At 68.3% G+C, this 212,591-nt stretch carries 195 protein-coding genes, 3 tRNA genes and 2 pseudogenes; 127 read left to right on the forward strand and 73 right to left on the reverse strand.

Annotation, left to right across the window (positions count from 1 at the left end):
* Positions 1–29: 29 nt before the first annotated feature.
* From hrpB to WDU99_RS07085, 4 genes are all read right to left on the reverse strand, one after another.
* On the reverse strand, positions 30–2,579 hold the full coding sequence (gene hrpB, locus WDU99_RS07070; protein ID WP_337331743.1) for an ATP-dependent helicase HrpB: 2,550 nt from the start codon (positions 2,577–2,579) through the stop codon (positions 30–32).
* A gap of 131 nt (positions 2,580–2,710) precedes the next feature.
* Positions 2,711–4,288, reverse strand: coding sequence for an SPFH domain-containing protein (locus WDU99_RS07075; RefSeq protein WP_337331744.1), 1,578 nt, complete (start codon positions 4,286–4,288; stop codon positions 2,711–2,713).
* A gap of 84 nt (positions 4,289–4,372) precedes the next feature.
* The gene (locus WDU99_RS07080) at positions 4,373–5,719 is read right to left on the reverse strand and encodes an HNH endonuclease (protein ID WP_337331745.1); all 1,347 of its coding nucleotides are present in this window, start codon (positions 5,717–5,719) and stop codon (positions 4,373–4,375) included.
* 113 nt (positions 5,720–5,832) lie between these two features.
* Entirely contained in the window at positions 5,833–6,270 is a 438-nt protein-coding gene (locus tag WDU99_RS07085; protein WP_337331746.1) for a MarR family winged helix-turn-helix transcriptional regulator, read from the reverse strand.
* 431 nt (positions 6,271–6,701) lie between these two features.
* Here WDU99_RS07085 and WDU99_RS07090 point away from each other — a divergent pair, with 431 nt between their 5' ends.
* The 3 genes and pseudogenes from WDU99_RS07090 to WDU99_RS07100 form a co-directional block, all read left to right on the forward strand.
* Complete coding sequence (locus tag WDU99_RS07090) at positions 6,702–7,073, forward strand: ArsR/SmtB family transcription factor (RefSeq protein ID WP_337331747.1); 372 nt, start codon at positions 6,702–6,704, stop codon at positions 7,071–7,073.
* Positions 7,073–8,323: an MFS transporter gene (locus WDU99_RS07095; RefSeq protein ID WP_337331748.1), complete on the forward strand. Its 1,251-nt coding sequence runs from the start codon at positions 7,073–7,075 to the stop codon at positions 8,321–8,323. The genes WDU99_RS07090 and WDU99_RS07095 overlap by 1 nt, the downstream gene beginning before the upstream one ends.
* 197 nt (positions 8,324–8,520) lie before the next feature.
* Positions 8,521–8,994, forward strand: a pseudogene (locus WDU99_RS07100) (copper resistance CopC family protein); the annotation flags it as partial.
* Positions 8,995–9,276: 282 nt separating this feature from the next.
* On the opposite strand, the gene WDU99_RS07105 reads toward WDU99_RS07100, so the two are convergent.
* Genes WDU99_RS07105 through WDU99_RS07120 form a run of 4 tightly spaced genes read right to left on the reverse strand, consistent with a single transcriptional unit; the run spans position 9,277 to position 13,336 of the window.
* Complete coding sequence (locus WDU99_RS07105) at positions 9,277–9,897, reverse strand: TetR/AcrR family transcriptional regulator (protein ID WP_337331749.1); 621 nt, start codon at positions 9,895–9,897, stop codon at positions 9,277–9,279.
* A gap of 4 nt (positions 9,898–9,901) precedes the next feature.
* Positions 9,902–10,975 carry an alpha/beta fold hydrolase gene (locus WDU99_RS07110; RefSeq protein ID WP_337331750.1) on the reverse strand — a complete coding sequence of 358 codons (1,074 nt, stop codon included), beginning with the start codon at positions 10,973–10,975 and terminating at the stop codon, positions 9,902–9,904.
* A 58-nt stretch (positions 10,976–11,033) separates the two neighbouring features.
* A complete protein-coding gene (locus WDU99_RS07115; protein ID WP_337331751.1) occupies positions 11,034–12,245 on the reverse strand; it encodes an MFS transporter in 1,212 nt (403 codons plus the stop codon).
* The gene (locus WDU99_RS07120) at positions 12,242–13,336 is read right to left on the reverse strand and encodes a MerR family transcriptional regulator (protein WP_337331752.1); all 1,095 of its coding nucleotides are present in this window, start codon (positions 13,334–13,336) and stop codon (positions 12,242–12,244) included. Before WDU99_RS07120 ends, WDU99_RS07115 begins: the two co-directional genes overlap by 4 nt.
* Before the next feature lie 118 nt (positions 13,337–13,454).
* Here WDU99_RS07120 and nhaA point away from each other — a divergent pair, with 118 nt between their 5' ends.
* The 3 genes from nhaA to WDU99_RS07135 all read left to right on the forward strand — a co-directional run bounded on the left by nhaA (position 13,455) and on the right by WDU99_RS07135 (position 16,400).
* The gene (gene nhaA / locus WDU99_RS07125; protein WP_337331753.1) at positions 13,455–14,756 is read left to right on the forward strand and encodes a Na+/H+ antiporter NhaA; all 1,302 of its coding nucleotides are present in this window, start codon (positions 13,455–13,457) and stop codon (positions 14,754–14,756) included.
* Between the two features lie 92 nt (positions 14,757–14,848).
* Positions 14,849–15,514, forward strand: a complete 666-nt coding sequence (locus WDU99_RS07130) for a carboxymuconolactone decarboxylase family protein (RefSeq protein WP_337331754.1) — start codon at positions 14,849–14,851, stop codon at positions 15,512–15,514.
* Between the two features lie 10 nt (positions 15,515–15,524).
* Positions 15,525–16,400, forward strand: a complete 876-nt coding sequence (locus WDU99_RS07135; RefSeq protein WP_337331755.1) for an RNA polymerase sigma-70 factor — start codon at positions 15,525–15,527, stop codon at positions 16,398–16,400.
* A 29-nt stretch (positions 16,401–16,429) separates the two neighbouring features.
* Here the strand turns inward: WDU99_RS07135 and WDU99_RS07140 are convergent, their stop codons facing one another.
* Complete coding sequence (locus tag WDU99_RS07140) at positions 16,430–16,906, reverse strand: GNAT family N-acetyltransferase (protein WP_337331756.1); 477 nt, start codon at positions 16,904–16,906, stop codon at positions 16,430–16,432.
* 191 nt (positions 16,907–17,097) lie between these two features.
* Here WDU99_RS07140 and WDU99_RS07145 point away from each other — a divergent pair, with 191 nt between their 5' ends.
* The gene (locus WDU99_RS07145) at positions 17,098–18,597 is read left to right on the forward strand and encodes an arylsulfatase (protein ID WP_337331757.1); all 1,500 of its coding nucleotides are present in this window, start codon (positions 17,098–17,100) and stop codon (positions 18,595–18,597) included.
* Between the two features lie 32 nt (positions 18,598–18,629).
* On the opposite strand, the gene WDU99_RS07150 is transcribed toward WDU99_RS07145, so the two are convergent.
* Both WDU99_RS07150 and WDU99_RS07155 read right to left on the reverse strand, forming a co-directional pair.
* Positions 18,630–19,400 carry a head GIN domain-containing protein gene (locus WDU99_RS07150; RefSeq protein WP_337331758.1) on the reverse strand — a complete coding sequence of 257 codons (771 nt, stop codon included), beginning with the start codon at positions 19,398–19,400 and terminating at the stop codon, positions 18,630–18,632.
* Between the two features lie 94 nt (positions 19,401–19,494).
* Positions 19,495–20,442 carry a LysR family transcriptional regulator gene (locus WDU99_RS07155; RefSeq protein ID WP_337331759.1) on the reverse strand — a complete coding sequence of 316 codons (948 nt, stop codon included), beginning with the start codon at positions 20,440–20,442 and terminating at the stop codon, positions 19,495–19,497.
* A gap of 71 nt (positions 20,443–20,513) precedes the next feature.
* Here WDU99_RS07155 and WDU99_RS07160 point away from each other — a divergent pair, with 71 nt between their 5' ends.
* The gene (locus WDU99_RS07160) at positions 20,514–22,262 is read left to right on the forward strand and encodes an FAD-binding protein (protein ID WP_337331760.1); all 1,749 of its coding nucleotides are present in this window, start codon (positions 20,514–20,516) and stop codon (positions 22,260–22,262) included.
* 16 nt (positions 22,263–22,278) lie between these two features.
* Here the strand turns inward: WDU99_RS07160 and WDU99_RS07165 are convergent, their stop codons facing one another.
* Complete coding sequence (locus WDU99_RS07165) at positions 22,279–22,827, reverse strand: P-loop nucleotide/nucleoside kinase family protein (protein ID WP_337331761.1); 549 nt, start codon at positions 22,825–22,827, stop codon at positions 22,279–22,281.
* Positions 22,828–23,082: 255 nt separating this feature from the next.
* Between WDU99_RS07165 and erm the strand changes: the two genes are divergently transcribed.
* Positions 23,083–23,841 (forward strand): 23S ribosomal RNA methyltransferase Erm, encoded by a 759-nt coding sequence (gene erm, locus WDU99_RS07170; RefSeq protein ID WP_337331762.1) that lies wholly within the window; start codon positions 23,083–23,085, stop codon positions 23,839–23,841.
* A gap of 71 nt (positions 23,842–23,912) precedes the next feature.
* On the opposite strand, the gene WDU99_RS07175 is transcribed toward erm, so the two are convergent.
* The gene (locus tag WDU99_RS07175) at positions 23,913–24,701 is read right to left on the reverse strand and encodes an SDR family NAD(P)-dependent oxidoreductase (protein ID WP_337331763.1); all 789 of its coding nucleotides are present in this window, start codon (positions 24,699–24,701) and stop codon (positions 23,913–23,915) included.
* A gap of 104 nt (positions 24,702–24,805) precedes the next feature.
* On the opposite strand from WDU99_RS07175, the gene WDU99_RS07180 reads away from it, so the two are divergent.
* Entirely contained in the window at positions 24,806–25,315 is a 510-nt protein-coding gene (locus WDU99_RS07180; protein ID WP_337331764.1) for a MarR family winged helix-turn-helix transcriptional regulator, read from the forward strand.
* 18 nt (positions 25,316–25,333) lie between these two features.
* On the opposite strand, the gene WDU99_RS07185 is transcribed toward WDU99_RS07180, so the two are convergent.
* Complete coding sequence (locus WDU99_RS07185) at positions 25,334–26,080, reverse strand: formylglycine-generating enzyme family protein (protein WP_337331765.1); 747 nt, start codon at positions 26,078–26,080, stop codon at positions 25,334–25,336.
* 85 nt (positions 26,081–26,165) lie between these two features.
* Between WDU99_RS07185 and WDU99_RS07190 the strand changes: the two genes are divergently transcribed.
* A complete protein-coding gene (locus WDU99_RS07190) occupies positions 26,166–27,257 on the forward strand; it encodes an AI-2E family transporter (protein ID WP_337331766.1) in 1,092 nt (363 codons plus the stop codon).
* A gap of 76 nt (positions 27,258–27,333) precedes the next feature.
* Here the strand turns inward: WDU99_RS07190 and WDU99_RS07195 are convergent, their stop codons facing one another.
* Complete coding sequence (locus WDU99_RS07195) at positions 27,334–27,738, reverse strand: DUF7144 family membrane protein (RefSeq protein WP_337331767.1); 405 nt, start codon at positions 27,736–27,738, stop codon at positions 27,334–27,336.
* Between the two features lie 151 nt (positions 27,739–27,889).
* Between WDU99_RS07195 and WDU99_RS07200 the strand changes: the two genes are divergently transcribed.
* Positions 27,890–30,124 (forward strand): winged helix-turn-helix domain-containing protein, encoded by a 2,235-nt coding sequence (locus WDU99_RS07200; protein WP_337331768.1) that lies wholly within the window; start codon positions 27,890–27,892, stop codon positions 30,122–30,124.
* Between the two features lie 61 nt (positions 30,125–30,185).
* On the opposite strand, the gene WDU99_RS07205 is transcribed toward WDU99_RS07200, so the two are convergent.
* The gene (locus WDU99_RS07205; protein ID WP_337331769.1) at positions 30,186–30,512 is read right to left on the reverse strand and encodes a carboxymuconolactone decarboxylase family protein; all 327 of its coding nucleotides are present in this window, start codon (positions 30,510–30,512) and stop codon (positions 30,186–30,188) included.
* 184 nt (positions 30,513–30,696) lie between these two features.
* Between WDU99_RS07205 and WDU99_RS07210 the strand changes: the two genes are divergently transcribed.
* Positions 30,697–33,045 carry an arylsulfatase gene (locus WDU99_RS07210; RefSeq protein ID WP_337331770.1) on the forward strand — a complete coding sequence of 783 codons (2,349 nt, stop codon included), beginning with the start codon at positions 30,697–30,699 and terminating at the stop codon, positions 33,043–33,045.
* Between the two features lie 129 nt (positions 33,046–33,174).
* Positions 33,175–33,366, forward strand: a complete 192-nt coding sequence (locus tag WDU99_RS07215; RefSeq protein ID WP_337331771.1) for a hypothetical protein — start codon at positions 33,175–33,177, stop codon at positions 33,364–33,366.
* Here the strand turns inward: WDU99_RS07215 and WDU99_RS07220 are convergent.
* A complete protein-coding gene (locus WDU99_RS07220) occupies positions 33,350–34,084 on the reverse strand; it encodes a MerR family transcriptional regulator (protein WP_337331772.1) in 735 nt (244 codons plus the stop codon). The two genes, WDU99_RS07215 and WDU99_RS07220, sit on opposite strands and share 17 nt — an antisense overlap.
* Positions 34,085–34,144: 60 nt before the next feature.
* Here WDU99_RS07220 and WDU99_RS07225 point away from each other — a divergent pair, with 60 nt between their 5' ends.
* From WDU99_RS07225 to WDU99_RS07250, 6 genes are all read left to right on the forward strand, one after another.
* Entirely contained in the window at positions 34,145–34,585 is a 441-nt protein-coding gene (locus tag WDU99_RS07225) for a DUF6194 family protein (protein WP_337331773.1), read from the forward strand.
* Positions 34,585–35,013 carry a putative immunity protein gene (locus tag WDU99_RS07230; RefSeq protein ID WP_337331774.1) on the forward strand — a complete coding sequence of 143 codons (429 nt, stop codon included), beginning with the start codon at positions 34,585–34,587 and terminating at the stop codon, positions 35,011–35,013. Before WDU99_RS07225 ends, WDU99_RS07230 begins: the two co-directional genes overlap by 1 nt.
* 94 nt (positions 35,014–35,107) lie before the next feature.
* The gene (gene folE / locus WDU99_RS07235) at positions 35,108–35,755 is read left to right on the forward strand and encodes a GTP cyclohydrolase I FolE (RefSeq protein WP_337331775.1); all 648 of its coding nucleotides are present in this window, start codon (positions 35,108–35,110) and stop codon (positions 35,753–35,755) included.
* Between the two features lie 65 nt (positions 35,756–35,820).
* A complete protein-coding gene (locus WDU99_RS07240; RefSeq protein WP_337331776.1) occupies positions 35,821–36,960 on the forward strand; it encodes an NAD(P)/FAD-dependent oxidoreductase in 1,140 nt (379 codons plus the stop codon).
* Entirely contained in the window at positions 36,957–37,883 is a 927-nt protein-coding gene (gene folP / locus WDU99_RS07245) for a dihydropteroate synthase (protein WP_337331777.1), read from the forward strand. Before WDU99_RS07240 ends, folP begins: the two co-directional genes overlap by 4 nt.
* Positions 37,876–38,646 (forward strand): pyrimidine reductase family protein, encoded by a 771-nt coding sequence (locus WDU99_RS07250; RefSeq protein WP_337331778.1) that lies wholly within the window; start codon positions 37,876–37,878, stop codon positions 38,644–38,646. The genes folP and WDU99_RS07250 overlap by 8 nt, the downstream gene beginning before the upstream one ends.
* Before the next feature lie 81 nt (positions 38,647–38,727).
* Here the strand turns inward: WDU99_RS07250 and WDU99_RS07255 are convergent, their stop codons facing one another.
* Positions 38,728–39,618, reverse strand: a complete 891-nt coding sequence (locus WDU99_RS07255; protein WP_337331779.1) for an alpha/beta fold hydrolase — start codon at positions 39,616–39,618, stop codon at positions 38,728–38,730.
* Positions 39,619–39,691: 73 nt separating this feature from the next.
* Between WDU99_RS07255 and WDU99_RS07260 the strand changes: the two genes are divergently transcribed.
* Positions 39,692–40,441 (forward strand): AAA family ATPase, encoded by a 750-nt coding sequence (locus WDU99_RS07260; RefSeq protein ID WP_337331780.1) that lies wholly within the window; start codon positions 39,692–39,694, stop codon positions 40,439–40,441.
* Here WDU99_RS07260 and WDU99_RS07265 read toward each other — a convergent pair.
* The 3 genes from WDU99_RS07265 to WDU99_RS07275 form a co-directional block, all read right to left on the reverse strand.
* Positions 40,438–41,328 (reverse strand): sigma-70 family RNA polymerase sigma factor, encoded by an 891-nt coding sequence (locus WDU99_RS07265; RefSeq protein ID WP_337331781.1) that lies wholly within the window; start codon positions 41,326–41,328, stop codon positions 40,438–40,440. The two genes, WDU99_RS07260 and WDU99_RS07265, sit on opposite strands and share 4 nt — an antisense overlap.
* 26 nt (positions 41,329–41,354) lie before the next feature.
* Positions 41,355–41,813 (reverse strand): carboxymuconolactone decarboxylase family protein, encoded by a 459-nt coding sequence (locus WDU99_RS07270; protein WP_337331782.1) that lies wholly within the window; start codon positions 41,811–41,813, stop codon positions 41,355–41,357.
* A gap of 81 nt (positions 41,814–41,894) precedes the next feature.
* Positions 41,895–42,983 (reverse strand): FUSC family protein, encoded by a 1,089-nt coding sequence (locus WDU99_RS07275; RefSeq protein ID WP_337331783.1) that lies wholly within the window; start codon positions 42,981–42,983, stop codon positions 41,895–41,897.
* Between the two features lie 166 nt (positions 42,984–43,149).
* Here WDU99_RS07275 and thrC point away from each other — a divergent pair, with 166 nt between their 5' ends.
* The 3 genes from thrC (at position 43,150) to WDU99_RS07290 (ending at position 47,630) form a co-directional block, all read left to right on the forward strand.
* Complete coding sequence (gene thrC, locus WDU99_RS07280; RefSeq protein WP_337331784.1) at positions 43,150–44,568, forward strand: threonine synthase; 1,419 nt, start codon at positions 43,150–43,152, stop codon at positions 44,566–44,568.
* 202 nt (positions 44,569–44,770) lie between these two features.
* Positions 44,771–46,126: a M20/M25/M40 family metallo-hydrolase gene (locus WDU99_RS07285; RefSeq protein WP_337331785.1), complete on the forward strand. Its 1,356-nt coding sequence runs from the start codon at positions 44,771–44,773 to the stop codon at positions 46,124–46,126.
* 25 nt (positions 46,127–46,151) lie between these two features.
* Positions 46,152–47,630: an MFS transporter gene (locus WDU99_RS07290; RefSeq protein ID WP_337331786.1), complete on the forward strand. Its 1,479-nt coding sequence runs from the start codon at positions 46,152–46,154 to the stop codon at positions 47,628–47,630.
* A 115-nt stretch (positions 47,631–47,745) separates the two neighbouring features.
* On the opposite strand, the gene WDU99_RS07295 is transcribed toward WDU99_RS07290, so the two are convergent.
* Positions 47,746–47,964 carry a hypothetical protein gene (locus WDU99_RS07295; RefSeq protein WP_337331787.1) on the reverse strand — a complete coding sequence of 73 codons (219 nt, stop codon included), beginning with the start codon at positions 47,962–47,964 and terminating at the stop codon, positions 47,746–47,748.
* On the opposite strand from WDU99_RS07295, the gene WDU99_RS07300 reads away from it, so the two are divergent.
* Complete coding sequence (locus WDU99_RS07300) at positions 47,963–48,292, forward strand: hypothetical protein (protein WP_337331788.1); 330 nt, start codon at positions 47,963–47,965, stop codon at positions 48,290–48,292. The genes WDU99_RS07295 and WDU99_RS07300 overlap by 2 nt on opposite strands.
* Positions 48,293–48,481: 189 nt before the next feature.
* On the opposite strand, the gene WDU99_RS07305 is transcribed toward WDU99_RS07300, so the two are convergent.
* Positions 48,482–48,676 carry a hypothetical protein gene (locus tag WDU99_RS07305; protein ID WP_337331789.1) on the reverse strand — a complete coding sequence of 65 codons (195 nt, stop codon included), beginning with the start codon at positions 48,674–48,676 and terminating at the stop codon, positions 48,482–48,484.
* Between the two features lie 441 nt (positions 48,677–49,117).
* Positions 49,118–49,876 (reverse strand): siderophore-interacting protein, encoded by a 759-nt coding sequence (locus WDU99_RS07310; RefSeq protein ID WP_337331790.1) that lies wholly within the window; start codon positions 49,874–49,876, stop codon positions 49,118–49,120.
* A 96-nt stretch (positions 49,877–49,972) separates the two neighbouring features.
* Between WDU99_RS07310 and WDU99_RS07315 the strand changes: the two genes are divergently transcribed.
* From WDU99_RS07315 to WDU99_RS07330, 4 genes are read left to right on the forward strand one after another with little or no spacing between them, the layout of a single operon-like run.
* The gene (locus WDU99_RS07315; protein WP_337331791.1) at positions 49,973–50,962 is read left to right on the forward strand and encodes an ABC transporter substrate-binding protein; all 990 of its coding nucleotides are present in this window, start codon (positions 49,973–49,975) and stop codon (positions 50,960–50,962) included.
* A gap of 53 nt (positions 50,963–51,015) precedes the next feature.
* The gene (locus WDU99_RS07320) at positions 51,016–52,008 is read left to right on the forward strand and encodes an ABC transporter permease (RefSeq protein WP_337331936.1); all 993 of its coding nucleotides are present in this window, start codon (positions 51,016–51,018) and stop codon (positions 52,006–52,008) included.
* The gene (locus tag WDU99_RS07325; RefSeq protein ID WP_337331793.1) at positions 51,998–53,071 is read left to right on the forward strand and encodes an iron chelate uptake ABC transporter family permease subunit; all 1,074 of its coding nucleotides are present in this window, start codon (positions 51,998–52,000) and stop codon (positions 53,069–53,071) included. Before WDU99_RS07320 ends, WDU99_RS07325 begins: the two co-directional genes overlap by 11 nt.
* The gene (locus WDU99_RS07330) at positions 53,068–53,826 is read left to right on the forward strand and encodes an iron ABC transporter ATP-binding protein (RefSeq protein ID WP_337331794.1); all 759 of its coding nucleotides are present in this window, start codon (positions 53,068–53,070) and stop codon (positions 53,824–53,826) included. Before WDU99_RS07325 ends, WDU99_RS07330 begins: the two co-directional genes overlap by 4 nt.
* A 22-nt stretch (positions 53,827–53,848) precedes the next feature.
* Here WDU99_RS07330 and WDU99_RS07335 read toward each other — a convergent pair whose 3' ends face one another.
* The gene (locus WDU99_RS07335; RefSeq protein ID WP_337331795.1) at positions 53,849–54,793 is read right to left on the reverse strand and encodes a DNA-3-methyladenine glycosylase family protein; all 945 of its coding nucleotides are present in this window, start codon (positions 54,791–54,793) and stop codon (positions 53,849–53,851) included.
* A gap of 165 nt (positions 54,794–54,958) precedes the next feature.
* Entirely contained in the window at positions 54,959–55,648 is a 690-nt protein-coding gene (locus WDU99_RS07340) for a winged helix-turn-helix domain-containing protein (RefSeq protein ID WP_337331796.1), read from the reverse strand.
* Positions 55,649–55,990: 342 nt separating this feature from the next.
* On the opposite strand from WDU99_RS07340, the gene WDU99_RS07345 reads away from it, so the two are divergent.
* The 3 genes from WDU99_RS07345 to WDU99_RS07355 all read left to right on the forward strand — a co-directional run bounded on the left by WDU99_RS07345 (position 55,991) and on the right by WDU99_RS07355 (position 60,534).
* Positions 55,991–56,299, forward strand: a complete 309-nt coding sequence (locus WDU99_RS07345; protein ID WP_337331797.1) for a GNAT family N-acetyltransferase — start codon at positions 55,991–55,993, stop codon at positions 56,297–56,299.
* A gap of 69 nt (positions 56,300–56,368) precedes the next feature.
* On the forward strand, positions 56,369–57,523 hold the full coding sequence (locus WDU99_RS07350) for an exonuclease SbcCD subunit D (RefSeq protein ID WP_337331798.1): 1,155 nt from the start codon (positions 56,369–56,371) through the stop codon (positions 57,521–57,523).
* Positions 57,523–60,534, forward strand: a complete 3,012-nt coding sequence (locus tag WDU99_RS07355; protein ID WP_337331799.1) for an SMC family ATPase — start codon at positions 57,523–57,525, stop codon at positions 60,532–60,534. The genes WDU99_RS07350 and WDU99_RS07355 overlap by 1 nt, the downstream gene beginning before the upstream one ends.
* 8 nt (positions 60,535–60,542) lie before the next feature.
* Here the strand turns inward: WDU99_RS07355 and WDU99_RS07360 are convergent, their stop codons facing one another.
* The gene (locus WDU99_RS07360; protein ID WP_337331800.1) at positions 60,543–61,100 is read right to left on the reverse strand and encodes a phosphorylase family protein; all 558 of its coding nucleotides are present in this window, start codon (positions 61,098–61,100) and stop codon (positions 60,543–60,545) included.
* A gap of 56 nt (positions 61,101–61,156) precedes the next feature.
* On the opposite strand from WDU99_RS07360, the gene nadE reads away from it, so the two are divergent.
* The 3 genes from nadE to WDU99_RS07375 all read left to right on the forward strand — a co-directional run bounded on the left by nadE (position 61,157) and on the right by WDU99_RS07375 (position 66,481).
* Positions 61,157–61,969, forward strand: coding sequence for an ammonia-dependent NAD(+) synthetase (gene nadE / locus WDU99_RS07365; protein ID WP_337331937.1), 813 nt, complete (start codon positions 61,157–61,159; stop codon positions 61,967–61,969).
* 248 nt (positions 61,970–62,217) lie between these two features.
* Positions 62,218–65,637, forward strand: coding sequence for a TM0106 family RecB-like putative nuclease (locus tag WDU99_RS07370; RefSeq protein ID WP_337331938.1), 3,420 nt, complete (start codon positions 62,218–62,220; stop codon positions 65,635–65,637).
* Positions 65,638–65,710: 73 nt separating this feature from the next.
* Positions 65,711–66,481, forward strand: a complete 771-nt coding sequence (locus tag WDU99_RS07375; RefSeq protein ID WP_337331801.1) for a GNAT family N-acetyltransferase — start codon at positions 65,711–65,713, stop codon at positions 66,479–66,481.
* A gap of 130 nt (positions 66,482–66,611) precedes the next feature.
* Here the strand turns inward: WDU99_RS07375 and upp are convergent, their stop codons facing one another.
* Positions 66,612–67,244: a uracil phosphoribosyltransferase gene (gene upp, locus WDU99_RS07380; protein WP_337331802.1), complete on the reverse strand. Its 633-nt coding sequence runs from the start codon at positions 67,242–67,244 to the stop codon at positions 66,612–66,614.
* Between the two features lie 70 nt (positions 67,245–67,314).
* On the opposite strand from upp, the gene WDU99_RS07385 reads away from it, so the two are divergent.
* The gene (locus WDU99_RS07385; RefSeq protein ID WP_337331803.1) at positions 67,315–67,770 is read left to right on the forward strand and encodes a nucleoside deaminase; all 456 of its coding nucleotides are present in this window, start codon (positions 67,315–67,317) and stop codon (positions 67,768–67,770) included.
* A 105-nt stretch (positions 67,771–67,875) separates the two neighbouring features.
* Here the strand turns inward: WDU99_RS07385 and WDU99_RS07390 are convergent, their stop codons facing one another.
* Both WDU99_RS07390 and WDU99_RS07395 read right to left on the reverse strand, forming a co-directional pair.
* On the reverse strand, positions 67,876–68,766 hold the full coding sequence (locus WDU99_RS07390; protein ID WP_337331804.1) for an alpha/beta hydrolase: 891 nt from the start codon (positions 68,764–68,766) through the stop codon (positions 67,876–67,878).
* A gap of 6 nt (positions 68,767–68,772) precedes the next feature.
* A complete protein-coding gene (locus WDU99_RS07395) occupies positions 68,773–69,744 on the reverse strand; it encodes a cation diffusion facilitator family transporter (protein WP_337331805.1) in 972 nt (323 codons plus the stop codon).
* Between the two features lie 42 nt (positions 69,745–69,786).
* Here WDU99_RS07395 and proC point away from each other — a divergent pair, with 42 nt between their 5' ends.
* Entirely contained in the window at positions 69,787–70,626 is an 840-nt protein-coding gene (gene proC / locus WDU99_RS07400; protein WP_337331806.1) for a pyrroline-5-carboxylate reductase, read from the forward strand.
* A 24-nt stretch (positions 70,627–70,650) separates the two neighbouring features.
* On the opposite strand, the gene WDU99_RS07405 is transcribed toward proC, so the two are convergent.
* The 3 genes from WDU99_RS07405 to WDU99_RS07415 form a co-directional block, all read right to left on the reverse strand.
* Positions 70,651–71,721 (reverse strand): alpha/beta hydrolase, encoded by a 1,071-nt coding sequence (locus WDU99_RS07405; protein WP_337331807.1) that lies wholly within the window; start codon positions 71,719–71,721, stop codon positions 70,651–70,653.
* A 103-nt stretch (positions 71,722–71,824) separates the two neighbouring features.
* On the reverse strand, positions 71,825–72,487 hold the full coding sequence (locus WDU99_RS07410) for a potassium channel family protein (RefSeq protein WP_420063991.1): 663 nt from the start codon (positions 72,485–72,487) through the stop codon (positions 71,825–71,827).
* Position 72,488: 1 nt separating this feature from the next.
* Positions 72,489–73,919, reverse strand: coding sequence for a TrkH family potassium uptake protein (locus WDU99_RS07415; RefSeq protein ID WP_337331809.1), 1,431 nt, complete (start codon positions 73,917–73,919; stop codon positions 72,489–72,491).
* A 79-nt stretch (positions 73,920–73,998) separates the two neighbouring features.
* On the opposite strand from WDU99_RS07415, the gene WDU99_RS07420 reads away from it, so the two are divergent.
* Positions 73,999–74,409, forward strand: a complete 411-nt coding sequence (locus WDU99_RS07420; protein ID WP_337331810.1) for an ArsR/SmtB family transcription factor — start codon at positions 73,999–74,001, stop codon at positions 74,407–74,409.
* 47 nt (positions 74,410–74,456) lie between these two features.
* On the opposite strand, the gene WDU99_RS07425 is transcribed toward WDU99_RS07420, so the two are convergent.
* Together WDU99_RS07425 and WDU99_RS07430 are read right to left on the reverse strand one after the other, a co-directional pair.
* Positions 74,457–75,269 carry an ABC transporter permease gene (locus WDU99_RS07425; protein WP_337331811.1) on the reverse strand — a complete coding sequence of 271 codons (813 nt, stop codon included), beginning with the start codon at positions 75,267–75,269 and terminating at the stop codon, positions 74,457–74,459.
* Positions 75,266–76,186, reverse strand: coding sequence for an ATP-binding cassette domain-containing protein (locus tag WDU99_RS07430; protein WP_337331812.1), 921 nt, complete (start codon positions 76,184–76,186; stop codon positions 75,266–75,268). The genes WDU99_RS07425 and WDU99_RS07430 overlap by 4 nt, the downstream gene beginning before the upstream one ends.
* Positions 76,187–76,289: 103 nt before the next feature.
* Between WDU99_RS07430 and WDU99_RS07435 the strand changes: the two genes are divergently transcribed.
* The 12 genes from WDU99_RS07435 (at position 76,290) to WDU99_RS07490 (ending at position 84,920) form a co-directional block, all read left to right on the forward strand.
* Positions 76,290–77,222 (forward strand): TetR/AcrR family transcriptional regulator, encoded by a 933-nt coding sequence (locus WDU99_RS07435; RefSeq protein ID WP_337331813.1) that lies wholly within the window; start codon positions 76,290–76,292, stop codon positions 77,220–77,222.
* Positions 77,223–77,314: 92 nt separating this feature from the next.
* Entirely contained in the window at positions 77,315–77,506 is a 192-nt protein-coding gene (locus WDU99_RS07440; RefSeq protein WP_337331814.1) for a helix-turn-helix domain-containing protein, read from the forward strand.
* Positions 77,507–77,620: 114 nt separating this feature from the next.
* Positions 77,621–77,719, forward strand: a complete 99-nt coding sequence (locus WDU99_RS07445; protein WP_003792170.1) for a 30S ribosomal protein bS22 — start codon at positions 77,621–77,623, stop codon at positions 77,717–77,719.
* An 80-nt stretch (positions 77,720–77,799) separates the two neighbouring features.
* A complete protein-coding gene (locus WDU99_RS07450; RefSeq protein ID WP_337331815.1) occupies positions 77,800–78,069 on the forward strand; it encodes a glutaredoxin family protein in 270 nt (89 codons plus the stop codon).
* Entirely contained in the window at positions 78,066–78,365 is a 300-nt protein-coding gene (locus tag WDU99_RS07455) for a Dabb family protein (protein WP_337331816.1), read from the forward strand. The genes WDU99_RS07450 and WDU99_RS07455 overlap by 4 nt, the downstream gene beginning before the upstream one ends.
* A 131-nt stretch (positions 78,366–78,496) precedes the next feature.
* On the forward strand, positions 78,497–79,321 hold the full coding sequence (locus WDU99_RS07460; RefSeq protein ID WP_337331817.1) for a transporter substrate-binding domain-containing protein: 825 nt from the start codon (positions 78,497–78,499) through the stop codon (positions 79,319–79,321).
* A gap of 35 nt (positions 79,322–79,356) precedes the next feature.
* Positions 79,357–80,154: an amino acid ABC transporter permease gene (locus WDU99_RS07465; RefSeq protein ID WP_337331818.1), complete on the forward strand. Its 798-nt coding sequence runs from the start codon at positions 79,357–79,359 to the stop codon at positions 80,152–80,154.
* On the forward strand, positions 80,151–80,906 hold the full coding sequence (locus WDU99_RS07470) for an amino acid ABC transporter ATP-binding protein (RefSeq protein ID WP_337331819.1): 756 nt from the start codon (positions 80,151–80,153) through the stop codon (positions 80,904–80,906). The genes WDU99_RS07465 and WDU99_RS07470 overlap by 4 nt, the downstream gene beginning before the upstream one ends.
* An 86-nt stretch (positions 80,907–80,992) precedes the next feature.
* A complete protein-coding gene (locus WDU99_RS07475) occupies positions 80,993–81,817 on the forward strand; it encodes a sulfite exporter TauE/SafE family protein (protein ID WP_337331820.1) in 825 nt (274 codons plus the stop codon).
* 126 nt (positions 81,818–81,943) lie between these two features.
* Positions 81,944–83,206 (forward strand): ABC transporter substrate-binding protein, encoded by a 1,263-nt coding sequence (locus tag WDU99_RS07480; RefSeq protein WP_337331821.1) that lies wholly within the window; start codon positions 81,944–81,946, stop codon positions 83,204–83,206.
* 2 nt (positions 83,207–83,208) lie between these two features.
* Positions 83,209–84,099 (forward strand): carbohydrate ABC transporter permease, encoded by an 891-nt coding sequence (locus tag WDU99_RS07485; RefSeq protein WP_337331822.1) that lies wholly within the window; start codon positions 83,209–83,211, stop codon positions 84,097–84,099.
* Positions 84,096–84,920 carry a carbohydrate ABC transporter permease gene (locus tag WDU99_RS07490; protein ID WP_337331823.1) on the forward strand — a complete coding sequence of 275 codons (825 nt, stop codon included), beginning with the start codon at positions 84,096–84,098 and terminating at the stop codon, positions 84,918–84,920. The genes WDU99_RS07485 and WDU99_RS07490 overlap by 4 nt, the downstream gene beginning before the upstream one ends.
* A 19-nt stretch (positions 84,921–84,939) precedes the next feature.
* Here the strand turns inward: WDU99_RS07490 and WDU99_RS07495 are convergent, their stop codons facing one another.
* Positions 84,940–85,452 carry a GNAT family N-acetyltransferase gene (locus tag WDU99_RS07495; RefSeq protein WP_337331824.1) on the reverse strand — a complete coding sequence of 171 codons (513 nt, stop codon included), beginning with the start codon at positions 85,450–85,452 and terminating at the stop codon, positions 84,940–84,942.
* Positions 85,453–85,576: 124 nt separating this feature from the next.
* Entirely contained in the window at positions 85,577–87,376 is a 1,800-nt protein-coding gene (aspS, locus tag WDU99_RS07500) for an aspartate--tRNA ligase (RefSeq protein WP_337331825.1), read from the reverse strand.
* A gap of 96 nt (positions 87,377–87,472) precedes the next feature.
* Here aspS and WDU99_RS07505 point away from each other — a divergent pair, with 96 nt between their 5' ends.
* Together WDU99_RS07505 and WDU99_RS07510 are read left to right on the forward strand one after the other, a co-directional pair.
* Complete coding sequence (locus WDU99_RS07505; RefSeq protein WP_337331826.1) at positions 87,473–87,868, forward strand: DUF5684 domain-containing protein; 396 nt, start codon at positions 87,473–87,475, stop codon at positions 87,866–87,868.
* Between the two features lie 9 nt (positions 87,869–87,877).
* Positions 87,878–88,537 carry a histidine phosphatase family protein gene (locus WDU99_RS07510; RefSeq protein WP_337331827.1) on the forward strand — a complete coding sequence of 220 codons (660 nt, stop codon included), beginning with the start codon at positions 87,878–87,880 and terminating at the stop codon, positions 88,535–88,537.
* Positions 88,538–88,596: 59 nt separating this feature from the next.
* Here WDU99_RS07510 and WDU99_RS07515 read toward each other — a convergent pair whose 3' ends face one another.
* Complete coding sequence (locus tag WDU99_RS07515; RefSeq protein ID WP_337331828.1) at positions 88,597–89,487, reverse strand: NAD(P)/FAD-dependent oxidoreductase; 891 nt, start codon at positions 89,485–89,487, stop codon at positions 88,597–88,599.
* Positions 89,488–89,546: 59 nt separating this feature from the next.
* Here WDU99_RS07515 and WDU99_RS07520 point away from each other — a divergent pair, with 59 nt between their 5' ends.
* The 5 genes from WDU99_RS07520 (at position 89,547) to ccsB (ending at position 94,203) form a co-directional block, all read left to right on the forward strand.
* Positions 89,547–90,005: a MerR family transcriptional regulator gene (locus WDU99_RS07520; protein WP_337331829.1), complete on the forward strand. Its 459-nt coding sequence runs from the start codon at positions 89,547–89,549 to the stop codon at positions 90,003–90,005.
* Positions 90,006–90,082: 77 nt separating this feature from the next.
* Positions 90,083–90,718, forward strand: a complete 636-nt coding sequence (locus WDU99_RS07525) for a TlpA family protein disulfide reductase (protein ID WP_337331830.1) — start codon at positions 90,083–90,085, stop codon at positions 90,716–90,718.
* On the forward strand, positions 90,715–91,497 hold the full coding sequence (locus WDU99_RS07530) for a cytochrome c biogenesis CcdA family protein (RefSeq protein WP_337331831.1): 783 nt from the start codon (positions 90,715–90,717) through the stop codon (positions 91,495–91,497). The genes WDU99_RS07525 and WDU99_RS07530 overlap by 4 nt, the downstream gene beginning before the upstream one ends.
* Positions 91,478–93,214: a cytochrome c biogenesis protein ResB gene (resB, locus tag WDU99_RS07535; RefSeq protein WP_337331832.1), complete on the forward strand. Its 1,737-nt coding sequence runs from the start codon at positions 91,478–91,480 to the stop codon at positions 93,212–93,214. The genes WDU99_RS07530 and resB overlap by 20 nt, the downstream gene beginning before the upstream one ends.
* Positions 93,215–93,216: 2 nt before the next feature.
* Positions 93,217–94,203: a c-type cytochrome biogenesis protein CcsB gene (gene ccsB / locus WDU99_RS07540; protein WP_337331833.1), complete on the forward strand. Its 987-nt coding sequence runs from the start codon at positions 93,217–93,219 to the stop codon at positions 94,201–94,203.
* Between the two features lie 12 nt (positions 94,204–94,215).
* Here ccsB and WDU99_RS07545 read toward each other — a convergent pair whose 3' ends face one another.
* From WDU99_RS07545 to WDU99_RS07555, 3 genes are all read right to left on the reverse strand, one after another.
* Entirely contained in the window at positions 94,216–94,806 is a 591-nt protein-coding gene (locus WDU99_RS07545; protein WP_337331834.1) for a 2'-5' RNA ligase family protein, read from the reverse strand.
* 70 nt (positions 94,807–94,876) lie between these two features.
* On the reverse strand, positions 94,877–96,898 hold the full coding sequence (locus WDU99_RS07550) for a YhgE/Pip domain-containing protein (protein ID WP_337331835.1): 2,022 nt from the start codon (positions 96,896–96,898) through the stop codon (positions 94,877–94,879).
* Positions 96,895–99,894 (reverse strand): MMPL family transporter, encoded by a 3,000-nt coding sequence (locus WDU99_RS07555; RefSeq protein WP_337331836.1) that lies wholly within the window; start codon positions 99,892–99,894, stop codon positions 96,895–96,897. Before WDU99_RS07555 ends, WDU99_RS07550 begins: the two co-directional genes overlap by 4 nt.
* A 123-nt stretch (positions 99,895–100,017) precedes the next feature.
* On the opposite strand from WDU99_RS07555, the gene WDU99_RS07560 reads away from it, so the two are divergent.
* The gene (locus tag WDU99_RS07560) at positions 100,018–100,635 is read left to right on the forward strand and encodes a TetR/AcrR family transcriptional regulator (protein ID WP_337331837.1); all 618 of its coding nucleotides are present in this window, start codon (positions 100,018–100,020) and stop codon (positions 100,633–100,635) included.
* Between the two features lie 30 nt (positions 100,636–100,665).
* Here WDU99_RS07560 and WDU99_RS07565 read toward each other — a convergent pair whose 3' ends face one another.
* Positions 100,666–101,646, reverse strand: coding sequence for an o-succinylbenzoate synthase (locus tag WDU99_RS07565; RefSeq protein ID WP_337331838.1), 981 nt, complete (start codon positions 101,644–101,646; stop codon positions 100,666–100,668).
* Between the two features lie 183 nt (positions 101,647–101,829).
* Between WDU99_RS07565 and WDU99_RS07570 the strand changes: the two genes are divergently transcribed.
* Positions 101,830–102,162 carry a PadR family transcriptional regulator gene (locus tag WDU99_RS07570; RefSeq protein WP_337331839.1) on the forward strand — a complete coding sequence of 111 codons (333 nt, stop codon included), beginning with the start codon at positions 101,830–101,832 and terminating at the stop codon, positions 102,160–102,162.
* A gap of 1 nt (position 102,163) precedes the next feature.
* A complete protein-coding gene (locus WDU99_RS07575; protein WP_337331840.1) occupies positions 102,164–103,177 on the forward strand; it encodes a permease prefix domain 1-containing protein in 1,014 nt (337 codons plus the stop codon).
* A gap of 143 nt (positions 103,178–103,320) precedes the next feature.
* Here the strand turns inward: WDU99_RS07575 and WDU99_RS07580 are convergent, their stop codons facing one another.
* Entirely contained in the window at positions 103,321–104,019 is a 699-nt protein-coding gene (locus WDU99_RS07580) for a peptidylprolyl isomerase (RefSeq protein ID WP_337331841.1), read from the reverse strand.
* A 54-nt stretch (positions 104,020–104,073) separates the two neighbouring features.
* Here WDU99_RS07580 and WDU99_RS07585 point away from each other — a divergent pair, with 54 nt between their 5' ends.
* The 10 genes from WDU99_RS07585 to WDU99_RS07630 all read left to right on the forward strand — a co-directional run bounded on the left by WDU99_RS07585 (position 104,074) and on the right by WDU99_RS07630 (position 113,183).
* Positions 104,074–104,754 (forward strand): DNA alkylation repair protein, encoded by a 681-nt coding sequence (locus WDU99_RS07585; RefSeq protein WP_337331842.1) that lies wholly within the window; start codon positions 104,074–104,076, stop codon positions 104,752–104,754.
* Between the two features lie 10 nt (positions 104,755–104,764).
* The gene (locus WDU99_RS07590; protein WP_337331843.1) at positions 104,765–105,676 is read left to right on the forward strand and encodes a 1,4-dihydroxy-2-naphthoyl-CoA synthase; all 912 of its coding nucleotides are present in this window, start codon (positions 104,765–104,767) and stop codon (positions 105,674–105,676) included.
* A gap of 39 nt (positions 105,677–105,715) precedes the next feature.
* Positions 105,716–106,834, forward strand: a complete 1,119-nt coding sequence (locus WDU99_RS07595; protein ID WP_337331844.1) for an AMP-binding protein — start codon at positions 105,716–105,718, stop codon at positions 106,832–106,834.
* Between the two features lie 26 nt (positions 106,835–106,860).
* Positions 106,861–107,652: a class I SAM-dependent methyltransferase gene (locus tag WDU99_RS07600; RefSeq protein ID WP_337331845.1), complete on the forward strand. Its 792-nt coding sequence runs from the start codon at positions 106,861–106,863 to the stop codon at positions 107,650–107,652.
* Positions 107,653–107,730: 78 nt separating this feature from the next.
* Positions 107,731–108,927 carry a sensor histidine kinase gene (locus WDU99_RS07605; protein WP_337331846.1) on the forward strand — a complete coding sequence of 399 codons (1,197 nt, stop codon included), beginning with the start codon at positions 107,731–107,733 and terminating at the stop codon, positions 108,925–108,927.
* Positions 108,928–108,954: 27 nt separating this feature from the next.
* Positions 108,955–109,590, forward strand: coding sequence for a response regulator transcription factor (locus WDU99_RS07610; RefSeq protein ID WP_337331847.1), 636 nt, complete (start codon positions 108,955–108,957; stop codon positions 109,588–109,590).
* Positions 109,591–109,687: 97 nt separating this feature from the next.
* Positions 109,688–110,449 (forward strand): ABC transporter ATP-binding protein, encoded by a 762-nt coding sequence (locus WDU99_RS07615; protein WP_337331848.1) that lies wholly within the window; start codon positions 109,688–109,690, stop codon positions 110,447–110,449.
* Entirely contained in the window at positions 110,446–111,921 is a 1,476-nt protein-coding gene (locus tag WDU99_RS07620) for an ABC transporter permease (RefSeq protein WP_337331849.1), read from the forward strand. The genes WDU99_RS07615 and WDU99_RS07620 overlap by 4 nt, the downstream gene beginning before the upstream one ends.
* Positions 111,922–112,054: 133 nt before the next feature.
* Positions 112,055–112,714 (forward strand): 2-phosphosulfolactate phosphatase, encoded by a 660-nt coding sequence (locus tag WDU99_RS07625; protein WP_337331850.1) that lies wholly within the window; start codon positions 112,055–112,057, stop codon positions 112,712–112,714.
* 67 nt (positions 112,715–112,781) lie between these two features.
* A complete protein-coding gene (locus WDU99_RS07630) occupies positions 112,782–113,183 on the forward strand; it encodes a DUF3054 domain-containing protein (RefSeq protein ID WP_337331851.1) in 402 nt (133 codons plus the stop codon).
* A 6-nt stretch (positions 113,184–113,189) separates the two neighbouring features.
* Here the strand turns inward: WDU99_RS07630 and WDU99_RS07635 are convergent, their stop codons facing one another.
* The 4 genes from WDU99_RS07635 to WDU99_RS07650 all read right to left on the reverse strand — a co-directional run bounded on the left by WDU99_RS07635 (position 113,190) and on the right by WDU99_RS07650 (position 116,687).
* Entirely contained in the window at positions 113,190–113,678 is a 489-nt protein-coding gene (locus WDU99_RS07635) for a SprT-like domain-containing protein (protein WP_337331852.1), read from the reverse strand.
* A 76-nt stretch (positions 113,679–113,754) separates the two neighbouring features.
* A complete protein-coding gene (locus WDU99_RS07640) occupies positions 113,755–114,285 on the reverse strand; it encodes a hypothetical protein (RefSeq protein ID WP_337331853.1) in 531 nt (176 codons plus the stop codon).
* Between the two features lie 250 nt (positions 114,286–114,535).
* Entirely contained in the window at positions 114,536–115,405 is an 870-nt protein-coding gene (locus WDU99_RS07645; protein WP_337331854.1) for a spermidine synthase, read from the reverse strand.
* 49 nt (positions 115,406–115,454) lie between these two features.
* On the reverse strand, positions 115,455–116,687 hold the full coding sequence (locus WDU99_RS07650; protein WP_337331855.1) for an LCP family protein: 1,233 nt from the start codon (positions 116,685–116,687) through the stop codon (positions 115,455–115,457).
* Positions 116,688–116,850: 163 nt separating this feature from the next.
* Here WDU99_RS07650 and WDU99_RS07655 point away from each other — a divergent pair, with 163 nt between their 5' ends.
* The 8 genes from WDU99_RS07655 (at position 116,851) to rpoC (ending at position 130,673) form a co-directional block, all read left to right on the forward strand.
* Complete coding sequence (locus WDU99_RS07655) at positions 116,851–118,530, forward strand: ABC transporter substrate-binding protein (protein WP_337331856.1); 1,680 nt, start codon at positions 116,851–116,853, stop codon at positions 118,528–118,530.
* Positions 118,531–118,603: 73 nt separating this feature from the next.
* Complete coding sequence (locus tag WDU99_RS07660) at positions 118,604–119,608, forward strand: ABC transporter permease (protein WP_337331857.1); 1,005 nt, start codon at positions 118,604–118,606, stop codon at positions 119,606–119,608.
* Complete coding sequence (locus tag WDU99_RS07665; RefSeq protein WP_337331858.1) at positions 119,608–120,579, forward strand: ABC transporter permease; 972 nt, start codon at positions 119,608–119,610, stop codon at positions 120,577–120,579. Before WDU99_RS07660 ends, WDU99_RS07665 begins: the two co-directional genes overlap by 1 nt.
* Positions 120,576–122,300 (forward strand): ABC transporter ATP-binding protein, encoded by a 1,725-nt coding sequence (locus WDU99_RS07670; protein ID WP_337331859.1) that lies wholly within the window; start codon positions 120,576–120,578, stop codon positions 122,298–122,300. Before WDU99_RS07665 ends, WDU99_RS07670 begins: the two co-directional genes overlap by 4 nt.
* A gap of 50 nt (positions 122,301–122,350) precedes the next feature.
* The gene (locus WDU99_RS07675) at positions 122,351–122,599 is read left to right on the forward strand and encodes a type II toxin-antitoxin system VapB family antitoxin (protein ID WP_337331860.1); all 249 of its coding nucleotides are present in this window, start codon (positions 122,351–122,353) and stop codon (positions 122,597–122,599) included.
* Positions 122,596–123,027, forward strand: coding sequence for a TA system VapC family ribonuclease toxin (locus WDU99_RS07680; protein WP_337331861.1), 432 nt, complete (start codon positions 122,596–122,598; stop codon positions 123,025–123,027). The genes WDU99_RS07675 and WDU99_RS07680 overlap by 4 nt, the downstream gene beginning before the upstream one ends.
* Positions 123,028–123,233: 206 nt before the next feature.
* Positions 123,234–126,734 carry a DNA-directed RNA polymerase subunit beta gene (gene rpoB, locus WDU99_RS07685; protein ID WP_337331862.1) on the forward strand — a complete coding sequence of 1,167 codons (3,501 nt, stop codon included), beginning with the start codon at positions 123,234–123,236 and terminating at the stop codon, positions 126,732–126,734.
* Between the two features lie 63 nt (positions 126,735–126,797).
* A complete protein-coding gene (gene rpoC, locus WDU99_RS07690) occupies positions 126,798–130,673 on the forward strand; it encodes a DNA-directed RNA polymerase subunit beta' (protein ID WP_337331863.1) in 3,876 nt (1,291 codons plus the stop codon).
* Between the two features lie 194 nt (positions 130,674–130,867).
* Here the strand turns inward: rpoC and WDU99_RS07695 are convergent, their stop codons facing one another.
* Positions 130,868–131,458, reverse strand: a complete 591-nt coding sequence (locus WDU99_RS07695; protein ID WP_337331864.1) for a hypothetical protein — start codon at positions 131,456–131,458, stop codon at positions 130,868–130,870.
* A gap of 234 nt (positions 131,459–131,692) precedes the next feature.
* On the opposite strand from WDU99_RS07695, the gene WDU99_RS07700 reads away from it, so the two are divergent.
* Both WDU99_RS07700 and WDU99_RS07705 read left to right on the forward strand, forming a co-directional pair.
* Entirely contained in the window at positions 131,693–132,622 is a 930-nt protein-coding gene (locus WDU99_RS07700) for a carbohydrate kinase family protein (RefSeq protein WP_337331865.1), read from the forward strand.
* Between the two features lie 86 nt (positions 132,623–132,708).
* Positions 132,709–132,790: transfer RNA gene (locus WDU99_RS07705), tRNA-Tyr, on the forward strand.
* 57 nt (positions 132,791–132,847) lie between these two features.
* Here WDU99_RS07705 and WDU99_RS07710 read toward each other — a convergent pair.
* Positions 132,848–134,090: pseudogene (locus WDU99_RS07710) on the reverse strand (IS481 family transposase).
* Positions 134,091–134,647: 557 nt separating this feature from the next.
* On the opposite strand from WDU99_RS07710, the gene WDU99_RS07715 reads away from it, so the two are divergent.
* From WDU99_RS07715 to WDU99_RS07730, 4 genes are all read left to right on the forward strand, one after another.
* Positions 134,648–135,649 (forward strand): hypothetical protein, encoded by a 1,002-nt coding sequence (locus WDU99_RS07715; RefSeq protein ID WP_337331866.1) that lies wholly within the window; start codon positions 134,648–134,650, stop codon positions 135,647–135,649.
* Complete coding sequence (locus WDU99_RS07720; protein WP_337331867.1) at positions 135,636–136,526, forward strand: hypothetical protein; 891 nt, start codon at positions 135,636–135,638, stop codon at positions 136,524–136,526. The genes WDU99_RS07715 and WDU99_RS07720 overlap by 14 nt, the downstream gene beginning before the upstream one ends.
* A 284-nt stretch (positions 136,527–136,810) precedes the next feature.
* Positions 136,811–137,851 (forward strand): PIN domain-containing protein, encoded by a 1,041-nt coding sequence (locus WDU99_RS07725; protein ID WP_337331868.1) that lies wholly within the window; start codon positions 136,811–136,813, stop codon positions 137,849–137,851.
* A gap of 135 nt (positions 137,852–137,986) precedes the next feature.
* The gene (locus tag WDU99_RS07730) at positions 137,987–138,706 is read left to right on the forward strand and encodes a type II toxin-antitoxin system VapC family toxin (RefSeq protein ID WP_337331869.1); all 720 of its coding nucleotides are present in this window, start codon (positions 137,987–137,989) and stop codon (positions 138,704–138,706) included.
* Positions 138,707–139,170: 464 nt separating this feature from the next.
* Here WDU99_RS07730 and WDU99_RS07735 read toward each other — a convergent pair whose 3' ends face one another.
* The 3 genes from WDU99_RS07735 to WDU99_RS07745 form a co-directional block, all read right to left on the reverse strand.
* Positions 139,171–139,584: a hypothetical protein gene (locus WDU99_RS07735; protein ID WP_337331870.1), complete on the reverse strand. Its 414-nt coding sequence runs from the start codon at positions 139,582–139,584 to the stop codon at positions 139,171–139,173.
* A 56-nt stretch (positions 139,585–139,640) separates the two neighbouring features.
* Positions 139,641–141,611, reverse strand: coding sequence for a hypothetical protein (locus WDU99_RS07740; RefSeq protein WP_337331871.1), 1,971 nt, complete (start codon positions 141,609–141,611; stop codon positions 139,641–139,643).
* Between the two features lie 689 nt (positions 141,612–142,300).
* Positions 142,301–142,621, reverse strand: coding sequence for a DUF2249 domain-containing protein (locus tag WDU99_RS07745; RefSeq protein ID WP_337331872.1), 321 nt, complete (start codon positions 142,619–142,621; stop codon positions 142,301–142,303).
* Positions 142,622–142,679: 58 nt separating this feature from the next.
* On the opposite strand from WDU99_RS07745, the gene WDU99_RS07750 reads away from it, so the two are divergent.
* The 12 genes from WDU99_RS07750 to WDU99_RS07805 all read left to right on the forward strand — a co-directional run bounded on the left by WDU99_RS07750 (position 142,680) and on the right by WDU99_RS07805 (position 153,931).
* A complete protein-coding gene (locus tag WDU99_RS07750) occupies positions 142,680–143,360 on the forward strand; it encodes a helix-turn-helix transcriptional regulator (protein ID WP_337331873.1) in 681 nt (226 codons plus the stop codon).
* Positions 143,357–144,622, forward strand: a complete 1,266-nt coding sequence (locus WDU99_RS07755; RefSeq protein ID WP_337331874.1) for a hypothetical protein — start codon at positions 143,357–143,359, stop codon at positions 144,620–144,622. The genes WDU99_RS07750 and WDU99_RS07755 overlap by 4 nt, the downstream gene beginning before the upstream one ends.
* On the forward strand, positions 144,619–147,291 hold the full coding sequence (locus WDU99_RS07760; protein ID WP_337331875.1) for a multicopper oxidase domain-containing protein: 2,673 nt from the start codon (positions 144,619–144,621) through the stop codon (positions 147,289–147,291). Before WDU99_RS07755 ends, WDU99_RS07760 begins: the two co-directional genes overlap by 4 nt.
* A gap of 3 nt (positions 147,292–147,294) precedes the next feature.
* Positions 147,295–147,996, forward strand: coding sequence for an ankyrin repeat domain-containing protein (locus WDU99_RS07765; RefSeq protein ID WP_337331876.1), 702 nt, complete (start codon positions 147,295–147,297; stop codon positions 147,994–147,996).
* A gap of 50 nt (positions 147,997–148,046) precedes the next feature.
* Positions 148,047–148,931, forward strand: coding sequence for a bile acid:sodium symporter family protein (locus tag WDU99_RS07770; RefSeq protein WP_337331877.1), 885 nt, complete (start codon positions 148,047–148,049; stop codon positions 148,929–148,931).
* Between the two features lie 9 nt (positions 148,932–148,940).
* Complete coding sequence (locus WDU99_RS07775; RefSeq protein ID WP_337331878.1) at positions 148,941–149,432, forward strand: FBP domain-containing protein; 492 nt, start codon at positions 148,941–148,943, stop codon at positions 149,430–149,432.
* Between the two features lie 84 nt (positions 149,433–149,516).
* Positions 149,517–150,335 carry an enoyl-CoA hydratase/isomerase family protein gene (locus WDU99_RS07780; RefSeq protein WP_337331879.1) on the forward strand — a complete coding sequence of 273 codons (819 nt, stop codon included), beginning with the start codon at positions 149,517–149,519 and terminating at the stop codon, positions 150,333–150,335.
* A gap of 86 nt (positions 150,336–150,421) precedes the next feature.
* Positions 150,422–151,414, forward strand: coding sequence for a hypothetical protein (locus WDU99_RS07785; RefSeq protein WP_337331880.1), 993 nt, complete (start codon positions 150,422–150,424; stop codon positions 151,412–151,414).
* Positions 151,411–152,232 (forward strand): inositol monophosphatase family protein, encoded by an 822-nt coding sequence (locus WDU99_RS07790; protein WP_337331881.1) that lies wholly within the window; start codon positions 151,411–151,413, stop codon positions 152,230–152,232. Before WDU99_RS07785 ends, WDU99_RS07790 begins: the two co-directional genes overlap by 4 nt.
* A gap of 156 nt (positions 152,233–152,388) precedes the next feature.
* A complete protein-coding gene (locus WDU99_RS07795; protein WP_337331882.1) occupies positions 152,389–153,684 on the forward strand; it encodes a M23 family metallopeptidase in 1,296 nt (431 codons plus the stop codon).
* A 68-nt stretch (positions 153,685–153,752) separates the two neighbouring features.
* A tRNA-Thr gene (locus WDU99_RS07800) sits at positions 153,753–153,824 on the forward strand.
* Positions 153,825–153,857: 33 nt separating this feature from the next.
* Positions 153,858–153,931 (forward strand) — tRNA-Met (locus tag WDU99_RS07805).
* A gap of 61 nt (positions 153,932–153,992) precedes the next feature.
* Here WDU99_RS07805 and WDU99_RS07810 read toward each other — a convergent pair.
* Together WDU99_RS07810 and WDU99_RS07815 are read right to left on the reverse strand one after the other, a co-directional pair.
* Positions 153,993–154,982 carry a cation efflux transmembrane domain-containing protein gene (locus tag WDU99_RS07810; RefSeq protein ID WP_337331883.1) on the reverse strand — a complete coding sequence of 330 codons (990 nt, stop codon included), beginning with the start codon at positions 154,980–154,982 and terminating at the stop codon, positions 153,993–153,995.
* On the reverse strand, positions 154,979–155,455 hold the full coding sequence (locus tag WDU99_RS07815; RefSeq protein ID WP_337331884.1) for a type 2 periplasmic-binding domain-containing protein: 477 nt from the start codon (positions 155,453–155,455) through the stop codon (positions 154,979–154,981). Before WDU99_RS07815 ends, WDU99_RS07810 begins: the two co-directional genes overlap by 4 nt.
* A gap of 95 nt (positions 155,456–155,550) precedes the next feature.
* Between WDU99_RS07815 and WDU99_RS07820 the strand changes: the two genes are divergently transcribed.
* From WDU99_RS07820 to WDU99_RS07850, 7 genes are all read left to right on the forward strand, one after another.
* Positions 155,551–157,023, forward strand: a complete 1,473-nt coding sequence (locus WDU99_RS07820) for a DUF3375 domain-containing protein (RefSeq protein ID WP_337331885.1) — start codon at positions 155,551–155,553, stop codon at positions 157,021–157,023.
* The gene (locus WDU99_RS07825; protein WP_337331886.1) at positions 157,016–157,735 is read left to right on the forward strand and encodes a DUF4194 domain-containing protein; all 720 of its coding nucleotides are present in this window, start codon (positions 157,016–157,018) and stop codon (positions 157,733–157,735) included. Before WDU99_RS07820 ends, WDU99_RS07825 begins: the two co-directional genes overlap by 8 nt.
* Complete coding sequence (locus tag WDU99_RS07830; protein ID WP_337331887.1) at positions 157,732–161,079, forward strand: ATP-binding protein; 3,348 nt, start codon at positions 157,732–157,734, stop codon at positions 161,077–161,079. The genes WDU99_RS07825 and WDU99_RS07830 overlap by 4 nt, the downstream gene beginning before the upstream one ends.
* Before the next feature lie 216 nt (positions 161,080–161,295).
* Positions 161,296–161,679, forward strand: coding sequence for a nuclear transport factor 2 family protein (locus WDU99_RS07835; RefSeq protein ID WP_337331888.1), 384 nt, complete (start codon positions 161,296–161,298; stop codon positions 161,677–161,679).
* A 49-nt stretch (positions 161,680–161,728) separates the two neighbouring features.
* Complete coding sequence (gene truA, locus WDU99_RS07840; protein WP_337331889.1) at positions 161,729–162,604, forward strand: tRNA pseudouridine(38-40) synthase TruA; 876 nt, start codon at positions 161,729–161,731, stop codon at positions 162,602–162,604.
* Positions 162,597–163,895, forward strand: coding sequence for a hypothetical protein (locus WDU99_RS07845; protein WP_337331890.1), 1,299 nt, complete (start codon positions 162,597–162,599; stop codon positions 163,893–163,895). The genes truA and WDU99_RS07845 overlap by 8 nt, the downstream gene beginning before the upstream one ends.
* 18 nt (positions 163,896–163,913) lie before the next feature.
* Positions 163,914–164,582, forward strand: coding sequence for an endonuclease/exonuclease/phosphatase family protein (locus WDU99_RS07850; protein ID WP_337331891.1), 669 nt, complete (start codon positions 163,914–163,916; stop codon positions 164,580–164,582).
* A 217-nt stretch (positions 164,583–164,799) separates the two neighbouring features.
* Here the strand turns inward: WDU99_RS07850 and WDU99_RS07855 are convergent, their stop codons facing one another.
* Positions 164,800–165,756, reverse strand: coding sequence for a hypothetical protein (locus WDU99_RS07855; protein ID WP_337331892.1), 957 nt, complete (start codon positions 165,754–165,756; stop codon positions 164,800–164,802).
* Positions 165,757–166,316: 560 nt separating this feature from the next.
* On the opposite strand from WDU99_RS07855, the gene rplM reads away from it, so the two are divergent.
* The 3 genes from rplM to glmM are packed head-to-tail and all read left to right on the forward strand — an operon-like array spanning position 166,317 to position 168,657.
* A complete protein-coding gene (rplM, locus tag WDU99_RS07860; RefSeq protein WP_337331893.1) occupies positions 166,317–166,763 on the forward strand; it encodes a 50S ribosomal protein L13 in 447 nt (148 codons plus the stop codon).
* 29 nt (positions 166,764–166,792) lie between these two features.
* Complete coding sequence (gene rpsI, locus WDU99_RS07865; RefSeq protein WP_337331894.1) at positions 166,793–167,278, forward strand: 30S ribosomal protein S9; 486 nt, start codon at positions 166,793–166,795, stop codon at positions 167,276–167,278.
* 17 nt (positions 167,279–167,295) lie between these two features.
* A complete protein-coding gene (gene glmM, locus WDU99_RS07870) occupies positions 167,296–168,657 on the forward strand; it encodes a phosphoglucosamine mutase (protein WP_337331895.1) in 1,362 nt (453 codons plus the stop codon).
* Between the two features lie 51 nt (positions 168,658–168,708).
* Here the strand turns inward: glmM and WDU99_RS07875 are convergent, their stop codons facing one another.
* Complete coding sequence (locus WDU99_RS07875; protein WP_337331896.1) at positions 168,709–168,936, reverse strand: hypothetical protein; 228 nt, start codon at positions 168,934–168,936, stop codon at positions 168,709–168,711.
* Between the two features lie 879 nt (positions 168,937–169,815).
* Between WDU99_RS07875 and WDU99_RS07880 the strand changes: the two genes are divergently transcribed.
* The 8 genes from WDU99_RS07880 (at position 169,816) to WDU99_RS07915 (ending at position 179,644) form a co-directional block, all read left to right on the forward strand.
* A complete protein-coding gene (locus WDU99_RS07880) occupies positions 169,816–170,649 on the forward strand; it encodes a GntR family transcriptional regulator (RefSeq protein ID WP_337331897.1) in 834 nt (277 codons plus the stop codon).
* Positions 170,646–171,665 (forward strand): NAD(P)-dependent oxidoreductase, encoded by a 1,020-nt coding sequence (locus WDU99_RS07885; RefSeq protein WP_337331898.1) that lies wholly within the window; start codon positions 170,646–170,648, stop codon positions 171,663–171,665. The genes WDU99_RS07880 and WDU99_RS07885 overlap by 4 nt, the downstream gene beginning before the upstream one ends.
* Positions 171,662–173,218, forward strand: coding sequence for an FGGY family carbohydrate kinase (locus WDU99_RS07890; protein WP_337331899.1), 1,557 nt, complete (start codon positions 171,662–171,664; stop codon positions 173,216–173,218). Before WDU99_RS07885 ends, WDU99_RS07890 begins: the two co-directional genes overlap by 4 nt.
* A gap of 23 nt (positions 173,219–173,241) precedes the next feature.
* Positions 173,242–174,561, forward strand: a complete 1,320-nt coding sequence (locus WDU99_RS07895; protein WP_337331900.1) for an ABC transporter substrate-binding protein — start codon at positions 173,242–173,244, stop codon at positions 174,559–174,561.
* A 35-nt stretch (positions 174,562–174,596) separates the two neighbouring features.
* Positions 174,597–175,499, forward strand: a complete 903-nt coding sequence (locus WDU99_RS07900) for a carbohydrate ABC transporter permease (protein ID WP_337331901.1) — start codon at positions 174,597–174,599, stop codon at positions 175,497–175,499.
* A gap of 5 nt (positions 175,500–175,504) precedes the next feature.
* Positions 175,505–176,437 (forward strand): carbohydrate ABC transporter permease, encoded by a 933-nt coding sequence (locus tag WDU99_RS07905; protein ID WP_337331902.1) that lies wholly within the window; start codon positions 175,505–175,507, stop codon positions 176,435–176,437.
* Positions 176,438–176,451: 14 nt separating this feature from the next.
* Complete coding sequence (locus WDU99_RS07910; protein ID WP_337331903.1) at positions 176,452–178,188, forward strand: SDR family NAD(P)-dependent oxidoreductase; 1,737 nt, start codon at positions 176,452–176,454, stop codon at positions 178,186–178,188.
* A gap of 304 nt (positions 178,189–178,492) precedes the next feature.
* On the forward strand, positions 178,493–179,644 hold the full coding sequence (locus tag WDU99_RS07915; RefSeq protein WP_337331904.1) for a glycosyltransferase family 4 protein: 1,152 nt from the start codon (positions 178,493–178,495) through the stop codon (positions 179,642–179,644).
* Positions 179,645–179,695: 51 nt separating this feature from the next.
* Here WDU99_RS07915 and WDU99_RS07920 read toward each other — a convergent pair whose 3' ends face one another.
* Positions 179,696–180,526 carry a glycosyltransferase family 2 protein gene (locus WDU99_RS07920; protein ID WP_337331905.1) on the reverse strand — a complete coding sequence of 277 codons (831 nt, stop codon included), beginning with the start codon at positions 180,524–180,526 and terminating at the stop codon, positions 179,696–179,698.
* A gap of 113 nt (positions 180,527–180,639) precedes the next feature.
* Here WDU99_RS07920 and WDU99_RS07925 point away from each other — a divergent pair, with 113 nt between their 5' ends.
* The 3 genes from WDU99_RS07925 (at position 180,640) to WDU99_RS07935 (ending at position 184,871) form a co-directional block, all read left to right on the forward strand.
* The gene (locus WDU99_RS07925) at positions 180,640–182,070 is read left to right on the forward strand and encodes an O-antigen ligase family protein (protein ID WP_337331906.1); all 1,431 of its coding nucleotides are present in this window, start codon (positions 180,640–180,642) and stop codon (positions 182,068–182,070) included.
* 325 nt (positions 182,071–182,395) lie between these two features.
* Complete coding sequence (locus WDU99_RS07930; RefSeq protein WP_337331907.1) at positions 182,396–183,724, forward strand: tyrosine-protein kinase domain-containing protein; 1,329 nt, start codon at positions 182,396–182,398, stop codon at positions 183,722–183,724.
* Entirely contained in the window at positions 183,708–184,871 is a 1,164-nt protein-coding gene (locus WDU99_RS07935) for a glycosyltransferase family 4 protein (protein WP_337331908.1), read from the forward strand. Before WDU99_RS07930 ends, WDU99_RS07935 begins: the two co-directional genes overlap by 17 nt.
* A 2-nt stretch (positions 184,872–184,873) precedes the next feature.
* Here the strand turns inward: WDU99_RS07935 and WDU99_RS07940 are convergent, their stop codons facing one another.
* Complete coding sequence (locus tag WDU99_RS07940) at positions 184,874–185,923, reverse strand: glycosyltransferase family 4 protein (RefSeq protein WP_337331909.1); 1,050 nt, start codon at positions 185,921–185,923, stop codon at positions 184,874–184,876.
* Positions 185,924–186,040: 117 nt separating this feature from the next.
* Here WDU99_RS07940 and WDU99_RS07945 point away from each other — a divergent pair, with 117 nt between their 5' ends.
* Genes WDU99_RS07945 through WDU99_RS17265 form a run of 5 tightly spaced genes read left to right on the forward strand, consistent with a single transcriptional unit; the run spans position 186,041 to position 190,626 of the window.
* Positions 186,041–186,901: a capsular polysaccharide synthesis protein gene (locus tag WDU99_RS07945; protein ID WP_337331910.1), complete on the forward strand. Its 861-nt coding sequence runs from the start codon at positions 186,041–186,043 to the stop codon at positions 186,899–186,901.
* Between the two features lie 44 nt (positions 186,902–186,945).
* The gene (locus tag WDU99_RS07950; RefSeq protein ID WP_337331911.1) at positions 186,946–187,914 is read left to right on the forward strand and encodes a glycosyltransferase family 2 protein; all 969 of its coding nucleotides are present in this window, start codon (positions 186,946–186,948) and stop codon (positions 187,912–187,914) included.
* A gap of 23 nt (positions 187,915–187,937) precedes the next feature.
* The gene (locus WDU99_RS07955) at positions 187,938–188,906 is read left to right on the forward strand and encodes a glycosyltransferase family 2 protein (RefSeq protein WP_337331912.1); all 969 of its coding nucleotides are present in this window, start codon (positions 187,938–187,940) and stop codon (positions 188,904–188,906) included.
* Complete coding sequence (locus WDU99_RS07960) at positions 188,903–189,898, forward strand: hypothetical protein (RefSeq protein ID WP_337331913.1); 996 nt, start codon at positions 188,903–188,905, stop codon at positions 189,896–189,898. The genes WDU99_RS07955 and WDU99_RS07960 overlap by 4 nt, the downstream gene beginning before the upstream one ends.
* Positions 189,895–190,626 carry a glycosyltransferase family 25 protein gene (locus WDU99_RS17265; protein ID WP_420063990.1) on the forward strand — a complete coding sequence of 244 codons (732 nt, stop codon included), beginning with the start codon at positions 189,895–189,897 and terminating at the stop codon, positions 190,624–190,626. The genes WDU99_RS07960 and WDU99_RS17265 overlap by 4 nt, the downstream gene beginning before the upstream one ends.
* A 143-nt stretch (positions 190,627–190,769) precedes the next feature.
* Here the strand turns inward: WDU99_RS17265 and WDU99_RS07965 are convergent, their stop codons facing one another.
* Positions 190,770–192,503, reverse strand: a complete 1,734-nt coding sequence (locus WDU99_RS07965) for a glycosyltransferase family 4 protein (RefSeq protein WP_337331914.1) — start codon at positions 192,501–192,503, stop codon at positions 190,770–190,772.
* Between the two features lie 537 nt (positions 192,504–193,040).
* Positions 193,041–194,852 carry an ABC transporter ATP-binding protein gene (locus WDU99_RS07970; RefSeq protein WP_337331915.1) on the reverse strand — a complete coding sequence of 604 codons (1,812 nt, stop codon included), beginning with the start codon at positions 194,850–194,852 and terminating at the stop codon, positions 193,041–193,043.
* Between the two features lie 154 nt (positions 194,853–195,006).
* Between WDU99_RS07970 and WDU99_RS07975 the strand changes: the two genes are divergently transcribed.
* Positions 195,007–195,510, forward strand: a complete 504-nt coding sequence (locus WDU99_RS07975) for a hypothetical protein (RefSeq protein ID WP_337331916.1) — start codon at positions 195,007–195,009, stop codon at positions 195,508–195,510.
* Positions 195,511–195,526: 16 nt separating this feature from the next.
* Here the strand turns inward: WDU99_RS07975 and WDU99_RS07980 are convergent, their stop codons facing one another.
* Genes WDU99_RS07980 through WDU99_RS07990 form a run of 3 tightly spaced genes read right to left on the reverse strand, consistent with a single transcriptional unit; the run spans position 195,527 to position 199,688 of the window.
* Complete coding sequence (locus WDU99_RS07980) at positions 195,527–196,630, reverse strand: glycosyltransferase (protein WP_337331917.1); 1,104 nt, start codon at positions 196,628–196,630, stop codon at positions 195,527–195,529.
* Entirely contained in the window at positions 196,627–197,766 is a 1,140-nt protein-coding gene (locus WDU99_RS07985) for a glycosyltransferase family 4 protein (protein WP_337331918.1), read from the reverse strand. The genes WDU99_RS07980 and WDU99_RS07985 overlap by 4 nt, the downstream gene beginning before the upstream one ends.
* Entirely contained in the window at positions 197,766–199,688 is a 1,923-nt protein-coding gene (locus WDU99_RS07990; RefSeq protein WP_337331919.1) for a glycosyltransferase, read from the reverse strand. Before WDU99_RS07990 ends, WDU99_RS07985 begins: the two co-directional genes overlap by 1 nt.
* 219 nt (positions 199,689–199,907) lie before the next feature.
* Here WDU99_RS07990 and WDU99_RS07995 point away from each other — a divergent pair, with 219 nt between their 5' ends.
* Genes WDU99_RS07995 through WDU99_RS08005 form a run of 3 tightly spaced genes read left to right on the forward strand, consistent with a single transcriptional unit; the run spans position 199,908 to position 202,347 of the window.
* On the forward strand, positions 199,908–201,176 hold the full coding sequence (locus tag WDU99_RS07995) for a glycosyltransferase family 4 protein (protein ID WP_337331920.1): 1,269 nt from the start codon (positions 199,908–199,910) through the stop codon (positions 201,174–201,176).
* Positions 201,177–201,193: 17 nt separating this feature from the next.
* Entirely contained in the window at positions 201,194–202,081 is an 888-nt protein-coding gene (locus tag WDU99_RS08000) for a hypothetical protein (protein WP_337331921.1), read from the forward strand.
* Positions 202,078–202,347, forward strand: a complete 270-nt coding sequence (locus WDU99_RS08005; RefSeq protein WP_337331922.1) for a PqqD family protein — start codon at positions 202,078–202,080, stop codon at positions 202,345–202,347. Before WDU99_RS08000 ends, WDU99_RS08005 begins: the two co-directional genes overlap by 4 nt.
* Positions 202,348–202,394: 47 nt before the next feature.
* Here the strand turns inward: WDU99_RS08005 and WDU99_RS08010 are convergent, their stop codons facing one another.
* Together WDU99_RS08010 and galE are read right to left on the reverse strand one after the other, a co-directional pair.
* Positions 202,395–202,868 carry a VanZ family protein gene (locus tag WDU99_RS08010; RefSeq protein ID WP_337331923.1) on the reverse strand — a complete coding sequence of 158 codons (474 nt, stop codon included), beginning with the start codon at positions 202,866–202,868 and terminating at the stop codon, positions 202,395–202,397.
* 62 nt (positions 202,869–202,930) lie between these two features.
* Complete coding sequence (gene galE / locus WDU99_RS08015; protein WP_337331924.1) at positions 202,931–203,953, reverse strand: UDP-glucose 4-epimerase GalE; 1,023 nt, start codon at positions 203,951–203,953, stop codon at positions 202,931–202,933.
* A 180-nt stretch (positions 203,954–204,133) separates the two neighbouring features.
* On the opposite strand from galE, the gene WDU99_RS08020 reads away from it, so the two are divergent.
* Entirely contained in the window at positions 204,134–204,448 is a 315-nt protein-coding gene (locus tag WDU99_RS08020; protein ID WP_337331925.1) for a response regulator, read from the forward strand.
* Between the two features lie 3 nt (positions 204,449–204,451).
* On the opposite strand, the gene WDU99_RS08025 is transcribed toward WDU99_RS08020, so the two are convergent.
* The 8 genes from WDU99_RS08025 to WDU99_RS08060 all read right to left on the reverse strand — a co-directional run bounded on the left by WDU99_RS08025 (position 204,452) and on the right by WDU99_RS08060 (position 212,446).
* On the reverse strand, positions 204,452–205,840 hold the full coding sequence (locus WDU99_RS08025; RefSeq protein ID WP_337331926.1) for a sugar nucleotide-binding protein: 1,389 nt from the start codon (positions 205,838–205,840) through the stop codon (positions 204,452–204,454).
* Entirely contained in the window at positions 205,840–206,055 is a 216-nt protein-coding gene (locus WDU99_RS08030) for a hypothetical protein (RefSeq protein ID WP_337331927.1), read from the reverse strand. The genes WDU99_RS08025 and WDU99_RS08030 overlap by 1 nt, the downstream gene beginning before the upstream one ends.
* A 5-nt stretch (positions 206,056–206,060) precedes the next feature.
* The gene (rfbB, locus tag WDU99_RS08035) at positions 206,061–207,056 is read right to left on the reverse strand and encodes a dTDP-glucose 4,6-dehydratase (RefSeq protein ID WP_337331928.1); all 996 of its coding nucleotides are present in this window, start codon (positions 207,054–207,056) and stop codon (positions 206,061–206,063) included.
* Positions 207,057–207,085: 29 nt separating this feature from the next.
* Positions 207,086–207,322, reverse strand: coding sequence for a hypothetical protein (locus tag WDU99_RS08040; protein ID WP_337331929.1), 237 nt, complete (start codon positions 207,320–207,322; stop codon positions 207,086–207,088).
* 124 nt (positions 207,323–207,446) lie between these two features.
* Positions 207,447–208,319, reverse strand: a complete 873-nt coding sequence (rfbA, locus tag WDU99_RS08045) for a glucose-1-phosphate thymidylyltransferase RfbA (protein WP_337331930.1) — start codon at positions 208,317–208,319, stop codon at positions 207,447–207,449.
* Between the two features lie 39 nt (positions 208,320–208,358).
* Positions 208,359–209,465, reverse strand: a complete 1,107-nt coding sequence (locus WDU99_RS08050) for a glycosyltransferase (RefSeq protein ID WP_337331931.1) — start codon at positions 209,463–209,465, stop codon at positions 208,359–208,361.
* A complete protein-coding gene (locus WDU99_RS08055; RefSeq protein ID WP_337331932.1) occupies positions 209,465–210,775 on the reverse strand; it encodes a UDP-glucose dehydrogenase family protein in 1,311 nt (436 codons plus the stop codon). The genes WDU99_RS08050 and WDU99_RS08055 overlap by 1 nt, the downstream gene beginning before the upstream one ends.
* 108 nt (positions 210,776–210,883) lie before the next feature.
* Positions 210,884–212,446: a sugar transferase gene (locus WDU99_RS08060; RefSeq protein WP_337331933.1), complete on the reverse strand. Its 1,563-nt coding sequence runs from the start codon at positions 212,444–212,446 to the stop codon at positions 210,884–210,886.
* Between the last annotated feature and the right edge of the window lie 145 nt (positions 212,447–212,591).

Below are 212,591 nucleotides of genomic sequence, written 5' to 3' on the forward strand. Positions count from 1 at the left end.
CACGGGTGCGGCCGGCACGGGGCCAGGGTTCACTCGCGCGCAGCGCGGGCCTTGGTATGGCGCGTGGGAGCAGCGGACCAGGGGTCTTCCGGCCAGGGATGCTTCGGGTAGCGGCCCCGCATCTCGGCGCGCACCTGCGCGTAGGGACCCGACCAGAACGAGGCGAGGTCGTCGGTGACGGCCAGGGGCCTGCCCGCCGGTGAGAGCAGGTGGAACAGCACCGGCACGCGACCGCCGGCCAGCCGTGGCGTCTCGGCCCAGCCGAAGCACTCCTGCAGCTTGACCGCCACCACCGGGCGTGCGTCGGGCTCATCCGCCGGCGGGTAGGCGATCCGCACGCGCGATCCGCTCGGCACCTGAAGCCGCTCGGGCGCGAGGTCGTCGAAGCCGGCCGCTGCGGGCCAGGGCAGCAGGCGGCGCAGCGCGGGGGTGAGGTCGATCTTCCCGGCCGGGGTGCCCTTCGCCAGCGAGTTCAGCTCGGGGCCGAGCCAGGCGTCGAGGTCGGCGAGCAGCGCGGCATCCGACACATCCGGCCACGGATCGCCGAGCTCGCGGTGCAGCAGCGCGAGTCTGCGCCGAAGCTCGTCGGCGGCATCCGACCAGCGGAACAGGGCGAGCCCATCGGCGCGGATCGCGCGGCGCACAGCATCCACTCCCTCCTCGGGAGACGGACGCACGGGCACCGACGACCGCACGATGGCCCCGAACCGGCGCTCGCGGCGCGCGACGACCCGTCTGTCGGCGAACGACGCCTCGACCCGGTCGGTGAGCAGATGCCCGGCGGCCAGTTCGGCCTGCTGTTCGGTGATCGCCGCCGCCGTGCGGATGACGGCCCCCGATCCGGCGGCCACGCGCCCGCTCGCCCGCGCGACGTCGGCGACAGCGAGCCACTCGGCGTGCGCGAGTGATCCGCGCACGCCGGCGCGGGTGCCGGATGCCAGCAGATAGGTCGCCCCGTCGGCCGTGCGGTCGACACGTCGGGCGATCCGCTCGGGGAACGCCAGCGCGACGATCAGGCCGGCGGCGTCGACCGAGGATGCCCGGTCGGTGCTGTTCCCGGTGGTGGTGAAGCGCAGCATCCGCTCGACATCCTGCGACCAGCGGCGCACGTCGGCGCCGCGGCGGCCGCGCAGCGCGACGATCGCGGCGCCGATGTCGGCGTCGGGCAGGCGGCTGTCGCCGCTGAGCAGCGCCACCACCTCGGCGGCGAGGCGCGGGTCGACCAGCGAGCCGCCGTCGCGCAGTGCGCGTGCCAGGCGCGGGTCGGTGGGGATCCGGGCCAGCGCGCGGCCGTCGTCGGTCGCGCGTCCGTCGTCATCGATCGCGCCGAGTGCGCGCAGCGTCTCGAGTGCATCGCGCAGGCTGTCGGCCGGCAGCGGGTCGATGAGCCGCAGCCCGGCACCGGCGGGAGCACCCCAGCAGGCGAGCAGCAGCGCGGCGTCGGTGAGGTCGCTCGTCGCGATCTCGGGAGCGGGGCGGGCGGGGGATGCCGCATATGCGCGCTCATCGATGCAGCGGATCACGGTGCCCGGCCCCTGTCGGGTGGCGCGGCCCGCGCGCTGCACGGAGGCGGCTCGGGATGCCATCGCGGTGACGAGACCGGTCATGCCGCGGGCCGCATCCCTCTGCGGATGGCGGGCGAGGCAGCTGTCGACGACGATCCGCACGCCGGGGACGGTGAGTGAGGATTCGGCGAGCGACGTGCTGATGATGATGCGTCGCGCTTCGTCGGCGCGACGTCCGCGGATCACCGCGTCCTGGGCGGACGCGGGCAGCTGTCCGTGCAGCTCGCGCACGTCGAGACCGGTCGGTTGGAGACGGCGCGCGATCTCGGACACCTCGCGGGCGCCGGGAGCGAAGACGAGCACGTCGGCGGTGGGGTCGGCGAGGGAGTCGGCGGCGGATGCTGCCGTGCGGGCGACGTGGTCGAGGAAGTCCCGCGTGACTCCGCGCTCGTCGAGGCGCGGGGCCGGGCTGGGAGCCCAGCGCTCGGTGAGCGGATGCGCTGGAACGCGGTGGTCGACGACCGGGGCCGGGGTCGCGTCGGTGCCCAGTACAGCGGCGATTCGCTCCGCATCGAGGGTGGCCGACATGGCGACGACGGTCAGGTCGTCGCGCAGTTCGCGCACCTCGCCGAGCAGGCCGATGAGCAGGTCGGTCTCGAGGGCGCGTTCGTGGACCTCATCGAGGATGACGGCGTCGGTGCTGTCGAGCCCGGGATCGTCGAGCATGCGGCGCAGCAGCACACCGGCGGTGACGAACTCGATGCGTGTCTGCCGGTTCACCGCGCGCTCGCCGCGGACGGTGAACCCGACGCGGGTGCCGAGCGGCGTGCCGTCGAGCTGCGCAAGACGGCGGGCGGCCGCTCGGGCGGCGACGCGGCGCGGCTGGGTGACGACGATGCGGCCGGGGGAGCGGGATGCCAGCATCGGCGGCACCAGGGTGGTCTTGCCGGTGCCGGGCGGGGCGCTGATGACGAGGGCTCTGCCGGCGTCGAGGGCCGCGGCGACGTCGTCGAGCGCGTCGGCGAACGAGAGCCCTTCGCCGATGCGCTCAAGGTCGAACGCTGCGGTGGTCACTGTTCCAGTCTGCCGCGTGCGGCGTGGAGTTACATTCCGGGGGCCGACACGCCAGTCGTCGGACGTTCTCGTGAGAATCGTCCGTGATCTGGTGTGTCGGCTCCCGAAGCGTATGCGGTTGACGCGGTGTGTCAGTCCGCGGAGCGGGCTTCCGGTTCGGCATCCGACGTGGCAGCTGCGGATGCCGCGGTGCGCGCTTCGGCCGTCACCGGGGCATCCGACGCCTGCGCGACGCCCGCGCCGAAGCCGCGGCCGACGGCCTGGCCCTGGATGATGGCCGCGAGATCGAGGCCCGTCGTGGCGTTGACGCTGTCGAAGACGGCGCGCATGGCCTTGGCGTTGTCGCTGCCGACGACGCTGGAGGCGCCGTCCTCGCCGGCGCCTCCGACGATCGAGACGTTTCCGATCGCGGAGTATCCCTTGGCGAACTCCGACATGAGCGACGGCAGCACGTCGAGCACCCGCTGCGACAGGAACGCCTCCTGGTTGGAGGCGATGGCCTTCGCCTCGGCCTCGACGGCGGCGGCGCGGGCTTCACCCTCGGCGCGGATCGCGTCGGCTTCGGCACTGGCGCGCAGGCGGCGTGCCTCGGCCTCGGCGTTCGCCTTGTCGCGGAGCGCGGCGGCTTCACCGGCGGCGCGGGCCTTGTCGGCCTCGGCCTGCTGCTCGGCGATGCGGGTGCGGGCCTCGGCCTGCTTGACCTGCTCGATCGCGGCGGCCTCGGCGGCCTTCTCACGGGTGAAGAGGTCGGCCTGGGCGCGGGTCTCGGACTCGTAGCGCTGTGCGTCGGCGACGCGCTTGACGTCGGCGTCGAGCTGGGCCTGCTTGTTCTCGGCCTGCTGCTGCATCACGGCCTGTTCGGCCTGGGCGCGGGCGAGGTGCTCGGCCTGCTCGGCTTCGGCGCGGGCGCGGCCGATGCCGGCGTTGGCGTTGGCGGTGTTGGTGTCGAGCGCGGTCTGCTCGATCAGGTTCGCCTCTTCGTTGGCGATGTGCTTCTGGTTGATCGCACGGTCGGCGTTGGTCTGCGAGATCTCGGCCGCCTGACGCTTGGCCTGGATCTCGGGGGCGCCGAGCGACTGGATGTAGCCGACGGCGTCGGTGATGCCCTTGATCTGGAACGAATCCAGGATGAGGCCCTGCTCGGCGAGCTCGTGCGAGACGTCGGAGGCGATCTGGTCGGAGAACTTCTTGCGCTCGCGCATCAGCTCGACGACCGACAGGGTGGCGACGATGCCGCGCAGGGCGCCCTCGAGCTGCTCGGTGGTGAACTGCTCGATGGCCTTGTCCTGCGAGGCGAAGCGCTCGGCGGCGCGGCGCACGTACAGCGGGTCGGAGCCGATCTTGACGATGGCGACGCCGTCGACGTTGAGCGTGACGCTGTCGAGCGACTGCGCCTCGGCGTTGAGGGAGACCTGCCGGGAGCGCAGCGAGATGATCTCGTGCCGCTGCGTGATCGGGTTGACCAGCGACTTGCCGTTGACGATCACCGTGACGGGCGATTCGGCGAGTTCCGAGCTGCTGGTGCCGTCGGCGTTCAGGACGGCGCGCTGCACCTTCTGTTTGCGTCCTGAGATGACGAGCGCCTCATCGGCGCGCGCGACCTTGATCCAGCTGCGTGCGAACAGCAGCAGGATGAGCAGGACGATGATGACGGCAACGACGGCGATGCCGATGATGACCAGGATGCCGACGAGTCCGGCGATCTCCATGTTCTCTCCCTAATACCCGCGTTCCCCTCGAACCGGGTCTTCTGACACCTTGCCAGAGATCGGGCGTGCCCGCGGACGCCGGGATCAGGCGGCGAGTGTGTATCTCGCCAGTCCGCCGAGCCGGGGTGTGCGGGCGGTATCGACGTCGGGTGGTGGGATGAACCACACCCGTGCCGCGACGCCGGTGCCGTCTACGCGGATGTCCCAGCCGTTGTCGTGGATGCGATGGTGGCATGTCTCGCAGAGCAGCACACCGTTCTCGAGATCGGTCGGCCCGGTATCGCGTCTCCACCACCGGATGTGATGCGCGCGGGTCATATTCGGTGGAAGACCGCACATCGCGCATCCGCCGTCGCGCTCTGCCAGCGCAAGACGCTGGGAGGGGGTGAAGAAGCGCTTGCGGCGACCCCAGTCGAGGATCTCGCTGTCAGTTCCGAGCACGCAGGGGATGACGCCGCCGGATGCGGCCATGCGGCGAACGGCTCCGATGCTGATGGGCTGTTCGAAGCCGTCGACGCTGCCGTACCCGGTGCCGTCGATGAGGTCGTCGAGATCGACCCGCACGATCACCGTTGCGCCCGCGAGTGCAGGGGCGTCGGTGTCGCAGCCGAGGGCGTGCGCGCACAGGACGGACAGCGCGTCTGCCTGCAGTTGAGGCACCGTGCGGTGGTCGGCATCGACGGCGTCCGGGTCGATCGCGTCTTTACGCGCGGCGAACTGCGCGGAGACGTAACCGGCGATCGCGGCGCGGATGGCCGCACCTGACTCGGCGTCGAGGACCGCATTGAGGTGGAATGCGCCGTCACGCTCGAACATGGTCACCGAGCGCTTCGCACGGACCTCTTCTTCCCGCGGGGCGACGCCGTCGGGATCGAGCCAGGCTTCGGCACGGGTGAGCAGCTTGCGCACATCGTCGGTCGACAGGTTCATGGCCTTCTCCGCAAGCAGCTCCTCCGCTGCCGCGAGGTGCTCGGGTGTGACCTTGAGGCGCACGCGGTCGAGCAGGCTGATGATCAGGCTCGCGGCGCTCGTGCCGATCTCGCCGGCCTGAAGCGCGCGCTGCACAGCGGGGTACTTGGCCGGAAGGCGCGCGCCGGTCAGGTCGGAGCGTGGCGCCGTGGCTTCGCCCACCTTCACGTGACGTGATGCCTCGGCGGTGGACATGCCGGTCGTCGTGGCGATCAGCTGAGAGGCGTTGCGGTATCCCTGCTGCTTGGCAAGGGAGTCGGGCCCGAGGCTGGCGCGTGATTCGGAGGCGATCCCCGCTGCCACTTCGGACTGCAGTGCCTCGGTCAGGCGGCGGACTGCGCCGAGAGCGTCATTCGTCTCGATGAGCTGCTGCCGCGTGAGTTCGGTGGCATCGTGTGCATCCGACCACGCCGCGCGAAGACGCGTGATCGCGTCGTCCAGCGGGGTCAGGTGCTCCGTCATGCATCCAGTTTAGATTGCGATGCCCCGAGTGTCAAACATTTGTTCGAATAATTCTCGAGAAGCCCCGATAAATCAGCATCCGATTTCGCTGGCTTGATGTGCCGCTTTCGAAGCTACGTACCCGATATGCCGCGCAGCTTCTGAGTGAGCGCGAGCAGCGCGCGCAGCTCGTCGTCATCGAGTCGGGCCATGTTTTCGGCGATGGAGCGCCCGTGTGAGGTCGCCACCTGGCGGAAGGCGCGTGCGCCGGCATCCGTCGCGGTGAGGATCGCCCCGCGGCCGTCGTCTGGGTCGATCGTCTTGGTGAGCAGGTCTCGGGCGACCATGCGATCGACGAGGCGCGAGACGCTGGGCTGGCTGATGAGCATGTTGCCCGTCACATCGCGCAGACGCGCGGTCATGTCGGGAGCGCGGACCACGGTCAGCAGCACGTCGTACTCGCCCTGCGTGATCGCGGTGTCACGGAAGTCGGATGCCATCGCGACGAACAGTTCGTGCTGCGCGCGGAACAGGCTCTCCCAGGCGCGCAGCGCCAGTTCGCGGTCGGTCATGTCGACCAGCGTACTGGCCGTCGCCGACACCCACGGGGATGCATGAGGGCCGGTCGGAGAGGCTTCCGACCGGCCCTTGTCCCTTGCACCAAGAGTGTCCTGCAATCACATGCGGTGTATGCCACAGCAAACATTCACCGTGTGATCACTCTATAACGGCGAGGTAACGAATGCAACGGTTTGGTCACGGTGAGTTTTGAGGTGGCTTTGTTGTTGGTGTCCGATCTCACGAAAAGTGTCGGAGTCTCACGAAAGCTGTCGGAGCGTCTCACGAAGTTGGCGGAGTCTCACGAAACGTGGCGGATGGAGTCAGCCGAGCCAGGCGCGGCGGCATCCGAAACTGCGCGCGAACGCTCATCAGAGTCACCGAGTGGCGGATCTACCGCCGTAGCGATTGATCTTCAATTCACCATCTATGCAATAATCTGCGTATGCATGCAGATTCGAAGTGTTCTTTGTCGGCAGAGAGTGAGTACGTCGAGCTCGCTGTCGAGGTGTTCTCGATGCTCGCGGACGCGACACGGATCCGGATCATCCTCGCGCTGCGTGATCAAGAGCTTTCGGTGAACCACCTTGCCGACATCGTCGACAAGTCCGCGCCGGCAGTCTCGCAGCATCTGGCAAAGCTCCGTCTGGCAAGGATCGTGTCGACTCGCCATGAGGGTACGAAAGTGTTTTACAGGCTGACGAACGAGCACGCCCGCCAGTTGGTCGCAGATGCGATCTTCCAGGCCCAGCACACCTTGAGCAACGACCCGGCGCACCACCGCGTCGACCACCCGGCGCCAGAAGAGATCCGTTGATGCTGCAGGTCCTCCGCAACGCCACCTATGCGAAGTTGTTCTCCGCGCAGGTGATCGCTCTGCTGGGCACGGGTCTGCTCACCGTCGCCCTGGGGCTGCTCGCATTCGAGATCGCAGGTGACGCAGCGGGGGCGGTGCTGGGCACGGCGTTGACGATCAAGATGGTCGCCAATACGGCCGTCGCACCGCTGATTGCTGCGGTCGTCGACCGGCTGCCGAAGAAGGCGGTCCTGATCACCGCGGATCTGCTCCGATTGACGATCGCGTTGATGCTGCCGTTCGTGACCGAGGCTTGGCAGATCTATCTGCTCGTGTTCGTGCTGCAGTCCGCCTCGGCGACGTTCACCCCCGCGTTCCAGTCGCTGATCCCCTCGGTCCTACCCGAACCGGACCAATACACCCGGGCGTTGTCGTTGTCCCGGCTCGCCTATGATCTTGAGGCGCTGTTGAGTCCGACGATCGCGGCGGCGCTTTTGACGGTGATCAGTTACAACAACCTGTTCGTCGGCACCGCGATCGGTTTCGCATGCTCCGCTCTGCTGGTGCTGTTCTCGCGCCTCCCTGCCCAGGGGGAGGGAGGTCCGGTGTTGACGTGGTGGCAGCGGCTCCCGCTGGGGGTGAAGGTGTTCGCCCGCACTCCGACGCTGCGGTTCTTGATGCTCACCAACATCGTCGTCGCTGCCGGCACCGCGATCGTCCTGGTGAATTCCGTGGTCTATGCCCGCGGCGTGTTCGGACTCGGCGAGGAAGCCCTCGCGTTGACGCTGGCCTGCTACGGCATCGGGTCCCTCATCGTTGCGCTGAGCATCCCCTGGCTGGTGGGCAAGCTCGGTGTGATCCGGACTATGGTCACTGGCGCGACTGTCATCGTCGTCGGGCTGGTGGTTGCCGTCGTCGTCACTGTGGTCTCAACTGCCTCCGGTGACGGGTGGTTCGTGCTGCTGGGAACGTGGGTGTTGCTGGGCATGGGCACATCGTTGGTGAACACGCCCTCGTCCCGGTTGCTCGCGGATGCATCCACGCCCGCGAATCGGAACCTCGTCTACACCGCCCAGTTCGCCCTCTCCCACGCCTGCTTCCTGATCACCTACCCCATCGCAGGCTGGCTCGGAGCCGCGAACCTCACCAGCGCCGCGATCGCTCTGCTCATCATCGCCTCCGCTGCAGGAGCAGTCGCGGTCGTGTTCGCCCGCACCCGTCTACTACGCGCAGCCGACGCCCCGACCATGACAGCCGACCAGGACCGCTGACGCGCCCACACCAAGACCCCGCTACGCCGCCACTCTGACGACGAAAGAACCCCCTCATGACCCGCACTCCCCGTTTGCGCCCTGCCTTCGTCGCAACGACGATCCTGGCCCTTTTGATCGGCGGCCTGACCGTCGCGCCCCCGGCGTCCGCACATGACGCACTGGTCTCCAGCAGTCCCGCCTAGGGCGAACAGCTCACGACACCGCCGACGCAGGTCACACTCGAGTTCAGCAACCAGGTCCTCACGATGGGTGCAGAGGTCCAAGTCAACGACGCGACCGGCCGGAACTGGGCCGAGGGAGATGCCACGATTACCGGAGCGACCGTGGTCGCACCCGTGTCCGAGGGGATGCCCGCCGGAGCCTACGAGGTGCTCTGGAAAGTCGTCTCCGCCGACGGGCACCCGATCAGCGCCGCCATTCCGTTCACCGTCCTCGAAGGCGCGCCCACACCCACTCCTACTGCGACCCCCACCGACGAGGCCGCACCGACTCCCTCCACCACGCCCGTCGGCGGAGACGCCGATCAGGCCACAGGCTCATCGACCCCGACAATCAGCGCCTGGCCGATCGCTCTCATCTCCGCGGTCGTTGTCGTGTTGCTCATCGCCCTGGTCGTCTTCCTGTTCGTTCGCCGCCGCCGAGCAGATCAGGCAGACACGGAGGCCTGACCGACGAGCCGCCCCCTCCCACGATCCAAGCGATGGCGGACCGCATCGCCCACGGCTAGGGCAAGTCTCGCGCACCTGCCGAAACTCCGTGCCGGAACCGTCGCCAGACCTCGTAGGCAGGGCGAGGGTGAAACACGATTACCGACAAGCTTCGTGAGACAACCGGCAGTTTCGGCAGCGCACCACTCACCTGTCTTTCCGGGGATGCTCTGTCTCACCAACCGACACCTCTCGTGAGATCGGACATTTGTTGTCCGCCCGCGCAGGGGCGCGGGACGATCGTCAGACGCTGGTGCGGATGAAGACGCTGATAAGTCGACCCGCCGCGTCGAGATCGAAGCCGGGGTCCTGCAGCCAGGCGGCGACGGCCGCGTCGACCATCCCGTTCAGGACCGTCGCGACGACGATCGCGGGCTCACGGGAGCCGGTGTCGGCGGCGGCCGCTCGCGCCGCGTCGATCAGCGCGACCGCCGGCGCGGTGCGGCTCACGCTGGTGGGTCGGTCGTCGATGTCGGCGGGAGCGGCGTCGGTCAGCGACTCGGCGATCAGTCGCGCGTGGTCGCGATGCTCGCGCATGTGCTCCAGATGGGCGAGTGCGAACGTCACGACGGCGTCGAGCGGTGTGCCCGCCGTCTCAAGGCGCACCTGAACGAAGGCGACGAAGTCGTCGATGACGAACGAGTACGCCTGCTCGACCAGGCCGGCTTTCGTGCCGACGTGGTAGATCACCGCGGCCTTAGTGACCCCGATCTCGTCGGCCACGCTCTGCAGCGTGCAGGCTGCCCAGCCGGCCCGCCCGACGATCGAGATGGTCGCATCCAGGATCTGGCGGCGACGAGCGACCTCGGTCGCGGTCGGCGGACGTCCGCCGGCATCGCGTACTCTGCGCGCACGTGTCGGCATGCGATCAGTCTTCCAGGAACAGGGTGACGTCCTCGGCGATCCGCTCCGGCTCCTCGCCGTTGATCGCATGAGACGCATCGTCGTAGGTGAGCACGACGCCGTGCGTCAGCAGCTTCTCGGCGTTGTCGGCGGCCTGCTCGGCGTCGTGCATGCGCGAGGCGCCGGCCATGATGGCCAGCATGGGTGCGTCGATGTGCTGCAGCTGCTCGTCGCTGAATCGGCTGGGTGCCGGCGTGCCCAGCGAGAAGTGCTGCATACCCGCCTCGATCATCTCCGCGACCGGCTCGTCGGCGATCGGCGCATCATTCGCCGTCCAACTCGCGAAGTCGTCGCGCCACGACTTCGGCAGCCACGAGACCGATGCCGGAATCGAGCGGACGACCGCCGGCAGCGACAGGTCTTCGAAGCTCATCACCGGATCGAGCACGATGACCCGCGATGCCGCGCCCGGCTCATGCACCGCGAGATTGATCGCGAGCCAGCCGCCCAGCGAGTGCCCCATCACCGCGGGATGCCCCGGCAGCTGGTCAAGCGCCTGCGCGAGCCACCGCGCATCGTCGGCGTGCGTCTCGATCGGGCGCGATTGGATGCTGCGTCCCGGCTGTCCGAGCAGGTCGATGACGTACACGGGCCCAGCAGCGCGCAGAGAAGGGATGTTGTTCACCCACATCGGCGCGCCCGACTGGGTGCCGGGCAGCAGTACCAGCGGGTCCGCGTCCGCGCGGGTCGGGTCGGCGGAGTCGTAGCGCACCGCATGCACTGCGCCGTACTCGGTCTCGATGGTGACGCGGGCCGACTCGGCCGGTCCCTCGTCGAGCGCCCGCTCATATGCCGCCAGATACTCGTCCTGACCATCGGCGCTTCGGAAGTGACCGACCGGCACCGAAGAGCTGAAGACCACAGCGCCGGCCACGAAACCGGCCAGCGCGGGAGCCAGCACGAGCACTGTGCGGCCAAGTCGCGGCCGCCGCCGGGCCGCAGGCTCCTCGGTCTGCGCGGCCGTGCCGGACGCTGAATCATGAGCGCCGTCTGCACTGTCGGGCTTCGCCCTCGTCGCCTTTCGCGTGAACCACCTCATGCACAGAAGACTAACCTTAAGGTTAGTAACACCGCCAGGCGCAGAAGGACCGAGCGCGTCACGCGGAACCGCTCGTCGCTGACGTGAACGATCGCAGCGTGGCGTCGGAGGCCACGATGAACGCGGCGAACAGCGCCAGCACGCCTGCGAATGCCAGCATCGGGCCCGTCGAGGTCGCTGCCACACCGGCGCCCACCAGCGGTGCGATCACCAGCTGCGGCGCACGCTGCACCAGCACCAGCAGACTCTGAAAGCGAGACAGCATCCGCGCCGGCGCCAGCAGCAGATAGGTGGGAAAGGCGTGCGCCGTGAACATCACCACACCCGCACCGACCACGCAGGTGCTCGCAGCGGCAGGCATCCACAATGGTGCCGACGCGAGCCCACCGAGACCGAGGGCCACGACGACGGCGCCCGCCGTCATCGGCCGCCACATCCTGACGGCGATGCCCCGCCACGAGAACCACAGACCGGTGACCAGCCCACCGGCGATCCACCCCGCCTCGATCAGACCCGCCTCAGCGGCTGACCACCCGCGCTCGCGGGCGGCAAGGGGAATGCCGAGGATGACAGCGGGGAGCACCGCACCCGCGATCAGGCCGACGCACAGCAGCAGAGTCGGGATGCCAGGGGTGCGCCGGGCCGTGCGGAGGCCGTCGATGATCCCGCGCGCCGTCACCGCGTCCGGCGCTGCGGCGGGAGTCAGCGGCGGTCGGATGCACAGCAAGACAACCACCATGATCGCGCACCCGAGCACATCGATCCACGCGACGCCGGACAACGCGACCAGACCGATGAGCAGTCCGCCGAGGGGCGGGGCGATCGTGCCGGCGATCTGGCTCGCCACCCCGACCCGCGCCATCGCTGTGCCCAGGCCTGCTCCAGCGACGAACAAGCGCGGGAAGACGCCGATCGCAGGTCGGTGGAAGGCCGCGACCGTGCCGATCGCGGCCGCGGCGACCAGGAGCGTGATCGGCGTCCCCGGCCAGACCGTGACGACCAGAGCGAGGCCGGTGCTGATCAGCATCAGGGCGAGAGTGCAGGCGATCATTACCCGTCGCACGCCGTACCGGTCGGCGACGGCCCCGCCCAGCAGGCCGAACAGCGCGGTCGGCGCCACGGTCAGCGTCAGCACGGCCGCTGCGGCGTTCGGACCGTGACCGGACGCGACCCAGGTGAGGGCGAACGCCAGCACCCCTGACCCGAGATCCGCGCCCACGGTCGCGGCGACCCACGCCGTGAAGCCCTTCGGCATCCGCTCTCGCGTCATGCGCGGGGCATCATCAGCGCCACGAAATCCGGCTGACTGGGCGCCCGCCAGCTGACCGAGTCGCGACTCCCGAGCACATCGCACGTCAGCCACGGGCCGACCGTGGCGTCGACGATGCGCCTCAGCAGAGCTGTCGAGAGCGTCACATCGACCGGCCCGCCCTGCGCCGGGCCCTCCGCCCTGCCGGCATCCGATCTCAACGCAGCCCGGCCGGCGCGGACGCGCAGCACGACGCCGTCGACTCCGCGCGCCACCCGCTGCGCGTCAGTCCGCCCGAACACGCACCGCGTGGCATCCGACTCCACCCGAAGCATCTCGCGCACGCTGGGAAACGGGTCCGGCAGGCATGTCAGCATTCGCTCTCCGGCCCCGTCGCGGAACGATGCCCGCATCGCCGTCGTGCCGTCGCGTCCCGTCGGCGTCTCGACCACGAGCTCGACGCGGCCTCGCGCCCGCAGCCAGCCCGGCAGGTCGTCGTCGTCCACGTGCACTCGCGCTCGCGGGCCGTCGACATCGGATGCCACCGCCAGGCGTGCCATGAGCAGGTGCCGATCCGTCGCGACCACGGCTGCGGCCCCTGGACCCAGCTCCAGAAGCACGCCGCCGAATCCGGGTTCGCCGGCCGCGCTCGCCTCCGACACCTGCTCGATCGCATCCGCGAGCACCGCGCCGTCGAACCGAGCAGTCGTGCGATGGACCGGATTCGCCTCCGCGCGCGCCCGCAGACTCTGCTTCAGATCGGCGACGAGCTCCGCAGCCGAGGAACGCCGCTCTTCAGCATCCGACAGCCATTCGTCGAGCAGCGCCTCCGCCTCGTCGACGTCGCCGTCGAGGATCGTGCGGACCCGACTCAGGCCGAGCCCCGCGTCGCGCAGCCGACGGATCCAGATCGCCCGCTGCTGCTGATCGGGGGAGTAATAGCGGTAGCCGGTGCGCTCCTCGATCCTGGCCGGCACGAGCAAACCGGAATCGCCGTATTGGCGCAGCGCGCTCGCGCTCAGCCCCACCACCCGCGCGAACGCGCCGATCGTCTGCCGCGTCTCCTCAGTCGGGAACCGCAGCGGAGCATCCAGGTCATCGCGCCGAGACATGACACCATCATCGACTTTCACCCGGGATGAAGGTCAACACACCGCGTACGATGGAACGCGGAGTGTCGGGAAGCCTGGTCGACGATGTCCTCATTCGTCGATCCGAAAGCCTCCGCTCATGCACAAAGCACCTTCCCGTTTCTCCCGTGTGCGCCGCATCTTCCCCTCCACGACGCGCGCCGAGTCGCTGCGCGTCACCGAGATCCTGCGCAAAGAGACCGTGGGTGGCATCCTGCTGGTGGCATTCGCCGCGGCGGCACTGCTGCTGGCCAACTCGCCCTGGGCCGACGCGTACTTCGCCCTGCGCGACTTCGAGGTCGGCTACGAGCCATGGCACCTGAAGCTCAGCCTGGGCGCGTGGGCGGCCGACGGCCTGCTCGCGATCTTCTTCTTCATGGTCGGACTCGAACTCAAGCGCGAGTTCGTCGCCGGGGATCTGCGGAAGTTCAGCACGGCCGTGGTGCCGATCGTGGCCGCGATCGGCGGCGTGGCCGTGCCCGCCGTGATCTACCTCGCCATCACCGCCGCGTCGCCGGACGCCGCCCGCGGGTGGGCGATCCCCACGGCCACGGACATCGCATTCGCGGTGGCCGTGCTGGCCATCATCGGCTCGCACCTGCCCAGCGCGCTGCGGGTCTTCCTGCTCACCCTGGCCGTCGTCGACGACCTGATCGCGATCGGCATCATCGCGGTCTTCTACACCGAGTCGATCGATGTGCTCCCGCTGATCGCCGCTCTGATCGTGATCGCCGTCTACGGCGTGATCGCGCAGCGCTACCGCCAGTTCTTCCACCTGCGGCCGTCCGCGGCCTGGGTCATCCTGCTGCCGATCGGCGCCGTCGCCTGGGCGCTCATCCATGCATCCGGAATCCACGCGACGATCGCGGGCGTGCTGCTCGGCTTCACCATCCCCGTGCTGCACAAGCGCGCCGACCGTGGACCTGAGGTCGGCCCCGGCCTCGCCGAGATCTTCGAGCACCGCTTCCGCCCGCTGTCGGCCGGCTTCGCGGTGCCGATCTTCGCGTTCTTCTCGGCCGGGGTCGCGATCGGGGGCGCCGACGGGTTCGCCTCGGCTTTCACCGACCCGGTCGTGATCGGCATCGTCGTCGCGCTCGTGATCGGCAAGCCCGTCGGCATCACAGTCGCGACCTGGGTCATCACCAGGGTGCGCCGCATCGACCTCGATCCGACCCTGCGCTGGATCGACCTCATCGGAGTGGGTCTGCTGGCGGGAATCGGCTTCACGGTCTCGCTGCTGGTCGCCGAACTCAGTTTCGACGCCGGAAGCGCGCAGCACGATCACGCGAAGGTCGCCATCCTCGTCGCATCCGTGCTGGCCGCGCTGCTGGCATCCGTCCTGCTGGGTGCACGAAATCGTCACCACGGCAGGATCGCGGCGGCGGAGGGTGCGACTCCGTGAGCTGATGTCACAATCCCCGCCCCGGCGGTGTCTTCATGATCGACGGAGCAAACGGGAAACGACCCCGACCGTCGATGACTCAGGAGGACGTCATGACCACCACGACCGACACCACGCCGGCGCACACCCGAATCGCCCCGACCGAGCTGACCGGGGTCTTCGGCGCCGTCGTCAAGGTCGCCGCGCGACGCATGATCGGGCGCGTGCCCGACTCGATGGGCGTGCTCGCGCATCACCCCACGCTCATGCGGGCATCGATGGGCATCGGCCGCAAGATCGACGGGCTGCACGAGCTCGATCGATATCTGTCCACCTTCGCGGTGATGGCCGCCGCTGCCCACATCGGATGCAGCTGGTGCCTCGACTACAACTACTACAAGTCGCACAACGACGGCCTCGACGAGGCCAAGGCGCGGCAGGTGCCGAACTGGCGAGACGCGACGGTGTTCACCGACCTCGAGCGCGATGTGATGGCGTACGCCGAGGCGATGAGCCAGACCCCGCCCGCCGTCACCGATGAGCTGTCGGCGTCGCTTCTCGAACGGCTCGGACCCGCAGCGCTCATCGAACTGACCGCGAAGGTGGCCTTCATGAACATGAGCTCGCGCATGAACACCGCCCTCGGCATCCGCTCGGAGGGATACGCGGACTCGTGCGACCTGCCCGCGCTCGCCGCACGGCCGACGGCCGACGCGCGAGAGGCACGAGACGCTCGCGACGCGCGACAGGCGGTCGCGACGGCGGAGTCGGATGCCTAGGCTCGACGCCATGAGTGACGACGCGTTCCTGCGGCACCGCAGTCTGCTCTTCACCGTCGCCTACGAGATGCTCGGGTCGGCGGCCGATGCGGAGGACGTGCTGCAGGACTCCTGGCTGCGATGGCGGGAGGTCGACCCGGAGACGGTGCACGATCCGCGCGCCTACCTCGTGCGCATCGTCACCCGTCAGTCGCTGAACCACCTGCGTGGACGGTCGCGGCTGCGGGAGACCTACGTGGGCGAGTGGCTGCCGGAGCCGCTGCTGACCAGCCCCGACGTCGCCGACGACGTCGAGTTCGCCGAAAGCGTGTCGATCACGATGCTCACCGTGCTCGAGACCCTCGGCCCGACCGAGCGGGCGGTCTTCGTGCTGCGCGAGGTGTTCGACGTGCCCTACGCCGAGATCGCCGACGCGATCAGCAAAGAACCGGCTGCGGTGAGGCAGATCGCGCATCGGGCGAAACAGCACGTCGCCGCCCGGCGACCCCGGGTCGACGTCGGGCGCTCCGAGCAGCAGGCCGTCGTCGCACGCTTCGTCGACGCGGTGAACTCCGGCGACCTGCAGGGACTGATGGACGTACTCGCCCCTGATGTCGTCTCGGTCGCCGACGGTGGCGGCTTCGTGCGGGGAGCGGCGCGCCGGCCGATCACAGGTGCCGACAAGATCGCCCGCTACCTGATCGGCGGGCTGTCGAAGCTCGAGGTCCCGTTCGAGGCGCGCCCGACCTGGGTGAACGGACGCCTCGCCGTACGCGGCGAGGTCGGCGGCGCGCTCGCCGGCGCCATCTGCTTCGACATCGAAGGCGGCCGCATCACCCGCATCTACTCGATCGCCAACCCGCACAAGCTGCATCGCCTTGACGAGGAAGCCGATCTGGCGCGGTAGAACGTGTGCACGATGACCTGCCCCCAGGCTCACGGGTGGTCGCGTTCGTCGAGCTTCTTGCGCATGAAGACCTGCGCGGTGCCATCGCCCTGATCGATGCGCTCGATGACCCGGTAGCCGCACTCCGAGTACAGCCTGAGGTTAGCTTCACTCAGGCTGCCGGTGAACAGCTCCGCCTCGGCGCATTCGGTGGCGTCCTCCATGGCCTCCAGCAGCAGCCGCCCGACGCCGGAGCCCTGAGCATCGGGAGCGACGGCGATGCGGCCGATCTGCAGAACCCCGTCGTTCTCGTCGCCACGCACGGCTCCGATGATCCTCTGATCGAGCACCGCGACGAAGCCTCTGGCATCGCGGAGTTCGGCCTCGAGCTGGACGAGGGTCTGCGTGAGGGGAGGCTGCGCCGGATCGCCGTAGATCTGAGCCTCCGACACGAAGGCCGCGCGCTGGACCGTCAGCACCTCTCCGGCATCCGCCACGGTGATCTCCCGGATCTCGATGCGAGTCATTCGCTCCGCTCCCTCTTGGTGCGACAGTCTCGCCGAGCATCTGCCGGAGTCGACAGGGACTTGACCGGCTTCGACTCCGGCGCTACCGGCCGGCCTCACCCCCTTCGAATGAAGACCCTGTTCTTCCCCCTGAAGCAGTGCTTGACTGCATCCGAAGGCGCGGATCGTTCGCACGCGAGCAGGGAGTTCTCATGGCCGATAAGCCCAACATCCTCATCATCTGGGGAGACGACATCGGGATCAGCAATCTGAGCACGTACTCCGACGGGGTGATGGGGTACCGCACACCGAACATCGACCGGATCGCCGACGAGGGCGTGAAGTTCACCGACTACTACGGCGAGCAGAGCTGCACCGCAGGTCGCGCAGCCTTCCTCACCGGGCAGAACCCCTACCGCACCGGCCTCACGAAGGTCGGCATGCCGGGGGCGAAGCTGGGCCTCCAGCCCGAGGATCCGACCATCGCCGACGCCCTCAAGCACCACGGTTACGCCACCGGTCAGTTCGGCAAGAACCACCTCGGCGACCGTGACGAGCATCTGCCCACCGCGCACGGGTTCGATGAGTTCTTCGGCAACCTCTACCACCTCAACGCCGAGGAGGAGCCCGAGCACCCCGATTACCCGACCGATGAGGAGTTCCCGGGCTTCAGTGAGAAGTTCCGGCCTCGCGGCGTGATCCACTCCTGGGCGAATGGCGACGGCACGCAGCGCATCGAAGACACCGGACCGCTGACGAAGAAGCGCATGGAGACCGTCGACGAGGAGTTCCGCGACGCAGCATCCGACTTCATCCGCCGCCAGGCCGATGACGACACTCCCTTCTTCGTCTGGTTCAACTCGACCCACATGCACTTCCGCACCCACACCAAGGAGGAGAGCAAGGGGCGCGCCGGCCGCTGGCAGTCCGAGTATCACGACACCATGCTCGACCACGACGACCTCGTGGGCAGCCTGCTCGACCTGATCGACGAGCTGGGGCTGGCAGAGGACACCATCGTGATGTACTCGACCGACAACGGTCCGCACATGAACAGCTGGCCCGACGCCGGCATGACGCCGTTCCGCAACGAGAAGAACTCCAACTGGGAGGGCGCGTACCGCGTGCCGGCGATGGTCCGCTGGCCAGGACGCTTCCCCAGGGGGAAGACGCTCAACGGCATCGTGAGTCACAACGACTGGTTCGTCACCCTGCTCGCGGCCATCGGCGACGACGACATCGCCGACCGGCTGAAGGCGGGCACCGAGCTGCACGGCACGCCGTTCAGGGTGCACCTGGACGGGCACAACCAGCTCGACTACATCACCGGCGTCGCCGATCAGAGCCCGCGACGACACTTCTTCTACGTCTCGGACGACGGCGATCTCACCGCACTGCGCTTCGACAACTGGAAACTCGTGTTCCTCGAGCAGCGCGCGGTCGGCACGCTGAGCGTCTGGCAGGAGCCATACATCGAGCTGCGCTTCCCGAAGCTGTTCAACCTGCGCACCGACCCTTACGAGCGCGCGGACATCACCTCGAATACCTACTGGGACTGGGTGCTCGACCACGTCTTCCTGTTCGTGCCCGCGCAGGCCTACGTCGCCCAGATGCTGCCGACGCTTCAGGAGTTCCCGCCGCGGCAGAAGTCGGCATCGTTCACGATCAACCAGGTCATGGCGAAGCTGCAGTCGACGGCGGGCAACTCCTGACGCGCTCGGATTAGTCGGAGCCGGCGGCTCACTCAGCCGGCGCGCACGTCTCCGGCTCCCGAGATGTTCTCGGTCACCCGGGGATCGCCGGTGTGGACGATGTCCCCGCTGCCGTCGATCGTGGCGTCGAGGGTCTCGGTCGCGTGCACCGTGACGCTGCCGGCGCCTCGGATCGTGACCCGGGCGTCCGCGCTGCTCAGTCCCTTCGCGGCGTAGTCTCCCGAGCCGCGGATCTCGATCGTCTGCGTCTCGGCGACCCCACTCGCCGAGATGTTCCCCGCCCCGTCGATGGTCACCGTCAGCTGCCGCACATCGAGATCCGAGGCGGTCACATCACCCGACCCGTCGATCGAGATCGACGCGGTGTCGGCGGTGATCCCGGTGGCGGTGACGTCGCCCGAGCCGCGGATCTCGATGGTCGGGGCATCGGATGCCGAGAAGTCGACGACCGCGTCGCCGGAGCCCATCACGGTGATCGCGTCCAGGGCGGGGAGGGTGAGCGCGTAATGCACCTCGCCGCCGAAGCTCACGGGGCCGCCGCTGACGCCGAGATGCAGCGTGTCGCCCTCGACGTCGGAGCTGAGCCGATTGATCACCTTCTCGCCGGCGGTGATGGTCAGCGCCGGAGTCGCGCCGACGGTGACCTCCAGGTCGCCGCTGGTTTCCAGCACCACGGCGCGGACGTCAACGATGCCGCGCTGCTGACTGGTCTGGGGGCCGGCGTCAAGGAACAGTGCGCACCCCGTCATTGCGATGGCGGAGGTGAAGAGCAGAGCGGCGACAGCCAGCAGACGAAAGCGCATGCGTGTCAGCGTATTGGGCTCTGGATGCGACGACCAGATACCAAGGTCGGAGTTTTCGGGCTCGACGATGGCTCTGCGGTAAGGGCTGATCGCCTCAGCGAACCAGGGCGATCCGGTCGCGCAGCTCGCTGTCCTCGTGCGCAAGTGCGGTCACGACTTTGAAAACGGTGTGCTCGATGGCGGCAACCGCGGCGCTCGGGCGCACGGCGCTGCGCCGCGACAGGTTGACCGTGCGAGTGAGCGACGGATCGCACAGCGCACTGCCGCGCAGTTCAGGTCTGCCCAGCAGCACGGTCGCCGGCACCACGGCGACGCCGATGCCGCGTGCGACGAAACGCAGCACCGCGTCCATCTCCGCTCCCTCCACCGCGATCACGGGAGTGAGTCCTGCCGCCTCGAACGCGGCATCCGTGGCCACCCGCAGGTCGTAGCTGCGGTTGAAGGCCACTTGCGGCAGCTCTGCCAGTTCGGCGACGGTGAGGCGTGCGGGCACCCCTCCGATCGGAGCGAGCGCCGTGTCGGCGGCGGAGGCGACGACCAGCTCCTCGGTGAACAGCGGCACCCGCTCTACCGATGCGTCCTCGCGCACGTTCGGCCGCGTGATGGTGAGGGCGAGGTCGAGCGCGCCCTCACTGAGGGCATCGACGAGGGTGCGCGATCCGGCCTCGGTGATGTGCAGGTCGATGCCGGGGTGCGCACGGCGGAACTCCGCGATCACCTCAGCGACCACCGAGACGCACAGGGTCGGCGGTGCGCCGAGTCGGATGCGGCCGCGCCGCAGCCCCGCCAGCTCGTCCATCTCGTGGCGTGCCGCATCGGCATCCGCCAGCATCCGCCGTGCGATGGGAAGCAGCGCCTCACCGGCGGAGGTGATCGCGACACCCGTGCGGTCGCGCTGGAACAGGGTGGCGCCGAGGTCGGACTCGAGCGCCTGGATCTGCCGTGACAGCGACGGCTGCGTCAGGAACAGCTCGTCGGCGGCGCGGGTGAAGTGGCCGAGGCGCGCGACGGCCTCGAACGAGCGGAGCTCCTCGAGTCTCATGCGTCAAACGTATCGAAGTAAGACGCAGTATGCATTGGCGGGATCTATCGGAGGTTCTTAGCGTTGAAGGCATGAGCATCCCGCAGCCTGCAGAACGTCACCTCACCACCTCGGTCCTCGTCATCGGCACCGGCGGAGCGGGACTTCGCGCATCGATCGAACTCGCCGAGCGCGGCATCCAGGTGCTCGCCGTCGGCAAGCGCCGCAAGCACGACGCGCACACCACGCTCGCAGCCGGCGGCATCAACGCCGCCCTCGGCACGATGGACCCCGAGGACTCGTGGCAGCAGCACGCCGCCGACACCCTGCGCGAGTCGTACTTCCTCGCCGACCCCGAGATCGTCGAGGTCGTCGCCCGCGGGGCCGCCCGCGGCATCGAGGATCTCGAGCGATGGGGGATGCCGTTCGCCCGCGAGGCCGACGGTCGCATCAGTCAGCGCTTCTTCGGCGCGCACAGGTACCGTCGCACCGCCTACGCCGGCGACTACACAGGCCTCGAGATCCAGCGCACGCTCATGCGCCGTGCCGCCGAGCTCGCCGTTCCCATCATCGACACGGTCTACATCACCCGCATCCTCGTCTCACGCGGCACGGTCTTCGGCGCCTATGGCTTCGACGTGGTCGACGGCACACCGGTCGTCATCCACGCCGACGCGGTCATCCTCGCCGCCGGAGGGCACACCCGCATCTGGCGCTACACGTCGTCGCGTCGCGACGAGAACACCGGCGACTCCTTCCGGCTGGCGGCGCTGGCCGGCGCGCGCATCCGTGATGCCGAACTCGTACAGTTCCACCCCTCGGGGCTGCTCGAACCCGAGGACGCCGCGGGCACGCTCGTCTCAGAGGCCGCGCGCGGCGAGGGCGGCATCCTCACCAACGCTCAGGGAGAGCGGTTCATGCAGCGCTACGACGCGGAGCGCATGGAGCTGTCGACCCGCGACCGCGTCGCCCTGGCGAACTACACCGAGATCGCTGAGGGCCGAGGCACCGAGAAGGGCGGCGTCTGGCTGGACGTCTCGCATCTGCCGCGCGAGCAGATCCTCGAGAAGCTGCCGCGGCTGTACCGGGCGATGATCGACCTGCAGATGCTCGACATCACCGAGCAGCCGATGGAGGTCGCGCCTACCGCGCACTACTCGATGGGCGGCGTATGGGTGCGCCCCGAAGACCACGGCACCGGAGTCGAGGGGCTCTACGCGATCGGGGAGGCGTCCAGCGGCCTGCACGGCGCCAACCGCCTGGGCGGCAATTCGCTCATCGAGCTGATGGTCTACGGCCGGATCACCGGCGAGACCGCGGCCGAGTACGTCCGCGGCCGCACCGAGGTGCACCGCGATCTCGAGGCGGTCGCCGCAGCGCGTGCCGAGCTGGAGGGCTTCCTGCACAGCACGGGCACCGAGACGCCGCGCCGCCTGCAGCGCGCCGTGCGCGATCTGATGACCGAGCACGCCGGCGTCATCCGCACCGAGGAGTCGCTGCGTGAGGGTCTCGCGAAGCTCGCCGTGCTCGAGGAGCGTGCGAAGAACGTCACCGCGCATCCCGACATCGCCGGTTTCGACGACCTCGCGCACGCCTTCGACCTGCTCGGCTCGCTGCTCGCCGCGCGCGCCACCCTGGAGTCGGCGATCGAGCGACGAGAGACCCGCGGATGCCACAATCGCGCTGACTTCCCCGACACCGATCCCGCGCTGCGGGGCAACATGATCTGGACGCCCGACGGCGGCGTCGAGTTCGAGCCGCTCGGCGACGCTCCCGAGTCGTTCCGGGTGCTGGCCGAGGAATCGGCCTCGGACTCGGTGCAGGGCAAGCTCGTGGAGTGAGTGCCGAGGGGCGCGGTCAGCCGTCGAGAGCGAGGCTCTCGACGGCTTCTCCGAGTGCGCGGGCGGTCGCGGCGGGGTCACCGTCGACCGAGTCGATCCGGATGAGATCCGCGCGGGTGCCGAGGAAGACCTCGTGAGCGCGGATCACCTCGGTCAGCGGGGCATCCAGCTCACCGTGTCGATCCTGCGGTCCCTCGGCCTCGGCTCGGGCTTCGAAGTGTCGACTCGCGCTCGCCGCGTCGATCCGCAGCGCGATCTCGACGAACGTCGCACCTGCGTCGTCGGCGATCGCGTGCAGCCGGTCGATGAACGGGACGCCGGCCGCGCCGATGAACTGGGGGATGATGACGTCGCGACCCTCGATCAGCTGCGCATGCACGACCCGGGCCGCCAAGTCGCGAGTGAGCAGACCCGCCTCAGTCGTCGCCTGCCGCCAGCCGCTCAGCATCGCGCGCAGCACGTCGAGGTCGAGGCACAGGGTGAGCGGAGTGCGCTCCGCCCACAGGCGCGCCGCCGTCGACTTGCCGGATGCCGGTGGTCCGTTCAACAGGATCAGGAGCGTCACGGTGCCCATTCTTCCCTCCGGCCCCTGCGAACGGCTATGCTCTTCGGCATGGGCGTAATAAACAGCGCGCTCCTGACGGGGAGCTGCCTCACCTTCCGCGACCGCCGCGCCTGACGGCGCGCTCGACTGTCGCACGCTGCAGCGCGCCGTCATCCGAGATGTCATCCGCACCTCGGCACGGACGGTCTTCTTGTCGCGCCTTCGCGACGCCGATCCCACACCGGGGTGCTCCGATACTTCTTCAGGAGCGCACCCATGCCTCGATCTCTGCACGGCGGCCGACACGAACTCGGCCAGAACTTCCTCATCCATCGACCGACCCTTCACCGCATCACCGAACTGGTCCGCAGCACGAGTGGCCCCATTCTCGAACTCGGCGCCGGTGACGGTGCCCTGACCCGGCCGCTCTCCACATTGCGCAGGCCTCTCACGGCGATCGACATCGACGAGCATCGGGTCGAGCGATTGCGCGGCCGACTGCCGCACGTGCGTGTGGAGCGGGCCGACGCGCTGCAGCATCCGCTCGACGCGCCGGTCATCGTCGGAAACATCCCGTACCACCTGACGACCCCGGTGCTGCGACGACTGCTGGCTGCGCCCGGCTGGCAGCACGCCGTGCTGCTGACCCAGTGGGAGGTCGCGCGCAAGCGGGTCGGAGTCGGCGGCGGCACGATGATGACGGCGCAGTCGGCGCCGTGGTTCGAATTCGAGCTGTGCGGGCGGGTCTCGGCCGAGTACTTCAGGCCGCGTCCGTCCGTCGACGGCGGGCTGCTGTCGATCACCCGGCGAGGATCACCCCTGGTGGCGTACGCGCAGCGGCGTGCCTACGAGCACTTCGTGCGCGGCGTGTTCACCGGGCGCGGCGCCGGGCTGACGAGCGTCGTCGCCCGCACTGCCCGCCTGGGGATGCCCGCCGCCAAGCGCGCACTCGGTGAAGCGGGCATCGATCCGCGGAGTCTGCCTCGCGACGTGACCGCACGGCAGTGGGCCGACCTGTGGGGGCGGCTGCGGTGACGGTCGGCGCGGGCAACTGACGTGTGCACCGCGCCCGCGGGGTGTCACTCGCGGGCGCGGTGCGGTCGTGGTCAGTAGGCGGTCGTCAGCACGCCGCCGTCGGCGCGCAGCGCGGCGCCGTTGGTGGCGGATGCCAGTGGGCTCGACAGGTATACGACGAGGTCGGCGATCTCGCGCGGGTGGATGAACCGCTGAAGCAAAGAGGAGTCCCGCACGAGGCCCGCCTTCAGCTGCTCGACCGTCATCGACTGGGCAGCGGCGATCTGCTCGACCGTCGCCGCCACTCCGTCGGAGTAGGCCGGCCCGCCGAGCACCGTGTTTACGGTCACCTCCGTTCCGCGGGTGAGCTTCGCCAGGCCGGCGGCCAGAGCGAGGGAAGCGGCCTTCATCGTGCCGTAGGGGATCATGTCGCCGGGCACATCGACCGCTGATTCGGTGCCGATGAACACGATGCGGCCCCAGCCGCGCTGCAGCATCGGAGGCAGAAGCCGCCGTGACAGCCGCATGCCCGCCATCAGGTTGAGATCGAACTGGCCCTGCCAATCGGCATCCGTCGTCTCGGTGAAATCCATCAGGCCGAACGTCCCCGCGTTGTTGATCAGCACGTCGACCGCGCCGACGGCGTCGAGCAGGGAATCGATCTGCGCGGGGTCGGTGAGATCGGCGGAGATGCCGGTCACCTCGCCGCTCGCATCGATCTCGCGGCGCAGTCTCTCCGTCGCGGCGGACACGCGATCCGGGGTGCGCCCGTTGACGATGACCGATGCCCCTTCGCGGCGCGCGGCGGCGGCGACGGCGTACCCGATGCCCTGCGTGGATCCGCTGATGAGAACTCGCTTGCCTGTCAGACCGAGGTCCATCCGACTCCCTTCCGGCCGTGCACGGACGACCAATTCACTTTCCTGATCAAGTGACTCTAAAGGAGATTAACTTTCCCGCGCAAGTGATGTTCTAGTCTGGAAGCATGACGGAAGACGCGGACGCCGAAGCGGAGTGGTCGCCGGAGGAGCTCGAGACGTGGTCGTCGGTCGCGACGATGCTGGTGTGGCTTCCCGCTGCGCTGGATGCACAGCTGCAGCGCGACGCGGGCCTCAGTCACTTCGAATTCGGCATCCTCTTCGCGCTTGACCAGGCCGACGAGCGCACGCTGACGATGAGCGCGCTCGCCGGATTCTCGAACAGCTCGCTCTCACGTCTGTCGCGCGCGGTCGCACGACTCGAGAAGGGCGACCTGATCCGCCGCCGCATCGACGCCGCGGACGGGCGGGTCACTCTCGCTGGGTTGACCGAGAAGGGGCAGCAGGCCGTGCGGCGTGCGCAGCCCGGACACATCGCCCTGGTGCGTCAGCTCGTCTTCGACACGCTCACCAAGGCGCAGGCGCACCAGTTCGGTGTCATCGCTCAGCGGATCGACGGCGCGATCGAGGCCGAGGGGATGTGGAAGCCGGCGAAGCGGGTGCAGCGCCGCGGATGACGAAGCGAGAGGGCGTGCTCACACGGCGTCGGATGCCAGGCGGAACCCCACCCCGATCGAGGTGAGATCCGCCTCATACGCGCTGTGGCGCCGGGCGCAGCGCGCGAGGTCGCGATCGTGGCGGAACGCCCCGCCTCGCGTGACGTGCGGATCGAAGGCGTACTCATCGCGCGCCGGCAGGTCTGCCGGTGCCCCGGGATAGGGCGCGTAGACGGTCGAGGTCCATTCGTCGGCGTTGCCGGCCAGGTCGAGCACTCCGAACGGACTGGCGCCCTCGGGGAAGGAGCCGACCGGCGTGGTCGTGCCGATGCCGAGGTCGACGAGGTTGGCGAGGCCGACCCGGTACTCGTCGCCCCAGGGGAACTCGCGGGTGTCGTCGCCGCGGGCGGCGCGCTCCCATTCGTCCTCCGTGGGCAGCCGTACCGCGCCGCCAAGGTGCTCGCTCAGCCAGGTGCAGTAGTCCACAGCATCCGACCACGGCACCCCGATGATCGGATGATCGCCCGGGGTGCGGCTCTGCACGGGCAGCGGGGCGCGGCCGGAGTCGGCGGCGAACGCGGACCACTCCGACACCGTCACCGGAACCCGGGAGATCCGGAAGGCGGGCACGCGAACCGGGGTGCGCGGAGCTTCCTTGCGGTACCAGGCCAGCGGCACGCCGGTGTCGGCGTAGCGGGCGGCGATGCCCTCGAGCTCGTCGAGCGGGGTGCCGCGCTGCAGTATCCCCTCCGGGATCTCGACCCAGTCGATCGTGCTGCCGCTCATCGCAACCCCTCACTGCTGTGCCTCTTCGGGAACATGGTCCACATCGTGTGATGCCAGGCGCACCCGGCACGCACTACCTTCAGGCATGGTCACACACAATGAGGTGCCACCGGTACCGCGATCGCGACTGCTCACGGTGATCGAGCATCCACTCGGCCTGAGCTTCCTGGGCGCGCTGGGCGTGCTCGGGGCATTGGTGCTGGGCACCGCGATCGGATCGATCTCGACGATCCTCGTCTACATCGTGCTGGCGATGTTCATCGCGCTCGCCCTCGATCCCATCGTGACGCGACTGCAGCGTCACGGGATGAAGCGCGGAGCCGGCATCGCGATCGTCTTCGGCGGATTCGCCGTGCTCATGCTCGCCTTCGCGGTCTTCGTCGTGCCGCCGGTGATCGGACAGGTCATCGCACTGGTCGAGTCGATCCCCCAGGCACTCGGGTCCGTTCAGCAGTCGGACTGGTATCTCGGCCTGGACGATCACACCCGAACCGGCATCGACAGCGGGCTCGCGCAGATCACCGACACGGTCGCCGATCCGAACACCCTCCTCGCCATCGGCGGAGGAGTGCTGCAGGTCGGGGTGGGCTTCGCCAGCTTCGTCTCGGCGGCGTTCGTCGTCGTCGCGCTGACGCTCTACTTCCTGGCATCCCTCACCTCGATCAAGGCAGCCTTCTACGCACTCGCTCCGGCGCGCAATCGCGAGCGCCTCGCGCACTTCACCGAGCGGATCACCGGATCGATCGGCTCATCGCTGATCGGCTCGGTCACGCTGTCCGCGTTCAACGCCGCGGCGGTGTTCGTGCTGCACCTGGTGATCGGGCTGCCGTTTCCCGCGCTCATGGCCGTGATCGCCTTCGTCATCACCCTGATCCCGCTGTTCGGCTCGGTCATCTTCCTCATCCTCGGCTCGGTCATCGCGCTGTTCTCGAGCCCGCCTCAGGCGGCGATCTTCGCAGTGCTGTACCTGGTGTACATCCAGATCGAGTCGTACATCCTCAGTCCGCGGGTGATGAACCGCGCCATCGCGATCCCGGCTGCGCTCGTGCTGATCGGCGCGCTCGCGGGCGGCGCACTGATGGGAGTTCTCGGCGTGCTGGTGGCGCTGCCGGTGATCGCATCCATCCTGCTGGTCATCCGCGAGGTGGTCGTGCCGCGACAGGACTTGAAGACCTGATCGCGCTTCTCAGCCACGGGTTTCGACACGGGACGGTGCCGGGAGGATCTCCCGGCACCGCCCTGCATCCCTCCGATCAGGCGGCCTTTCGCATCTCCCGGCCGTGCACGGTCAGCGCGTAGATGACCAGGACGTCCAGCGCGATGACGATGAGCGACCACCACGGCTGAACCGGAAGCAGGAAGAGCTGTCCGATCGCGTTCAGGACCGCGAGCACGACCGCGACGACGCGCGCCCAGGTCGCCCCGGCGAACAGCGCCAGCGCCACCAGGATCAGCAGCACGCCGATGATCAGGTGCCACCACCCCCAACCCGAGACGTCGAACAGGAAGAGATCCCCCTGTGAGGTGAGGAAGTAGGCGCTGTCCGGCGCGAGGATCGCGAGGAACCCGTAGATCGCGTCGAAGATACCGGCGGTCAGCAGCATGACACCCGCGAACCACCCCCAGCCCACCCAGCCACTCGTCTCTGAACCGCTCATGACACTCTCCTCTCGTTCCCGCCCAGGACGCGACCCCGTGCCGCACACCCGGCGAGTGAGCATCAAGCTAGTGAGGGGGCGCGCACCCGGCATCACCCACGGCGCGTGATTGTGCGTTGAGGTGGGCCGGTGCGCTCCCTATGCTCGGACCGTGTCCGCACCGACCAGCGGGGCAGCGTCGCCCCGTCCGCCCTTGAGTCGACTCCTCCTCGACAGCAAGGTGCGTGTGCGCCCGCCCACCGCCGATGCGGTCAGCCGAAGCGTCCTGATCGACGCGGCGCGCGGCAGCCCGGCGCGCATCATCGGCGTGACCGCCCCGGCCGGGTACGGCAAGTCCACGATGCTCGCGGAGTGGGCCGCTCGTGAGCATCGTCGCGTCGGATGGGCGTCGTTCGACCGTTTCGACGATGATCCCGCCTCCATGCTGACCGTCCTCGCCACCGCCTGCGAAGCACTCTCACCCCACTCCGCAGAGGCGGTGGCGCAGATGCGCGGCGTCGGGGCATCCGTGCTGGGGCGGTCGGCGCCGATGCTCGCCGCCGTGCTCGCGAACGCGCCCGCGCCGTTCGTGCTCTTCATCGACGACGCGCATGCGGTGGGGTCGGAGCAGTGTCAGGACGCCCTGGAGATCGTGCTCAACGGCATCCCCGACGGGTCGCAGGTCGTGCTCGCGAGCCGACATGCGCAGCCGTATCTCGCACGACTGCGCGCGTCCGGACTCACACGCGAGATCATCGCCGCCGACCTGCGCATCGACCGACACGGCGCGCAGTCGATCTTCGCCGCGGCGAACGCGACCGCCTCGGCGGACGACATCGGACTCGCCGTCGAGCATTGCGAAGGCTGGCCGACGGGTCTGTTCCTGTGCGCCCTCGCCGTCGGGGCCGGCGCCGACGTCAATGCGCTCGCCGGAAGTGAGCGGTTCGTCGCCGACTACCTGTACCGGGAGTGCCTGTCCACGCTCCCCGAGGACCTTCGGGTCTTCCTCCGGCGCACGGCCGTGCTCGAACAGCTCTCCGCGCCGCTGTGCGATGCGATTCTCGGCACCCCCGGATCTCGCGAGATGCTTCATCGCATCGAGCAGCTCAACCTGTTCCTGGTGGCACTCGATCGAAGGCGCGAGTGGTTCCGCTATCACCCGCTGTTCCGGGAGTTCCTGCTCTCGGAGCTCGAGCGCCTCGACGGAGGAAGGAAGCAGGAGCTGCAGCGACGCGCGGCAGCGTGGTGCATACGGGAACAGCTTTCGGCGGTGGCTGTCGAGCATCTGCTCGCCGCGGGCGCGCTGGAAGAGGCCGCTGTGCTCATCGCCGACCTGGCGCTGCCCACCTATCAGGCCGGTCAGGTCGGCGTCGTCGAGCGCTGGCTCTCGCGACTGGGCACGGAGGTGATCGAGGCGTCGCCCGGGACGGTCGTCATCGCCGCCTGGGTCGCCATCCTGCAGGGCAAGTCACCGCAGGCCGAGCGGTGGGCGGCGATCCTCGACCGGCTGCGTCCGCAGCTGGCACCGGAGGAGCTCGTCGGCTTCGAATCGGCCAGGGCGATGGTGCGCGCGGCCATGTGCGTCGACGGTCCGCTGCGCGTGCTGAAGGATGCCGAGTACGCCGTCGCGCATGAGCCCGAAGACAGCCCGTGGCGTGATCAGGCGCTTCATCTGCTCGGATCGGCATGGCTGCTGGCGGGCGATCAGGCCGCCGCGCGGGATGCCTTCCTGCGCGCTTCGACGTATGCCCGGGATGCCGGGAACGCCGACTCCGTGCTTCTCAGCGAGGCGGAGCTGGCGATCCTCGCGATCGGCGACGGCAGATGGACGGAGGCGGAGATGCACGCCCACACCGCCGTCCGCGCGGTGGACGATCATCACATGGAGGGGTATCCGACCACTGCACTCGCCCTGGCGGTGAGAGCGCGTCTCGCCCTGCATCACGGAGATGCCGCCGCAGTGGAGCGCTACGTCGCGCGGGCCATGCGCGCGCGGGTGCACTGCACGCACGTGCTGCCCTATCTGGCCATGCGGGTGCGGCTTCAGCTGGCGAAGGTGTTCGTCGGCCAGCGGGATCATGCCGCGGCGCGGCACATGCTGCGCGAGATCGACGACCTGCGGCTGCGTCGGCCCCACGTCGGCGCGCTCGCCGAAGAGATCGAACTGTTCCGCGCGAAGCTGAGCGACACGGCCGACCGGGCCGGCAGCATCCCGCTCACTCCCGCCGAATTGCGCCTGCTGCCCTACCTGCAGACGCATCTGACGATCGGCGAGATCGGCGCGCGCCTGTATGTGTCGCGGAACACCGTCAGCACCCAGGTGGGGTCCATCTATCGCAAGCTCGGCGTGACGACACGCGCTGCGGCGGTGGACGAGGCCTCTCGCGCGGGGCTCCTCGGCGAGTAGCGCGAACGCGCCGAGTACGGGGAAGGACGGCGGATGCCGGCATCGGCGCACTGTCGTGTGTTCAGTCCTCAGTGCTCAGCAGATCGAGATCGTCGCCCAGCGCGGTCGCGATCCTCGGGGCTGCGGTGACCACGCGCGGGCGTCCGACGATGGGCATCACCGTGTCGAGCACCTGCACGATGGTGTCGGCATCGGCCCCGGCGCCGATGGCGCGATCGATCTCGCGGTGGAGCGAGGACTCGGGTGCCGCGACGGCGACCAGCGCCGCCAGCCTCACCAGGCAGCTCGTCCTGGCGTCCAGATCGCCCGCGCCTTGGACGCCGTCCAGGACGGAGCCTGCCTGTTGCTCGTCGATGCTCAGTCGGCGCAGGTGCTCTGAGTAGTCCATGATGACCAACTCCCATGTCGTGGTCGGCGGGCGACCGGCGAGCCGATCGGGCGCTGAGACCAGTGAATCCGTTCTTGGGCCCACGTGGTTCATCTGATGTGGGTGATGTGCGATTCGCGGTCGCGGACGTACCTTCCTGATCGGGGAGAACGCCAGCGGGGCGCCACGGGGTGAGGAGAAGCACATGGATCAGGACCATTCGGGGAGCGGGTCGGTCATCGGGGATCCGCTGCCGCCGGCGCGGACCCTGCCGTTTCCGCCACGGGCATCCGGCAGCGTCGCGGGGCGCACCATCCAGGAGTCCACGTATGCGCCGAGAGAGCCCGTCCGGCACCTGCCCGAACATGCTCCGAACGTCCTGGTCATCCTGATCGATGACGCCGGACCCGCCCTGCCGTCGACGTTCGGTGGCGCGATCCGCACGGCGACGCTCGACCGGGTGCGCGCGAACGGCGTCGGCTTCAACCGCTTCCACACCACGGCGATGTGCTCTCCGACGCGTGCAGCGCTGCTGACGGGCCGGAACCATCACCGGGTCGGCAACGGCCAGATCGCCGAGCTCGCCAACGACTGGGACGGCTATTCCGGGCACATCCCGAAGAGCAGCGCCACGATGGCCGAGGTGCTGCGCCAGTACGGCTATGCCACGGCGGCGTGGGGGAAATGGCACAACACGCCGGCTGAGGAGACGACGAAGGCGGGCCCCTTCGACCGCTGGCCCACCGGCTACGGCTTCGAGTACTTCTACGGATTCCTGGCGGGGGAGGCCTCGCAGTACGAGCCGAATCTGGTGCGCAACACCACGGCGGTGCGGCCGCCGAAGACCCCAGAGGAGGGGTACCACCTCAGCGAGGACATCGCCGACGACGCGATCGGATGGCTGCGCGACCACAAGGCACTCGCCCCCGACCAGCCCTTCTTCATGTACTGGGCCACCGGGGCGATCCACGGTCCGCACCACATCATGAAGGAGTGGGCGGACAAGTACGCCGGAGCGTTCGACGACGGCTGGGACGTCTACCGCGAGCGCGCGTTCGAGGGCGCGAAGGCGGCGGGCTGGGTGCCGCAGGACGCCGAACTCACACCGCGCGACGAGCAGATGTCGTCGTGGGCGGACATTCCCGAGCATCAGCGCGCGTTCCAGCGCCGGTTGATGGAGGTGGCCGCCGGATTCGGCGAGCACGCCGATGTGCAGGCCGGGCGTCTGCTCGACGAGCTGGAGCGGCTCGGATACGACGAGAACACGATCGTGGTGTACATCTGGGGCGACAACGGCTCATCGGGAGAGGGGCAGAACGGCACGATCAGCGAGCTGCTCGCGCAGAACGGCATCCCCACCACCGTCGACCAGCACATCGCGGCCCTCGACGAGCTCGGCGGACTGGATGCCCTCGGCACCCCTGCCACCGACAACCAGTACCACGCCGCATGGGCATGGGCCGGATCGTCGCCGTACAAGGGCATGAAGCTGCTGGCATCCCACCTGGGAGGCACGCGCAACCCGATGGTCATCCAGTGGCCGGGGCACATCGCGCCCGACCAGACGCCGCGTACGCAGTTCCACCATGTGATCGACATCGCTCCCACGCTCTACGAGATCATCGGGATCTCGCATCCCGAGATGGTGAACGGCATCCCGCAGGATCCGATCGACGGAATCAGCCTCGCGTACGCGATCGACGACGGCCGCGCTCAGGGCAGGCGCCGTGCGCAGTACTTCGAGATCATGGGCAGCAGGTCGATCTACTCCGATGGCTGGATGGCCTCGGCGACCGGACCCCGTCTGCCGTGGGTGCCCGGCGTTCCGCCGGGGATCGCGACATGGACGCCCGATCAGGACACCTGGGAGCTCTACGACCTCGACAGCGACTGGACACAGGCGCACGACCTGGCCGCGGAGAATCCGCAGAAGCTCGCCGAGCTCAAGGAGCTGTTCGCGATCGAAGCCGCCCGCAACGACGCGCTGCCGATCGGCGGCGGGCTGTGGGTGCCCGTGATGCATCCCGAGGACCGCATCAGCCCGCCGTACACCGAGTGGGTGATGGATGGCGACACCGTGCGGGTTCCCGAGTTCTGCGCCCCCGCGCTGGGCAACCGACCCAACACGGTCACGATCTCGATCACGACGTCGGATGCCGCCAGCGGTGTGCTCTACAAGCTTGGCGGTGCCGGCGGTGGGCTCACCTGCTTCATCGACGCCGGGGTGCTGACCTACGAGTACAACCTGTTCCTGGTGCAGCGCACGATCATCACCGCGTCGGACGCGCTGGCCGCCGGTGAGCACACCGTCGAGATCGAGACGAGCTACATCGAGCCGAAGCCCGGGGGGCCGCTGAAGGTCGTGCTGCGGGTGGACGGCTCGGAGGTGGCCACCGGCCAGGTTCCGGTCAGCGCGCCGCTGCTGTTCTCAGCCAACGACTGCCTCGACATCGGCCGTGCGTATGGCGGTGCCGTCTCGCGGGCCTACGCCGAGCGGATGCCGTTCGCGTTCGACGGGCAGATCGGTCGGGTGCACATCGCGTATGCGGGGTGAGCGCGCCGTCGGCGTCGGCCCTCGCTCGCGCTATGGTCGTCGCATGCGCGACAGGCAGAACCTGCTCGGCAGGCGGTGGGTCATTGGAGTGATGCTGATGGCGGCTGAACGGGGGACCGCGTCTTCGAGGTGTGCTCGACCACGAGCGGCGACGAAGGCGACCTCAATCGCGCACTGTGCGAGGCCTTCGACATCAGCGAGATGGCCGCCGAGGTCATCCTGTCGATGCCCGCGCGGCGCTTCTCGCCGCTGTCCGTCGACCGGCTGCGCGCTGAGCTCGCCGAGGTCGAGGAGCGGCTCGCCCTCACCGAGCAGGCGTAGCGGAGGCCGAAGTCGCGATCAGCGTGTGCAGATCGCCCGAGGCGGCCAGCAGCGCCACGCTGCGGTCGGTGAGATCGCCGAGGCGCTGCTGCAGCAGCATCCGCGCATCGTCGCTGTCGCCGTGAGCGCGGATCAGCTCGATGACCCGGCCGATCGGCGGAAGCGGGTAACCGCCGGCGCGCAGCGCGGCGGTGATCCGAGCGGCGGCGATCGCGTCGGACGCGTAGCGACGGGCACCCGAGCGTTCGTCCCGGTGGGGAAGGAGGAGTCCCTGCTCCTCCCAGTGTCGCAAGGCGGATGCCCGCACACCGAGCGCCTCGGCGAGCTCGCCGATCGTCATGCTGTCGCTCTCGTCGAAGGCGTCAGTGCTGTCCTCGACGATGGCATGCAGCGCTTTCAGCGCCTCACGTACGCGCCCGCGCTGCTGAGCGATCTCGAGGTGCAGCAGGTCGATGCGCTCCGCGGCGGCATCGATGGAGGCCGTGCGCAGCGTGGGCATGAGAGCGCGCGCAGGTACGGGACCGATGGCCGCGGCGAGGGAGCGGTAGGCACGCAGCGCGACCTCGTGCTCCGGCCCGTATCGTCGATAGCCGTTCGGCGTGCGCTGGGTCGGCGGCAGCACGGAGAGACGCTCGAGGTCGCGCACCTGCTGTGTCGAGTAGCCGACGAGGCGCGCCAGCTCGGCGGTCGTGAAGACGCGCTCTTGAGGGTTTTGCATCGATACCCCTGTCATTGCGGCTGCAAGTCCACATAAGCACATGAAGCTCATCATTGAGTCATGGACATCCAGCAGATCATCGAGACCGTCCGCGGATTCGACGGTGCGCTCGCCGTCGTACCGGACTCTGAGCCCTATCCGGAACTGTCGTGGGGAGATGCCTACTTCTACTTCGCTCCAGACGGGGTGATGCCCGAGCGCACGCAGCCGTACGCCACGATCACCACGAAGGATTACCCGGACGACACGGCTTTCATGCTCGGCCCAGGCCGGTTCCGGGTCAATATCCATGTCGGTCGCGACAGGGCGACGAAGCTGTCGGATGCTGATGCGCAGTCGACCGGGGCGGACGTCTTCCTGCCGCATCCGCTGTACGGGACGATGGGCTGGGTCTGCGTCGTGAACCCTGCGGCGAACACCTCTCGGCGGGTGCTCGACCTGTTGCGCGACGCGCACGACGCGGCCCGCGCACGCACGCTGCGTCGGGAGGAGGAGGCCTGATGGCGTCGGCTCAATCACTCAGCCTGGCCGATCGCCGGATCGTCGCCGCGTGGGCATCGGACTGCGCCGAGCGGGTGCTGCCCCTGTTCGAACAGGAGGCGCCGCGGGATGGCCGTCCCCGCGACGCGGTCGCCCGTACGCGGGCATTCTCGCGTGGTGAGATCGACGCCGCCGGGGAGATCCGGCGACGGTTCGTCGCGGGCCGCGCGGCTGCGGCCGTGACCGCGCCAGCGGCTGTCGCCGCGGCCCGAGCCGCTGCCCAGGCTGCCGGTGTCGCGCACATGGGCGCCCACGCGCTAGCCGCCGTCCGGCTCGCGCTGCGGCAGCTGCCGGCGCTGGGCTCCGACTCCGCCGGTCCGCTCGGAGCCGGGCTCTTGGCGGTGGGAGACCTGGGCGAGGCCATCCGTCGCCTGCAGGCGGCGCTCTGATCGTCGCCGTTCAGACCACTCTTCTAAAAAATACTGCTCTTGCGTTTAGAGCCTGTTCGGGTGTCTCATGGAAGGACAGGCACAGGAGGACGACATGACGATCACGGCAGTCGAGAGCACCACCGCACCGGACGCGCCCGCGATCGGCCCGAATCGCGTGCGCATAGAGGCGGCGCCGAGGCCCGTCGACCTCGTCGCCGCCGAGCACGCCGGCCGCCTGTTCCTGCGGGCACTCGGCATCGACCCCGACGACCCGGACGCCCCCGATCTGGCGCGCACGCCACGTCGCTTCGCCGAGGCATATGCCGAACTGCTGGCATCCGATCCCTTCGACTTCACCACCTTCGCGAACAGTGAGGGCTACGACGAGCTCGTGCTGATCCGCGACATCCCGGTGCGCTCGCTGTGCGAACACCACCTGCTGCCGTTCACAGGCATCGCGCACGTGGCCTACCTGCCGGCCGATCGCGTCGTCGGCCTGTCGAAGATCCCCCGGCTGGTCGATCACTACGCCCGTCGTCCGCAGACGCAGGAGCGGCTGACCGTGCAGATCGCGGATGCCCTCGCCACGCGCCTGCAACCGCGCGGCATCGGCGTCGTGATCGAGGCCACCCACACCTGCATGACCGAGCGCGGTGCCCGGGCGACCGGATCGTCGACCACCACCTCCGCCGTGCGCGGCACCCTGCGCGAGGACGCCCGTTCTCGCGCCGAGTTCTTCGCCCTCGCCGGAGGCCGCTGAGAATCGCCGAGCGCACAGCGGCACCGCACGAACCAGCATCCACCGCACGATCGAAAGGAACCGAGATGACCATCGCCATCGTCGGCGGAGGCCTCGCCGCCGCCACCGCAGCCACAGAGCTGCGCGAGACCGGTTACGACGGGGAAGTGGTGATCTACTCGGCCGAGGACCACCTGCCCTACGAGCGGCCCCCGCTGTCGAAGGCGGTGCTGCTCGGAGACGCCGAGGTCGACTCCGCCCGGGTGCACGATGCGAACTGGTACGACGAGCACGACGTGCGCCTCGAACGCGGCGTGAAGGTCGTCTCGATCGATCCTGTGACGCATACCCTGCGCTCCGAGCCGGTCGCGGGCGGCGACGGCTCGGAGCACCGCTACGACAAGCTGCTGCTGGCCACCGGGTCGGCACCGCGACACTTCCCGCTCGCCGACCGCGTCGTCGAGCCGCTCTACCTGCGCACCATCGAGGACAACGCGCGCCTGCGGGCGGCACTGAAACCCGGCGCCGGCATCGTGATCGTCGGTGCCGGGTGGATCGGCCTCGAAGTGGCATCCGCCGCCCGCCACCACGGCGCCGACGTGACCATCTACGAGGTCGCCGAGCTGCCGCTCGTGAACGTGCTCGGCCCCGAGGTCGCGCGGCTGTTCGCCGACCTGCACCGCTTCCACGGCGTCGATCTGCGCCTGGGCACCCCCGTCGACGAGGCCGCGCTCGCCGCGGCCGACGTGGTCGTGGTGGGAATCGGCGCGGCGCCCATCACACAGCTCGCCGAAGACGCCGGGCTCGAGGTCGACGGCGGCGTGCTGGTCGATGAGACGCTGCGCACCTCCGATCCCGACATCTACGCGATCGGGGACATCGCGAATCAGCAGCATCCGGTGCTCGGGCGGCGCATCCGCGTCGAGCACTGGGACACCGCGATCGAGCAGGGCAAGGTCGCCGCCCACAACCTCGCCGGCGCGAACGAGCCGTACACCCACCTGCCGTACTTCTTCACCGATCAGTACGATCTCGGCATGGAGTACTTCGGCAGCGTCGGCCCTGATGGCTACGACCGCGTCGACATCGAGGGCGACACCGATGTCGCGCACGGCGGCGCGTTCCGCGCCTACTGGGTGAAGGACGGCACCGTGCAGGCCGCGATGCACGCCAACGACTGGGATGCGTCGGACGCCGTCCGTGACAGCGTCGGGACGGTGCGATGACGGTGGATGCTGGCACCGTGGATGCCGGGATAGCGGATGCCGGGATGCTGCGCCGCATCGGCGCGCGCGAGTTCGACTTCACCCGGCAGGTCGCCGTGATGGCCGTGGTCAACCGCACACCCGACTCGTTCTACGACCACGGCGCCACGTTCGCTCTCGACCGGGCCGTCGCCGGAGCGCTGCGCGCCGCCGATCTCGGCGCCGACTGGGTCGACATCGGCGGTGTGCCGTTCGGACGGGGACCGGCGGTGTCGGTCGCCGAGGAGATCGACCGGGTCGTGCCGGTGGTGGATGCCATCGCCGCAGCCCGGCCCGAGCTGGTCGTCTCGGTCGACACGAACCGCGCCGACGTGGCGGAGGCCGCGATCGCCGCGGGCGTCTCCGTGATCAACGACACCAGTGGCCTGGGCGATCCGCGCATGGCCGAGGTGCTCGCCGGCAGTGAGGCGCAGATCGTGATCACGCACAGCGTCGGGCCACCGCGGGTCGAGAAGCCGCCGGCGCACTTCGACGACGTGGTGGGAGAGGTGCGCGGGTTCCTGCTGGAGCGGATGGTGCGGGCGGAGTCCGCGGGAGTTCCCCGCTCGCGCATGATCGTCGACCCCGGGCACGACCTCGACAAGAACACGCTGCACTCGCTGGAACTCACCCGCCGCATCGACGAGCTCGCCGGGCTCGGGGCCCCGCTGCTGGTGGCGGTGTCGAACAAGGACTTCATCGGCGAGTCGATCGACCGGCAGCAGGGCGAGCGGCTGGCCGGGTCGCTCGCCGCGATGACCGCGTGCATCCTGGGCGGCGCGCGGATCGTGCGGATGCACGAGATCGAGGCGACCGTCGACGCGGTGCGCATGACGGAGGCGATCCTCGGGATGCGTGCGCCCGCGCGCCTCGAGCACAACACCCACCCGACGCACAATGTCTGACGCGTTAGAGGTGGCCGAGAGGGCGGCGATCGATCGTGTGTGGCCGGCACCGGCATCCGATCTCTCCGACGACGACCTGCTCGCCCAGGTGGCCTTCCCCGACGACCGCACCTGGCTGCGGGCGAACTTCATCGCCAGCATCGACGGCGCCGCGACCCGCGACGGGCTATCGGGCGGACTCGGCGACGCCGCCGACCGGCGCATGTTCGACCTGCTGCGCTACGAGGCCGACGTCGTGCTCGTCGGCGCGGGCACCCTGCGCGATGAGGGGTACGACGGGTTCCGGGTCTCTTCGGACGCCTCGGTCTGGCGCGTCGCCCGCGGCCTGCCCCCGCATCCTGTGCTCGCGCTGGTGAGCCGCTCCCTGGTGCTCGACCCGGCGTCGCCGCTGTTCGTGGACGCGCCGGTGCGTCCGATCGTGTACACCGTGGCATCCGCTCCCGACGATCGGCGCGAGGCGCTGGATCGTGTCGCCGACGTCGTCGAGGTGGGGGAGTCGGATGCTGACCTGCGGCGCGTCCGCGCTGACCTCGCCGCCCGCGGGCTGCGACGGATCCACTCGGAGGGCGGCCCGCACCTGTTCGGCGCGCTGCTGGCCGCCGGCCTGGTCGATGCGCTGCACCTCACGCTCGCCCCGACGCTGGAATCCGGGGATGCCGGGCGCATCGTGCGCGGTGCGCCGGCCGTGCCCGCGGGGGCGACCCTGGCATCCGTGCTGCGCTCCGGCGACGAGCTGCTGCTGCAGTACCTGCTGGGTGACTGAGCCGGGCCCGCTCGCGCTCCACTTTCCTGCATTCGCGACACATATCGATGGCGCGGATGCAGGAACCTGTAGCGCGACCGATCACACGTCGCGCGAAAGCAGCACGAGTGCCTCGTCGGCGATCAGCTGAGGTTCGGTGAACGGGATCAGATGCTCGGAGCGCTCTGCGCCGACGAACCGGGCCGACGGATGCTGCTGAACGGTCGACTGGTGCGCGGCGACGATCTCGGCGCGCTGTCGGGCGCCCTGCTTCGGGCGCGCCAGCCCCGAGATGACCGTGATCGGCAGGTCGCCGAGATGCAGACGGTTATCGCGCAGCTCGGTGAGCCCCGCGACGACGTGCCGGTACTCCTCGGCCGTCTCTCGGGCTGCGTCGACGGTCGTGCTCGCCTGCAGCACCGCGGTGCGCAGCGGCTCGTCCAGCTCGGCGACCAGGCTCTTCATCACCGGGGCGAGCATGCGCAGTCGGGCGAGCAGCGGCAGCAGGCTCCGCTGCATCGCGGCACCGAATCGGAAGGCGCCGCCGAAGTACAGCGACGCGTTCTCGTCGCTCTGGTCGACCAGCACAAGACCTGTCACCGTGGCACCTTCTGCCCGCAGCCGTGCGGCAGCGGAGCGCACGATCGCACCACCCCAGCTGTGTCCAACCAGCACCAGCCGGCGGTGCGGCACAGCGCTGATGACGGTCAGCAAGTCGGCCGTGAGCCGGTGGATGTCGCGCGGCGCGGTGTCGGGCGTGCTCGCGCCATAGCCCGCACGCTCATACGAGACGACCCGCGAGTGCACGCCGATCCGGTCGTGCACCGGGCCCCAGCTCAGACCGCTCATGCCGAGACCGGCTTCGAGCACCACCAGGTCGTCGCCTTCTCCGCGCACCATCGTGCGCAGCATCCGACCGTCGTCCGTCTCGACGAAGAAGTCTCTGCCGAGCAGGCCGGCGCCGGGCAGGGCGGTGTCGGGTTCGTCGCTCATGGGGCTCCTCGGGGTCGCCTCCATCCGACCACACATCCGACGCGATGTCGCCGCCGACGGGTATCTTCGCGGTATGGCGAGCTTCTGGGAACCCGGATCGCTGCGGCGCCAGCACCCGGTCGTCGCGGTGCGCCCGAACGACGACGCACCCGAGTCGAGCGATCGCTGGCCGACCAGCATCCCCGCCGTCGCGCAGCTGCTGCGAGACGGACTCGACCTCGCACCCGGGGTGACGTTCCTCGTCGGTGAGAACGGCAGCGGCAAGTCGACGATCGTCGAGGGCATCGCGCTCGCCTACGGCCTGTCGCCCGAGGGCGGTTCACGCGGCGCGCGGCACAGCACACGCCCCAGTGAATCTCCCCTGTCGGACTGGCTGCGCATCCAGCGCGGCATCGGATCGAACACGTGGGGGTTCTTCCTCCGCGCCGAGACGATGCACTCCTTCTACACGTACCTCGAACAGAACCCCTCGCCGACGGGCGATGTGCCCTTCCACGAGATGAGTCACGGCGAGTCCTTCCTCGCGCTGCTGGACACCCGGTTCGACGAACCGGGGTTCTACTGCCTCGACGAACCCGAAGCGGCGCTGTCGTTCAACTCCACGCTTGCGCTGATCTCGGTGCTGCGGCGCATCTCGGACGAGGGTGGTCAGGTGCTCTGCGCCACGCACTCGCCCGTGCTCGCGTCGCTGCCGGGCGCGAAGATCCTCGAAATCGGCGAATGGGGCATGCGCGAAGCCGAGTGGGAAGACCTCGAACTCGTGCGGCATTGGCGCTCGTTCCTCGGCGACCCCGGCCGCTACCTGCGGCACCTGCTCGACTAGAGCACGCGCGTGAGCTTGTGCGGGTTGCAGACCTGGCGGATGCCGCGGATCATCCCGTCCCCATCGAACTCGAACTCGAGCACATCGACGCGTCCGGAGTGCGCCAGCAGGAAGCCGGGCCCACCGTTCACATCGGCGGGCGTGATCGTGAACGGCCGCTCGGGATCGTGCTCGGCGGCCTTCTGCAGGACTCCGAGGTAGAAGCGGCGCACCTTCTCGGCGCCGAAGATCGGGTTGAGCGCCGCCGCGACCACCCCGCCGCCGTCGCTCCACAGGATCGTGTCGTCGGTGAACAGGTCGAGCAGCGCCGAGAGGTCACCGCCCTGCACGGCGTCCACCAGCGCCGAGAGCGCCCGCGGGTCCGCCGCCCGCGGCGACGGCGCACGCTCATCGAGGCGCAGGCGGCGCTCGCCGCGTGAGATCAGCTGCCGCACCGCGGCGGGGGACTTCTGCAAGATGCCGCCGATCTCGACCGCCGTCATCCCGTACGCCCGGTGCAGCACGACCGCCGCGCGCGCCTCGGGGCTCAGCTGCTCGGCCAGATGCAGCAGCGCGAGCGACAGCAACTCGCGATCGGCGACCGCGTCCTCGGGCAGGCGCGCGGTCGCGACCGGCTCGGGCAGCCAGTGTCCGGTGTAGTCCTCGCGCACCGCGGCCAGCGAACGCACCCGGTCGATCGACCGGCGCACGCACGCCGTCGTGAGCCAGGCCGGCCAGGAGCGCACGGCATCGGCATCCGCCCGCTCGGCCTTCACCGCGTCGAGCGCGACCTCCGAGACGACGTCCTCGGCGTGGCCGAGGTCTCCCAGCATCCGATACGCGATCCCGATCAGGCGGCCGCGCTCGGATTCCCAGGCACGCGCGGCGGGGGTGGCGACGACGGTCATGCTCGTCACGCTACCGCCACCGCGGCTCAGACGATCGGATGCCTGGCATCGACCGGCGGCTGCATCTGCGTGGCGATCGCGATGCGGTTCCACACGTTGATCGTGCAGATCGCCATCACGATGCCGCCCAGCTCGCCGTCGCCGAAGTGCTCGGCGGCGGCATCCCAGATCTCATCCGTGACGGTGTCGGGTCCGAGTTCGGTGATCGCATCGGTGAGGGCGAGCGCGGCGATCTCCTTCGGCTCGAAGAGATTCTTGGCGTGCTGCCAGGCGCCCACGGCGTGCAGCGTGCGCTGCGGGATGCCGTGCTTGGCGCCCGCGGTCGCATGCATGTCGACGCAGAAGCCGCAGCCGTTCAGGATCGACGCACGCAGCTTGATCAGCTCATACAGGCGCTTCTCCACCGACTTGCTCGAGTACGCCTCCATCCCGAGCACGGCGGCGTAGCCCAGCTTGTTGGTGCGTGCCATGTCGATCCTGGTCATGATTCCCTTCCTTCCGCGGCCGTGCGGCCACCTCTCACCTGTATGTCGGAGGAGGTGCGCCGGGTGTGACAGCGAACCGGATCAGGATTCGGGGTCGTCGCTCGTCTGCTCGGCGATCAGCAGGATCCGCTGCAGGTGCATGGCCGTGAGCACCCCGGGACCGAGGATGAGATCGACGTCGATGCTGCGGGTGTGCACCGCGTGCACGAGCTGGTCCACGGCGTCGGACGCACGCGCGGCGAGCTGGTCGTCCTCTCCGGCGTGCGTCCGATCCTCGAGGTACTCGGCCACGGCATGGCAGGCGCGCGAGAGCGGATCGACGATCTCGGCATCCAATGGAAGGGCTCCGGGGCGGTCCCAGATGGTGTCGCCGAGGCATCCGGAGATGTCGCGGATCTGGTAGGCGATCTCACCCAGTCTCTCGAGCTGGGCGTGCTGCTCTTGTCGATCGCTGTGACGACGCCAGGCGCGCGGATTGCCGCGGCGGCTGTCATCGGCCTCTGCGAGAGCGTCGCGCAGGCTGCGATTCGTCTCAGCCAGTGCACCGGACTCGCGATCCCAGCCTTCGTGCTGCGGCGGCCACGACTCGGCGACCGCGTCGCCGATGTCGTGCAGGTGGTTCGCCAATCGTCGCTGAAACGCGTCGATGCGCGCGCCCGCGTCGAGCGGAGCCGGCGGGAAGACCATGTTGACGACGAGGCCTATTGTGATGCCGACCGCCATCTGCGTCGCGTAGCCGAGTGAGTAGTCATCGGCGTTCGCGCCGCCGATGATGAGCACGAACAGCGCCGCGATCGGGATGTACTCCTTGCCGACGCCGAACCACCCCGTGCCCGAGATCAGCGTCGCCACGCCCACCGCGATGGCGACGGACCAGACGCTCGGCCCCACGGTGAGCACGACGACAGCGGCGAGCCCCACGCCGACCGAGAGACCGAGCAGGGTCTGCAGGCTCGAGCGCACCGACGACATCAGCGTCGGATACATGCTGATCAGCGCGCCCAGCGGTGCGTAATAGGGGTAGTCGTCGGTGACTCCCGGCAGCAGCGGCGCGATCAGCCATGCCGCGCCCACCGCGAGCGCCGTCTTGGCGGCCAGCAGCAGCCGCGCCGGGTGCACCGCCTCGAGCAATGCCGAGCGCGCGCTGCGCGCCACCTGCGCCAACCCCACCGATGCACTCCCGTCGTCCGGCGCGCGTGATGCGCGTGGCAGATACCGTACGGCTCGCGCGTCATGCGCGGCACCGGGGTTGACAGCGGGCATCCGTCATCCGGCCTGTTCGCGGGCATGATCCTGCGACAATGGACACAGCGCCACCCGACCCGAGGAGCCCACTGTGCAGTACATCTCCACCCGCGGCGGCATGCAGCCGCAGCCGTTCAGCGAGACGCTGCTCGAGGGGCTCGCGCCCGACGGCGGCCTCGCGGTGCCCGAGCAGCTGCCGCAGGTCGATGCCGAGACGCTCGAGCGCTGGCGTGCTCTCACCTACCCGCAGCTCGCGACCGAGGTGCTCGCGCTGTTCGCCACCGACATCCCACGCGAAGACCTGGCGGGCATGACCGCCGCTGCCTACGCCGACTTCCCCGACGAGGTCGTGCCGCTGCGCTCCGTCGGCGGTGGCATCACGCTGGTCGGCCTCTCCGAGGGACCGACGCTCGCCTTCAAGGACATGGCGATGCAGTTCCTGGGCCAGGTGCTCGAGTACGTGCTCGAGCGCAAGGATCGCGTGCTGAACATCGTCGGCGCGACCTCGGGCGACACCGGCTCAGCGGCAGAGCACGCCCTGCGCGGCAAGGAGCGCGTGTCGGTCTTCATGCTCTCTCCGCAGGGCCGGATGAGCGCGTTCCAGCGCGCGCAGATGTACTCACTCGATGACGCCAACGTGCACAACATCGCCGTCGCGGGCGTGTTCGACGACTGCCAGAACCTGGTGAAGCAGCTCTCCGGTGACATCGAGTTCAAGCGCGCGCAGCACCTGGGCGCCGTCAACTCGATCAACCTGGGCCGTATCGCAGCTCAGGTCGTCTACTACTTCTGGGCCTGGCTGCGGGTGACCGACGGCGTCGAGCCCGAGTACCGCGAGGGCTTCGAGGTGTCGTTCACGGTGCCGTCGGGCAACTTCGGCAACATCCTGTCGGGCTTCTTCGCCAAGGGCATGGGCGTTCCGATCCGCCGCCTCGTGCTCGCGGCGAACGAGAACAACGTGCTCGACGAGTTCTTCCGCACCGGCGTCTACCGCCCGCGTTCGGCCGCCGACACGCACGCCACCTCGAGTCCCTCGATGGACATCTCGAAGGCGTCGAACCTCGAGCGCTTCATCTTCGATCTCGTCGGTCGCGACGCGACCGGTGTCGTCGACGCATGGAAGGCGCTCGACACCGACGGCTTCTTCGACTTCTCGGCGCAGCAGCCCCGCTTCGAGGGCGAGTTCGGCATCGTCAGCGGCACGTCGACCCACGCCGACCGGCTCGCGACGATCCGCTCGGTGCACGAGGAGTCGGGCGAGATCATCGATCCGCACACCGCCGACGGCGTCAAGGTCGCCCGCGAATTCATCGAGCAGGACGTGCCGATGCTCGTGCTCGAGACCGCCAAGCCGCAGAAGTTCGCCGAGACCATCACCGAGGCGATCGGAGTCGAGCTTCCGCTCTCGCCCGAGCTGCGCGAGATGATGGATGCCCCGCAGCACGTCACCGAGATGGCCGACGACGAGCAGGTGCTGCGCGCCTTCGTCGCGGAGCACGCCCTGCACTAGCATCCCGCCCACCGGACACCTCCGCTCCGGTCGCACGAATGGCCAGTATGGGCCCGCAACACTGCCCGAAAGTGCGACCGGAACGGGTCGGGTGGCGGCGTTTGTGGGGGATCGCCAATCGGACACGGCTGCGCGGCGGTGGGGCTGTCGGTGGGCGCTGGACGAAGCGAGGGTCGATCGCCGCGCGTGCAACGATCGCGGGATGCCCGAAAGCAACGATGCTTCGGCGACCGTACGACCCGGAATCGCCGAGCGCCTCTCTCAGATGATCCAGCTGCCGACCGTTTCGGCCGAGCTGGATCAGCGCGGCCACGAGCCGTTCGCCGCGTTCGAGCGATTGATCGTCGAGCTGTACCCGCTCGTGCACGAGCACCTCGCGCTCGAGAAGCACACCGACTACGGCCTGCTGTTCCGCTGGAAGGGGCGCTCGGGCACTGCGGACGCGCCTGTTGTGCTGATGGCGCACTACGATGTCGTCCCCGTGGACCAATCGGATGCCTGGACCCACTCGCCGTTCGAGGGACGCATCGCCGATGGACGCGTGTACGGCCGAGGGACGCTCGACGACAAGGGCCCGCTCATCGTCATCCTCGAAGCGGCCGAGAATCTGCTCGCCGACGGATTCACGCCAGCCCGCGACGTGTACCTGTCGTTCGGCGGCAATGAAGAGACCTTCGGCGCAGCCGCGCAGGCGATCAGCGCCTCGTTCCAGCAGCGCGGCATCACCCCGTGGATCGTCATCGACGAGGGCGGCGCGGTCGTCGACGCGCCGCTGCCGTTCGTGCCCGGCCGATCCGCGATGGTCGGCGTCGGCGAGAAGGGGGTTCTCAGCATCCGACTCACCGCGCGCGGCGACGGTGGTCACGCCTCGGCGCCTCCCACCCTCACCGCCGTGCGCCGCGTTGCGCGCGCCGTGAACCGCCTCGGCCCCGGCACGTTCCGCGCGCGGGCGCCGCGCGCGATCTCTCGGATGCTGACGCAGCTGGCGTCCCAGACCCCGGGCCCTGCCCGGCACCTGCTGCGCGTGCTCGGCGCGGTCCCGTTCCTCACGGCGCGCGTGTTCGCCGCGCTCGGCGGTGAGCCCGCGGCGCTGGTGCGCACGACCGTCGCACCCACGATGCAGAGCGGCGGCACTGCCGCCAATGTGCTCCCGTCGCAGGCATCCGCCACCGTCAATCTGCGCATCGCGCTGGGTGAGACGGTGGATGCCACGGTGCTGCGCGTCCGCGATCGCATCAGCGACCCACTCGTCGCGATCGAGGTGCTCGAGGGCAGCGAGCCCTCACCCGAGTCGGCCACCGACAACGCGCAGTTCGCGCTCATCGCCGAGGCACTGAATGTGTCGCACCCCGATGCGCCCGCCGTGCCGTACGTGATGATGGCCGCCACCGACTCCCGTCACTTCCACCGCTTCACCCCGGCGGTCTACCGCTTCGCGCCGCTGGAGATGTCGAACGCGCAGCGTGCGTCCATCCACGGTGTCGATGAGAATGTCGAGATCGCCGCGCTCGAGCGCGGCGAGCGATTCCACCGGGAGCTGCTGCGCCGCATGCAGTAGCCCCACTGTTCAACAAGGAGGCGCGATGGCGCGCTCTGTCACCCTCGGCGCGCTCGCGAGCGTCGTCGGATTCCTCGCGTTCGTCGAATTCACCAGCGGCGTGCTGCAGGGCTATTACACGCCGATGCTCACCGACATCGCCCGGCACCTGGGCATCCACGATGCCGATGTGAACTGGCTCGAGGGCACCCAGCTGATGCTGTCGGCGCTCGTCGTGCCGGCCTTCGCCAAGCTCGGCGACATGATCGGGCACAAGCGGATGCTGCTGATCTCGACCGCCCTCACCGCGGCCGCCGCGCTGGTGCTGCCGTTCACCGATTCGTTCGCCGTGTTCCTCGTCGGCTGGGCGCTGATGGGGTTCTACGTGGTGTGGCTGCCGCTCGAGATCGCGCTGATCTGGTCGCGGTCTCGGTCGATGGAGGGTCGATCGGTGATCACGGCGCGCGCGGCCGGCATGCTCGTCGCGGCGCTCGAGGCGGGCGCGATCATCGGCGCGCTCGCCGGCGGGGCGCTGATCGACGTGCTGCCCCTGACTGTGGTGCTGCTGATCCCGGCGCTGCTGATCATCGTGTGCTTCTTCGTGATCCTGTTCGGCGTCAAGGAGTCGCCCGAGACCGCCGGTGGCACGCTCGACACGGTCGGCCTGGTGCTGATCTCGTTCGCGCTGATCGCGTTCACGGGCGGACTCAGCATGCTTCGCCTGCCGGGCGGACTGACCAGCTTCTGGTCGTGGGGCGTGGTGCTGCTCGGCCTGCTGCTGGTGATCCCGTTCGTGCTGTGGGAGCTGCGCCACGACGACCCGCTGATCGATGTGCGCATGTTCCGGTCGCCGGCGCTCGGGCCGGTGTTCCTCACTGCGGGGCTCTTCGGCGTCAGCGTGCTCGGTGCGCAGGCGCCGCTGTCGACCTTCGCGCGAACGGATCCGGCGGTGTACGGCTACGGCCTCGGCACGACGGGGTTCGCGACCTCGCTGATCATCGGCATCTACCTGATCGCGATGATCACCGGAGCCCTGCTGTTCCCGGTGATCGCGCGGGTGACGACGCCGCGCGTGACCCTGATCGGAGCATCCGTGCTCGTGGGCATCGGGTTCCTGCTGTTCCTGCCGTTCCACGACACCTACCTGCAGGTCGTCACCAACATGGTGCTCGCGGGGCTCGGCTCCGGGGCGCTCGTCGCCGCGCTGCCGGCTGCCGCAGCATCCGCCGCTCCCTCGACGCAGACCGGGGTCGCGACCGGCCTCACCAACTCGGTGAAGACCGTCGGCGGCGCGATCGCCTCGTGCGTGTTCGGCATCGCCCTGCTGGGCGGGGCCGCCGGTGCGGCGGGGGCCGCGGCCGAGGGGACGGCCGGATCGCTCGCCGGCTACATGACGGTCTGGATCGTGTGCGGTGTCACAGCGCTGGCATCCGCCGTGCTGCTCGTGTTCGTGCCGAAGCAGGCCTTCACCGACAACCCGGCTCCGGAGGCGCCGAGCGACCCCCGTCGTCCCCGCCTGACCTGAATCCCGGCATGTCGCCGGGTGCACCGGATGCTGTCGCGTGTACGGCCTATTCACGCGAGCAGGCCGTGCACTCGGCGAGATGCCGTGCTTTTGACGGACGGGGGCGGGATGAGCGCTACTCGCGGTCGAGGCCGAAGGTGCGCTTGACGAGCGCCTGCACGTCGCGGTCGATTCCGTCGATACGCGTGTTGACCGCGTCGAATCTCGTGTTGACAGCGTCGAATCTCGTGTTGACAGCGTCGAATCTCGAGTTCATCTCTGTGCGCAGTCCGCCGATCTCCGCGCGTAGGACTCGTACGAACAGAGTTGAGACGACGGTCAGCATGCCGAACATGAGCGCACAGAAAGCGCCGATCATGGTCCAGATCTGTGCATCGTTCATGAATCCCACGCTTTCATCGTCGCATCGATCCCTCAACGATGCCAGTGGGCTTCGACGCCCAGAACTCACCGCAATGTCAGACCGCGAGAACCGCACCGGCGACCGACTCGACCGCATGGAAGAGCGCCTAACCAAGATCGAACTCAACATGGCCGAGAACGTGCGACCCCGCACGCCGTGGTACGTCTGGGTAGCCGGAATCGGCGCGGTGATCCTGCTAGGCGTGAACGGCTTCGCGTTGCTCGACCTCCTTGGAAGCATTGCCGAGGCGCTGCCGTAAACAGAAGCGAGGTGCCGACCAAACCACAGCCGACACCCCGGTTCTCTCGATGCGCCTACCTCAGGTTGAACGACCGTCCGCAGCGTGAACACGACCGGACCCCGAGCGAAACCCGCGAGAACGGTCCGTACTTCGTGCGGCAGTTCGGACAGGTTACGTAGATCGGGCCGCTGACCCGCCGCGTAGCCATTAGCGCTTCCCGTGCTTCGTCGCATCCACGAGCTTGTAGCTCATGCGCGGCTTCGGCGTCGGCGGAAGCGGCTCACCCCGGGTCACGGTCCGTTCGTCTCCCGTCCGACCTCCGCGGGGTCCGACGATCTCGTACTGTCCGGACTGGCGCGCGATCACCCCCGCGCGCAACTGGTTGTTGCTGTTGGTGCTCATAATCAAAACCCTCCAATGGTTCTTGTAGGACACGCCCAACTGTTTGGTGAAGGCGTACCTCCGCGCGTACCTTGGAGGAAGTTTCCCCATCAAAGGATTCTTCCGCCCCTCAGAACAGTTGGCGCTGACCTGAGGGGCTTTTCCGCGGTATCACCCGGTGGCGATCCAATACTACATATGGGGACGGACATTGGGTGGGGCCACAAGGGATAGTAGTTACATCGGTGTAGTTTCCCGCGGTTCTCCACAGCTACAACACAGCTTCTCCACGGTTCCCTCCACAGGCTAGCGGTGTGCGCTCCCTCGGAAAATCGCGGAAAATCGAACCTCTCTTCGATCCATCCACAGGCCGCGTGCTAAGCCCTGCTACCGACATCCGATTTCCTGTGGAGAACGCCCTACGGCGTGTCGCGGCGTGGCGGATCGAGGTGTAGGGGCGCGTTATTTGCTTGCCGCTTCGCCGCGCTTCCAGTACCCCTTCACGACGGCCTTCGACACATCGACGCCCCAGCGCTCGAGCAGCGCGCGCCCCGGCTTGACGATCGACTGCTCGGCGGCGATGAAGCAGAACGGGTCATCGCCGACGGCATCCGCCGCCTTCAGGTTCTCAAGGAAGGCGATCAGCGCCGACCCGGCCGGCGCGTCGCCGCGGTGCAGCCACTCGACGTCGACGGGTGCGTCGATCTCGACCTCGTCGGATGCTGACACCGCCTCGACCACGATGCGGGCGGGCGTGCCCTCCGGGATCAGCGCGGCGAACCGGCGGATCGCCGGGATCGCAGTCTCGTCACCCACGAGCATCCACGATCCCGGCGTGCCCGTGATCACCGCAGACCCGCGGGGGCCTCCTACACCGACGAACGAGCCGATCGGAGCGGTCGCCGCCCAGGGCGCCGCGATGCCCTCATCGCCGTGGATGGCGAACTCGACGTCGAGCCAGTCGTCGCCCCAGGCCAGCGGCGTGTACTCGCGGCTGGGTGCGGCGCGCAGCTCTTCGACGGATGACGTCGGCCCTGCGGCGAAGAACAGGCGCATGTGATCGTCGGCGCCCGGCGAATCGAACCCGGCGAGGTCTGACCCGGTCAGCCGCACTCGCACGTAGTTCGGCGCGAGCCACTCGCGATTCGCGAGTGTGACGGAGCGGAAGCGCAGGTCGAGTCCCTGCCGTTCGATCGTGTAACCGGATTTCACCTGAGGCATAAAGTAAGGCTAACCTAATTTGCAACGCGTAAGGTTGTCCTAACCGCACCGCCGCAGCGCACTCGCGCACCTTCACCGCAGAACAGGAGACTCTCCATGTCCGTGCCCAGAATCGCAAAGACCGTCGCCCTCGGCGCCGTAGCCCTCCTTGCACTGGCCGGCTGCAGCAGCGCCGACGCCGCCGACAAGGCCGACGAGAAGGCTCCGGCCGCTTCGGAAGCGAACTTCCCGGTCACGGTCACCGACATGGCGGGCAACGAGGTCACCATCGAGAGCGCCGACAGCGTGATCGTCACCGACAACCGCCTGTTCCGCCTCGTCTCCGACTGGGGCATCGAGCTCTCGGCCGCCCCCCGTTCGCTGATGAGCAGCGAGAATCCGCTGGTCGATGACGAGAGCATCCTCGACCTGGGCACGCACGCCGAGCCCGACTTCGAGAAGGTCGTCGAGGCCGACCCCGACCTCATCGTCAACGGCTACCGGTACAGCGGCCACAGCGAGGACATGCAGAAGGCCGCGCCCGACGCCGCGTTCGTCGACATGACCAACGAAGAGCTGTCGGTCGACGAGTACCTCGTCGAGAGCGTCACGCTGCTCGGCGAGGTCTTCGGCAAGCAGGACGAGGCCAAATCCGTGATCGATGACTTCCACGCCGCCGTCGACGCGGCGAAGGAGGCCTACGACCCCGAGGTCAGCGTGATGGGCCTGGTCACCAGCGCCAACGAGATCCGCTACTCGAACCCGGCCGACGGCCGCGGCTCCAGCATCTTCTTCAACCTGGTCGGCCTCACCCCGGCGCTCGAGACCGAGGGCTCGTCGAACGACAAGGGCGACGACATCTCGATCGAGGCGATCGCCGAGTCGAACCCCGACTTCCTGCTCGTGCTCGATCGTGAGGCGGCCTTCGCCGACAGCGACTCCACCCCCGCGCTCGAGCTCATCAACACCTCGACCGCACTGGCACCGGTTCCCGCGGTGAAGAACGAGGCCATCTACGTGATGCCCGCCGACTTCTACCTCACCGAGGACATCGTCACCTACACCACCGTGCTGGACGAGCTCGCGGCGGCCTTCTCGTCTCTGTGAGCATCAGCACCACTCCGCAGCCGGTGGGGCAGCGTGTCACGAACATCGACGCGCTGTCCCGCCGCGCCGCGGCCTCCCCACCGCGGTCGTGGCTGCGACGCAGCCTGCCGCTGATCATCGCCCTCATCCTGACGGCGGGCCTGCTCGTGCTCTCGGTCTTCACCGGCGTCGCCGACATCACCGACACGACCGGCCGCGGGCACGAATTCACCTGGATCACCCGCATCCCCCGCACGATCGCACTCGTACTGGCCGGAGCGAGCATGGCCATGGCCGGGCTGATCATGCAGCTGATGACGCAGAACCGCTTCGTCGAGCCGACCACCGTCGGCACCACCGAATGGGCGGGCCTCGGCATGCTGCTCACCTACGTGCTGATCCCCATGCCGTCGCTGATGCTGCGAATGACGATCGCGATCGTGTTCGCCTTCGTCGGCACCCTGATCTTCTTCCTCTTCCTGCGCAGGGTCACGCTGAAGTCGTCACTGATCGTGCCCATCATCGGCATCATGTTCGGCGCCGTGATCAGCGCCGTCTCCACCTTCATCGCGCTTCAGTACGACCTGCTGCAGACGCTGGGCGCCTGGTTCGCCGGCCGGTTCACCGGCATCGAGGTCGGGCGCTACGAACCACTGTGGATCGTCGCGATCGTGGCCGTGATCGTCGTCATCGTCGCCGACCGGTTCACCGTCGCCGGCCTCGGCAAGGACGTCGCCACCAACGCCGGCCTCAACTACGAGCGCGTCGTGCTGCTCGGCGTCGGACTCGTCGCGATCGTCACGGGCGTGGTCACCGTCGTGATCGGTGCACTGCCGTTCCTGGGACTCATCGTGCCGAACGTCGTCTCGATGATCCGCGGTGACAACCTGCGCACCAACATCCCCTGGGTGTTCCTCACCGGCATCTGGATCGTCACCGTGTGCGACATCATCGGCCGCGTGATCATCATGCCCTTCGAAGTGCCGGTCTCACTGGTGCTCGGGGCCGTCGGTGCCGTGGTCTTCGTCTTCCTGCTGCTGCGCACGAGGAGGAACCTTGTCCGCTGACACCGCGACCACCGGCAGCGCTCAGCCGACGGCATCCGCCCTCACCGCGCCCGGCGGCCCCGACCGCCGCGTCGGCGCGTACACCAGTCGAGGCCACCGCCGACGCTATCTGCTGATCCTCGGCGGGCTCATCGTGCTCGCCGCGGCGATCGCCATCCTCATGCTGACGTGGGACAACCAGCATCCGATCTTCAGCGAGAAGTGGTGGCGCATCTCGCGGATGCGCTCCGAATCGCTCATCGTCATCGCGCTCGTGACCCTGTGTCACTCGTTCGCCACCGTCGCCTTCCAGACGGCGACGAACAACCGGCTGATCACCCCGTCGATCATGGGGTTCGAGTCGCTGTACATCCTCATCCAGACCGCCGCGGTGTTCTTCTTCGGCATGAGCGGCCTCGATCAGATCGACGGCTTCGGGCAGTTCCTGCTGCAGAGCGCCATGATGGTGCTGTTCGCAGTGCTGCTGTACTCCTGGCTGTTCTCGGGCCGCCTCGGCAATCTGCACGTGATGCTGCTGGTCGGCATCATCATCGGCACCGGCCTCGGCACACTCTCCACCTTCCTGCAGCGGATGCTCGACCCGAACGAGTTCGACGTGCTGCGCGCCCGCATGTTCGGCAACGTCGGCAACGCGAACACCGACTACCTCTGGTTCGTCATCCCGGTCTGCATCGTCACCGCCGGGTCGATCTGGCTGCTCGCCCGTCGGTTGAACGTCGTCGCGCTGGGCAGCGAGATCAGCACCAATCTCGGCATGAATCACCGGCGCCAGGTCATGCTGGTCCTCACGCTGGTGACCGTGCTGATGGCGATGAGCACCGCGCTGGTCGGGCCCATGACGTTCCTCGGATTCCTCGTCGCGACGCTCGCCTACTCGCTCACCGACACCCACGACCACCGGCGCATCCTTCCGGTGGCCTGGCTGCTCGGATTCGTCGTGCTCGGCGGGGCGTACTTCCTGCTGCGGCACGTGCTGCCCATGGTCGACACCGTCACGATCATCGTCGAGCTCATCGGTGGCATCACCTTCCTCATCGTCGTTCTCAGAAGGGGGCGCCTGTGATCCGCCTGTCCCACGTCGTCAAGCGCTACAGCGCCGATGTCCAGATCGGCCCGGTCTCGATCGACCTGCCCGCCGGCGGCATCATCGCCCTGGTCGGACCCAACGGCGCCGGCAAGTCGACGGTGCTCACCATGATGGGCCGGCTGCTCGCGCCCGATGAGGGCCGCATCGAGATCGACGGACTCGACGTGCACCGCACTCCGTCGAAGAAGGTCGCCAAGACAGTGTCGATCCTGCGCCAGGAGAACCACTTCGTCACCCGGCTCACCGTGCGTCAGCTGGTCGGCTTCGGCCGCTATCCGTACAGCGGCGGGCGCCTGACCCAGCACGACGAGGACAAGATCTCCGAGGCGATCGACTTCCTCAACCTCACCGACCTCGAGCAGCGCTTCCTCGACCAGCTCTCCGGCGGTCAGCGTCAGCGCGCCTATGTGGCGATGGTGCTGGCGCAGGACACCGACTACCTGCTGCTGGACGAGCCGCTGAACAACCTCGACGCGCAGCACTCGGTGCAGATGATGCAGCAGCTGCGCAAGGCCGCCGACGAGCTCGGGCGCACGATCGTCATCGTGCTGCACGACATCAACTTCGCCGCGGCCTACAGTGACTACATCGTCGCCATGGACCAGGGGAACATCGCCATGCACGGCACCCCCGACGAGATCATCCGCGACGACGTGCTCAGCGCGGTGTTCCGCACCCCGGTCACCGTGATCGACGGACCGAACGGACGCTTCGCCGCGTACCACCGCTGAACGCGGTCAGCGGCGGCGCGACTCAGCGACGGCGGTGATCCTCCGGGGCCAGGCGCGCGCCGCGGCGCGGCTCTCGGATGCCCGCGGTGAAGATCAGTCGGATGATGCGCTGCCGGTGCCCGGCGAAGGGCGCCAGCAGCTCCAGCATCCCCTCGTCGTCGGTGCGTGAGCCGGTGAGCGCGAAGCCGACCTCGTGCGGCAGGTGGTAGTCGCCGACGGCGACGGCGTCCGGGTCGCCGAGCGCGCGCAGACGCGTCTCGGCCGAGGTCCACAGGCCGACGCCGCGCAGGGAGGTGAGGGCGCGGTCGCGCTCGGCGCCGTCGGATGCCCGATGCAAGGCGCGCCGGATACTCGACGCGCGGCCGGCGGCGGCGACGATCGTGCGCGACTGCGGGGGCTCCACGCCGGCACGGTGCCACTCCCACGAGGGGATGCGCTGCCAAGTCTCCGGCGGCGGAGCGGCGGACATCGGTCGGGGAGTGGGGCCCGGTGAGCGCTCGCCGAAGCGGCTCACCAGGTACCGCCAGGCGCCGAACGCCTGCAGTCCGGTGACCTTCTGCTCGAGGATCGCGCACGCGAGTGCGTCGAAGACGCGGTCGGTGCGGGGGAGTCGGATGCCAGGGTGCCGCCTCGCGAGCTCGGCGAGCTTCCCGTGCGACGAGACGTCGAAGCCGGTGAGGTCGTCGTCCGCTCCGCACAGGCGGGGCACCTGGGCGAGGGCGTCGTCGGCTCCGGGGCCCCATGCCGCCGCGTGGACGCCGTCGGACGTCTGGCGCAGGCAGAGCGTCGCCACGCCGGTCTCTGTGCGGAAGGCCATCCAGATGCGCGACCCGTCGATGACCATCGTCGGGTCCTTCGGGCCGCGGCACAGCATCCCGACCGTCTGCATCAGGTCGAGCGGATGCCCGGGCCGGTAGACGGTCTGCTGGGCGGGCGCGTGCTGCGCAGCATCCGTCGTCAGGGTCATGGCGCAACCCTACGCGCCGCACCTGACACCGCGTCGGATGCCCGCTCGCGCACGCTCTGCCGCCCACGCTTGCGCAACCGCGCCATCCTCCTGCATGTGCGCCATCGATCGATGGCGCACATGCAGGAAAATGTGGCGGATGCCGGTGAGACGCCGCCGGACGACTCAGAACCGGTCGGGCGAGGGGGTTCCGTGGCCGTAGCGGATGACGACGTCGGCGTGCCGGTCGAAGCGATAGCCGACGCCGCGCACGGTGCGCACGATGTCTTCGTGGCGGCCGAGCTTGGCGCGCAGGCGACGCACGTGCACGTCGATGGTGCGCTCGCCCGGTGCCTCTTCATCGGACGACGCCTGCCACAGCGCCGAGACCAGCTCGCTGCGCTCGATCGTGCGACCCTCGCGCAGCACCAGGTACTGCAGCAGCTCGAACTCCTTGTAGGTGAAGGCCGCGGATTCGCCGTCGAGCAGCACGCGCTTGCGTGAGATGTCGACGACGACGCCGGCATCCTCGTCCTTCTCCTCCTCGACGGCGGCCTTGGCGCGGGCGATCGCGCCGGGCTCGTGCAGGGCGAGGCGGACGACGTCGAGGTCGCGGCCGCCCGCCGACTGCGGGGCGAGGGCGACGGTGGCGTGGGTCTCGGCTCCGGGGGCCAGTTCGGCGAGCGTGCGGCGCAGCGCGTCGACCAGCACCGGCAGGCTCACACCGGCGGATGCTGCCTTGATCTCGTCGATGCCGACGTAGAGGGCGAAGCCCCGTGGCGATCGCACAGCGGGAAGGTCGGCGGCGGCATCGGCGGGCGTGATGACGCGGACGGGAGCGGTGACGGGACGGTCGAGGAGTGCAGTTGTCGACATGATGATGGATCCTTCACGGATGCGAGAGCAGAGGGCTCTGAAGTGTGTGTTGCACGAATGACCGGGCGGAGCCGGCGGGGAATGAGCGCGGGGGTGGGCGCTCCGAGACTCGTCCCTCAGATGGAGGGATCAACAGCGAGTCGGGCTGGGTGGTTGCGCCTTAGCAACACATTCGGCAACACATGCCAACGCAGCCGGGCATCATCATCCCGGCAGTCCCGTTCGCCTCCTGGGCGGACAAGGGGCGTGCGTTGGTGGTCATGGGGGCGATTATGACTGATCATGACGCGGCATGTCAAAACGTGACGATCCGGCCCGCGAAACACGACGTAACGTGGAGGGGTGACATCTCCTGCATCCGCCGCTGAATTCGTGGTACGCGACCAGAAGGACGCGTCCCGCTTCACCCTCACCCGCGACGGCGAGCTGGTGAGCGTGCTCGACTACCGCGACGACGGCGAAACGGTCGCGCTGACCCGGGCGTACACGATCCCCACCCACCGCGGGCACGGCTACGCAGCGCAGGTGGTCGCGGGCGCCGTCGCCGACCTCGAGGGACGCGGCGACCGACGCATCGTGCCGGTCTGCTGGTACGTCGCCGAGTGGTTCGAGGACCACCCCGAGAAGGCGCACCTGCTGCGGAGGAGCTGAGACGCTCAGCCGGGGCCTGCCACGGCACGCCTCGGCGGGAATGTCGGTGGCCGTCCGTACCGTGAGGGTATGCGCATCCTGCACACCTCCGATTGGCACATCGGCCGCACCTTCCATGGGCACTCGACCATGGATGCCCTGGCCGAGGTGCTCGGTGCGCTCGTCGACCAGGTGCGTGAGAACGCCGTCGACGTGGTGATCGTCGCCGGCGACGTGTTCGACTCGGCGACGCCGGCCGGGCCCGCGTACACGCTGCTGGGCGACACCCTCGCCGACCTGCATGCCACGGGGGCGAAGGTCATCGTCACGAGCGGCAACCACGACTCGGCCGCACGGCTCGGCTTCCAGGCGAGGATGCTGCGCGACGGCATCCACGTGATCACCGATCCGCTGTCGATCGGTGCGCCCGTCACGATCGACGACGCCGACGGGCCGGTGCACTTCTACGGCATCCCGTATCTCGAGCCGGCGATCGTGCGTCGGCACTGGGGTGACGTCGTGCTGCGCACGCAGGCGCAGACCATGGCGCACGTGATGGACCTCGTCCGCGACGGCATGGCCACGCATCCCGGCCGGTCGGTCACGATCGCGCACTGCTTCGCGGCCGGGGTCGTCGCCACCACGGGCCTCGAGCGCGAGGTGCGCCAGGGCGGGCTCGACGTGGTGCCGCTCGAGGTCTTCGACGGCCCCGACTACATCGCGCTCGGGCACATCCACGGTCGCCAGCAGCTCAGCGAGCGTGTGCGCTACTCGGGCGCGCCGCTGCACTACAGCTTCGGCGAACAGCACAAGGAGCGCGGCTCGTGGCTCGTCGACCTCGACGCCTCGGGCCTGGTCGACGTCGCATGGCTGGCCCTGCCCGTGCCGCGCCGCCTGATCACCCTCACCGGCACGCTCGACGAGATCCTGTCCGCGGCGAACGTCACCGCCCACGCCGACGACTGGGTGTGCGCGGTGTACACCGATGCCGTGCCGCAGCACGAGCCGATGCGTCGGCTGCGTGAGCGCTTCCCGTTCTGCGCGCTGGTGCAGCATCAGCCGGACACGGCGGATGCCGGTGACGAGACGTCCTACGCGCAGCGGCTGCGCTCGGCCGTCACCGACGTCGAGCGCATCGAGGCCTTCCTCGTGCACGTGCGGGCCGGTCACGGTGCGACCGAGCGCGAGAGCGAGCTGATCCGCGAGGTGCTCGACGACCGCGTGCGCGCCGAGGCGCTCGTCTGATGCGGCTGCACCGCCTCGAGGTCGAGGGATTCGGGCCGTTTCGCGCGCGCCAGGTCGTCGACTTCGATGCATATGCCGACGACGGCATCTTCCTGATCGCCGGCCGCACCGGGGCGGGAAAGTCGAGCGTCCTCGATGCGGTCGCCTTCGGGCTGTACGGGGGAGTTCCGCGCTACGACAGCGGGGAGAAGCGCCTGCGCAGCGATCACTGCGACCCCGATGACCTCACCGAGGTGACGGTCGAGTTCAGCACGGTCGCGGGGCGCTTCCGGGTGACCCGCTCGCCCGCCTATGAGCGGCCCGCGAAGCGCGGTGGCGGCATGACGACGCAGCAGCCGTCCGCGCTGCTCGAGCAGTTCCTCGACGACGCCTGGGTCGGCAGAGCGGCCCGTGTGGTCGACGTCGCCCGCGAGCTCGATGAGATCCTGCAGCTGAGCCAGGAGCAGTTCCTGCAGGTGATCCTGCTCGCCCAGAACCGGTTCGCCGACTTCCTTCTCGCCGACAGCAAAGAGCGGCAGGCGCTGCTGCGGCGGCTGTTCGGCACCGAGCGGTTCTCCGACTACCAGGCGCGGTTCGACGAGCGGCGTCGCGCCGTCGAGCAGAAGCTCAGTGGGCGTCGCGCGAAGGTCGATGCGCGTCTCGACGAAGCCGAGCGGGTGGTCGACGATGCCGGGCTGTGGGGCGACGACGCCGATAATGCGCCGGACACGACGGATGCCAGGATCGATCGGCTGAGACGGGCCATCACCAGGGCCGATTACCAGGTGGAGCGCTTCACCTCCGAGCGCAGCGAGACCGAGAAGGCCCTGGCGGCAGCCGATACCGCGCTGGCGCAGCTGAAGGAACAGCGGCAGGCGCAGGGCGATCGCGACCGCGCTCGATCGGCGCTGGCTGCGCTCGACGCCGAGACGGCGCAGATCGCCGACGCCGCGACGCGCCGCGACAGGGCACGCGCGGCCGAGTCGCTGCGTGGAGTGATCATCGCAGCGACCCGGGCGACGGCCTCGCTCGCCGACGCCGCGCAGACCGAATCGGATGCTGTCGACGCCGCACTCGCCGCAGACGTCCCGGCCGCAAGCGTTCCGGCCGCAGACGTCCCGGCGGCAGAGTCCGGCCCCGTCGCGGGCCACTTCCGTGACTGGGCCGCTGCCCGCACCCGCGAGAGCGGCGCCTGGCAGCGCGCGGCCGAGCTGGAATCCGAGACCGATCGCCGTGCAGCCGACCTGTCCGCCGCGCACGCCGCCGTGACGACGGCATCCGACGCGCTCGTCGCGCTCGACCTCGAACGAGACGCCCTGCCCGCCAGGCGTGCGGAGCTGACCGCCGCTCGTGACGCCGCGCGACGGGAGGGCGACAGCAGCGCGAATGCCGCGCAGGCCGTGACCGTCGCCGAGCAGCGTCACTCCGGGGCGCTCGAGGCGGAACGGCTGGCCGCGGTCATCGCACAGCTGACGCGCCGCGAAGCGGAGGCCACCGAGGCGCACACCACGGCCCAGGCGGAGCTCGCCCGGCTGCGCCGACGCCGGCTCGACGGGTACGCCGGAGAACTGGCATCCGTCCTCGAGCCGGGCATGCCCTGCGCCGTGTGCGGATCGACCGAGCATCCCGCACCCGCCGAGCACTCCGATCCGGTGTCGGCCGACGACATCGCCGCGGCGGAAGCCGTGCGCGACGTGGCGGCCGAGGCCGAGCGCACCGCCTCGCGCGACCTCGCCGAGCAGCGGGCCGCATACGCCGCGGCCGTCGAGCGCTCCTCCGGACTCGATGTCACGCAGGCCGCCGACGCGCTGACGGCCGCGCGCACCGCCCACGACGACGCCGTCACCGCGGCCGAACGCGCCGCGGTGCTGACCACAGAGCTGGAGGCCTTCGAGCAGAGCGCCTCCGCTCTCGACGGGCGTCGTGCGACGGCATCCGAGGCGCTGGCGACCGCGCGCACCGAGCTGTCGCTGATCGAGCAGCGCATCGCCGACGCCGACCGCACGATCGCCGCGGCCAGGGGCGCGCATGCGACCGTCGCCGAGCGGCTCACCGAGGCCCAACGGCAGATCGCGGCCGCGACCACGGCCGCCGATGCGATCGATGCGCACCGCGAGCTCGCGCGCCGTGCGCAGGTCGCGCATGACGAGCAGGATGAGGCGATCGCGGCATCGACGTTCGCGTCGGCTCCCGACGCCGAGCAGGCGCTGCTCGATGCCGACGAGATCGCCGGCCTCGACGAGCGCGTCACCGCCCACCGCGTCGCACGCGAGAAGGAGCGGGCCCTGCTGCTCGATCTCGAGCTGCGCACCCTGCCCGAGGAGCCGATCGACCTGACGCCCGCCGAGCAGACGTCGGCGACGGCGCGCGAGGCCTGGCAGCGGGCCGTCGATGACGACAGTCGTGCCCGAGGCGTGCAGCGCAGTCTCACCGCGACCGTCGATTCGGCAGCATCCGAGCACGCCGCCACGGCCGGAGACGTGGCGGAGTTCGAGGTGCTGCGCGGACTCGCCGATGCGGTCGCCGGGCGTTCGGGCAACACCCGCAAGATGAACCTCGAGACCTTCGTGCTCGCCGCCGAGCTCGAAGAGATCGTCGCAGCTGCCAACCTGAGGCTGCACGACATGTCAGACGGCCGCTACCAGCTGCGGCACTCGGACGCGCTGGCCGCCCGCGGTGCGGCATCGGGGCTCGGCATCGTCGTGTTCGACGCGTTCACCGGTCATGTCCGCCCGGCGAAGTCGCTCTCCGGAGGTGAGACGTTCCTGTCTTCGCTGGCGCTCGCGCTGGGACTCGCCGAGGTCGTCACCTCGCGGGCCGGGGGCATCCGCCTCGACACGCTGTTCATCGACGAGGGGTTCGGATCCCTCGACGCCGACACCCTCGACACGGCCATGCGCACCCTCGACGAACTGCGGCAGGGCGGTCGCACCGTCGGCGTGATCAGTCACGTCGAAGCGATGCAGGAGCAGATCCCCGCTCAGCTGACCGTTCGCGCGCTGCCCGACGGCCCCAGCGTGATCGACCAGTAGCGACCAGGTCAGAGCGCGTACTCGCGCTGCATGAACTCCCACAGCTGCGCGCTGCACGCCGCGACCACGTCATCCCACACCTGGGTCGCGCCGTCCTGGGCGCGGTCCGAGACGACGCGCACCACCCGGATCGGCACGCCGAACCGGTGCGCTACCCACACGAACGCGTAGGTCTCCATGTCGACGAGCACCCCGCCCAGCGCACTGATCCGCGCCACCGCGTCGGCATCGTCGACGAAGATGTCGCCCGTCGCGATGGTCAGACCGGCGCGACCGGTCTCGACCCGCGCGGGCAGCGAGACGTGCTGACCGATCACGCCCTCGAGATCTTGCACGTCGTGCTGGATCGCGGCGCTGACATCGTGGATGCCCGAGGCGACAGCATCCGATACCGCCCCCGCGGTGCCGACGACGACGATCTCGTCGTACGGCGCCGCATCGAGCGCGCGAGTGAGTCCGTACGTGGCCATCATCTTTCCGGGGCCGGTGACGAGGCGGTCGAAGCCGGGGAGTTCGGCGGGGAAGGCCTGCAGTTCAGAGGCGAGAGCGGCGACGAGGAGTTTCACGCTTCCATCCTGGCATCCGACGTGGCCGGGCGTGGTGAGAGGATGGGGGCGTGAGCATGCAGCAGCAGATCGCCGCAGACCTCGGCGTGCGGCCCGAGATCGTCCCCAGCGAAGAAGCGGATGCCCGGATCGGCTTCCTCGTCGACTACCTGCGCTCCACCGGCGCGAAGGGCTTCGTGCTCGGCATCTCCGGTGGACAGGACTCCACACTGGCGGGTCGTCTGGCCCAGCTCGCCGTCGAGCGCGTGCGCGCCGAGGGCGGTGAGGCGTCGTTCCTCGCGGTGCGCCTGCCGTACAAGGTGCAGCACGACGCCGCCGATGCCACCGCCGCGCTGGAGTTCATCGCCGCAGACCGGTCGGTCGAGGTCAACATCCAGCACGGCGTCGACGGTGTCGAGACCGACATCGAGAGCGCCGTCGACGAGGACATCGCCGACTTCAACCGCGGCAACATCAAGGCCCGCATCCGCATGGTCACGCAGTACGCCCTCGCCGGGCACGACGGGATGCTGGTGATCGGAACCGACCACGCCGCCGAAGCGGTCACCGGCTTCTACACGAAGTTCGGCGACGGGGCGGCCGACGTGCTGCCCCTCGCCGGGCTCACCAAGCGGCAGGGACGCGCGGTGCTGCGCGAGCTGGGTGCCCCGGAGCGGCTGTATCTGAAGGTGCCGACGGCCGACCTGCTCGACGGCCTGCCGGGTCGGCCCGACGAGGACGAACTCGGTCTCGCCTACGAGCAGATCGACACCTACCTCGAGGGTGGCGAGGTCGCTGCGGACGTCGCCGCGCGCATCGAGAAGAAGTACGTCGCCACGATGCACAAGCGGCAGCTTCCGGTGACGCCGCACGACACCTGGTGGCGCTGAGCGGGCGCCGGTAGCTGCCTTCGCCGAGGCCCCCAGCTGCCCTCGACACCCCCGGCTGCGGGCGCCGGTAGCTGGGGGCGTCGGCGAGAGATGGGGGTCTCGGCGCACCGGGACGGAGTGTCCGACCCCGGCGATAGTGTCGTGGCAGGCAAGGGAGAGGTGGCGCAGTGCGGGTCATTGCAGCGGACAATCGCGTGGTGTGGAGCGCCAGCGACCTGAAGCTCGCGGCGGAGTGCGAATTCGGGTGGATGCGGGCGCTCGACGCCAAGCTGGGCCGCGTGCCCGCTGTCGAAGAGCCTGAGGATGCCACGCTCGCGCGTGCCGCCGAACTCGGCGACGTGCACGAGCAGGCGGTGCTCGACGCGTACCTTGCCGAGTACGGCGAGTCGACAGACGGAGGGGCGGGCGTCGTCCGCCTGCCGAAGGTGAACTCTACCGATGCTGAGGCGCTGGCATGCGTCGTCGCCGAGACCGAGCGTGCGCTGCGGTCGGATGCCACGGTGGTGTTCCAGGCGGCGTTCTCGACACCCGAGTTCGTCGGCTTCGCGGACTTCCTGCTGCGCGACGCGGACGGCCGCTGGCGCGTGCAGGACTCCAAGCTCGCGCGCACGGCCCGCGCCACCGCGCTCATGCAGCTCGGGGCATATGTCGATCAGCTCGACCGTCTGGGCATCCCGCGCAGCGACGAGGTCGATCTCATCCTCGGCGACGGCAGCATCAGCACGCACCGGGTCGACGACCTGCTGCCGCTGTTCCACGTGCGCCGGCGCCGGCTGCGCGCCCTGATCGCCGATCGCGACGTCGACGCGGGAGCGACGGGCGAACCGCTGGCCTGGGGCGACGACCGCGGTGACCTGCAGGTGATCGCCTGCGGGCGGTGCGCGACGTGTGAGGAGCAGGTGATCGGGCGCCGTGACCTGCTCATGGTGGCGCGCATGCGCCCGGTGCAGCGGCAGCGCCTGCGGGCGGACGGCATCACCACGATCGACGACCTGGCGATGGCATCCGACGCCCCGCAGGGCATGAACCCCGACACGTTCGCCGCGCTGCGGGCGCAGGCCCGGCTGCAGGTCGGCGCCCCGCTCGAACCGGGGGAGATCCCGCCGTTCGAGCTGGTCTCGCCGAACGCGATCGGACTGATGCCCCGTCCGAGTCACGGCGACATCTTCTTCGACTTCGAGGGCGATCCGCTCTACACCGAGCCGGTCGCCGGAGCCGAGAGCGCGCAGTGGGGCATCGACTACCTGTTCGGCTGGGTGGACAACGCCGAGCAGTACTCGGCGCTGTGGGCGCACACCTTCGCCGACGAGAAGCAGGCGCTGCTCGACTTCCTCGAGTTCGTGAAGCTGCGTCGGCAGACCCACCCCGACATGCACATCTACCACTACGCGCCGTATGAGACCTCGCACCTCGCAGCGATGGCCGCGCGGCACGGCGTGGGCGAGGCCGACGTCGACCGGCTGCTGCGCGAGGGCGTGTTCGTCGACCTGTACCCCATCGTGCTGCGCTCGGTGCGGGTGGGGTCGCGCTCGTACTCGATCAAGAAGCTCGAGCCGCTGTACATGGGCGCCGAGGTGCGCACCAGCGACGTGCAGAAGGGCGACGACTCGATCGTGCAGTACGTGCAGGCGCGCGGACTGATCGACGCCGGGCGACAGGCCGAGGGGCGCGCGATCCTCGACGACCTCGCCGACTACAACGAGTACGACTGCGTCTCGACCCGGCGCCTGCGCGACTGGCTGATCGGCCTGGCGAAGCAGGAGGGGGTGCGCCCCGCTCCGCCGGACGACCCCGAGACCGCCGCATACGAGCCCTCGCCGCTGTCGCTCGCACTGCAGGCCGAGGCGCTCCGCGCCGAGCACGAGGGCCGCAGCGGAGCCGAGTTCCGGGTCGCGGCCGCCGCCATCGACTACTACCCGCGCGAGGCGAAGAGCTTCTGGCAGGGGCACTTCCAGCGGCTGCGGGAGCCCTTGTCGATCTGGGAGTCCACCCGCGACGTGCTGCGCGTCGATGCGATGGCGAGCTCGGTCGATGACGACTGGGCCGTGGGGGAGCGGCAGCGCGCGCAGACCCGCGTGCTGCGCCTGCGCGGCGAGGTCGCCCCGGGCAGCACCCTGCGCGAGGGCAGCACGCCGTTCGCGCTGTACACCGTGCCGACGCCGTTCACGGCGGATGCCCCTTCGCGGGTGATCCACGTGCCGCACGCGGTTGACGTGATCGAGGTGCTCGACGACGGCTACCTCGTGCGCGAGCGCGCCATCGACGGCCAGGTCTGGGATGAGCTGCCCATCGCGCTCGCCCCCGCCGCACCGCCGCGCGTCGCCTCGCAGCAGGACGCGATCGAGCAGTGGGCGTCGTCCGTGCACCAGGCCGCGCCCGGTTCTCCGCACGACGCCGCGACCGACATCCTGCGCCGCATCGCCCCGCGCACGCTGTCCGGTGATGGGCTGCCGGATGCCGGTGATGACACGATCGACGCGATCGTGCGCGCGGTGCTCGACCTCGACGACAGTTACCTGGCGGTGCAGGGCCCACCCGGCACCGGCAAGACCTACACTGGCTCGCAGGTGATCGCGCGACTCGTGCGCGAGCACGGGTTCCGCATCGGGGTCGTCGCGCAGTCGCACGCGATCGTCGAGAATCTGCTCGACCGCGTGGTCGCCGACGGCGTGCCCGCCGCGCAGGTCGCGAAGGCGCCGAAGGACCCGGATGCCGCGGCCCCCGCCTACACCGTCATCCGCAAGGACGGCATGGCCGGCTTCCTCGCCGAGCATGCGCACGACGGCGCCGTGGTCGGCGGCACCGCGTGGGACTTCAGCAACACCCGACGCGTCGACCGCAACGGGCTCGATCTGCTGGTGATCGACGAGGCGGGGCAGTTCTCGCTGGCATCCACCATCGCCGTCGCGGCCGGAGCGAAGCGGCTGCTGCTGCTCGGCGACCCGCAGCAGCTGCCGCAGGTGAGTCAGGGCACGCACCCCGAGCCGGTCGACACCTCGGCACTGGGATGGGTCATGGACGGCAACTCGGTCATCGACCCCGCCTACGGCTATTTCCTCGCCGAGTCGTGGCGCATGCATCCCGACGTCGCCGCGCCCGTCTCACGCCTCGCTTACGCGGGCCGGCTCGCCTCGGCATCCGGTACTGAGAACCGTGTCGTCGACGGCGTCGAGCCGGGTCTGCACGTGGTGCCGGTGCGGCACCGGGGCAACGCGACGCAGTCGCCCGAGGAGGCGGCCGAGGTCGTGCGCATCGTGCGAGAGCTGATCGGTCGCGAGTACGTCGATGGCATGTCGGATGCTGCCGCGCGTCCGCTCGGTGAGGACGACATCATCGTGGTCGCGCCCTACAACGCGCAGAAGCAGCTCATCCACGATGAGCTGACCGCAGCCGGATTCGGTCGCATCGCGGTCGGGACCGTCGACAACTTCCAGGGCAAGGAGGCGGTCGTCTCGATCACCTCGCTGGCCGCGTCCAGCGGGCGGGATGCCCCGCGCGGGCCGGAGTTCCTGCTGCTGCAGAACCGCTTGAACGTGGCGATCTCACGCGCCAAGAGCGTCGCGTACCTGGTGCACTCGCCGGCGCTTCTTGACGATCTGCCGTGGACCTCCGAGGGCGTCGCCCGGCTCAGCGCATTCGCGCACCTCGTCGGAGCAGACCGCGAGTAGAGCGATGGCGCGCTGTCACCGCGAATCAGCGATCGCTGATGCTCGAGCTGGTGGTGCGTGCTAGATTGCTAGCATGCACAGTCGAGACGATATCCTGCGGGCATCCGCCGCCTGGGTGTGGTTCCCGCGCGGGAGCGAGCAGCACAAGAGCGAACTTCAGCTCGTGCGTCATCCCGCACGGTTCGGCGGTGGTGTGAAGGCCTCTCAGGTCGACTCGCCGCACGACGCGTCCGCCGTGCTCGACGAGGCGATCGAGCGCACACGCGCATGGGGCGAGACGGAGCTGACCTTCTGGACCAACGCGTCCGATCGCCCCGATCTCGAGGACGAGCTGCGACGTCGTGGGGCGAAGCACTTCGACACCGTCGCCGTGCTGGCGCGACCCACCGCGGGCATCCCGGTGGAGGTGCCCTCGGGCGTCACCGCTGAGATCGTCCGCACGATCGACCAGTTCCGCGAGGTCGACGCGATCAACGTCGCGGTATGGGAACACCAGAGCCCGCTCGACGAGGCCGAGCTGGCCGAAGAGGTCGCCGAGAACGCCGCCGCGCTGGCATCCGACGAGGGCGGCCGCGCGCTCGCGAGGATCGACGGCGCCGCCGTCAGCACCGGGGGCTGCACCGTCGCCGACGGATTCGTGCGATTCTGGGGCGCAGCCACGCTTCCGGAGGCCCGCGGTCGGGGCGCCTACCGAGCGGTGCTTGCCGAGCGGCTGCGTCTCGGGGCGTCCATGGGCGCGCAGACGGCTCTGGTGAAGGGGCGCCGTGCGACTTCGGCGCCGATCCTGGCTCGCGCCGGCTTCACCCACTACGGCGACGAGCGCGGCTACACGCTGCGCGTCTGATCGTGTGGCGTGTATCCGCGCCATCTTCCTGCATCTGCTGCGTCGTACGATGGCGCGGATGCAGGAAAGTGCAGCAGATCGGATGCACGCCCGGCGCGACGGCTCCGGTCACGCGCGGCGCGAGTGCGTGTCAGACCGTGCCGTACAGCCGGTCTCCGGCGTCGCCGAGCCCGGGCACGATGTAGCCCTTCTCGTTCAGGCGCTCATCGAGGGCGCCCAGCACGAGGGTGACGTCCTGGTCGCCGACCAGTTCGCGGATGGCCTCGACGCCCTCGGGGGTGCCGAGCAGGCAGATCGCGGTGACGTCCTTCGCGCCGCGGTCGAACAGGAACTGGATCGCCGCGCCCAGCGAGCCGCCGGTGGCGAGCATCGGGTCGATGGCGAAGCACTGCCGGTCGCTGAGGTCATCGGGCAGACGCTCGGCGTAGGTGGTCGGCTCGAAGGTCTCGTCGTCGCGCACCATGCCCAGGAATCCCACCTCGGCGGTCGGCAGCAGCTTGACCAATCCCTCGAGCATGCCGAGACCCGCGCGCAGGATCGGCACGACGATGGGGCGCGGCTCAGCGATCTTCACGCCCATCGTGGTCGTCACGGGGGTCGTCACCTCGACCGGGGTGACCTTGACCGAGCGAGTGGCCTCGTAGGCCAGCAGGGTGACGAGCTCTTCGGTCAATTGGCGGAAGACCGGCGAAGGGGTGCTCTCATCTCGCAGCACGGTGAGCTTGTGAGTGATGAGCGGGTGATCTGCCACATGTACGCGCATGAATACAGGCTACTTGGCTGAGGCCCTCGCGTGCGCACGCGCTTCGCGGGCCCGCATTAGGCTCAGACCCATGACCGCCGCGTACGACGCCCCGATGCAGCGCGCGCTCGCCCTGGCATCCGAGGCCGGCGTGGCCGGCGACGTGCCGGTCGGTGCGGTCGTGCTCGACGCGGCCGGCCGGATCGTCGGCGAGGGACGCAACCTGCGCGAGCAGACGCACGATCCCACCGCGCACGCCGAGGTGGTCGCGCTGCGCGCCGCCGCGGATGCCGCCGGCTCGTGGAACCTCGAGGAGCACACGCTCATCGTGACACTCGAACCCTGCGTGATGTGCGCGGGGGCGATCCTGCAGGCGCGGGTCGGCCGTGTGGTGTTCGGCGCGTGGGATGAGAAGGCCGGCGCGGCCGGCTCGGCGTACGATCTGCTGCGCGATCGCCGGCTTCCCTACCGCGCCGAGGTGATCGGCGGGGTGCAGTCGGATGCTGCCATCGCCCTGCTGCAGGAGTTCTTCGACGCTCGGCGCTGAAGGCCGACCGATCCACCGCACGGAATGCAGGAGATCATCCGAAACGGAGGGGACTTCTGGCTGATTGCTCCCTGCAGATCGTGCGTTCTCCTGCGTTTCGGACGCTCAGCGCCCGCCGGTCGCCGCGTCGGCCAGTCGGGCGATCATCGTGAGATACCCCTGCGCACGCTCGTCGTAGTAGCCGATGTGGCGCACACCGTGCTCGTCGACGATGCTCTGCGAGGAATGCCCCTCGACGGCGACGCCCACGACCGCGCTGCCGTCGATGCCCGGCGCTTCGCCGCCGTCGCAGTCGTAGCCGATCACGCCGGGGATGTCGCGCGGGTCGAGCGGATGCTGTCCGAGTCGTCCCAGCGGGGCGATGCTGTCGCCGGCGCCTTCGGTGGCGTAGACGATCACGTCGCCGCGAGTGATGGCCTCGCCGAGGGCGACCCCCGCGGCGTGGGTGACCCCCGCGGAGGCGATCGAGAAGGCGGTGCGCACGGCACCGGCGATGTTCATCGCGAACAGTTCGCCGAGCAGGGTCGAGGAGTACGAGTAGGAGAGCACGGCGACGTGGACGTCGGGATTGCGCGCCACGAGGCGGTCGATGTCGACGGCGAGCTGGGCAGCGCCGATCGTGGCGTGCCGGGTGGCGAGCGCCGACACGTGCGTCCCGGAATCCCAGCCGAACCAGGCCACGGTGGCGATCTCACGCGGCTCACCGCGCATGACACAGGAGCGGATCACATCCATGCAGACGCGCTGTGCGGCATCCGCCCACGAGGCGAACGCGCCGAGGTCGGTGTCGATGCCGTGCATCAGATACGCGACCAGGTCGGCGCGGTCGAGGTCGCCGAAGGCGACGACGGCGCGAGGCTCGCCACCGACCATGGTGAACGACTCCAGTCGTGCCTGCGGGTCGCCGTCGAGCACCGCCTGCACCTGCTCGAGCTTGTGCCGGGTCGGCGCCGGCAGGTCGATGCTCGCCAGAGCGTCGCGGAACTCGTCGATCACGGGCCGTCAGTCGGACGACTTCAGTACGAACGCGTCTGTCGGTGGTTCGGGGTCGAGCGAGGGGCGGTACACGTCGGGCTCGAGATAGATCACGCGCGCGGCGGGCACCGCGTCGCGGATGCGGCGCTCGATCTCGTCGATGTCGCCAGCCGCCTCGCGCACGGACTTGTCGGAGGTCAGCGCGATCTTCGCCGCCACCATCAGCTCGTCGGGTCCCAGGTACAGGGTCTTGATGTGAATGAGCTTCTCGACATCAGGGCCGCCGCTGATGGCATCCACGATGAGGTCGTGGTCGGCGCGGTTCGCGCCCTCGCCGACCAGCAGACTCTTGGTCTCGATGCCGAGGATGATCGCGATGGTGATCAGCAGCAGACCGATCATCAGGGTGCCGAGTGCGTCGAACACGACGTTCCCGGTGATCAGGGTCAGGCCGACACCGAACAGGGCGAACACCAGACCGACCAGGGCACCGGAGTCCTCCAGCAGCACGACCGGCAGCTCGGGCGCCTTCGACCGGCGGATGAACGACATCCACGACTGGCCAGGCTCGCGCACCTGGTTGCTCTCCCTGATGGCGGTGCGCAACGAGAACGATTCGAGGGCGATGGCGATGAGCAGCACGGCCAGCGGCAGCCACCACCAGGCGTGGTCGAGCTCGTGCGGGTCGATGAGCTTCTGCACGCCCTCGTACACGGCGAACAGGCCACCGAGCGAGAACAGGATGATCGACACCACGAACGCCGACACGTACCGCTCGCGTCCGTACCCGAAGGGGTGGTCACGGTCGGCTTCGCGCTTCGCCTTGCGCCCGCCGCGCAGCAGCAGCAGCTGATTGCCCGAGTCGGCGACCGAGTGGATGGCCTCGGCGAGCATCGACGCCGATCCGGAGAGCGCCCATGCGATGAACTTGGCGAGGGCGATGCCCACGTTCGCCAGGAGTGCCGCGATGATCGCCTTGCTGCCGCCGGATGCGCTCATGGCTCGAGTCTACGATGACGGCTCGGATCGTAGGATGGCCGCATGGTCGTTTCGCTGCCCTCGCTCGCTTTCCTCGGTGCCGGTTCGATGGGAGGGGCGATCCTGCATGGCGTCGTCGCTTCGGGTGCACAGGTGGACGGCGGCATCGTCGTCACGAACCGCTCGCATGAGAAGGCGGATGCCCTGGCATCGCTCTCCGGCGTCAGAAGCGTCGCGCTCGTCGACGACCCGGACGGGAACAGGGACGCCGCCGCATCCGCCCGCATCGTGCTGGTCGGCGTGAAGCCGGCGATGGTGCCGGATCTGCTGCGCGAGATCGCGCCGGCGCTGCGTCCGGACGCGATCGTCGTGAGCCTCGCCGCCGGGGTGACGCTGGCGACATTCGCCGAGTCGCTCGGGGCGGATGCCCACGTGATCCGCTCGATGCCGAACACGCCGTCGACGGTGCGGCGCGGCGTGACGGGTCTGGCCGCCGGAGCTGCCGCCACCGCAGAGGACGTGACGCTGGTGCGCGCACTGTTCGAGACGGTCGGCGCGGTGATCGAGGTGCCCGAATCGCAGATCGACGCCCTCTCGACGATCTCGGGCTCTGGACCGGCCTACGTGTTCCTGCTGATCGAGGAGTTCACCAAGGCGGCGGTCGGCAAGGGCTTCTCCGAGGCGGATGCCCGGCTGATGGCCGAGCAGACCTTCATCGGGGCGACCGCCCTGCTCGAGGCGTCGGGCGAGGAGCCCGCCGAGCTGCGTCGCCGGGTCACCAGCCCGAAGGGCACGACCGAGCGCGCGGTCGCCGTGCTGCAGGACGCCGGGCTCGACGACGTCTTCGCCCGTGCGACGGATGCTGCGCTCGCGCGCGCCCGCGAGCTCGCCGCCGGCGCCTGAATCCCGGCACCTGCTCCCGGCGCGTCAGTCGGCGTACCCGATGCGCCGCAGCAGGGCCGCCCGGAACTGCTCGGGCCGCTCCAGGTGCGGGGAGTGGCCGACGCCCTCCCAGTCCTCCTCGATGACGTCGCCGCCCGCCGCGGCGTACGCGTCGAGCACGTCGCGCGTCTGCGAGACCATCGGCTGTGCCGGGGCGACATCGTCACCCGGCCAGCCGGGGATGACGCCCACCGCGCCCAGGTGGTTCAGGTCGAAGAACGAGGCGTCCGACACGATCGCGTGGGCGCTGCCGTGCACCCACAGGATCGGGGGCTTCTCGTCGAGGTCGACAAGGCCCGCCACGTTGAAGTACCGGGGCGCCATGGTGTTGAGCACCCCCGCGGTGCCCGCTGCGAATCCGGGCCAGTTCTCGCTGGGCACGCCATCGCCGGGGTAGTTCTGCGCGGCGGTGGAGGTCGTGAGCATCGACCGGACCCAGATGTCCTCGTGGGGTGAGGTGTATCCGGCGGCGACGTAGCTGGCGCGGAACACGCTGCGCGGTGAGGTCGACGCCTCGTCGGAGGTGTCGTCGTTCTGCAGCCGTGCCACGAAGTCGGGGTTCGCGCCGCCACCACCGCAGCCGGCGTCGTCATCGGTGAGCCGTGATCCGTCGCGCCGGGTGCCGCCGAAGCCGTAGGGCGATACCGGTGCCTGCAGGGTCAGACTGAGCACCGAGTGGTCGAGGGCGTACTGCATCACGACGCCGCCGCCCATCGACCAGCCGACCAGGTGCGCCGCCGGCAGCGTCAGCTCGTCGAACAGTGCGGCGATGTCGTCGCTGAAGTCGCGCAGTCCGCGCGTGGCGTCGACCGGCAGTGAGCCGCTGCCACCGAAGCCGCGCAGGTCGACGGCGATCACGCGCAGGTCGCGCGGCAGCCCGAGCATCGTCTCCTGCCAGAACAGGGCGGACGACACGTTGCCGTGTACGAACACGATCGTCTTCTGCGGGGGAGTCTCCCGGTTATCGCTGACCCGCTCGAGGATCTGCGTCTCGGCACGTCGCGTGCTGATGATGCGGGCGGTGATCCCGTCGAGCAGAGTTTCGGAGGCGCTCATGGTGTTCCTTCATGCCGTGACGCGGCCCCGGTGCCGCGTGCTCAGCACGACTCTAACGCGATCCGACCCGAATGTGAATCACCTTTCAGGTTGATTGGGTGCCTCAGCGATCGAGACCCGCGAACCTCTCGATGTCACTGTTGGTACCCGACACGATGATGAGGTCGTGGTTGGTGACCACCGTGTCGGCCTCCGCGTAGCGGAACGGCTTGCCCGGGCTCTTCACACCCACGACGGTGACCTTGTACTTGGTGCGCACCCCGGATTCGTTCAGGCCGACCCCGCGGATGAACTTCGGCGGGTACATCTTCGCCAGCACGAAGTCGTCATCGAAGCGGATGAAATCCAGCATCCGCCCGCTGACGAGGTGGGCGACGCGCTCGCCGGCCTCGCGCTCCGGATAGATGACGTGGTTCGCTCCCACTCGCGCGAGGATCTTGCCGTGCGACTGCGAGACCGCCTTCGCCCAGATCTGCGGCACCTTCAGGTCGACGAGGTTGGCCGTGATCAGCACGGATGCCTCGATGAGTGATCCGACTGCGACCACCGCGACCTGGAAGTCCTGGGCGCCGATCTGCCGCAGGGCGTCGAGGTTGCGGGCATCCGCCTGCACCGTGTGGGTGACCCGATCCGACCACTTCTGCACCAGCTCGAGGTTCTCGTCGATCGCGAGCACCTCGCGGTCGAGCCGATCGAGCTCACCGGCGCAGGCGGCGCCGAAGCGCCCCAGCCCGATCACGAGTACCGGGGCGTCGCCCCGCACCATCTCAACCAACGATCGGCCTTTCCACGGGCAGCGAGTAGAGCTGCGATCGGGATGTCGCGGCGACCGCCGCGGCGAGAGTCACTGTACCAACGCGCCCCATGAAGATGGTCGCCGCCAGTACATACGAGGCGCTGTCGGGCAGGGTCTCGGTCAGGCCCGACGAGAGACCGACCGTGCCGAACGCCGAGAGCACATCGAAGAGCACATCGACGATCGGGGCCTTGGTGATCTGCGCGATCACGATCGTCGACATCGCGACGATCGTCGCACCCCAGGCGACCACGCTGAGTCCGACGCGCTGCACATCGCTGGGGATGCGGCGGCCGAACGCCTCGACCGACTGGCGGCCGCGTGCCTCGGACCACACGGCGATGGCGAGCACCGCGAGAGTGGTGACCTTGATGCCGCCGGCCGTCGAGGCCGAGCCGCCCCCGACGAACATGAGCATTCCCGCCGCGAGCATCGACGAGCCGTTGAGATCCGAGATGTCGATCACGCTGAATCCGCCCGAGCGGGTCATCGCAGACAGGAACAGCGCGTTCATCGTGGTCTCGGTGGCATCCATCGAGCCGAACGTCTTCGGGTTGTTGTACTCGAGGACGAGGAACACCGCCGAGCCGATGACGAACAGCAGGATCGTTGTGATGAGCGTCAGCTTGGAGTGCAGCGACCAGCGCTTGACATGCCAGACGTGCTTGGCGAGCGTGTAGATCACCGGGAACCCGATGCTGCCCAGGAACACTCCGGTCATCAGCAGGATGAGCACGAGGTAGTCGTCGGCGAACACCGTGACCCCGCCGTCGTTCGGGGTGAATCCGGTGTTCGTGAAGGCCATCGCCGCGTAGTAGGGCGCCTCCCACAGCGCAGCGAACGGATCGATCCCCGTCCACACCAGCGCGGGATAGAGCAGCACCGCCAGTGTCGCCTCGATCACCAGCGTCGACAGCGCGACCGTCGTCAGCAGCTGACCGACCTCGCCGAGCCGAACGGTCTGGCTCTCGTTGACGGGACCACCGTGCGCGCGCATCGGGTTGGTGTCGCCGGCGGCGAGCAGCTTCGCGCGCAGCCCCAGTCGCTTCGAGATGACCATGCCCAGCAGCGAGGCGAGAGTGAGCGCGCCCATGCCGCCGATGTTCACGCCGATGAAGATGAGCACCTTGCCGAACGCCGACCAGTGGGCGCTCATGTCCACCGTCGACAGGCCCGTCACGCAGATGGTCGACATGGCGGTGAAGAACGCATCGCTCAGTGGTGTGACGGTGCGCGACTTCGACGAGATCGGCAACGAAAGCAGTGCGGTGAAGAGCAGGATGAGCGCGGCGAACACGACGATCGCGAACCGAGAGGGCGACGACGTGATGACGTGCTTGACGCGGCGGGCAGCCGCGTGCAGGGCGCGCCGAGGAGAGGATGCCGACACGATGCCCGACATCGATCCCCCTTCTGCTGTGTGCTGCCCTTCGCGGGCCCTCGTCATGGTACTCCGTGGCTGTGCCTACTACCCTGATGGCATGACCGACATCTTCGATGTGATCGCGGACGGCACGCGGCGCGACATTCTGCGGCTGCTGCTCGACGAGTCGGCGAACGGTGATCAGGGCACCAGCGTGACCCAGATCGTCAGCGAGCTCGGCATCAGCCAGCCGACGGTCTCGAAGCATCTGAAGGTGCTGCGCGAGGCGCAGCTGGTCACGGTGCGCGAAGACGGCCAGCGCCGGTTCTACAGCATCGCGGTCGGTCCGCTCGAGCAGGTCGACGACTGGCTGGTGCCGTTTCTGGTCGATGCCTACGGCGATGCGGCTCCCGACATCGATGTGCCGTTCGCTCCGCTCCCGTCGGCGACCGTGCACGCGGCCGAGGTCGTCGGCCGCGCTGCGGCTTCGGCGAAGCACGCCGTCACCAACGCCTTCAAGCGCCGCTGAGCGTCAGCATCCGACGCCGCTGACGCCCAGCGCGGCTCCGGTGAACGTCAGCGTCGCCCCGCCTTGCGGCGGAACAGCCACGAGCCCCACACGACGGCGATCGCCAGGATCGCCACGCACCAGATGACCGCGACCAGCGGCTCTGCGCCGATGTCAGAGCCCATCAGCAGTGCGCGGATGGTCTCGACGATCGGGGTGATGGGCTGGTGCCGCACGATCGGCTGCAGCCATTCGGGCATGCTCGACACCGGCACGAACGCGCTCGAGAGATACGGCAGGAACAACAGGATGAAGCCGTAGCCGTTCGCGGCCTCCGGCGAACCGGCGGCCAGTCCTATGGCGGCGAACAGATACGTGATCGCCAGGATGTACAGTGCGAGCAGCCCTGCCGTGAGCAGCCAGGCGCCGAAGCCGGCCTCGGGGCGGAAGCCGACGAGCACGCCGACCGCGATCACGATCGCCGTGGCGACCAGATTGCGCAGCAGGCTCGCGACGACGTGCCCGGTCAGCACGGCACCGGCGCGCAGCGGCATCGTCCGGAACCGGTCGATGATGCCGGTGCGCATGTCGTTCGCCACGTATACGGCGGTCGACGATGCCCCGAAGCCGGCGCAGGTGAGGATGATGCCGGGAACGACGTAGTCGACGTAACCGCCCGACGGATCGATCGCTCCGCCGAACACCCAGGTGAACATGAGCATGAGCAGCACCGGCAGCATGACCGCCATCAGCAGCGATTCGCCGTCGCGCAGCGAGTGGCGCAGGCTGCGCCCGACGAACACGAGTTCGGCGGTGATGCCGCGCAGACGCGGTCGGAGGGTGGGGACGGAGGGCGCGGTCGGCGCGGTGGTGATGGTCATTCTGCGGACTCCTGAACAGGTGCGGCGCCGACGAGGGCGCCGGTGCGGGAGATGTCGGGTTCGGTGAGGGCGAGGAACACATCGTCGAGCGTCGGGCGCCGCAGCGTGACGGTGCCCTCGGCGCCCTGTGCGTCGAGCTGATCGAGTGCGGTGCGCAGGCCTGTGACGGTGCCGTCGGTCGGGACGCTGCGCAGCAGCCCGCCGAGTTCGTCGTGCACCTCGACGGTGTCTCCGCCGATGCGGGACTTCAGCTCGGCGGCGGATCCGACGGCGGTGATGCGCCCGTCGTTCAGCACCGCGATGCGGTCGGCCAGCTGGTCGGCCTCTTCGAGGTACTGGGTGGTGAGGAAGACCGTGGTGCCGGCGTCGGCCAATGAGCGGATGAGCTGCCACAGATCGCGTCGGCTGCGGGTGTCGAGGCCCGTGGTCGGCTCGTCGAGGAAGAGCACCTCGGGGGTGACGACGAAGCTGAGGGCGAGATCGAGACGTCGTCGCATCCCGCCGGAGTACGTGCGCACCCGGCGTGATGCGGCGTCGCTGAGCCCGAATCGGTCGAGCAGTTCGGATGCCCGGCGGCGCGCGGCGCGCACGCTGAGCCCGGAGAGGCGGGCGAACATGACGACGTTCTCGGTCGCGCTCAGGGCGTCGTCGACGGCGGCGGACTGACCGGTCAGGCTGATCCGCTGCTGCACCGCGACAGGCTGCGTGCGCACGTCGAAGCCGGCGATCGTCGCCGTTCCGGAATCGGCCTGCGTGAGCGTGGTCAGGATGTTGATGCTCGTCGTCTTGCCGGCGCCGTTCGGCCCGAGCAGGGCGAAGACCTCGCCCCGGTGGACGGTCAGGTCGATGTCGTCGATGACCGTGTGGTCACCGAAGCGCTTGCGGAGGCCGGTGACGTCGATCGCGGCTGTGCTCATGGCGTCCTTCCTTTCTGTGGAGGGCGTAAACTGTGTATGTCGAACACTTCTGTGTATGACGGTAACACACGGTTTAGGAGATATACAGAAGTAGGATGGCGGGATGGCAGACGAGGAACTTCCCGAACTCCCCCGGGGGATCGCCCTCGCGTGGGGAGTGGCGGCGAACCCCCAGCGCGGTCCGAAGCGCGAGATGAGCGTCGAGAAGATCGTCGATGCCGCGGTCGAACTCGCCGAGGCCGACGGGATCGGTGCCGTGTCGATGGCCGCCGTCGCCGCGAAGCTCGGCTTCACGCCGATGTCGCTGTACCGCTACGTGAGCGCGAAGGACGATCTGCTGCTGCTGATGCAGGAGCAGGCCACCGGGCTGCCGCCCGAGGAGCACCGTGAGCACGAGGGCTGGCGCGACAGGCTGCGGGCGCTGTTCGAGGCGCAGACGCTCATCTACCTGCGGCATCCGTGGATCCTGTCGCTGCCGATCACGGGCTCTCCCATAACGCCCAACAGCTCGGCGTGGATCGACGCAGGGCTCGAGGCGCTGTCGCCGACGCCGCTCAGTGAGATCGAGAAGCTCGCGGTCACGCTGGCAGCCACAGGGCACGCCCGTTGGTACGGGATGGTGACGGCCGGCTACGCCGAGACGTCGCGGGCGACGGGGCTGAACCCCAACGAGGTCGCGTTGCAGGAGGCGACGCTCTTCGACCGCGTCATCACGGTGGAGGAGTTCCCCTACCTGCGCGCGGCGATCGACGCCGGGGTGTTCACGGCACCCGATGACCCTTTCCGCTTCGGTCTCGAGCGACTGCTCGACGGCGTGGCCATGTACATCGACCGCCTCGAGCAGGGCGGCGAGCGTGCGCCCGTGCGGGAGTGGATCGCGGTCGACCCGGCAGAGCTCACGGGTGACAAGAAGCACCGCGAGGCGCAGAAGGCCGTGCGTGACGCCGAGAAGGCGCTGCGCGATGCCCGAAAGCTCGAGCGGCAGGTGCGTCGGGACGCGATCGCGCGCGCGGCGCGCGCTCGCGGCGAGGCCTGACGGGCCGAACCGGGAGATCACACGAGCAACAGCGGTTTACACGCGTCGCTTGCACCCCATAAGCTGTGCATCAGCAGAAAGGGGTATTGGGGATGCCCGACGTTCAAGACGTTCGATTCCTGACGGTGGCCGAGGTCGCCGAGCTCATGCGCGTGTCCAAGATGACCGTGTACCGGCTCGTGCACGCCGGCGAGCTGCCCGCCATCCGATTCGGTCGCAGTTACCGCGTGCCCGAGTCGGCTGTCGCAGAGGTGATGAACAAGCCCATCTCGGACGTGGGATGAGCGCCGTGCACGCTCTGCCGTGACCGTTTGCTAGAATCGTCCGAGGCATTTTTTCCATGCCCGTACCCGGGTGCCGCCTTCCTGGCATCCAACCCCTGACTTAGTGAGGTTTCCGTGGGTTCAGTCATCAAGAAGCGCCGCAAGCGCATGGCGAAGAAGAAGCACCGCAAGCTGCTTCGCAAGACTCGCCACCAGCGCCGCAACAAGAAGTAAGCGGCACGACACCAAGCGCCTGTCCTCGGACGGGCGCTTCGTGTACCAGCCGCAGTTCTGTGTACCCGCCACGGAGAACCATGGGATCGACCACCCTCACGCTGATCGGCAAGTCCGACTGTCACCTCTGCGACGTCGCTCACGACGTCGTCGAGGCGGTCGTCGCCGAGTTGTCGGATGCTGACGCCGAGCGTCTCGAGATCGTCGAGCAGTCCATCCATGACGACCCCGCCCTGTACGAGAAATGGTGGGAGAAGATCCCCGTCGTCCTGATCGACGGCGAACTGCACGCGCACTGGCGGGTCTCGCCCGACCGGCTGCGCACCAGCCTGGAGGAGAAGCTGAAGTGATCCGTCACGTCGTGAGCTGGAAGCTCGCCGATCCCGATGCCGGTGTGCGCGCCGAGCAGGCAGCCGAAGTCGCCCGGCGCCTGAACGCGCTGATGGGCGTGGTGCCCGAGTTGCGTGCCGTCTCGGCAGGCGCCAACGTCGCCTACCCCGACGTCAACTGGGACGTCACCCTGGTCGCCGACGTCGACTCGCTCGACGCGCTGGAGGCCTACCAGGTGCATCCGGCCCACCAGGAGGTCGGCGTCTACCTGCGCTCGATCGTGCAGTCCCGTGTGGCGGTCGACTTCGAGATCTGAGCCGCACCCGCTGACTGCAACCCAAATGTGATGCGGCCGCGGGCCTCGGCGTTGGTCGATGCGGGCCGGGCCGTGTTTAGATGAGAGCTACCCGTCTTCCGGGCGCAAGCCCCTGTCACGAAGGAGTGGCCATGAACCGTCGTCCTCTTCTGCTCACCGCAGCCATCGCGGCCACCGCCGTGCTCACCCTGACCGGCTGCGCCGGCGGCGACACCGACGCCGGCTCCGACGGCGGTGACACCGCGCCCTCGGGTCCCGACTACGGCCTGGTCGAGGCCGGCACACTCACCATCTGTTCCGACATCCCCTACGCGCCATTCGAATTCGAGGGCGGAGACAACGGAACCGGCTACACCGGCTTCGACATCGACCTGCTCGATGCGATCTCGAAGAAGCTCGACCTGAAGCTCGCCGTGCAGGATGTGGGCTTCGACGCGCTTCAGTCGGGCACGACACTCGCCTCGGGCACCTGCGATCTCGGGGCATCGGCCATGACGATCACCGAGGAGCGCAAGGCGAACCTCGACTTCTCCGACCCGTACTACGACTCGCTGCAGTCGCTGCTGGTTCCCGCCGACTCGGACATCGCCTCTATCGATGATCTCGACGGTAAGATCGTCGGCGTGCAGCAGGGCACGACGGGCGAGGCATACGCCACCGAGAATGCTCCGGGTGCGCAACTTCTGCAGTTGCCCTCGGACGGCGAACTCTGGCCGGCAATCCAGGCCGGAACCATCGACGCGATCCTGCAGGATCAGCCCGTCAACATCGAGCACGAGAAGGCTGACCCGAACTACAAGATCGTCGAGGAGTACGACACGGGCGAGTCCTACGGCTTCGCCTTCGCGAAGGGCGAGAAGTCGGAACTGCTCGAGGCCATCAACACCGCTCTCGCCGAGCTGCGTGACAGCGGCGAGTACGACACGATCTACGACACGTACTTCGCTGCGAACTGAGATCGCTTGGGCTGGCGGTCGGAAGGGCCTCGACGATGGCGTTGAGACGAACTCAGAAGCAGAAGCTGTACCGATACATCGTCTACGCGGTGTTGATCGCGCTCGCGGTATGGGCCGTGATCAGCGCCGACTGGGCGCGCCTGGGACCGCTGTTCTTCAACCCCGAAGTCGCGCTGAAGATGCTTCCGGGCATCATCACGACGGCCCTGGTGAACACCATCTGGTTCACCGCGGTGGCGTTCTTCGGCGGGCTGCTGCTCGGGGTGCTGCTGGCGCTGATGAAGCTGTCGGTGATCGCGCCGTTCCGGTGGATCGCGACGGTGTGGATCGAGCTGTTCCGCGGGCTGCCCGCGCTGCTGACGATCTTCGCGGTGGCGTACATCCTGCCGATCGCGCTCGGTGTGCGCAATCAGGATCTCGGTGGCCCCGTCGTGCTCGGACTCGTCGGCTTGATCCTCGTCGCCTCGGCATACATGGCGGAGACGATCCGCGCAGGGCTCCAGGCGGTACCGAAAGGTCAGACCGAAGCAGCGCGGTCGCTGGGCATGTCGCCGATGAAGACCACGTTCTGGATCGTCATCCCGCAGGGGTTCCGGATCATCATCCCGCCGCTGACGAATGAATTCGTGCTGCTGCTGAAGGACACCTCTCTGCTGTTCATCGCCGGCAGCTTCATCTGGTCGAAGGAGCTCACCACCTTCGCGCGCGATGCGACAACGCAGAACGGCAATGCCACCCCGCTGATCATGGCGGCGCTGCTGTACCTGATCGTGACCATCCCCCTCACGCGCTTCAGCGCGTGGCTTGAGCGACGAATGGCGAGGCAGCGATGAGCACCGATCTGATCGACGTCCATGCCCCGGCCATCGAGGTTCGCGGGCTGGTCAAGAGCTTCGGCGACAACGAGGTGCTCAAGGGCATCGATCTGACCGTGACCGCGGGCGAGGTCGTGTGCGTGATCGGTCCCTCGGGCTCGGGGAAATCGACGCTTCTGCGTTCGGTGAACCGGCTCGAAGAGCCGACCGGCGGCAGCATCCTCATCGAGGGCATCGACATCACCGATGAGGACGTCGACATCGACCGGGTGCGCACCCGCATCGGAATGGTGTTCCAGAGCTTCAACCTCTTCCCTCACCTCAGCGTGCTCGGCAACCTGACGCTCGCGCAGCGCAGGGTGAAGAAGCGCGCGAAGGCGGAGGCCGAGCAGATCGCGCGCGAGATGCTCGACCGCGTCGGGCTCGCCGAGAAGGCGGATGCCTTCCCGAGCCACCTCTCCGGTGGTCAGCAGCAGCGCGTGGCGATCGCCCGGGCTCTGTGCATGAAGCCCGACATGATGCTCTTCGATGAGCCCACGTCGGCGCTCGACCCCGAACTGGTCGGCGAGGTGCTGCAGGTGATGCGCCAGCTCGCCGACGAGGGCATGACCATGCTGGTCGTCACGCACGAGATGGGCTTCGCGCGTGAGGTCGGCTCCCGCCTGATCTTCATGGACGGCGGGCACATCCTCGAGCAGGGTGACCCGCGCGAGGTGCTGGCGAATCCGCAGCATCCGAGGACGCAGGACTTCCTCTCCCGCGTGCTGTGAGCACGGCGGGGGCGTGATGCGACAGCATCCGCCCCCGCCCCTCACGCGGTGCGGGCGGATGCTGCGCATCTGGCATCCTGGGAACAATGGACATCGGCGCATTCCTCGGACTCGAACAGCTCACCTGGGGCACGCTGATCCTCATCGTGATCGCCGCGTTCGCGGCGGGCTGGATCGACGCGGTCGTCGGCGGCGGCGGGCTGCTGCAGCTGCCCGCACTGCTGCTGATCCCCGGCATCACGCCCGTGCAGGCGCTGGCGACCAACAAGCTCGCCTCGGTGTTCGGCACGGCCACCAGCAGCGTCACATATTACCGTCGCGCCAGACCCGACATCCGCACCGCGCTGCCCATGGCGGCCATCGCACTGGTCGGATCGTTCGGCGGCGCGGCCGTCGCCACGGTGCTCCCGCCGGCGGCGTTCAAGCCGATCATCGTGGTGGCGCTGCTCGCCGTCGCCATCTTCACCGCCTTCCGCCCGCAGCTGGGAGCGCAGACCGTGCTGCGCTTCCAGGGGCACAAGCATCACATCGCCGCCGGCGCAGCGGGTCTGGCGATCGGCTTCTACGACGGACTGCTCGGGCCGGGCACCGGCACCTTCCTGGTGATCACGCTGGTCACCCTGCTCGGCTACGACTTCCTGCAGGCCAGCGCCAAGGCGAAGATCGTCAACCTCGCCACCAACTCCGGCGCCCTGCTGCTGTTCATCCCGCACGGCGCCGTGCTGTGGCTGCTGGGTGGCATCCTCGCCGTCGCGAACGTCGCCGGCAGCTATCTCGGCTCGCGCATGGCGATCGCTCGTGGCTCGCGGTTCATCCGCGTGGTGTTCCTGATCGTCGTCGTGCTGCTGATCGGAAAGCTCGGCGTCGACGTGTGGAATGAGAACGTCGCGCCCTGGCTCGCCACGTGGTGACCCGTTCCGCACCGTCCGTCACGGGGCTATCCGCCGGGCATCTCCCCGCGTAGACTCCCCAGTGCGCGGGGATTCCCGAGTGCACTGGGGGAGTGCGATCACAGTCAAGACCGAGGAGGGACAATGATGTCGCAGGTCAGGAAGGCGGGTCTGGCTGGTGCAGCCGGGCTGGTCGTCGCCGCAGTCGTACTCAGTGGATGCTCGGGAGCCGGTGACGGCGGAGGCGAGGTGACCCTCGAGCTGCAATCGGCGATGGCCGAGGACAGCCCCCGTTTCGAATCGCTCTCCACGCTGGCGAAGGCCTACGAGGACGAGAACCCCGGTGTGACCATCGATGTCGTGCCGATGGGCCAGGACTACGAGGGCGACATGAAGGTGCGGATGGCTTCGGGCGATCTGCCCGACATCTGGGCGACGCACGGCTGGTCGCTGCTGCGCTACAGCGAGTTCCTCGAGCCGCTGCAGGGCCAGCCCTGGGCCGATGAGCTGAACCCCGTGCTCGACACGACGATGAAGAACGACGAGGGCGAGTTCTTCGCTCTGCCGCTGACCACTGATGTCGCCGGCATCCTCTACAACAAGACCGTGCTCGACGACCTCGGCATCGACCCGGCGTCGCTGGGAGACATCGAGGCGTTCGACGCCGCGCTCGCCGCGGCGAAGGATGCCGGGATCGTGCCGATCTCGAGCTCCGGCAAGGACGACTGGTTCGCCGGGAACGTCGCCGACTGGCTGGCATCCGGATCGTACGACGAAGCCGAATCCGCCGAGCTGGCCGATGGCGACTTCGTCGAGAGCGGGTTCGAGGCGATGTACTCCACGATCGACGAGTGGGCGGAGGCCGGCTACTTCAACCCCGACTTCTCGGCCGCGACCAGCGACGACATCGCCAGCGCCCTGGGGCAGGGCACCACCGCGTTCGTGATGATCCAGAACAACCTGGTGCTCAGCGCCCTGCAGTTCGTGCCCGACGCGCAACTCGGGTTCATCCCGGTCCCGGCGATCAACGGCGACTCGGAGTACCTGATCGGCGGCGAGGGCGTCGCCCTGGGGGCGTGGCGCGACGGCGAGAACAAGGAGCAGGCGCTGGACTTCCTCGCCTTCCTCGCCGAGCCGGAGAACATCGGCCAGTTCGCCGGTGACGACGGCAACCCGGCGGGTCTCACCGGCGTCGATGTCGATCTCGGTGACCTCGCCGACAGCTACGAGCAGTTCTTCACCCCGGGAGATGTGCGGATGGTGCCGTACTTCGACCGCGCATACCTGCCCAACGGCATGTGGAACACCCTGATCACGACGACCAGCGGCATCATCACCGGGCAGAGCGAAGTCGACGACGCGGTATCGCAGGTGGAGGCCGACTACGGCACCCTGTACGGGCAGCAGTAGCCGTGCCGCGGCACGGTCGACCGCACGGCCTGTACCCACGGCGGCTGAACTGGCTCTACGTGCCGGCACTGCTGCTGTTCGGGGTGTTCTCGATCTATCCGCTGATCAGCGGGATGGGGCTGTCGCTGACGAACTGGAACGGCTACAGCCCCGGCCGGGCGTTCATCGGCTTCGACAACTACGTGCGGCTTCTCGACGACGAGGTCTTCCGCCGGGCGCTGATCAACACGTTCATCTACGGCGTCGGCAGCACCATCATCCAGCAGATCCTGGGGCTCGGGCTCGCGGTGGTGCTCGACCGGATCGTGCGCGGTGCCTCGCTGATCCGCGCGATCATCTACCTGCCGGTGATGGTCTCGCCGGTCGTTCTCGGCACCATGTACTACCTGATCTTCCGGTACAACAACGGCGCGCTCAACGACCTGCGTGCGCTGTGGGGTGCCGACCAGGTGGCGTGGCTCGCCGACGCGTCGGTCGGAGTGACCGTGATCGTCGCGGTGAACTCGCTGCAGTTCGTCGGCATCTCGATGGTGATCTACCTGGCCGGGCTTCAGGCGGTGCCCAGCGAGTATCTCGAGGCCGCCGAACTCGACGGCGCCGGCTGGTGGCAGCGGTTCCGCAGCATCGTCGTGCCGCTGCTGCAGCCCGCGTTCGCGACCAGCATCGTGCTGAATCTGATCGGCGGGCTCAAGCTGTTCGACGTGATCCAGGTGCTCACCGGCGGGGGACCGGGGCGGTCGACGCACTCGGTGTCGACGCTGATCGGCGAGACCTACTTCTCCAGTCAGGCGGCGGGATACGCGGCATCCATGGGCGTGGTGCTGTTCATCCTCATCGCCGTGGCGACGTTCGTGCTGAACAGCGCGCTGAACCGGAAGCGGGTGGAGCTGTGAAAGAAGCACCCGCGCCGTCCAGGGCGCTCATCTACATCGCCCTCGCCATCGTCGCACTGCTGCAGCTGCTGCCGTTCTACTTCGGGATCACCACCGCGGCCAAGCCGAAGAGCGACCTGTCGTCGCCGTGGACGCTGCCCGGCGAGATCTACTGGCAGAACTTCGTCACCGCGGTGGATCAGGGCGGCATCCTCACGGCGATCGGCAACAGCGCGATCGTCACGCTCGTCTCGACGGTGCTGGTGTGCCTGCTGGGGGCGCTGACCGCCTACCCGCTGGCGCGGCGCATCACACGCGGAAACCAGCTGATCTACGCCGGCATCATCGCGCTGATCATGATCCCGCCGCTGTCGGTGCTGGTGCCGCTGTACACGCTGATGAAGGATCTCGGTGCGCTGAACACCCACTGGGGCATCATCCTGGTGATGGTCACCGGCAACCTGCCCCTGGCGGTCTTCCTGTACACGGCGTTCATGCGCAGCCTGCCGGTGTCGATCGAGGAGGCCGCTGTCGTCGACGGTGCCGGCCCGGTGCAGGTGCTGTTCCGGGTCGTGTTCCCGATGCTCAAGCCTGTCACGGCCACGGTGGCGATCCTCGCCGGCGTCGCGATCTGGAACGAGTTCGCACTCAGCACGTACTTCCTGCGCGACCCGGACGTGCGCACGATCGCCCCCGCGGTGGCGAGCTTCTTCACGTCGCAGGGCAGCAATCCGGGTGCGGCCGCCGCAGCATCCCTGCTCTCGGTGGTGCCGGTGCTGCTCGCCTATCTGTTCCTGCAGCGCAGCTTCATCAAGGGCATGGTCGCCGGCGCGATGAAGTGAGGAGCGGTGACGCGCGGTCTCAGCGCGCCACGGCGTACTTGAAGCCGACGTGGGAGCCGGTGTAGCCGAGGCGCTCGTAGAAGCGGTGCGCGTCGGTGCGGGCGGCGTCGCTGGTGAGCTGGATCATCGCCGCGCCGAGGGCCGGGGCGGCATCGTCGGCGACCCACCGCATGGCCGCCGAGCCGATACCGGCCGAGCGCAGGTCGCTGCGCACCCGCACCGCCTCGACGAGCAGTCGCTTGGTGCCTTGACGGGTCATACCGGGGATGAGCGTGAGCTGCATCGTGCCGACGAGCTCGCCGCCGAGGTCGATCACGACGAGGTCGTTCGAGGGATCGGCGAGCACCTCGGTCATCCCGGCGAGGTAGGCCGGGCGGTCGGCATCCGATGCCCGGTCGCCGCGGGCCGCGCTGATCGGATCATCGGCGAGCAGCGCGATGAGCGCGTCAGCATCCGACATCTCGGCGCGGCGCAGCACCGCGCGCCCGGCGCGCGAGCCGAAGGGGTGCGGGAGGGGGAGGGATGCCAGCATCCCCTCAGTCTGCCAGCGCCGGCTCGGGTTCTCTGCGCTCGCCGCCCCTGCCGAATGACACCGCCCCTGCTGGTTTACGTGAACCAGCAGGGGCGGCGGCGCTCAGCAGGGGCGAGGACGGATGCTAATTCGCGGCGACCTCGTCGGCCGACTCGTCCTCGGGCTCGTGGTCGACGCCCGCTTCGGCGCGCTGCTCGGGCGTGATCGGCGCGGGCGCCTCGGTGAGCGGGTCGAAGCCGCCGCCCGACTTCGGGAACGCGATGACCTCGCGGATCGACTCCGTCTTGGTGAGGTGCTGCATGACGCGGTCCATGCCCAGCGCGATGCCGCCGTGCGGGGGAGCGCCGAACTTGAACGCCTCGAGCAGGAAGCCGAACTTCTCGTCGGCCTCCTCCTCGCTGATCCCCATCACCTGGAACACGCGCTTCTGCACGTCCTCGCGGTGGATGCGGATCGATCCGCCGCCGAGCTCCGAGCCGTTGCAGACGATGTCGTACGCGTAGGCGAGGGCGGATGCCGGGTCGCTGTCGAACGTGTCGGCGAACTCCGGCTTCGGACCGGTGAACGCGTGGTGCACAGCCGTCCACGCGCCGGTGCCCACGGCGACGTCGCCCGAGGCGACGGCATCCGACGCCGGCTCGAACATCGGGGCTTCGACGACCCAGGTGAACGCGAACTCGTTCGGGTCGAGCAGCTCGAGGCGACGGCCGATCTCGACGCGCGCGGCGCCGAGCAGCGCGCGGCTGGCCTTGGTCTCACCCGCGGCGAAGAAGGCGCAGTCGCCCGGCTTCGCGCCCACGAGCTCGGCAAGGCCCGCCTGCTCGGACTCCGACAGGTTCTTGGCGACGGGGCCGCCGAGCGTGCCGTCCTCGTTGAAGAGGACGTACGCGAGGCCGCGGGCACCGCGCTGCTTGGCCCAGTCCTGCCACGCGTCGAGCACCTTGCGGGGCTGCGACGCGCCACCGGGCATCAGCACCGCACCGACGTACTCCGACTGGAACACCCGGAACGGGGTCTCGGTGAAGTACTCGGTCGCCTCGACGAGCTCGAGGCCGAAGCGCAGGTCGGGCTTGTCGGAGCCGTACTTGGCCATCGCGTCGGCGTAGGTCATCCGCGGCAGCGGGGTCTGCACGTCGACGTCGATGGTCTTCCACATCGCGACGACGAGCGACTCCATCATCTCGATGACGTCCTCCTGGTCGACGAAGGCCATCTCGATGTCGAGCTGCGTGAACTCCGGCTGACGGTCGGCGCGGAAGTCCTCGTCGCGGTAGCAGCGCGCGATCTGGAAGTACTTCTCCACGCCGCCCACCATCAGCAGCTGCTTGAACAGCTGCGGCGACTGCGGCAGCGCGTACCAGCTGCCGGGGTGCAGGCGCGCCGGCACCAGGAAGTCGCGGGCGCCCTCGGGCGTCGAACGGGTCAGCGTCGGGGTCTCGACCTCGACGAACTCGCGCGAGTGCAGTTCGTCGCGGATCGCCTTGTAGACCTCAGAGCGCAGGCGCATCGCGTTCGCGGCCTGCGGCCGGCGCAGATCGAGGTAGCGGTGCTTGAGACGCACCTCCTCACCGATCGGGTCGGACTCGGCGAGACCGCTCGAGACCGGGAAGGGCAGCGGAGCGGACTCGTTGAGCACGACGACATCGGATGCGATCAGCTCGATGTCCCCGGTGGGGAGGTTCGGGTTCTCGTTGCCGGCCGGGCGGCGCGAGACCTCGCCGGTCACCTGCAGCACGAACTCGCTGCGCAGGGGGTGGGCCACCTCTTCATCGCGGATGACGACCTGGGCGATGCCCGTGGCGTCCCGAAGATCGATGAACGCGACGCCTCCGTGATCGCGGCGACGATCGACCCAGCCCGAGAGGGTGACGGTCTGACCGATGTGCTCGGCTCGCAGCGAGCCTGCCGTGTGTGTGCGAAGCACGGAACTTCCTCCTGATAGGGAAATGGAACGTGGCCAGTCTACGGGGGAGGGGAGCCCGCGCCGATGGCGACGGATGAGGTGGATAGACTCGCAGCCATGCACGCCCTTCTGACTGAGAACGCGACCGATGGGGTCAGCAGCCTGTACGCGATCATCTTCTCGGGTACGGGCGGGGTGCTGGCGCTGGTCTTCTACGTGCTCTACGCGGTCGCACTCTGGAAGGTGTTCACCAAGGCGGGGTACCCCGGCATCCTCGCGCTGATCCCGATCGTGAACGTCATCTTCCTGGTGAAGGTGGCGGGCATGTCGGGCTGGCTCGCGCTGCTCTACCTGATCCCCGTGGTCGGCTGGATCTTCCACATCGTGGTCTCGTTCAAGCTCGGCGACCGATTCGGCAAGGGCGGGGCGTTCTCGTTCTTCCTGCTGTGGCTGCTCTCGGTCATCGGGTTCTTCATTCTCGGGTTCGGCAGCGCCCGCTACCGGCGCGCCTGAGGTCGGCGCGTGATGGCATCCCGACTCCACCTCGTGCGCCATGGCGAGGTGCACAACCCCACCCGCGTGCTGTACGGCCGACTTCCCGACTACTACCTCAGCGATGCCGGCCGGCAGATGGCGCGGGCCGCGGCCGACTACATCGCGTCGCTGCGGCGTCCGGTCGTCGCACTGCGCTGCTCGCCGCTGGAGCGCACGCAGGAGTCGGCCGAGCCCTTCGCAGAGCTGTTCGATCTCGAGCCGGTGCTCGACGCGCGCGTCATCGAGCCGGCCAACGTCTTCGAGGGCAAGCGCATGTCCCGCGCGCTGCGCAACCCCTTGAACTGGCGCCACCTGCGTCGCCCGTCGCTGCCGAGCTGGGGGGAGCCGTACTGCTCCATCGCCGAGCGGATGCAAGAGGCGATGGACGAGGAGTGGGACGCGCATTCGGATACCGGCGCGGCGGCGCCCGACGCCAGGGCGACCGAGGGCGACATCGTGTTCGTATCGCACCAGGCCCCGATCTGGATCACGCACCTGGCGGTGGCGGGCCTGCCGCTGCGGCACGATCCGCGCACCCGGCGCTGCGCGCTGTCGAGCGTGACGAGCTTCGAGCGCGTGGGTGATGTCTGGCGGGAGGTCGACTACGCCGAACCGGCGGCGAAGGGCGTCGACCTCGGCGCAGTCTGACGCGGGTCGGCCGGGGTGACGCGGGCCGGCCCGGCTCATCCGGGCCGGCCATGATCGGCTCAGGCCACCAGCTCGCCGACGATCGATGCGCCCGCCAGCTGCCCGGCCGCCGCCGCCATCATCACCGATGCCATCGCGCCCGGCAGACTCGCACGATGCGCGATATCGCCGGCGGCCCACACGCCGGGCAGCGACGTGCGCCCGAAGTCGTCGATCTCGATGGCGCCGCTGGGCAGCATCCGCAGGTCGAGCTGCTGTGCGAACGGCGCACGCTGGCGTGCTGTGCCCGAGGTGACGAACAGCCCCGCGACCTGCACCGGCTCCCCGGCGCTGACCGTCACGCCGCCCGCGTGCGCGGCGACGGATGTGATGGGCGCGTGGTGCAGGTCCGCGCCGAGCGCGGACAGAGCGGCGGATGCCCCGGCATCGAGCTCTCCTCCGTCGAACACGGTCAGTGCATCGACGATGGGGCGCAGCATCCGCACGATGTGCTCGACCCGCGGGTCGGCGCCGAGCACGCCGACGCGGCGCCCGCTGAACTCGTGTCCGTCGCAGAACGGGCAGCTGAACGCATGCGTTCCCCAGAGCTCAGCGAGACCGGGCACGGTCGGCAGGTCGTCGATCATGCCGGTGGCGAGAACGACGCGGGTCGCGCGCTCGACGGCGCCGCCCGCGAGTGCGGCCTCGAAGCCCCCGTCCACTGCTCTGACATGCTCCACGGCGCCCTCGCGGAGCTCGACCGTGGCGTACTCGGTGAGCTGCGCCCGCGCGACGGCTCGGAAGTCCGCGGGAGCCGTGCCGTCGTTGGCCAGCACGTTGTGCATGTGCTGCACCGGCCCGTTGCGGTACTCGCCGGAATCGATGATCAGGGCCGAGCGGTGCATCCGCCCGAGCGTGAGAGCGGCCTGCAGGCCCGCGGGGCCTGCGCCGATGATGATGACCTCGCGCATGGGGATCCTCCTGAGGGGTTTCGCTTGCTATTCCCGTCAGTCTGTGACTTCATGTCAACATGAAGTCAAGTCCTGTTTCGAGATGGTCGGTCGGCGACGTCGCGGGCCGATTCGGCATGCCCACCAACGTGCTGCGGCACTGGGAGTCGGTCGGCCTGCTCTCGCCGCAGCGCGACGCGGCCGGTCGGCGTCGCTACGGCGAGGACGATGTCGTGCGGGTCGCGGTGATCCTGCGCAGCAAGGCATCGGGCATGAGCCTCGACCAGATCGCGCATCTGCTCGAGCGCGACATGGCGGGCAGACATGAGGTGCTGCAGGCGCACCTCGATGACCTCGACCGTCGGATGGCCGAGATGAAGCACTCGAAGGCGATGACCGAGCACGCGCTGCGGTGCTCATCACACGACATCTCGACCTGTCCGCGGTTCCGTGCCGAGGTGATCGACGTGCTCGACGGCTTCCCGGCATCCGAGACCGTGCCTGCGCATGCCCACGCGGATGCCCTCCGCATGGCCTGACCGCACGCCTCGATGACCGCGCATACGCGGCGCATGATGTCAGAGCGCGCATAGGAAACGTGCGTACGATTCCCAGCGTGTCCTCTTCTGTTCGCGCGCTTCGCGGTGCCCGGAGTCACCGCCTGCTGAGCTTCGCGGGAGCCGCGCTCGCCGCGGTGATCGCCATCGGCCTGAGTGCCTGCGCTCCGGACCCTGCCACCGAGGCGTTCCTGAACGGCGATGAGAAGGCCTACACCTCCGCCGACTTCCGCACGCAAGAGATCCCCGAAGCCGAGCGCGACGAGCCCGTCGAATTCGGCGGGGTCACCGAAGACGGCGAGAAATTCTCGAGCGACGACATCAGCGGCCAGGTCGCCGTGGTCAATTTCTGGTACGCGGGCTGCGGCCCGTGCCGCATCGAGGCCGACGACCTCGAAGCCGTCTGGCAGAAGCACCAGCCCGACGACGTCGCGTTCATCGGCGTGAACATCTACGACCAGCCGGCGACGGCCAAGGCGTTCGCCGAGACGTACGGCGTGACCTACCCCAGCCTGATCGACGCCACTACCGGCGAGGCGAAGCTCGCCTTCGCCAAGGTCACCCCGATCCAGGCGCCGCCGACCACCCTCGTGCTCGACAAGCAGGGGCGGGTCGCCGCGCGCATCATCGGACCCATCGACGGCACGTCGATCCTTTCGACCATCATCCAGGACGTGCTCGAGGAGAAGGCGTGACACCCGAGGCGGTGATCGGCGCCGGTGCGCTGTGGCTCGCGATCCCCCTGGCGATGCTCGCCGGGCTGGTCTCTTTCGTGTCCCCCTGTGTGCTTCCGCTGGTGCCCGGGTACCTCGGCTTCATCGGGGGAGCGGCCGGTCCTTCAGCAGATGCGGGAGCCTCGACGAACTCCGCGGGCGGCACCGCCGTACAGACCACGAAGCGCAGCCGGATGCTGCTGGGCGTGCTGCTGTTCATCCTCGGCTTCACTGTCGTGTTCGTGGCCATCACCGCTCTCAGCGGCACCTTCGGCGCGTTCGTGCTGCAGTGGTCCGGCCTGATCACACAGATCCTCGGTGTGCTGATCATCGCCATGGGCCTCGTCTTCCTCGGCTTCTTCGGCTTCGCACAGCGCGAGATGCGGATGCAGGTGAAATCGAGCACGGGCCTGATCGGCGCACCTCTGCTGGGCGTGGCGCTGGGACTGAGCTGGGCGCCCTGCATGGGGCCGACCCTGACCGCGATCGTGGCGCTCTCGTTCAACATGGGCACCCCGTGGCGGGCATCGCTGCTCGGCTTCGCCTACTCGCTGGGTCTGGGTATCCCGTTCCTGCTCGTCGCCCTCGGCTTCGGTTGGGCGACGCGCGCGATCGGATTCGTGCGTCGGCACATCCGCGTCGTCAACATCATCGGCGGCGTGCTGCTGATCGTGCTCGGTGTGCTGATGGCCACCGGCGTCTGGACCGAGATCATGTCTAACCTCACGGCGGTGATGGCCAGTGTCATCCTCCCCATCTGAGAAGAACGTCGACGGTACGTCGGCATCCACCGATCCCCGTCGCCCGGCCGACCACATCGACGCGGTCGAGACCGACGGCGACATCGTCCAGCCGCGGCTCGGGTTCGTCGGCTGGCTGCGCTGGGGCTGGCGTCAGCTGACCTCGATGCGCGTGGCACTGGTGCTGCTGCTGATCCTGGCGATCGCCGCGATTCCGGGATCGATCTTCCCGCAGCGCACCGCCGACCCGAACGGCGTCGTGCAGTACAAGCAGAACAACCCCGACGTGTTCCCGCTGCTCGACGATCTGAGCATGTTCGACGTGTACTCGTCGCCGTGGTTCTCGGCCATCTATCTGCTGCTGTTCGTCTCGCTGATCGGCTGCATCATCCCGCGCATCAAGCACCATGCGAAGGCCCTGCGCGCCCAGCCGCCGCGCACGCCTGCGCGACTGTCGCGGCTTGACGACCACCGGTCCGTCGAGCGGACCATCGACGGAGCGGATGCCGATGCTGCGGCATCCGATGCGGTCGACGTCGCCGAGAAGCAACTGAAGGCACTGGGGTACCGTGTCGCCCGCTACGATCGCGGTCGCGCCTGGTCGGTGTCGGCCGAACGCGGCTACTGGCGCGAGACCGGAAATCTGGTGTTCCACATCGCCCTGGTCGGTGTGCTGGTGACCGTCGGTATCGGCGGCGGGTACGCGTACACGGGACAGAAGGTCGTGATCGAGGGGGCGAGCTTCGTCAACACCCTGATCGACTACAACTCGATCAACCGGGGCCGCTTCGTCAGTGACGACGCCCTGCAGCCGTACGCCATCACACTCGACAAGTTCGACGTCACCTATGAGGACTTCGGCATGCCGGGCGCGGGGCAGGCCGGCAACTTCGCCGCGAACGTGACAGTGCAGCACACCGACAGTTCGACCAGCGAGGGCAAGATCGAGGTCAACCACCCCCTGCACGTCGACGGCGACAGCGTGTACCTGCTCGGCAACGGCTACGCCCCCACCATCACGGTGCGCAACGCCGAGGGTGAAGAGGTGCTGAGCCAGCCCGTGGAGTTCCTGCCGCAGGACAGCGCGATGACCTCGCTCGGCGTGGTGAAGATCACCGACGGGATGCCCGAGCAGCTCGGCATGATCGGATTCCTGTACCCGACGGTCGTCGAGCTCGAATCGGGTGCCTACGCATCCGCGCACGGGGCGCTGAACCTGCCGCTGCTGACCCTCGATGTGTATCAGGGCGACCTCGGCATCGACGGCGGCAAACCGGTGTCGGTCTTCGAGCTCGACACCGACGAGCTCGAGAAGCTCAACGGCCGCGGCACCGACGTCGAGTCGATCGAGCTGCAGCCCGGCGAGACCGCCGACCTGCCGAACGGCCTGGGCACGGTCACCTTCGAAGACGCATCGCCCGACGGCGCGAACGACACGCTGCAGTCGGTCAAGCGCTATGCGTCGCTGCAGATCCACCACGACGACTCGGCCACCTGGGTGCTCGTGTTCGCCCTGCTGGCCCTCGGAGGGCTCGGACTCGCGCTGTTCGTGCCGCGACGCCGCATGTGGGTCAAGGCGACAGCATCCGATGACGACCGCATCCACCTGGAGTACGCTGGCCTCGCGCGCGGCGAAGACCCCACCCTGGCCGCTGCCGTGGACGATCTCGTCCGCGGGCATGAGCGACTGCTCGACGGGGCCGCGCCCCGGCGCGACACCTCCGCGAAGGGAGCATGACAATGCCCGATCTCGATTCCCTGTCGATTCTGACGCTGTGGACGGCGATCGCGATCTACGCGGCGTCGTTCATTGCGTACGCCTTCGACCTCGCGCGCCGCTCGTCGGTGAGCGATGAGGCGAAGACGAGGATGCTGGTCGCCGCGGGCGGCGGCGAGGCGTCGGATGCTGCCGTCGGGGCATCCGATGGTGAAGCCGGATCAGACGCCGCGCCGGCCAGGCCGCGCTACGTCTTCGCGCGCATCGGCACGGCGCTGGCCGTGCTCGGGTTCGCGTTCCACCTGACGGCGACGCTGACCCGAGGCTTCGCCGCGGAGCGCGTGCCGTGGGCCAACCTGTACGAGTTCGCGATGATCGGCACGCTGCTGATCATGGCCGTGTATCTGGTCATGCTGCTGCGCGTCGATCTGAAGTTCCTCGGCAGCTTCATCACCGGGCTCGTGCTGGTGCTGCTGGGAGCGGCGGCGGCGAACTTCTACACCGAGGTGACGCCGCTGGTCGATCCGCTGAAGTCGGTGTGGCTGGTCATCCACGTGTTCGTCGCCTCACTGTCGACGGCCCTGTTCGCCCTCGCCTTCGCGCTGTCGATCCTGCAGCTGATGCAGACGCGGCGCGAGCGCCGGGTGGCCGAGGGCATCGAGAACGCCGGCCCCGGGTTCCTGCGCACCCTGCCGGCGGCGACGCGCCTCGAGAACATGGCGTACCGCTTCACGGTCGTCGGCTTCATCTTCTGGACCTTCACGCTCATCGCCGGTGCCATCTGGGCGCAGGACGCCTGGGGTCGCTACTGGGGCTTCGACGTCAAGGAGACCTGGACCTTCATCATCTGGGTGCTCTACGCGGGCTACATCCACGCGCGCGCGACCCGCGGCTGGCGCGGCAACCCGTCGGCGTGGCTGTCGATCACGGGCTTCGCCGCGGTGATCTTCAACTTCACGATCGTCAACGTGTTCTTCAAGGGACTGCACGCGTACAGCGGCCTGAGCTGAGCGGGGGCGGGCTCACCCGACCAGCGGGAAGACCTCGCGACGCTCGGTCGCGTCGAAGTAGGTGACGAATTCGACCTCGGAGATCGTGTCGGTCGTCGGCTCCGCGTATTCGCGCGCGAGGTCGGATGCCACGCGTGCCCAGTCCGCGGGGTCGAGCGTCTTGGCGTACACGGCCGAGAGGTGGAAGACCCACTCGTCCAGACTCAGCTCGCCGATGCGGCGCAGGTCGGTGCGCTCGAGCGCCTCGGTGAGCGAGGCATACGCGTGAGTGAGTGACGGTGTGCGCGCGAGGCGCGCGATGATGATCTGCCACGGCGCCGGGAAGGCGTCGACGGCTTCGAAGACGATCTCGATCGGATGCTGCTGCGCCGCCCACCGCCGAACGAGGTTCCGCACCTGTTCGACGCGCTCCGGCTCGTAGAGGCCTCGGAGCGTGACGTGCGCCGCGCCCGGGTACCGCACGCTGTCACCGAGCCGGTGCCGCGCGGCATCCTGCACGCGGTCGAACTCGCGCATGACCGCACCGGCGGGACGCAGCACGACGTACTGCTGTCCTTCCAGGTCGCGCAGCTGCCCGGCATCCGTCATGAAGTCGCGCGCCATGAATCGAGGCTAGCGGCGCATGATCGCTGCGCCGTGCCACGTTGCGCGCTGGTGGACGAATCCGTCGAGGCTAGGCCGTCGCGAGGGCGGTCCTGGCGCTCGTCGTGCGCCGGGTGGCGACGGCCAGCGTCGCCGCTCCGATCGACAGCACTCCCCACACGATGAGTCCGGCGGCAGCCGCACCGTCCGGTGCGATCAGTCCGGTCAGAGCCGGTGCGGTCGGCATGGCCGCCCCCAGGCTCGCGAGCCACGCGGGCACGGTCGAGATGATGCCGGTCGCCAGTGCGAGCACGCCCACCAGCGCGCTGACCCAGCGGCCGATGCCGCCGAACACCGCGACCAGCGCCTGGTTGATCGCCGCGAAAGCGACCCCCGCGAGCATGGCGAACCCGGCGAATCCCCACCAGGCCGTCGCGTCGTACTCGGCGACGATCTGCACGACCAGCGCGGCCAGCACGCCCTGTCCTGCGCCGAGGGCCGCCGCGGGCCAGAACCCGCGCAGCACCATGCCGATCGACGAGCGCCGCGAGGTGAGCGGGTTGCCGGGGACGGCGCGCAGCGCGATGAACGAGGCGAGCGCCCCGAACCACAGCACCACGGCGGTCAGCAGGGGGATGGTGGTGGGCCCGAACATGGCATCCGCGTCGGTGGACGACGCCACCGGGTTCGCGATCACCGACGAGAGCGACGTCGACTGCTCGTCGCTGAACGAGGGCAGCGAGGTCGCGGCGGTCTGCAGGCCGTCGGCGAGGTCTCCCGTGCCGGAGGCCAGGGTGCCCAGGCCGGTGGCGAGCTCGCCCGCACCTTCGCCGAGCGCGGTCGCACCGTCGCCCAGCTGGGTGGCGCCGTCGCCGAGCTGCGATGCTCCGTCAGCCAGTCCGATCGCTCCGTTGGCCGACTCCGACACGCCATCGGCGAGCTGGCCGAGACCGCTGCCGAGCTGGGTCGCCGCCGCTCCGGCGGTGCGCATCTGGTCGGCGATGGCCTTCGGCGCCTGAGTGTCGAGGGCGCTCAGGCCCTGCGCGGTGCCGGCGGCCGCCTGCTGCGCACCATCGGCGGCCTGCACGAGCTCGGGCAGGCCGCCCTGCATCTCGGTGAGTCCTGCGCACACCTGGTCGCCGATCGGGTCGACCCCCGGGGTGCGCATTCCGCACGCCGCGACCAGGTCGTCGATCCCCGACTGCACGCCCGTGACGCCGGTGGCGACGCCCGCGGTGGCATCCTTCGCGCCGTTCGCCGCCGTGAACAGCTGGTCGGGAACGATCCCGTTCTGCTCGAGCGTCGCGGCTCCTCCGATCAGCCCCTGGCCGAGCTGGGTGGCTCCGTCGCCGGCCTCGCGGGTCTTGGCCGAGATGGTTCCCAGACCGCCCGCCAGCTGAGAGGCGCCGTCCGAGAGACCGGTCGCGCCGGTGGCGATGCCGGTTGCGCCTTCGGCGAGCTTGTCGGCGCCGGCGGGGATCTCGGACGCCCCGTCGGCTGCTCCCTTCGCGCCGTTGGCGAGCTGCGCGGCGCCGTCGGCGGCCTCGCCGATCTGGTCGCCGATCGTGCTGAAGCCCACCAGCACGTTCCCGATCGTCGCCTCGCTGAGCATCGTGCCCATGGTGGATGCTGCGACCGAGGCGATCTGCTGGGTGATCAGGCCGTCGGCGACGCGGCCGTCGGGGGCGGTGGTCACGGTGATCTCGGCCTGCTCGGCACCGGCGTCGCCGGTCTGCAGGGCTGATCCCGCCGACGTCGCGTCCTCTGAGAACGACTTCGGGATCGTCACGATCGCCTGGTACTCGCCATCGGCGAGGCCGTCGGCGGCGTCGTCCTCGTTGGAGATCACCCAGGTCAGGTTCGAGTCCATCTCGTCGGAGCCCTCGACGAGCCCCGCGGCCAGCTGACGGCCGAGCGGCGTGTACTGGCCGTCGATCGTGACGGGCTTGTCGAGGTTCACCACGGCAGCGGTCATGGCGTCGAGACGCCCGGTCGGATTCTGCAGCGCTGCGACCAGGATACCGCCGACGATCGCGGGCAGCAGCAGTACGCCGATGAGCGTCAGCCAGGTGATCGGGCGCCGCGAGCGGGCGCGTTCGATGGGAAGGGTCACTTCGTCTCACTCCGTTCGCTCAGTACATCGCATGCGTTCACCTCAGTGGTGTCGGAAGTCGTGTCGTCAGCGGCGCTGGCCAGGGCAGCGCTGCTTGCTCGCCGAGGCCCCCGCTGGTCGTCGACGCCCCCTCCTGGATGCGTCGGCGCGAGGGGGCCCGGACGCGCAGAGGGGGCGCGGCGGAGGTCGGCGACGGATGCCACGGGGCGGCCGGCCTCGCTGAGGAGCAGCTGCGCAGCATCCGGGTTCGGTGTCGTGAGCACCACGGCGGTGGCCGAGCCCGCGTCGCGGAGGCGCGCGGCGACCTGGTCGCGCTCGGCGGACGTGAGGCGGTCGACGCCGTCGATGACGACGAGGCCGGTGCGCCCGCGCAGCGCTTCGGAGAGCTCGGATGCCGCATCCGCGTCACCCAGCAGGGCGATGCCCACCCGGGCTCGCACCCAGGCCGCGCGTCCGGGCAGCAGGTGCCCGTCGACGCGCAGGCGCCCGGCATCCGGCTTCACGCGGCCCGCGAGGGCCAGCGCGAGCGTGCGCAGCGAGCGCGGTGCGGCGCCGGTGACGATCAGCGATCCACCGGGCGCGAGGCGCAGGTGCGCGCGGTCGATGCCGGCGGCGTCGAGCGTGAGGTCGTCGGCGGCGAGGATGCTGTCATCGCCCGGCCACTGCTCGAGCGCGCGTTCACGCTCGACCGCTTCGCCCTCGATGTCGACGTGCGGCAGGATCTTCTCCATCCAGCGCGGGATGTGCCAGGCGCGGTCGCCGAGGATCGCCATCACCGCGGGGATCAGCGTCATGCGCACGAGGAACGCGTCGATCGCGATTCCGGCCGCGAGGCCCAGGGCGATCGGCTTCAGCGACGAGTCACCCTCGGGCACGAACGCCACGAACACGGCGAACATGATCAGCGCGGCGGCGGTGACGACGCGGGCCGAGGAGGTGAATCCCGAGCGCACGGCGCGGATCGCCGCTGCACGGCGGTTCTCCGCGACGGAGCGCGCGGGGTCGTGCACGTAGTCCTCACGCATGCGCGAGACGAGGAACACCTGATAGTCCATGGCCAGGCCGAACAGCACGCCCATCAGCACGATCGGCATGAACGAGATGATCGGTCCGGTGCGCGCCACGTGCAGCAGGTCGGCGAACCAGCCCCACTCGAACACGGCGGCCACGACGCCGAAAGACGCGACGATCGAGAGCAGATATCCGGCGGCGGCGGTGATCGGCACCCAGATCGAGCGGAACACGATCGCGAGCAGGATCAGCGAGAGGCCGATCACGAAGATTCCGAAGGGCAGCAGTGCGGCGCCCAGCTGGTCGGAGATGTCGATCGCGACGGCGGTGAAGCCGGTGACCTTCAGGTCGATGCCGTACTCGTCGAGCCACTCGTCGTGGTGCGAACGCAGTTCGCGGACCAGGTCGCTGGTCGCCGGGTCGTCTGGCGCGGTCTCGGGGATGATCTGCACGATGCCGGTGTCGGCGGTCTCATTCGGGGTGGCCAGCGCCACCTCGGCGACCCCGGGGAGCGCCGCGACCTCGTCGCCGAGGTCCTGCATCAGGGTGAGCGGGTCGGTGGAGGTGACGATCGTGCCGGTGAGGATCAGCGGGCCGTTGAAGCCGGGACCGAACTCCTCGGCGGTGAGGTCGTAGCTGACGCGCGCCTCCGAGCCCTTCGGCAGCACGCCGGCGTTGGGCAGTGCGAGGTTCAGGCTGAGCGCGGGCACCGCCACGACGCCGAGACCGAGCACGATCGCGATGGTCACGAGGATCGGACGCTTGGTGACGCCGCCGACCCAGCGGGCGGCGAAACCCTGCCGGGGGGCCGGGGCCGTGGCATCCGACTTCTCGGAGTCACTCGACTTCTCGGCCTCACTCTGCTCCCGCCCCTGCTGATCGCCGCGGCCCCCCTCTGTCGACGTGATTGAGGAGGGGCGGCGGCGCTGAGCAGGGGCGGCGGCGCGGCGCGGCCGGCGCGGGCGCCCGGCGACCCGCCCTTTCAGGAAGCCGAGCACGGCCGGCGTCAGCGTCACCGAGATGGCGACGGCGACGGCGACGGCGACGGCGGCCGCGACTCCCATGGTCGTCAGGAACGGGATGCCCGCGAAGCCGAGTCCGATGAGGGCGATGATCACGGTGATGCCGGCGAAGACCACCGCGGAGCCGGCGGTGCCGACCGCGCGGGACGCGGACTCCTCGGGGTCGATGCCCTCGCGCACCTGGTCCTGGTGACGGGCGATGATGAACAGCGCGTAGTCGATGCCGACGGCGAGGCCGAGCATCAGCGCGAGCAGTGGCGTGGTCGACGACACGGTCGCGAAAGCGGTGGCCGCGAAGATGCCGGCCATCGAGATGCCGACGCCGAGCAGAGCGGTGAGCAGTGGCATGCCGGCGACGACGAACGAGCGGAAGGTGACGATCAGCACGAGCAGGGCGATCACGACGCCGACGGCTTCGGTGAGTGTGATCGTGGGCATCGACATGGCGAACAGGTCGCCGCCGAGCGCGGTCTGCGAGCCCTCCGGCAGCTCGGCGCTGAGCTCATCGACGACATTCTGCAGGTCGGTCTTGACGCTGTCGGGAACGTCGGTGACCTGCCCGTCGAACTGCAGGCGCACGATGGCCGCCGTGTGCTCGTCGTTGACCATGCCGTCGATGTTCTCGTCGTACGGCGAGGTGACCGCCAGCACGCCGTCGAAGTCGGCGAGTTCGTCGACCGCGCCGTCGATCTCGTCGCGGTAGGCGGCATCGGTGATGTCGTCGCCGTCGGCGGCGACCACGATGAACTGCGCGTTCGTGCCGCTCACCTGGGGGAAGGTGCGCTCGAGCTGCTCGAGTCCTGCCTGCGATTCGGTGCCGGGGATGGAGAAGGCGTCGTCGGTGCCGGCGTTGAGCACCAGGGCTCCGCCGCCGACGATTCCCAGCACGATCAGCCAGCTGACGAGGACTCGCCAGGGGTGCCGGAACGACCAGCGTCCCAGGGAAGAGAGCAGAGTGGACACGCGTGCCTCCGGCGGATTCAATACACAGGTGTATTCAGTACGTACATGTATCGTAAGGGCATCTCACTCCCGCAATCTGTGCACCGGATGTGAACATAGAGTGACGTCCAGGAGGCAGCAGCCATGACATCCACAGCGACCCGCAGCAGGGAGAACACCCGCGCTCGTCTGCTCGACGCAGCCGCGCAGGTCTTCGCCGAGGCGGGTCTCGACGGGGCCACCGTCGAGGCCGTCTGCGAACGCGCCGGATTCACCCGCGGCGCCTTCTACTCCAACTTCGAGTCGAAGGACGAGCTGTTCCTCACCCTCGCCGGCACCGTCGCAGAAGAGCGCCTGAACGCCGTGCGCGAGCAGGTCACCGGCATGGCCGCCGAGGGCGCACTCGGTGACGCCGACCCCGTCGAGCTCGTGCAGCGGGTGATGGACGCCGGCGGCGACGACCGCCTCAGCGTCATGCTGATGAGCGAGATCCGCATCCGCGCGCTGCGCGACCCGGCCTTCGGCGAGGCGTTCCTCGCACAGGAGAGCGAGCTGGTGGCGAGCATCGCCGAGATCATCCGCGACATCGTCGACACGGGCGCAATCGCCCTGCGACTGGAGCCGGACCTCGCGGCTCGGCTGCTCATGATCGCGTGGGAGGGCATGACCGTGCGCGGCGCGATGGCCGCCGACGGAGAGGCTCGACTTCACGACATCGCCAGTGAGGCGCTCGGCCGGCTGGTGGAGGCGCTGACCGTCTGAGGCGTCGTTCGCGGTTTCGCGGTTTCGCGGTCAGTCTCGCGCGGCGAGAAGTGCATGGCAGCGCGCGAGCCGCTCGATCCACCAGTCCTGGCGGTCGGCGTTCGCGGCCAGCCGTTCTAGTGCGGCAGCATCCGGAGTCACACGCGCGGCCGACACCGACCCGCGCTGCGGTCGCGCCTCAGCGACGTCGTCGGCGAACAGCGCCGCCGTGCCGAGGCCGCAGTCGAAGTCGAGGGTGGGCAGGGATGCTGCCAACGCGGCGCCCTGGGCGAGTCCGACGGCCGTGTCCAGTGCGCTGGAGATCACTGCTGGCAGCCCCGTCGCGGCGACGATCTGCAGTGCGTGCCGGATGCCGCCGAGCGGCTGCGCCTTGATGACGATGAGGTCAGCGGCCTTCGCCCGCGCGACCGCGAGCGGGTCGCCGGACTTGCGGATGCTCTCGTCGGCGGCGATCAGGATGCCCTTGTGCTTGACGCGGTAGCGCAGCTCGGCCAGCTCGGGCACGGTGGCGCAGGGCTGCTCGGCGTACTCCAGGTCGAACTCGGCCATGGCATGGATGGCGTGCTCGGCCTCGTCGAGGTTCCAGGCGCCGTTCGCGTCGATGCGGATGCGGCCCTCGGGTCCCATTCCCTCGCGCACGGCCCGCACGCGGGCGATGTCGTCGGACAGCTGCTGGCCGCGCTCGGCGACCTTGACCTTGGCCGTGCGGCACCCGTCGAATCGGGCCAGCACCTGGGACACGCGACCCGCTTCGACGGCGGGGACTGTGGCATTCACCGGGATGCGCTCGCGCAGCGGCGACGGCTGCTCGTTCCACGCGAAGTCGATGGCCGCGGCCAGCCAGGTCGCGGCCTCGGCGTCGTCGTACTCGACGAACGGCGAGAACTCCGCCCACCCCTGCGGGCCCTCGAACAGCAGAGCCTCGCGGGTGTCGACGCCGCGGAACCGCGTGTTCATCGGCAGCGCGACCACGCGGGCGGTGGCGAGCAGGTCATCGATCGCAGGCGTCATGCGTCCATCATGCCCGTCTGCTGCACACAACTCCGGAGAAATCTGCGGGTCGGACCCGATTCCGACTGCTGGGTGGTCGATCCGGTGGATTCTTCCGGAGTTCTGAACGTGCGCCGGCCCGACCCACGCCTCACATTGATGTGCAATTGACAATGGTGTGCGACACACATTATCGTCGTGAACATGACCGAACCGGATTTCGATGTACACCTGCAGGAACTGCGGCGCGGCACGATCGTGCTCGCGAGTCTGCAGCTGCTGCGGACGCCGGGCTACGGCTACGGGCTCCTCGAGCAGCTGACGTCCGCCGGCTTCCCCACCGACGCGAACACGCTCTACCCCCTGCTGCGCCGCCTTGAGAAGCAGGGGTACCTCGACAGCGAGTGGAACACCGACGAGGCCCGCCCGCGCAAGTTCTACCGCACCTCACCGGCAGGCGTCCGCCTCGCCGCGACCATGACGCAGGAGGTCGCGGCCATCGCTGCCGCGACCGCCGCCCTTCCCACTGGAGATTGACATGACCGCCACGCTCACCGAACGCTATATCGCCGCGACCGTCCGCAGCCTTCCGCCCGGCCTCCAGACCGAGGTGCGCGACGAGCTCGATGCCTCGATCGCGGATGCCGTCGCTGCCCGCACCGATCAGGGCGAAGCGCACGAGGCTGCTGAGCGCAGCGTGCTGACCGAGCTCGGCGATCCCGGCAGCCTCGCCGCAGGCTACGCCGACCGCCCCCTGCACCTGATCGGGCCGAAGTACTACCTCATGTGGTGGCGACTGCTGAAGCTGCTGCTCGCCATCGTGCCGGCCTGCGCGGCGGTGGGCGTCGCCATCGCCGGGATGGTGGCGAACGATCCCGTCGGCACCATCATCGGCGAGGTCGTGGTGGTCATCATCGGCACGATCGTGCATGTGGGGTTCTGGACGACTGTCGTGTTCGCGGTGCTCGAGCGCACCGGAGCAGACATGGGGATTCGCTGGTCGGTCGACTCGCTGCCCGAGCCGCAGGAGTCCGGCGCCAGCCGTGGCGATCTCATCGCTTCGCTCATCATGCTCGGAGCCTTCGCGGCGGCACTGCTGTGGGACCACTTCATCGGTCTCGTCCTGATCGGTGACGGCCGTGTCGACGTCGGCGTGGGGCTGGGGTCGCAGACGACGGTGCTCTCCGTGCTCGATCCGCAGCTGTGGCCGTGGTGGACGGGCGCCGCCCTGGTGATCATCGGCGTCGAGGCCGCGATCGCGGTCGCGGTGTTCGTCCGACGCGGGTGGACGCCCGTGCTCGCCGTCGTGAACACCGTCACCGCCATCGTGTTCGCCGCGGGTGCGCTGTATCTGGTCGTCGCCGACCGCCTGCTCAATCCCGCGTTCGTCGATGCGACGCTGGGACGCGACGATGTGCCCGGTGAGGTCGGCCGCATCCTGGCGATCATCCTGGCCGTCGTCATCGTCGGAGTGGCGACGTGGGACATCATCGACGGCTGGCTGAAGGTGCGCCGCGCGCGAGCCGCGAGGATCAGCCGGATCGCCCGCTGAGGGCATCCGACGCATCTTCAGTCGCGACCGGCCCGGGTCGCAGAAAGTGCCGCTTCGCGCATCGCGAAGCGGCACTTTCTGCGACGGGAACAGCCGCAGGCGTGCGCCAAGCGGCAGAAACTGCGACCGGAACGGCCGCCGCGTCAGCCGGCCGTCACCGACTCCAGTGCCACGGGAGTCTTGGGTGCGCCGTCGGGCTGGCCCGACTCGGTGCCGGCCTCGGCGACGTCGGCGACGACCTTCACGCTGGCCTCGTCGAGGTGACCGAAGACGGTGTACGACGGCGCCAGCTGGGTGTCGGCGTACACGACGAAGAATTGCGAGCCGTTCGTGTCGGGGCCCGCGTTGGCCATCGCCAGCGTGCCGGCCTCGTAAGTCTCAGAGCCGCTGAGCTCGTCGGCGAACGAATACCCGGGGCCGCCGGTTCCGGTGCCCGTCGGGTCGCCGCACTGCAGCACGAAGATGCCCTGCGTCGTCAGACGGTGGCAGTTCGTGCCGTCGAAGTACCCCTGCTCGGCCAGCGAGAGGAAGCTGTTGGTCGTGCAGGGCGCGGCATCCGCATCCAGCGTCACGGCGAGGTCACCGACGCTCGTCGTGATCGTCACCGGCACCTGTCCGCTGGCCGTCGGCACGGTGTCGGGCAGGTCGACCGCCCGCGACGCCGGGCGCGCGTCGGTCGAATAGCTGCATTCGCCGGATGCCACGGGCGCGTCGCTCTGAGACGGGGCCGCAGCCGGAGCATCCGGGGCATCCGGAGTCGACGCGCAGCCGGTCAGCGCGAGCGCGGCAGCGGCGGTGAGGGCGAGCAGGGAACGATGCAGGCGCGATGATGTCAGAGGCACGCCACGATCGTACGCGACGCCGCTCGCCGGTTCCGACGACGGTACTGTGTGGTCATGAGCACCGCGGCAGAGATGCTGAGCGACCTGCGTGCTGTGGCCGACCCGCTGGCACATCCGAACCGGCACTACAAGGGGCACGGCGGAGTGCTGGGCGTGCGGATGGGCACGCTGTTCGACATAGCGAAGCACCGCAGTCGAACGACGCCCCTCGACGAGGTCGAGAAGCTGCTCGACGAGCGGGCGTACGAACCGCGCCTGGCAGCATTCTGCGTGCTGGATTTCCAAGTGCGTCGTCCGGGTATGCCGGACGTCGAGCGGGAGGAGCGCTGCGAACTGTATCTGCGTCGGCACGACAGCATCGACTCCTGGGACATGGTGGATCGCGCCGCTCCGCGGGTGGTCGGCGCCTTCCTGCGGAATCGGTCGCGCCAGCCGCTGTTCGCGCTCGCCGCCGCATCCGATCCGCTGCGTCGTCGTACGGCGATGACTGCGCCGCTCGTCTACACCCGGCCCGCGCACCGGCCCGGGATCATCGATCTGCTGCGCCTGGCCGAACTGCTCGCGGACGACCGTGATCCGCTGGTCGCCAAGCCCGTCGGCATCGCACTCAAGCATGCGGGCGCTGTCGCCCCTGACGAAGTGCGCGCGTTTCTGGAGCGCATGGGCGACCGGTTGCCGGCACCGGTGCGCCGCGAGGCGAGGGCGAAACTGCCGCCGCACGAGCGTGCGCAATAGGGTGGATGGCGTGACCTCAGCATCCGTCTCCGATCTCTTCGACCCCGCCGAATGGACCCTCGCGCCCGGAGCCGAGGGATACACCGACATCACCGCGCACGTCTCGCTCGACGGGCGCATCGCCCGCATCGCGTTCGACCGGCCCGAGGTGCGCAACGCCTTCCGTCCGCACTCGGTCGACGAGCTCTACCGTGCGCTCGACATCGCCCGGCAGGATCCGCGGATCGGCGTGGTGCTGCTCACTGGCAACGGCCCGAGCGCGAAGGACGGCGGGTGGGCGTTCTGCTCGGGCGGCGACCAGCGGATCCGAGGCCGTGACGGGTACAAGTACAGCGCCGAAGAGACGAGCGTGCAGGATCCGGCGCGCGCCGGCCGCCTGCACATCCTCGAGGTGCAGCGTCTGATCCGGTTCATGCCGAAGGTCGTCATCGCGGTCGTCCCCGGCTGGGCGGCCGGTGGCGGGCACTCGCTGCACGTGGTCTGCGACCTGACGATCGCGTCGGCCGAGCACGGCCGGTTCAAGCAGACGGATGCCGATGTGGGCAGCTTCGACGCCGGATACGGCTCCGCGTACATGGCCCGCCAGACCGGCCAGAAGTTCGCCCGCGAGGTGTTCTTCCTCGCCGAGGAGTACTCCGCGCAGCGCGCGCACGAGATGGGTGCGGTCAACCGCGTCGTCTCGCACGAGTCGCTCGAGCGCGAGGCGATCGCGATGGCGCGCACGATCCTGACGAAGTCTCCGACGGCGATTCGGATGCTGAAATTCGCGTTCAACGCCGTGGACGACGGCATGGTCGGCCAGCAGGTGTTCGCCGGCGAGGCGACCCGCCTGGCCTATGGCACCGATGAGGCCGTCGAGGGCCGCGACTCGTTCCTCGAGAAGCGCGCCCCCGACTGGTCGCCCTTCCCCTACCACTTCTAGCCCGCCCCCTTTCCGTTCCGGAACGAGATGGAGGACGCGGTGAGACTGCAGCCACTGGCCGGCGATGATCCCCGGGAGGTGCTCGAGGGCATCCGCTCGGCGCTCGCCGGGGGACCGGCGCTGGGACTGGGCATGCTGCCGACCCACACCGACGAGGTGCCGGAGGGCACCGCGGTGGTGATCGCCACCTCGGGATCGAGCGGCGTGCCGAAACAGGTGGTGCTCAGCGCCGATGCCCTGCGGGCGAGCGCTCACGCGACCGCGGCCCGGGTCGGCTCGGGGCGCTGGGTGCTGGCGCTGCCTGCCGGGTATGTCGCGGGGCTGCAGGTGCTGGTGCGCTCGCTGCTGGCGGGCACCCACCCCGTGATGCTCGAGGGACGATTCAGCCCCGAGGGGTTCGCCGCGGCCACCCTGCAGCACACCGGTGGCCCTGAGCTGTACACATCGATGGTGCCCGCCCAGCTGACCACACTGCTCGATGCGGCCGCTGACCCGGTCGTGCTCGCGGCGCTGCGCGCCTACCGGGCCGTGCTCGTGGGCGGGCAGGCGCTGCCGGCCCACATCGCCGACCGGGCTCTCGAACTGGGGGTGGCGCTCGTGCGCACCTACGGCGCGAGCGAGACCAGCGGAGGGTGCGTGTACGACGGGGTGCCCCTCGACGGCGTCACGGTGCGCGAGATCGACGGCGAGCTGCGCATCGCCGGGCCGATGCTGGCCGACGGCTACCTGGGCGACGCGACGCTCACCGAGAGGGCGTTCGTCGTGGATGACCGTGGCGAGCGCTGGTATCGCACGGGCGATCACGGTGTGGTCGAAGACGGCGTGGTGCGCGTGCACGGCCGCATCGACAACGTCATCGTGTCGGGCGGCATCAACATCTCGCTCGACAGGGTGGAGCGGATCGTGCGCGGCGTACCGGGTCTGGAGCAGGCGGTCGTCGTGGGCGTGCCGGACCACCAGTGGGGCGAGGCGTCGGTGATCTTCGCACCGGCATCGGGTCGGGACGGGGCTCGGATGCTGGAGGACGCCCGCGCACGTGTGGCCGCCGAGATCGGCCGGCATGCGCGTCCGATGATGATCGAGACCTCGATGCAGATGCCGCTGCTGAGCTCGGGCAAACCCGACCGCGAGGCCATCCGCCGGCTCGTCACGGACTGAGCCCGGGCTGCGGCAGACTGGTGCGCATGGCCGTCTACACGCATGGGCACCACGATTCGGTGCTGCGATCGCACAACACCCGCACCATCGCGAACTCGGCGGCCTACCTCGAGCCGCTCCTCAGCGCTGACGCGCACCTGCTCGATGTCGGAGCGGGGCCGGGCACGATCACGGTCGACTTCGCCGGGCGGGTCAGGCGCGCGACGGCGACCGAGATCAACACCGACGCCCTGAGCCTGTCGCAGAAGCTCGCCGCCGAGCGCGGCGCCGGCAACATCGACTTCTCGGTCGAGGACGTGCATGCACTGAGCTTCGACGACGACACGTTCGACATCGTGCACGCGCACCAGGTGCTGCAGCACGTCGTCGACCCGGTGCAGGCGCTGCGCGAGATGCGCCGCGTCGCCAAACCAGGAGGCGTCGTCGCGGCGCGGGATGCCGACTATGCGGGGTTCCACTGGTTCCCGCTGATTCCCGAGCTCGACGAATGGCTGCGGCTGTATCGCGCGGCGGCGCGGGCGAACGGCGGTGAGCCGGATGCCGGCCGCCGGCTGCTGTCGTGGGCGCGGGCAGCCGGCTTCACGGAGGTCACGGCGACAGCATCCACCTGGTGCTACGCGACACCCGAGGAGCGCGCCTGGTGGGGCGGGATGTGGGCCGACCGCATCCTGGAATCCGCCCTCGCGCACCAGCTGCAGCGCGACGGCCTGGCGACCCGCGACCAGCTGCAGCAGATCAGCGACGCGTGGCGCTCCTGGGCCGACGACGGCGACGGCTGGTACCTCGTGCCGCACGGCGAGGTGCTCTGCCGGAGCTGACGCCCGGGTCTGAAGGCGCACCGCCGGATACATCCCCAGGCGGATGCTGCACATCGACAGTTCCCGTAGCGTGAGAGCGTGTTCCGTCCCATCTCGCGCACCTGGCTCGCGCTCGACATCGTGGGCAGCGTGTTCGGCCTGCTGGTCACGCTGCCGCTGTCGTTCGTGCTCGGCACCGGGTCGCTCAGCGCATGGATGCAGCCGGAGTGGCTCGCCATCACGGTGCATCTCGTCATCGGCACCGTCCTGTGGGGCGCCGCGGCCATCGCCCGGATCGCGCCCGCACTCGCGCTGATCATCGCGTGGATCGGCGCGGCCGCGCAGATGGCCTTCGGATTCCCGCCGGTGCCGTTCGACATCGCCGTCTTCGTGGTGCTGTTCGGCACGGCCGCGTGGGGGTCGCGCCGGCTGCTGTGGATCGGCGGCGCATCGGCGCTCGCCGGTGGCATCGTCGCAGGTCTGTACATGGGACTGCTTCAGGTCGATCTGCTGCGGGAGTCGCCGCCTGATGTGCTGACGCGCGTGGCCCTGGTCGCGCTGCTGATGGGCACCACGGTCGGCTTCGCGCTGGTCATCGCGTGGGGCGCCGGTCTGCTGTGGCGGGTCGTGCGGCACGGACGCGAGACGCGCGAGGCGCAGCTGCGCGCAGAGGCCGTCGCCTCTGAAGAGCAGGAGCGGGTGCGCATCGCGCGCGACATGCACGACGTGGTGGCGCACTCGCTCGCCGTGGTGATCGCTCAGGCCGACGGCGCGCGCTACGCCGCGGCCGCCGACCCCGGGATCGCGCAGCAGGCGCTGGGCACGATCGCGACGACGGCCCGCTCCGCGCTGTCGGATGTGCGGATGCTGCTCACCCAGCTCCGGCACCGCCAGGGCGACGGCCCGCAGCCGACACTCGCCGACCTCGAGACCCTGTTCGCGCAGGTGCGGCAGGCCGGTGTGGAGCCGCGGGTGACCGTGGACCCGATGCCCCCGGGCGAGCCGCCGGGGGCGATCCAGCTGGCTGTGTACCGAATCCTGCAGGAGGCGCTCACCAACGCGCTCAGGCACGGCGACGGCGGGGTCGACGTGCGGCTGTCGTGGCTGGCCGACCGCGTGGAGATCGTGGTGAGCAACGGCTTCGGCACCGCCGCCAGGCCACCCGCGGGCGGGCACGGACTGATCGGAATGCGCGAACGGGCGCAGCTGGTGGGCGGTACGCTCGTGGCCGGACCGGATTCCGGTTCGTTCGTCGTCAGGGCCACCCTGCCGATCGGGTCGGCCCTCGCGCGCTGACCCGCCGTCGACCCGCAGGAGGTCCCCATGATCAAGGTCGTGCTCGTCGACGACCAGGCACTGTTCCGGGCGGGCATCCGCATGCTCGTCGCGTCGCAGCCCGACATGGACGTCGTCGGCGAGGCCGGCGACGGCCGGGAGGCGCTCGAGGTGGTCGCCCGCACGCGGCCCGACGTGGTGCTGATGGACATCCGGATGCCCGTGATGGACGGCCTGACCGCGACCGCCGAATTGCTGAAGCAGCCCGCCGCGCCGCGCATCGTGATGCTCACGACGTTCGACCTCGACGAGGCCGCAGCAAGGGCGATCCAGCAGGGGGCGAGCGGCTTCCTGCTGAAGGACGCCGACCCCGAGTTCCTGCTCGCCGCGATCCGCACCGTGGATTCGGGGTCGAGCGTGATCGCGGCAGCGGCGACGCGCGACCTGTTCGCGCACTTCACCGCCGAGACCAAGCCGGTGCCGCCCCAGTACGGCGAGCTCACCGACCGCGAGCGGGAGATCTTCGCGCTCGCCGCCCGTGGGCTGTCGAACTCCGAGATCGCCGCGCGGGAGTTCCTGAGCGAGGCCACGGTCAAGACGCACATCAGCCGCATCCTGCAGAAGCTGATGCTGCGCGACCGCGTGCAGCTGGTGGTGTTCGCCTTCGAGCACGGGCTCGCCTGACCCACTCAGGCACGGACGCAGATCATCCTGCCGATGTACGGCGGATGCTCCCCGGGGGCGATGTGCGCCACCGCACAGCGGAAATAGCGTCGAAGTCATGGAGATCACGACCTCGGACCTCGGCCTCGCCGCCCGTGTCCAGAACCTCACCAAGACCTACGGCGCGGGCGACGCCGGCGTGCGGGCACTCGACGGGATCAGCGTCGGCGTGCGCCGTGGACAGTTCACGGCGATCATGGGTCCTTCGGGCTCGGGCAAGTCGACGCTGATGCACATCATGGCCGGCCTTGACACCCCCACCGAGGGGCGCGCGTGGATCGGCGACACCGAGATCACCGGACTGGGCGACCTCGAACTGACGATCCTGCGCCGCCGCCGGGTCGGCTTCATCTTCCAGGCCTTCAACCTGGTTCCCACGCTCGATGCGCTGGGCAACATCCTGCTGCCGTTCGAGCTCGACGGACGCCGGCCTTCGGCGATCGAACGCGCACGGATCGACGGCCTCATCGACACGCTCGGGCTCGGTTCCCGTCTCACCCACCGTCCGCACGAGCTGTCGGGCGGACAGCAGCAGCGCGTCGCCATCGCCCGTGCGCTCGCCACCGCGCCCGATCTCGTCTTCGCGGACGAGCCCACCGGCAACCTCGACTCGGCGACAGGTCGCGAGGTGCTGCAGCTGCTCGCCACCGCCAGTCGCGAGCACGGTCAGTCGATCGCCATGGTCACCCACGACGCCGTCGCGGCCAGCCACGCCGATCGCGTGCTGTTCCTCGGCGACGGCCGCATCGTCGCCGACCATCCGCAGCAGAGCGCCGAGCAGATCTCGTCGTACATGCTCGCGACGGAGGTGGCGGCATGACGCCCGCAGGCGCGGCCGTCGCGGTGTCGCGGTTCGATCTCGAGCGGCCCGCCCGCGCACGCCTGGGGTGGCTGCGCGAGCGGGGCATGGGAGCCAGCATCCTCGTCTCGGCGCTGACGGCCGCGTTCGGAGTCATCCTCGTCGAGGTGACCGCCTACATCGGCGCATATCTGCAGGCCGATCCGTACATCGGAGACAGCGAGACGCTCGCCATCGTGGTGATCATCCTCTCGGCGCTGTTGACGGCGGTCGCGATGTACGTCGCGGCGATCGTCACGGCGAACACGTTCTCGACGATCATCGCGGGGCGCACCAGGCGCATCGCGATGATGCGGCTGATCGGGGCGTCGGCGCGTTCGCAGCGCTCCGAGGTCTCGGGGCAGGGCTTCGTCGTCGGCGTGATCGGCGCGGGCATCGGCCTCGTCGTCGGGGTGGCGGCGTCGGCCGCGGGGATGCTGGTGGGCGACCGCCTGCTCAACGGCGCCCCCGAGGGCTTCAGCCTGATGCAGCCCGGCCTGCTGCTGCCGGTCGTCGGAGTCGCGCTGACCACCTGGCTCGCCGCGTGGGTCGGCTCGCGCCGGGTGCTGACCGTCACGCCGCTGCAGGCGCTGGGAGGTTCGGTCGAGCGCACGCACGACGACGTGGCGTCGCACCGTGGCCGGCATGTCGGCGCGCTGCTGATGCTCATCCTGGGGGCCGCGCTGCTGGTGTTCGGTGTGATGGTGGGGCTGGTCACACCCCTGGGTGTGGTCATCGCCTTCGTGGGAGGGGTGCTGTCGTTCACCGGCCTGACCCTGGGCGCGGCGATGGTGATGCCGCCGATCCTGCGGCTGGTCGGCCGGATGTTCGGCGGTTCGGCGACCGCACGTCTCGCCGCCGAGAACGCACTGCGGTACCCGGAGCGCTCGAGTCGCATGGCGATCGGCGTCGTCATGGGGGTGACGCTGGTGACGATGTTCGCCGTCGCTCTGGAATCCACCAAGGCGCTGATGAGCCGACAGAGCGATGAAGCCTCGCTCGGCGACACCTTCGTCGTGCTCGACGGGTTCGCGGCGGTGATGATGGTGCTGGTCGCGGTCTCGGGCGTGATCGCGGCGGTCGGCCTGGTTAATCTGCTGACGATCGGCGTCGTGCAGCGTCGGCGCGAGCTGGGGCTGCTGCGGGCCATCGGCCTGACGGGCGGGCAGGTGCGTCGGATGGTGCTGCTGGAGGCCGTGCACATCACGGTGGCTGCGACCGTGACCGGCCTGCTGCTGGGGATCGTGTACGGCTGGGTCGCGGCGCAGTCGCTGCTGGGCTCGGTGCCGGTGCTGCCCGACTTCGAGCCGGCCGGGCTCGTGTATCCGGCCGTGCCGTGGCTGCCGGTGGTGATCATCGTGCTCGCGACAGCCGTGCTCACGGTCGTCGCCGCGGTCACCCCGACGCGGCTGGCCACCCGGGTCGCCCCGGTCGAGGCGCTCGCCGCGGCCTGACTCCTTCCCCCCCCGCACCGGAACGGATGCAGGTCGATTGAACACTTGTGAGCCGACACGCCGAAGAATCTCCCTGCATCCGTTCAGACTCCCTGCATCCGTTCCCGAAGTCGCTGGCGAATAGGCTGAGCGGATGCCGTTCTCGCAGTCGTCGTACCAGGTCCGTTTCGAGTGGGGGATCGAGGGGCTCGCGCGGCTCGCCCCCGCCGACGTGGTGGTGGTCGTCGACGTGCTGCGGTTCTCGTCGACGATGGCGGATGCTGTCGCCGGCGCCCCCGTCGCGCTGGAGCGCGCCCGCGCCTGGTCGTCCAACGGGGCGGCCGTCGCCGCAGCCGCACAGGGGGATCAGGGTGACCCGGTCGTGGTGCTCGGCGGCATCCGAAACGCGGCGGCGACGGCCCGCGCGGTCATGACCCTGCAGGAGCGTCGCGGTGCGCGCACCTCGGTGAACGTGATCGCGGCCGGCGAGCTGACCGGGGCGGGCGCGCTGCGCTTCGCGGTGGAGGATCAGCTCGGCGCCGGCGCGGTGATCGCCGCGCTCTCCGACCTCGGGATCGATCACTCCTCGCCCGAGGCCGCTGCCGCGGGGGAATCGTTCCGGTCGCTGCGTCGCGGGCTGCGGCACCTGCTGATAGGCAGCGCGTCGGGGCGGGAGCTGGCAGAGGGCGTCGCGTCGACCGAGCGGATGCTGGCCGATGGCATCCGCCCTGCCACGGTCGAGGAGTGCGCCGAGCTCGACGCCGGCGATGCGGTTCCCGTGCTGCGCGACGGTTCGTTCGAACCCTTCGCCTGAGCGGTCGCCCGGCCCTCGTTCGGCGCGGGCACCGCGGAACATGCCGCCATCCGCATAGAGTTGCGCCATGAGGTACCTCCCCGCGCTCGTGCTCGACGCCGTCCTGGTGCTCGTCTTCGCGGCGATCGGCCGCGCCTCGCACAATGAGGATCCGCTGGGGTTCCTGCTCACGGCCTGGCCGTTCCTCGTCGCGCTCGTCGTCGGGCACGCGCTCGCCGCGCTCGTGCCGGCGCGCCCGCGACGGCCGTGGTCGCTCGGGTGGGGTGTGATCGTGTGGATCGTCACCGTCACTGGAGGGATGCTGCTGCGCGTCGCCACCGGAGATACGGCCGAGACGCCGTTCATCATCGTGGCCACGCTGGTGCTCGGCGCGTTCCTGCTCGGATGGCGTCTGATCACCCTGCTCGTGCGCCGGTTCCGCCCGCCCACTGATGCGCGGCCGGCGGAGTCGGACGCCGGAGAGCACTGACCGGACTCAGCGGGGAAGCTGCGCAGCCAGACGATCCGCGGCCGTGATCTCACGACGACGCCACTCGAACAGGTAGCGGCGGTCGAAGCGCCGCGAGCACTTCGCGCACGAGGTCTCGCGGGCGGGACGCCGATGCCGGTAGGCGATGTGACCCGATGGGCATCGGCCGATCCACGGCGCGAGCTCTGTCGCGGTCTCGCCGTGATGCGTGGTGCCGCCGACGTAGCCGAGGTCGCGGGCGATGTGCTTCCACTCCGGCCCGTGACCGGCGGTATGCCCGGCGAGCGCGTGCGCCACCTCGTGCAGCAGAGTCTGATGGATCTCGTCGTCGTCGAACCGGGCGGCCAGGTAGCGCGACACCGTGATGCGCTTGCGCTGATAGTCGCACAGACCCGCGCGCCGCTTGGCGTGGTCGAAGTCGAACGTCCACGTGTCGTCGAGGTGCAAGCTGATCAGCGCCTCACCCCAGACCCGCACGCGATTCAGATCAGCCATGAGATCAGATTAGGGTTCACATCCGACATCGGGATCTTCGGCTCGCCTGCGCTCGCTCAGGAACCGGCCACCCCGGTCAGACGAGCACGCCCGGTGTCGTCGTGCTGCGCCGCTCTGCGGCCTCGATGGCCCGCAGCGCCTTCTCGAGCTCGGTGTCGTCGGCGCCGGCCGAGCGCCGCAGGAACAGCGACTGCTTGAAGCTGTCGCGCGCCGAATCGAAGTCGCCCGCCTCGTAGGCGTTCTTGCCGTGGTGCTGGTACGCGAAAGCGGCGATGCCGGCCCAGCCCTGGCCCTCAGCCTCGTGCGCACAGGTCGCCAGCTCCTGCGCGGCTGCGGCGTGCGCGCCGCGGTTCTGCAGCACGGTGGCGTGCAGCACGCGGGCCCGCAGCAGATCCTTGCGTGTGCCGGCCATGCGGGCCTGGCGAACGGTCTCGTCGGCGAGTTCGAGGGCCTCGTCGAGGCGGTCCAGCACCTTCAGCAGCCAGACCCGCTCCAGCAGCACCGGGAGGCTGCGCTGATGCTCGATCTCCTCGAGGCGCATCGCGCACTCGCGCTCGTCGATCAGCTCACGAAGGGTCTCTGGGTCGTATCCCCGGATCAAATTCACGACGATGGCTCCTCTCCGCGACCGCACTCCGCGACCGTGCTCCGCGACGGTACTGACAGTCTGCCTCGCCGATCCGCGAACGAGTCGAGCCACGCCCTGCAAGGTGGTCTTGCGCTCTGAAACCAAGTCTCCCGCTTCATCCCATTCGTTGTCCTCTTCGTGACCGATTTCAGCACGCCGGTCGGCTATTACCTCGCAACGCGTTCTCCCGAGCGGGTTCTCGGCATCGAATACCCGGTTGAGACCCGCTTCAGCGCAGGAACAGGCCGGCGTCGGGGCGCGGGGATGCCACCGCGTCGGCATCCGTCACGATCGTCGCCCCGCGGGCGAAGGCGGCGACTTCGTCGCCCTGCGCGATCTTCGCCGGGTGCGGGCCGGCGGCCAGCATCCGCGGTAGCCATTCGGTCGGCAGCGATGACGCCGACGCGACCAGCACCAGGTTGCCGAACCGGCGCCCCTTGAGCACCTGCGTGTCGGCGAGCAGCGCCACCTCGGGGAACACGGTCGACACCGTCGCGACCTGCCGTCGGGCGAATGCCAGGCCGGGCCCGTCGGCGACGTTCACCAGCAGCACGCCGCTCGGCGCGAGCAGCGCGGAGATCTCGCGGTAGAACTCGACGCTGGTCAGGTGCGCAGGGGTCTGCGCGCCCGAGAACACGTCGGAGACGACCAGGTCGCAGTGGCCGGTCAGCGCCGGCGGCAGGCGACGCAGGCCCTCGCGCGCGTCGCCGATGCGGATGCGCACGGCGGCACCTCGCGGCAGCGGCAGGTGCTCGCGCACGAGGGCGACCAGCGGCTCCTCGAGTTCGATGACCTGCTGGCGGGATCCGGGCCGGGTGGCGGCGATGTAGCGGGGGATCGTCAGTGCGCCGGCGCCGAGATGCACCGCGCTGAGTGGGGCGGATGCCGATGCGCCGAGCTGATCGATGACCGCGCCCATGCGCACGATGTACTCGAAGTGCAGGTGGGTCGGGTCGTCGAGGTCGACGTGCGACTGCGGTGTGCCGTCGACGATCAGCTCGAAGCCGCTCGTGAACTCGGATGCCGCGATCTCGGCGGTCCCGCCGTGGTCGAGCCGCACGCGCGGGTTCTCGGTGTCGCGCCCGCGTGCCCTGCCCATCGTCCGAGCCTATCCGGCCATGGTCCGAGCCGAGCCGGTTCGCACCCGCTCAGCCCGAGCAGGTCTCCTGGTTCAGGTCGATGCCGCTGATCTGCTCCGAGAGAACGGTCTCGTCCGGCGGGGTCGCCGACGCCGTGGGCGTCGGCGACCCGGAGGGCTCGGGTGCCGCGGACTCCTCGGGCTCGGTCTGCTCCTCGGCCACCGCGCCGCCGTGGTTGCTCGCCTTGCCGGTGATCCGCATCGACTGCCCGGCGATGATCGCCTCCCACATCGGCGCGGCGGCGGTCTCGTTCGCCACGACCCGCCCGGAGTCGGCGGGATCATCGAGGGTCGGGTACTGCAGGAAGACGAAATCGTCGAAGGGCACGTCGTTCAGCGCCAGCGCGAGCTGTGCCATCCGCACAGGATCGGCGAGCGTGTCGCTGGGGTCGACGTTGTCGGCGACGACGCTCGCGAGGCGCATCAGCGTGGGCACGTCGGTGAGCGTCTCGCTGCTGAGCACCTTCTTCGCCAGACGCGACATGTACTGCTGCTGGTTCGAGATGCGCGCCAGGTCGCTGCCGTCGCCGATGCCCTTGCGCACCCGGATGAACTGCAGCGCGTCGTACCCCGAGATGGTGCGCATGCCGGCCGGCCAGTCCAAACCGGTCTCGCGGTCCTTCAGGCCGCCGGCGCCGATGCAGACCGGAACCCCGCCGATGGCATCCGTGATCTTCATCACGCCGTCGAAGCTCAGCTTCGCGGCGAAGCCGATCGGGATGTCGCTCAGCTCGGTCACCGTCTTCGCGACGCACGAGAGTCCGCCGTGCTGGAAGACGCTGTTGATGGGCGCCTTCGCCAGTGCGGCTGCCACGGTGCCGTCCTCCCGGGTGCACTCGGGCACCTCGAGCATCAGATCGCGCGGCAGTGACACGACGGTCACCTTGCGCGGGGCGGCTGAGACGTGCACGAGCAGGTTGACGTCGTTGCGGATGCCCTCTTCGCCGACGCACCGCTCGCCGAGCCGCTCGGTAGACACCGCCCCGCATTCGTCGGTTCCGACGAGCAGCACCGCGAACTCGCCGGGGTACTCGCCGAGCGAAGGAGGGGCGACCGACGGGGCGTCCTCGAGGGTCACGGCGTCCTCGCCCACCCTGTTGATCAGATCGACCACGATGAAGCCGGCCACGGCCACGGCCGAGACGGTGATCACCGCGAGGGCGATTCCCAGCATCCGAAGCAGCGAGCCGGCCGCCGTCGGCGTGCGCTGCGGCGCATGTCGTGCCAGGGGAGTGCGCGTCATGAGCACAGACCCTACCGCCGTCACCCCCGGGAGGCCTGGCAAAGCCGATACCGGATCGCAACGCGCCGGGGTTTGGAATCCGTCGGCGGCGTCGGATCATCACGTGTGAGGGAGCGATGTCGCCCCGATCCGCGCAACGTAGCGTTCACAAGAGAGGTTCATCATGACCCACAGCCCCCTGCGCAGGCGAGGGATCGCCCTTGCCGCCGGAGTCGCCGTCGCAGCCATCGCGCTGACCGGCTGCGTCGCCAGCGAGCGCGATGACAGCGGAGGCGACGACGCGGCCGCCGACGTCGACACCACGTTCGTGTTCGCGGCCTCGTCCGACCCCCAGGGTCTCGACCCGTCGGTCGCCCAGGACGGCGAGACCTTCCGCGTCTCCCGCCAGATCTTCGAGGGCCTCGTCGGCACGGAGCCCGGCACGGCCGACCCGGCACCCCTGCTCGCCGAGGAGTGGGACTCGTCCGAGGACGGCATGTCGCACACCTTCACGCTGAAGCAGGACGTCACCTTCCACGACGGCACCCCGTTCAACGCCGAGGCCGTGTGCTTCAACTTCGAGCGCTGGTACAACTGGACCGGCGTGCTGGCCTCCGAGGCCGTCGGCTACTACTACAACAAGCTCTTCAAGGGCTACTCGTCGAACCCGCAGGACGCCGTCTACAAGTCGTGCACCCCGGACGGCGACGACAAGGTCACGATCGAGCTGAACAAGCCGTTCGCGGGCTTCGTGGCATCCCTCTCGCTCCCCGCATTCGCGATGCAGAGCCCTTCGGCTCTCGAGGAGTTCAGCGCAGACGAGGTCGGCGGCACCGCCGAGGCGCCCACGCTCTCCGAATACGCGAAGGGGCACCCCGTCGGCACCGGTCCGTTCCAGTTCGACTCGTGGGCGCCGGGTGAGAACGTCACCCTGACCGCGAACGCCGACTACTGGGGCGAGCAGGGTCAGATCGAGGAGATCATCTTCCGGGTCATCGATGACCCGACCGCCCGCCGCCAGGCACTCGAGGCCGGCGACATCGACGGCTACGACCTGGTCGGTCCCGCCGACACGCAGGCTCTCGCCGACGACGGCTTCACGATGGTGTCCCGCCCGCCGTTCACGATCCTCTACCTGGCGTTCAACCAGGCGGTCCCGGAGCTGCAGGACATCAAGGTGCGTCAGGCGCTGTCGTACGCGGTCGACAAGGACGCGCTGATCAAGCAGGTCCTGCCGGAGGGCACCGAGAAGGCGACTCAGTTCGTGCCGCCGGTCGTCAACGGCTACAACGAAGACGTCACCACCTACGAGTACGACGCCGACAAGGCGAAGTCGCTGCTCGAAGAGGCCGGCTACACGGCCGACAACCCGCTCGCGCTGACCTTCAACTACCCGGTCAACGTCTCGCGTCCGTACATGCCGGACCCCGAGCAGATCTTCACCGTGCTGGCCAAGCAGCTCGAGGAGGTCGGTGTGAAGATCACCCCCGAGACCGACGCGTGGAGCCCGGACTACCTCGAGAAGATCACGGCAGGGTCGGACCACGGCATCCACCTGCTCGGCTGGACCGGTGACTACAACGACACCGACAACTTCGTCGGCGTCTTCTTCGGCCAGAAGAGCGCGGAGTGGGGCTTCGACAACCCCGAGCTGTTCAAGGCCCTCTCGGATGCCCGTGGCGTCTCCAGCCTGGAGGACCAGACGGCGCTCTACGAGGCCATCAATGAGCAGGTCGCCGAGTTCATCCCGGGTGTCCCGATCGCGCACCCGGCGCCGACGCTGGCCTTCAGCCCGCGTGTGGAGAGCTACCCGGCGAGCCCGGTGAACGACGAGGTCTTCACGGACATCGTCCTCACCGAGTAACCCCGCCCGCTCTGACCCCGGGTCCTCCCCGCGCGCGATCCGCGCGGGGAGGACCCCATACCCGGAGACCCCTTTGCTGCGAACAATCGGCAAGCGGCTTCTGCTGCTCATCCCTACCCTCTTCGGCCTCAGCGTGCTGCTCTTCGCCTGGGTCCGCGCTCTCCCCGGAGGGCCGGCGATCGCCCTTCTCGGTGAGAAGGCGACACCCGAGGCGATCGCGGAGGTCAACGAACTTTATGGCTTCAACCGTCCGCTGTACGAGCAGTACTTCGTCTGGGTGGGGCGCCTGCTCCAAGGCGACTTCGGCTCGTCGATTGTCACGGGGCGACCTGTCACGGAGGAGTTCTTCCGGCGCTTCCCCGCGACGATCGAGCTGAGCGTTCTGGCGCTGATCTTCGCGATCGGCGTCGGCGTGCCCCTCGGCTACTGGGCGGCGCGCCGGCACGGCAAGTGGACCGACCACACCGCCGTCGTGTTCAGCCTGATCGGCATCACGATCCCGGTGTTCTTCCTGGCGTTCATCCTGAAGTACATCTTCGCCGTGCAGCTGGGCTGGCTGCCCTCCGACGGGCGCCAGAGCGCGCGAATAGATGCCACGCACGTCACCGGCTTCTACGTCTGGGACGGGATAATCACGGGCGAGTTCGATGCCGCCTGGAATGCCGTCACCCACCTGATCCTGCCGGCGCTCGCACTGGGCACGATCCCGCTGGCGATCATCGTGCGGATCACCAGGGCGAGCGTGCTCGAGGTGCAGAACGCCGACTACGTGCGCACCGGCCGGGCCAAGGGCCTCGCGGTGCCGACGCTGCGCAACCGGTTCATCCTGCGCAACGCGATGCTGCCGGTGATCACGATCATCGGCCTGCAGACGGGCCTGCTGATCTCGGGCGCGGTCCTCACCGAGACCGTCTTCGCGTTCCCGGGCATCGGATCGTTCCTCGCCCGTTCGATCTTCTCCCGTGACTTCCCGGTGCTGCAGGGCTTCATCATCTTCATCGCGATCGCGTACGCGCTGATCAACCTGGCGGTGGACGTGTCGTACAGCCTGATCGATCCGAGAGTGAGGGTTCAGTGATGAGTGCAGTGCTCCCACCCGCACAGGGCCCGAGCGGGCCGGGCGACGGTGCCCCCGATGCACCCGAGACCGTCACCGTCGCCCAGGCCGATCTGCACAAGAACGGCAGCTTCTGGAGCGACGTCTTCCGACGTCTCCGCCGCAACCCCACGGCATGGATCGGCGCGGCGATCGTGTTCGTCTTCCTCGCCGTGGCGCTGCTGGCGCCGATCATCGCCCCGTATCCCGAGACGGCGCTGCCGGGCACCGAGTACATCACCCCGACCCACATCCCCGGTCCCGGTGAGCTGCCGCAGTTCCCGCTCGGACTCGACCGCTTCGGCGGCGACGTGCTCTCCAAGCTCATCTGGGGTGCGCAGGCATCGCTGATGGTCGGTGTGGTCTCGACCGCGCTCGGCCTGGTCGGCGGCATGCTGCTCGGCCTGATCGCCGGTACGTTCGGCGGCTGGGTCGACACGACGATCATGCGGATCGTCGACATCATCCTGTCGGTGCCGAACCTGCTGCTGGCGGTGTCGATCGCCGCGATCCTGGGGCAGACCCCGTCGGCGGTGATGATCGCCATCGGTGCGTCTCAGGTGCCGATCTTCGCGCGTCTGCTGCGCGCGTCGATGCTGCAGCAGCGCACCAGCGAGTACGTGCTGTCGGCGCAGACCCTCGGGCTCGGGCGCGGACGCATCACCATGTCGCACGTGCTGCCGAACGCGATCGGTCCGGTCATCGTGCAGGCGACGCTCACGCTGGCGACGGCGGTGATCGACGCCGCAGCGCTGTCGTTCCTCGGTCTCGGCGGCGGACGCCCCGAGACGGCCGAGTGGGGTCGGATGCTGACCTACGCGCAGAGTGAGCTGGCGATCGCCCCCTGGCTGGCGTTCTTCCCAGGCATCTGCATCGCCGTGACCGCTCTGGGCTTCACCCTCTTCGGCGAGGCCCTGCGTGAGGCGATGGACCCGAGGACGCGGGCCCGATGAAGGACGCGAGCGCGATGAACGTGAAGGAGATGCGGATGGACGGCCAGCCGCTGCTGCAGGTGTCGGGTCTGGCGGTGGACTTCGCGACCATGGACGGTGTCGTGCATGCCGTCGAGGGTGTCGACCTCGAGATCGCCCCCGGCGAGACCGTCGCGATCGTCGGCGAGTCCGGATCGGGCAAGTCGACCACCGCGATGGCCGTGATCGGCCTGCTCGCCTCCGGCGGGCGGGTGGCCGGCGGCAGCATCCGACTCGACGGTCGTGAACTCGTCGGCGCATCGGAGAGCGAGCTGCGCCAGATCCGCGGCCGTGACATCGGCATGGTCCCGCAGGACCCGATGTCGAACCTCAACCCCGTGGCGAAGATCGGCACGCAGGTGGCCGAGACGCTGCTCGCGCACGGTCTCGCCACGCGCGGCGACGTGAAGCAGAAGGTGATCGAGGCGCTGTCGGCGGCGGGTCTTCCCGATCCCGAGCGGCGGGCCAAGCAGTACCCGCATGAGCTGTCGGGCGGGCTGCGTCAGCGGGCGCTGATCGCGATCGGCCTCGCCTGCCGGCCCCGGCTGCTGATCGCCGACGAGCCGACCAGCGCGCTGGATGTCACCGTGCAGCAGACGATCCTCGATCAGCTCGACGAGATGACCAGGGAGCTCGGCACCGCCGTGCTGCTGATCACGCACGATCTGGGGCTGGCCGCCGAGCGCGCGCAGCGCGTGGTCGTCATGCACCGCGGTCGCGTGGTCGAGCAGGGTGATGCGCGCCAGATCCTCGAGGATCCGCAGCATCCGTACACGCAGAGCCTGGTCAGTGCTGCGCCGTCGATCGCCGCGGCGCGGCTGCAGCCGGAGGTCTTCGATGCTTCGACAGGCTCAGCAACCCAGGGTCTTGGTGGGGCTGAGGACGGCGCGCCACGGGCATCCGATGTCGCGGCCGGCGACCACATCGTCGAGATCGAGGGACTGCGCAAGGTGTACCCGGTGCGCGGCCGCGGCGACGACTTCGTCGCCGTCGACGACGTCTCGCTCGCCATCCCGCGCGGCAAGACCGTCGCGATCGTGGGGGAGTCGGGGTCGGGCAAGACCACGACGGCTCGGATGCTGTTGAAGCTGATCGAGCCGACCGCGGGCACCATCCGCTTCGAGGGGCACGACATCGCCACGCTCGACAAGGCGCAGGCGCGGGAGTTCCGCCAGCGGGTGCAGCCGATCTTCCAGGACCCGTACTCGAGCCTGAACCCGATGTTCACGATCGGACGCCTGATCGGCGAGCCGCTGGAGTTCTACAAGCGCGGCAATCGCGCTGAACGCCGGGCGCGGGTGCTCAAGCTGCTCGACGACGTCGCGCTGCCGGCATCCATGATGCAGCGCTACCCGGCGGAGCTCTCGGGCGGGCAGCGGCAGCGCGTCGCCATCGCGCGCGCCCTCGCCCTCTCGCCCGACCTGATCGTGTGCGACGAGCCGGTCTCGGCGCTGGACGTGCTGGTGCAGGATCAGATCCTCACGCTGCTCGGTGACCTGCAGAAGGAGTACGGACTCAGCTACCTGTTCATCTCGCACGACCTCGCGGTGGTGCGGCTGATCAGCGACTACGTGTGCGTGATGAAGGACGGTGCGCTGGTCGAGGCGGCGACCAGCGAGGAGATCTTCACCAATCCGCGCGACCCGTACACCCGCCGACTGCTGAGCTCGATCCCGGGGAACGAGCTCGGCATCGCGTCGTGAGCGCATCATGATGCGTTGACTGCGCATCATGATGCACATAGCCTGAAGGCATGCGCACGACGGTGAACATCGACGATGACCTCCTCGCCAAGATCAAGGTGATCGCGGCGACGAAGCACGCTGCGCTCGGCGATATCGTGGACGACGCGCTGCGTGAGTACCTCGCCGAACGGGCGAAACCTGTCGCCGACTTCTCATGGGCGGATGTCGCGATCGAGGTCCCGGGTGATCAGGGGATGCGCCCGGGCATCAACTGGCGCAGCAACTCGGCCATGCTCGATGCGATGGAAGATCTGTGATCCTCCTCGACGTCAACGTCTGGATTCCGATGCTGCGGATCGGGCATCCGCAGCATGATCTCGTGACTCGCTGGTCGGCGTCGGTGCAAGCGGACGGTGAGCTCATAGGCATCTCAGAGCTGGCACTCTCGGGGGCGGTGCGGCTCATGACGCATCCGCGGGTGTTCGTGCCGCCGTCGGACCCGGTCACGGCGATGGATTCCTGTGCGCGCGCCCTCGCCGCGCCCGGATCGCGCGTGGTGCGACCGGGGGAACGGCACTGGCGGATCTTCGACCGGCTGGTGCGGCAGGCATCCGCCCGCGGCAACGATGTTCCGGATGCCTATCACGCGGCTCTTGCGATCGAGCACGGCGCCACCTTGGCGTCGTTCGACAGAGGGCTGGCGCGTTTCGAGGGGCTGCGTCTGGTCGATCCGTCGGCGGAGTGATCGCGGGGGATGCCATTACCGCAGGTTCTCGGATTGGTCAAGGATCGCGCTTGCCATGTCGAAAGATCCGGCTTATAGTTAGTAGTTGCGCTCGCTTCTCCGTGCCCTCATATGGTGGTCGGCATCTCGTTGAGTTCTCGAGCGTGCACTCCACCTGACGTCTAGGAATCGACCAGCCCCTGCCCGGGCTCACGGAGGTTACTCCCTTGGCTGCTGCTCGCAACGCATCCACATCCACCACCAACAAGAACGGCCGCGGGGTTCCCCGTCTCTCGTTCGCCAAGATCTCCGACACGCTGACGGTCCCCGACCTTCTGGCGCTGCAGACCGAGTCGTTCGGCTGGCTCGTCGGCAACGACGCCTGGAAGGCTCGTGTCGCCGAGGCCAAGAAGGCCGGCCGCACCGACGTCTCCGAGGTGTCGGGTCTGGGTGAGATCTTCGAGGAGATCTCCCCGATCGAAGACCTCGGCGAGACGATGCAGCTCTCGTTCACGAACCCGTACCTCGAGCCCGAGAAGTACTCGATCGACGAGTGCAAGGAGCGCGGCAAGACCTACGCCGCGCCGCTGTACGTCGAGGCCGAGTTCATGAACCACCAGACCGGTGAGATCAAGACTCAGACGGTCTTCATGGGCGACTTCCCCCTGCAGACCGACAAGGGCACGTTCATCATCAACGGCTCCGAGCGCGTCGTCGTCTCGCAGCTGGTGCGCTCGCCCGGTGTCTACTTCGACAAGACCCCCGACAAGACCAGTGACAAGGACATCGTCACCGCCCGCGTCATCCCCAGCCGCGGTGCCTGGCTCGAGTTCGAGATCGACAAGCGCGACCAGGTCGGCGTGCGCATCGACCGCAAGCGCAAGCAGTCCGTCACCGTCTTCCTGAAGGCGCTGGGCATGACCAGCGAGGAGATCCTCGCCGAGTTCGCCGGCTTCCCCTCCATCGAGGAGACCCTCGCGAAGGACACCATCCTCACCCAGGAAGACGCGCTGCGCGACATCTACCGCAAGCTGCGTCCGGGCGAGCAGGTCGCCGCCGAGGCCGCGCGCTCGCTGCTGGACAACTTCTACTTCAACCCGAAGCGCTACGACCTGGCCAAGGTGGGTCGCTACAAGATCAACCAGAAGCTCGGCGTCGCAGCTCCGCTGACCGACTCGGTGCTCACGCGCGACGACATCGTCGCCACGATCAAGTACATGGTGCGCCTGCACCGCGGTGACGAGACGTTCGAGGGCATCCGCGGCGGCAAGAAGGCCGAGATCCGCATCGCCACCGACGACATCGACAACTTCGGCAACCGTCGCATCCGCGCCGTCGGCGAGCTCATCCAGAACCAGGTCCGCACGGGTCTGTCGCGTATGGAGCGCGTCGTCCGCGAGCGCATGACCACGCAGGACATCGAGGCGATCACCCCGCAGACCCTGATCAACGTGCGTCCCGTCGTGGCCGCGATCAAGGAGTTCTTCGGCACCTCGCAGCTGTCGCAGTTCATGGATCAGAACAACCCGCTCGCGGGTCTGACCAACAAGCGCCGTCTGTCGGCCCTCGGCCCCGGTGGTCTCTCGCGTGACCGCGCCGGCGTCGAGGTGCGAGACGTGCACCCCTCGCACTACGGCCGCATGTGCCCGATCGAGACGCCGGAAGGCCCGAACATCGGTCTGATCGGTGCGCTCGCGACCTTCGCGCGCATCAACTCGTTCGGCTTCATCGAGACCCCGTACCGCAAGGTCGAGGATGGCGTGGTCACCGAGCAGATCGACTACCTCACGGCGGCCGAAGAGGTCGACTTCAACATCGCGCAGGCAAATGCGCCGCTCGACGCGAAGAACAAGTTCCGTGAGAGCCACGTGCTCGCCCGCCCCCGCGGCGGAAGCGGTGAGGTCGACCTGTTCCTGCCCGAGGAGATCGGCTACATGGACGTCTCCCCGCGCCAGATGGTGTCGGTGGCGACCTCGCTCGTGCCGTTCCTCGAGCACGACGACGCGCAGCGCGCGCTCATGGGCGCCAACATGCAGCGCCAGGCCGTGCCGCTGCTGCGCTCGGACTCGCCGCTGGTCGGCACCGGTATGGAGGGCTACACGGCCATCGACGCCGGTGACGTCGTCACCGCCGCCAAGGCCGGTGTGGTCAGCGAGGTCTCGGCCGACAAGGTCGTGGTCATGCTCGACGAGGGTGGCACCCAGGAGTACCACCTGCGCAAGTTCGACCGCTCGAACCAGGGCACCTCGTACAACCAGCGCGTGATCGTGAACGCCGGTGAGCGCGTGGAGGCCGGCGAGGTCATCGCCGACGGCCCCGCCACCGAGAACGGCGAGCTCGCGCTCGGCAAGAACCTGCTGGTCGCGTTCATGCCGTGGGAGGGCCACAACTTCGAGGACGCCATCATCCTCAGCCAGGAGCTGGTGAAGGACGACACCCTCTCGTCGATCCACATCGAGGAGTACGAGGTCGACGCCCGCGACACCAAGCTGGGCAAGGAGGAGATCACCCGTGACCTCCCCAACGTCAGCCCCGAGCTGCTGAAGGACCTCGACGAGCGCGGCATCATCCGCATCGGCGCCGAGGTCCGCCCCGGCGACATCCTGGTCGGCAAGGTCACCCCGAAGGGTGAGACCGAGCTCTCGGCCGAGGAGCGCCTGCTGCGCGCCATCTTCAACGAGAAGAGCCGCGAGGTTCGCGACACCTCGCTGAAGGTGCCGCACGGTGAGCAGGGCACGATCATCGCCGTCAAGGAGTTCAACGCCGAAGAGGGCGACGACGAGCTGGGCTCGGGCGTCAACCGCCGCGTCGTGGTGTACATCGCCCAGAAGCGCAAGATCACCGAGGGCGACAAGCTCGCCGGCCGTCACGGCAACAAGGGCGTCATCGCGAAGATCCTGCCCGTCGAGGACATGCCGTTCCTCTCGGACGGCACCCCGGTCGACGTCGTGCTGAACCCGCTCGGCATCCCCGGTCGAATGAACTTCGGCCAGGTGCTCGAGACCCACCTCGGGTGGATCGCGAAGCAGGGCTGGAAGGTCGAGGGCACTCCGGAGTGGGCTGTCAAGCTCCCCGAGGAGGCGTTCGAGGCCGCCCCCGGCACCAAGGTCGCCACCCCGGTGTTCGACGGTGCCGAGGAGCACGAGATCGCCGGTCTGCTCGACTCGACGCTCCCCACCCGCGACGGTGATCGCCTGATCGGCCGCTCCGGCAAGACGCGTCTCTTCGACGGCCGCTCCGGTGAGCCGTTCCCCGAGCCCATCTCGGTCGGCTACATGTACATCCTGAAGCTGCACCACCTCGTCGACGACAAGATCCACGCGCGCTCGACGGGTCCGTACTCGATGATCACCCAGCAGCCGCTCGGTGGTAAGGCGCAGTTCGGTGGACAGCGCTTCGGTGAGATGGAGGTGTGGGCCCTCGAGGCCTACGGTGCCGCGTACGCGCTGCAGGAGCTGCTCACGATCAAGTCCGACGACATCCTCGGCCGCGTCAAGGTCTACGAGGCGATCGTCAAGGGCGAGAACATCCAGGAGCCCGGCATCCCCGAGTCCTTCAAGGTGCTCATGAAGGAGATGCAGTCGCTCTGCCTGAACGTCGAGGTGCTCTCGGCCGACGGCACCGCCGTGAACCTGCGAGACACCGACGACGAGGCCTTCCGCGCAGCGGAAGAGCTCGGCATCAACATCTCCAGCCGTTTCGAAGCCGCCTCGATCGACGAGATCTGACCCTTCGACAAGCTCAGGGACCCAGGGTCCCACGGAACAGATTTTTTCTACACAGGAGAACCAGTGCTCGACGCAACAACTTTCGATGAGCTTCGAATCGGCCTGGCCACCGCAGAGGACATCCGCGGATGGTCCTACGGCGAGGTCAAGAAGCCCGAGACGATCAACTACCGCACGCTGAAGCCTGAGAAGGACGGCCTCTTCGGCGAGCAGATCTTCGGCCCCTCCCGCGACTGGGAGTGCGCCTGTGGCAAGTACAAGCGTGTCCGCTTCAAGGGCATCGTCTGCGAGCGCTGCGGCGTGGAGGTCACCAAGAGCTCCGTGCGCCGTGAGCGCATGGGTCACATCGAGCTGGCCGCCCCCGTGACGCACATCTGGTACTTCAAGGGTGTGCCGTCGCGTCTGGGCTACCTGCTCGACATGGCGCCGAAGGACCTCGAGAAGGTCATCTACTTCGCTGCCTACATGGTGATCTCGGTCGACGAGGATGCCCGTCACCGCGACCTGGCCACGCAGGAGAACAACATCCGGCTCGAGCTGAAGACGCTCGGCGACCGCCGCGACGCGAAGATCGCCGAGCGGATGGCCAAGCTGGAGGAGGAGCTCGCCGCCCTGGAGGCGGAGGGCGCCAAGGCCGACGCCAAGAAGAAGGTCAAGGACGCCGCCGAGAAGGAGATGACCCTCACCCGCAAGGGTGCTGACGAGGCCATCGCCAAGCTCGAGCGCGTGTGGGAGGACTTCCGCACCCTCGAGGTGGGCGCCCTGCGTCCCGAGGACGACGTCTTCCACGAGCTGCAGGACCGCTTCGGCCAGTACTTCGAGGCCCACATGGGCGCCGAGGCCATCCAGCGTCGCCTGCAGACCTTCGACCTGAAGGAAGAGGCCGACAGCCTTCACCTGCAGATCTCCGAGGGCAAGGGCCAGCGCAAGATCCGCGCGATCAAGCGCCTGAAGGTCGTCAACTCGTTCCTCGAGACCGGCATGAGCCCGGCCGCGATGGTGCTCGACGTCGTGCCGGTGATCCCGCCGGAGCTGCGTCCGATGGTTCAGCTCGACGGTGGCCGCTTCGCGACCAGCGACCTGAACGACCTGTACCGCCGCGTGATCAACCGCAACAACCGCCTTCGTCGTCTGATCGACCTCGGTGCCCCCGAGATCATCGTCAACAACGAGAAGCGGATGCTGCAGGAGGCCGTCGACGCGCTGTTCGACAACGGCCGCCGTGGTCGCCCCGTCACCGGTACCGGCAACCGCGCCCTGAAGTCCCTCAGCGACATGCTGAAGGGCAAGCAGGGTCGCTTCCGTCAGAACCTGCTCGGAAAGCGCGTCGACTACTCGGGTCGTTCGGTGATCGTCGTCGGTCCGCAGCTCAAGCTGCACCAGTGCGGTCTGCCCAAGACGATGGCGATCGAGCTGTTCAAGCCGTTCGTGATCAAGCGCCTGATCGACCTCGGTCACTCGCAGAACATCAAGGCCGCCAAGCGCGCTGTCGAGCGCATGCGCCCCGAGGTGTGGGACGTGCTCGAGGAGATCATCCGCGAGCGCCCCGTGCTGCTGAACCGTGCGCCCACGCTGCACCGTCTGGGTATCCAGGCGTTCGAGCCGCAGCTCGTCGAGGGCAAGGCCATCCAGCTGCACCCGCTCGTGTGCGCCGCGTTCAACGCGGACTTCGACGGTGACCAGATGGCTGTGCACCTGCCGCTGTCGGTCGAGGCTCAGGCCGAGGCCCGCGTGCTGATGCTGGCGTCGAACAACATCCTCAAGCCGTCGGACGGCCGTCCGGTGACCCTGCCCTCGCAGGACATGATCATCGGTCTGCACCACCTGACCACGGTCAAGGAGGGCGCAGCCGGTGAGGGTCGTGCGTTCGGCTCGGTCTCCGAGGCCGTCCTGGCGAAGGACGAGGGCACCCTCGACCTGCAGGCCAAGGTTCGCATCCGCATCCCCGGTCTCACCTTCCTCGAGGGTGAGGCTCCCGAGGGCTACGAGCGTCACGGCCTCGTCGACGCCTCGCTCGGTCAGGCGATCTTCAACGACGCGCTTCCGAAGGGCTACCCCTTCGTGCGCGGCGTCGCCGACAAGGGCAAGCTGTCGCAGATCGTGAACAAGCTGGCCGAGGAGTACCCCAAGGTCGAGACGGCCGCCACGCTGGACCGCATCAAGGATGCCGGTTTCCACTGGGCGACCCGCTCGGGTGTCACCGTCGCGCTGAGCGACATCCTCACCCCGCCGAACAAGGCCGAGATCGTCGCGACCTACGAGAAGCAGGCCGCGAAGGTCCAGTCGCAGTACGACAAGGGTCTGACCACCGACGCCGAGCGCCGTCAGGAGCTCATCAAGATCTGGACCGAGGCCACTGACGAGGTCCAGGCCGCGATGCGCGCCAACTTCCCCGAGGACAACACCATCAACCGCATGGTGTCGTCGGGTGCTCGTGGTAACTGGCTGCAGATCCGCAACATCGCGGGTATGCGCGGTCTGGTGAACAACCCCAAGGGTGAGATCATCCCCCGTCCGATCATCTCCTCGTACCGCGAGGGTCTGTCGGTGGCGGAGTACTTCATCGCGACGCACGGTACCCGTAAGGGTCTGGCCGACACCGCTCTGCGCACCGCCGACTCGGGTTACCTGACCCGTCGTCTGGTGGACGTCTCGCAGGACGTCATCATCCGCGAGCAGGACTGCGGCACGACGAAGGGCCTCGAGCTCCCGATCGCCGCTCCGAACTCGCAGGGTGTGCTCGTGCGCGACGGCAACGTCGAGAACTCGGTGTTCGCGCGCACGCTGGCATCCGATGTCGTCACCGAGGCCGGCGAGGTCGTCGCCTCGGCGGGCGACGACGTGGGCGACGTGCTCATCGACAAGCTGGTCGAGGCCGGCATCGAGACCATCAAGGTCCGCTCGGTGCTGACCTGCGACTCGGCCGTCGGTGTCTGCGCGCAGTGCTACGGCCGTTCGCTCGCGACCGGCAAGACGGTCGACATCGGTGAGGCCGTGGGCATCATCGCCGCACAGTCGATCGGTGAGCCCGGCACCCAGCTGACGATGCGTACCTTCCACACCGGTGGTTCGGCGTCGGCGGATGACATCACCCAGGGTCTGCCGCGTGTGCAGGAGCTGTTCGAGGCTCGTACGCCGAAGGGCGCCTCTCCGATCGCCGAGGCCGACGGCCGCATCGCGATCGAAGAGAACGAGAAGGGCAAGAAGGTCATCCTCACGCCCGACAACGGCGACGAAGAGGTGGTCTACCCGGTGCTGAAGCGTGCGACGCTTCTCGTCGAGGACGGCCAGCACGTCACCGTCGGTCAGCCTCTCCAGGTCGGCACGCTCGACCCCAAGGAGGTCATGCGCGTCATGGGCGCCCGCGAGGTGCAGCGTTACCTCGTCAACGGCGTGCAGGGTGTGTACCGCTCGCAGGGTGTGCCGATCCACGACAAGCACATCGAGGTCATCGTCCGTCAGATGCTGCGCAAGGTCACCGTGGTGGACCACGGTGACACCACGCTGCTGCCGGGTGAGATGGTCGACCTGAAGCGCTACCAGATGATCAACCGCGAGTCGGTGTCCGAGGGCAAGCGTCCCGCGTCGGGTCGCCCCGAGCTGATGGGTATCACGAAGGCGTCGCTCGCGACCGAGTCGTGGCTGTCGGCTGCGTCGTTCCAGGAGACGACCCGCGTGCTCACGCAGGCCGCCATGGAGGGCAAGCGCGACCCGCTGGTCGGTCTCAAGGAGAACGTCATCATCGGTAAGCTCATCCCGGCCGGAACCGGTCTGTCGAAGTACCGCAACATCACGGTCGAGGCGACCGAAGAGGCCAAGAGCGAGCGCTACCCGAACCGGATCTTCGCATCCGACGGTGCGTACGCCGACGGTGACTTCGGCTACGTCGACTTCGACGCGTTCTCGACCGACGACATCACGCCCGGTTCGTACAACTGATAGGTCCTGATGCGTGAAGGCCCCGGCCCCTCTTCGGAGGGCCGGGGCCTTCTCGTCCCGTCCGGCTCGCCAGTTTCGCCAACACGAACGTCCAGGTCGCAATGGTTGTCGTTATTTCGCGCGAATAGCGACAACCATTGCGACCTGGACGGGCCCCGCCTGGGACCACCCCGCTGGCGAACCCCCGCGCGACCTCAGCGCCAGATAGCCGCGATGATCGCGGACGTGTATCCGGACGGCGCGAGGTTCGAGTATCGGGTGTCGATCAGCAGTCCGTCGCGCCAGAACAGCGTCCGTCCGTCCGTGACGGGATACTGCTCGTTCGGCCAGCTCTTCTCGCAGCGGGTGCCGTCGTCGGGCGTGTAGCAGCTGAACCCCTCGTCGGCCACGAGGGCGTTGAGCATATCGAGCGCCTCACCGTGTCGCATCGGCTCGATGGTCGTGATGAGTCCCGTGGTGTCGGCCGCCGGGTCGCCCCAGTTGCAGCGCAGCGTTCCGTCGGCGAGCAGCCCGCTCTCGCCGAACGCGGGGTCGTTCAGCGGCACGCCGTCGAGTTCGGCGAGGATGGCGGGCGAGAGGATCTCGCGGCAGTCCTTCGGCAGCGTCATCACCGGCGTGGTGGAAGTCGCGCTGGGCGTCGGCTCGGCCGTCGCGCTCTCGGATGCCGTCGGCGACGCGGCCCGCGGAACGAGCGCCTCATCGGGCAGGCAGCCCGCCAGCACCGCCGCGCCCATGATGAGGATCGCGGCGGCGATGCCGACTCGGAGCCTTCTCGCGGGCCTCATGATCACAGGGTAGGACCGCGCGCCTGATGCGAAGGTGAGCCGCGCCGCACCGTCGTCCGTCGCCCGTCGCCCGTCGCCCGTCGCCCGTCGTTGTCGTCCGCCCGGGCTGCCCTCCGCCCGCCATCGCCCCAGAACAGGCTCGTTGCCCGCAGCAGGCTGGTTCTGCAGCATCCGACCTGCTCTCGCCAACGGTCCTGCACTCGGCAACGGCCCTGCACGCGATAGTCTCGCAGGATGAGCAATGGTGGTGCGGCGGTCGTCATCGGCGACGCGCTGATCGATGAGATCCGGGATGCCACGGGCGTCCGCGAACTGGTCGGCGGAGCCGCCCTCAACGTGGCCGTCGGCCTGCGGCGGCTCGGCATCCCGACCACTTTGATCGCGATGGTCGGCGATGACGAGCCCGGCGACCACATCCGCGAGTACCTGCGCGATCATGGCGTGGAGCTGATCGCGAGCGACGCGCCGCGCGGCTCGTCGCGGGCGGTCGTGACGTGGTCGACGAGCGGCGAGCCCCAGTACGTCTTCAATGACGCGGCGCGAGGGCGCAGCATCCGATACGACGATGAGGCCCGCAAGGCGATCTCGGATGCCGGGATCGTCGCGATCAGCTGCTTCCCGTTCGACGTGCCGGCCGAGGTCGACGCCCTCGTCGACGCCCTGGGGGATGCCAGGGTCGCGGTCGACCCGAACCCACGATCGGGCATGCTCAGCGACCGTGACGAGTTCGTCCGCGGCTTCGAGCGCCTCGCCGCGCGCTCGGAGCTGGTCAAGGTCGGATCCGATGATGCTGCCCTACTGTACGACGAGGAGCTCAGCGGAGATCTCGACGCGCTGCGCGCCCGCCTGCGCGATCTCGGCGTCGGCTCGGTGCTCGCGACAGCGGGCCCAGCCGGTGCGGTGCTCGAATCGGATGCCGGCGTGTTCACGTCCCCGATCGCGAAGCTGCCTGGCGCGATCGTCGATACCGTCGGGGCGGGAGACGCCACGCTCGCGGCGGTCGCGGCGAGCCTGTCCGCCGGCGCTCCGGCATCCGGATCGGACTGGCAGGAACTGCTCGATCGGGCGATGCTGATCGCCGCCGCGACCGTGCGTGCCGAGGGCGGTCTGCTGCGCACTCCGGAGTCGCTGGCGGACGCTGATCAGGGAGTGTTCGGCAGCTGAGGTTTCGATTTCTTACGACCGCCGCGGGCAGGTATGCTTGATTCTCGCGCCCCCGGTTGGCTGATCAAGTCGGACGGGCGTGCATTGGCAAGTTACCCAAGCGGCCAAAGGGAGCTGACTGTAAATCAGCCTGCATTGCATTCGGGGGTTCGAATCCCTCACTTGCCACTGACCATGTGATGAGTCGCGACATAGATGACATCTGAGTCGAGACATAGAAGACAGTTATGAGAGAGAGTCCGGCCATCGGCCGGGCTCTCTTTCGTTGTTGCGCCAGTAGGTCTTGTTTGGGTCGATGGTGTTGGTCGCGAGGATCTCACCGGTGTTCAGGTGAATGACGGTGATGGTGTGTGGGTCGGCGAGGAGCATGACGCGCTTGCCGCGGTGCGTGACTCCGATGCCGAGGTGGTGCATGCGGCCGGCGCGGCGGAAGCTGATCTTCCCGTTCCTGTCGACGTGGTCGTAGCGGAGCCGGTAGTGGCCGGTGTCGGCGATGCTGCCGGCGGGGGCGGCTTTCGGGGATGCGGCGTATGCCTGGGCGGGAGTTCTGCCGTCGAGGGCACGGTGCGGGCGGTGCTGGTTGTAGTGCTCGCGGAACGTGTCGAGCTGGGTTTGGAGTTCGGTGGTCGTGTTGGCGCGGGGGCGGGCGGTGAGCCAGCGTTTCAGGGTCTGGTGGAAGCATTCGATCTTGCCCTGGGTCTGCGGGTGGTTGGGGGCGCCGTTCTTCTGGACGATGTGTAGTGCTGCGAGGGCGCGTATTCGAAGGCGTTGCGGTTGCCGCCGTGGCGGGCGGCATAGACGCGGCCGTTGTCGGTGAGTCTGGACGCGGGCGGCCCGTAGCTGTCGATGTTGGCGAGGAGCGTGGTGACGACGTCATCTCCGGTGACCGGGGCGTGGACGGTGCAGGACAGGAGTGTCCGGGAGTGGTCGTCGAGCCAGTTCAGGATCTCGACATCGGTCCCGTCAGCGAGTCGCCAGTGCGTGAAGTCCGACTGCCAGGTCTCGTTCGGTTGCGCGGCTTCGAAGCGGATGTAGGACGAGCGGGGGCGTTTGCGGGGCTCGGGAGCGACCAACCGGCCTGATGCAGGATCCGGCGGATCGTGGATGTCGATGGCGGCTTCAGCCCTTCCTCGCGGAGATGCCACGCGATCGTGACCGGCCCCGCATCGAGGCCGTCCGTGGTCAGTGAGCCGCGGATCGCGATGATCCTCGCCCGCACCCGGTCGGTGGCCGCCTGCGGGCTCGACAGGGGCGCGCGTGAGCGGGGTTCGAGCCCGTCCAGACCTTCGGCCCGGTAACGCGCGAGGAGCGTGTGCAGGTATTGACGGGACAGCCCGTACTCGGCTGCCGCAGCGGTCACGCTCAGCTGCCCGGCGATGATCTTCAACACGGCGACCCGATGTTTCGACCGTCGGAACGGCGGCGAAGCGAGTGCAGCGCCGGCACCTGCACCCTGAAGCCCCCGAATGTGGAGCCCAATGAGGTCGAAGGAACGTACTTCACGGACCGGCTTACGATGGGCGACCTGGTCTTGACGCGAGTCGACCGCTCTCGGGGGCACACGTCCTACCAGGCAGCGGCGAAGTACGCTGCGTCTCTGGCTTCGAAGAAGTACTTCAGGAGGCGGCAGGGCTGTCGGGCCCGCACTAACTGTGCTTATCATCAGGGGATCCATTCTGGGGTGGCCCGCCGCGGGCAAGGCGACGGGCCACCGGAGGGCTCCTAGAAGTTCTGCCAGATACGAACCAGGATCGCGATGGTCTGAACGGCTTGCAGTACGGCTCGCAACCAACTCAGCTGTTCAGACCATCGGTTCGGGCCTCGCTCGCCACCTGTGGACTGGATGTTCTTCATTTCACCCCCTTCCTCTCGTGTTGGGCTCTAGTAAGGCAGACAGATCGCCCTCAGTCCACTAGAGTGGAGGGACGCCTCAACCGGCCAGCAACGACACCTCGCTACGAGAACCGCGAAGAGGTCTCTGGCCGGTTGATTCGTTCAAGCTGGTTCGTCGAGACTGGAGCTGCCGTGGAGATCAGCATCGACTTCACTCGCCCCCCGAACAAGCGTGAGCGCGAGAAGTATGAACGACGACTCCAGCGTCTCGAGCGACCGGGTTTCGTTGAGGACGTGGAGAAGATTGCCGGATCGTTTCCTGGGACGCTGCCGGCGACGGGCCTGACGCTCCGCCACGGGTTCTCCTACCGTGACAAGGGGATTTCCGCCGACGCCTCTGACCGCAAGGCGCCGCCACCCGAGATGCGCCCGCCCGCGACACGCCTCATCACGAGCCGAGGCGGCGCGCTGCGATTCGAGCTCACGCTCATCGCCGTCGCCCAAGCGAACCGTAAGGCCGGAGCCCGAGCTCGCCTGAAAGACCTGCCCATCGAGTCGGTGGGGAATTCGACCAGGCTCGGCTGGACAGACCTGCTCTCCGCCGACGCAGTGGACACGAAGAAGCGAGACGCTTACATTACTGCCCGAGAGAAGCGGGCACGCAGCGTCCGAAGCGCTCTCAACTCGCTGGAGGCGGCTGGACTGGTTGTCATCGCCGAGCGTGAGGGAGCCCGGGGCAGGTACGACAGTCTCCTCCTGCTCAACGAGAGCGGACGGGACGCGCTCGGCGAGGTTGAAGAGTACCGGGTGCCTCGCGCTGCCGAGGCCACTTTCACCCTGCCCGAAGGATTCGTCAGCAACGGCTGGCTGCACGTCCTTGAAGACTCAGAGATCGCGCTACTCCTGATGGTGGCCTGCGGCAAGGGCGGATTCCCGGACGGTGGGCTCCTCGCCATGGACTCGCAGACCCGCCTCCGGCACTACGGAATCCATCGTGATTCCTTCTCCGCGGCGCGGAAGACGCTGGAGTGGTTCGGTTTGCTCCAGGTCGAAGAGCTCAATCGCCACGACGACGGCAGGGCTGAAGAGGCCGATCTCCGGGTGCACCGTCTGGGCCTGATCCGGGATGGCTTCGACGAGGCTGCGCCACAGATCGTCGTGGACACTCTGCGGCGTCAACTTGCGCGTCGCTGACGTCGAGGCGGGGTTCAGATGGTGCGCGCGTGGTGGGAGAGCGAACGTCGTTCCGGCCTCGGGCGACGTTGTTGTGGAGTCGATCTACCGGGACTTCCCGCCGGCGGTCGATGAAAACCACATCCCCCACGACTGGTTCACCGTCGCGCAGGAGCGGCGGGCCCCCCTGAACCTTCACGCATTCACCGGCCTGACACCGGAGAGGGTGGACGACGGGACCAGGTCCGCCGCTGTTGACCTGCTTCTCCACGGTGACGACATTCGACTGGTTGTAGAGGTCACGTCCACCGCAACCGCCATCGACGAGAAGACGTTCGACCGAAGCGAAAGACTGGTCGAGCGAATCAACGCTCACTACGATGGCTCCTCGCATTGGGCCCTGCACTTCGGGTCCGGGTACGCCCCACCATCCAACTCCCGACGAGCGACTGCGTTCGCGGACTCCGTCGTCAGGGACCTCCGAGAGCTCGACCTCTCCGGCGGTGATCTCGTTGAGCTCCCCACGGCACGCTGGCTCCGTGCGCGGAAGATCCCCGACGGACAGGCGCTCGTTGAAGCCGTGGCGTGGGACTCACGGGTGAAGCCGAGCGAGGGAACGGTCGTCGAGGGGCTGGATGGGTTCCTGCGGTCGCCCTTGATCCTGTCGAAGCGCGACATGGTCGCAGAGAGCGAACGTATAGAAGCAGATGCGCGCCACCTCTACTTGTACGCCTCGCCGGCTGGGGCGAACGCGCACGTGTTCCCCCGGAATGCATGGCACCTCACCGAGTCGCGTGTCGCACTTCCCTCCGGCATCGACGTCCTCTGGATAGATACGCGAGGACAGTTCACGTACCGCTACTCGGCGGAGGACGGCATCAGCGTTCACCGTAACTGACAGGGCGCCATGGGGTGCTCAGGAGGTCGCCGGAGTCCGTGCGAGCGTCTCCTCCCATGCTTGTAGCCGTTGCGTCGCCTCGGCGTTGGCCGACTGCACTTCCTGAGGCGGCGCTTCTGCCTAACGAGCCGTACCGACGTCGGCGGAGGTTTGTACTCGCGCGGGGGATCGAGCTGAGGTGCTGTCTCCAACTCTGTAGTCGCTGCCATGGCGGTCGCGGGGCATCCGTGTCGGCTCAACGCGATGCCAGTCGGCGAACGAAAACGGAGGACTATCCTGACGCTGTGATTGTGATCCTCGACGCGAACGTGCTCGTCTCCGACCCACTGCTCAGAGGATCCATCTGGCCTCAGCTCACCGATGCGATCTCCGGGGGCCGAGTGGAGGTCTTCCTGCCACGGCTCGCGCGTGAAGAGGCGGTGGCAACCTATCGCCGGCTGCGGGAAGCGAAGGCCGTCGAGATCCAGGCAGTCGACCGGCGTGCGTCCCTGGACGTTCAGAAGCATCTGGAGCGCGCCGTCGCGACTGCACGCAAGGAAGCCAAGAAGTACCCAAGGCTCCTCTCGAAGGCGCTGCAAGAGGTGGGCGTGACTGTACTCGAAGCACCACAGGTGTCACACGAGGATGTCGCGCGACGGGCGATTGACCGACGGCGTCCGTTCGACGATGCCGGATCCGGTTACCGTGACGCTCTTCACTGGCTGTCGGTACTGGAGGTCGTAGATGACCGCTTCGAAGACAGCAACATCGTCTTCGTCAGCGCAGATCGGCGTGCGTTCGGGGCTTCCGGAAAATCGAGTGACACCCTCCATCCGCATTTGGTGGAAGAGTTGGAGGAAAGAGAAGCACGCGAACCCTGGTTCCGGTGGCTGCAGCACCTTCACCAGCTGGCCGTGCCCGGGGTCTTCCATGACGAGATCGAGCCGGCGTACGCGATCTCGGTGACCGCGGTGGAACTCGGAGCGTACCTGCACGCGCAGCTATGGGAGATCAACATCGCGGAACTGCTGCCACGCCAGCTCGGATCGGGCGGCCAGGTGGCCGCGGTCTCCATCTTGGACATTGGCGAACCGATAGTGGGAGAGATTCAGGTACGTCAATACTGGGAGCACCGGAACTATCGCGCCGACTTCGTGACGTTGATGGATGTGGAACTCGCTCTGCAACGCGTTCAGCCGTCGGACGTCGATGTGGACGTCGAGGAGGAGGTCGTCGTGCTGTCGTTCGCCGCCGCTGGCCACGTCGACGTCTCGGTGTCTCGTGAAGGGTTGCTGTATAGTGACCTCGAGCTCGAAGGGTTCACGGAGAACATGCCGCCTGCCTAGGCTCTGTCCGCTCTGACATGTGAGGCATCTGCTGGGGTGAACCGTCCGACGGCGCGCGCCGAGGCCTTGACGTGAGCACATCGCGCTGCGTCGTTGGCGGAGCAAGCGGCCACGCGCCAGGGTAGACATGTGGCTATGGAACCTCTGGTCGACACGAACGTCATTATCAACGCCGCCAGGAACGGAGACTACAGGGACCTCTACGGGGGATTCGTGTCGTCGGTCACATTGCACGAACTCTTCGGGGTGTACGCCGGAGGAAACTGGAAGTATCGCTACTACCCGAAAAGCTTGAGCGCGTCCTATCGAGCGGCAACGCCCCGTACCATGAACATAGGCTTCGACCGTCGTCATCTCGAGCATCGAGGCGGGACGGATTCCTTGGTGTTCTCCGGGGGCGGCGGCTTCGCAGCCCGACAGCTCTTCGCGCACGCGAGCACAGCCCACCTGGTCGAAAACTTCGGGGCAGAGGCCCTCGCGCAGCAAGCATCGCAGGTAAGCAGTCGGCGCAAGAGCTCGTTCCAGCGCGCGGCACGTGCCATCGACGAGTGTGGGCTGCAACCACTCCCATTGACGCAATCAGCCGTGGATGACGCCGTCGACATCTTCGAGACCTTCAACGCCCGGTATGCGGGGAAGAAGGATCATCGCAACACGATGAATGACCTGCTGATCCTGGCGCACGCACGCCACCGTGGGCTCGTCCCGATGACGAACGATGACCTCATGACGGTTCTTGCCGTCGACGTTCTCGACTGGACCCTCGGAAGCCCCGACGAGCCCACGTCCACGGAGAAACGACGAGAGGTGACAGGAGACCGCCAACTGCACACCGTGTGGCGCTCACGCCGGTGATTGGGGGTGAGGATCATGCGAGTCCCCGCCTATTGCCCGCCGTGGAGGACCATCTGACGGCGACAAGGTTCACCTCGTGCCAAGGAATGGTGCGAGGGTGTCAGCGCTACAGAGTCCGAGACAGATGTCTCGTCTGCGCCGACTGAGAGCTGTGAAATCTGCGACGATGCGGTCGCAACCCTCGGGATGTGCCCAGAAGGCTGACGGTTTGGGGATTGCATGTCGAACATTCTGGGGATGTTTCGTCGTCACACTTTGCGAGGAAGCTGCAGCTGCCGGTGCGTTCGTTGCCAGACAGGCAACGCGCACTGCGACAGCCAGTGAACGGGGTGCCGCGTTCACTGGTGACTCGGCGTGATGCGCCGCCGGTCGCGCCTGGCGCGACGATAGGCGTGCCCATCGAGTAGGCGATTCGACGGTCGGGGACTACAGAGATTGAGACATCTCGTAGCAACTGCTGCGAGTCAGCCCCGCACCTGACGGATTGCAGCTTGTGCGCGCACCCAGTCCTGATCACTGGCCGGTGACAGCTCCCAGTTGCTCATCGGACCGCTCTCCCAGGCGGTGGCGACAACGGTTCCACCGGCACTGGTGACGTCCGTCACGACGTCGGCGCTGAGGGGCGCGCCGGCAAGGAGCGCAGACCGAGTCTGCTCGCTGACGAGGTCCCACCAGGCCGGTTGCGGTCCCGGTGTGATGACCTCGCCCGCCCCCAAGATGACGGCAACGACCTCACCACGCCCGAACGTTGTGCCTTCGCCTTCGACGATGAGCGCTGGACTCTTCTTCGCCTGCAGCGCACGGAGGATCGCGTCCCCGCGCGATGCGCCGGCGCAGTTCGGCTTGCCGCCGAGGCGGTATTCGATGTGGAAGCTCATGTTTGCAGGGTACCCATCGACGCTTCGCCGAAGAATGGTTCCCGAGTGGGCGAGTATCAGGGCCGGTGCGCGCCGATCCCCGGCGCGAGCCCGGCCGTGTGCGTTGCTTCGTCGAGCGCCGAGTCGAACTCCCACTCCGAATCGAGGGTTAAGAACATGTCGAACACGGCATCGCTTCCGGCGATGGAACCGAAACAGTAGACGGCATCCGCTCGGGAGGCATAGCGCCGGAGAGTTGCGTACCCGGTGAACCGGTCGGTGATTGCCTTGGTGCGTGCTCCGGCCGGAAAGCTCATCACGATGAAGATGAGTGGCTTCCCGCCTACTCCGGCCGTTTCGAAGTACATCGAGTGAGGTGTGCCGTCCACTGCGGAGAGCTCGCGAAGACGTCGTGCCTCGTGCGAGATTCGCTTTCGCTCCGCGGGTGCTAGCTCGAGGAGGTTCGTCGACGCGCCCATCCACCCGAACGGTCGATGCTCATCGAGGCTCGACAGGATCTCGTCAGTCTCGACATCGATCTCCTGCTGAGGCTTCGGTGCCGGCGTCTCGCGAAGGCCGTCCTCATAGAACATCCACGCGTCAAGGTCGTCGGTGAGGCTTTGCACGAGGGTCATGGTGTCCATCGCGCCCTCGGGGAAAAGTCCGAACTTGAGGTAGTGCATCACGTAGTCCAGCTCGTCGATGGCTTGGATGTTGTTGAACGCGCTTGCACGTCTTCTCCGCGAAAGGAACTGAACGAACTCTGCCGGCCTGGTGAGAAGACGTGCCGTGACCTCGAGATCATGAACGTTCACCACCCAGGGCGAAGTCGCTTCCGCAGGGATCAGACCGCTCTCGACGAGCTCTGAAGAGATTGTGGCGATGTAGTTGAGATCCTCCAGCGTGAGAGCGATGGTGAAGATCTGTCGAACGTCACTGACATCCAGGTCCCAGTTCTTGCGGACTGGTGCGTTCGGTTGGTCCGCGCTCATCGACGAGACGACATGAATCGCGGTGGCTCCGGCATCGATGAACGTGCTGAGTCGCTCGGCCTGGTGGGCCGCCTTCGAGATGATGGGGCCCAGCTCCTTCCACAACCTGACAGGTGCGCCACCGCGAGCGTATGGCGTCAGCCGGTTGCTCTTTGCTTCGACGATGATTGCGACTTCGCCGACGATGAGTAGTCCGTCCGTTTCGAAGCGCTTCCCGTCGGCGTCGACATAGGTCATGTTCATCAGCGCAGTATCGGGTCGGGTCGCGTCGACGAGCGCCCGCATGCCGCGCTCCTCCAGGAGTTGGCCGCGGTGCTTTATGTAGCTCTGATCTGTCGGTTCCAGCGTCAATGCAGCCTCGAAGAGCTCACGCATACCAAAGATCAAGGAGGTGGGCTGAACCAACATGTACCTCTTCTCGCCGTTCTCGTCGGCACGGGCCAGGAACGGTCGGGTTCGCATGACGTTGTTCCCGCGAAGGAAGTCGGCGACCACACCTTCATTGTCCGCGTCCAGATCGACGCTCATCAGTGAGAGCAGAGCGTCAAGTTCTGCTTCCGGTACACCCGTAGCAGTCATCAGGTCCTGCCGGGAGAGCGCGACAAGAGTGGACAGTTCGTCGAACGCACGGCGGCCGACAACCCGCCGGAACGCGTCGTCGAATCCGCCGGCGTGAGAGTGCAGAACGCTCGCAAACTCGGCTGAGGACTCAAGTGCCTCAGTAAACTCCTCCCTGGCAGCTTCGAGACGTTCGGCTAGCCGTTGCGGAATGTACGAGTGGAACGCATCGTAGATCGCGAACATAGCGTCGGGGCCGAAGCCGACTCGAGCTACGAGCGAATCATGCAGTTCTGGAGTGAACAGCTCGCTAAGCAGTTCGCGCTCCTTCTGATGGAACCGCGGCAGACGCAGGTAGATCTCGCGAGTTATCGCCGCCAGGGTGATCCGTGGGACCACAGTCGAGTCCTGGTGCTTCACCCGAACTTGCTCGAACAGCGCGCGAAGCGTGGCAGTGTGCAGCACCTGCGGGATGAGTTTGTCGACGAGCCGCAGCACGCGAGCCGGCGACGGACGACGTGTCGCAGGGGAGCGTCGCTCCGCGAACAGCAGCGCCGTCAGTTCTGGCTGCGACAAGAGTCGAGTGCCGTCGGACCCGTCACCAGGTTCACTGCTTAGTGGGACTACTGACAAGAACATGTTGCCCACGACGTCGAATGCATCGGCGTTCCGGATAGCCCGGCTCAGTCTCCACAGGAGATATGTCTGCCTCCGGCGGAGGAGCCAGGCAGTCGGCCGAGCAAGCGGACGAGCGAGTCGAGCGAGGCCCAACGCCGGATTCAACGCCGGGCCCATGACCGGAGGCTCACCGTGGAGCTCGGAAAGGCCAGTGTGACTTCGCGGCCAGCGAGTGAAGTGCCCAGTAGGTGGTCGATGCATCGAAGGGTCATTCGTGTACTTCACCACACGTCGGAGACAGCGGGCAGGACAGCTTCCGCGTCTGGCTCGCGGATCACAGATGTTCGGCGGGGCGCAGTTGAGGAAAACCCAGATCATGGGAGCAAACTGAAACAGCTTCACTCTCCTTGGAGGAATAGCGTCACCGCGCCAGAGGATTTGCCCGCGTACATGGGGCGTACGACCCCTGAAGACTCAAGGCGTCGCGGAGATACGCGAACAACCCGCTGAAGAACTGACTGAGGGCCTCCGCGTCGCGGGGCCCACAGTCGTCCCCAGGCGAACCCCGCTCAGGCCGCGTTGCGGATCAGGATGCGCCAGCGCTCCGGGCCCTCGTCGAGGTAGCGGGTGTGGAAGGCGGCGCCGTGCTTGGCCGACAGCTGCGTCAGAAGGGGCACCGGATCGTGCGTGGCAGAGATGACCATGGCTGCACCGGGGCGCAGAGACTCGATCGCGCCGAAGATCGCTGCGTGACGCACAGCGTGCGGAATGGTCTGCACGTCGAGTTCGGGCAGCTCCTCGTCGTGACCGCCGCAGGCGCAGCTGCCGCCACCGCCGATCGTCTGGTCGTGCGCCACGGAACGTGAGCTGTGGATCTCGATGCTGGCCATGATTTTCTCCGTCTCGATCGATGCGGGATGACGCTTCGATTTTATTACAATAGATTCCGTGGAAAAGCACTCGGCTCCCGGAGAAAAACCGGAACGTCCGCACCCCGAGCGTACGCCTCGACGCGGTGCCGACGGGCGGCGCTATTCGTCGACCCGAGAACGCATCCTGCGCGAGGTCGAATCACGTGATTCCGCCACCACCGCCGAGATCGTCGAGGCCACGGGGCTGCACGAGAACACGGTGCGCGAGCACCTTGAGCGTCTCCGCGAGGATGGCCGGCTGCGTCGCATCCGATCTCAGGCGCAGGGGCGCGGCCGACCGGGCTGGCGCTGGGAGGCGCCACCGGCCGACGCGGTGAACCCGTACGCCGGGCTGGCGCTCGCGCTTGCCGACGCCCTCGCGCAGACCTCGGCCGATCCGGTCGCCGCGGCGCGGGCATCCGGCTCGCAGTGGGGTACCGAGATCGCCGCGCAGTACGCCGAGGCCGACGATGCCCGCGAGCTGGTGCTCGCGACGATGCGCGAGCAGGGCTTCGAGCCCGACGCATCCGCTGACGCGATCGTGCTGCACCGCTGCCCGCTGCTCGCGGCGGCCGCCCGCCGGTCCGACGTCGTGTGCGCCGTGCACGAGGGCATGATCGAAGGCATCGCGCGCTCGCGCGAGCAGAAATCGGATGCTGAACTGCAGCCGTTCCGCGCCGATGGCGCCTGCATCCTGCACCTGCGGGCCGCCTCGTGAGCGCCCCCACACCGCGCGCGGCACGGGGAGCGCGCGGGACACAGGGAGGGCGCGGCAGCTGGCGGATGCTGTGGATGCTGCCGGCCGGCCTCGCCCTGCTCGCGGGACTCGACGCGGGACTCCTGCTGCTCGGCCTCGACGCCCCGGTCACGACCGAGCGCCTGCCCGACGTGCACGGGATGCTGCTGGTGCTCGGCTTCGTCGGCACGCTCATCAGTCTTGAACGGGCGACGGCGCTCGCGCGTCCGATCGGCTTCATCGCCCCGGCGCTGCTGGGCATCGGGGGAGTGCTGCTCGTCGCCGATCCCGTGCCGCTGACCGCCGCGAAGGCAGTGCTCGCCGCGGGCGCCGCGTCGTTCGTGCTGCTGTACATCCCGCTCTGGCGCCGCCAGTACGACGCGGCTCTGCTCACCCAGCTGCTCGGCGCTGGTCTCGCCCTCGCCGGTGCCCTCATCTGGCTCGGGCAGGACACGATGACTCGCGTCATCCCGTGGCTGATCGGCTTCCTGGTGCTCACGATCGCCGCCGAGCGCGTGGAACTCGCCCGCATCACCATGGGGCCGCGCGCGGGCATCCGACTTCTCGTCCATGCGTGGGCGGTGACCGGCGCGCTCGTCGTCGGTCTCGTGCTGCCGGATGCCGGGGCGATCCTGCTCGGCATCACGCTGCTGTCGCTCACCGGATGGCTGATCGTGCACGATGTGGCGCGGCGCACCATCCGTGCGACGGGCGTCACCCGGTACATGGCCGCGTGCATCCTCGCCGGCTACGTCTGGCTCGCCGTCGCGGGACTCGTGCTGCTGCTCGGTGAGCCGACCGAGCAGGCGGCGTACGACGCCGTGATCCACGCGGTGTTCCTCGGCTACACGTTCTCGATGATCATGGCGCACGCGACAACGATCCTGCCCGCCGTGCTGCGCATCCCGCTGCCGTACCGGCCGGCGTTCTGGGTGCCGATCGCCCTGCTGCAGGTCGCGCTGATCGTACGGGTGTGGGTCGGCGATGGCCTCGGGATGCCCGTGGCGTGGCAGATCGGGGGAGTGCTCGGCGTCGCCGCGCTGCTGCTGTTCCTGCTGACGGCCGTGACGAGCGCGATCCTCGGGCCGCCGAAGTCGCCGGATGCCGGTGCGCGGGCATCCCAGCATCAGCACCGCGCGCACGAAACGCAGGAGCTCTCTCGAAACGCAGGGGGCCTGGAGCTGAAGCCTCCTGCAGATCGTGCGATTTCCTCCATTCCGGTCGAGCAGAAGGACGCAGAATGACCGACAAGGCTCCTGACCCGATGAAGCGGCGCGGATTCTGGGCGATGCGCGATATCCCGACCGTGGTCTGGCTGGTGCTCACGGTGCTGTCGACCATCGTGCACCGCTGGGTGCCGATGCCGACGTGGCTGATGCTGCACCTGCTGCTGCTGGGCGCGGTCACGCACGCGATCCTGGTGTGGAGTCAGTACTTCTCGTACGCGCTGCTGCGCAGTTCTGCCACCGCCGATGACCGGCGTCGGCAGAACATCCGACTCATCCTGTCGAACAGCGGCACGGCCGTGATCGTCGCGGGCGTGATGACGGCGATCTGGGCCATCACGCTGGTCGGCGCGGCCGCGCTGATCACCGCCGTCGTCTGGCACGGGATCAGTCTGTATCGTCGCGCGCGGCGCAGTATGCCGGGCCGGTTCGGACGCACGGTGCGGTACTACATCACCTCAGCCGCGCTGCTGACGGTCGGCGCGCTGCTGGGCGCCTGGCTGGCCCGCGGCGACGGCGCACCCAACCTCGTGCTCGCGCACGCGCTGATCAACGCGCTCGGCTGGATCGGTCTCACCGTCGCGGGCACCGTGGTGACGCTGTGGCCGACGATCCTGCGCACCCGCGCCGACGAGCATGCGGCGATCGGCGCTGCTCGTGCATTGCCGGTGCTCGCCGGAGGTGTCGTGGTCGCCGCGGCCGGAGCCGTCGTCGAGCAGCTGTTGATCGTGGCGCTGGGCCTCGCCGGCTACCTGGCGGGTCTGGTCATCATCGGTCTGTCGCTCGTGCGCGCCGCCCGCAACAAGCCGCCGTACAGTTTCGCTGCGCTCTCGGTGGGTGCGGCGCTGGTGTGGTGGGCCGGCACCGTCGCCATGGTCACGGTCGGTGCGGTGGTGTTCGCCCTCACCGGCGAGGGCTTCGCCGCGCTCGATGCGCTCTTCGGCCAGGTCGTGCCGTATCTCGCGGCCGGCTTCGCCGCGCAGGTGCTGCTCGGTGCGCTGAGCTATCTGATCCCGGTGGTGCTCGGCGGCGGACCGTCGCCCGTGCGTATCGGCACCGCGGCGTTCGATGCCGGCGGCGTGCTGCGCGTCACGGTCGCGAACGCCGCGCTCGCCGTGTGCGCGCTGCCGGTGTCGAGTCTGCTGCGCGTGGTCGCGTCGATGATGTACCTCGTCGCGATGGCATCCTTCCTGGTCATCCTGCCCCGCGCAATGCGCGCGCAGCGTCGTGCGAAGGCCGACGGGGCAGCCCAGCACGACAAGCGCCGCGGCCCGATCACCCCCGAGGGCGAGCAGCCACGCGGACGCCGCGCGGGCCAGGCGATGGCCGGACTGCTCGCCGTCGTGCTCGTCTCGGCTGGCATCGCCGCGGCCGACCCGGCGGGCATGGGCTGGAGCGCCGCCCCCACCGGCGACGCGGATGCCCCTGTGCAGACCGTGCAGGTCGAGGCCGCCGACATGCGCTTCACCCCCGACCGCATCGAGGTGCCGGCCGGCACGCGCCTGGTGATCGAGATCACCAACACCGATGCGTCGCAGGTGCACGACCTGGTCTTCGCCAACGGCATCGCCGGCGGACGCCTCGCGCCCGGAGAGTCGGAGACCATCGACGTCGGCGTCATCACCGAGGACGTCGGGGGGTGGTGCTCGATCCTCGGTCACCGCCAGATGGGCATGACCCTGCAGATCGTCGCGACCGGCGCGGCGCAAGACGCCGAGTCGGATGCCGGTGGCCACGGCGACCACGGCATGGGCGATCCCGATGCCGGCGCCCACGACATGGGCGACCACGATGCCGACGCCGGCGCCCCCGATCTAATGGCCGATCCGGGCCCCGATTTCGAACCCTACGATGCCGTGTTGCCGGCGCTGCCGGCATCCGATTCCCCGGTGACGCGAGAGGTCACTCTCACTGTCACCGACGAGCAGCGCGAGGTCGCGCCGGGCGTCACCCAGACGCTATGGACGTACAACGGCACCGCGCCGGGCCCGGTGCTGCACGGCAGAGTGGGCGACACGTTCGAGGTCACCCTCGTCAATGACGGCACGATGGGCCATTCGATCGACTTCCACGCCGGTGCGCTCGCGCCCGACAGACCCATGCGCACGATCGCTCCGGGGGAGAGCCTCACCTACACGTTCACCGCGACGCGAGCGGGCATCTGGATGTACCACTGCTCGACCATGCCGATGAGCGCCCATATCGCCAACGGCATGTACGGTGCGGTCGTCATCGAACCCGACGACCTGCCGGCGGTCGACCGCAGCTACGTGCTGGTGCAGGGCGAGTACTACCTCGGTGACCACGACGGCGGCCTGGTCGACGTGGATGCCATGGCCACCCGCAACCCCGACCTCGTGACCTTCAACGGCTACGCCAACCAGTACGATCACGCGCCGCTGCCAGCGCGCGTCGGCGAGCGGGTGCGGGTGTGGGTGTTGGATGCCGGTGTCGAGCGTCCCAGCAGCTTCCACGTCGTGGGCGGGCAGTTCGATACGGTCTGGTCGGAGGGCGCGTACTCGATCAACCGGGCCGAGGGCACCGGCGCGCAGGTGCTGCCGCTCGCCGTGGCGCAGGGCGGTTTCGTCGAGCTGACCTTCCCCGAAGCAGGCCACTATCCGTTCGTGTCGCACTTCATGATCGACGCCGAGCGGGGTGCGCACGGGATCTTCGCCGTGGAGGATTGAGGCATGATCAGCATCCGATCCGCCCTGCTCGCGCTCGCCGCCCTCGTCTCACTCGGAGCGCTCGCCGCATGTGCGCCGGCATCAGACACCCCGGGCGTGACGCGCGGCGGCGCCGACGACGCGACCCGCGCGCTGTGGGCTGCCGTGGAGGCGGACGATGCTGATGCTGCCCAGCGGGCCATCGACGCCGGTGCCGACCTCGAGTCGCGCGGAGCCGACGGGGCGACGCCGCTGATCGCCGCGACGAAGCAGAATCGCGTCGAGCCCGCAAAGGTGCTGTTGGATGCCGGTGCGGACCCGAACGCGAAGGATGACATCCAGGACTCGGCATTTCTGTACGCCGGGGCAGAGGGCCTGGACGAGATCCTCGTGATGACGATCGAACACGGCGCCGATGTGCGCAGCGTGAACCGCTTCGGGGGCACCGCGCTGATCCCCGCCAGCGAGCACGGGCATCTCAGTACGGTGCGCATCCTGATCGACGCGGGGGTGCCCGTCGACCACGTGAACAACCTCGGCTGGACGGCCATGCACGAGGCGATCATCCTGAACGACGGCGGGCCGAACCAGGTCGAGACGGTGCGGATGCTGCTCGAAGCCGGCGCCGACCCCACGATCCCCGAGGGCAACGGGCGCACTGCCCGCGAGCTCGCCGTGGAGAAGGGGTACGGCGAGATCGCGGCGGTGATCGACGCCGCGGGATGACGCGCACGCAGGAGCGACACCGAGACTCCCCATGAGCCATACTCAGTTCCATGGGATCAGCGTTGACCACCATCGGACTACCCGTCGCACTCGGGATCATCATGCTCGGCCTCGGCCTGAGCCTCACCCTCGCCGACTTCGCGCGTGTGCTGAAGCAGCCGAAGGCGGTGATGGTGGCGCTGCTGTGCCAGCTCGTGCTGCTACCGGCGATCTGCTTCGGGCTGGTGCTGGCGTTCCAGTTGCCGCCTGTGCTCGCGGTCGGCATGATGATGCTCGCGGCCTCACCGGGCGGCACGACGGCGAATCTGTACAGCCACCTGTTCCGCGGTGACATCGCGCTGAACATCTCGCTCACCGCCGTGAACTCGGTGATCGCGGTTGTCACGCTGCCGGTGATCACGAACTTCGCGATCTGGTACTTCGAGCCCTTCGACGACCAGCTCGGCCTGCAGTGGGCGAAGGCGCTCGAGGTGTTCGCGATCGTGCTGCTGCCGGTGGCGGCGGGGATGCTGATCCGCCGGTTCTGGCCGCGCTTCGCGCAGGGCATGGACAAGCCGGTGCGCATCGCCAGCGTGATCATCCTGGTCGTGGTGATCGCCGGGGCCGTGGCCTCCAACTGGCAGCTGCTGGTCGACAAATTCGCGCAGCTCGCCCTCATCACCATCCTGTTCTGCGTCATCAGCCTGACCATCGGCTACTTCGTGCCGCGGATGCTGAAGATCGGCGCCCGTCAGGCGATCGCGTCGTCGTTCGAGATCGGCATCCACAACGCCACCCTCGCCATCGTCATCGCTCAGTCGGTGCTGGGGTCGATGGAACTCAGCCTGCCCGCCGCCGTGTACGGGGTGCTGATGTTCTTCGTCGCCTTCGGGTTCGGATTCCTGATCCGTGGCAAGGAGCGCGTGCCTGAGGAGGCGACCGAGGTGGCTTCCTAGACTGGAGCGATGCGACCACTGACCGAGCAACAGGTGCGAGCGGCGATCCGCAATGCGGATGCCGACGAGATCGCCCAGATCGGGATGCCGCATGACTTCATCCTGATCGACTGGGACTATCTGGACTTCCTCGCCTGGCGGGATCCGGAATCGAGCAGGCGCGGCATCGTGATCGTCGAGCACGAGGGCGAACCGCGCGGGATCGTGCTGCGGGCGACCGACCCGGCCCGAGTGCGCTCGGGCATGTGCAACATCTGCCGCACCCTGCAGCCCGGCAACCAGGTGGCGCTGCTGACCGCCCGCCGCGGGGGAGCGAAGGGGCGCCGCGGTGACAGTGCAGGCACGTACATCTGTGCCGACCTGTCGTGCCACGAGAACGTGCGCCTCGCGCATCCGCTCGCCCCGAACGAGGTGCGCCCGCCGGGGCAGGCCGACCAGCGACTCGACGGCACCCGCCACCGCATGCACGACTTCGTCTTGCGGGTGCTCGCCGAGGATTGATGACCGGGTCGGTCACGGTGGCGCAGCCCGCGAACCTCGGTGCCGGATAGGCTGAGACTCCGTCCCGCGTATCGAAGGAGATCCATGAGCGACCCCATCCTGTTCACCGTCGACGACGGCATCGCCCGAATCACGCTGAACCGCCCCGCCAGCCTGAACGCCTTCGACGCCGAACTCGCCGTCGCCTGGCGGGACGCCACGGCTGAGGCCGTCGGCCGCGACGATGTGCGCGCGATTCTGCTGGGTGGCGCCGGGCGCTCGTTCTGCGCAGGGGGCGACGTGATAGCGATGGCGAACACCATGGGCCGCGGTGCGGACATCACCTCGCTCGCGCAGGTGATCAACGAGGGCATCCTCTCGCTCACCCGATCGGCGATCCCCGTCGTCGCGGCGGCGCACGGCACGACCGCGGGCGGCGGTCTGGGCATCCTGATGTGCAGCGACTACGCCGTCGTCGGTGCGAGCTCGAAGATCGGCAGCCTGTACGCGAACATCGGTCTCACCCCCGACCTGTCGGTCACGGCGCAGCTCGCCCGTGCGATCGGCGAGCGTCGTGCGCTGCAGCTCGTGCTGCAGGACCGCCTGCTCACCGCGGCGGAGGCGGTGGAGTGGGGCCTCGTCGCCGAGGCCGTCGCCGGCCCTTCGACGGGCTCAGTGGCCGACGCGGAGGCAGAGGCGGATGCTGTGCGCGAGCGCGCCGAGCAGGTCGCCCGCTTCTGGCTGGCCGGAGCGGCCGGCGCGTACGGGCAGGCGAAGCGTCTGATTCGTTCGCGGCCGTCGCGGTCGTTCGCCGAGCAGCTCGCGGAGGAGGCCCGCACGATCGGGGACGCCTTCGACACGCCGGATGCCAAGGCGCGCGTGGCCGGTTTCGCTGCGGCATCCAGGAAGAAGTCGGCGCGCTGACACGCCCCTGCGGGGTTATCCACAGCCTCCGTCCGGTGTGATCGCCTCGTGGGAGGATGAGACTCGACACCGTCGGGAGGATTCTCATGTCAGACGTCACACCCCGCACCGATGATCAGAAGCCGATGACCTCGAAGCTTCTGCGTGGCGCGATCTGGATCGCCATCGGCGCACTCATCGCGGCAGCTCTCGTCTGCGTGGTCTGGGTGCTCATCGGCGACCAGGACGGCATCATCGGGCGTGCTTTCCTGACGATCCTGCTGCTGGCGCTGTTCGCCGGCATCGCGATCGCCGAGTCGCACCTCGCCGAGCGTCGTCCCGACTGGCTGGCGCTGGCGAGCATGATCACGTGGATCATCGCGCTACTGGTGGGTGCGGTCAAGATCTGGCTTCCCGAGGCCGACGGCGAGTTCGGATGGATCACCGGGCGGTTCTTCCAGTTCCTGCTGGTGATCGGCATCCTGCAGCTCGCGCTGCTGCACGTGCGACTGTTCCTCACGGCATCCCAGCGCTACGTCACCACGTTCACGCGCGTGATCGTGATGGTGACCTTCGCGATGCTCGCCGGCCTGGTCGCGATGCTGGTGTTCTTCCTGACGTTCCCCGACCTGTTCGAGTACGACGATCTGTACTGGCGCATCGTGATCGCCCTGGCGATCCTCGCGGCGGTCGGCACGACTCTGATCCCGCTGCTGAACGCCCTGTTCGCTCCCCGCCTGCGCACGGCGCCTCCGGCGCAGATGGCCACGACCTTCGCCCCGGCGCAGTCGCCCCAGCCCGTGAGCGCCTGGCCGACCTATGCCGACGGTCGCACGCCGCTGCCGGTGATGCCCGACGGCAGCCCGGACTGGAACGCCTACTACACCGGCTACCCGACGTACGACCAGCGTGCGGCAGCAGCGAGCTTCCCGGTGCTGGATGCCCCGGCGCCCACCGCACAGGCCGAGCCTGCACCGCCGCAGCCCGAGCAGCAGCCCGTGCCGCCGGTTCCGTCGGCCCCCGAATCCTGGGCGACGCAGGCGCCGCCACCCCCACCCGCCCCGCCCGTGCCGCCGCACGCGCCGGGAGAATCCCGGTGACGGCCGCCGATCAGGGAGCGACACCCGCCGAACTCGGTGCACTCGCCGCTGACATCGCGAAGGAGGCCGGTGACCTGGCCCGGCGCCGACGCCGCGAGGGGGTCTCACTGGCGGCGACGAAGTCGACTCTGGCCGACATCGTCACCGAGGCCGACCGCGAGGTCGAGCAGCTCATCCGCGATCGCCTGCGCCGTGAGCGCCCCGCCGACGGGTTCCTCGGCGAGGAGACGGGCGCCGAGCGGGGAACGAGCGGATTCACCTGGGTGGTCGACCCGATCGACGGCACTGTCAACTACGCGTACGGCGTGCCCGCGTACTCGGTGAGCATCGCCGTCGTCGAGGGCGAACCCGAGCCGGAGAGCTGGCGGGGCGTCGCCGGGGCCGTGTGCGCACCGGGGCTCGGCGAGCTGTTCACGGCGGCGCGCGGTGAGGGGGCGTGGCACGACGGCATCCGCCTCGCCGTGACCACGGACACGTCTGCCGGAGCTCTGCTCGGCACCGGTTTCGGATACGACCCGGCCACGCACGACGGTGATCTGGCGATGGTGCGGCAGGTGATGTCGATGGCCCGCGACCTGCGGCGGATGGGTTCTGCGGCGATCGACCTCGCGTACGTCGCGGCGGGTCGTCTCGACGGATTCTTCGAGCGCGGACTCAACGCCTGGGACTTCGCAGCCGGCGCGATCATCGTGCAAGAAGCCGGCGGAGAGGTGAGCCGACTCGAGCTCGACGCCCCGCGGCCGATGGTGATCGCCGGAGGTCCTGAGGTGCACGAGCGGCTGCGCGCGCTGGTCTCAGGGGCCGCCGACCGCATGTGATTGAATATGTTCAGATTCATGGCTTTCCCAGCCACGAGCGTGTACTGTTTACCCGATCGTTACTTTTGCCGCCCGAGGTGAAATACGATGAAGCCCCCCGCTTGATGTCTACCCGAGAGATCTGATTTGCCCCCTGTACGTTCCGAGGATGGCGCTGTGCCTACGCGCCGGTCCAATCGACTTCGCGCCGCCGCTCTGGCGACCCCCGCGAACTCGGCAACCCCGGACGTCACGCACATCACGCCAGCAGTACGGGCCGAGGGCCCTGCTGTCGAGGTCGCTCCGGTCGATATCGCTCCGGTCGATGTTGCTCCGGTCGATGTTGCTCCGGTCGTGACCGAGGCGCCCACCGCAGCGACGGCGATCTCCACCGCGGCGACCAGCCGCCGCGCCCGTCGTCTTGCCGCATCCGGCACGCCGGTCGTGCAGCCGATGACGGCTCCCGCCGAGATCATCGCCGAAACCGCAGCGGCCGCAACTCCGACCGTTCCCGAACTCATCGCGGTCAGGCCCGAGACCGCCGCATCCGGCGTCGACGCCTTCGCGGAGGCATCCGAGGCATTCGGATTCGCACCAGCCGACGGTGAGGCCGCCGCACCGGCATCCGACTCCACCGCCACCAACTCCGCCGACACGACCGACGTCCACGTCGCCGACGAGCCGGTCGTCGAGGGCGCCGCACCCGCGCACATCGCCCCGCGCCGTCCGCGCCGCATGCTGCGACGGGTCGTCGCCGCAGGCGCGAGCTTCGGTGTGATGGGCGTCGCCGGTCTCATCGCCGTCTCGATGACGCTTCCCGTCAGCGCCGTCGCCGCCTCGCAGGGCGCCGACGCCCGCGCCGCAGCCTCGCTCGTCGCTCCCGGCGAGAACCGGGCGCCGAAGGTCTCCGACGACGAGATCCAGGCGTATGTCGCATCGTCCGACGTCGAGGGTGAAGCGCTCGCGCGCTCCGAGTCGTTCTCGACGGTCTCGCTCAGCGAGGTGGCCGCCGAGGAGGGCATCAAGTTCTCGGAGAGCCTGTACACCAACGATCCTGACGCGGCGATCCAGTGGCCGTTCATCGTCGGTGTGGCGATGAGCTCGCCGTACGGTCAGCGCTGGGGTCGCCTGCACGCAGGTATCGACCTCGTGCCCGGAAACGGGGCACCGATCCAGGCGATCGCCGACGGTGTCGTGCGCACGGCGACCGAGGCGGGGGGCGCGTACGGTGTCAACGTCTACATCGATCACGTCATCGACGGGCAGGTCGTCACGAGCCACTACGCGCACATGCAGTATGGCTCCCTGCAGGTGCAGGCGGGGCAGAAGGTCAAGGTCGGCGACATCATCGGACGGGTCGGCAATACCGGTCGTTCGTACGGCGCGCACCTGCACTTCGAGATCATCATCAACGGCTCGACGATCGATCCGCTGCCGTGGATGCGCGAGAACGCGGGACGGTACGAATACTGACCGGCTCGATTTCGCGAGAGGCCATCGCAGATGGTAATCTCGTCTGGTTGCCCTGACACGGGCAGCACGCCCCGATAGCTCAGTGGCAGAGCACTTCCATGGTAAGGAAGGGGTCGTCAGTTCAATCCTGACTCGGGGCTCGTAGCGTTCATTTCTTCGGAATGGACGATTGCGGCGGAGTAGCTCAGTTGGTGAGAGCGCACGACTCATAATCGTGAGGTCGCGGGTTCGAGTCCCGCCTCCGCTACAGAACACACAAACCCTCGGCACAGTCCGGGGGTTTTCTCGTGTCCGGCGTCGCAGACCGCTCATTCGTGCCTGCCGTCGTCGACCTCGTCTGGCAACTCCGACACCGGGATCACGACGACGTCCTGCACCTTCCAGTCCAGTTCCGCGATCGCTTCGGACGCCTCGTTCACATCGTCGAGCCGCAGCTTCGCCCGCGTGGGCACGACGAACGCCTCCACCTGGAACACCTGGCCCAGATCGCGCACGCGCACACCGGCATCCGACACCCAGCGACGACTTCGTAGCAGCCTCAGGATCTCGCCGGTGAGCGGGTGGACCTCCTTGTCGTCATAGGTCGTAGCGCGCTGGTCCATCAGGTCGAGCACCGAGCCCTTCGTGTTTCGCCAGCCGTCCCAGACGATGCCCGCCGAGATGAAGGTGGCCGCAGCGCCGTCGAGCCACCACACGCCCATGCCGATGCCGAGCACGCCGATGATCGAGGCGACGTTCGTATGCCAGTCGGCCTTGGCCATGTCAGCATCGGCATACAGCAGCTTGTTGTGCAGCACGGGAGCGAGCTTGGCTTTGGCGGGCCCGTAGATGAACACCGGCCCGATGACGATCACCGACATCACTGCGACCATCAGCCAGCCGAGCCACACGGTCTGCCCGAACAGCTGCACCGTGCCGATCGTCGGATGCTCCATCGCGATCAGCCCGGTCACCGACTCGACCAGCAGATTCAGACCGACCACCAGCAGCGCGACCCCGGCGACGAGGTGCCCGACGCTCATCGCGCGATGCAGCCCATACGGGTGCTTGCGCGTCGGCGCGCGCCGCACGAAGATGTACGCGACCAGGAACGCCACCTGCGGCGCGAGCGAGAGCATGTCCTCGATCCAGGCAGTGCGCATCGCCTGCGAGTTGCCGACCACGAAGGCGACCACGGCGATCGTCACCGCCGTGTAGCACATCGTGAAGATCTCCCACTTGATCGCCTTCTTCATCGCCTTGGCCTGCTCGGGCGGCAGGTCAGTGCGCCCGAACTGGTGGAGTCCCTTCACGCTCATGATCCGACCTCCGCGTCGAGGAATCGCTCCAGGTCACTGAGGAAGGCGTTCTCGCCGAGCGGCACGAGCATGACGATCTTGCGCCCGTCGGCGCCCGGGATGCCGCTGTAGCCGCGGGTCATCCCCGCACGGTCGGTCCAGGGCGTCCGATCGGTGAAGCCGCCGACCAACAGGTCGAGATCGCCGGCCTCCAGCATCCCGACCAGGGTCTCCTCGCTGTCGACGGTCCAATCGATGTCGGCGTCGATGCGAGCGGCGTACGCCGTGACGAGTTCGGCCAGGGGCCCGGTCGGCGTAGCCGGGTCGGTGTCGATCAGGTCCGCGTCGGGCGACGCGCCGACGCGCAGCTCGCCGCCGGTCACCCTGTCGAGGGTGCCGTCGGGGTCGGTCGGGATGCTGATGCCGCAGCCGGCCAGCAGAGCGGCGAGCAGCAGCGCCGTCGCCGACGCGATGAGTCGCAGAGGATGTCGCACGCCTCGATCATCGCGATCGGATGCCGTGGCCGGAACATCCTTGACAAGGGTGCCAGGTGCGGGGCAGCGGTGACGGTGCCGGGTAGGCTCTTACGGTGACAGGTACGCGTGCCGAGGCGGCATACATCCGCTCTCTCGCGGCGTTCAGGACCCCGACTCTGGGCCTGCTGCACGGGCGCCATGCGCCGTTCGTCGTCTCCGCGCTGACGACGCTGTTCTCGGCCGACCGCCCGGCGGTGCCGATCGCCGATGCGCACGCCGAGGTGGCCGAGGCCCTCGACGAGCTGCGCGCCGGCGGATACGACGATGATGACCGGCGCATCCCGGCCGGAACGGGCCGCGAGGTGTGCCGCACCTGGGCGAAGCAGGGCTGGCTGGTGCAGCAGATCGACGATGACGTCGAGGTGTACCGGCTCTCGGCGCACGCGGTCGAGGCGCTCGAGATCACCGGTCGCACCGGAGGCGGACGCACGCGGGTGTCGAACTCGCGGGTGCGCACCCTGCTCGAGGCGGTCGAACGGCTGGCCGACAGCGCCGAGGCCGACCCGATCAAGCGCATCGTGCGGCTGACGGCCGAGCGGGATGCCCTGGATGCCGAGATCCTGCGGATCCAGGCCGAGGGCACCGCGCCGATCGATGACGAGGAGCTGTACGAAGAGGCCGAGAACGTGCTGCACCTGGCCCGCGAGCTGCCCGCCGACTTCACCCGTGTCGCCGAGTCGCTCAAGCAGATGCAGCGCGACGTCGTCGCCCATCTGCGCCGCGACGAGCGACCCACCGGCGAGGTGCTGCGCGAGTATCTGCAGCGCGCCCGCGACGTGATGCAGTCGACCCCCGAAGGACGCGCTTTCGCCGGCGCGCTGCGCCTGATCGGCGACCCCGAGCGCATCGACGCGCTCACCGAGCAGCTGCACACGCTGCTCGCGCAGCCGTTCGCCCGGCACATGGACGCTGCTCAGCGCACCGAGTTCGACGCCATCGGGCGCCGGGTCGAGCTGGGTGTGGAAGAGGTGCTGGCCGCGCAGCGGCGGGCATCCCACGTCATCACCGGCCAGGTGAAGACGCACGATCCGCTGCGCGACCGTCAGATCGACGACCTGCTGCGCGACGTGATCTCGGGACTGCACGACTGGGCCAGGACGGCTCCGGCTGCCGCTCCGGTCGATCCGGTGCGCAGCCTGCCGCTGATCGACCTCGGCCGACTGCGGCAGAGCGTGGGAGATGTGCGTCCGCCGGGTGCCCCGGCGCCGCTGTCGGATGCTGATGACGACGTCGAGTACATCGAGGGCGACTCGCGGGCGTGGGGAGGCCCGCGGTACGACGAGCTGGAGGCGTACGTGGCAGGAATGGACGGGGCGTTCGACCTGGGAGAGGCATTCGCCGGTGCGCCCGACGACACGCGCCGCCCGGTCGATCTGGTCGGACTGCTCGAGATCGCGCACCGCAACGGCATGACCGAGGGCGACGAGGTGTCGACCGTCGAGACGCTGCGCCCCGACGGCACGACCCGGCGGTTCGCGTTCGCCGCGGTCACGGCACGCGCGACGAAGGAGGACGACGATGACTGAAACCGCACCGACCGGGGCTGACCCCTTCGTCACCCCCGTGTCGATGGAGGACGACCTCGTCGAGCACTTCCCTGGCGACCGCGGAACGCTCGATCCCGAGGTGCGGCGTGTGCTGGCGCAGGTGCTGCAGAAGCGGTTTCTGAGCGCCGAGGGCAACCGTGCCGAGTGGGCGCTGCTGCTCGAGCATCAGCAGATCATCGAGTCGCGTCTGCACGATCTCTATCTGCGACTGGTGGTCGACCTCGGGCGTGGGCTGGCGTACAAGCAGCAGGTGCGCTCCGACGAGTTCGAGGTGCCGATCCTGTTGAAGGATCTGCCGTACAACCGCACCGAGACCCTGGTGCTGGTGCACCTGCGCACGGTGTTCCAGCGCGAGTCGGCCGCCGGAGAGCCGGCGCCGCGCATCGACGTCGAAGACGTCGAGCAGACCGTACTGAGCTATCTCACCGATGCCGACGGCAGCACCGCACGACAGCAGCGGGCGATCCGCGCGGCGCTCGACCGGCTCGACCGCGAGGGCGTCGTCGATGAGGAGACCACGGGACGCTACCGGATCAGCGCCCTCGTCGAGGTCGTGCTCAGCGCCGAGAAGCTCGCCGAGCTGCGCGCCTGGCTGCGTGGCCAGCAGCACCCGCGGCCCCAGCAGAACCCGCAGAACCAGCAGAACCTGCAACACCAGCACGAGATCCCGACCCCGGAGGCCGCCCTGTGACGATGCTCGACACCCTCTTCGGGCTCATCCCGGCCGAGTCGCGCGGGCAGCAGTGGGTCGCCGAAGACCTGCAACTCGTGAACTGGGGCGGCTACGACGGCGGTCCGCACCGGGTGCGGTTCTCGCCGAACGCCACGCTGCTGTGCGGTGGATCCGGGTCGGGCAAGTCCACGCTGATGGATGCGTACATCGCGCTGATGATGCCGCACACCACGCCGTTCAACGGCGCCTCGAATGGCGGGATCACCGGTCGTCCGCGCGGTGAGGACCAGCGCAACATCCTCTCGTACGGGCGCGGCAAGATCGACGAGTCGCGCACCGATGAGGGCACCCGACTGCGGGTGCTGCGCGGCGACGGCGAAGACACCTGGACCGCCATCGCGATGACCTGGGCCGATCATGACGGGTCGCGGTTCACCGCCGTGCGCGCCTGGTACATCCCCGCGGGCGCGCGCGTGCTCGAAGACACCGTGCGCGTGCGCGCCACCTGCGACGGGCACTTCGATCTCGCACAGCTCGAGGCGGCGGCATCCCAGCGCCTCACCGACGCGTCGCTGCGCGAGCGCGGCCTCGACCCGGTCGGCACCGACCGCGAGTTCACGGCGCGACTGCACGCCGTGCTCGGTATCGGTGCGGCGGGCTCGGGCGGCAAGGCGATGAGCCTGCTCGCCCGCATCCAGGCGGGGCAGCAGATCACGACGGTCGACGACCTGTACAAGCGTCTCGTGCTCGAAGAGCCTGAGACGATGGCGACCGCGGATGCCGTCGTGGCCCACTTCGATGAACTCGAGGGCACGCGCACGAGCATGATCGCCGCGCGGCAGCAGGTGAACGCGCTCGAGCCGATCGCCGGGATCCGTGAGCGCATCACCGCCGCGGCCGAGCAGGTGCGCCTGATCGACGAGGTCGGCGACCTTGCCGACTCGTCGTCGCGGGCCGCTCTGTGGCGGGCGCAGCGCCGGCTGGATCTGCTCCGTGAGGTCGAGTCCGAGCTGGGCGAGCGCAAGCGGGCGCTCGATCTCAGCATCCGAGAGAAGAACGCGCTCGTCGACGGCGCCGAGGCCGAGCGCGACGGCCTGCTCGATCTGCTGCGGCAGTCGGGCGGCGACCGCCTCGAGGCCGCGCACCGCGAGCTGCGCGGTGTCGAGCGGCGCCTGGCCGATGTGCAGCGCGAACGCGACCGTGTCGATGCGGCGCTGCGCGAGCTGGGTCTCGTAGCCGAGACCGCCGAGCAGTTCGCCGAGGTGGCGGCGCAGGCGAGGGCCGCCGGTGCCGACGACGAGCGGCGGGCTGCGCGGGCGGCGTTCGCCGACGCGATGACCGCGCACAGCGCGCTCGTGAAGCAGCGCAAGGAGTTGGATGCTGAGCGCGAGGACGCCGGGAGGCTGCGCGGCAGCATCCCCTCGGTTCTGCACGAGACGCGGATGCTGCTGGCGGACGCGGCGGGGCTCGACGCCGACGACCTGCCGTTCGTCGGCGAGCTGATCGAGGTTCGCACCGAGTTCGAGCCGTGGCGTGAGGCGGTAGGTCACGCCCTCGGCGGCTTCGCGACCACCCTGCTGATCGACACGACGCATCTGGCGCGGTTCCGCGCGGCGATCGACGCACTGCGCACGCCGGTGCGGCTGCGGTACGAGGGTGTGCCGACGGGACTCGCACAGGCGAAGCCCGCCGACGGACGCACGCTGCCGGGCCGGCTCGAGCACCGCTCGACGCCGTTCACCGGGTGGCTGCAGCAGCGTCTCGAGGAGCGCTTCGGCTTCGTGTGCGTCGATTCGTCGGCGCAGCTGGGCGAGCATCGCATGGCGCTGACCATCGCCGGCCAGATGTCGCAGGGCACCCGCGGCGCGCATGGCGGGCACGGACGCGAGAACGTGCTGGGCTTCTCGAACGAACGCCGTCTGCGCGACCTCGAAGAGCGGCTGGGCGCGCTCGATGCGCGGGTGCAGCAGGCGTCGGATGCTGTCGCTGCGGCCGAGGCCGCCCTCGACGGCATCGAGGGCCGCGGCAAGGCGTTCGCGCTGATCGAGGACCTGACGTGGGAGCAGATCGATGTGGCATCCCTCGTCGCCGAGCGCGAGCGGTGGGCATCCGTCGAGGCCGAGGTCACCGATTCGAATCCCGAGGTCGGGCAGCTGAAGGAGCGCGCCGAGAACCTGCGGGTCACCGCCTCGGTGCTGCGCGGCGAGATCGGCGGTCTGGTCGCCGAGCGCGACCGGGTCGAGGCGCGGTGGGGCGAGGTGACCGACGACGTCGACGACTGCCAGCGCATCGTTGATGCCGCCGAGACGGCCGAGCTGGTGCTCGATGGGTCGCAGGGCGCGTTCCTCGACGAGCGGTTCATGCTGGTGGATTCGTCGGATGCTGTCAGCGCGACCGACCGGCTCGCCCGGCTGGATCTGGCGCTGAAGACCGCCGCGGCGCGACTGGCGGCCGATCGTCGCGCGGCGATCGACGGGCATGACGAGCAGCGTGAGCGCATGCGGCAGCTGATGACGTCGTTCCTCGAGCGGTGGCCGAACCTGAACCTGCTGCCCGACCCGGACGAGTCGATCGCGGAGTTCGAGCGCATCCTCGAGGCGCTGCGCACCAGTGGCCTGCACGAGCTCGAGGGCGAGTGGCGCGACAGCCTGCTGCGGCTCTCGGGCAACGACCTGACCAGCCTGGACTCGACGCTCAGCCGTTCGGTGCGCGAGATCAAGGACCGCATCGATCCGATCAACCGCATCATGGCGGAGCTGCCGTTCTACGACGATGATCACCGGCTGCAGATCACTCCGCGTGAGAACCAGTCCGAGGCGCGCAAGCGCTTCCGGCGCGAGCTGCGCGAGGTGCGCGGGCTGATCGAGGCCGCGTCGACCGACGACGAGCGCGAGAACGCGTACCGGCGCATGAGCCGTCTGATCGCTCGCATGCGGCGCACCGCGCCCGATTTCGCCGAGCTGATCGACGTGCGCAATCACGTGCGGGTCAGTGCCGAGCGGGTGCTCGCCGACACCCGCGAGCACGTCGCGCTGTACGACCACATCGGTGAGAAGTCGGGTGGTGAGTCGCAGGAGCTGGTCGCGTTCATCGTGGGTGCGGCGCTGCGTTACCAGCTCGGGGATGCCGGTGCCGAGCGACCCCGGTATGCGCCGGTGTTCATGGACGAGGCGCTGATCAAGGCGGATGCGCACTTCACGCGGCGGGCGATCGGCGCCTGGCGGGGGCTGGGGTTCCAGTTGGTGATCGGCGCGCCGAACGACAAGTACAGCGCGATCGAACCGCACGTCGATGTGGAGTACACGATCCTGAAGGACACCCGCGGCCGGTCGTGGGCCAAGCCGAAGGTCGCCGTCGCCTGACTTCGAAGGGGCAGATGCCCAGTTGTGTAGCGGATTACTGACGACCGGGTGCTCGCGCGGCGTGTCGCAGCCCCGACACACCGCACGCCCGGTGCGCCGTCAGTAATCCGGCACACCGGATCGCCGAACGCGGTGCGGCTGTTCACCAGTCATGGCAGCCCCCTCTCATTGCCGACGGTACGCCTCTTCGTCGGTGGTGGACAGTAGCCTGCCACCATGACTGCTGCCGAGCTGCTTCATGGCCTGATGTCCGCCATCGACGAGCGTCGCTGGGGTGATCTCGAGCGCTACCTCCACGAGGGCTTCTCATGCCGATACGTCCACACCGGCGAATCCTTCGATCGTGCGACCTGGATCAGGCTGAATGCGGAGTATCCCGGTTTCGATCGCCTGATCGTGGAAGAGATCGTGGGGGAGCCGGATGCTGCGGCCTGCCGTTCGCACGTCACGTCGCGATCAGGTGACGAGGTGAACCATTTCGAGTGCGCCACGTTCGTGCGTGTGCGTGACGGGCTGATCGAGCAGATGACCGAGGTGTGGACTGACGTCGACCAGACTGCGCACGAGGGCACCCGACCCGAAGCGGGGTCCATCGACTGAGCGGCAGCACCCGCCGAGCGCAATCCGCCCGGGCCTCTAGGCTTGTTCCGTGCGCATCCGCCTCGACATCGCCTATGACGGCACCCATTTCCGTGGCTGGGCCGTGCAGCCGGGGCATCGCACGGTGCAGGGCACGCTCGAGACGGCGATCGCGCGCATCGTCGGCTCCGAGGTGCGGCTCGTCGTCGCGGGCAGGACGGATGCCGGTGTGCACGCCGCCGACCAGGTGGCGCACCTGGATCTCGACGAGGCACAGTGGGCCCGCGTGCAGTCGCGGCACGGGCGCGCAGCATCCGATCCTGCGGGGTCGCTGGCGCGTCGCATCCGCGGTGTTCTCGGCAACTACCCCGACGTGACGGTGACCCGCACGAGTCTCGCTCCCGAGGGTTTCGATGCGCGCTTCTCGGCGGTGTGGCGTCGCTACCGCTACCGCCTCGCCGACAACGCGGTCGGGTACGACCCGATGCGTCGCAGCGACACGACGACGGTGCGCGCAGATCTCGACGAAGAGCGGATGGATGCTGCCGCGCAGACCCTGATCGGATTGCACGACTTCGCCGCGTACTGCAAGCCGCGTGAGGAGGCGACGACGATCCGCACGCTGCTCGACTACCGCTGGCGTCGCGATGCCGAGGGTGTGCTGATCGCCGAGGTGAAGGCCGACGCGTTCTGTCACAGCATGGTGCGCGCGCTGGTCGGTGCGTGCGCGGCGGTGGGGGAGGGCAAGCTCGAGGTCGACGATGTCGCCCGGCTGCGTGACGAGCTCACCCGCACCAGCGCGTTCAAGGTGCTCCCGGCGCGGGGGCTGACCCTCGCCGAGGTCGGGTATCCGGCCGATGAGCTGCTGGCATCCCGCGCCGAGCAGACGCGCGCACGTCGCGACCGCGAGCATCGCGACGGCGGTACGGCGGATGCCGATGACTGAGCCATCCGCCGAAGACGCGCCTCGCGTCAGAGAGATCCGGTCGCCCGGACTGCAGATCGTCACGGCTCTGACCAACGTGCTGATCGGCCTGACCCTGGGATCGGTCGTGACGTTCCTGGGCGTGGTCGTCCTGGCGATCGTGGTCGAAGAGACCGGAGTGCTCGGTCTGCTGGGCGTCGGGTTGGATTTCGATGCGCTGTTCCGGGCCTCCATGGGGCCGGTGCTGATCAGCTGGGGCGTGATGCTCATCGCGTGGCCGACCCTGACCGTCGCCCGCGCGTTCGTGACGCTGGCCGCGGTCGAGGCGCTGATCGACGAGCATCCCGAATCCGTGCCGCCGCGGGCGGTGCGGGAGTCGCTGAAGACGTCACCGGCCAAGACCTGCCGCGACGCGGGCACGGTGATCTGCTGGATCACCGGGATCGTCTTGGCCCTCTGCGTGCTGCTGTCGATCTACATGGCCGGTGAGGACTTCGACAGCCTGGTGATCAGCCTGATCATCACGGCCGTTGTGCTCGGACTCTTCCTGGTCGGGTACGCCATGACGGCGTACGGTCGCCGCAGCGCACCCGCGCAGGAGGAGCTCATCGCCGGCCTGCAGTCCGCCTGGGGATGGCAGGTGCCGCGCGCCGACGCGGCGGAACGCGCGCTGCGCAAGACGCTGCCGGTGGCGGAGCTGCCGCGGATGCTCCGCACAGGCCGCCGTGGTGGAGCCTGGACGACCGTGCTCGGGTGGATGCTCGGTCTCGGCACGCTGATCTTCCTGTTCGGGGTGCTGCTGCGTCAGCCGTGCCGCAACTGCGAGCAGCGCACCTTCGGTCCGACGGGGGAGAGCCTCATCGATTCGGCCACCTCGCTCGGCGGCGGGATGCTGACCGTGGCCGGCGTGATCTGCGCGGTGCTGTGGCTCGTCGTCGCCGCGCGGCGCATCGTCATCGAAGAGGTCCTGCGGCGCTGGCTGGTCGCCGGCGGTGCCCGGCGCGTCGATGACGAGCGCCGGGTGGCAGAGCTGCTGAACGGCGAGTCCGCCGTGAGCCTCGCCACGATGACGCTGGCGGGCTTCGGCACCGCGGTGCTGATCATCGCGGGCGGAATCGCGATGGTCGATTGGGAGGGCGTCGATGCATCGATCGCGCTCGCCGTCGGTCAGGGGATGCTGTTCGCCTCGGCCCTGCTCGGCATCTTCGCCTACCACCGCGAAGTCGGCCTGCGGGTGCTGGTGCGCGAACGGCTGCTGCCGGGAAACGCTCCGAACGCGGCCGACCTCACCAAGCGCCGATCGAAGCGCTGACGGCGGTACCGTGGGTGCATGAGGCTGATCTCGTACAACCTGCGCAAGCATCGCGCGGCAGGCGAGCTCGCGCAGCTGGTGAGCGTGCACGATCCTGACATCCTCTGCCTTCAGGAGTGCGACACACAGGATCTGCGCGATGATATCGACGGGCTCTCACTGATCGAGGCGACCAGCGGCAACCGGCTGGGGCTCGCGATGTACGTGCGCCGCAATACGTTCCGGGTCGATGCGGTGCGAACCATCGGGTTGAAGAAGTCCCTTCACGACCGTGTGCTCAAACCCGCCCATGAGCGCGTGCTGGGTGCGCGCATGACGAACATCGACACGGGGCGGCACGTGATCGTGGCCTCGTTCCACGCGGCCCCGCTCACGGCGCTCAACTCGCTGCGCCGCAATCAGATCCGCGCGGCGCTCGACGAACTGCAGTCGCTGGGGCCCGATATGCCGGTGCTGATGGTGGGCGACTACAACTACCCGGTGTTCAAGGAGAACCTGGGGCAGCGGGTGCGCGAGCACGGGTACACGCTGACGCTCAGCGATGACCGCACGTACACGCGGTATCGGGTGTTCCGCGGGCACTACGACTTCGCGACCTCGGTGGGCTTCGACATCTCGAACATCACGACGCTGCCGCAGGGCACGAGCGATCACCGCCCGATACTGGTCACCGCGGTCGCGGCGTAGAGGGCGCGTGGGCGGGGCGTACGGCGAGTGCGTACGTCCCAGGCGCTGCGGGCAAGTGTGCCACTTGCTCCCAAGAGGCCCGGGCGATGGGACCAAGTGTGCCACCTGCACGCGCCGCGTCGAGCGGGTGCCTGAGCATGTGTGCCATCTGGCCGCATTAACCGGCGTCGAACGGGCCAAGTGGCACACTTGCACGCGTCAAGACGACGTCAACCGGTCAGTTGCCCGGGCGCCATCCCTTGCGCAAGAGTGCTGCTCGGACGGTCTGGACTGCTGAACGCTGTATGCGGATGTGTGCCGACGTTATCCGGACGACCTCCCATCCGGCATCCGCGTAATCCCGGTACTTGTCGATATCGCGATTCCACTGCGCGCGAGACGTACGGTGGTGGTCGCCCTCTATCTCGACGACGAGTCGGTACTTCGGATACACGATTTCCGAGATGCCGATACGTCGACCTTTCGTATCGAATATCTCGACATCGAGCTCGGCGCCGGGAAGGCTGCCATCCTCGGCGTCCAACCTGTATTCCGACTCCAGCACGGATGCGCTGCCGGTGCGCGCGCGTGCAAGGGCGGCGTGCAGCCGACCGAATCTGGGCCTTCCTGGCACGCTCATCGCTTCTTCGAGCTCTGCATGCGTCACGAGCGCTCGCGCCGGATCTCGGGTGCCGCTCGAATCCCGCGGGATGTGGAGCATCGCATCTGCGAGGATTGTGAGCTCGCGCTCGGTCAACTCGCGCGCCAGCATCGCCCATGTCGTCGATGCGTTGCTGATGCGAAGGCCACCGATGACCTCGATCTGCACCAGACGTTCCTCGATCTTGCGACCGCGGACGCCTCTTGCGCGCGGCGCGCGTCGAGGAGCGATCACTCCGACATCAAGGATCTCGGCATCGGCGAATGGCAACCCGCGCAGGGCCAGTACGGTGCGGCCGGCATAGAAGCTCTGCGGACTCATCGCCGGCGCATAGGCGTGCGCCAGCGCCGCTGCGTCGCGCATGATGCGCCGGGTGATCGCCAACGGTCCGGTCTCAGCGGAGTTCTTGCGCTGCTGTGCGCGCACATCGGCGACGCTGCGGCGAACGCCGTGGAACGGAGCGGTGAGGTCGCGGCTTCGCAACCGTCGTCGCGAGACGCCCGCAGCGAGGGCCTGCCGGGTCGTGAAGTGCACGCCAAGGCTGTGGGGCAGCGGATCAGGGCGTCGAGGCATGACGTTACTATCGCGATCCCGACCGGCGCTGGCCGGCGTTGATTCCATCAACGGTGGAGAAGTTGGACGAAGCCCGGATTGTGCAGGAATAGTCATCGGCACGTTCGATCACGTCGGCGTCTGCTTCTCTCGGCTGTGCAAGTGTGCCACGTGCCGCCTATCCCACCGTGCGACGCGGCCAAGTGTGCCACGTGTACGGGCTGATGCTCGCCCCGCTCCCGGACAGGTGTGCCACTTGCGAGCAATGCGTGCGGGCGACACGACCAGGTGGCACACTTGCACCCCCAGCCCCCAGACCCCCCAGCCCCCAGACCCCAGACCCAGCCCCCAAGCCGCCCAGAGTTCGGCAACACGCACTCGGATGCTGTAAGCTAACCCTTTGGTGCCTGGCATCCGACTCGTTTGGACGTCCGGCACGACGAACGTGAGCCCTCCACTGGCGCGTGTTTCGCTGAGGCGAAACCCACCCCGGAGTGGGATTCACGAACCTCTCCGTTCGAATCAATGAAAGCAGCACTATCGTGACGCGCACATTCACCCCGAAGTCCGGGCAGGTCCAGCGTGACTGGATCGTCATCGACGCCACCGACGTCGTTCTCGGCCGCCTGGCTTCGCACGCAGCAGCAATCCTGCGTGGCAAGCACAAGCCGACCTTCGCACCCCACGTCGACACCGGCGACTTCGTCGTCATCGTCAACGCCGACAAGGTCGCCCTCACGGGGCAGAAGCTCCAGAAGAAGATGGCCTACCGCCACTCGGGTTACCCGGGCGGGCTCAAGGCTGTCTCCTACGCCGAGCTGCTCGAGAAGAACCCGGTTCGCGCCGTGGAGAAGGCCGTCCGTGGCATGCTCCCGAAGAACACCCTGGGTCGCCAGCAGCTGTCGAAGCTCAAGGTCTACGCAGGTGCCGAGCACCCGCACGCCGCACAGCAGCCCACGCCGTACACCCTCGACCAGGTCGCCCAGTAAGCGCCCCTCAGATTTCAAAGGACATACTCGTGGCTGAAATCCAGGACACCACCGAATTCCCCCAGAACTTCTCCACCTCGAGCCCTGAGGTCGAGGCGACGGAGTCGGCTCCCCGCCCCGTGCTCTCGGTTCCCGGCGCTGCCGTGGGCCGTCGCAAGCAGGCCATCGCCCGCGTGCGTCTGGTTCCCGGTTCGGGCACCATCACGGTCAACGGCCGTACGCTTGAGGACTACTTCCCGAACAAGCTGCACCAGCAGCTGATCACCGACCCGTTCACGGTGCTGAACCTCACGGGTGCGTACGACGTCATCGCACGCATCTCGGGTGGCGGCGACTCGGGCCAGGCCGGCGCGCTGCGCCTCGGCATCGCTCGTGCGCTGAACAACATCGACGTCGAGAACAACCGCCCGACCCTCAAGAAGGCCGGCTTCCTCTCGCGCGACGCACGCATCATCGAGCGCAAGAAGGCTGGTCTCAAGAAGGCCCGCAAGGCTCCTCAGTACTCCAAGCGCTGATCCACGCAGTTCCTTCAATGGCACTGTTCGGTACCGACGGCGTGCGGGGGCTGGCCAACGGCCCCCTCACCGCCGAGCTCGCGCTCACCCTGGCCCAGGCGACTGCTGTCGTCCTGGGCCAGGGCCGTATCGCCGACGCGCGTCGCGCCGCCGGCAAACGGCTCACCGCCGTGGTCGCCCGCGACCCGCGGATCTCCGGTCACTTCCTCAGCGCCGCCGTCGAGGCGGGTCTCGCCTCGTCAGGCGTGGATGTGCTGGATGCCGGCACGCTGCCCACCCCGGCAGCGGCCTTCCTGATCTCCGACATCGACGCCGACTTCGGCGTCATGATCTCGGCCTCGCACAACCCCGCTCCCGACAACGGCATCAAGATCTTCGCCCGCGGGGGAGTGAAGCTGCCCGACGAGGTCGAGCAGCGCATCGAAGAGACCATGGTGGCGGGCACCAAGCTGCAGCCGACAGGTGGCGACGTGGGTCGCGTCCAGCGATTCTCGGATGCTGAAGATCGCTACGTCATGCACCTGCTGGCCTCCCTGCCACACCGACTCGACGGCATCCATGTCGTGCTCGACTGCGCAAACGGCGCGGCATCCGGGGCATCCCCCGAGGTGTTCCGCAACGCGGGCGCCAAGGTGACCGTCATCGGGGCCGACCCCGACGGACTCAACATCAACGACGGCGTCGGATCCACCCACCTCGACAAGCTGGCCGCCGAGGTCGTGCGCGTCGGCGCCGACGTGGGCATCGCCCACGACGGCGACGCCGACCGCTGCCTGGCCGTCGACGCCGACGGCAACATCATCGACGGCGACCAGATCATGGCCATCCTCGCTGTGGCGATGAAGAACCGCGGCAAGCTCCACGACGACACGCTCGTCGCGACCGTCATGAGCAACCTCGGCCTGCACATCGCCATGGGCGAGCAGGGCATCACCGTGCGCAAGACCGCCGTCGGCGACCGCTACGTGCTCGAAGACATGAACGCCGGCGGCTACTCGCTCGGCGGCGAGCAGTCGGGTCACGTCATCATGAGCGACTTCGCCACCACCGGTGACGGGCTGCTCACCGGACTGCACCTGGTCGCCGAGATGGCGCGCCAGCGCAAGAGCCTGGCCGAGCTCGCGTCGATCATGACGGTGTATCCGCAGGTGATGATCAACGTCAAGGACGTCGACAAGGATGCTGTGCGCGACCACGCGCTCGTGCAGGAGGCGGTCAAGTCGGTCGAGACCGAGCTGGGCGCCACCGGCCGCGTGCTGCTGCGCAAGTCGGGCACCGAGCCGCTCGTGCGCGTGATGGTCGAAGCAGCGGATGCTGAGACCGCCAACGCCCACGCCGAGTCACTCGCCGAGGTCGTGCGCAAGCACCTCGCGCTCTGAACTGAACAACGAAGAAGGCGGTCACCGGAGTGGTGGCCGCCTTCTTGCGTTTCAGCGGGCACTGAGCAGGTGTCGTGGCGGTCCCTCGAGTCGGGCGACAGCGATTTTCACCTCGGTGACTTCAGCGCCGACGGCGTCGATGCGCGTGCTGAGCTTCGTATCAAGTCTTTCGATGGAGGAATCGCTCCGCCGCACGGCCCAGGCGAAACCGGCGAACATGCCGATGCCGAGCGTCGCGAAGCAGCTCAAGATCGCAATCAGCTCGGCGGACATGTACATACCTCTCATTCTGCCTCGATCGTTGTGGGCATGCCACCGACCGTATGCGATTCACCCGCTTCTGAGGAGGCCTATGCCCAGCGGATGTGGATAAGTGCGAAACCGTGATAGGTGTGCAGGAACTGTGCTCAGCAGTCACGAGTACTCACCGGATCGGTGCTTGAGATCACGAACATCCGATGGCCGCCCTCGACGTCGACGTATTGCAGGCTGGTGCGCAGGGTGCGGAACGATTCAGTGCGAGTCCCACTGCGTACGGCACGATCAGCACGCGCGCCACGATCGCGAAGAAGGGCAGACGGTGTGTGGGCACGATCTGGAGGGTAGACAAGAGCGGGTGAGACTGCTGTAGCCGCGGCATCCATAGAGGTGACCCGCTGCCCGAGGCAGGGCGCGGTAACCGCGCTCGCGCGCTCGTACGTCGGCGGCGCGCAGCGCCGAGACCCCTGTCAGCGCCGAACCCCCTCGAATGGATGTCCAGTCGAGGGGGTTCGACGCGTAGACGGGGTCTCGGCGATCGAATGCAAGCGTGCAGAACGCGGTCCACGGGGCGGCCGATATCGGAGGAATTCGGAATCGTGGCACACTCAGTCTGCGCACACTTGTCCTGATACAGGCATCGGACCGCGAGGGAGCGCGACGCATCTCAGGCGGTGACTTAATCGACGCTGGTGCAGTAATCCCAGGTCAGGTAACATAACCAGTTTCTCACTGTGCGTGCACGAAATCTTTCGCACTTGTCTCTACAGGGAATACAAGTGATGGCTCAGGCTTGATACAAGTCGCCGGGAACCCTCGGCGCCGAGCCACCCGAGGACTTCGATGTTGCAGCTTCCGTCTCTGGACCGCGCGTCCAACGCACCGATCTGGTTGCAGATCATGCGCGCGCTCGAAGTGAAGATCGCCGACGGCACCTGGAAGCCCGGGGACCGGCTCCCCAGCGAATCCGAGTTGCGCGAGCACTTCGATGCTTCGCGTACGTCGATCCGCGAAGCGCTTGCGCGACTCGAGAGCGCTGGCCTGATCTCACGGCAGCAGGGCAAGGGTGCCTTCGTCGAACGCCCCACCGGCCCCTCCGCCTGGACTTTGCCCTCGGCGCCGAGCCTACTCGGCGAGTACAGCGAGGGTGGCCGCAGCACCCTCAGCTCCGAGGTCCTGCGCGGCGGGATCGAACCTCTTCCCTCTTGGGCGGCCGCAGTCGTCGGCGGACGTGAAGAAGACTCGAACGGCCTCGGCTTGGTGCTCGAACGCGTTCGCGCTGTCAGCAACCGCGTCGCTGTGCACGTCATCAACTACATGCCCAGCCGATTCAGCGGCATCCTGCCTGACCTCCGCGACCCGCACGCCAGCCTCTACGCCAGCATCACCCGAGTCACCGGCGCACGCATAGCACGCATGCACCGCACCATCGAGGCGGCGATCGCCGATCGTACGCTCGGCTCGCTGCTCGGCGTCGAGCCCGGGCATCCGATCGTCGTCGTCGAAGCCGTCGCGTACGACCAGAGCGGCGAACCCATCGACGTCTCGCGTGCATCTGTGCGCACCGACCGGCTGCGCGTCAGCGTCGATACCGGGTTCGACGCCGCGGGAATCTCCAGCGAGTCGGCATCCGGCCGCTACCCGACCTCATTCCACGACGTTCGCCGCCCCACCAGCATCACAGACTCCGCCCCGAACGGGACCTCGACCTCATCTCTAGGAGCACAGGCATGACCGACCCCCGCATCCTCGTCATCGGCGACAGTTACATGAAGGCAGAGATCTTCGCCCCCGCCTTCGAGCAGCGCGGCTTGAGCTTCGACGCCGCTACGGTGACGATCGCGCCGCCCACGAGCGACACGTCGGTTATCGCCGAGTTCGAGGGCGACCCCGCCGAGATTGCGCAGATCGCACGCGGCTACGACGTCATTGCGTTCCACGCGGCGCCGATCACCGCCGACGTGCTCGCAGCACTCCCCGACCTGAAGCTGCTCGGCTGCGCTCGCGGCGGTCCCGTCAACGTCGATCTGGCCGCAGCCAAAGAACGCGGAGTGCGCGTCACCACCACCCCGGGCAAGAATGCCGAAGCCGTTGCAGACCTCACCATCGGCTTCCTCATCTCGATGATCAGGAACGTGCCGGCATCCCTGCGCGACGTCGACAAGCGCGTCGCCGACGGCCGCCCGCTCGCTGAATCGACGTTCGAGGGTGCCCGCTGGTTCGGCCGCGAGATCAGCAGTCTGCGTGTCGGACTCGTTGGCTACGGCAACGTCGCCCGGCTCGTCGCCGCTCGCGCGCTCGCACTCGGCGCTCAGGTGCTCGCCTTCGACCCCTACGTCGACGCGTCGACCGTCGACGACGTCACCGTCGTCAGCGACCTCGACGAGATGCTCGCCCAGAGCGACGTCGTCAGCCTGCACGCACGAGCCACCGCAGAGAACCGCCACATGATCGGCGCACGCGAGATCGGGCTCATGCGTCCCGGCTCGTTCCTCATCAACACCGCCCGTGAATCGCTCGTCGACGAGCAGGCCATGCTCGACGCACTCACCAGCGGGAACCTCGCCGGCATCGCTCTCGACGTGAACGAGCCCGACGGGCCGTGGCGCGACCTCGTCGCTCAGCCGAACCTCATCCTCACCCCGCATCTCGCCGGCGCCACCCAGGAGACCCTGGTGCGCGGAGCGGAGATGCTCGCATCCGAGATCCAGGCATACATCGACGACAAGCCCCTTCGGTGGGAACGATGACCCCCGTCTACCTCGCAATCGATGCTGGCACCGGATCAGCTCGGGCCCTCGCCTTCGATGCCGACGGCACTCTGGTCGCCCGCGCCGCACACGAATGGACCCATGCCGCCGTCCCAGGGCACCCGGGCGGAACCGTATTCGACACCACCGGTGGCTGGCACGCCATCAGCGCAGCGATCGCCGATGTCGTCGCCGCGCTCGACGGTCGCCCCGTGGCATCCGTTGCCGCCTCCAGCATGCGCGAGGGCTTCGTTCTCTACGACGCCGACGGCACCGAACTGTGGGCCTGCCCCAACACCGACGGGCGCGCCCGCGCCGAGGCCGACGATCTCGTCGCCGAGGGCGTCGCCGACGACATCTACCGCATCGGCGGTGACTGGGTTTCGATCACCGCGCCCGCCCGCCTGCGCTGGATCGCCCGGCACCAGGCCGACATCCTCGCAAGAACCCGCCACCTCGGGATGCTCAGCGACTGGGTCACCACCCGCCTCACCGGCGAGTTCGTCACCGAACCCACCTGCGGGTCGAGCTCAGCCCTGTTCGACCTCAGCGCCCGCGACTGGTCGGCAGAACTCGCCTCGGCCGTCGGCATCGACCGCGGTATCCTGCCCAGCGTCGCCGAGTGCGGGCAGATCGTCGGACGCGTCACCTCCGAGGCCGCCGCCGCGACCGGGCTCGCCGTGGGCACGCCCGTCGTCACCGGGGGAGCGGACACCCAGCTCGCCCTGCACGGCATCGGCGCCCGCGAAGGCCTGCCCACTATCGTGGCTGGCACCTTCTGGCAGACCACCGCGGTGCTCTCCGAGCCGCTGGTTGACCCGAAGCGGCGCCTGCGGACGCTCTGCCACGTCGACGACGGCGCCTGGATGATGGAGGGGATCGGCTTCCTCTCCGGACTCGCCATGCGATGGTTCCGCGACGCCTTCTGCCCGGATGCCGTCGCCGAAGCCGCCGCGAACGGCCGGTCTGCCTTCGACATCATGGAGAGCTGGGCCGCCGACGTACCGGTCGGCGCGAACGGAATCGTCGCCGCCATGGCGAACACCATGCAGGCTGACGCCTGGCGGCACGCCGCCCCCACGTTCACCGGGTTCGACATCAACGACTCCGCCGGCTCGTCGCGCGGGGCTTTTGTCCGCGCCATTGAGGAGTCGGCGGCCATCGTCGCGGCCTCGCACCTCGACATCCTCTCGTCGCTCACCGGCGGCGCCGCGACGGCCGTCGGACACGTCACGTTCACCGGCGGATCGAGCGCAGGCGCGCTATGGCCGAACATCATCGCCGGGTTCACCGGACTCGAAACCCGCGTGACACCCGCCCCCGAAGCCACCGCGTACGGCGCAGCGCGCCTCGCAGCCCAAGGTGTCGGCGCCGACCTGCCGACGATGAGTGAACCCGACCGGATCGTCGCCGTCGACGAGAGCACCCGCGAGACCTACCGCGAGGTGAGAGAGCGCTGGCATCGCATCTACGACGACGTCATGTCGATCTCTGGCCAAGACCTGCCGCCCCTGTTCACGCCGCCCGGCGCGACGACATCACAGACCCTCTGAAGTACTACCGAAAGGAAATCCCCATGAGGATGCAACGCAGCAACTCATTCGATCACCGGGGCCGCCGCGCGGCGGCCGTCATCGCCACGTCTGCCGTCGCAGGCCTGATGCTCGCCGGCTGCTCCGGCGGCGGAGGCAACTCGTCGTCCTCCGGCGACGGTGAACAGAGCCTCAAGGTTCTGATCGCAGCCCCGCAGGAAGGCGCCGGCAAGATCCTCGAGGCAGAGTTCGAGGATCAGACCGGGGTCAGCGTCGAAGTCGAGGTCGTGCCTTACGACCAGATCCAGACCAAGGCGATCCTCGACGCACAGTCGGGCACCAACAACTACGACGTCATCCAGTACTGGTACACCTCGGTAGGTGCACTCGCTGAGGCCGGCGCCCTGCAGGACATCACCGACTGGGTCGAAAGCGACGCCGAAATAGACTCGTCTGACTTCATCGACGCGATCTTCGGCCCGTACACGCAATTCGATGACCAGACGTACGGTCTACCCATCGACGGCGACACGCACGTGCTCTTCTACAACAAGGAGATCTTCGAGCGGAACAACGTCGAAGTGCCCACGACGTGGGACGAATACGTCACTGTGGCTAAGACCATCACCGAGGCGGAGTCCGCGAACGGCGTGTACGGCTCAGCTCTGCTCGGCTCGAAGAGCGCGTTCAACATCGGCTCGACGTTCTTCAACCGTCTCGCCACAATGTCGCCCGACGCCATCGACTCGCAGATGCCGCAACTGAACACCGACGTCGCGGTCGCCGCCGCACAGTCGATGCTCGACGCAGAGCCCTACGCACTGCCGAGCCCCCTGGAGATCGGCTTCGAGCAGGCGCTGCCGCAGTTCCTCGCCGGCTCCGTGGGCATGATCGAGTTCTGGACGGACCTCGGCGTGTTCGCCCAGGACCCGGAGCAGTCGAAGATCGTCGACAAGTGGGACGTCGCCCCGCTTCCCGTCGGCCCCGAGGGGTCGGTGTCGGGCGCTCTGAACGCCGGGTGGGCGATGGGCATCAGCCCGAACGCCGGCGACGAGGATCTCGCGAAGCAGTTCGTCGCATTCGCCTCGTCGAAGGAGACCAACGAGCAGCTCATCACGACCACCGGTTCCGGAGTCGACCCGATCCGCACGTCGACGCTGGAGAGCGCGAAGTACAAGGAGTTTGCCCCGGCGGTCTCCGAAGTCGCCGCGCAGGTGCTGCCCAACGCCCAGTCGTGGCCGACGTCGCCGCAGGCGCCCGAGATGATCCAGTCGCTCAGCGACAACCTCGCACTGATGCTGCAGGGAAGCCTCACGGCTGAAGAGGCCATGCAGCAGACCTGGGATGCCTGGCAGAAGCTGTAAGGCCGACCACCCTCACCCGCCCGAAGGAGCTCTTCATGTCAAAGGACGCTGCCAACGCCCGCACGGGCCGACACATGCGGTGGACCGGCCGTGCGCTTCTGTCGCCGGCCATCCTCGCCGTGACCGTCATCGCGGTCTACCCGCTGGTCTACATCATCGCGGCTTCCTTCTCGAAGAGCTCCCTCGGGCGGCCGTTCTCAGAATGGGTGGGACTGGAGAACTTCGCTTCGCTGCTGGGGGACGGGGTCACGCTCCCGTCCCTCGGCAGGTCGTTGATCTTCGCCTTCCCCTCGGCAGTCATCGCGCTGATCGCCGGCCTAGTGGTCGCGTTGGCTCTGGATGCCGCGGTGAAGTCTGGCCGCGTCATCCGTGTGCTGCTGCTGCTTCCACTGATGACACCGCCGGTGATGGCCGCCGTGATCTGGAAGCTGATCCTCGCTCCGACCGGAGGACTGTTCAACAACATCGGTCAGTCTTTCGGATCGACCGAGTCGTTCCTCTTCCTCGGGTCAAGCCCGGCTGCGATGATCTCGCTCACGCTCGTGGACGCGTGGCAGTGGGCGCCGTTCTGCGTGCTTCTCGTGTACGCAGCCCTGCAGACTCTGCCCTCCGAAGTGTACGAGGCGTCGCAGATTGACGGCGCGGGCATCTGGCAGACGTTCTGGCGGATCACGTTCCCTCTGGTGCTGCCGGGGCTCGTCACCGTGCTGCTGCTGAAGCTCGTCGTGTCGTTCAAGGTCTTCGATCTCGTGTTCATCATGACCAGTGGCGGGCCAGGATTCGACACCACGGTCAGCAGCTACCAGATCTATCGCACGGCGCTGCAGACGTTCGATGTGGGGGCGGCCGCCGCGCAGACCATCGCGTTCCTCATCCTCGTAACCCTCATCGTCGTGCCGCTCAACGCCGTGCGGCAGCGGATGCATCGGGAAGGTTAAAGCACATGGCATTCATGACGTTGAAGGGCTCAGGGCCCGTCGAAGACGCGCCGACGAGCGTCGTCGTCACCGCGTCGCGTCGTCGTCGCCGGCCGGAGCGTCACGCGGCATCGCGCCCGGGACCGCAATCGCGCATGGTGAAGGCGGTCAAATGGACGGTCATCGTCGTCGCGATCGCGCTGGCGGCGCTGCCTATCCTGTACATGCTCGCGATGTCGTTCAAGAGTCCCGACGACATCCTTTCCACCCGCATACTGCCCTCGAGGCTTGCCTTCGAGAACTGGGTGCAGGCGTTCAACAACTGGCCGGTGCTGACCTACCTGCGCAATTCCGTCGGCACAGGGCTCATCGCCGTTGCGGTGGCGCTCGTGATCTCGGTGCCGGCGAACTACGCGATCGCACGTCTGCGCGCCGGCGGTACCCAGGTGCTCGGCCTCATCGTCTCGGCGTACGTCGCCCCGCCCGTGGTCGCGATCATCCCGCTGTTTTTGCTCGTACGCACTGCAGGGCTCATGGACTCGGTGGTCGGACTGGGCGTCGTGGAGGGGCTGCTGCTCACCCCGGTCGCGGTGTGGTTGCTCGACAGCTTCTTCCGAGCCATTCCGGAGGAGATCGATGAAGCGGCGCAACTCGACGGGTGCGGCCCGCTGCGGACCTTGTGGTCGGTGATCCTGCCGCTCGTCGCGCCCGGACTGGTCGCGGTGGCGATCATCGTGTTCATTCTCGTGTACAACGACTTTCTCATCCCGTTGCTGCTCACGCAGAGCGTCGATTCGCAGACGCTACCGGTCGGCATCGCGCTGATGCAGGGCGGGCGCGAGGTCATGTTCGGTCAGATGGCGGCGGCGAGCCTGGCCGGGCTCATTCCGGTGTACCTGATGGCGATGTTCCTGCAGAAGTGGCTCGTGGGTGGGCTGACACAGGGCAGTGTGAAGTAATTGGAGGAAGAGGAATGAACGCATCGTATGGATCCGAGACGGAGACGGCGCTCGCAGACATCGTGCGCGTGAGTCGCGCGATGGGAGCCGATCCGTCGCTCGTGCTCCACGGCGGAGGGAACACCTCCATCAAGACCACCGGCTTGGACGTGACCGGTGACGACGTCGAGCTCATCTTCGTCAAAGGCAGCGGGTGGAACCTCGCGACGATCGAGGCCGCCGGTTTCGCACCGCTGCGGCGGGAGCGTCTCGGGGAACTGCTGCAGCTCGAGAAGCTCGACGATCCGACGATGGTGAACGAGCTTCGGCAGGCGTCGTTGGATGCTGCGGCACCGACCGCATCGATCGAGGCATTGCTGCACGGGTACCTGCCCGGCCGCGTCGTGCTGCACAGCCATGCCGATGCGATCGTCGCACTGACCAACCGTGACGTGGCGCCGGCCGCGATCGCCGATGTGCTGGGGGAGCGCGTGCTCGTGCTGCCATACGTGCTGCCGGGCTTCGCGCTGGCGCGCCTGGTCGCGCAGACAGACGTTTCGGGCGTCGATGCGATCGTGCTGAGCAACCACGGGCTGTTCACCTTCGGTGAAGACCCAGACGAGACGCTCGCGCGCCACCTCGATCTCGTCGGTCGTGCGACGGAGGCGCTTGGGGCGCGTTCCTGGGGTGCGGACGGTGGCGAGGCCACACGTGACGGCGACTTGCTGACGTTGGCCGCGCTGCGTGCCGATGTATCGCGCGTGGCTGGGCGACCACTGATCGTTCAACAATCCGGGTCGGGCAAAGCGGCCGCGTACGCACGGCGGAACGACATCGCCGAGGCATCGTCACGCGGCACGGCGACACCCGAGCATGTGCTGTACACGAAGCGGGCGCCGCTCGTCGGGCGCGACGTCGCCGCGTACGCAGCGGAATACGAGGCGTACTTCGCACGTAATCGGGATCGGGCAACCACCCCGGTGACCGCCCTCGATCCGGCGCCGCGCATCATCCTCGACCCGGAGCTCGGCATGCTCGTCGCCGGAGACACGGCCGACGCGATCAACGTAGCGCACGACATCGCCCTCCACACCATCGACGTCGTCGAACGCGCCGATGCGCTGGGCGGGTACATGTCACTCGACGAGCCGAGCACGTTCGACATCGAGTACTGGTCTCTTGAGCAGGCCAAGCTCGCCAAGCGCACCCGGCTGCCACTCGGTGGCGAGGTCGCGCTGGTCATCGGTGCCGGATCGGAACGGGGGAGTGCGCTCGTTCAGGGCCTGCTCGCCGCGGGGGCAGCTGTCGTCGGGGTCGATGACGACTCGGCTGTCTCGACCGCAGGGAAGAGCATCGGGTGGCGGTTCGTGGCCGGTGACGTGAGCGACACGCAGGTGCTCGCGCGCGCTGTGGAGACCGCGGTGCGCGACTTCGGCGGTATTGACATGCTGGCGCTGCTCGCGGATTCTGACACCTCGCGCAGTTCGCACGCTTCTGAGATCGACGACGCGGCGTGGCAGCGGGCGTGGGAGATCAACACGATGTCCGTGGCGAGGGCGCTTCGCGTCAGCCGGCCGCTCCTGGAACGCGCACCGCGGGGCGGACGAGTGGTGCACCAGGGTGCCTATGGTGGTGCGGCGTCGCCCGAGCGCGCCGCTGCTGTCGCTGCCGCGAGCGTGATCGTCGATGCGACGTGGAAGGAATGGGGCCCCGGCATCCGGGTCAGTGAGGTTCCCGCGGGGTATTCGCTACTCGACAAGCTGATGGCGTAGGGGTCTCCCACGCCCGTGTCTGTGAGTGAAGGGCCGGGTGCGTCGGCCGTCACACCGGGTGCGTCGTCGTCAGCGAGATATCGGCACGCTCGCTGACATAGCGCGCCCGCCGGAAACACGATGTCGGTCACCTTCGAGGCGGCCGACGCCGGTAGCCAGATGACCAGCGGGATGGATCGGCACGTTGCGGGCGATCGCGCCATCAACCGGCTGCTGCGGGGCCATCACCCGGCCGTGGTTCAGATCGCGGTCCCTCCGCTAGTGTTCGGAGCGTGGAGGCACGAGGGGACAGAGTATGGCGGGCATGGTCGATTTGCGGGGAGTGATCCACACGATCACTCCGGGCGATCATTACTCGCCGCGCACAGGGTCCGCCGTGCCAACCGTCGTTCATGGGCTTGCGGCGGCGGCTTTGCGAGCTGGCGACCCACGGCACGCGGTCGTGGTTGACGACTCCACCTATCAGCCCCGGTACGACAGCGCAGAGGTGCTCGAATATCGCGGAATCGCGCGGCCCACAGTGCGACAGCAGCGGCTCGACATGCTGCGGGCAAGGCTCGGCCGAGCGCGGCGGGCGACGCTTGACTACTTCGAGCCGATCGCGGCCCGGCTTGAACGCGAACCTCCGGCTGTCGTCATCGCCCACAACGCGCCGCTGATGCCGCATCTGCTCGGGCACACCGACCACGACGTCGTGCTGTACATGCACAATCAGCTGCTGCGCACCTATGCACGTAGTGAGATCGCCGGTGCGCTCAGTTCCGTGAAGAGGATCGTGTGTGTCAGTGATGCCCTCGCCACCGAGACGCGCGCACTGCTGCCGCGAGTTCTGCGCGACCGGGTGCGCGTCGTCGAGAACGCCGTTGACACGACGCAGTTCCGGCCGTCACTCGATCCCCGGCCCGCCGGACCGCTGCGGGTCCTGTTCGTGGGCCGCGTCATCGCCGATAAGGGTGCTGACGTACTGCTGAGGGCCGCCGCCGAGTTCCGCGCCGATGAGATCACGGTGCGCGTTGTCGGTAGCCAGGGTTTCGATCCGCACGCCGTGCTGTCCGCGCATGAGACCGAATTGAGACGACTTGCAGCGCGCATGGCGCCCAGCGTCGAATTCCTGCCTTTCACCCTTCGGCCCGACGTGCCGAACCTGTACCGACAATCGGATGTGCTCGTCGTGCCATCTCGCTGGCCGGAGCCCAGCGGACTCACGATCGGCGAAGGCATGGCGACTGGATTACCGGTGATAGCAAGTGCAGTCGGCGGAATCCCGCAGGTCGTCGGAGACGCCGGTGTCTTGGTACCGCCGGACGACCCGATCGCGCTCGCTGCAGCTCTGCGCCGCCTGCTCGAATCAACCGACGAGCGTACGCGCCTGGGGCTGGCTGCCCGTGCGCGCTCCGAGACACGGAGCTGGGATTGGGCGTGGGGAAACCTACGCGCGGTGCTCGACGCACTCTGAGTCGTTGCCGTGCGGCTGGGTGGGCAGATCCGCACGCTACTCCGACGGGCGTCACTGCCGGTGAACGGCAACTCGGCGCCATGCCTGTCGGATGACGTAGCCGGGCCACAGTGACATCGCCCAGGTCAAGTCGCCGGGGTGGTGAGAGGCACGAAACGCGTCGAAGGCCTGAGCTCCGTAGATCTGCCCGATCCGTCGGAATCCACGCCACGGGAAGGCCGCGCGGTGTCTCCACAGCACTCGGGCAGCGCCTATCCACATCCGCCGGTAGTCGCGGCTGGCGTTCTGCTCATGTAGTCGATAACGCACCAGCACCCTCGGCACATGTGTCAGACGGCCGTGGCGAGCGATGTCCAACCAAGTACCCCACTCCTCACTGTGGGTGAGCGACTCGTCGAACCCACCGACCTCGACGATCCGAGCCCTGCGCACCATGACACCGGAGGTGTGCACGCTGTTGCCTCTCAGCAGTTGTCGGTAGTCGCCGCCGTGGCCGCCCCAGCCGTCGCGGATCGTGCCATCAGCATCCAGCACATCGAAGTCGCAAGAGCACAGGCCGACGTCGGGATCACGCATTGCCGCGGTCTGCGCCGCCAATTTACCGGGATGCCAGAGGTCATCGGCGTCTAAGAACGCCACCAGCTCGCCGCGTGCTTCACGGATACCGCGGTTTCGCGCCGCGCTTGGTCCTTGGTTTGACTGCCGCACGACACGTATCAGCGGATGGGCAGGCACGGTCAGAGGGCGTGTCGACCCGTCGTCGACCACGATCACCTCGAGCGGGGGCGGCGTCTGCTCAGCGGCCGACAGTGCGGCTTCGCACAGGAACTCAGCGGGCGTGTTGAATGCGGGAATCACCACGCTCACGGCCAGCACGCTCATGTTGCAGATCATATGACGCGATGTGCGGAGCCTCCGAACGCCGTCGCCATCCGTTCGGACATTCGCCCGGGTGCAATCAGCGATGCGATGAGATAATCAAGCATCCGAAGGGGGTGGCGGTGCCGATGAATGCTCTTGCGCGCCTGCGGGCAGCCGCTCCTGACCTGTGGGCGGGCCTGTGGCGCTGGACGCTCATCGCCCTCGGCGTCGCCGCGGCCACGTACCTTCTGCTCGATCGGGCCGCCGGGGCCGACTTCGTCACCGCGTGCGTGCTGGCCGGCCTCGTCGTCGGCGCCGTGCTCACCCGCTCAGAGCCGCTCGCCATCGCCCTGATGGCGACGCCGGCGATCGTGATCGCAGCGCGCGTGGGCATCGTGCCGGGTGGGCTGACCGTGTCGGACGCCGCACTCGCCGTCGCCTTCGGTGTCGCGATTCTGCTCGGCAACAGAGACTACAGCCCACCAATGAGGGCGCTGCTCTGGCTCAACGCGATCTACCAGTTCGCCACCTTGTTCACGGTGATCGTCAATCCGTTCGCTGCCAACACGATCGAATGGTTCCACGCCTGGCTTCTGGTCTCAGGCGCACTGATAGTCGGCTGGGCGATCGGTCGTGCGGGCAAGGCACGGCTGGCGCTTACTCTGCTGTTGCTGATGGCAGCAGTGTATGCACTGGGAACATTCTTCACCGCAATCGGGCAATGGCTGCATGGCGACTTCTTCGGCGCGGTGTATCCGACCTGGCCATGGCCGCAACACAAGAACGCCGCGGGAACGACGCTGGCTTTCTGCGCTTTCATCGCATATGTCAACCCCGACTGGGCCAGGTTGTCACGGCGGTGGATGCGGCTCGCGTTCTGGGTCTTCGTCGCCGCGATGGTGCTGACGCAGTCGCGTCAGGCGGCGATCGGCCTTGTCGTCGCGCTGCTCATCTACACCCTGCGCCAGGGAGCCGCGAAGCACATTCTGCTCGCGGTTGCGTTGGCTGTGCCCGGGATCTTCTTGGTGGTGCAGAGCGTGATCGAGCAGGTCGAGTCGCAGAACAAGTTCAACTCTGTCTATCAGCGCCTCGACTGGTTACGCGAGGTCTACGCCCTGTGGAAGCACGAGCCGATTTTCGGCCACGGGCTGCGGTATTGGTACGTGCACCCTACGGCCAACTTCCAGCCTCCGCAGGCCGAGGTCGAGGTGGTCGCCTCGGCAGGCCTTGTCGGTCTGCTCGGATTCGCGATCATGTGGGTGGGAGTGATCATCGTGCTCTGGCGCGTGAATCCGAGATTCGGAATGCTCGCCTTCGGCGTCGTGCTGGCCCGCATCGTGCAGGCACAGTTCGACCTGTTCTGGGTGGCGGTACAGGTGTCCACTCCCTTCCTGATCGCGGGCATCTGCCTGGGCGCGCAAGCATACGAACGGGCGCGGAATCCGGATGCCGACGACTGGTGGGCCCATCGGCGTGACACGCGTGCGCGCGACCGCGCTGTGAAGGCGAAGCCCGTATCACACACCGCTGCGCGCCGGCTGGCGCGCAGCGGCATCCGCGTATGATCAACACAATGGGGATGGGAGTGTGATGGAGCTTCGGGACTACGGTCGTGCGCTGCGGCGTCACTGGCTCTCAGTCGTGCTCATGACGGTGCTGGGTGTCGCCGTCGGATTCGGCTGGGCCAGCATACAGACGCCGGTCTACCAGGCGGATGCCGGTGGACTGATCAAACCGCGCTCGGCGACTCTCGAAGACGGCGGGGTGCTCACCGCGCAGCAGAGTGACATGCTCGCCCGCGGAAAGGTTGCCACCTACCTCGACATGGCCACGTGGCGATCCACCGCTGACGCTGCGGCACAGGAGCTCGGCATCGACACAGCGCCCGACGTGCTGGTGCGGCGCATCACCGTCGAGAATCCCGACGACACGGCGATCCTGAAGATCACCGCGACCGGGAATTCACCGCAAGCAGCTCGAGACCTTGCGACAGCCTGGGTCTCGGGCCTGATTGCGACGATCGATGCTAACGAGGGTGTGGACGGCGCCCCCGGCACCAGTGAGATGACCGTATCGCTCGCAGAATCGGCCTCGTTGCCGACCTCGCCCGCCTTCCCCGACACGAAGGTGGCGATGCTCGTCGGTGGCGTGCTCGGGCTTGGCGGCGGCATCGCATTCGCGCTGGTGCGAGCGGTCTCCGACCGACGAATCCGTCCGACTGATGACGTGGAAGAGCGACTCGGTCTCCCGGTGGTCGGGGCATTGCCCGAATCGGCAGTACTCACCGACCGGCAGCATTTGCATCGCGGCGCTTCAACGCCTCCTGCGGGCAGCAAGGCGGCCCGCGTCGACTTCGCGCTGCGCGAGTCATTGCGCATGCTGCGCACCAACCTGCAGTTCATGAACGTCGACGACCCGCCTCGGATCATCGTGGTCTCGAGCGCTCTTCCCGGTGAGGGCAAATCGACCATCGCGGCGTCACTCGCCCGGACGCTTGCCGATGCCAGCGAGTCAGTCGTCCTGGTAGATGGGGACCTTCGACGCCCTACCGTTGCCGACACCATGGGCATCCGCGGCGATCTCGGTCTCACCGATGCGCTCGCCGGCCGAGTCCAGCTCGCCGATGTGCTGCACCAGGCATCCGACACCACCACCCTCATCGTGCTGCCCGCCGGTACCATCCCACCCAACCCGAGCGAGCTGCTCGGTTCCGAGCGCATGGGCACCATCCTCTCGGATCTCGGCAAGCACGCCATTGTCATCGTCGATGCGCCGCCCCTGCTTTCGGTCACCGACAGCGCTGTGCTCACCCGCCACGCCGACGGCGCTCTGCTCGTCACTTCGGTCGGCAAGAGCACCTACGACCACGTCGAGAAGGCGATCACGGCGGTGGAACGTATCCATGGCAAGGTGCTCGGCATCGTGCTCAACCACATGCCGGCCGTCGGCACGATGGATACCTACGAGTACGCTTACGATTCGCGCAAGGGCCGCGCCAAAACGAGCGGAACTCCCGCCGGGTCGTCTGGTGGGGCCGCACGCGAGCGAGATGGTTCGCGAGACGCTGCCTCCGCCGGACCGATCCGTGTCGCCCGCCGCAGGCGCACCGCCGCTCCCGAGGCAACGACCGAATCGTCTGGCGAAGTCACCAATTTCGAGGATCTCCTGCGTGGAGCGACGGTCGACGTCGATGCCCGGCGCAATGACGCGAGAGGCTGATCGACCGCGCCGCGTCGCGCTGGTCACGTCGTCGTTCGCTCCGCACGTCGGAGGCGTCGAAGAACATGTCGCACAGGTGGCGCGAGGTCTAGCCGCTGCCGGTCATACCGTCGAGGTATGGGCTGTGGATCGGGGGGACAGACCGGCGGAGCCGTTTGGTCATGGCGTCGTCGTGCGCTATCTCCCCACGCCTCTTCCGGCGCGCTCCCTCGGCAGCATGGCGCGATTCGTGACGCGGGCCCCGGCCGCATGGCGCGCCTGGACGCAAGCGCACCGCTCGCTCAAGCCCGACGTCGTGCACGTGCACTGCTTCGGGCCGAACGGGCTGTATGCCCTTGCCCTGCACCGCCGGTATCGCACACCGCTCGTCATAACATCGCACGGCGAGACCACTGGTGACGACACCTCGGTGTTCGCCCGATCTGCGCTGCTGCGTGACGGGCTGCGCCGCTCACTGGCTGCCGCTGCCGCAGTGACGGCGCCGACCGACTACGTGCTGACCGACCTGCGGAAGAACTTCGGGCTGAGCGGAGGAGAGGTGGTAGCCAACGGTGTCGACCTGCACGTTGCAACGGGTCCGACACCGATCAGCGGACGATACATTCTGGCTGTGCGACGGCTGGGGTGGATGAAGGGGGTCGACCTGCTGATCGACGCATTCGCCGTCGGACGCGTCCGCGGCACCATCGCTGCAGATGTGCGTCTGGTGATCGCTGGCGACGGACCCGAGCGTGAGCGTCTGGAAGAGCAGATCTTTGCAGCGGGGTTGCTCGACGACGTGACGATGCTGGGCTGGCAGGACGCCGAGCAGGTCGCGTCTCTCACCGCTGGGGCCGAGGCGATGGTCGTGCCCAGTCGTGACGAAGCCTTCGGAATCGTGGCGCTTGAGGCATGGCGCGATGCAGCGCCTCTGATCATGACGACGCGCGGAGGCGCCCGAGAGTTCACGACGGATGGCGTCGATGCCGTATTGGTGGATCCTGAAGACACTGACGCTCTCGCGAGCACGCTGGCACGCGTGCTGTCTGATGACACGCTGCGTTCGCGTCTCACGAGCGCGGGGCTCACGCGGGTGCGGGAGTTCAGCTGGGGTGCTGTGACGCAGAAGTACCTCGACGTCTACCAGCGGGTGCTCAAGCGTCGCTGAGCTCAGCGCAGCGACCGCCATATCGCGGCGTGTCCGGCGGCTGATCGCTCCCACGTGAACTCGGCGGCGCGGACTCGGCCGGCGGCGATGAGCGTCGGGATACCGGCATCTGCTGCCGTGATCTGCAGAAGTCCGTCGGCGATGGCAGCTCCGGTCGGCTCAACGAGCAGCCCGGCATCACCGACGACTTCCGGCAGACTGCTGGTATTCGCTGCGACCACAGGAACCCCGGCCGCCATCGCTTCGAGCGCCGGCAGACCGAACCCCTCGTACAGCGACGGGACGACGATCGCGGTCGCGGAGGCCACCAGCCCCGGCATCGAGTCATCGGGCTGGCGTCCGAGCAGCACTGTCCCTGGCATGCCATCGAACAGCTGCGTGCGGCGCGGGCGGGCAGGGCCCGCGAGGGCGAGAGTCAGGTCGGGTCGTTCGCGGTGCACCAGCGGCCATGCCACCGCCAGCGCGTCGAGATTCTTGCGCGTTGCGGCACCACCGGCGTGCAGCACATACGGGCCGCGAAGACCCAAGCCAACGAGCGCTTCGGTGGCGAGCGGTGCTGCGTCGAAGTACCGCGGGTCGATCCCGTTGGGCACCACATGTGGGTCCTCCACACCGAGAAACTCGACGGCCTCTTTCGCGGTGAACTGCGACACACAGATGACGGCAGCGGCGCGGCGGGCCTCGTCGATCGCGGCGGCAACAGGTGCCGACTCATCCGAGAACCGCCACGCCACGACATCATGCAACGTGATCACGTCGGCGTGCGGCGCGGGTGGTAGCTCGAGAGAAGTGCGATGCGAAACGGTGTCGCCTCTAAACAGCATCCGACCCAGCATGCGTCGCACGGATGCCGGCGCCTGTGCCACCCGTCCCATCGGCAGCCGGCGGTTGCCGGCAAGAGGGGAGCGCATCGACCGCATTACCAGTTCGCGCACCGCCCAGTCGGTGCCCATCGCCGCAGCGGCTCGTGAGATCACCTGAGCTTCGTACGCCTGCGCACCCATCGGTGTGTCGGTCGCGATGCGCGCGATGCTCAGCCGTGGCGTCGTCATCGGCCGGCCCCCAGTTCTGTCGATCTCTATCTTGTAGGAACGTCCCTGTGTGTCGCCATCTTGGATGGCTGACAGTGCGGCCTGCCATGATGATTAACGGGCGATCAACTGGGAGACATGATCATGGGGAAACCTGGCTTCATTAAGAGAAGTGCCACGTTGGTGGTCCGCCGTTGGACGGATTCGGTGGCGTATCGCAATCTTGTCAGTCTGCGTGCCCGGATCTCTGCGCGAGTGCTGCGGCGACAACCGTTCTGGTATGGGCAGTACCCTCACACATTCCTGGAACGTCGCCCACCAGAGGATCTGGGCGGGCCGAGCGAGCTTCCCCGCGTGATCTGGAGCGTCTGGACGGGTGCGAATGAGATGAGCGCCGTGCGCAAGGCCGGTCTGGAGCAGCTTCGTGCCATGGCCGCCCCGGTACCGGTCGTGCTCGTGACTGCAGAGAACCTCGAGCAGTACCTCATTGAGGGGCACCCGCTGCATGCAGCGTACGAGGACTTGTCATACACGCATAGATCGGACTACCTGCGTGCGTACCTCATGTATCACTATGGCGGTGCGTACTGCGACATCAAGCCGATGACGACGTCATGGGAGCAGCATTTCTCGCGGATGGAGAATGACTCTGCGTGGTTGCTCTCCACCGCGCTGCCGAGTCCACACGAAACCGGCAACAACCGTGGGCGCCTTGGCAGGCATATGCGCCGTTACTACCGCAGCCTCCCAACCGGGGGCATGCTGTTGGCGCGCTCGCATACGCCCTTGACCGCGGAGTGGCTGCGCGAAGTGGAACGGACACTGACGTACGCGGCTCCTGCGCTTGCGGAGCACCCTCGCAAACAGTCCGATCCTGGGTACCCGTTCGAATGGATGGATCTGATCGGCGACATCCTGCAGCCGCTGGCGCTGAAGTATGGCGATCACGTGATGATCGATCCGAAGCCGTGGTGGGACGTCAAAGCCGACTATCGTTGATGGCAGCAGCGGCACGTGGGGAGTCGCAGCAGACGGGGAGAGAAGTGTCACATCGCAGTGCCGTCGTCATCGTCGCGACGTACCGCCGTCCGGATTACGTGCGCACCTGCCTCGAGCACCTTGGCGGTCAGTCCGTCGCCCCGGCACGGATCGTCGTGGTCGACGCCTCACCCGACGATGAAACCGCGGCTGTGGTCTCCGAGTTCGAGGGTATCGACTACCGGCGCAACACGCTCGGTCTCGGAACGCTCGCCGCGTCGCGCGCCATTGGCGCGCGCGATGCCATCGAAGACGTCATCGCGTTCATCGATGACGACGCCTTCGCCGAACCGGAGTGGCTCGAACGGCTGCTCGCCGCCTACGACCTGCCCGGTGTCGGCGCCGTCGGCGGGCGAGCTCGCAATGGTCAGTCCGGTGAAGAACGGCACGGGATCGACCGCATCGGCAGGTTTCTGCCCAACGGGCGTCTGACGGGCAACTTCGCGGCTGACCCCGGTCGCACCATCGAAGCCGACCACATGCTGGGCGCCAACATGTCGGTGCGCAACGATGTGCTGCGGTCGTTCGGGGGCATCCACGACTACTACCCGGGAACCTGTCTTCGTGAAGACAGCGACCTGGCGCTGCGCGTGCGATTGGCCGGTCACCGGATCGTCTACGCACCTGACGCCGTCGTGCGGCATGTCGCCGGCGATTACTCGAAGGGTGCGCGGTTCGATCTTCGCTATCGCTTCTACGGGGCGCGGAACCACATTCTGCTGTTGACGACGACCGTGGGCTGGACCGACTCTCACTTCATCCGCTACCTCGGCTCGATCGTGGTCGCGACAGGTCGAGAGCTTGTTTCGGGGGTGACGTCGTGGCCCGGAAAACCCGGGATCGCAGCGAAGCTTCGCGGGGTCGCAGGCGGACTGACCCGCGCGGCAGTCGACGTCGCCGGCACAGTGACGGGTCTGGGTGCGGCGATCGCGCCGAAGGACAGGGCGCGTGAAGTCAACCGGGCACGACCGTGACAGCCGGCGAGGGTGTGGATCCGGTGCCGACCTTCAGCCTCGTGATACCGACGAATCAGCGCGCTGAGTTCGTCGAACAGGCCGTGGACAGCGCACTGCGTCAAGAGCGCGCGTTCGATCGGATCATCGTGATTCCCGACGGGCTGGACGACCCCTCGATCAGCAGTCTCGCAAGCCGGCCGATCGACGTGCATCCGATCACTCACGCGGGCGTGGCCGCGGCTCGCAACGCCGGTCTCGAACTCGTCGATACCCACTGGGTGTGTTTTCTCGACGACGACGACTTGCTGCATCCGAAGTACCTCGCAGACCTCGTGTCGGCCATCGATGCCGCCCCCGACGCGGGTGCCTTCAACGCTCCCTACTGGAGCTTCGCAGCCGAGATCGGCCCGAGAGAAGAGTTCGCAGCCGTAGACCTTGATGGCTGCCTGGCCGCGATCGAGGTCGTCGAGCCACGGAACGACATGACTTATCTCGACATCACGGGGCGCAGCTTCGATGCACTGCTCGCGGGACTCGCCGGCTCGATGAGCACTGCGGCGGTGCGCACCGACATCCTGCGGCGTGCGGGCGGGTTCCCCGAGGGCCTGATCGCCGCCGAGGACTGGACCATGTACGTGAACGTCGCGCGGCTGACCGAATGGAATGTGCTCCCCGAACGACGTGCATTCTTCCGCGACCACGGCACCAACGCGATGAGCGGGCGCAGCACCGAGAAGACGCTTTCGGTGCTGCGGGCGATCCAATCGTTCTGGCAGCCGACGACGCTGCCCACGCCCCCGCATCGCCCGCTATCTGCGTATCGCAGAAACTACCGGTATGAGGTGCTCGCGGCGCTCGATGCGGCTCGGCACAATGATGATCGTCCCGGCCGACGCGAGGCGCTTCAACTCTCGAAGGCGATCCTCCCCGCTTGGTGGGATCAGGCATTCATTCGGATGCCCGCGGTTGTCCGTTCGCTGATGTGGCGCGCCGAACGGAGCGCCATATGACTCGCAGCGTCTACGTCGTGCTCTCGCACCGAGACTGGCCACAAGTGCGTCGACTGGCGGGCGCCATCTTGGAGTCATCCCCGCACGCCCGCGTGGTGATCATGCATGACGCACGACGTGAGCGGTTCCCCGAGCGCGCTGATGATGATCGCATCGTCGTGGTGGACCACGGCTTGGCCTGCGACTGGGGTTCGTGGGAGCTCGTTGAGGCGACTCTGCAGGGATTCTCGATCGCCCGTGAACGATATGACGCTGAGCTCGTCACGCTAATCTCGGGGCAGGACTACCCGACACGTCCGCTAGGGCCATGGGAACGCGAAGCGCTAAGCGCGCCAAGCTGGATCGGTCGTGCACGCCCAGTGGTGTACATCCCGCACTGGGGCAAGAAGCGCGGCGAAGGGGACGACAGAGCGACGCGCTATTCATATCGCTGGTTCCTCTCGCCAGCGGATGTTGTCCGACCCTACCTGCCTTCTTGGCTGCGCTGGCCGCCTGTCATGAACCGACTCTGGGCACGGGGTCGCTGGGCTCTCGCGCGGCGGCTTGAACCGCTGTTCAGCGTTCGTCACGTCGCTCGCGGACGGGGAATCTACTACGGTGTCCGGCGCGTCCGAAACCCGATTCCGGAAGGCCGCGACTACTGGTTCGGCGCGCAGTGGGTTGCTCTTCGCCGGAATGAACTCGACCGGTTGCTCGACAGGGATCTCGCTATCGGGTCAGCTCTGCGACGCCTGTACCGACGGTCGGTGATCCCCGATGAGTCGGCACTCGTCACGCCCCTGGGATGGCTGTCACCGCCGTCCAAAATGCCGCCGGTAACACTGGATCACTGGGATGACATGCAAGATGCCACCATTACGTACACGATCGAGCATCTTGAGATGATCACGGCTTCGGGAGCGCCATTTTGCAGAAAAGTTGATCCGGTGCTGAGTGCGGATCTGTTGGACGCTCTCGATCGCAGAAACGGGCAGCAAAGGACAACACGATGAGATCAGTTGTGATCAACCTACCCGGGGCAGAGGCGCGCCTCGCGGCGTTCCGAGCGGCTGAGCGTTCGGTGGGGTTGGACTCGGAGGTCTTTTCGGCCGTGGACGGCCGAAGCATGGCGGAGCTTCCTCTACATCGACATGGCCTGACTCCTGGCGAAGTCGGTTGCGTGCTCTCTCACCAGCGGCTACTTCGCTCAGTAGCATCCGAAGAGCGCGACTGGGTCCTCGTTCTTGAAGATGATGTGCTCTTCTGGGACGACTTCGGCGGTCAGCTGGAGCGCGCCGAGGAAGACGCGGGGTGGCAGGGCGCTCGATACGTGCAACTGGGCTGGATGCCGCTGACCGAACGCCCGGACCATCTTCGTCTATGTCGCGATCGCATCGTCGCCAATCCGAAGGTTCGTCGAGCTAGCAAGATTGTCCGGCCTCGATTGCGGCTGTCAGCTCCCACCGTCGTGAGCGCAGAAATGGGATGGGGGACACATTGTTACATGGTGAGGACGGACTTCGCTAGTGTCATCGCCGACTTCCTTGACGGGCCGCGGGTTCACGCGCCGATCGATCACTACACTCCGGCATTGCAGCAGATCTATCCCGAGTTCGTTTTCCGTGCGCGGTTCTCACTCGCGGGGCAGAGATGGGGGCAGCCTTCGTCAACAGTGTCGAGCCGGAAATTTGCGCCATTCCAAACAGACTCGGCCGGGAACGTGCGATATGCGCATAAGTGAGGGTGCGCCGGGTTCGGCGCCACACTATCTGCGTTCGATCGCTGGTGAGAAACTGCGGCAATTGTGGGGCATCCATCTGGATCGTCGAGTTGTCTATCTCGACAACTCGACCCATAAGCTCACCTCGTATGCCGATGCTTGGTTCACCCCGTCGATCGCCGACGTCGTGCGTCCGGCGACGAGCCCTGCTGAGGCAGAGAAGATCGCTCGTCAGTGGTGAGCGCTATCGAGTGAAGGTTGGAAGTCAGCCGGCGCCGCGTGGCATTTCGATAGACCGCGTCGGTGCCGGTCACCTGCGCGTCGATCGAGAACGACGTCAGCTGTCGCTGCCGGGCGTCGATCGCCAGTTGCTCGCGACCAGCGGGATCGTCTGCCAGCGCGCGCAGACACCGCGCGGCATCCTCCGCATCGCCTGGTCGGAACAGTGCGCGCTCGTCGAGGCCGCCCAGCAGGTCGATGTGGCCCGCGGCGTTTGCGGCCACCACAGGCAAGCCACACCGCATCGCCTCGAGCACCGACAGACCCAACCCCTCGAGGGGACAGGGAGCAAGTAGAAGACCGGCTGTGGTCATCAGCTCAGTGACGTCGGCGCGATGCCCGAGGAAATCAATGGCGTGCGCGACGCCAAGCTGTTGGGTGAAGGCTTCCAGCCCCGAGTGTTCGGGGCCATCGCCTGCGATCTGCATGGACCAGCCAGCGTCTGCGAGCCCGGAAGACGCGAACGCTCGTATCGCGACGTCGGTGGCCTTCTCGGGCTGCAGCCGCTGCGCGACCAGCACGATCCGGCTGCGCTCGCCCCCCGGTGTGCCTGGCAGATCGGCGATTCCGGTGTGCACCACGGTTCCCGCTGACCCGCTCGCGGCTGCCACCGCGTTGCTGATCAGCACTTCGGCATCGACCGTGGTCCCGATCAGGCGGTCCATGCCACGACGGCGGGGTCGGGCGAAATGTCGCGTTGAGACTACGGCCGGGCGAGCACGCCGCCATCCAAACGCTGCGACAGCCGCGGTGTCAGCAGCCGTCATGTGTGTGTTGACCACGTCGACATCGGCGGGCAGCACGCGTAGCGCGCGCATGACGTCGAGCGTGGTGCGCGCGGGCGCGTAGGCGATCCCGCTCCCGAGGGCGGCGCGCATCCGATCCGGGTCCCCGCCGATCACGCGCACACGCGCGCCCGCGGTCAGCTGTGCGACCGCCAGCCGTGCGATGAACCGCTCGACACCGGAGAACCCGTCAGAACGGATCGCGTGCACGATCGAGAGCGGTCGCTCGTCGCCGCGCAGCGACTCCGCGAGCGTGAGATAGGACTGCGCCACGTTGGACCAGCTGTGCTTCTCTGCGACGGCGCGGGCTGCTGTGCGCATCGTGGCGTCCGGCATGCCCACGCGCGAGATCCCTGCCGCGACGGAATCCGGATTGCGACGCACGATCGCTCCGTTCACGCCGTCGGTGAGTAGATCCGGTGCCGCACCGACTGGCGTGGCGACGACCGGAACTCCACACGCTAATGCTTCCAGCACCACCAGCGCGTTCGCCTCGTATGCGCTCGGCAGAACGAAGCAGTCGGCCGCATGCAACGTGCTCAGTGGATCATCCAGCTGACCGGCGAAGCGCACGCGGTCGGCTACGCCGGCACGTGCCGCGCGGCGGCGGGCATCCGAGATCATGGCGGCGGTGCCGCCCACGACGACGAGCCGTACGCCGGGTACCTGCCTGAGCGCGTCGAGCACCACGGGCAGGCCCTTGCGCTCGAACTCGTGCCCGATGAACAGGGCCACGCTCTGGTCGGCCGTAACTCCCTCGGCTTCGCGCGCGGCCTCGCGCTGTTCAGGTGTCGGCGGGCGGAAGCGCTCCAGATCGACGCCGTTCGCGATCACTGTCACGGGCGCCGCGACTCGGCCGTAGACCTGTCGGAGTCCCGCCGCCTCGTTCGATGTCAGTGCCACCACGGCACGGTGCGTGCGTCCGCGATATCGGATGCTGTCGCGCACGGACGTGTAGATGTGCAGGGGATTGCGGAGCATGCGCCAGAAGTAACTGCCACGGGCGCGCATCGCCGTCTGCAGCAGACCGTGGTTGACGTACACATCGCCCACCATCGCGTCGTTGTGGCAGATCGAGATCGCCTCTGGGCGCGACGCGAGGAAGCGCTTCGCGCGTACCGTGCCGACGGTAGAGAACCAGAGCACGTCGTACAGGTGCTGCAGCCGGTTGCGGCGGGCCGGATCAACACCGTGCCCTGTTTCGGTGCCCGTGAACCGCTCGACCACGGCGCCTGCGCGCACGAACTCACGCTCCAGCTGATATGCGACGCCCCCGACGCCGGCGCCGGGCGCGATCCGGGGCGCGATCTGCACGATGTGCAATGGCTTCGGGCCCATCGGCTGCTCCGTTCGTCTGCTCCGGATGGTCGTCTACTCTAGGCTTCCCAACCTGACAAGCCGGGCGAACTCCTCGTTCGAAGCGCGAACCTCGTCGAACGTTCCACTCGTCGCGATGCGACCCGCTTCCAGGAAGATCAGCGTATCGGCGTCGCGAACTGTCGACAGCCGGTGGGCGACGATCAGCACGGTCATGCTGCCGCGAAGGCTGTCGAGCGTCGCCGCGATCTCATGCTCGGTGGCATTGTCGAGGGCGCTCGTCGCCTCATCGAGCACCAGCACCCGCGGCCGGCGGTACAGCGCGCGTGCCAGGCCGACGCGTTGGCGCTGACCACCCGAGAGGCGCACACCGCGGTCACCGACGATCGTGTCGAAGCCTTCGGGCAGATGAGTGATCAGCGCGTCGAGCTGGGCGATGGATGCGACCTCGCGCATCCACTCGTGATCGAACTCAGCAGGCGCAACGCCGAATGCGATATTGGCAGCGACGGTGTCATTGGCGAGGAACACCTCTTGCGGGACGACGCCGAGTCCGGCGTACCACGCGGCGAGATCATCGTCGATCGGTCGCCCGCCGCTGGTGATCGTTCCTGAGGTAGGGGAGAGCAGGCCGAGGATCAGATCAAGCAGCGTGCTCTTGCCCGCCCCGCTCGAACCGACGAAGGCGGTCGTCTCGTTCGCGGGGATGCGCAGAGAGAGCCCCTGGAGCACCGGTCGGTCGGCATCGGCGTACTGGAACGTCACCTCATCGAGCTGGATATCGCCTGAGTAGAGGTCTCCATCTGAGCGCTGGGCATTGTGCATGCCTTCTGCATCCAGCTCGGCCAGGGCCTCGGCGAAGATCCGAAGGCCCGCGCGGCCGGCGCGCATGGTTCCGATGTTCGCGGTGATGCGGTTGAGCGTCGGCAGCGCGCGCATCGATGCCGCGGCGAAGAGGCCAAGGACGGGGAGGACCTGGTCACCTTGGCCGATGGCGAACAGCATGATTGCGATCCCCGCAATCGCGAGAATGAAGCTGACCTCGAGCAGATAGCGTGGGATGTCACTCAGGAAACCCATCATTCGAGACTGCTGCGCCCCGTACAGTTTCGCGTCACGATAGTTGGACACGAACCGATCGGCGCTGCCGCTGAGACGTGTCTCACGGAAGCCGTCCAGCCCGGGCATGAGCGACTGCCAGGCTCTCAGCGCTGCATCGGCCACGTTCTCGCCGATCTGCATTTGACGTCGTCTCAGGGCGTACTGCACACCGAAGACCAGCACGCCGAAGAGCGCCACCGCGAACAAGGCCACGCCGGGGGAACTCACCAGCAGTACCGCGATGATCGCGACCAACACGAGCGCGTCAGTGCACAGCGTCAAACTGGCAAGAAGCACGCTCGCGGACTGGCTGGTCGCATCATTGATATTGCGGTAGATCGTGCTCAGACTGCGCTGGCGGTGCCGCCCGTACGGTGCGAGTACATAGCGGCGCATGAGTTCGACCGAGGCCAACGCAGACACGCGCGTGGTGCGACCGAGCAGCCACCAGCGAAACAGTAGCGACCCAGCGCTTTTGACCAGAAAGGCCAGCGCGACGCCGCCGGCCACTACGGGGATGAGCACCTGCAGATCGGTGGTGCCGATCACGTCGGCGATGACGCGATTGACGCCGTCGAGTGGGCCCTGCGACGTGACGAGCTGCATCAGCGGGATCATGGCGGCAACGCCCACCAGATCGAGACCGGCGAGGATGATCGACGCGAGAACAGTCGTCGCGATCCATCGCGATGGCTTCGCGCCGGTGACCCGCAGCAGGGCCGCCATCTGGGCGACGACACTGCGGGGCGTCTGCGTGTCCCTCATCCCCACAATCCCCTGCCATACCTAGGCGTCACGGGGTTCTCGCGAGCCTGGGAATACGCTAGCATTATCGCGGTGGAGTGAAGGCATCGGCCGGATCTGCCACCCGCTCGTACTGGGGACTATGGCGAGCATAAACAACTACTGGGGGCATCACATGTCTGAGAACGAACAGAGCGGTGTGAGCCGCCGCACTGTGACCAAGGCGATGGCCTGGGCGGTACCCGCCGTCGCTGTCGCGTCGACCGTGCCGATGGCGGCCGCGTCGCTACCGCCTGTGTCGCTCAATGGCACGTTCTGCAAGATTCCGGGTGGGGGGGCGATCAAGACCTACGTCGTCGAAGTGACGGTGAACAACACGGGCAACACGCCACTCACGGTGACGTTTGACGCGCTGGACATCAACGGCGTCGTACAAACGGTGCTGGACCCTGCATCCACCACCGTGCCCGCAATGACGCGTCGTGTGTTGACAGTGAAGGCGACCGGCTACGGCGACAGCGCGAATGGCACCGCCATTGTGACCTACACCATCGGCGGTGTGCAAGACACCGCTAGCACGCTACCCGGCAACAACATTCCTCAGAACAACAACACGAGCGCTGGTTGTCCGGCGACTATCGTGAATCAGCCGTATCTGCAGGATACGGCGCTGTCTTGAGGTAAGGCCACCGCGTTCAGCAGATGGTGCCTACCAGGAGGTCTTGGAACGCTTGTACTCGTACTGACCAGTCAGCGGATTCGCGTCTGCCGCTGGTCCGCATGGGGTAGGAGGCCGTTGCCGCGTGCGCCACTTTACCTGAGAACGTCGAAGACGTCGCAATGATCACGCCGGCTGCATCCCGAAACCCCGCAACCGGTGTCGACACGACCGGACGCCCGACGGCCTGGTACTCGTAGAGCTTGATCGGGTCGAGGCTCTCGGTGAAGTCCGAGACGACGTGCGGCACGACCAGCACGTCGGCGTGCTGCAGGTAGGCGGGCACCTCGTCGCGTGACCGCGCCCCCAGCAGTACGACGCCGCTGTCACGCAGCAGCGTCGTGTCGGCATCCGACAGCGCATTCGGTCCGACCAGCACCAGCGAACCAGTACCGGCCAGCCCCCGCGCAACATCCGCGCACAGCTCCACGTCCAGTCGATCGCGGTGCAGCGTGCCGACGTACACGGCGGTTCGTCCCGCGGGCAGATCGGCCGGCCGCTCGGTCGGCACCTGATAGCGCGCGACGTCGACGGCGTTGCGGATCAGCACGATGTCAGCGCGCTGATCACTTTTCCGGCGCACCAGCTCGGGCGAGCAGGCGACCACGGTGGCAGCGTGCTGCAGCAGCCATCGCTCTCCGGCCGCTACCCGCGCGCGCTCGGTCGGTGGCCGATCCGCACTCAGCCAGTCGTCGGTCATGTCGTACAGTGCCGTCCAGCCGGTCAACCGCGCCACATCAGCAGCCCCCGGGTCATTGACCCAGAGCATCGGATCATCCATGCCCAGACGCTCAGCCGCCCGCCGTACGTGACGCACCGGACGACCTGCGGCGAACGGATCGAACCGGCGGGGCAGCCACTTGACGGCACGTACGGCCCACAGTCGATCGTCTACGCGCCTCATTCGCGAACCGAATTCGGGCCGCACCCTTCGACGCAACGCGTGCAGGGGGTCGGCCGGCGGTTCGACGAACAGCACGCGCAGAGTCGGATCCGAGTCGAGCAGCCCCGAGATCAGGTACTGATTGCGGCGCCAGACATCGTCCCACCGCTCAAGCGACATCACGACCAGATCGGTCACCCGCCCACCCCCTCGGCCGAGGCCCGCTCCGGCACCACGCGCGTGAGCAGCTCCACGTACTTCTGCGCCGTGGCACGCCAGGTCAGCTGCTCGACGCTGGCACGGCACGCGTCGCGCCAGTCGGTGACGTCGGTCGCCGCGATGCGCTCCATCAGCTCGCCGATGGATGCCGGGTCGCGGTCGGTCAGGTACCCGTTCTCGCCGTCGACGATCACGTCGGGCGCGCACCCGACGCGTGTCGTGATCACCGGCACACCGCTGGCCAGTGCCTCGGTGATCACGAGTCCGTACGACTCGTAGAGGGTGGGGAAGACGAACATGTCGGATGCTGCGAAGTAGGCCGGCAGGTCGGATCGCGGCCCCACGAACAGCACCCGCTCGGCCACGCCCGCCGCATCTGCGTGCGAGCGCATCCGTTCGATCGCCGACGCGTACCCACCGACGACCAGCAGCATGACGGTAGGCGCGTGCGCCAGCGCGGTGATCGCATCGGCGAGACCCTTGCGATCGAACTCGTGCCCGATGAACAGCGCCACGCGGTGCTCGTCGTCGAGGTTCAGCGCGGCGCGCGCCTGCGCCCGCTGCTCGGGCGACGGGGGCGCGAACCGGTCGAGATCGACCCCGTGCGGGATCACCGTGACCGGCACCGCGACCCCGCCGTAGACCCGGTTGAGCACGTCGACCTCGCGGTCGGTGAGCGCGACGATGGCGCGGTGCGTGTGCCCGCGGTAGCGGATGAGATCGCGAAAGAACGTGAAGGTGTGCAGGGGATTGCGCAGCATCCGCCACTTGGTGTTGCCGCGCGCGCGCATGGCCGCCATGACCACGCCGTGGTTGACGTAGATGTCGCCGGTCATCACCGCGTTGTGGCAGATCGAGACGGCGTCTGGCCGCTCGGCGAGAAAGCGCTTGGCCTTGCGCGTTCCGGCGATCGAGAAGTCGATCGCGTACCAGACCCGTGACAGGCGGTGCAGGAACAGTGAGCGGAACCGCTTGCGCGAGTGCCCGCGGGCGTCGTCGGCGGTGAACGATTCGACCGTGTGTCCGAGCTCGCGCAGCTGTGTGCCCAGTTGGTGCGCGCTGCCGGCGACGCCCGAACCCGACCCGATCACGGGGATGATCTGCACGATGTGCATCACGTCTCCCCTCGGAACCGCGCCTCGACGCGCACTGGACCGAGGCGGTACAGCGCGGCGCGACGTCGCGCTGCGGCACCGCGCTCGCCGCGCAGCACGAATGCACGAGCGGATGCGCCCAGCCATGCGGCAAGGCGAGCGGATGCCCATCCGCCGGCGCCGAAGTGCTTGCGCAGGTACCGCTCCTGCGAGGCGAAGAACATCGCATCACGGCGCCGTGGATCCGAGCTGGTGCCTGCCCCGACGTGCAGCGCCTGCACGTCGTCGACGACTTCGTGCCGCCAACCGAGCAGGTGCGCCCGGTACGCCCAGTCGGTCTCCTCGGCGTACAGGAAGAACCGCTCGTCGAACCCGCCGACCTGGGCGAGTGCCTCGGCTCGCAGCAGCAGCACCGAGCCGATGACGAATCCTTGGCGGTCCGAGCGCATGCGCCCGAGTCCGATGGCATCCACCCACGCGCCGAAGGGTGATGGGAACGGCCACCGCACCCGCGCGGACTTCCCGCTTTCGTCGACCTGCGCCGGTCCGACGCTCGCGAACATCGGATCTGCGCGCAGCCGCTGGTGCAGCAGCTGCACGTCGGCGGCACCGATCACGGCGTCGGGGTTCAGCAGCAGCACGTCGGCACCCGGGTGGCCCGGCTCGCGCAGTGCGAGGTTCACGGCCGCGCCGAAGCCGAGGTTCGCACCGGGATCGAGATAGCGCACGCCGAGTTCGGCGCACAGGTCGCGGATCTCGGGCATCGACGAGTTGTCGACCACCGTCACCGGCAACTCTGCGACGGGTTCGAGCGCCCGCCGCAGCATGTCGGGACCACCGTAGGCGACGACGACGATCTGCAGCTCGCGGTGCACGACGTCCGTCGTGGTCCGCGCCGCCGCGCGGTACAGCCGCTGGTACTGGTCGGTGACGGCGTCCCACGAGCAATCTGCGGCGCGCGCGAAGCCCGCCGCGCGCAGTGCGTCGCGCTCGGGTCCGGATGCCTGCAGCAGAGCGCCCGCGAGTGCGGTCGCGTCGCCGTGCGGTACGACGAGGCCGGCCCCGCCGACCACGTCGGGCAGGGCCCCTGCGTCGCTGGAGACGACGGGAACGCCGGATGCCATCGCCTCGACGGCCACGCGACCGAACTGTTCTGTCCACCGCGGGGTCGGCACCGACGGTACGGCGAGCACGTCGATGGACGCGTAGAACTCACCCATCCGCTCCGGGGCGATGGCTCCGACGAGTTCCACGCGGTCGGTGATGCCCAGCGACTCGGCCCGCGGGACGATCTCGTCGGCGAGCGGTCCGCTGCCTGCCAGACGGACCCGCAGCTTCGACTGCGCAGCCACGGCCTCGAGCAGTACCTGCACGCCCTTCTCCTCGACGAGGCGTCCGACGAATCCGACCACGATCGGGGCGTCGGCAGTCGGATGCCCGCGATCGGCGCCCGCGCCGGCATCTGCACGAGATCCCGCATCAGCATCCGACGAGTCATCCACCCCTAGCGGGATCAGCGTCGGCGCCCCCGGAAAGCCCTTCGCGACGCAGATCTCACCGGCGGCGCTGTTGCACACCGACAGCCCTGCGGCGCCGCGTAGCGCGGCCCGCTCGAACCATCGAAACGGTGCCGGGTAGCGCTTGGCGATGTTCTGCGCCGAGTAGAGCAGGTAGGGCGCGCGCTGACGGCGCAGCCATCGCAGCAGCAGGATCTCGGCCGTGGCCAGCGCGAACGGCTCTTCGTGGATGTCGATCACATCCCAGTCGGCACCCAGCGCCCGCCATAGCGGGAGCAGGGAGTACAGGAACAGCGCGGGATGGCGTCCGAACGTGCGTGTCGGCAGCACCCACGGCTCGGCATCGGTGTCGAGCGACACCGGCACCCCACCGGCATGCCACTCCCTGGCCGTGATCAGCCGGATGTCCTCTCCGCGGCGAGCCATCGTTCGCTCCCGCGTGCGCCACGGCCCCACCGTGGCGCTGTGAGAAATTCTCAGTACGCGCAACCCGACTCCCCTGTAGGCTATGACCACAATAGACCGCGCTTCTTCTTCCTGTGAGCGCGGACTGCATACAGACGTCGTCGGGGGATGACATCTGTTCTGGGGACAGGAAGCACGGCTGGGGAGCCGTGATCTGGGGATTGCTGGGGAATTCTGGGGATGGGACTCTCACGTTCCGCGAGCCCGCACATCGTGCACCTCGCGCACACGACCGCAGCCGGCGGCGCAGAGCTCGCGCTCAAGCGTCTGCTCGACACCAAGCCCGACTGGGAGCCGAGCCTGCTCATCCCGGCCGAAGAAGAAGAGAACGTCTTCGTCGGGGTCAGTACCTCGACCGGCGGCGTGCGCCAGCTTTCCGGAGCCAGCCGTAGCGGTGCCCTGCGCGCGCTCGGACTCGGCACGCGGCTGATGGTTCAGGCCGCGATCACTCGCTGGCATCCGGCTGTCCGTCACAGCGATCTCGTCGTCGCCAACTCCACCCGTTCGGCCGCCTACGGCGCGCTGGCGGTGCTGGGCACGCGGCGCCCGTTCGTCGTGCATCTGCGCGATCACATCTCGCCCGAGGCACTGGGTTCGGTCGGCTACCGCATCATGACGCGCCTGGTGCTGCCGCGCGCCAACGGCGTGGTCGCCAATTCGCGCGGCACGCTCGACACAGCCCGCCGGTTCCTGCACGACGACGCCGTTGTCGCGGTCATCCCGAGCCCGTCCGGACTCGGTCGGTTGCAGCAGCACTCGCGCGGCGAGGGACCGCTGCGCATCGGGATGCTGGCGCGTCTCGACCCGTGGAAGGGACAGCTCGCGCTGCTCGACGCCTTCGCCCAGGCCTTTCCCGACAGCGACGCGCAGCTCGACCTCGCCGGTGCCGCACTGTTCGAGCACGCCGCGTTCGCCGACGAACTTCGTGCCCACGCCAAAGAGCTGGGCATTGCCGACCGGGTGAACCTGCTGGGGCACGTGCACGACATCGCCCCGCTGCTGGCGTCGTGGGATGTCGCCGTGCAGTACTCGCTGCGGGCCGAGCCGATGGGGCAGAACGTGCTGCAGTGTCTCGCCGCCGGCACCGCGGTCGTGGTCGCCGACGAGGGCGGACCGACTGAGTGGGTGCGGCACGGGCACAACGGCCTGCGGGTCACTCCGCGCGACACCGGCGCACTGGCCGATGCGCTGCGCCGTCTCGCCGACGACCCTGCGCTGCGACAGCGACTGAGTGCCGCCGCGGTGCAGACCCCGGGGCTGCTTGACGATGCTGAGATCGCCGCGATCCATGCGGGTGTCTACCGCGACGTGATCACCCTGGCATCCGCCGACCGTCGCGCCGCCGCGCGGGCGGGCCGAAGCACCGCGCCGAGCATGCGCACGGTCGGAGCGTCGCTGGCCGCGCTCCAGGTGCCTGACCCGCAGCCGGTGGTGGCTCGCACTCCGTGATCGTCTAGGCTGACGGCGTGATCGAACCCGCACCGGAGGCGGCTGCCGAGCGCCGCGCAGGTGCGGTGCCTGCCAGCATCCGACTGCGTCTGGCGCGCGCGGCCGTGCAGGCGCTGGCCGAGGAGGCCGGGGCGCGGATGCTGCACATCAAGGGCGACGCGACCGACCCCGCCCTGCGGGCGGAGCCGCGGTACGGCACCGACGTCGACGCGCTGGTCGACCCGCGACGGATCCGTGCGCTGCACGACACCCTGCTCGCGCACGGCTGGCGGGTATACAGCACGTTCCGGTTCGGCTCGTCGTTCGAGCACGCCCAGACGTATCTGCACGAGACCTGGGGTTACTTCGATCTGCATCGTCGGTTTCCCGGCATCGGCCTCGCCGATCAGCAGGCGTTCGATCTGCTGTGGGCGCAGCGCTCGCCGCGGGCGTCCGCAGCTCGAACCTATTGGGCACCCGGTGTCGACGCGCAGGCCATGATTCTCGTGCTCAACGCGGTACGCGGAAAGGGCGGCATGCCCCCGGTCTGGCACGAACTCGACGACGACGCGCGGGCACGCGTGCGCGGGCTCGTCGAGGAGCTACACGCTGACGTCGCGTTCGCTGCGGCGTCAGGTGAACTCGATGACTACCGTGACCGCCGCGAGTACCTGTTGTGGAAGGTGACCTCGCAGGGCGGGCCGCGAGTGGTCGAATGGTGGGCGCGCCTGCGGGCGCAGCCGACGATCGGCGGACGCATCCGGGTCGCCGTGCAGGCACCGCTGGTGAACACCGACCGGCTCAGCCGGAGGCTCGGTCATGCACCGACTCGGGGTCAGGTGATCGCGGAGTTCTTCCGTCGCGGGGTGCGCGGCCTCGGCGAGGCGGTCGGCATGCTCGGTCGCACGTGGCGAGGCAGACGATGAAGCGCGTGCGGCCGGGAGACCTGTGCGCGGTGATCGACGAGGACGATGTCGTGTACGTCGCGCCGTTGCCGGACGGGCCCATCCTGGTGCTCGACGGAGTCTCGGCGCTGATCTGGCAGGCCGTCCGCGATCCGCAGATCGACGACGCCGTGGCGCACGTGGCCGCATCGACCGCTCAACGGTCCGAGGACATCGCCGGACATGTCGAGGACTTCGTCGACGACCTCGTGCGACGTGGTGTGCTCACATACGTCGACCAGGGGTGAGCAGCCGCATGAGCGGCAGACGTTGCGTCTTCCGGCAGATCTCCGAACTAGACGTCGACGGCTTCGCGCCGCGACGGCACACGGCGGGCGCGGGGCGGGTGGCGCCGCACGAGCATGCGCGCGATCAGGCATCCGATCGCCGTGCCGAGCGTGTTCGCGATGACATCGGACAGGGTGGGGTAGCGGCTGGGCAACATGGTCTGCACGAGTTCGATGGTCGCGCTCGTCGCGTAGCCCAGCAGCAGGACCACCCAGGCGCTGTTGCGCGGGAAGGCCGCGACCAGCAGCAACCCGAGCGGCACGAACAGGGCGATGTTCGCCAGGAACTCGAACAGCGTGTACGTCGTGGTCATCGAGACGTCGAACCGCGAACTGACGAACTGCGCGAGCCGGTAGACGATGCCAGTCACCTTCGAAGCCGCCGTCGCCGGCAGCCACACGATCAGCGCGAGGGCGACCCCGTAGGGCACGAGCAGGACGCGCGCGAGGATCGCGAGAAACGGAAGGCGTGCAGACGGCATGCGCCTCAGCCTATGGATGCTGCATGGGAGCGCCCTGAGCCGCGGGCTCGCTCCCGACCGGGTCAGCCCGCGGTGTACCCGTTCGGGTTCTGCGACTGCCAGGTCCATGAATCTCGGCAGGCCTCGGCGAACGAGCGCTTCGCCTTCCACTTCAGGTCACGGTTCGCCATCGAGGGGTCGGCGACGGCACGGGCGACGTCGCCCGGCCGCGGGGCGACGATCTCGTACGGGATCTCACGGCCACTGGCATCCGAGAAGGCCCGCACCACGTCGAAGACGCTCTGCCCGACACCGGTGCCGAGGTTGTACGTCGCCACGCCGGGGCGCAGGCTGGTCAGGGCGGCGAGGTGGCCGTCGGCGAGATCCATGACGTGGATGTAGTCGCGCACGCCGGTGCCGTCGTGTGTCGGGTACTGGTCGCCGAAGACGGCGAGGTGGTCGCGGCGGCCGATCGCGACCTGCGCGACGAACGGCATCAGGTTGTTCGGGATGCCCGCGGGGTCTTCGCCGATGCGCCCGGACGGGTGCGCGCCGACCGGGTTGAAGTAGCGCAGCAGCACCGCCTCGAGTTCGGGGCGGCTCACCTGGATGTCGCGGATGATCTGCTCGTTCATCGCCTTCGTCCAGCCGTACGGGTTCGTGATGCCGTGACCGGCGGGCTGACCCTCGTCGAGGTTCTGCACGCCCTCGGCGGCGGGTGCGTACACCGTGGCGGATGAGCTGAACACGATCTTCGACACGTGGTGCTCGGCCATGATGTCGAGCAGATTGAGGGTCGATGTCAGGTTGGTGCGGTAGTAGCGACCGGGCTGCGCGACGGACTCGCCGACGGCCTTGAGGCCCGCCAGGTGGATCACGGCATCGAAGTTCTGATCGCGAAGCGCCGCACGGGAGGCGGCGAGGTCGGCCAGGTTGCATTCGATGAGGTCGATGGCGCGTTCGGTGAGGTGCTCCACTCGGTCGATCGCGGTGCGGGAACTGTTCGAGAAGTCATCGACGACGAGCACATCGTGCCCGGCCTCGAGCAGCACGAGGGCGACGTGGGATCCGATGTAGCCGGCTCCGCCGGCGAGAAGAATGCGCACGGGTCAAGCCTACCCACCAGCAAGTCGACTCGCTCTGCACAGTGCCCGACTCGCTCTGCACAGTGCCCGACCTGGGCCGGGTCATCCACAGTCATCGGGATTCGGGCGTTGTACGGCCGGCGATTTCACTAGCGTTGGATTCGCCTCCGGATCGGGTGAATCCTCAGGCACAATGGAGGTATGTACATGTCCGCCGAAACGATCACGATCCTTATCGGAATCGCATCGCTGCTGCTTGCCCTTGCCGGTGGCTTCGGCTGGATGGTTCACCGCATGGACCGCATCGGTGGCGAACTCAACGGGCGTATGGACCGCATGGGTGCCGAAGTCAACGGGCGCATGGATCGCCTGGGCGCAGAACTCAACGGGCGCATGGACCGCATGAGCGCGGATCTCGGCGCGCGCATGGACCGCATGAGTGATGAGCTTGTCGAGGTGAAGATCGCGATCGCCCGCGTCGAAGGACCGCCGCGACACCTGCTGACCGGCCGCTGAGCGTCAGCGCAGGTACTCGGTGAGGCGGCTTGCGCTGTCTGCGGGCACGAAGCCGGTCGCCTCGATCTTGCGGAGGTCGAGGACGCTGTTGCGGGGGCGCGGGGCGATCGGGCCGGTGGCGTCGGCGTAGTACTCCTCGGTGCTGACCGGGCTCACGCGTGCCGGGTCGTGGCCGGTGAGGCGGTAGACGTCGCGGGCGACGTCGGCCCAGGTGGTCGGCTCGCCGCCGCCGGTGAGGTTGTAGGTTCCGTACTCGGCTCCGGTATCGAGCAGGTGTCGGATGCCCCGGGCGATGTCGTCGGCGAACGTGAGCCGGCCCGTCTGGTCGTCCACGACCTTCGGGTCGATGCCGCGCTCGGCCAGTGACGCCATGGTGCGCACGAAGTTCGACCCGTCGCCGATCACCCACGAGGTGCGCACGATGTAGTGCCGGGGTGCGATGGCTGCGGCGAGGTCGCCGGCGGCCTTGCTCTGACCGTAGACGCCCAGGGGCGTGAACGCCGCGTCCTCGCCGTACGCGCCCGCGGCGCTGCCATCGAAGACGTAGTCGGTTGAGACATGCACGAGGGTGAGTGCGAACTCGGTCGCAATCGCGGCGAGGCGGGCGGATGCTGCCGCGTTGACCTGCCAGGCGGCGGCGCGACCCTCGGCGGTCTCGGCGCGGTCGACGCCGGTGTAGGCGGCGGCATTGATGATCGTCCCGTAGTCGCGCCACCGGCGGGCGGTGCGCAGCCCCGGATCGGTGAGGTCCAGCTGCTCGCGGCCTGCGTACTCGATGTGCGCGGCGTCGCCGAACTCTGCCCGCAGTGCCCGGCCGACTTGGCCGTCGGCGCCGGTGATCAGGATCTTGCGCGGCGCGATCGGGGTGACGGCACCCAGCCGCGGGTGATTCTTGTCCTTGGCTGAGATCTCGACCTGGTCGAGGGGGATCGGCCAGTCGATGGCGGCGGTCTCATCGGCGAGGTTGAGGAAGGCGTAATCGGTGTTCTCGGCCGACCAGTGGTCGTTCACCAGGTACGTGTACGCGGTGCCGGGCTCGAGAGTCTGGTAGGCATTGCCGACCCCGCGCGGCACGAAGATCGCCCGTGATGGGTCGAGCTCGGTGGTGAACACGGCACCGAAGGTGGGGCCTTCGCGCAGGTCGACCCAGGCCCCGAAGATGCGGCCGGTGGCGAGCGAGACGAACTTGTCCCAGGGCTCGGCATGGATGCCGCGGGTGGTGCCGACCGCGTCGTTGAACGAGATGTTGTTCTGCACGGGTCCGAAGTCGGGCAGCCCGGCGGCGATCATCTTCTCGCGCTGCCAGTTCTCTTTGAACCAGCCGCGGTTGTCGCCGTGCAGGGACAGGTCGACCAGCACCAGCCCAGGAATCGTCGTCTCGGTGACCACCATCAGCGGCCCGTCCTTTCCCGGTCGTTGAGCGAGCGCAGCGAGACGAAACGCGCCGGTCTGGTCGCCCCCTCCCGGTCGTTGAGCGAGCGCAGCGAGACGAAACGCGCGGGTCTGGTTGCCCCCATCCGGTCGTTGAGCGAGCGCAGCGAGACGAAACGCGTTCGCCGGGTTGCCCTCATCCGGTCGTTGAGCGAGCGCAGCGAGACGAAACGCATCGGCATCATTGCCCCCGCTCCGCATAGAACGCCTCGGTCGCGCCCTTCGCCGGCGCCCACCAGCTCTCATTCTCGCGGTACCAGTCGATGGTCACCGCAAGCCCCGCCTCGAAGTCGCCGTACTGTGGCGTCCAGCCGAGCTCGTCGCGCAACTTGGACGAGTCGATCGCGTAGCGCAGGTCGTGCCCAGCCCGGTCGGTCACGTGATCGTATGCATCTGCCGGCTGACCCATCTGCGTGAGGATCAGCTCGATCACGCTCTTGTTGTCCTTCTCACCGTCCGCGCCGATCAGGTACGTATCGCCGATGCGGCCACGGTTGAGCACCGCCAGCACGGCCGAGGAGTGGTCGTCGGCGTGGATCCAGTCGCGCACGTTGTGTCCGGCTCCGTACAGCTTGGGTCGGATGCCACGGAGCACGTTCGTGATCTGGCGGGGGATGAACTTCTCGACGTGCTGGTACGGGCCGTAGTTGTTCGAGCAGTTCGAGATCGTCGCCCGTACCCCGAAGGAGCGCACCCACGCCCGCACCAGCAGATCGGATGCCGCTTTCGTCGACGAATACGGTGACGACGGGTTGTACGGGGTGGTGTCGGTGAACCGCGCCGGGTCATCCAGCTCAAGGTCGCCGTAGACCTCGTCGGTGGAGATGTGATGGAACCGCACGTCGTGGCGGCGCACCGCTTCGAGCAGCGTGTACGTGCCGACGATGTTGGTGTCGAGGAACGGTCGCGGGTCGGCCAGCGAGTTGTCGTTGTGCGACTCGGCGGCGTAGTGCACGACAGCATCCGCCCCTGCGATCAACCCGTCCACCAACTCGGCATCCGCGATGTCACCGTGCACGAACGCCACACGGTCGTCGGGCAGCCCCGCCAGCGACGCACGATTGCCCGCGTACGTCAGTTTGTCGAGCACGGTGACGTGGTGTTCGGTGTGCGCCACGACGTGGTGCACGAAGTTCGAACCGATGAACCCGGCTCCGCCGGTCACGAGCAGCTTCACACAGTCATCGTTCCACAGTGGGCCGATGATCAGCGCACCGGCAGCAGATGCCGGGGCGGACCCTCCAGACGTGCGACCGCGATCTTGACCTCGGTGACCTCACCGGCGAGAGCGTCGATGCGTGCCCCGAGTTTGTCTTCGAGAGCATCGACCTTGTTCTCGACTCGATCGATTCGACGCACCATCCATGCCGCGAGTGCCAACATGCCGATGCCGAGCGTGATGAAACTGCTGAGTGTGGCAATGATGTCGGCGGACACGTACATACCTCACATTCTGCCTCGAGCGAGGCTGCGCTTCCACCGAACGCAGCGGCCACAGCAGACACCTGATCCGACGATGCCGGCGAATGTGGATAACCGGGGTGACCTGCACCGATGTGCAGAACTGTCAGTTCCGGCCGCGCTCCAGCAGCTCCAGCAGATACGAGCCGTACCCCGACTTCACGAGCCCCTCCGCACGCTCCCGCAGCTGCTCATCGGTCAGGAACCCCTGCCGCCACGCGACCTCCTCCGGGGCGCCGATCTTCATGCCCGTGCGCCGCTCGATCGTGCGCACGTAGTCGGCGGCATCGGTCATCTGGTCGAACGTGCCGGTGTCGAGCCAGGCCGTCCCGCGCGGCAGCACCTCGACCTGCAGCTTGCCGCGTCGCAGATACTCGCGGTTCACATCGGTGATCTCGTACTCCCCCCGCGCCGACGGTGACAGCCCTCGCGCGATCTCCACCACGTCGTTGTCGTAGAAGTACAGTCCGGGCACCGCGTAGTTGCTCTTGGGCGCGGCCGGCTTCTCTTCCAGCGACACCGCACGCCCATCGCCGTCGAACTCGACCACCCCGTACGCCGAGGGCTCGGCAACCCAGTAAGCGAACACCGCCCCGCCGTCGACATCGCGGAACCGCGCCAGCTGAGTGCCGAGACCGGGCCCGTAGAGCAGGTTGTCGCCCAGCACCAGCGCCACACTGTCATCGCCGATGAAGTCGGCGCCGATCGTGAACGCCTGTGCGAGCCCGTCGGGCGAGGGCTGCTGTGCGAACGACAGGCGGATGCCGAACTGCGACCCATCCCCCAGCAGTCGCTCGAAGTGCGCCGCGTCGTGCGGGGTGGTGATCACCAGGATGTCGTCGATGCCCGCCAGCATCAGCGTCGACAGCGGGTAGTAGACCATCGGCTTGTCGTACACCGGCACGAGCTGCTTCGAGACGCCGAGCGTGACCGGATGCAGGCGCGTCCCCGAGCCGCCGGCGAGAATGATCCCCTTCATGTGTTCATCGTGCCACGGACCGCAGACGCCTAAGAATCGTCACGCGTCGCCGACGAAGGCGCGGATCTTCTCGGCGAAGATCGCCTCGCTGAACCCGGCGGTCGCCGCCGCCGCGTCGAACGCCGGGAGCGCGATGGCGGCGGTGATGGCGGATGCCAGATCGCCGGGGTCCGTCGAGGATGCCACTACGCCGCTGACGCCGGCCGTGAACGTTTCGAGCTGTCCTCCGAGCGGGCCGGTCACCACCGGGGTGCCTACCGCCTGTGCCTCGACGGGAACGATGCCGAAGTCCTCGATGGCGGGAAACACGAACACCGCCGCGCGCTGCATGAGCGTGTACAGCAGGGCATCCGACGGGAAGATCACGAAGGTGACCGGCACCGCGGCCCCCGCTGCCAGGGCGCGCAGACGCGACTCGTCGGGGCCGCTGCCGGCGATCACGACCGGCAGCCCGGTGCGTTCGCCGGCCTGGATCACCAGGTCGAGGCGCTTGTAGGGCGTGAAGCGCGAGACGCCGAGCACGAAGGTGTCGGGCAGAGCATCGCGCACGCGCTGCTCTGCGTCGTCCGTCACCGCCGCGCTCCAGTCGCCCTGCGCGAGCAGTCGGTCGACGGCCACCGGGGGGTGGATGACGGTCGCGTCACGATCCCACGCGTGGCGCACGCGGTCGCGAACGAAACGGCTGTTCGCGGCGATCGCCACGGGCTCCTTCGCACGCGCTCGGTCGAGGCGCCGGAACAGCGGTGCCGCAGCGCGCACGGCCGGATGATCGCCGCGCTCATCGAGCTCGGGTGCCCAGATGTACCGCGCCGGGGTGTGCGCGTAGATGAACTTCGGCACGTCACGGCGGGGGAGTCGCGCGTGATGGGCGAAGACGTACGAGCTGATCAGCATCCAGTCGTACGCTCGTCCGGTGCGCAGGGTGCGCCAGGTCGCCGGCATGAGCGGCAGCGCCAGCGCCTTGCGCCCTCGCAGCGGAGTGCGGGCCAGCCAGCTCTCGTGCACGGCGTGCCCTGGAAACCGCCCCGGCGCGTCATTCCACAGGCAGAGCAGATCGGCGTTCGGAAAGGTGTGCGCCATCGCGTCGAGCACACGCTCGGCGCCGCCGGACTGTTCGATCCATTCCTGAATGAGCAGCCCTGCCACTACGGTCGTCCCATGCCGAAGTAGGTCCACCCGGCGGCGCGCCACGCGGCCGAGTCGTACGCGTTGCGGCCATCGACCACGACTCGTCCCCGGGTGAGTGAGGCGGCGTGCTCGGGTGAGAGCTCGCGGCGGTACTCATCCCATTCGGTCACCAGCAGCACGGCATCCGCGTCGCGCAGGGCGGTGTCGCGGTCGGCGACGTAGGTGAGTTGTGGATGCATCCGGCGCGCGTTCTGCAGTGCCTGCGGGTCGGTGACGACCACTTCGGCGCCCAGGCCGTGCAGGCGCACGGCGGCGTCGAGGGCGGGTGAGTCGCGCACGTCGTCGCTGTGCGGTTTGAACGCGGCGCCGAGGATGGTGACCTTCTTGCCGTGCACGCTGCCGCCGAGCCCGTCGACGACCAGTTGCACGGCGCGGTCACGGCGGCGCAGGTTGATCGCGTCGACCTCGCGCAGAAAGTTCACCGATTCGCCGCGGCCGAGCTCTTCGGCACGTGCGGCGAACGCACGGATGTCCTTCGGCAGGCATCCGCCGCCGAAGCCGATACCCGATCCGAGAAATGGCCGCCCGATGCGCTTGTCGTGTCCGATCGCCTCGGCCAGCAGGGTGACGTCGGCGCCGGTCACCTCGGCGATCTCGGCCATCGCGTTGATGAACGAGATCTTGGTGGCGAGAAACGCGTTGGCCGAGACCTTGACGAGTTCGGCGGTGGCGTAGTCGGTGACGATGAACGGGGTGGCCTTGGCGACCGCCGGGTGGAACACCTGACGCAGCATGTCGGCGGCGCGTTCGCCATCGGGTCCGCCGGGAACGCCCACGACGAGCCGGTCGGGGTCGATGGTGTCCTTCACCGCCCATCCCTCGCGCAGGAACTCGGGGTTCCACACGAGCGTCGCACCGGTGGTCGCCACGCGCTCGGCGAGTACCGCTGCCGTACCGACCGGCACGGTCGACTTGCCGGCCACGACGTCGCCCGGCCTAAGGTGCGGCAGCAGAGACTCGAAGGCCGTGTTCACGTCGGTGAGGTCGGCGGCGTGTCCGCTCTGCTGCTGCGGCGTGCCGACGCCGACGAAATGCACGCTCGCCCCGGCGGCCCGCGAGATGTCGGTCGTGAAGGCAAGGGCGCCTGACTCGACGCCCGCCCGCAGCAGCTCGGGCAGTCCCGGTTCGAAGAAGGGCGCCTCGGCGCGGGAGAGCGCGTCGACCCGCTGCGGGTCTATGTCGATGCCGATCACCTCGTGGCCGATCGATGCCATCGCGGCGGCGTGCACCGCCCCCAGGTACCCGCACCCGATGACGGACAGCTTCATGCGAGGTTCCCCCTCATGTCGATGTGACCGCGCTCGTGCCGGACTTGCCGCAGCGCTGGCGGTCACCCGCTCATCGTATCGGCCCGACCGGCCACTGCTGCGAGCGGGTCAGTACGCCCCTCGGCGCTCGGCGACGGCGCGTATGGTGCGCCAGATGATCACCATGTCGCCGGTCAGCGACCAGTTCTCGACGTAGTACAGGTCGAGGCGCAGGCTCTCTTCCCATGACAGGTCGGAGCGTCCGCTGACCTGCCACAGCCCGGTGATGCCCGGCTTGACGAGCAGACGCCGTTCGGCCCAGCTCTCGTAGTCGCTGACCTCGCTCAGCAGCGGCGGGCGCGGGCCGACCAGCGACATGTCGCCGCGGATCACGTTGATCAGCTGGGGCAGCTCGTCGAGGCTGAGCCGGCGCAGTACGCGCCCGATCGGTGTCACGCGGGGGTCATCGCGCATCTTGAACAGCACGCCGTTGCCGTCGGTGTGCGCCAGCAGTTCGGGCAGGCGGGCTTCGGCATCGGTCACCATCGACCGGAACTTGAGCATGGTGAACGTTCGGCCGTCGAGGCCGACGCGCTGCTGACGGAACAGCGCGGGCCCGCCGTCGGCGCGCACGCGCAGGGCGATGAACAGCAGCAGTGGACTGAGAACGATCAGACCCAGACCCGAGGCGATGATGTCGAACGCGCGCTTGGTGATGTAGCGCGAGCCGGTGAACTCGGGGGAGTCGACGTGCAGCAGCGAGAGGCCGGCGACCGGGCGCGCGTGCAGGCGGGGTCCGGCGACATCGGTCAGCGCGGCTGCGAGCACCAGCTCGATGCCGTGCGACTGCAGATCCCAGCCGAACTGGCGCAGCCTGGCCGGCGAGATCAGGTCGGATCCGCTGTAGACGACGGTGTCGGCGCCCGAGCGCTCGACCGCGGCGACGATGTCATCGAGTCCGCCGATCAGCGGCACACCGGGCAGCAGCTCGTCATCGGCGCGGTCGGTGATCGCGCCCGAGACCACGATCCCGGCGGCGCGGTCGCGGCCGAGTTCGCCGGCGACGTGCTGGGCGTTGCCGTGCTCGCCGACGACGATCGCGTGGGCGAGATAGCGGCCGTGCGCGCGCTGTCTGCCGAGCCATTGGCGCCACACCCAGCGGCTGACGACCAGGGCGACGAGCCCGGCCGGCAGGGCCAGCAGCAGGTAGCCGCGAGCGAGGTCGACGCGCAGCAGGAAGGCTGCGATCGCGAACAGGCCGAACATGCGCAGGCTGGCATCGACGACCCGGCGGTACTCGTCCCAGCCGCTGGCGACGCGCTGCACCGAGCGCGTGCCGAGCAGCTTCAGCGTCGTGAGCCAGGCGATGATGACGATCGCCGAGACGAACGTGTAGGCGAGGTTGAAGCCGTCGCCCGAGACTCCGGGGATGTGCAGCCCGGCGGGCTCGCCGAAGCGCAGCTGCTGCGCGCCGAACACGGCGGCGATGACGATGACAGTGTCGGTGAAGGCCAGGCGGCGGCCGTATGTGCGCTGCCAGCTGATCGCGGATGCTGTCGCCGGCGCGCTGTGGCGCATCCGCGCCTGAACCGGACGCACGTCAACCGCACGCACGTCAACCGGACGCGCGTCGAACGACGGCGTGGCAATGCGCGGTTTACCGCGCAGAGCGAAGTCCCCAGAAAAAACCACGACCCCTCCCCAGAGGATCCGTAATGCACACACGTCTCTGCCCCAGCAGAGATGAACCTCGATGTTCGAGTCATCGAGCGCGGATCCCGCCCCAAACGGGATCTTCGGCTGAGTCTAACCCCTCGGCATTCGATGTGGTAGATGC

It is taken from the genome of Microbacterium bandirmense (assembly GCF_037204185.1).
GTDB classification, from domain to species: Bacteria; Actinomycetota; Actinomycetes; order Actinomycetales; family Microbacteriaceae; genus Microbacterium; species Microbacterium bandirmense.

Excerpts from the sequence above, each read along its gene's own strand:
- WDU99_RS07465 (WP_337331818.1), top strand. The coding sequence starts at position 79,357 with ATGGCGTTGAGACGAACTCAGAAGCAGAAGCTGTACCGATACATCGTC.
- WDU99_RS07575 (WP_337331840.1), top strand. The coding sequence starts at position 102,164 with ATGACCGCCACGCTCACCGAACGCTATATCGCCGCGACCGTCCGCAGC.
- WDU99_RS07300 (WP_337331788.1), top strand. The coding sequence starts at position 47,963 with ATGAGCGCACAGAAAGCGCCGATCATGGTCCAGATCTGTGCATCGTTC.
- WDU99_RS07135 (WP_337331755.1), top strand. The coding sequence starts at position 15,525 with ATGAGTGACGACGCGTTCCTGCGGCACCGCAGTCTGCTCTTCACCGTC.
- WDU99_RS07495 (WP_337331824.1), bottom strand. The coding sequence starts at position 85,452 with ATGCTGGCATCCCTCCCCCTCCCGCACCCCTTCGGCTCGCGCGCCGGG.
- WDU99_RS07205 (WP_337331769.1), bottom strand. The coding sequence starts at position 30,512 with ATGGACTACTCAGAGCACCTGCGCCGACTGAGCATCGACGAGCAACAG.
- WDU99_RS07475 (WP_337331820.1), top strand. The coding sequence starts at position 80,993 with ATGGACATCGGCGCATTCCTCGGACTCGAACAGCTCACCTGGGGCACG.
- WDU99_RS07305 (WP_337331789.1), bottom strand. The coding sequence starts at position 48,676 with ATGAGCACCAACAGCAACAACCAGTTGCGCGCGGGGGTGATCGCGCGC.
- WDU99_RS07480 (WP_337331821.1), top strand. The coding sequence starts at position 81,944 with ATGTCGCAGGTCAGGAAGGCGGGTCTGGCTGGTGCAGCCGGGCTGGTC.
- WDU99_RS07775 (WP_337331878.1), top strand. The coding sequence starts at position 148,941 with ATGCGACCACTGACCGAGCAACAGGTGCGAGCGGCGATCCGCAATGCG.
- WDU99_RS07080 (WP_337331745.1), bottom strand. The coding sequence starts at position 5,719 with ATGACGGAGCACCTGACCCCGCTGGACGACGCGATCACGCGTCTTCGC.
- WDU99_RS07895 (WP_337331900.1), top strand. The coding sequence starts at position 173,242 with ATGAGGATGCAACGCAGCAACTCATTCGATCACCGGGGCCGCCGCGCG.
- WDU99_RS07825 (WP_337331886.1), top strand. The coding sequence starts at position 157,016 with ATGACTGAAACCGCACCGACCGGGGCTGACCCCTTCGTCACCCCCGTG.
- WDU99_RS07285 (WP_337331785.1), top strand. The coding sequence starts at position 44,771 with ATGCCCGAAAGCAACGATGCTTCGGCGACCGTACGACCCGGAATCGCC.
- WDU99_RS07560 (WP_337331837.1), top strand. The coding sequence starts at position 100,018 with ATGACATCCACAGCGACCCGCAGCAGGGAGAACACCCGCGCTCGTCTG.
- WDU99_RS07260 (WP_337331780.1), top strand. The coding sequence starts at position 39,692 with ATGGCGAGCTTCTGGGAACCCGGATCGCTGCGGCGCCAGCACCCGGTC.
- WDU99_RS07090 (WP_337331747.1), top strand. The coding sequence starts at position 6,702 with ATGCATGCAGATTCGAAGTGTTCTTTGTCGGCAGAGAGTGAGTACGTC.
- WDU99_RS07960 (WP_337331913.1), top strand. The coding sequence starts at position 188,903 with ATGACTCGCAGCGTCTACGTCGTGCTCTCGCACCGAGACTGGCCACAA.
- WDU99_RS07785 (WP_337331880.1), top strand. The coding sequence starts at position 150,422 with ATGTCAGACGTCACACCCCGCACCGATGATCAGAAGCCGATGACCTCG.
- WDU99_RS07875 (WP_337331896.1), bottom strand. The coding sequence starts at position 168,936 with ATGTACATGTCCGCCGAGCTGATTGCGATCTTGAGCTGCTTCGCGACG.
- WDU99_RS07240 (WP_337331776.1), top strand. The coding sequence starts at position 35,821 with ATGACCATCGCCATCGTCGGCGGAGGCCTCGCCGCCGCCACCGCAGCC.
- WDU99_RS07670 (WP_337331859.1), top strand. The coding sequence starts at position 120,576 with ATGAAGGACGCGAGCGCGATGAACGTGAAGGAGATGCGGATGGACGGC.
- WDU99_RS07210 (WP_337331770.1), top strand. The coding sequence starts at position 30,697 with ATGGATCAGGACCATTCGGGGAGCGGGTCGGTCATCGGGGATCCGCTG.
- WDU99_RS07425 (WP_337331811.1), bottom strand. The coding sequence starts at position 75,269 with ATGACCATCACCACCGCGCCGACCGCGCCCTCCGTCCCCACCCTCCGA.
- nhaA (WP_337331753.1), top strand. The coding sequence starts at position 13,455 with ATGCACAAAGCACCTTCCCGTTTCTCCCGTGTGCGCCGCATCTTCCCC.
- WDU99_RS07105 (WP_337331749.1), bottom strand. The coding sequence starts at position 9,897 with ATGCCGACACGTGCGCGCAGAGTACGCGATGCCGGCGGACGTCCGCCG.
- WDU99_RS07095 (WP_337331748.1), top strand. The coding sequence starts at position 7,073 with ATGCTGCAGGTCCTCCGCAACGCCACCTATGCGAAGTTGTTCTCCGCG.
- WDU99_RS07295 (WP_337331787.1), bottom strand. The coding sequence starts at position 47,964 with ATGTTCGGCATGCTGACCGTCGTCTCAACTCTGTTCGTACGAGTCCTA.
- WDU99_RS07990 (WP_337331919.1), bottom strand. The coding sequence starts at position 199,688 with ATGGCTCGCCGCGGAGAGGACATCCGGCTGATCACGGCCAGGGAGTGG.
- WDU99_RS07885 (WP_337331898.1), top strand. The coding sequence starts at position 170,646 with ATGACCGACCCCCGCATCCTCGTCATCGGCGACAGTTACATGAAGGCA.
- folE (WP_337331775.1), top strand. The coding sequence starts at position 35,108 with ATGACGATCACGGCAGTCGAGAGCACCACCGCACCGGACGCGCCCGCG.
- WDU99_RS07615 (WP_337331848.1), top strand. The coding sequence starts at position 109,688 with ATGGAGATCACGACCTCGGACCTCGGCCTCGCCGCCCGTGTCCAGAAC.
- WDU99_RS07940 (WP_337331909.1), bottom strand. The coding sequence starts at position 185,923 with ATGACGACGCCACGGCTGAGCATCGCGCGCATCGCGACCGACACACCG.
- WDU99_RS07145 (WP_337331757.1), top strand. The coding sequence starts at position 17,098 with ATGGCCGATAAGCCCAACATCCTCATCATCTGGGGAGACGACATCGGG.
- WDU99_RS07335 (WP_337331795.1), bottom strand. The coding sequence starts at position 54,793 with ATGACCCTGACGACGGATGCTGCGCAGCACGCGCCCGCCCAGCAGACC.
- WDU99_RS07450 (WP_337331815.1), top strand. The coding sequence starts at position 77,800 with ATGGGATCGACCACCCTCACGCTGATCGGCAAGTCCGACTGTCACCTC.
- WDU99_RS07430 (WP_337331812.1), bottom strand. The coding sequence starts at position 76,186 with ATGAGCACAGCCGCGATCGACGTCACCGGCCTCCGCAAGCGCTTCGGT.
- nadE (WP_337331937.1), top strand. The coding sequence starts at position 61,157 with ATGCAGCAGCAGATCGCCGCAGACCTCGGCGTGCGGCCCGAGATCGTC.
- WDU99_RS07340 (WP_337331796.1), bottom strand. The coding sequence starts at position 55,648 with ATGTCGACAACTGCACTCCTCGACCGTCCCGTCACCGCTCCCGTCCGC.
- WDU99_RS07900 (WP_337331901.1), top strand. The coding sequence starts at position 174,597 with ATGTCAAAGGACGCTGCCAACGCCCGCACGGGCCGACACATGCGGTGG.
- WDU99_RS07570 (WP_337331839.1), top strand. The coding sequence starts at position 101,830 with ATGACCGAACCGGATTTCGATGTACACCTGCAGGAACTGCGGCGCGGC.
- WDU99_RS07695 (WP_337331864.1), bottom strand. The coding sequence starts at position 131,458 with ATGAGGCCCGCGAGAAGGCTCCGAGTCGGCATCGCCGCCGCGATCCTC.
- WDU99_RS07920 (WP_337331905.1), bottom strand. The coding sequence starts at position 180,526 with ATGAGCGTGCTGGCCGTGAGCGTGGTGATTCCCGCATTCAACACGCCC.
- WDU99_RS07760 (WP_337331875.1), top strand. The coding sequence starts at position 144,619 with ATGACCGACAAGGCTCCTGACCCGATGAAGCGGCGCGGATTCTGGGCG.
- WDU99_RS07975 (WP_337331916.1), top strand. The coding sequence starts at position 195,007 with ATGTCTGAGAACGAACAGAGCGGTGTGAGCCGCCGCACTGTGACCAAG.
- erm (WP_337331762.1), top strand. The coding sequence starts at position 23,083 with ATGCCTCGATCTCTGCACGGCGGCCGACACGAACTCGGCCAGAACTTC.
- WDU99_RS07890 (WP_337331899.1), top strand. The coding sequence starts at position 171,662 with ATGACCCCCGTCTACCTCGCAATCGATGCTGGCACCGGATCAGCTCGG.
- WDU99_RS07995 (WP_337331920.1), top strand. The coding sequence starts at position 199,908 with ATGGGACTCTCACGTTCCGCGAGCCCGCACATCGTGCACCTCGCGCAC.
- WDU99_RS07435 (WP_337331813.1), top strand. The coding sequence starts at position 76,290 with ATGGCAGACGAGGAACTTCCCGAACTCCCCCGGGGGATCGCCCTCGCG.
- WDU99_RS07415 (WP_337331809.1), bottom strand. The coding sequence starts at position 73,919 with ATGTCGGGCATCGTGTCGGCATCCTCTCCTCGGCGCGCCCTGCACGCG.
- WDU99_RS07880 (WP_337331897.1), top strand. The coding sequence starts at position 169,816 with ATGCGCGCGCTCGAAGTGAAGATCGCCGACGGCACCTGGAAGCCCGGG.
- WDU99_RS07910 (WP_337331903.1), top strand. The coding sequence starts at position 176,452 with ATGAACGCATCGTATGGATCCGAGACGGAGACGGCGCTCGCAGACATC.
- WDU99_RS07440 (WP_337331814.1), top strand. The coding sequence starts at position 77,315 with ATGCCCGACGTTCAAGACGTTCGATTCCTGACGGTGGCCGAGGTCGCC.
- WDU99_RS07225 (WP_337331773.1), top strand. The coding sequence starts at position 34,145 with ATGGACATCCAGCAGATCATCGAGACCGTCCGCGGATTCGACGGTGCG.
- WDU99_RS07735 (WP_337331870.1), bottom strand. The coding sequence starts at position 139,584 with ATGAGCTTCCACATCGAATACCGCCTCGGCGGCAAGCCGAACTGCGCC.
- WDU99_RS07650 (WP_337331855.1), bottom strand. The coding sequence starts at position 116,687 with ATGACGCGCACTCCCCTGGCACGACATGCGCCGCAGCGCACGCCGACG.
- WDU99_RS07290 (WP_337331786.1), top strand. The coding sequence starts at position 46,152 with ATGGCGCGCTCTGTCACCCTCGGCGCGCTCGCGAGCGTCGTCGGATTC.
- WDU99_RS07395 (WP_337331805.1), bottom strand. The coding sequence starts at position 69,744 with ATGAGCGCATCCGGCGGCAGCAAGGCGATCATCGCGGCACTCCTGGCG.
- WDU99_RS07230 (WP_337331774.1), top strand. The coding sequence starts at position 34,585 with ATGGCGTCGGCTCAATCACTCAGCCTGGCCGATCGCCGGATCGTCGCC.
- WDU99_RS07385 (WP_337331803.1), top strand. The coding sequence starts at position 67,315 with ATGACCGCCGCGTACGACGCCCCGATGCAGCGCGCGCTCGCCCTGGCA.
- WDU99_RS07970 (WP_337331915.1), bottom strand. The coding sequence starts at position 194,852 with ATGAGGGACACGCAGACGCCCCGCAGTGTCGTCGCCCAGATGGCGGCC.
- WDU99_RS07635 (WP_337331852.1), bottom strand. The coding sequence starts at position 113,678 with ATGGCTGATCTGAATCGCGTGCGGGTCTGGGGTGAGGCGCTGATCAGC.
- WDU99_RS08030 (WP_337331927.1), bottom strand. The coding sequence starts at position 206,055 with ATGCGTTTCGTCTCGCTGCGCTCGCTCAACGACCGGATGAGGGCAACC.
- WDU99_RS07310 (WP_337331790.1), bottom strand. The coding sequence starts at position 49,876 with ATGCCTCAGGTGAAATCCGGTTACACGATCGAACGGCAGGGACTCGAC.
- WDU99_RS07780 (WP_337331879.1), top strand. The coding sequence starts at position 149,517 with ATGAGCGACCCCATCCTGTTCACCGTCGACGACGGCATCGCCCGAATC.
- WDU99_RS07150 (WP_337331758.1), bottom strand. The coding sequence starts at position 19,400 with ATGCGCTTTCGTCTGCTGGCTGTCGCCGCTCTGCTCTTCACCTCCGCC.
- WDU99_RS07770 (WP_337331877.1), top strand. The coding sequence starts at position 148,047 with ATGGGATCAGCGTTGACCACCATCGGACTACCCGTCGCACTCGGGATC.
- WDU99_RS07355 (WP_337331799.1), top strand. The coding sequence starts at position 57,523 with ATGCGGCTGCACCGCCTCGAGGTCGAGGGATTCGGGCCGTTTCGCGCG.
- WDU99_RS08005 (WP_337331922.1), top strand. The coding sequence starts at position 202,078 with ATGAAGCGCGTGCGGCCGGGAGACCTGTGCGCGGTGATCGACGAGGAC.
- WDU99_RS07265 (WP_337331781.1), bottom strand. The coding sequence starts at position 41,328 with ATGACCGTCGTCGCCACCCCCGCCGCGCGTGCCTGGGAATCCGAGCGC.
- WDU99_RS07630 (WP_337331851.1), top strand. The coding sequence starts at position 112,782 with ATGAGGTACCTCCCCGCGCTCGTGCTCGACGCCGTCCTGGTGCTCGTC.
- WDU99_RS07585 (WP_337331842.1), top strand. The coding sequence starts at position 104,074 with ATGAGCACCGCGGCAGAGATGCTGAGCGACCTGCGTGCTGTGGCCGAC.
- WDU99_RS07810 (WP_337331883.1), bottom strand. The coding sequence starts at position 154,982 with ATGAGCGTGAAGGGACTCCACCAGTTCGGGCGCACTGACCTGCCGCCC.
- folP (WP_337331777.1), top strand. The coding sequence starts at position 36,957 with ATGACGGTGGATGCTGGCACCGTGGATGCCGGGATAGCGGATGCCGGG.
- WDU99_RS07655 (WP_337331856.1), top strand. The coding sequence starts at position 116,851 with ATGACCCACAGCCCCCTGCGCAGGCGAGGGATCGCCCTTGCCGCCGGA.
- WDU99_RS07250 (WP_337331778.1), top strand. The coding sequence starts at position 37,876 with ATGTCTGACGCGTTAGAGGTGGCCGAGAGGGCGGCGATCGATCGTGTG.
- WDU99_RS08020 (WP_337331925.1), top strand. The coding sequence starts at position 204,134 with ATGTACATGTCCGCCGAAACGATCACGATCCTTATCGGAATCGCATCG.
- WDU99_RS07935 (WP_337331908.1), top strand. The coding sequence starts at position 183,708 with ATGACGCGAGAGGCTGATCGACCGCGCCGCGTCGCGCTGGTCACGTCG.
- WDU99_RS07190 (WP_337331766.1), top strand. The coding sequence starts at position 26,166 with ATGGTCACACACAATGAGGTGCCACCGGTACCGCGATCGCGACTGCTC.
- WDU99_RS07175 (WP_337331763.1), bottom strand. The coding sequence starts at position 24,701 with ATGGACCTCGGTCTGACAGGCAAGCGAGTTCTCATCAGCGGATCCACG.
- WDU99_RS07835 (WP_337331888.1), top strand. The coding sequence starts at position 161,296 with ATGACTGCTGCCGAGCTGCTTCATGGCCTGATGTCCGCCATCGACGAG.
- WDU99_RS07115 (WP_337331751.1), bottom strand. The coding sequence starts at position 12,245 with ATGACGCGAGAGCGGATGCCGAAGGGCTTCACGGCGTGGGTCGCCGCG.
- WDU99_RS08025 (WP_337331926.1), bottom strand. The coding sequence starts at position 205,840 with ATGGTGGTCACCGAGACGACGATTCCTGGGCTGGTGCTGGTCGACCTG.
- WDU99_RS07545 (WP_337331834.1), bottom strand. The coding sequence starts at position 94,806 with ATGGCGCGCGACTTCATGACGGATGCCGGGCAGCTGCGCGACCTGGAA.
- WDU99_RS07505 (WP_337331826.1), top strand. The coding sequence starts at position 87,473 with ATGCACGCCCTTCTGACTGAGAACGCGACCGATGGGGTCAGCAGCCTG.
- WDU99_RS07220 (WP_337331772.1), bottom strand. The coding sequence starts at position 34,084 with ATGCAAAACCCTCAAGAGCGCGTCTTCACGACCGCCGAGCTGGCGCGC.
- WDU99_RS07120 (WP_337331752.1), bottom strand. The coding sequence starts at position 13,336 with ATGTCTCGGCGCGATGACCTGGATGCTCCGCTGCGGTTCCCGACTGAG.
- WDU99_RS07420 (WP_337331810.1), top strand. The coding sequence starts at position 73,999 with ATGACCGACATCTTCGATGTGATCGCGGACGGCACGCGGCGCGACATT.
- WDU99_RS07410 (WP_420063991.1), bottom strand. The coding sequence starts at position 72,487 with ATGGTGCGGGGCGACGCCCCGGTACTCGTGATCGGGCTGGGGCGCTTC.
- glmM (WP_337331895.1), top strand. The coding sequence starts at position 167,296 with ATGGCACTGTTCGGTACCGACGGCGTGCGGGGGCTGGCCAACGGCCCC.
- WDU99_RS07155 (WP_337331759.1), bottom strand. The coding sequence starts at position 20,442 with ATGAGACTCGAGGAGCTCCGCTCGTTCGAGGCCGTCGCGCGCCTCGGC.
- WDU99_RS07905 (WP_337331902.1), top strand. The coding sequence starts at position 175,505 with ATGGCATTCATGACGTTGAAGGGCTCAGGGCCCGTCGAAGACGCGCCG.
- rfbA (WP_337331930.1), bottom strand. The coding sequence starts at position 208,319 with ATGAAGGGGATCATTCTCGCCGGCGGCTCGGGGACGCGCCTGCATCCG.
- WDU99_RS07375 (WP_337331801.1), top strand. The coding sequence starts at position 65,711 with ATGCACAGTCGAGACGATATCCTGCGGGCATCCGCCGCCTGGGTGTGG.
- WDU99_RS07610 (WP_337331847.1), top strand. The coding sequence starts at position 108,955 with ATGATCAAGGTCGTGCTCGTCGACGACCAGGCACTGTTCCGGGCGGGC.
- WDU99_RS07850 (WP_337331891.1), top strand. The coding sequence starts at position 163,914 with ATGAGGCTGATCTCGTACAACCTGCGCAAGCATCGCGCGGCAGGCGAG.
- ccsB (WP_337331833.1), top strand. The coding sequence starts at position 93,217 with ATGCCCGATCTCGATTCCCTGTCGATTCTGACGCTGTGGACGGCGATC.
- WDU99_RS07130 (WP_337331754.1), top strand. The coding sequence starts at position 14,849 with ATGACCACCACGACCGACACCACGCCGGCGCACACCCGAATCGCCCCG.
- WDU99_RS07160 (WP_337331760.1), top strand. The coding sequence starts at position 20,514 with ATGAGCATCCCGCAGCCTGCAGAACGTCACCTCACCACCTCGGTCCTC.
- WDU99_RS07405 (WP_337331807.1), bottom strand. The coding sequence starts at position 71,721 with ATGAGCGCCTCCGAAACTCTGCTCGACGGGATCACCGCCCGCATCATC.
- WDU99_RS07915 (WP_337331904.1), top strand. The coding sequence starts at position 178,493 with ATGGTCGATTTGCGGGGAGTGATCCACACGATCACTCCGGGCGATCAT.
- WDU99_RS07185 (WP_337331765.1), bottom strand. The coding sequence starts at position 26,080 with ATGAGCGGCAGCACGATCGACTGGGTCGAGATCCCGGAGGGGATACTG.
- WDU99_RS07625 (WP_337331850.1), top strand. The coding sequence starts at position 112,055 with ATGCCGTTCTCGCAGTCGTCGTACCAGGTCCGTTTCGAGTGGGGGATC.
- WDU99_RS07350 (WP_337331798.1), top strand. The coding sequence starts at position 56,369 with ATGCGCATCCTGCACACCTCCGATTGGCACATCGGCCGCACCTTCCAT.
- WDU99_RS07745 (WP_337331872.1), bottom strand. The coding sequence starts at position 142,621 with ATGGCCAGCATCGAGATCCACAGCTCACGTTCCGTGGCGCACGACCAG.
- WDU99_RS07470 (WP_337331819.1), top strand. The coding sequence starts at position 80,151 with ATGAGCACCGATCTGATCGACGTCCATGCCCCGGCCATCGAGGTTCGC.
- WDU99_RS07315 (WP_337331791.1), top strand. The coding sequence starts at position 49,973 with ATGTCCGTGCCCAGAATCGCAAAGACCGTCGCCCTCGGCGCCGTAGCC.
- WDU99_RS07985 (WP_337331918.1), bottom strand. The coding sequence starts at position 197,766 with ATGCACATCGTGCAGATCATCCCCGTGATCGGGTCGGGTTCGGGCGTC.
- WDU99_RS07600 (WP_337331845.1), top strand. The coding sequence starts at position 106,861 with ATGGCCGTCTACACGCATGGGCACCACGATTCGGTGCTGCGATCGCAC.
- WDU99_RS07110 (WP_337331750.1), bottom strand. The coding sequence starts at position 10,975 with ATGAGGTGGTTCACGCGAAAGGCGACGAGGGCGAAGCCCGACAGTGCA.
- WDU99_RS07370 (WP_337331938.1), top strand. The coding sequence starts at position 62,218 with ATGCGGGCGCTCGACGCCAAGCTGGGCCGCGTGCCCGCTGTCGAAGAG.
- WDU99_RS07520 (WP_337331829.1), top strand. The coding sequence starts at position 89,547 with ATGAAGTCAAGTCCTGTTTCGAGATGGTCGGTCGGCGACGTCGCGGGC.
- WDU99_RS07730 (WP_337331869.1), top strand. The coding sequence starts at position 137,987 with ATGGAACCTCTGGTCGACACGAACGTCATTATCAACGCCGCCAGGAAC.
- WDU99_RS07255 (WP_337331779.1), bottom strand. The coding sequence starts at position 39,618 with ATGAGCGACGAACCCGACACCGCCCTGCCCGGCGCCGGCCTGCTCGGC.
- WDU99_RS07645 (WP_337331854.1), bottom strand. The coding sequence starts at position 115,405 with ATGGGCAGGGCACGCGGGCGCGACACCGAGAACCCGCGCGTGCGGCTC.
- WDU99_RS07700 (WP_337331865.1), top strand. The coding sequence starts at position 131,693 with ATGAGCAATGGTGGTGCGGCGGTCGTCATCGGCGACGCGCTGATCGAT.
- WDU99_RS07195 (WP_337331767.1), bottom strand. The coding sequence starts at position 27,738 with ATGAGCGGTTCAGAGACGAGTGGCTGGGTGGGCTGGGGGTGGTTCGCG.
- WDU99_RS07765 (WP_337331876.1), top strand. The coding sequence starts at position 147,295 with ATGATCAGCATCCGATCCGCCCTGCTCGCGCTCGCCGCCCTCGTCTCA.
- WDU99_RS07945 (WP_337331910.1), top strand. The coding sequence starts at position 186,041 with ATGATCATGGGGAAACCTGGCTTCATTAAGAGAAGTGCCACGTTGGTG.
- WDU99_RS07845 (WP_337331890.1), top strand. The coding sequence starts at position 162,597 with ATGACTGAGCCATCCGCCGAAGACGCGCCTCGCGTCAGAGAGATCCGG.
- WDU99_RS08040 (WP_337331929.1), bottom strand. The coding sequence starts at position 207,322 with ATGTACGTGTCCGCCGACATCATTGCCACACTCAGCAGTTTCATCACG.
- WDU99_RS07085 (WP_337331746.1), bottom strand. The coding sequence starts at position 6,270 with ATGACCGACCGCGAACTGGCGCTGCGCGCCTGGGAGAGCCTGTTCCGC.
- WDU99_RS07180 (WP_337331764.1), top strand. The coding sequence starts at position 24,806 with ATGACGGAAGACGCGGACGCCGAAGCGGAGTGGTCGCCGGAGGAGCTC.
- WDU99_RS07515 (WP_337331828.1), bottom strand. The coding sequence starts at position 89,487 with ATGCGCGAGGTCATCATCATCGGCGCAGGCCCCGCGGGCCTGCAGGCC.
- WDU99_RS08010 (WP_337331923.1), bottom strand. The coding sequence starts at position 202,868 with ATGCCGTCTGCACGCCTTCCGTTTCTCGCGATCCTCGCGCGCGTCCTG.
- WDU99_RS17265 (WP_420063990.1), top strand. The coding sequence starts at position 189,895 with ATGAGATCAGTTGTGATCAACCTACCCGGGGCAGAGGCGCGCCTCGCG.
- WDU99_RS07565 (WP_337331838.1), bottom strand. The coding sequence starts at position 101,646 with ATGACGCCTGCGATCGATGACCTGCTCGCCACCGCCCGCGTGGTCGCG.
- WDU99_RS07075 (WP_337331744.1), bottom strand. The coding sequence starts at position 4,288 with ATGGAGATCGCCGGACTCGTCGGCATCCTGGTCATCATCGGCATCGCC.
- WDU99_RS08055 (WP_337331932.1), bottom strand. The coding sequence starts at position 210,775 with ATGAAGCTGTCCGTCATCGGGTGCGGGTACCTGGGGGCGGTGCACGCC.
- upp (WP_337331802.1), bottom strand. The coding sequence starts at position 67,244 with ATGCGCGTACATGTGGCAGATCACCCGCTCATCACTCACAAGCTCACC.
- WDU99_RS07675 (WP_337331860.1), top strand. The coding sequence starts at position 122,351 with ATGCGCACGACGGTGAACATCGACGATGACCTCCTCGCCAAGATCAAG.
- WDU99_RS07270 (WP_337331782.1), bottom strand. The coding sequence starts at position 41,813 with ATGACCAGGATCGACATGGCACGCACCAACAAGCTGGGCTACGCCGCC.
- proC (WP_337331806.1), top strand. The coding sequence starts at position 69,787 with ATGGTCGTTTCGCTGCCCTCGCTCGCTTTCCTCGGTGCCGGTTCGATG.
- WDU99_RS07620 (WP_337331849.1), top strand. The coding sequence starts at position 110,446 with ATGACGCCCGCAGGCGCGGCCGTCGCGGTGTCGCGGTTCGATCTCGAG.
- WDU99_RS07460 (WP_337331817.1), top strand. The coding sequence starts at position 78,497 with ATGAACCGTCGTCCTCTTCTGCTCACCGCAGCCATCGCGGCCACCGCC.
- WDU99_RS07140 (WP_337331756.1), bottom strand. The coding sequence starts at position 16,906 with ATGACTCGCATCGAGATCCGGGAGATCACCGTGGCGGATGCCGGAGAG.
- WDU99_RS07665 (WP_337331858.1), top strand. The coding sequence starts at position 119,608 with ATGAGTGCAGTGCTCCCACCCGCACAGGGCCCGAGCGGGCCGGGCGAC.